At 65.3% G+C, this 228,265-nt stretch carries 209 protein-coding genes and 1 pseudogene (1 of these 210 cut by a window edge); 111 read left to right on the top strand and 99 right to left on the bottom strand.

Annotated features, from left to right (window positions below; translation table 11 throughout):
• From ACLMAJ_RS13565 to ACLMAJ_RS13540, 6 genes are all read left to right on the top strand, one after another.
• Positions 1–577, top strand: the final stretch of a protein-coding gene (locus tag ACLMAJ_RS13565) for a PucR family transcriptional regulator (RefSeq protein WP_412013987.1). It extends 599 nt beyond the left edge of the window; 577 of the gene's 1,176 nt are visible here — the last part of the coding sequence; its start codon lies off the left edge, out of view; it ends in the stop codon at positions 575–577.
• Between the two features lie 279 nt (positions 578–856).
• Positions 857–2,305: a dihydrolipoyl dehydrogenase gene (lpdA, locus tag ACLMAJ_RS13560; RefSeq protein ID WP_412013986.1), complete on the top strand. Its 1,449-nt coding sequence runs from the start codon at positions 857–859 to the stop codon at positions 2,303–2,305.
• Between the two features lie 11 nt (positions 2,306–2,316).
• Positions 2,317–3,360: a pyruvate dehydrogenase (acetyl-transferring) E1 component subunit alpha gene (gene pdhA, locus ACLMAJ_RS13555; protein WP_412013985.1), complete on the top strand. Its 1,044-nt coding sequence runs from the start codon at positions 2,317–2,319 to the stop codon at positions 3,358–3,360.
• Positions 3,361–3,404: 44 nt separating this feature from the next.
• Positions 3,405–4,391, top strand: coding sequence for an alpha-ketoacid dehydrogenase subunit beta (locus ACLMAJ_RS13550; protein WP_412014082.1), 987 nt, complete (start codon positions 3,405–3,407; stop codon positions 4,389–4,391).
• Between the two features lie 19 nt (positions 4,392–4,410).
• Positions 4,411–5,688 carry a dihydrolipoamide acetyltransferase family protein gene (locus ACLMAJ_RS13545; RefSeq protein ID WP_412013984.1) on the top strand — a complete coding sequence of 426 codons (1,278 nt, stop codon included), beginning with the start codon at positions 4,411–4,413 and terminating at the stop codon, positions 5,686–5,688.
• Between the two features lie 82 nt (positions 5,689–5,770).
• A complete protein-coding gene (locus tag ACLMAJ_RS13540; protein WP_412013983.1) occupies positions 5,771–7,027 on the top strand; it encodes a cytochrome P450 family protein in 1,257 nt (418 codons plus the stop codon).
• A gap of 122 nt (positions 7,028–7,149) precedes the next feature.
• Here ACLMAJ_RS13540 and ACLMAJ_RS13535 read toward each other — a convergent pair whose 3' ends face one another.
• Both ACLMAJ_RS13535 and ACLMAJ_RS13530 read right to left on the bottom strand, forming a co-directional pair.
• Positions 7,150–9,594: a hypothetical protein gene (locus ACLMAJ_RS13535; RefSeq protein WP_412013982.1), complete on the bottom strand. Its 2,445-nt coding sequence runs from the start codon at positions 9,592–9,594 to the stop codon at positions 7,150–7,152.
• Between the two features lie 255 nt (positions 9,595–9,849).
• Positions 9,850–11,160: a class I SAM-dependent methyltransferase gene (locus tag ACLMAJ_RS13530; protein WP_412013981.1), complete on the bottom strand. Its 1,311-nt coding sequence runs from the start codon at positions 11,158–11,160 to the stop codon at positions 9,850–9,852.
• A gap of 246 nt (positions 11,161–11,406) precedes the next feature.
• Between ACLMAJ_RS13530 and ACLMAJ_RS13525 the strand changes: the two genes are divergently transcribed.
• On the top strand, positions 11,407–12,045 hold the full coding sequence (locus tag ACLMAJ_RS13525) for a class I SAM-dependent methyltransferase (protein ID WP_412013980.1): 639 nt from the start codon (positions 11,407–11,409) through the stop codon (positions 12,043–12,045).
• Positions 12,046–12,209: 164 nt separating this feature from the next.
• Here the strand turns inward: ACLMAJ_RS13525 and ACLMAJ_RS13520 are convergent, their stop codons facing one another.
• Positions 12,210–12,398 carry a hypothetical protein gene (locus ACLMAJ_RS13520; RefSeq protein ID WP_412013979.1) on the bottom strand — a complete coding sequence of 63 codons (189 nt, stop codon included), beginning with the start codon at positions 12,396–12,398 and terminating at the stop codon, positions 12,210–12,212.
• Positions 12,399–12,564: 166 nt separating this feature from the next.
• On the opposite strand from ACLMAJ_RS13520, the gene ACLMAJ_RS13515 reads away from it, so the two are divergent.
• A complete protein-coding gene (locus ACLMAJ_RS13515; RefSeq protein WP_412013978.1) occupies positions 12,565–12,948 on the top strand; it encodes a hypothetical protein in 384 nt (127 codons plus the stop codon).
• 34 nt (positions 12,949–12,982) lie between these two features.
• On the opposite strand, the gene ACLMAJ_RS13510 is transcribed toward ACLMAJ_RS13515, so the two are convergent.
• Together ACLMAJ_RS13510 and ACLMAJ_RS13505 are read right to left on the bottom strand one after the other, a co-directional pair.
• Positions 12,983–14,134: an RNA-guided endonuclease InsQ/TnpB family protein gene (locus ACLMAJ_RS13510; protein WP_412013977.1), complete on the bottom strand. Its 1,152-nt coding sequence runs from the start codon at positions 14,132–14,134 to the stop codon at positions 12,983–12,985.
• A 501-nt stretch (positions 14,135–14,635) separates the two neighbouring features.
• Positions 14,636–16,009, bottom strand: a complete 1,374-nt coding sequence (locus ACLMAJ_RS13505; protein WP_412013976.1) for an FAD-binding oxidoreductase — start codon at positions 16,007–16,009, stop codon at positions 14,636–14,638.
• Between the two features lie 375 nt (positions 16,010–16,384).
• Between ACLMAJ_RS13505 and ACLMAJ_RS13500 the strand changes: the two genes are divergently transcribed.
• Positions 16,385–16,990, top strand: coding sequence for a ClpP family protease (locus ACLMAJ_RS13500; RefSeq protein WP_412013975.1), 606 nt, complete (start codon positions 16,385–16,387; stop codon positions 16,988–16,990).
• Positions 16,991–17,054: 64 nt separating this feature from the next.
• The gene (locus tag ACLMAJ_RS13495) at positions 17,055–17,645 is read left to right on the top strand and encodes a ClpP family protease (protein WP_412013974.1); all 591 of its coding nucleotides are present in this window, start codon (positions 17,055–17,057) and stop codon (positions 17,643–17,645) included.
• A gap of 106 nt (positions 17,646–17,751) precedes the next feature.
• Here ACLMAJ_RS13495 and ACLMAJ_RS13490 read toward each other — a convergent pair whose 3' ends face one another.
• On the bottom strand, positions 17,752–18,126 hold the full coding sequence (locus ACLMAJ_RS13490) for a helix-turn-helix domain-containing protein (RefSeq protein ID WP_412013973.1): 375 nt from the start codon (positions 18,124–18,126) through the stop codon (positions 17,752–17,754).
• A gap of 63 nt (positions 18,127–18,189) precedes the next feature.
• Complete coding sequence (locus tag ACLMAJ_RS13485; protein WP_412013972.1) at positions 18,190–18,639, bottom strand: MarR family winged helix-turn-helix transcriptional regulator; 450 nt, start codon at positions 18,637–18,639, stop codon at positions 18,190–18,192.
• A gap of 89 nt (positions 18,640–18,728) precedes the next feature.
• Here ACLMAJ_RS13485 and ACLMAJ_RS13480 point away from each other — a divergent pair, with 89 nt between their 5' ends.
• Together ACLMAJ_RS13480 and ACLMAJ_RS13475 are read left to right on the top strand one after the other, a co-directional pair.
• The gene (locus tag ACLMAJ_RS13480) at positions 18,729–19,493 is read left to right on the top strand and encodes a dioxygenase family protein (protein WP_412013971.1); all 765 of its coding nucleotides are present in this window, start codon (positions 18,729–18,731) and stop codon (positions 19,491–19,493) included.
• 33 nt (positions 19,494–19,526) lie between these two features.
• Entirely contained in the window at positions 19,527–20,060 is a 534-nt protein-coding gene (locus tag ACLMAJ_RS13475) for a DoxX family protein (RefSeq protein ID WP_412013970.1), read from the top strand.
• Here ACLMAJ_RS13475 and ACLMAJ_RS13470 read toward each other — a convergent pair whose 3' ends face one another.
• Positions 20,061–21,389 (bottom strand): hypothetical protein, encoded by a 1,329-nt coding sequence (locus tag ACLMAJ_RS13470; RefSeq protein WP_412013969.1) that lies wholly within the window; start codon positions 21,387–21,389, stop codon positions 20,061–20,063.
• A 228-nt stretch (positions 21,390–21,617) separates the two neighbouring features.
• Positions 21,618–23,063, bottom strand: coding sequence for an NADP-dependent phosphogluconate dehydrogenase (gndA, locus tag ACLMAJ_RS13465; RefSeq protein ID WP_412013968.1), 1,446 nt, complete (start codon positions 23,061–23,063; stop codon positions 21,618–21,620).
• A gap of 174 nt (positions 23,064–23,237) precedes the next feature.
• On the opposite strand from gndA, the gene ACLMAJ_RS13460 reads away from it, so the two are divergent.
• Together ACLMAJ_RS13460 and ACLMAJ_RS13455 are read left to right on the top strand one after the other, a co-directional pair.
• Positions 23,238–24,302, top strand: a complete 1,065-nt coding sequence (locus tag ACLMAJ_RS13460) for a glycerophosphodiester phosphodiesterase (RefSeq protein ID WP_412013967.1) — start codon at positions 23,238–23,240, stop codon at positions 24,300–24,302.
• 391 nt (positions 24,303–24,693) lie between these two features.
• On the top strand, positions 24,694–26,232 hold the full coding sequence (locus tag ACLMAJ_RS13455; RefSeq protein ID WP_412013966.1) for a flavin-containing monooxygenase: 1,539 nt from the start codon (positions 24,694–24,696) through the stop codon (positions 26,230–26,232).
• Between the two features lie 10 nt (positions 26,233–26,242).
• On the opposite strand, the gene ACLMAJ_RS13450 is transcribed toward ACLMAJ_RS13455, so the two are convergent.
• From ACLMAJ_RS13450 to ACLMAJ_RS13430, 5 genes are all read right to left on the bottom strand, one after another.
• Complete coding sequence (locus ACLMAJ_RS13450) at positions 26,243–27,394, bottom strand: aminotransferase class I/II-fold pyridoxal phosphate-dependent enzyme (RefSeq protein ID WP_412013965.1); 1,152 nt, start codon at positions 27,392–27,394, stop codon at positions 26,243–26,245.
• Positions 27,395–27,423: 29 nt separating this feature from the next.
• Positions 27,424–28,644 carry a cytochrome P450 gene (locus ACLMAJ_RS13445; protein WP_412013964.1) on the bottom strand — a complete coding sequence of 407 codons (1,221 nt, stop codon included), beginning with the start codon at positions 28,642–28,644 and terminating at the stop codon, positions 27,424–27,426.
• Complete coding sequence (locus ACLMAJ_RS13440; RefSeq protein ID WP_412013963.1) at positions 28,641–30,413, bottom strand: non-ribosomal peptide synthetase; 1,773 nt, start codon at positions 30,411–30,413, stop codon at positions 28,641–28,643. Before ACLMAJ_RS13440 ends, ACLMAJ_RS13445 begins: the two co-directional genes overlap by 4 nt.
• A gap of 81 nt (positions 30,414–30,494) precedes the next feature.
• Positions 30,495–31,316, bottom strand: a complete 822-nt coding sequence (locus tag ACLMAJ_RS13435) for an alpha/beta fold hydrolase (RefSeq protein ID WP_412013962.1) — start codon at positions 31,314–31,316, stop codon at positions 30,495–30,497.
• Between the two features lie 18 nt (positions 31,317–31,334).
• Positions 31,335–32,114, bottom strand: a complete 780-nt coding sequence (locus tag ACLMAJ_RS13430) for an NAD(P)H-dependent oxidoreductase (RefSeq protein WP_412013961.1) — start codon at positions 32,112–32,114, stop codon at positions 31,335–31,337.
• A 139-nt stretch (positions 32,115–32,253) separates the two neighbouring features.
• Here ACLMAJ_RS13430 and ACLMAJ_RS13425 point away from each other — a divergent pair, with 139 nt between their 5' ends.
• Both ACLMAJ_RS13425 and ACLMAJ_RS13420 read left to right on the top strand, forming a co-directional pair.
• The gene (locus ACLMAJ_RS13425; RefSeq protein WP_412013960.1) at positions 32,254–33,114 is read left to right on the top strand and encodes a helix-turn-helix transcriptional regulator; all 861 of its coding nucleotides are present in this window, start codon (positions 32,254–32,256) and stop codon (positions 33,112–33,114) included.
• Between the two features lie 315 nt (positions 33,115–33,429).
• Positions 33,430–33,831, top strand: coding sequence for an RskA family anti-sigma factor (locus tag ACLMAJ_RS13420; RefSeq protein ID WP_412013959.1), 402 nt, complete (start codon positions 33,430–33,432; stop codon positions 33,829–33,831).
• A 14-nt stretch (positions 33,832–33,845) separates the two neighbouring features.
• Here ACLMAJ_RS13420 and ACLMAJ_RS13415 read toward each other — a convergent pair whose 3' ends face one another.
• Positions 33,846–34,115: a DUF2277 domain-containing protein gene (locus tag ACLMAJ_RS13415; protein WP_412013958.1), complete on the bottom strand. Its 270-nt coding sequence runs from the start codon at positions 34,113–34,115 to the stop codon at positions 33,846–33,848.
• Positions 34,116–34,400: 285 nt separating this feature from the next.
• Here ACLMAJ_RS13415 and ACLMAJ_RS13410 point away from each other — a divergent pair, with 285 nt between their 5' ends.
• Positions 34,401–37,880: a protein kinase domain-containing protein gene (locus ACLMAJ_RS13410; RefSeq protein ID WP_412013957.1), complete on the top strand. Its 3,480-nt coding sequence runs from the start codon at positions 34,401–34,403 to the stop codon at positions 37,878–37,880.
• A gap of 42 nt (positions 37,881–37,922) precedes the next feature.
• On the opposite strand, the gene ACLMAJ_RS13405 is transcribed toward ACLMAJ_RS13410, so the two are convergent.
• The 7 genes from ACLMAJ_RS13405 to ACLMAJ_RS13375 form a co-directional block, all read right to left on the bottom strand.
• Entirely contained in the window at positions 37,923–39,218 is a 1,296-nt protein-coding gene (locus ACLMAJ_RS13405) for a hypothetical protein (RefSeq protein WP_412013956.1), read from the bottom strand.
• Positions 39,218–39,439 carry a hypothetical protein gene (locus ACLMAJ_RS13400; RefSeq protein WP_412013955.1) on the bottom strand — a complete coding sequence of 74 codons (222 nt, stop codon included), beginning with the start codon at positions 39,437–39,439 and terminating at the stop codon, positions 39,218–39,220. Before ACLMAJ_RS13400 ends, ACLMAJ_RS13405 begins: the two co-directional genes overlap by 1 nt.
• 454 nt (positions 39,440–39,893) lie before the next feature.
• Positions 39,894–41,684 carry a putative bifunctional diguanylate cyclase/phosphodiesterase gene (locus ACLMAJ_RS13395; protein WP_412013954.1) on the bottom strand — a complete coding sequence of 597 codons (1,791 nt, stop codon included), beginning with the start codon at positions 41,682–41,684 and terminating at the stop codon, positions 39,894–39,896.
• Positions 41,685–41,844: 160 nt separating this feature from the next.
• Positions 41,845–42,765 (bottom strand): LLM class flavin-dependent oxidoreductase, encoded by a 921-nt coding sequence (locus tag ACLMAJ_RS13390; RefSeq protein ID WP_412013953.1) that lies wholly within the window; start codon positions 42,763–42,765, stop codon positions 41,845–41,847.
• Positions 42,766–43,059: 294 nt separating this feature from the next.
• On the bottom strand, positions 43,060–43,893 hold the full coding sequence (locus ACLMAJ_RS13385) for an NAD-dependent epimerase/dehydratase family protein (RefSeq protein ID WP_412013952.1): 834 nt from the start codon (positions 43,891–43,893) through the stop codon (positions 43,060–43,062).
• A 165-nt stretch (positions 43,894–44,058) separates the two neighbouring features.
• Positions 44,059–45,597, bottom strand: coding sequence for a carboxylesterase/lipase family protein (locus tag ACLMAJ_RS13380; protein WP_412013951.1), 1,539 nt, complete (start codon positions 45,595–45,597; stop codon positions 44,059–44,061).
• Positions 45,598–45,778: 181 nt separating this feature from the next.
• Complete coding sequence (locus tag ACLMAJ_RS13375; protein WP_412013950.1) at positions 45,779–46,360, bottom strand: TetR/AcrR family transcriptional regulator; 582 nt, start codon at positions 46,358–46,360, stop codon at positions 45,779–45,781.
• A gap of 102 nt (positions 46,361–46,462) precedes the next feature.
• On the opposite strand from ACLMAJ_RS13375, the gene ACLMAJ_RS13370 reads away from it, so the two are divergent.
• From ACLMAJ_RS13370 to ACLMAJ_RS13350, 5 genes are all read left to right on the top strand, one after another.
• A complete protein-coding gene (locus ACLMAJ_RS13370) occupies positions 46,463–47,590 on the top strand; it encodes a Gfo/Idh/MocA family oxidoreductase (RefSeq protein ID WP_412013949.1) in 1,128 nt (375 codons plus the stop codon).
• 178 nt (positions 47,591–47,768) lie between these two features.
• Positions 47,769–48,995 carry a glycosyltransferase gene (locus ACLMAJ_RS13365; RefSeq protein ID WP_412013948.1) on the top strand — a complete coding sequence of 409 codons (1,227 nt, stop codon included), beginning with the start codon at positions 47,769–47,771 and terminating at the stop codon, positions 48,993–48,995.
• 1 nt (position 48,996) lies between these two features.
• Positions 48,997–50,340 (top strand): lipopolysaccharide biosynthesis protein RfbH, encoded by a 1,344-nt coding sequence (gene rfbH, locus ACLMAJ_RS13360; protein ID WP_412013947.1) that lies wholly within the window; start codon positions 48,997–48,999, stop codon positions 50,338–50,340.
• Positions 50,337–51,197: a dTDP-4-dehydrorhamnose reductase gene (rfbD, locus tag ACLMAJ_RS13355; RefSeq protein ID WP_412013946.1), complete on the top strand. Its 861-nt coding sequence runs from the start codon at positions 50,337–50,339 to the stop codon at positions 51,195–51,197. The genes rfbH and rfbD overlap by 4 nt, the downstream gene beginning before the upstream one ends.
• Positions 51,198–51,405: 208 nt before the next feature.
• Positions 51,406–52,137 carry a dienelactone hydrolase family protein gene (locus ACLMAJ_RS13350; RefSeq protein ID WP_412013945.1) on the top strand — a complete coding sequence of 244 codons (732 nt, stop codon included), beginning with the start codon at positions 51,406–51,408 and terminating at the stop codon, positions 52,135–52,137.
• Between the two features lie 10 nt (positions 52,138–52,147).
• Here ACLMAJ_RS13350 and ACLMAJ_RS13345 read toward each other — a convergent pair whose 3' ends face one another.
• The gene (locus ACLMAJ_RS13345) at positions 52,148–52,321 is read right to left on the bottom strand and encodes a hypothetical protein (RefSeq protein ID WP_412013944.1); all 174 of its coding nucleotides are present in this window, start codon (positions 52,319–52,321) and stop codon (positions 52,148–52,150) included.
• 172 nt (positions 52,322–52,493) lie between these two features.
• Between ACLMAJ_RS13345 and ACLMAJ_RS13340 the strand changes: the two genes are divergently transcribed.
• The 4 genes from ACLMAJ_RS13340 to ACLMAJ_RS13325 all read left to right on the top strand — a co-directional run bounded on the left by ACLMAJ_RS13340 (position 52,494) and on the right by ACLMAJ_RS13325 (position 56,729).
• Positions 52,494–53,846, top strand: a complete 1,353-nt coding sequence (locus tag ACLMAJ_RS13340; protein ID WP_412013943.1) for a 2OG-Fe(II) oxygenase — start codon at positions 52,494–52,496, stop codon at positions 53,844–53,846.
• A 246-nt stretch (positions 53,847–54,092) separates the two neighbouring features.
• The gene (rox, locus tag ACLMAJ_RS13335; RefSeq protein ID WP_412014081.1) at positions 54,093–55,523 is read left to right on the top strand and encodes a rifampin monooxygenase; all 1,431 of its coding nucleotides are present in this window, start codon (positions 54,093–54,095) and stop codon (positions 55,521–55,523) included.
• A 48-nt stretch (positions 55,524–55,571) separates the two neighbouring features.
• Positions 55,572–55,697: a hypothetical protein gene (locus ACLMAJ_RS13330; protein WP_412013942.1), complete on the top strand. Its 126-nt coding sequence runs from the start codon at positions 55,572–55,574 to the stop codon at positions 55,695–55,697.
• Between the two features lie 111 nt (positions 55,698–55,808).
• Positions 55,809–56,729 carry a D-alanyl-D-alanine carboxypeptidase family protein gene (locus ACLMAJ_RS13325; protein WP_412013941.1) on the top strand — a complete coding sequence of 307 codons (921 nt, stop codon included), beginning with the start codon at positions 55,809–55,811 and terminating at the stop codon, positions 56,727–56,729.
• A gap of 30 nt (positions 56,730–56,759) precedes the next feature.
• On the opposite strand, the gene ACLMAJ_RS13320 is transcribed toward ACLMAJ_RS13325, so the two are convergent.
• Positions 56,760–57,986 carry a cytochrome P450 gene (locus ACLMAJ_RS13320; protein WP_412013940.1) on the bottom strand — a complete coding sequence of 409 codons (1,227 nt, stop codon included), beginning with the start codon at positions 57,984–57,986 and terminating at the stop codon, positions 56,760–56,762.
• Positions 57,987–58,208: 222 nt separating this feature from the next.
• On the opposite strand from ACLMAJ_RS13320, the gene ACLMAJ_RS13315 reads away from it, so the two are divergent.
• Both ACLMAJ_RS13315 and ACLMAJ_RS13310 read left to right on the top strand, forming a co-directional pair.
• Positions 58,209–59,183 (top strand): S8 family serine peptidase, encoded by a 975-nt coding sequence (locus ACLMAJ_RS13315; protein ID WP_412013939.1) that lies wholly within the window; start codon positions 58,209–58,211, stop codon positions 59,181–59,183.
• Entirely contained in the window at positions 59,180–59,536 is a 357-nt protein-coding gene (locus tag ACLMAJ_RS13310) for a hypothetical protein (protein ID WP_412013938.1), read from the top strand. The genes ACLMAJ_RS13315 and ACLMAJ_RS13310 overlap by 4 nt, the downstream gene beginning before the upstream one ends.
• Positions 59,537–59,542: 6 nt before the next feature.
• Here the strand turns inward: ACLMAJ_RS13310 and ACLMAJ_RS13305 are convergent, their stop codons facing one another.
• Together ACLMAJ_RS13305 and ACLMAJ_RS13300 are read right to left on the bottom strand one after the other, a co-directional pair.
• Complete coding sequence (locus tag ACLMAJ_RS13305) at positions 59,543–60,865, bottom strand: FAD-dependent oxidoreductase (RefSeq protein WP_412013937.1); 1,323 nt, start codon at positions 60,863–60,865, stop codon at positions 59,543–59,545.
• 69 nt (positions 60,866–60,934) lie between these two features.
• A complete protein-coding gene (locus ACLMAJ_RS13300) occupies positions 60,935–61,417 on the bottom strand; it encodes a MarR family winged helix-turn-helix transcriptional regulator (RefSeq protein WP_412013936.1) in 483 nt (160 codons plus the stop codon).
• 107 nt (positions 61,418–61,524) lie between these two features.
• Here ACLMAJ_RS13300 and ACLMAJ_RS13295 point away from each other — a divergent pair, with 107 nt between their 5' ends.
• On the top strand, positions 61,525–63,060 hold the full coding sequence (locus tag ACLMAJ_RS13295) for a DHA2 family efflux MFS transporter permease subunit (RefSeq protein WP_412013935.1): 1,536 nt from the start codon (positions 61,525–61,527) through the stop codon (positions 63,058–63,060).
• A gap of 75 nt (positions 63,061–63,135) precedes the next feature.
• On the opposite strand, the gene ACLMAJ_RS13290 is transcribed toward ACLMAJ_RS13295, so the two are convergent.
• Positions 63,136–63,567 (bottom strand): type II toxin-antitoxin system Rv0910 family toxin, encoded by a 432-nt coding sequence (locus tag ACLMAJ_RS13290; RefSeq protein ID WP_412013934.1) that lies wholly within the window; start codon positions 63,565–63,567, stop codon positions 63,136–63,138.
• A gap of 425 nt (positions 63,568–63,992) precedes the next feature.
• Between ACLMAJ_RS13290 and ACLMAJ_RS13285 the strand changes: the two genes are divergently transcribed.
• The 4 genes from ACLMAJ_RS13285 to ACLMAJ_RS13270 are packed head-to-tail and all read left to right on the top strand — an operon-like array spanning position 63,993 to position 66,858.
• Positions 63,993–65,459: an ATP-binding protein gene (locus tag ACLMAJ_RS13285; protein WP_412013933.1), complete on the top strand. Its 1,467-nt coding sequence runs from the start codon at positions 63,993–63,995 to the stop codon at positions 65,457–65,459.
• On the top strand, positions 65,459–65,893 hold the full coding sequence (locus ACLMAJ_RS13280) for a roadblock/LC7 domain-containing protein (RefSeq protein WP_412013932.1): 435 nt from the start codon (positions 65,459–65,461) through the stop codon (positions 65,891–65,893). The genes ACLMAJ_RS13285 and ACLMAJ_RS13280 overlap by 1 nt, the downstream gene beginning before the upstream one ends.
• A gap of 34 nt (positions 65,894–65,927) precedes the next feature.
• Positions 65,928–66,278 carry a DUF742 domain-containing protein gene (locus ACLMAJ_RS13275; protein WP_412013931.1) on the top strand — a complete coding sequence of 117 codons (351 nt, stop codon included), beginning with the start codon at positions 65,928–65,930 and terminating at the stop codon, positions 66,276–66,278.
• Complete coding sequence (locus ACLMAJ_RS13270; protein ID WP_412013930.1) at positions 66,253–66,858, top strand: GTP-binding protein; 606 nt, start codon at positions 66,253–66,255, stop codon at positions 66,856–66,858. The genes ACLMAJ_RS13275 and ACLMAJ_RS13270 overlap by 26 nt, the downstream gene beginning before the upstream one ends.
• Before the next feature lie 248 nt (positions 66,859–67,106).
• Here ACLMAJ_RS13270 and ACLMAJ_RS13265 read toward each other — a convergent pair whose 3' ends face one another.
• From ACLMAJ_RS13265 to ACLMAJ_RS13250, 4 genes are all read right to left on the bottom strand, one after another.
• A complete protein-coding gene (locus ACLMAJ_RS13265; RefSeq protein ID WP_412013929.1) occupies positions 67,107–68,525 on the bottom strand; it encodes an amidase in 1,419 nt (472 codons plus the stop codon).
• 131 nt (positions 68,526–68,656) lie between these two features.
• Positions 68,657–68,875, bottom strand: coding sequence for a hypothetical protein (locus ACLMAJ_RS13260; protein WP_412013928.1), 219 nt, complete (start codon positions 68,873–68,875; stop codon positions 68,657–68,659).
• A 117-nt stretch (positions 68,876–68,992) separates the two neighbouring features.
• On the bottom strand, positions 68,993–70,834 hold the full coding sequence (locus tag ACLMAJ_RS13255) for an alkyl/aryl-sulfatase (protein WP_412014080.1): 1,842 nt from the start codon (positions 70,832–70,834) through the stop codon (positions 68,993–68,995).
• A gap of 381 nt (positions 70,835–71,215) precedes the next feature.
• A complete protein-coding gene (locus tag ACLMAJ_RS13250; protein WP_412013927.1) occupies positions 71,216–72,793 on the bottom strand; it encodes an amino acid permease in 1,578 nt (525 codons plus the stop codon).
• Positions 72,794–73,057: 264 nt separating this feature from the next.
• Between ACLMAJ_RS13250 and ACLMAJ_RS13245 the strand changes: the two genes are divergently transcribed.
• The 4 genes from ACLMAJ_RS13245 (at position 73,058) to ACLMAJ_RS13230 (ending at position 77,943) form a co-directional block, all read left to right on the top strand.
• Positions 73,058–74,614 (top strand): phytoene desaturase family protein, encoded by a 1,557-nt coding sequence (locus tag ACLMAJ_RS13245; RefSeq protein ID WP_412013926.1) that lies wholly within the window; start codon positions 73,058–73,060, stop codon positions 74,612–74,614.
• Positions 74,615–74,703: 89 nt separating this feature from the next.
• Positions 74,704–75,678 (top strand): NAD(P)H-dependent flavin oxidoreductase, encoded by a 975-nt coding sequence (locus tag ACLMAJ_RS13240; RefSeq protein ID WP_412013925.1) that lies wholly within the window; start codon positions 74,704–74,706, stop codon positions 75,676–75,678.
• A 237-nt stretch (positions 75,679–75,915) separates the two neighbouring features.
• Positions 75,916–76,359: a hypothetical protein gene (locus ACLMAJ_RS13235; RefSeq protein ID WP_412013924.1), complete on the top strand. Its 444-nt coding sequence runs from the start codon at positions 75,916–75,918 to the stop codon at positions 76,357–76,359.
• Between the two features lie 87 nt (positions 76,360–76,446).
• The gene (locus tag ACLMAJ_RS13230) at positions 76,447–77,943 is read left to right on the top strand and encodes a bifunctional phosphatase PAP2/diacylglycerol kinase family protein (protein ID WP_412013923.1); all 1,497 of its coding nucleotides are present in this window, start codon (positions 76,447–76,449) and stop codon (positions 77,941–77,943) included.
• A gap of 34 nt (positions 77,944–77,977) precedes the next feature.
• Here ACLMAJ_RS13230 and ACLMAJ_RS13225 read toward each other — a convergent pair whose 3' ends face one another.
• Together ACLMAJ_RS13225 and ACLMAJ_RS13220 are read right to left on the bottom strand one after the other, a co-directional pair.
• Complete coding sequence (locus ACLMAJ_RS13225; protein WP_412013922.1) at positions 77,978–79,288, bottom strand: carotenoid oxygenase family protein; 1,311 nt, start codon at positions 79,286–79,288, stop codon at positions 77,978–77,980.
• A gap of 27 nt (positions 79,289–79,315) precedes the next feature.
• Positions 79,316–79,876, bottom strand: a complete 561-nt coding sequence (locus ACLMAJ_RS13220; protein ID WP_412013921.1) for a hypothetical protein — start codon at positions 79,874–79,876, stop codon at positions 79,316–79,318.
• A 98-nt stretch (positions 79,877–79,974) separates the two neighbouring features.
• Between ACLMAJ_RS13220 and ACLMAJ_RS13215 the strand changes: the two genes are divergently transcribed.
• Together ACLMAJ_RS13215 and ald are read left to right on the top strand one after the other, a co-directional pair.
• Positions 79,975–80,499: a PadR family transcriptional regulator gene (locus tag ACLMAJ_RS13215; RefSeq protein WP_412013920.1), complete on the top strand. Its 525-nt coding sequence runs from the start codon at positions 79,975–79,977 to the stop codon at positions 80,497–80,499.
• Between the two features lie 209 nt (positions 80,500–80,708).
• Positions 80,709–81,815, top strand: coding sequence for an alanine dehydrogenase (gene ald / locus ACLMAJ_RS13210; protein ID WP_412013919.1), 1,107 nt, complete (start codon positions 80,709–80,711; stop codon positions 81,813–81,815).
• Here the strand turns inward: ald and ACLMAJ_RS13205 are convergent.
• Positions 81,812–82,306 (bottom strand): Lrp/AsnC family transcriptional regulator, encoded by a 495-nt coding sequence (locus ACLMAJ_RS13205; protein ID WP_412014079.1) that lies wholly within the window; start codon positions 82,304–82,306, stop codon positions 81,812–81,814. The genes ald and ACLMAJ_RS13205 overlap by 4 nt on opposite strands.
• A 284-nt stretch (positions 82,307–82,590) precedes the next feature.
• Between ACLMAJ_RS13205 and ACLMAJ_RS13200 the strand changes: the two genes are divergently transcribed.
• Entirely contained in the window at positions 82,591–83,541 is a 951-nt protein-coding gene (locus ACLMAJ_RS13200; protein WP_412013918.1) for a DMT family transporter, read from the top strand.
• Between the two features lie 59 nt (positions 83,542–83,600).
• Here ACLMAJ_RS13200 and ACLMAJ_RS13195 read toward each other — a convergent pair whose 3' ends face one another.
• The 3 genes from ACLMAJ_RS13195 to pruA all read right to left on the bottom strand — a co-directional run bounded on the left by ACLMAJ_RS13195 (position 83,601) and on the right by pruA (position 87,827).
• Positions 83,601–85,034 (bottom strand): amino acid permease, encoded by a 1,434-nt coding sequence (locus ACLMAJ_RS13195; protein ID WP_412013917.1) that lies wholly within the window; start codon positions 85,032–85,034, stop codon positions 83,601–83,603.
• A gap of 166 nt (positions 85,035–85,200) precedes the next feature.
• Positions 85,201–86,175 (bottom strand): proline dehydrogenase family protein, encoded by a 975-nt coding sequence (locus tag ACLMAJ_RS13190; protein WP_412013916.1) that lies wholly within the window; start codon positions 86,173–86,175, stop codon positions 85,201–85,203.
• A complete protein-coding gene (gene pruA / locus ACLMAJ_RS13185) occupies positions 86,175–87,827 on the bottom strand; it encodes an L-glutamate gamma-semialdehyde dehydrogenase (RefSeq protein ID WP_412013915.1) in 1,653 nt (550 codons plus the stop codon). The genes ACLMAJ_RS13190 and pruA overlap by 1 nt, the downstream gene beginning before the upstream one ends.
• Before the next feature lie 176 nt (positions 87,828–88,003).
• On the opposite strand from pruA, the gene ACLMAJ_RS13180 reads away from it, so the two are divergent.
• The 3 genes from ACLMAJ_RS13180 to ACLMAJ_RS13170 all read left to right on the top strand — a co-directional run bounded on the left by ACLMAJ_RS13180 (position 88,004) and on the right by ACLMAJ_RS13170 (position 91,386).
• Positions 88,004–89,659 (top strand): PucR family transcriptional regulator, encoded by a 1,656-nt coding sequence (locus ACLMAJ_RS13180; RefSeq protein ID WP_412013914.1) that lies wholly within the window; start codon positions 88,004–88,006, stop codon positions 89,657–89,659.
• Between the two features lie 190 nt (positions 89,660–89,849).
• Positions 89,850–90,686 carry an RNA polymerase sigma factor SigF gene (locus ACLMAJ_RS13175; RefSeq protein ID WP_412013913.1) on the top strand — a complete coding sequence of 279 codons (837 nt, stop codon included), beginning with the start codon at positions 89,850–89,852 and terminating at the stop codon, positions 90,684–90,686.
• A 28-nt stretch (positions 90,687–90,714) separates the two neighbouring features.
• Positions 90,715–91,386 carry a chymotrypsin family serine protease gene (locus ACLMAJ_RS13170; protein WP_412013912.1) on the top strand — a complete coding sequence of 224 codons (672 nt, stop codon included), beginning with the start codon at positions 90,715–90,717 and terminating at the stop codon, positions 91,384–91,386.
• 5 nt (positions 91,387–91,391) lie between these two features.
• Here ACLMAJ_RS13170 and ACLMAJ_RS13165 read toward each other — a convergent pair whose 3' ends face one another.
• The 3 genes from ACLMAJ_RS13165 to ACLMAJ_RS13155 form a co-directional block, all read right to left on the bottom strand.
• Positions 91,392–92,492 (bottom strand): glutamate--cysteine ligase 2, encoded by a 1,101-nt coding sequence (locus ACLMAJ_RS13165; RefSeq protein WP_412013911.1) that lies wholly within the window; start codon positions 92,490–92,492, stop codon positions 91,392–91,394.
• 82 nt (positions 92,493–92,574) lie between these two features.
• On the bottom strand, positions 92,575–95,871 hold the full coding sequence (locus ACLMAJ_RS13160) for a protein kinase domain-containing protein (RefSeq protein WP_412013910.1): 3,297 nt from the start codon (positions 95,869–95,871) through the stop codon (positions 92,575–92,577).
• Positions 95,872–96,164: 293 nt separating this feature from the next.
• A complete protein-coding gene (locus ACLMAJ_RS13155) occupies positions 96,165–96,947 on the bottom strand; it encodes an IclR family transcriptional regulator (protein WP_412013909.1) in 783 nt (260 codons plus the stop codon).
• 86 nt (positions 96,948–97,033) lie between these two features.
• Between ACLMAJ_RS13155 and hutH the strand changes: the two genes are divergently transcribed.
• The 4 genes from hutH to ACLMAJ_RS13135 all read left to right on the top strand — a co-directional run bounded on the left by hutH (position 97,034) and on the right by ACLMAJ_RS13135 (position 102,992).
• The gene (hutH, locus tag ACLMAJ_RS13150) at positions 97,034–98,581 is read left to right on the top strand and encodes a histidine ammonia-lyase (RefSeq protein WP_412013908.1); all 1,548 of its coding nucleotides are present in this window, start codon (positions 97,034–97,036) and stop codon (positions 98,579–98,581) included.
• Positions 98,582–98,774: 193 nt separating this feature from the next.
• Positions 98,775–100,427, top strand: a complete 1,653-nt coding sequence (gene hutU / locus ACLMAJ_RS13145) for a urocanate hydratase (RefSeq protein ID WP_412013907.1) — start codon at positions 98,775–98,777, stop codon at positions 100,425–100,427.
• Positions 100,424–101,623: an allantoate amidohydrolase gene (locus ACLMAJ_RS13140; protein WP_412013906.1), complete on the top strand. Its 1,200-nt coding sequence runs from the start codon at positions 100,424–100,426 to the stop codon at positions 101,621–101,623. Before hutU ends, ACLMAJ_RS13140 begins: the two co-directional genes overlap by 4 nt.
• A 64-nt stretch (positions 101,624–101,687) precedes the next feature.
• Positions 101,688–102,992 (top strand): formimidoylglutamate deiminase, encoded by a 1,305-nt coding sequence (locus tag ACLMAJ_RS13135; protein WP_412013905.1) that lies wholly within the window; start codon positions 101,688–101,690, stop codon positions 102,990–102,992.
• Positions 102,993–103,028: 36 nt separating this feature from the next.
• Here ACLMAJ_RS13135 and ACLMAJ_RS13130 read toward each other — a convergent pair whose 3' ends face one another.
• From ACLMAJ_RS13130 to ACLMAJ_RS13120, 3 genes are all read right to left on the bottom strand, one after another.
• Positions 103,029–103,931 (bottom strand): dienelactone hydrolase family protein, encoded by a 903-nt coding sequence (locus tag ACLMAJ_RS13130; RefSeq protein ID WP_412013904.1) that lies wholly within the window; start codon positions 103,929–103,931, stop codon positions 103,029–103,031.
• Between the two features lie 88 nt (positions 103,932–104,019).
• Positions 104,020–104,463, bottom strand: coding sequence for a nuclear transport factor 2 family protein (locus ACLMAJ_RS13125; RefSeq protein WP_412013903.1), 444 nt, complete (start codon positions 104,461–104,463; stop codon positions 104,020–104,022).
• A gap of 103 nt (positions 104,464–104,566) precedes the next feature.
• Positions 104,567–104,998 carry a MarR family winged helix-turn-helix transcriptional regulator gene (locus ACLMAJ_RS13120; RefSeq protein ID WP_412013902.1) on the bottom strand — a complete coding sequence of 144 codons (432 nt, stop codon included), beginning with the start codon at positions 104,996–104,998 and terminating at the stop codon, positions 104,567–104,569.
• A gap of 84 nt (positions 104,999–105,082) precedes the next feature.
• Between ACLMAJ_RS13120 and ACLMAJ_RS13115 the strand changes: the two genes are divergently transcribed.
• The gene (locus ACLMAJ_RS13115; protein WP_412013901.1) at positions 105,083–106,900 is read left to right on the top strand and encodes an ABC transporter ATP-binding protein; all 1,818 of its coding nucleotides are present in this window, start codon (positions 105,083–105,085) and stop codon (positions 106,898–106,900) included.
• A gap of 33 nt (positions 106,901–106,933) precedes the next feature.
• Here ACLMAJ_RS13115 and ACLMAJ_RS13110 read toward each other — a convergent pair whose 3' ends face one another.
• The 5 genes from ACLMAJ_RS13110 to ACLMAJ_RS13090 all read right to left on the bottom strand — a co-directional run bounded on the left by ACLMAJ_RS13110 (position 106,934) and on the right by ACLMAJ_RS13090 (position 112,734).
• Entirely contained in the window at positions 106,934–107,983 is a 1,050-nt protein-coding gene (locus ACLMAJ_RS13110; protein WP_412013900.1) for a medium chain dehydrogenase/reductase family protein, read from the bottom strand.
• Between the two features lie 189 nt (positions 107,984–108,172).
• On the bottom strand, positions 108,173–108,742 hold the full coding sequence (locus ACLMAJ_RS13105; RefSeq protein ID WP_412013899.1) for a TetR/AcrR family transcriptional regulator: 570 nt from the start codon (positions 108,740–108,742) through the stop codon (positions 108,173–108,175).
• A 56-nt stretch (positions 108,743–108,798) separates the two neighbouring features.
• The gene (locus ACLMAJ_RS13100; RefSeq protein ID WP_412013898.1) at positions 108,799–109,923 is read right to left on the bottom strand and encodes a PQQ-dependent sugar dehydrogenase; all 1,125 of its coding nucleotides are present in this window, start codon (positions 109,921–109,923) and stop codon (positions 108,799–108,801) included.
• A 30-nt stretch (positions 109,924–109,953) separates the two neighbouring features.
• A complete protein-coding gene (locus tag ACLMAJ_RS13095) occupies positions 109,954–111,777 on the bottom strand; it encodes a protein kinase domain-containing protein (RefSeq protein ID WP_412013897.1) in 1,824 nt (607 codons plus the stop codon).
• 72 nt (positions 111,778–111,849) lie between these two features.
• Complete coding sequence (locus ACLMAJ_RS13090) at positions 111,850–112,734, bottom strand: bile acid:sodium symporter family protein (protein ID WP_412013896.1); 885 nt, start codon at positions 112,732–112,734, stop codon at positions 111,850–111,852.
• 302 nt (positions 112,735–113,036) lie between these two features.
• On the opposite strand from ACLMAJ_RS13090, the gene ACLMAJ_RS13085 reads away from it, so the two are divergent.
• Positions 113,037–115,094, top strand: coding sequence for a CocE/NonD family hydrolase (locus ACLMAJ_RS13085; RefSeq protein ID WP_412013895.1), 2,058 nt, complete (start codon positions 113,037–113,039; stop codon positions 115,092–115,094).
• Positions 115,095–115,098: 4 nt separating this feature from the next.
• Here ACLMAJ_RS13085 and ACLMAJ_RS13080 read toward each other — a convergent pair whose 3' ends face one another.
• Positions 115,099–115,221 (bottom strand): hypothetical protein, encoded by a 123-nt coding sequence (locus ACLMAJ_RS13080; protein WP_412013894.1) that lies wholly within the window; start codon positions 115,219–115,221, stop codon positions 115,099–115,101.
• An 89-nt stretch (positions 115,222–115,310) separates the two neighbouring features.
• Here ACLMAJ_RS13080 and ACLMAJ_RS13075 point away from each other — a divergent pair, with 89 nt between their 5' ends.
• On the top strand, positions 115,311–119,318 hold the full coding sequence (locus ACLMAJ_RS13075) for an nSTAND1 domain-containing NTPase (RefSeq protein WP_412013893.1): 4,008 nt from the start codon (positions 115,311–115,313) through the stop codon (positions 119,316–119,318).
• Positions 119,319–119,333: 15 nt separating this feature from the next.
• On the opposite strand, the gene ACLMAJ_RS13070 is transcribed toward ACLMAJ_RS13075, so the two are convergent.
• Positions 119,334–120,434 (bottom strand): serine hydrolase domain-containing protein, encoded by a 1,101-nt coding sequence (locus ACLMAJ_RS13070; protein WP_412013892.1) that lies wholly within the window; start codon positions 120,432–120,434, stop codon positions 119,334–119,336.
• Between the two features lie 227 nt (positions 120,435–120,661).
• On the opposite strand from ACLMAJ_RS13070, the gene ACLMAJ_RS13065 reads away from it, so the two are divergent.
• Positions 120,662–121,180, top strand: a complete 519-nt coding sequence (locus ACLMAJ_RS13065) for an RDD family protein (protein ID WP_412013891.1) — start codon at positions 120,662–120,664, stop codon at positions 121,178–121,180.
• Here the strand turns inward: ACLMAJ_RS13065 and ACLMAJ_RS13060 are convergent.
• Both ACLMAJ_RS13060 and ACLMAJ_RS13055 read right to left on the bottom strand, forming a co-directional pair.
• Positions 121,150–122,352, bottom strand: coding sequence for a lipid-transfer protein (locus ACLMAJ_RS13060; RefSeq protein ID WP_412013890.1), 1,203 nt, complete (start codon positions 122,350–122,352; stop codon positions 121,150–121,152). The two genes, ACLMAJ_RS13065 and ACLMAJ_RS13060, sit on opposite strands and share 31 nt — an antisense overlap.
• Complete coding sequence (locus ACLMAJ_RS13055) at positions 122,345–122,791, bottom strand: Zn-ribbon domain-containing OB-fold protein (RefSeq protein WP_479725033.1); 447 nt, start codon at positions 122,789–122,791, stop codon at positions 122,345–122,347. The genes ACLMAJ_RS13060 and ACLMAJ_RS13055 overlap by 8 nt, the downstream gene beginning before the upstream one ends.
• 131 nt (positions 122,792–122,922) lie before the next feature.
• Between ACLMAJ_RS13055 and ACLMAJ_RS13050 the strand changes: the two genes are divergently transcribed.
• Both ACLMAJ_RS13050 and ACLMAJ_RS13045 read left to right on the top strand, forming a co-directional pair.
• Positions 122,923–123,666, top strand: coding sequence for a GTP-binding protein (locus ACLMAJ_RS13050; protein WP_412013889.1), 744 nt, complete (start codon positions 122,923–122,925; stop codon positions 123,664–123,666).
• Positions 123,667–124,100: 434 nt separating this feature from the next.
• On the top strand, positions 124,101–124,622 hold the full coding sequence (locus ACLMAJ_RS13045; RefSeq protein WP_412013888.1) for a gluconokinase: 522 nt from the start codon (positions 124,101–124,103) through the stop codon (positions 124,620–124,622).
• Here the strand turns inward: ACLMAJ_RS13045 and ACLMAJ_RS13040 are convergent.
• The 5 genes from ACLMAJ_RS13040 to ACLMAJ_RS13020 form a co-directional block, all read right to left on the bottom strand.
• Positions 124,619–125,422, bottom strand: coding sequence for a M50 family metallopeptidase (locus tag ACLMAJ_RS13040; RefSeq protein WP_412013887.1), 804 nt, complete (start codon positions 125,420–125,422; stop codon positions 124,619–124,621). The two genes, ACLMAJ_RS13045 and ACLMAJ_RS13040, sit on opposite strands and share 4 nt — an antisense overlap.
• A 43-nt stretch (positions 125,423–125,465) precedes the next feature.
• Positions 125,466–126,524, bottom strand: coding sequence for a Gfo/Idh/MocA family oxidoreductase (locus tag ACLMAJ_RS13035; protein WP_412013886.1), 1,059 nt, complete (start codon positions 126,522–126,524; stop codon positions 125,466–125,468).
• A gap of 555 nt (positions 126,525–127,079) precedes the next feature.
• A complete protein-coding gene (locus ACLMAJ_RS13030) occupies positions 127,080–127,517 on the bottom strand; it encodes a hypothetical protein (RefSeq protein ID WP_412013885.1) in 438 nt (145 codons plus the stop codon).
• Between the two features lie 560 nt (positions 127,518–128,077).
• Positions 128,078–128,296, bottom strand: a complete 219-nt coding sequence (locus ACLMAJ_RS13025; RefSeq protein ID WP_412013884.1) for a hypothetical protein — start codon at positions 128,294–128,296, stop codon at positions 128,078–128,080.
• Positions 128,293–128,550: a hypothetical protein gene (locus tag ACLMAJ_RS13020; RefSeq protein ID WP_412013883.1), complete on the bottom strand. Its 258-nt coding sequence runs from the start codon at positions 128,548–128,550 to the stop codon at positions 128,293–128,295. Before ACLMAJ_RS13020 ends, ACLMAJ_RS13025 begins: the two co-directional genes overlap by 4 nt.
• 979 nt (positions 128,551–129,529) lie before the next feature.
• Here ACLMAJ_RS13020 and ACLMAJ_RS13015 point away from each other — a divergent pair.
• Both ACLMAJ_RS13015 and ACLMAJ_RS13010 read left to right on the top strand, forming a co-directional pair.
• Positions 129,530–130,414: a helix-turn-helix domain-containing protein gene (locus tag ACLMAJ_RS13015; protein ID WP_412013882.1), complete on the top strand. Its 885-nt coding sequence runs from the start codon at positions 129,530–129,532 to the stop codon at positions 130,412–130,414.
• On the top strand, positions 130,411–130,617 hold the full coding sequence (locus ACLMAJ_RS13010) for a DUF397 domain-containing protein (RefSeq protein ID WP_412013880.1): 207 nt from the start codon (positions 130,411–130,413) through the stop codon (positions 130,615–130,617). The genes ACLMAJ_RS13015 and ACLMAJ_RS13010 overlap by 4 nt, the downstream gene beginning before the upstream one ends.
• A 105-nt stretch (positions 130,618–130,722) precedes the next feature.
• Here ACLMAJ_RS13010 and ACLMAJ_RS13005 read toward each other — a convergent pair whose 3' ends face one another.
• The 7 genes from ACLMAJ_RS13005 to ACLMAJ_RS12975 form a co-directional block, all read right to left on the bottom strand.
• A complete protein-coding gene (locus ACLMAJ_RS13005; RefSeq protein ID WP_412013879.1) occupies positions 130,723–130,965 on the bottom strand; it encodes a hypothetical protein in 243 nt (80 codons plus the stop codon).
• A gap of 206 nt (positions 130,966–131,171) precedes the next feature.
• Positions 131,172–131,939, bottom strand: coding sequence for an ESX secretion-associated protein EspG (locus tag ACLMAJ_RS13000; RefSeq protein WP_412013878.1), 768 nt, complete (start codon positions 131,937–131,939; stop codon positions 131,172–131,174).
• A gap of 37 nt (positions 131,940–131,976) precedes the next feature.
• Complete coding sequence (locus tag ACLMAJ_RS12995; protein ID WP_412013877.1) at positions 131,977–132,552, bottom strand: WXG100 family type VII secretion target; 576 nt, start codon at positions 132,550–132,552, stop codon at positions 131,977–131,979.
• 12 nt (positions 132,553–132,564) lie between these two features.
• Positions 132,565–133,041 carry a hypothetical protein gene (locus tag ACLMAJ_RS12990; RefSeq protein ID WP_412013876.1) on the bottom strand — a complete coding sequence of 159 codons (477 nt, stop codon included), beginning with the start codon at positions 133,039–133,041 and terminating at the stop codon, positions 132,565–132,567.
• 41 nt (positions 133,042–133,082) lie between these two features.
• On the bottom strand, positions 133,083–133,628 hold the full coding sequence (locus ACLMAJ_RS12985; protein WP_412013875.1) for a DUF3558 domain-containing protein: 546 nt from the start codon (positions 133,626–133,628) through the stop codon (positions 133,083–133,085).
• A gap of 163 nt (positions 133,629–133,791) precedes the next feature.
• Positions 133,792–134,463 carry a response regulator gene (locus tag ACLMAJ_RS12980; protein ID WP_412013874.1) on the bottom strand — a complete coding sequence of 224 codons (672 nt, stop codon included), beginning with the start codon at positions 134,461–134,463 and terminating at the stop codon, positions 133,792–133,794.
• Positions 134,445–136,133: an ATP-binding protein gene (locus tag ACLMAJ_RS12975; protein ID WP_412013873.1), complete on the bottom strand. Its 1,689-nt coding sequence runs from the start codon at positions 136,131–136,133 to the stop codon at positions 134,445–134,447. Before ACLMAJ_RS12975 ends, ACLMAJ_RS12980 begins: the two co-directional genes overlap by 19 nt.
• A gap of 148 nt (positions 136,134–136,281) precedes the next feature.
• On the opposite strand from ACLMAJ_RS12975, the gene ACLMAJ_RS12970 reads away from it, so the two are divergent.
• The 3 genes from ACLMAJ_RS12970 to ACLMAJ_RS12960 are packed head-to-tail and all read left to right on the top strand — an operon-like array spanning position 136,282 to position 139,020.
• Entirely contained in the window at positions 136,282–137,088 is an 807-nt protein-coding gene (locus tag ACLMAJ_RS12970) for an ABC transporter ATP-binding protein (protein WP_412013871.1), read from the top strand.
• On the top strand, positions 137,078–137,965 hold the full coding sequence (locus ACLMAJ_RS12965; RefSeq protein WP_412013870.1) for an ABC transporter permease: 888 nt from the start codon (positions 137,078–137,080) through the stop codon (positions 137,963–137,965). Before ACLMAJ_RS12970 ends, ACLMAJ_RS12965 begins: the two co-directional genes overlap by 11 nt.
• A gap of 2 nt (positions 137,966–137,967) precedes the next feature.
• Positions 137,968–139,020 (top strand): ABC transporter substrate-binding protein, encoded by a 1,053-nt coding sequence (locus ACLMAJ_RS12960; protein WP_412013869.1) that lies wholly within the window; start codon positions 137,968–137,970, stop codon positions 139,018–139,020.
• 136 nt (positions 139,021–139,156) lie between these two features.
• Here ACLMAJ_RS12960 and ACLMAJ_RS12955 read toward each other — a convergent pair whose 3' ends face one another.
• Positions 139,157–139,927, bottom strand: coding sequence for a siderophore-interacting protein (locus ACLMAJ_RS12955; RefSeq protein ID WP_412013868.1), 771 nt, complete (start codon positions 139,925–139,927; stop codon positions 139,157–139,159).
• Positions 139,928–140,181: 254 nt separating this feature from the next.
• On the opposite strand from ACLMAJ_RS12955, the gene ACLMAJ_RS12950 reads away from it, so the two are divergent.
• From ACLMAJ_RS12950 to ACLMAJ_RS12930, 5 genes are all read left to right on the top strand, one after another.
• A complete protein-coding gene (locus ACLMAJ_RS12950; protein ID WP_412014077.1) occupies positions 140,182–141,588 on the top strand; it encodes an amino acid permease in 1,407 nt (468 codons plus the stop codon).
• A gap of 41 nt (positions 141,589–141,629) precedes the next feature.
• Entirely contained in the window at positions 141,630–142,715 is a 1,086-nt protein-coding gene (locus tag ACLMAJ_RS12945) for an FAD-dependent oxidoreductase (RefSeq protein ID WP_412013867.1), read from the top strand.
• Between the two features lie 166 nt (positions 142,716–142,881).
• Positions 142,882–143,595: an endonuclease/exonuclease/phosphatase family protein gene (locus ACLMAJ_RS12940; protein ID WP_412013866.1), complete on the top strand. Its 714-nt coding sequence runs from the start codon at positions 142,882–142,884 to the stop codon at positions 143,593–143,595.
• Positions 143,596–143,788: 193 nt separating this feature from the next.
• On the top strand, positions 143,789–143,998 hold the full coding sequence (locus ACLMAJ_RS12935; RefSeq protein WP_412013865.1) for a hypothetical protein: 210 nt from the start codon (positions 143,789–143,791) through the stop codon (positions 143,996–143,998).
• The gene (locus tag ACLMAJ_RS12930; protein ID WP_412013864.1) at positions 143,995–144,759 is read left to right on the top strand and encodes a hypothetical protein; all 765 of its coding nucleotides are present in this window, start codon (positions 143,995–143,997) and stop codon (positions 144,757–144,759) included. Before ACLMAJ_RS12935 ends, ACLMAJ_RS12930 begins: the two co-directional genes overlap by 4 nt.
• Before the next feature lie 239 nt (positions 144,760–144,998).
• On the opposite strand, the gene ACLMAJ_RS12925 is transcribed toward ACLMAJ_RS12930, so the two are convergent.
• Together ACLMAJ_RS12925 and ACLMAJ_RS12920 are read right to left on the bottom strand one after the other, a co-directional pair.
• Complete coding sequence (locus tag ACLMAJ_RS12925; RefSeq protein WP_412013863.1) at positions 144,999–146,414, bottom strand: MDR family MFS transporter; 1,416 nt, start codon at positions 146,412–146,414, stop codon at positions 144,999–145,001.
• A gap of 60 nt (positions 146,415–146,474) precedes the next feature.
• Positions 146,475–147,278, bottom strand: coding sequence for an IclR family transcriptional regulator (locus tag ACLMAJ_RS12920; RefSeq protein WP_412013861.1), 804 nt, complete (start codon positions 147,276–147,278; stop codon positions 146,475–146,477).
• 244 nt (positions 147,279–147,522) lie between these two features.
• Here ACLMAJ_RS12920 and ACLMAJ_RS12915 point away from each other — a divergent pair, with 244 nt between their 5' ends.
• From ACLMAJ_RS12915 to ACLMAJ_RS12880, 8 genes are all read left to right on the top strand, one after another.
• Positions 147,523–148,563 carry an NrtA/SsuA/CpmA family ABC transporter substrate-binding protein gene (locus ACLMAJ_RS12915; RefSeq protein ID WP_412013860.1) on the top strand — a complete coding sequence of 347 codons (1,041 nt, stop codon included), beginning with the start codon at positions 147,523–147,525 and terminating at the stop codon, positions 148,561–148,563.
• Position 148,564: 1 nt separating this feature from the next.
• Positions 148,565–149,395, top strand: coding sequence for an ABC transporter permease (locus ACLMAJ_RS12910; RefSeq protein WP_412013859.1), 831 nt, complete (start codon positions 148,565–148,567; stop codon positions 149,393–149,395).
• On the top strand, positions 149,392–150,267 hold the full coding sequence (locus ACLMAJ_RS12905) for an ABC transporter ATP-binding protein (RefSeq protein WP_412013858.1): 876 nt from the start codon (positions 149,392–149,394) through the stop codon (positions 150,265–150,267). Before ACLMAJ_RS12910 ends, ACLMAJ_RS12905 begins: the two co-directional genes overlap by 4 nt.
• A gap of 97 nt (positions 150,268–150,364) precedes the next feature.
• Positions 150,365–151,390, top strand: a complete 1,026-nt coding sequence (locus ACLMAJ_RS12900) for an ABC transporter substrate-binding protein (RefSeq protein ID WP_412013857.1) — start codon at positions 150,365–150,367, stop codon at positions 151,388–151,390.
• Complete coding sequence (locus ACLMAJ_RS12895; RefSeq protein ID WP_412013856.1) at positions 151,387–152,484, top strand: LLM class flavin-dependent oxidoreductase; 1,098 nt, start codon at positions 151,387–151,389, stop codon at positions 152,482–152,484. Before ACLMAJ_RS12900 ends, ACLMAJ_RS12895 begins: the two co-directional genes overlap by 4 nt.
• A complete protein-coding gene (locus ACLMAJ_RS12890; protein ID WP_412013855.1) occupies positions 152,481–153,650 on the top strand; it encodes an LLM class flavin-dependent oxidoreductase in 1,170 nt (389 codons plus the stop codon). Before ACLMAJ_RS12895 ends, ACLMAJ_RS12890 begins: the two co-directional genes overlap by 4 nt.
• A 13-nt stretch (positions 153,651–153,663) precedes the next feature.
• The gene (locus ACLMAJ_RS12885) at positions 153,664–154,611 is read left to right on the top strand and encodes an ABC transporter substrate-binding protein (RefSeq protein ID WP_412013854.1); all 948 of its coding nucleotides are present in this window, start codon (positions 153,664–153,666) and stop codon (positions 154,609–154,611) included.
• Positions 154,612–155,723: 1,112 nt separating this feature from the next.
• On the top strand, positions 155,724–156,374 hold the full coding sequence (locus ACLMAJ_RS12880; RefSeq protein ID WP_412013853.1) for a YdcF family protein: 651 nt from the start codon (positions 155,724–155,726) through the stop codon (positions 156,372–156,374).
• A 21-nt stretch (positions 156,375–156,395) separates the two neighbouring features.
• On the opposite strand, the gene ACLMAJ_RS12875 is transcribed toward ACLMAJ_RS12880, so the two are convergent.
• Positions 156,396–157,025 carry a peroxiredoxin-like family protein gene (locus ACLMAJ_RS12875; protein WP_412013852.1) on the bottom strand — a complete coding sequence of 210 codons (630 nt, stop codon included), beginning with the start codon at positions 157,023–157,025 and terminating at the stop codon, positions 156,396–156,398.
• A gap of 85 nt (positions 157,026–157,110) precedes the next feature.
• Here ACLMAJ_RS12875 and ACLMAJ_RS12870 point away from each other — a divergent pair, with 85 nt between their 5' ends.
• From ACLMAJ_RS12870 to ACLMAJ_RS12860, 3 genes are all read left to right on the top strand, one after another.
• Positions 157,111–158,043 (top strand): AraC family transcriptional regulator, encoded by a 933-nt coding sequence (locus ACLMAJ_RS12870; protein WP_412013851.1) that lies wholly within the window; start codon positions 157,111–157,113, stop codon positions 158,041–158,043.
• A gap of 5 nt (positions 158,044–158,048) precedes the next feature.
• The gene (locus ACLMAJ_RS12865) at positions 158,049–158,252 is read left to right on the top strand and encodes a hypothetical protein (RefSeq protein ID WP_412013850.1); all 204 of its coding nucleotides are present in this window, start codon (positions 158,049–158,051) and stop codon (positions 158,250–158,252) included.
• Between the two features lie 230 nt (positions 158,253–158,482).
• Positions 158,483–158,809, top strand: coding sequence for a hypothetical protein (locus tag ACLMAJ_RS12860; RefSeq protein WP_412013849.1), 327 nt, complete (start codon positions 158,483–158,485; stop codon positions 158,807–158,809).
• 18 nt (positions 158,810–158,827) lie between these two features.
• On the opposite strand, the gene ACLMAJ_RS12855 is transcribed toward ACLMAJ_RS12860, so the two are convergent.
• Positions 158,828–159,589: an LGFP repeat-containing protein gene (locus tag ACLMAJ_RS12855; protein ID WP_412013848.1), complete on the bottom strand. Its 762-nt coding sequence runs from the start codon at positions 159,587–159,589 to the stop codon at positions 158,828–158,830.
• Positions 159,590–159,790: 201 nt separating this feature from the next.
• On the opposite strand from ACLMAJ_RS12855, the gene ACLMAJ_RS12850 reads away from it, so the two are divergent.
• Positions 159,791–160,525: a TetR/AcrR family transcriptional regulator gene (locus ACLMAJ_RS12850; RefSeq protein WP_412013847.1), complete on the top strand. Its 735-nt coding sequence runs from the start codon at positions 159,791–159,793 to the stop codon at positions 160,523–160,525.
• Between the two features lie 7 nt (positions 160,526–160,532).
• Here the strand turns inward: ACLMAJ_RS12850 and ACLMAJ_RS12845 are convergent, their stop codons facing one another.
• Positions 160,533–161,531: an AurF N-oxygenase family protein gene (locus ACLMAJ_RS12845; RefSeq protein ID WP_412013846.1), complete on the bottom strand. Its 999-nt coding sequence runs from the start codon at positions 161,529–161,531 to the stop codon at positions 160,533–160,535.
• Between the two features lie 159 nt (positions 161,532–161,690).
• Between ACLMAJ_RS12845 and galT the strand changes: the two genes are divergently transcribed.
• Both galT and galK read left to right on the top strand, forming a co-directional pair.
• Positions 161,691–162,758: a galactose-1-phosphate uridylyltransferase gene (gene galT / locus ACLMAJ_RS12840; protein WP_412014076.1), complete on the top strand. Its 1,068-nt coding sequence runs from the start codon at positions 161,691–161,693 to the stop codon at positions 162,756–162,758.
• Positions 162,755–163,912, top strand: a complete 1,158-nt coding sequence (galK, locus tag ACLMAJ_RS12835; protein ID WP_479725032.1) for a galactokinase — start codon at positions 162,755–162,757, stop codon at positions 163,910–163,912. Before galT ends, galK begins: the two co-directional genes overlap by 4 nt.
• Positions 163,913–163,930: 18 nt before the next feature.
• On the opposite strand, the gene xylA is transcribed toward galK, so the two are convergent.
• Together xylA and ACLMAJ_RS12825 are read right to left on the bottom strand one after the other, a co-directional pair.
• Positions 163,931–165,121: a xylose isomerase gene (gene xylA, locus ACLMAJ_RS12830; protein ID WP_412013845.1), complete on the bottom strand. Its 1,191-nt coding sequence runs from the start codon at positions 165,119–165,121 to the stop codon at positions 163,931–163,933.
• Between the two features lie 94 nt (positions 165,122–165,215).
• Positions 165,216–167,270: a M3 family metallopeptidase gene (locus ACLMAJ_RS12825; RefSeq protein WP_412013844.1), complete on the bottom strand. Its 2,055-nt coding sequence runs from the start codon at positions 167,268–167,270 to the stop codon at positions 165,216–165,218.
• A 66-nt stretch (positions 167,271–167,336) separates the two neighbouring features.
• Here ACLMAJ_RS12825 and ACLMAJ_RS12820 point away from each other — a divergent pair, with 66 nt between their 5' ends.
• The 3 genes from ACLMAJ_RS12820 to ACLMAJ_RS12810 all read left to right on the top strand — a co-directional run bounded on the left by ACLMAJ_RS12820 (position 167,337) and on the right by ACLMAJ_RS12810 (position 170,734).
• Positions 167,337–168,569 (top strand): acyl-CoA dehydrogenase family protein, encoded by a 1,233-nt coding sequence (locus tag ACLMAJ_RS12820; protein ID WP_412013843.1) that lies wholly within the window; start codon positions 167,337–167,339, stop codon positions 168,567–168,569.
• Positions 168,566–169,627: a phosphotransferase family protein gene (locus tag ACLMAJ_RS12815; RefSeq protein WP_412013842.1), complete on the top strand. Its 1,062-nt coding sequence runs from the start codon at positions 168,566–168,568 to the stop codon at positions 169,625–169,627. The genes ACLMAJ_RS12820 and ACLMAJ_RS12815 overlap by 4 nt, the downstream gene beginning before the upstream one ends.
• 90 nt (positions 169,628–169,717) lie before the next feature.
• Complete coding sequence (locus ACLMAJ_RS12810) at positions 169,718–170,734, top strand: NADP-dependent oxidoreductase (RefSeq protein WP_412013841.1); 1,017 nt, start codon at positions 169,718–169,720, stop codon at positions 170,732–170,734.
• Here the strand turns inward: ACLMAJ_RS12810 and ACLMAJ_RS12805 are convergent.
• From ACLMAJ_RS12805 to ACLMAJ_RS12790, 4 genes are all read right to left on the bottom strand, one after another.
• Positions 170,731–171,717, bottom strand: coding sequence for a zinc-binding dehydrogenase (locus tag ACLMAJ_RS12805; RefSeq protein WP_412013840.1), 987 nt, complete (start codon positions 171,715–171,717; stop codon positions 170,731–170,733). The genes ACLMAJ_RS12810 and ACLMAJ_RS12805 overlap by 4 nt on opposite strands.
• A gap of 2 nt (positions 171,718–171,719) precedes the next feature.
• Entirely contained in the window at positions 171,720–172,142 is a 423-nt protein-coding gene (locus ACLMAJ_RS12800; protein ID WP_412013839.1) for an organic hydroperoxide resistance protein, read from the bottom strand.
• A 31-nt stretch (positions 172,143–172,173) separates the two neighbouring features.
• Positions 172,174–172,608 carry a MarR family winged helix-turn-helix transcriptional regulator gene (locus ACLMAJ_RS12795; protein WP_412013838.1) on the bottom strand — a complete coding sequence of 145 codons (435 nt, stop codon included), beginning with the start codon at positions 172,606–172,608 and terminating at the stop codon, positions 172,174–172,176.
• A gap of 130 nt (positions 172,609–172,738) precedes the next feature.
• Positions 172,739–173,578, bottom strand: coding sequence for an SAM-dependent methyltransferase (locus ACLMAJ_RS12790; protein WP_412013837.1), 840 nt, complete (start codon positions 173,576–173,578; stop codon positions 172,739–172,741).
• 426 nt (positions 173,579–174,004) lie between these two features.
• On the opposite strand from ACLMAJ_RS12790, the gene ACLMAJ_RS12785 reads away from it, so the two are divergent.
• Positions 174,005–174,286: a hypothetical protein gene (locus ACLMAJ_RS12785; protein WP_412014074.1), complete on the top strand. Its 282-nt coding sequence runs from the start codon at positions 174,005–174,007 to the stop codon at positions 174,284–174,286.
• 296 nt (positions 174,287–174,582) lie between these two features.
• Here ACLMAJ_RS12785 and ACLMAJ_RS12780 read toward each other — a convergent pair whose 3' ends face one another.
• Positions 174,583–174,951 carry a hypothetical protein gene (locus ACLMAJ_RS12780; RefSeq protein WP_412013836.1) on the bottom strand — a complete coding sequence of 123 codons (369 nt, stop codon included), beginning with the start codon at positions 174,949–174,951 and terminating at the stop codon, positions 174,583–174,585.
• Between the two features lie 532 nt (positions 174,952–175,483).
• Between ACLMAJ_RS12780 and ACLMAJ_RS12775 the strand changes: the two are divergent.
• The 3 genes and pseudogenes from ACLMAJ_RS12775 to ACLMAJ_RS12765 form a co-directional block, all read left to right on the top strand.
• A pseudogene (locus ACLMAJ_RS12775) lies at positions 175,484–175,819 on the top strand (transglycosylase family protein); the annotation flags it as partial.
• Between the two features lie 258 nt (positions 175,820–176,077).
• The gene (locus tag ACLMAJ_RS12770) at positions 176,078–176,272 is read left to right on the top strand and encodes a hypothetical protein (RefSeq protein ID WP_412013835.1); all 195 of its coding nucleotides are present in this window, start codon (positions 176,078–176,080) and stop codon (positions 176,270–176,272) included.
• A 40-nt stretch (positions 176,273–176,312) separates the two neighbouring features.
• The gene (locus tag ACLMAJ_RS12765) at positions 176,313–176,522 is read left to right on the top strand and encodes a DUF3291 domain-containing protein (protein WP_412013834.1); all 210 of its coding nucleotides are present in this window, start codon (positions 176,313–176,315) and stop codon (positions 176,520–176,522) included.
• A gap of 168 nt (positions 176,523–176,690) precedes the next feature.
• On the opposite strand, the gene ACLMAJ_RS12760 is transcribed toward ACLMAJ_RS12765, so the two are convergent.
• The gene (locus tag ACLMAJ_RS12760) at positions 176,691–177,284 is read right to left on the bottom strand and encodes a LysE family translocator (RefSeq protein ID WP_412014073.1); all 594 of its coding nucleotides are present in this window, start codon (positions 177,282–177,284) and stop codon (positions 176,691–176,693) included.
• Between the two features lie 376 nt (positions 177,285–177,660).
• On the opposite strand from ACLMAJ_RS12760, the gene ACLMAJ_RS12755 reads away from it, so the two are divergent.
• Positions 177,661–177,987, top strand: coding sequence for a hypothetical protein (locus ACLMAJ_RS12755; RefSeq protein ID WP_412013833.1), 327 nt, complete (start codon positions 177,661–177,663; stop codon positions 177,985–177,987).
• A 97-nt stretch (positions 177,988–178,084) separates the two neighbouring features.
• Positions 178,085–179,329, top strand: a complete 1,245-nt coding sequence (locus ACLMAJ_RS12750; protein WP_412014072.1) for an NAD(P)/FAD-dependent oxidoreductase — start codon at positions 178,085–178,087, stop codon at positions 179,327–179,329.
• A 169-nt stretch (positions 179,330–179,498) separates the two neighbouring features.
• Here the strand turns inward: ACLMAJ_RS12750 and ACLMAJ_RS12745 are convergent, their stop codons facing one another.
• The 4 genes from ACLMAJ_RS12745 to ACLMAJ_RS12730 all read right to left on the bottom strand — a co-directional run bounded on the left by ACLMAJ_RS12745 (position 179,499) and on the right by ACLMAJ_RS12730 (position 183,106).
• Positions 179,499–180,401 carry an ATP-grasp domain-containing protein gene (locus ACLMAJ_RS12745; protein WP_412013832.1) on the bottom strand — a complete coding sequence of 301 codons (903 nt, stop codon included), beginning with the start codon at positions 180,399–180,401 and terminating at the stop codon, positions 179,499–179,501.
• 266 nt (positions 180,402–180,667) lie between these two features.
• Positions 180,668–181,510 carry an IS5 family transposase gene (locus tag ACLMAJ_RS12740; RefSeq protein WP_412013831.1) on the bottom strand — a complete coding sequence of 281 codons (843 nt, stop codon included), beginning with the start codon at positions 181,508–181,510 and terminating at the stop codon, positions 180,668–180,670.
• 186 nt (positions 181,511–181,696) lie between these two features.
• On the bottom strand, positions 181,697–182,389 hold the full coding sequence (locus ACLMAJ_RS12735; protein WP_412013830.1) for a hypothetical protein: 693 nt from the start codon (positions 182,387–182,389) through the stop codon (positions 181,697–181,699).
• Positions 182,390–182,605: 216 nt separating this feature from the next.
• Positions 182,606–183,106 carry a hypothetical protein gene (locus ACLMAJ_RS12730; protein WP_412013829.1) on the bottom strand — a complete coding sequence of 167 codons (501 nt, stop codon included), beginning with the start codon at positions 183,104–183,106 and terminating at the stop codon, positions 182,606–182,608.
• A 401-nt stretch (positions 183,107–183,507) separates the two neighbouring features.
• Here ACLMAJ_RS12730 and ACLMAJ_RS12725 point away from each other — a divergent pair, with 401 nt between their 5' ends.
• Complete coding sequence (locus tag ACLMAJ_RS12725) at positions 183,508–183,801, top strand: outer membrane protein assembly factor BamB family protein (protein WP_412013828.1); 294 nt, start codon at positions 183,508–183,510, stop codon at positions 183,799–183,801.
• Between the two features lie 199 nt (positions 183,802–184,000).
• Here ACLMAJ_RS12725 and ACLMAJ_RS12720 read toward each other — a convergent pair whose 3' ends face one another.
• From ACLMAJ_RS12720 to ACLMAJ_RS12705, 4 genes are all read right to left on the bottom strand, one after another.
• The gene (locus tag ACLMAJ_RS12720) at positions 184,001–184,381 is read right to left on the bottom strand and encodes a hypothetical protein (RefSeq protein WP_412013827.1); all 381 of its coding nucleotides are present in this window, start codon (positions 184,379–184,381) and stop codon (positions 184,001–184,003) included.
• Between the two features lie 392 nt (positions 184,382–184,773).
• Positions 184,774–185,073 carry a DUF427 domain-containing protein gene (locus ACLMAJ_RS12715; protein ID WP_412013826.1) on the bottom strand — a complete coding sequence of 100 codons (300 nt, stop codon included), beginning with the start codon at positions 185,071–185,073 and terminating at the stop codon, positions 184,774–184,776.
• A 420-nt stretch (positions 185,074–185,493) separates the two neighbouring features.
• Complete coding sequence (locus ACLMAJ_RS12710) at positions 185,494–186,333, bottom strand: alpha/beta fold hydrolase (protein ID WP_412014071.1); 840 nt, start codon at positions 186,331–186,333, stop codon at positions 185,494–185,496.
• Between the two features lie 206 nt (positions 186,334–186,539).
• Positions 186,540–186,728, bottom strand: coding sequence for a hypothetical protein (locus ACLMAJ_RS12705; RefSeq protein ID WP_412013825.1), 189 nt, complete (start codon positions 186,726–186,728; stop codon positions 186,540–186,542).
• Between the two features lie 330 nt (positions 186,729–187,058).
• Here ACLMAJ_RS12705 and ACLMAJ_RS12700 point away from each other — a divergent pair, with 330 nt between their 5' ends.
• The 3 genes from ACLMAJ_RS12700 (at position 187,059) to ligD (ending at position 190,261) form a co-directional block, all read left to right on the top strand.
• Positions 187,059–188,030: a hypothetical protein gene (locus ACLMAJ_RS12700; RefSeq protein ID WP_412013824.1), complete on the top strand. Its 972-nt coding sequence runs from the start codon at positions 187,059–187,061 to the stop codon at positions 188,028–188,030.
• A 348-nt stretch (positions 188,031–188,378) separates the two neighbouring features.
• Positions 188,379–189,008 carry an SMI1/KNR4 family protein gene (locus ACLMAJ_RS12695; protein WP_412013823.1) on the top strand — a complete coding sequence of 210 codons (630 nt, stop codon included), beginning with the start codon at positions 188,379–188,381 and terminating at the stop codon, positions 189,006–189,008.
• A 296-nt stretch (positions 189,009–189,304) separates the two neighbouring features.
• Positions 189,305–190,261 carry a non-homologous end-joining DNA ligase gene (gene ligD, locus ACLMAJ_RS12690; RefSeq protein WP_412013822.1) on the top strand — a complete coding sequence of 319 codons (957 nt, stop codon included), beginning with the start codon at positions 189,305–189,307 and terminating at the stop codon, positions 190,259–190,261.
• A 377-nt stretch (positions 190,262–190,638) separates the two neighbouring features.
• On the opposite strand, the gene ACLMAJ_RS12685 is transcribed toward ligD, so the two are convergent.
• The gene (locus ACLMAJ_RS12685) at positions 190,639–191,595 is read right to left on the bottom strand and encodes a LysR family transcriptional regulator (RefSeq protein WP_412013821.1); all 957 of its coding nucleotides are present in this window, start codon (positions 191,593–191,595) and stop codon (positions 190,639–190,641) included.
• A gap of 62 nt (positions 191,596–191,657) precedes the next feature.
• Between ACLMAJ_RS12685 and ACLMAJ_RS12680 the strand changes: the two genes are divergently transcribed.
• The 10 genes from ACLMAJ_RS12680 (at position 191,658) to ACLMAJ_RS12635 (ending at position 202,649) form a co-directional block, all read left to right on the top strand.
• Entirely contained in the window at positions 191,658–192,818 is a 1,161-nt protein-coding gene (locus tag ACLMAJ_RS12680) for an XdhC family protein (RefSeq protein WP_412014070.1), read from the top strand.
• A 57-nt stretch (positions 192,819–192,875) separates the two neighbouring features.
• Positions 192,876–193,766 (top strand): FAD binding domain-containing protein, encoded by an 891-nt coding sequence (locus tag ACLMAJ_RS12675; RefSeq protein ID WP_412013820.1) that lies wholly within the window; start codon positions 192,876–192,878, stop codon positions 193,764–193,766.
• Between the two features lie 2 nt (positions 193,767–193,768).
• Entirely contained in the window at positions 193,769–194,287 is a 519-nt protein-coding gene (locus tag ACLMAJ_RS12670; protein ID WP_412013819.1) for a (2Fe-2S)-binding protein, read from the top strand.
• Positions 194,284–196,674: an aerobic carbon-monoxide dehydrogenase large subunit gene (locus ACLMAJ_RS12665; RefSeq protein ID WP_412013818.1), complete on the top strand. Its 2,391-nt coding sequence runs from the start codon at positions 194,284–194,286 to the stop codon at positions 196,672–196,674. The genes ACLMAJ_RS12670 and ACLMAJ_RS12665 overlap by 4 nt, the downstream gene beginning before the upstream one ends.
• Before the next feature lie 25 nt (positions 196,675–196,699).
• Complete coding sequence (locus tag ACLMAJ_RS12660; RefSeq protein ID WP_412013817.1) at positions 196,700–197,593, top strand: XdhC family protein; 894 nt, start codon at positions 196,700–196,702, stop codon at positions 197,591–197,593.
• Positions 197,590–198,183, top strand: a complete 594-nt coding sequence (locus tag ACLMAJ_RS12655) for a nucleotidyltransferase family protein (RefSeq protein ID WP_412013816.1) — start codon at positions 197,590–197,592, stop codon at positions 198,181–198,183. The genes ACLMAJ_RS12660 and ACLMAJ_RS12655 overlap by 4 nt, the downstream gene beginning before the upstream one ends.
• Complete coding sequence (locus tag ACLMAJ_RS12650; RefSeq protein ID WP_412013815.1) at positions 198,180–199,067, top strand: AAA family ATPase; 888 nt, start codon at positions 198,180–198,182, stop codon at positions 199,065–199,067. The genes ACLMAJ_RS12655 and ACLMAJ_RS12650 overlap by 4 nt, the downstream gene beginning before the upstream one ends.
• A gap of 13 nt (positions 199,068–199,080) precedes the next feature.
• Positions 199,081–199,728: an SRPBCC family protein gene (locus ACLMAJ_RS12645; protein WP_412013814.1), complete on the top strand. Its 648-nt coding sequence runs from the start codon at positions 199,081–199,083 to the stop codon at positions 199,726–199,728.
• Positions 199,728–200,927: a vWA domain-containing protein gene (locus ACLMAJ_RS12640; protein WP_412013813.1), complete on the top strand. Its 1,200-nt coding sequence runs from the start codon at positions 199,728–199,730 to the stop codon at positions 200,925–200,927. The genes ACLMAJ_RS12645 and ACLMAJ_RS12640 overlap by 1 nt, the downstream gene beginning before the upstream one ends.
• A gap of 708 nt (positions 200,928–201,635) precedes the next feature.
• Positions 201,636–202,649 (top strand): alcohol dehydrogenase catalytic domain-containing protein, encoded by a 1,014-nt coding sequence (locus ACLMAJ_RS12635; protein ID WP_412013812.1) that lies wholly within the window; start codon positions 201,636–201,638, stop codon positions 202,647–202,649.
• Positions 202,650–202,953: 304 nt separating this feature from the next.
• Here the strand turns inward: ACLMAJ_RS12635 and ACLMAJ_RS12630 are convergent, their stop codons facing one another.
• The 5 genes from ACLMAJ_RS12630 to ACLMAJ_RS12610 all read right to left on the bottom strand — a co-directional run bounded on the left by ACLMAJ_RS12630 (position 202,954) and on the right by ACLMAJ_RS12610 (position 207,081).
• Entirely contained in the window at positions 202,954–203,874 is a 921-nt protein-coding gene (locus ACLMAJ_RS12630; protein WP_412014069.1) for a class I SAM-dependent methyltransferase, read from the bottom strand.
• A gap of 536 nt (positions 203,875–204,410) precedes the next feature.
• On the bottom strand, positions 204,411–204,695 hold the full coding sequence (locus ACLMAJ_RS12625; protein WP_412013811.1) for a hypothetical protein: 285 nt from the start codon (positions 204,693–204,695) through the stop codon (positions 204,411–204,413).
• A 184-nt stretch (positions 204,696–204,879) separates the two neighbouring features.
• On the bottom strand, positions 204,880–205,038 hold the full coding sequence (locus tag ACLMAJ_RS12620; RefSeq protein ID WP_412013810.1) for a hypothetical protein: 159 nt from the start codon (positions 205,036–205,038) through the stop codon (positions 204,880–204,882).
• 258 nt (positions 205,039–205,296) lie between these two features.
• A complete protein-coding gene (locus ACLMAJ_RS12615) occupies positions 205,297–206,091 on the bottom strand; it encodes an SDR family NAD(P)-dependent oxidoreductase (RefSeq protein WP_412013809.1) in 795 nt (264 codons plus the stop codon).
• A gap of 249 nt (positions 206,092–206,340) precedes the next feature.
• The gene (locus ACLMAJ_RS12610; RefSeq protein ID WP_412013808.1) at positions 206,341–207,081 is read right to left on the bottom strand and encodes an SDR family oxidoreductase; all 741 of its coding nucleotides are present in this window, start codon (positions 207,079–207,081) and stop codon (positions 206,341–206,343) included.
• Positions 207,082–207,140: 59 nt separating this feature from the next.
• Here ACLMAJ_RS12610 and ACLMAJ_RS12605 point away from each other — a divergent pair, with 59 nt between their 5' ends.
• Positions 207,141–207,710 carry a TetR/AcrR family transcriptional regulator gene (locus tag ACLMAJ_RS12605; protein WP_412013807.1) on the top strand — a complete coding sequence of 190 codons (570 nt, stop codon included), beginning with the start codon at positions 207,141–207,143 and terminating at the stop codon, positions 207,708–207,710.
• Between the two features lie 335 nt (positions 207,711–208,045).
• Here the strand turns inward: ACLMAJ_RS12605 and ACLMAJ_RS12600 are convergent, their stop codons facing one another.
• Entirely contained in the window at positions 208,046–208,660 is a 615-nt protein-coding gene (locus tag ACLMAJ_RS12600; protein WP_412013806.1) for a hypothetical protein, read from the bottom strand.
• A 313-nt stretch (positions 208,661–208,973) separates the two neighbouring features.
• On the bottom strand, positions 208,974–209,714 hold the full coding sequence (locus tag ACLMAJ_RS12595; RefSeq protein WP_412013805.1) for a hypothetical protein: 741 nt from the start codon (positions 209,712–209,714) through the stop codon (positions 208,974–208,976).
• Positions 209,715–209,988: 274 nt separating this feature from the next.
• On the opposite strand from ACLMAJ_RS12595, the gene ACLMAJ_RS12590 reads away from it, so the two are divergent.
• From ACLMAJ_RS12590 to ACLMAJ_RS12565, 6 genes are all read left to right on the top strand, one after another.
• Positions 209,989–211,521 (top strand): amino acid permease, encoded by a 1,533-nt coding sequence (locus ACLMAJ_RS12590; RefSeq protein ID WP_412013804.1) that lies wholly within the window; start codon positions 209,989–209,991, stop codon positions 211,519–211,521.
• Between the two features lie 540 nt (positions 211,522–212,061).
• On the top strand, positions 212,062–212,310 hold the full coding sequence (locus ACLMAJ_RS12585) for a hypothetical protein (protein ID WP_412013803.1): 249 nt from the start codon (positions 212,062–212,064) through the stop codon (positions 212,308–212,310).
• Between the two features lie 691 nt (positions 212,311–213,001).
• Positions 213,002–213,232: a DUF6400 family protein gene (locus ACLMAJ_RS12580; RefSeq protein ID WP_412013802.1), complete on the top strand. Its 231-nt coding sequence runs from the start codon at positions 213,002–213,004 to the stop codon at positions 213,230–213,232.
• A gap of 98 nt (positions 213,233–213,330) precedes the next feature.
• Entirely contained in the window at positions 213,331–214,755 is a 1,425-nt protein-coding gene (locus tag ACLMAJ_RS12575; RefSeq protein ID WP_412013801.1) for a serine hydrolase domain-containing protein, read from the top strand.
• 42 nt (positions 214,756–214,797) lie between these two features.
• On the top strand, positions 214,798–215,517 hold the full coding sequence (locus ACLMAJ_RS12570) for a MerR family transcriptional regulator (protein WP_412013800.1): 720 nt from the start codon (positions 214,798–214,800) through the stop codon (positions 215,515–215,517).
• A gap of 877 nt (positions 215,518–216,394) precedes the next feature.
• Positions 216,395–217,363 carry a zinc-dependent alcohol dehydrogenase family protein gene (locus ACLMAJ_RS12565; protein ID WP_412013799.1) on the top strand — a complete coding sequence of 323 codons (969 nt, stop codon included), beginning with the start codon at positions 216,395–216,397 and terminating at the stop codon, positions 217,361–217,363.
• Positions 217,364–217,765: 402 nt separating this feature from the next.
• Here ACLMAJ_RS12565 and ACLMAJ_RS12560 read toward each other — a convergent pair whose 3' ends face one another.
• Entirely contained in the window at positions 217,766–218,488 is a 723-nt protein-coding gene (locus ACLMAJ_RS12560) for a hypothetical protein (protein WP_412013798.1), read from the bottom strand.
• A 171-nt stretch (positions 218,489–218,659) separates the two neighbouring features.
• Between ACLMAJ_RS12560 and ACLMAJ_RS12555 the strand changes: the two genes are divergently transcribed.
• Positions 218,660–218,962 (top strand): hypothetical protein, encoded by a 303-nt coding sequence (locus tag ACLMAJ_RS12555; RefSeq protein ID WP_412013797.1) that lies wholly within the window; start codon positions 218,660–218,662, stop codon positions 218,960–218,962.
• Here the strand turns inward: ACLMAJ_RS12555 and ACLMAJ_RS12550 are convergent.
• From ACLMAJ_RS12550 to ACLMAJ_RS12540, 3 genes are all read right to left on the bottom strand, one after another.
• On the bottom strand, positions 218,959–220,029 hold the full coding sequence (locus ACLMAJ_RS12550; RefSeq protein WP_412013796.1) for a GlxA family transcriptional regulator: 1,071 nt from the start codon (positions 220,027–220,029) through the stop codon (positions 218,959–218,961). The genes ACLMAJ_RS12555 and ACLMAJ_RS12550 overlap by 4 nt on opposite strands.
• Before the next feature lie 79 nt (positions 220,030–220,108).
• The gene (locus tag ACLMAJ_RS12545) at positions 220,109–221,050 is read right to left on the bottom strand and encodes an alpha/beta fold hydrolase (protein ID WP_412013795.1); all 942 of its coding nucleotides are present in this window, start codon (positions 221,048–221,050) and stop codon (positions 220,109–220,111) included.
• A 405-nt stretch (positions 221,051–221,455) separates the two neighbouring features.
• Positions 221,456–221,809 (bottom strand): hypothetical protein, encoded by a 354-nt coding sequence (locus ACLMAJ_RS12540; protein ID WP_412013794.1) that lies wholly within the window; start codon positions 221,807–221,809, stop codon positions 221,456–221,458.
• Between the two features lie 377 nt (positions 221,810–222,186).
• On the opposite strand from ACLMAJ_RS12540, the gene ACLMAJ_RS12535 reads away from it, so the two are divergent.
• The 3 genes from ACLMAJ_RS12535 (at position 222,187) to ACLMAJ_RS12525 (ending at position 225,996) form a co-directional block, all read left to right on the top strand.
• On the top strand, positions 222,187–222,381 hold the full coding sequence (locus tag ACLMAJ_RS12535; protein WP_412013793.1) for a hypothetical protein: 195 nt from the start codon (positions 222,187–222,189) through the stop codon (positions 222,379–222,381).
• Between the two features lie 562 nt (positions 222,382–222,943).
• Positions 222,944–223,687, top strand: coding sequence for a zf-HC2 domain-containing protein (locus ACLMAJ_RS12530; RefSeq protein WP_412013792.1), 744 nt, complete (start codon positions 222,944–222,946; stop codon positions 223,685–223,687).
• 14 nt (positions 223,688–223,701) lie between these two features.
• Positions 223,702–225,996 carry a heavy metal translocating P-type ATPase gene (locus ACLMAJ_RS12525; protein WP_412013791.1) on the top strand — a complete coding sequence of 765 codons (2,295 nt, stop codon included), beginning with the start codon at positions 223,702–223,704 and terminating at the stop codon, positions 225,994–225,996.
• A gap of 1 nt (position 225,997) precedes the next feature.
• Here the strand turns inward: ACLMAJ_RS12525 and ACLMAJ_RS12520 are convergent, their stop codons facing one another.
• Positions 225,998–227,971, bottom strand: coding sequence for a bifunctional copper resistance protein CopD/cytochrome c oxidase assembly protein (locus ACLMAJ_RS12520; RefSeq protein WP_412013790.1), 1,974 nt, complete (start codon positions 227,969–227,971; stop codon positions 225,998–226,000).
• Between the last annotated feature and the right edge of the window lie 294 nt (positions 227,972–228,265).

The following is a 228,265-nucleotide window of genomic DNA, read 5'->3' as shown; positions in this document are numbered from 1 at the left end:
CGCGCTCGTCGGGCCGGAGACGGTGCTCGCGGCGCTGGGGATCCGGTCGGTGTGGCATACCCGGGTCGACAGCATGATCGGGCTGGTGTCGCTGGAACACCGGGACATCGCCACAGTCCTCGCCCCTTTGCGCCCCCTTGCCAGAGGCCGGGCCGCGTCGTCCCCTGCGGTCCCGGGGCTCGCCCAGGTGGACACCGGCCATGCACTGGCCAGAATCGCCATGGACACACTGTCGAAGGGCGCGGTCGAGCTGGTATCGCTCGAGGACCGCTACCCCGAGGCCCTGCTGGTGAATTCCCCGGACCTCACCGGGCTGCTGATCGCCCGTACCCTTGGCCCGGTGCTGGCTCTGCCGCTCAGAGACCGCGAGGTGCTGCTGCAAACCCTCACGGCCTGGCTTGCTGAAAACTGCTCGGCGGCCAACGCGTCGATCCGACTGCACTGCCACCGCAACACGGTGCTGAACCGATTGCAGCGCATCTCCGGTTTGATCGGCCGCCCACTGGATGGGCAGCGCGCCTACCTCGAACTTTCCCTCGCCCTCTCGGCGCTCGAACTCACGGGCCGGACGGACTGACGCACCATCCGGAGAGATCAGGTACGCCCGATACGCGGCCTTGATCGAGCAGTTCGGGAGCACTCACCTGGACCGGCCGATGCACGCTGCGATTGCGGGCCCGTGTCCGCAGGGGCGTAGGTGGAGTTCATCAGATTGGGCGCAGCGCCCATTTTCGGGGCCCGATTGCTGGGCTTCGTGGGCATTGTATGTGCATTCCTGGCCGACAAGACTCGATCGAAACGACCTATGCCACAACCTCGGTGTAGTCGGATTCGTCGAGATTGAGGAGCACCACGAGTGCCGGAGTTCGATCTGCTGGTGATCGGAGGCGGTCCCGGCGGCTACGTGGCCGCCATCCGTGCGGCCCAGCGTGGCCTGTCGGTGGGGCTGGTGGAGAAGGAACGACCAGGGGGAGTGTGCCTGAACTGGGGCTGCATCCCGACGAAGGCGATGCTGCGGTCGGCCGAGGTCCTCCAAACAGTCAGGGACGCAGCGGATTACGGTGTGTACGCCGACAACGTGCGTTTCGACTTTCCCGCGGTGCGCCAGCGTAAGGACGGCATAGTCAAGGAGCTCACCGACGGTGTCGCCGGGCTGCTCGCGGCCAACGGTGTCACCGTCATCGAGGGGCACGCCCGCTTCACCGGGCCGACCACGGTCGACGTGCACGAGGTGGGTCCGTCACCTGTCGGTCCCGACGGCCCGCGCTATGCCGCCGCGCCAACGGCGCCGATCCGCCAGATCACCGCGCGCGACATCATCGTCGCGACCGGATCGGTGCCCGCGCGGCTGCCCGTGCCCGGCGCCGACCTGCCAGGGGTGATCACCTCCGACGGTGCGTTCGGCCTGACGGAGGTCCCTGACCGGCTCGTCATTGTCGGCGGCAGCGCCGTCGGCGCCGAATGGGCAAGCCTGTTCGCCACATTCGGCAGCGACGTCACCATCGTGGAGATGCAGGACCGCCTGGTTCCCGCCGAGGACCGTGACATCGGCGCTGCACTCGGTCGGTCCTTCATCGAACACGGCATCACCGTGCTGACCGAAAGTACGGTCGCCTCGATCGCGCAGGGCGATGCACTGCGGGTCACCGTGGAGGGCAAGCACGCACGTGAACTCGACGCCGATGTTGTGCTCGTCGGCGTCGGCCGCCGCCCCAACACCGCCGATCTCGGGCTCGATCGTGCCGGAATCGCCACCGACGATCGGGGATTCATCCCGGTCGATGATCGGCTGCGCACCGGCGTCGACCACCTCTACGCGATCGGCGATGTCACCGGCCGCGCATTGCTCGCGCACGTCGCCTCCCATCAGGGTCTCACCGCGGCCGATGTCATCGCCGGAGTAGACAGTCACATCGACTACACCGCCATTCCCGCCGCGACGTTCACCCACCCCGAGATCGCGAGCGTCGGCCTGACCGAAGCCGCGGCCCGCGCGGCAGGGCACGAGATCGTCACCGCCCGTTTCCCGTTCGCGGCGCTCGGTCGCGCCAGGACCTTCGGCGACACCGCGGGGTTCGTGAAAATCATTGCCGGGCAGCAGCATCAGGAGATTCTCGGCGTGCACATCATCGGACCGTCGGCCAGCGATCTGATCACCGAGGGAGCTCTCGCGATCAGCATGGAAGCGACGCTCGACGAACTCGCCGACACCATCCACGCCCACCCCACCCTCGGCGAGATCGGGATGGAGGCCGCGCTGACCGCGCTCGGCCTGCCCGTGCACATCGCGCCGCGGCAGCGCTGAGGAGGACTACCGTGACCGAAACAATCGACCGCGCCCCCGACGTATTCGCCGTCGAGGACCCCGACACCCTGCGCGGCTACCTGCGCGACATGATGTTCGTCCGGCGCTTCGAAGAGCGTGCGGCGCAAGGCTACTCGCAGGCCAAGGTCGGTGGCTACTGCCATCTCAATCTCGGTGAGGAGGCCACCGTAGTCGGCCTGGGCGCCGCGATGCGGCCCACCGATTACCTGTTCACCAACTATCGCGAACACGGCTACGCCATCGCAAAAGGCATCGAGCCCGGCCGCGTGATGGCCGAGCTGTACGGGCGCACCACCGGCACCTCCAAGGGGTGGGGCGGTTCGATGCACATGTTCGACACCGCTTCCCGCCTGCTCGGCGGCTACGGCATCGTCGGCGGTCAGCTTCCGCTGGCAGTCGGCGCTGCCCTTGCCATCGACTACCGCGGTGACGACGACGTGGTGGTGTGCCAAATGGGTGAGGGCACCACGAATATCGGTGCTTTCCACGAGTCGCTGAACATCGCGGCACTGTGGAATCTGCCCGTTGTATTCGTCATCATCAACAATCAGCTCGGCATGGGTACCACGGTCGAGAAGTCCTCCGCCGAACCCGACCTGTACAAGCGTGCGGCCTCCTACCGGATGCGCGGTGAGCAGGTCGACGGCACCGACGTACTCGCGGTGCGCGACATGGCCGGTGACCTGATCGAAACGGCTCGTCGCGAAGGGAAACCGGCCCTGCTCGAGACGGTGAGCTTCCGGCTCAAGGGGCACTCGGTGGTCGATCCGGCCAAGTACCGGAGCGGCGAGGACACCGCCGCCGCCCGCGAATCCGATCCGATCGTGCGGTTTCGCGGCGACTTGATCACCGCGGGCGTCTTGGACGAATCCGGTGTCGAGGCGATCGCGCGGTCCATCGAAGCGGAGGTGGACGCGGCGGTGGCCTTCGCCGACGCGAGTCCACACCCGGACCCGGAAACCCTGTTCGACTACACCTACGCCACTCCGGTGGCGGGAGCGTCGCGCAGGCTGCCCGCCGATCCGCTCTTCTGACCGCACGCTCTCTTCTCCGAACGCAAAGGACCACCGTGCCTGTCATTACCTATCGCGAAGCGCTGCGCGAAACCCTGCGCCAGGAAATGCGCCGCGACGAGGACGTCTTCCTGATCGGCGAGGAGATCGGCGTCTTCGAGGGGTCCTACAAGATCACCGCGGGCCTGCTCGCCGAATTCGGTGAGAAGCGGGTGCGCGACACGCCGATCGCCGAAGAGGGTTTCGTCGGTGCCGCCGTCGGTGCCGCGATGCTCGGGCTGCGTCCGGTCGTGGAGATCATGACGATCAACTTCTCGTTGCTCGCGTTGGACCAGATCGTCAATCACGCCGCCAAGATCTACGGCATGTTCGGCGGGCAGACCAGCGTGCCGATGGTCATCCGCACCCCGGGCGGCGGCGGCCAGCAACTCGGTGCGACACACTCGCAGAACATCGAGCTGTACTACGCGTTCGTACCCGGCCTCAAAGTCGTCGCGCCGAGTACACCGGCCGATGCGCGCGCTCTGTTGCGTGCGGCGATCGAGGACGACGATCCGGTGCTCTTCCTGGAGAACCTCGCCCTCTACAACACCAAAGGCGAAGTGCCGGACGACCTGCCACCCGCCGAGATCGGCAAGGCGGCGGTCACCCGCGAAGGCGCCGACATCACGCTCATCGGTTACTCGCGGATGGCGACGATCGCCACCCAGGTCGCCGAGCGGCTGGCCGCCGAAGACGGCATCTCCGCCGAAGTCGTCGACCTGCGCAGCCTGCGTCCGCTGGACAGGGACACCATCGTGGCCTCGGTGCGCAAGACCGGCTGTGCGGTTGTGGCAGAGGATGATTGGCTGACCTACGGGATCGGCGCCGAAGTCGCGGCGACCATCTCCGACGGCGCCTTCGACTACCTCGACGCGCCCGTGCGCCGGGTGGCGGCGGCGGAAGTGCCACTGCCGTATGCCAAATCGCTCGAACAGGCCGCGCTGCCCTCGGCCGAATCCCTGCACACGGCCGCGCTGGAAACGCTCGCCGCCGTCGGCCGTCGCCGCTGAGAACCGAGGACCACACACCATGCCAGAAATCACCATGCCCCGGCTCTCCGACACGATGGAGGAGGGTGTTGTCGTCGCGTGGCTCAAACAGGTCGGCGACAAGGTCGCTCGCGGTGACGTTCTCGCCGAGATCGAGACCGACAAGGCCCTGATGGAGCTCGAAGCCTACGACGATGGCGTGCTCGAACAGATCCTGGCCGAACCAGGGACGCGCGTATCGATCGGCAACCCGATCGCATTGATCGGTGACGGCAGCGGGTCGTCCACGAAATCCGTTCCGCCGGTGACCGCGCCGTCGCCGGAGCGTGAGACCGGTGTTGCCGCGGTAGTGGTCGAGTCCGAAGGTGGGCCTACACATGGTATTTCGCCGACAGTCGCGACCAAGGGCGACAGGCCGAAGTCGTCTCCGCTGGCCCGCAAGGTGGCACGCGAATTGGGTGTCGACCTCGCCGCCGTGACCGGGACGGGCCCCGCGGGTCGGATCACCAAGCAGGATGTGGAATCCGCCTCGCGCCGACTCGAAACCGCACACGCCGAGACGGCAGTTGCCCCAGTCCAGGCCGAAGCAGTTGCCGTACCACGTAATCCAGCAGTGACCGGTTACGACGATTACGACGAGGTGCCGCTGACCACCGTCCAGCAGGTCTCGGCCAAACGGCTCACCGAGAGCAAACAACAGGCCCCGCACATCTATTTGACGAGCGCGATCGACGTCACCGAGCTGCTGGCCTTCCGCGCCGACATCAACGAGACACTGCGGATCGCGGGTGCAGGCAAAGTCAGCGTCAACGACCTGATCGTCAAGGCGGTGGCCGCCACCCTGCGTGCCGACCTTGCGGTGAACGTCTGCTATGCGGGCGACAAACTGTTGCGGCACCGGGGGATTCACCTCGGAGTAGCGGTCGCAATCCCGGCCGGGCTGGTCGTGCCGGTGATTCGTGACGCCGACCGTAAGAGCGTCTCCGAGATCGCCGTCGAGAGCAGGGACAAGGCCGAAAGGGCCCGCGCCCGCAAACTGCGCGCGGACGAAATGAGCGGCGGCACCTTCACCATCTCCAACCTCGGCATGTTCGGCATCGAGCAGTTCACCGCCGTGATCAACCCACCCCAGGCCGCCATCCTCGCCGTCGGCGCCGCCGCCGACGAGGTGCGACTGATCGATGGTCAGGTCGTCAATCGCAAGATTCTGCGGGTAACCCTGTCTGCCGACCATCGTGCGGTCGACGGTGCCACTGCCGCCACATTCCTTCAGCAACTGAGGGGACTGCTCGAACATCCGCTCCGCATCGTTACCTGATCGGGAATGAATACGGGTACGCACCGCCCGGTCCCTGCATAGGCTCACTGAGCTTTGTTGTTCAACGCCTGGAGTCTCACCGATGCCGATATCCCCGTCCTCAGCGCACACTCGAACCGGTCGAGCACAGCAAGGTTCGCCGATCGACACCGATGGTCCACGCGCATCGCTGTATTCACCGGATTTCGCGGCCGACCCGCACGGCGCCTATCGTGAAATGCGTAAGCGGTACGGGTCTTTGGTGCCGGTGGATTTGGCTCCCGGCGTGCCGGCCACCTTGGTGATCGGATATTACACCGCGGTGCGGATCTTCAACGACCAGGAACACTTCCCGGCCGATCCGCGCATCTGGCAACAGGACATTCCCGCCGAATGTCCGGTGCTGCCGATGATGCAGTGGCGGCCGAATGCGTTGCGCAACGCGGGCAATGAGCACATCCGCTATCGGCAGACCAATACCGCGGGCCTCGACAGGGTCGACCAGTACCGGCTGCACGACACTGTTGCCGAGGTCGCGACCCCGTTGATCAACGCGTTCTGCGAGGCAGGGGCGGCGGATCTGGTGCGCGAGTACGCGTTTCCGCTCGCCTTCGCCGTACTGAACGCCATGCTCGGTTGTCCGGCCGATATCGCGCAGCAGGCCGCGACAGGTATGGCTGCGATCTTCGAGGGCATCGACGCGGATCGCGGCAACAAGATGCTCACCGGCGCGCTACTGGAGCTGACCCAGCTCAAGCGGGCCGAACCCGGCGACGACATCACCACGCGGATGGTCCAGCACCCGGCCGGGCTCAGCGATACCGAAATGGTGCACCAGTTGGCCACCCTGTACGGCGCGGGCATCGAACCGCAGCAGAATCTGATCCTCAACACCCTGCTCCTGATCCTCACCGACGAGCGGTTCGCCGACGACGTGCTCGGCGGTAGCCTCTCGACCCGCGACGCCCTCGACGAAGTGTTGTTCACCAACCCGCCGATGGCGAACTTCTGCATCAGCTTTCCCCGGCAGCCGATCCTGATCGACGACCTCTGGCTACCCGCCCATCAGCCGGTCCTCATCAGCATGGCCGCCTGCAACACCGATCCCGAGATCAGCGTCGACCAGCACTCCGGCAATCGCTCACACCTGTCCTGGGGTGCCGGGCCGCACTCCTGTCCTGCCAGTTCGATGGCCTATCTCATCGCGCAGGATGCCATCGACCAACTACTCGACGCGCTACCCGAGATCACGCTGGCGGTGTCACCTTCCGAGCTGACCTGGCGGCCCGGTCCCTTCCATCGCGCGCTGACACACCTGCCTGTCGTGTTCCCGAAATCGCCACCACTACCCGAGACGTAGGCGCGAGTAGCGCGCCTACGTTCGGTTCGTGTACCGCTTCCCACGGGCGCAACCGACTTCGCGCGGCCGAACAGTCTGTGCCGTCGGCAACGACTGTGACACAACAGAATACGATCTTTGTGCTAGTTGAGTAGGCGGCCGACTCCGGCCATCGAGGTGTCCCAGCCGTTCAGCGCCGAATTGTGGATTCCGGGCGGTGCCAGCGAGTTCCACGGTGTTCTCGCGGAACCGGCCGCCCATTGGTCGGTGTCGGCCGCTCTCACGATCACCCGCCGGGCGTCGCGAAGTCGCTCGCCGTCGGCAGGGTCGGCCAAGACGCCGTCGATCGACGACAGGGTGCGCTTCGCGTGCTCGTTTCCGATCCACTGCATCATGCGCCCGGCGTCGGCCTGGTCGATATTCGACAGCATGCCGTTGGCCGCGGTGAGATCGCCGTTCGCCAGTTGCTGTAGCTGCCTGATCTTCGCCTGCGTGGGGTTGTCCATGTAGTTGGTGACGAATCTTTGTTGCGGACCCCCGCGGGCCCCGCCGTCAAGGGTGACGCCACCGGGATTGGCGCGCCGATATCGGAAGGCCGCCGCCTGCAAGGTCGCCAAATCCGCGGCGACCTCCTCGGGGTCACCCGCTCCTCGTACGACGCGAAGTGAGGAGTCCTGGGCGCGTTGCACGGCGGCGACCACATGGCCGAGATGTTTGTCGGCCAAGGTCCAGTCGTCGGTGTTCGCGTCGACGATTCCCCAGGAACGGACTGCGTTGAACATGACTCTCTCGTTCGTGAATCCGGCGGCGGTGAGAGCACCCCACGCATCGGACGCTTTGCCGCCGACGTCTTCGATCCCCTGTAGCGCCGCGGCCGCGCCGCGCACGGAGTTGATGCCGCCGGCCGACTCGGCGGCCTTGCGGGCGGCGTTCCCGAACACCATCCTGTGCATATACGACTGGGCGTAATGCCCGTCTTCCCCACCGAAACCCGGTCGCCCCCACAGTCCCCATTGGGCCAACTGGGAGCTGCGCTCGGTTCTGGCGAATGGCCGCAACGGTGATCGTGTTCCCCCGAGCAGCCACTCGGTTCCCGGCGAATTGCTGACGGTGCTGACCGCAGCGAGCCCGGCCAGCATCTTCCCCGAGAGCGAATGTCCCGCCCCGTTGGTGCCCATCCCCAGCGCGGTCGCACCGCCGGTGCTCGAACCCCGGCCACCGCCACTGCCCTGGATGGTCAGGGCGAACCGATTCGCGAGCCATTCATTGCTTCGATCCAGACCGTGACCCAGTCGCTTGAGCTGGAGAATCGCGACGATCTGCACAATGCCGCCGATAATGAATACCGCCGTGACCTGATCTCCGGCCAGCCGGAACAGATCTCCCAGGAATAGAACGTAGATACCGAGAAAGATGGTGAATGCTGTCATCCGCGCGGCCGCGATCACGCTGTCCACCATATTGCGGACCAAAAATGTCTGCGTCGGCCCGTAAATGAATCCACCCGCCGCGAATCCGAATATCGACATCAACCCGTGGTAGATCGTGTCCAGCGCCGCTTTGATGATCTTGATCGCCAGCACTGCCGCGAAAAGCAGTAACACTGTTCCCGATATCAGTAACAACAGGCCGGTTCCGAACTGCTCATAGCTCGGATTGTCGATGGAATCTTTGGCGACACTGTCCCCGCAATTATGGATCCCGCTCTTGACGCTATCCTCACTGTTGGTATTCACGCCCGCCGACCAGGCGGCCCGGCATGCGGGCTTATCGTCGATCACATGGCCGAAATTCCACACTTGCAGCGGGCGGCGAGCGAAATTCTCGGTCAGCGTATTCTGCATGGTCGCCACCATCCGGGACGGATCCGGACTGTTGGTTCCGTTCAACCCGGCTGCCACCGAGATGCCGAGATCACGTCCCTCTACCAGCAACCCGTGCGATGACAACACGTCCGCAAGCGGCTCGGCCAAGAACACCGGTCCCACGATCGCCACGGCCAGCATCGTCACCACCTGGGTGGTCGCCTTGGCGTAGAAGCCGCGGGTGATGAACCATGCCACGAAGAAGGCGCCGATCGCCGCGGCGGTCAGCAACATCATCGGCGTCGCGATCTGCCCCGTCAGGCTGTTGGCCACCCCCTCCAGCGCGGACCCGAACATATCCAGCCAGCGAAAGCTCAGTGCGTACCCGATCAGCCAAATCGCGGTGGTCACGATGATTTTCCAGCCCGCGAACTCCAGGCCCAACATGGAGGAAATCACGGTGTTTCCTGGATTCAGGATACCGCCACGATTGGTGGCGAAAAGGTAGCTCGAGAGTTGAACACCCGATGAATCCGTGATATTCATCCAAGCGAGCGCGCTACTCGACGACGATCCGGCAGTCCTGCCGCCTGATTCGGCGGTCGCCGCGCCACCGAGCATGCCGGGGAAGATAAACAGTGCGAAAAGCCCGAGAAGAATGTATGCCGACCAGCGCCGCAGTCGCGTTTTTTCCATCCACTCGCGCGACTCGCGCCACTTGCGCGTAACCGCGTACGTCTCCCATCGGACCGGATGCCAGCGTTCCATTTTCCAGTTGTTCACGCCACGACCTGATTCGTTTTCTCCCGCCCCCCATGGAGGCAAGAATGGACGAGATGAGCATCGGAAAGGATTTACCCCAGGGCTGATCCACAGTCCCCGGAAACAACTTCCTTACGCTAACGTGATCACGTTAAATTTCTCCGACCGGACAGTGAACAACGCGCCACCGGTGGCTGAAAACAGCGACAGCCGTGAGGGTTTCGGCCTCCGACGGAACGCTCGGAGGCCGTGTGGAGGATCAGACTGTGAGGTGGGTTACCCCCAGGCGCGTCGGGTACCCGGCATGCCCGTGTTGCCGTGCGTGTCCGGGACAACACCGAGCATTTGATGGAGCCCGAGACCGCCGTCCTCGAAGCCCAATGCCGAGGCTGCCATGTAGAGCCGCCACACGCGTGCGCGTCCCTCACTGGCGAGCGAGACCGCTTGATCCCAAGCATCTTCCAGGTTGGCGACCCACTGGCGCAGGGTCAGCGCGTAGTGCTCGCGCAGCGACTCGACATCGCGTACCTCGAATCCCGCGCGCTCCATGGCGAGCGCGACCTCCCCGACGTCGAGAAGTTCGCCGTCGGGAAAGACGTAGCGGCCGACGAAGGAGCGGCCACTGATGGTGGACCCGCCCGCGGAGGAGATCGCGTGGTTGAGTAGGCGCCCTTCGGGACGAAGTAGAGCGCGCAGGGTTTCGAAGTACTCCGCGGCGCGCTTGGCTCCGACGTGCTCGAACATCCCGATGGAGGAGATGGCGTCGAACTGCTCGCCGCGCAGTTCGCGATAGTCGGAGAGCCTGATGTCGATGCTCGCCGAAAGCCCCGCGTCGGCGACGCGCTTACGAGCGAGATCGGCCTGAGCTCTGCTGATCGTGACACCGACGACCTGCGCGCCATAGGTCGATGCCGCGTGCATCGCCATGGAACCCCAGCCGCACCCGACGTCGAGCAAACGCATCCCACGCTGCTCGGGGAGACCCAGCTTGCGGCAGATCAAATCGTGTTTGGCGCGCTGCGCATCTTCCAGGGAGACAGTGGCATTCGCGCCGCCGTGACCGTCGTCGTCGGCGGTGACGAACCGTGCGCACGAGTAGGTCATGCTCGGCCCGAGCACCAGCCGGTAGAAGTCGTTGCCGACGTCGTAGTGATGGCTGATCGCCGCCGCGTCACGTCCCTTGGTGTGCAGTCGACCGCGCGGCGGCCGCGCCTCCTCGGGCGGTGGTTCCGGCGGCCGCCCGAGCGCCCCGAGCTGCCGCGCCGCCCCGAACGCCTTCCACGCGGCATCGACGCCGAGCCGAGCGTCGCGCGGTGCCGTCGACTGCAAGGATCGAAGCATCTTGAAGATATCGCCGTCGAGATCGACGTTGCCGGAGACGAACGCACGCCCGAGCCCGAGCTCGCCGGGCGCCCACACCAGGTGGCTCAGCGCGTCTTTGGACCGCACTCGCATGGTGCCAGGAGACCCACCCTCGGGCTGGATCGTGCTTCCGTCCCAAAACTCGAACCCCACCGCCGGCTGCGATCCCAGAGCGGCTCGCATCAAAGGCCGAAACGTGTCAGCGACTGTTGGCTTGTGCCCCATGCGAACCACTATGGCCCGTCTCACCCCGTATGAACCACAACGACGCGGTATAAGTGTGGCACCGGGGTCATTTCAAGCACCCACTCAGCGGTGAGCGGCAGACGACTATGGCCGATTCTCGATGTCTGCCGAAGTCATGTGCCACTCGTCGAGTAGTCGAGGCGCGCCGTTCGGGGAGTCCGCTGGTATGCGGGATCGAGTGCGCGGATCGCGGGCACGGTGTGTGGTGGCGCTAGGATCGCCGGGGTGAGCCGATTCGCCTGGGACCACAACGCGTACTACCACCGGCTTTTGTTGCGCCAGCTTCCGTCGCAGTGTGGGGACGTGCTGGATGTTGGTTGTGGCGCAGGTGCTTTCGCGGGTGAACTCGCCGCCCTGGTGCGTCATGTCGATGCGATCGACCGTGCGCCGGAGATGATCGCAGTGGCAGAACGCACTGTCCCCGAGAATGTTTCGTGCATACACGCCGATTTTCTGCGCGAAGACGTCGTTCCCGAAGGCCGCTACGACGCGGTCTTCTCGATCGCCGCGCTGCACCACATGTCGCTCGCGCAGGCGCTACCCCGGATGGCGGCCGCGCTTCGCCCCGGCGGTGTGCTTGCCGCGATCGCGCTGCCCAAATCCGACCTGCCCCGCGAACTCCCGGTCGAACTCGCCGCAGCGGCGGTGCATCGCGTGCTCGCCGGAGCATTCGCCGTGGCCAGGGCTACGAGTGGGCGCGACTGGTACGCAATGGAACCGACGCATGACGCGATGCCTGTCGTGCAGGACCCACCCCTCACCACGCGCCGAGTGCGCGCCGAGGCGACGACGGTCCTTCCTGGCGCGGAGGTCCGGCGTCTGTTCTTCTGGCGATACCTGCTGGTCTGGCACAAGCCCGGCTGAAGCAAGAGGGCGGCGAATCGACCCGGACGCGGCCATCCGACTCAGCGGCGCAACTGCCTCCAGGCGAGTCGTCCCGAGGTCGGGGCCTGAAGCACTACCCGGCCGAGGGTGATCGCCCATAATGCGATTCCGGCACCGCCCATGACTATGACATCGAACCACTGCTACGCCGGATCTATCGGGGCTGCCTGGACGCCATAGCTGACGTTGGACACTGTGTGCGCCACGATCACGATCATGGTGATGTCGTGGGGCGAGTTGTAGAGCCAGGCAAGCAGGATGGAGTAGCCGGTCGCGGAGACGATGTACATCGTGTAGTTCGAGTCATATTGGGCAACAACAGATTCCGCCACAGTGTTAAAGTCAAAGCGGCCACACTAGACCGAGCACCCAGTTCTTCGTCGAGGCGCGCACAAAACCAGCCCGACCTCATCTGGGCGGCGTACTTCCGCTGACCGGACACGATTGAGCCGACTAGCTCGGCCGAATCGGCGGCAGGCCTGATCGCTCTCTGGCCCCATGCCCCGCTCCCTCGTAGCCCCGCAAGCGGTGCCCGCCGAATTGCGTCCCTACCTGGAAGACCTCGTCCAACATGCTCGCACCATCTGCGGGCCGAATCTGCTCAGCATCTTCGCGGTTGGGTCGATCGCGCTAGCAGATTACCGCCACGGGCGCAGCGACATCGATGTGACAGTGGTTGTCGAGCCGTCGCTACCCGGACATTCTGTGCGCGAACTGGCCGAAGCGCTCACCCACCGCGCCCTGCCTCGTCCTGCCGATGGGCTCGAACTGGTGGTTTACGACTCGTCTTTTGCGCATCAGCCCTCTGATGAGGCCGGGTACTTGCTGGATCTCAATACCGGTCCACTGCTGTCGAACCGACGCCGTACTTTCGGTCGTTAACGCTTCTCCTGCGTGAAGGCAGGAGATTCACAGCTCAGACCGCAACCGAACCACCCACCCGAAGGAGGTGACCCGCTTGTCTCACATCCTCAACACTGCTGTGGCCGCGTTCTGCCACAACCAGAACCACCCTGGCAGCGTTCCGATCCCGACAAGCGGTGTAACCACATTCGGGGCATCGGAAAGTTCTCTCGCACAGTTCCAGTCGCTTGGCTCTCGCAAAACAGTCACTGCACGTCATCGACGTAAAGGCGGGCTGAACCAACACCACCCTCCGGCCAGCCCGCACACCACGCTCGACCAACGCCCGCTTCGCCGCACCGATCGCCGCGTCCGCCGCTTTGCGGGCCATCGTGGACTTCGCCAGGAACTTCGGCCGGAAATCCTCCACCGCGATCAGGTCATGAGCGGCGACAACACGTTTCGCCCACACCCGCGAATCATGCCGGGTTTGCCGCGCCGCCTTCTTGTGGAGCTTCGCTGTCTCCCGGGCGGCCCGCTGGAAACCGCCGGACTGCGGGCCATGCTTACCGCTGTGCCGACGGGCCATCTGGCGTTGCGCTTTGGCCAGTGCCGCCGCGCACCGTTTCCGGTGCCCCAGAAACGGCAGATCGAACCGAATGTCGGTGGTCGTGGCGGTGGTACTCACACCCCAGTCGACACCGACACCACCCTCAGCGTCCGATACAGTTCCGACCTCACGCCGCACCACGAATGAGGCATACCAATGCCCCAAACTGTCGCGGGTGATACGGACCGACGTCGGCTCGGACGGCAGTTCCCGCGACCACACGACTGGGATACTCACCCCTTTCGGGAGGAGTAGCTTACCGTCGCGGATGCTGAACCCGCGCACGGTGTATTCCAGTGACGGCAACGCCTTCTTCCGCGCTTTGAACGTCGGCCGACCACGTCCTTTGACCTTGAACGAATGATCGAGCGCTTGTGCATAGGTGCGCAGGGTCTGCTGTTGGGCGACCTGCGACCCGTCACGTAACCACGTGGTCCGGCGCCGCGCTTCGGTAAGCGACTTTCCGAGCTTGCCGAAGGTTGGACGCGCACCCGACTTCTGTTGGTGCACAGCCTCATTCCATAGAAACCGGCACCGATGCCACTCCGCGACAAGGGCCCGCTCCGCCTGCGCACCAGGGCGCAGGCGGTAGTTGTGCCGCACCACCTCGGTCATACCCGACAACCTAACCGACACCACCGACACCTTCCTGCGACCCGACCTCCGGAGGGAGGATGGCGCTTGCTCTCCCTCGTTAGCGGCTGTCGCCGACAGTATCGTCGGTGCGGAACGTGTCGCAATCAACGCGACGGCATCGATCGAGACTGTCATCGGCGTGGTTTGTTGCCTGATGGCCGGTGTCGCGGTCGTCCCGGCTCAGCATGTAGTTACCTGGGCGGGCATCCCACGCGTAACTCCACCTGTACCAGGCGAATTCGGAGAGCGCTTGGCCCAATCGGGCGCCCCGCCAAACGCCATCGATGCCGACTTCCACTCCTGCCACGGGGGGCGGTGCCGCACCATGTGCGGCCACGAATCGCGACGGTGCCTGCTTCGACCGTCCGCCGCCGGGTCTGGAAATCGGGTATGCCGGGCGGAACCATCAACGCGCGCACTCTGATTCGTGAAACCGGTAGTCCGGGAATCGGACGCCCTGTGCGTGCGGTACGAGCTCGGTCATGGGCTCGGGCTGATGTTCTGGTTGAAGTGGAACAGATTGTCCGGGTCATAGGCTCGTTTGACGTCGGCCAGCCGTTGGAAATTCCTGCCGTAGTTGTCGTGCACCTTGGATCGGTCGTCGTCGTCCATGAAGTTGATATATCCGCCCGGTTCGGAATACGGCGCTGTCGCGTTGTAGTAGTCGCGTACCCACTGAATGCGCTCCGCGTCGACGGCCGGATCCTGCCATGCGGCCAGGATCACCGTCGCGAACGTCGCGTTGCGATAGGCGAATGCGGTGTCCTCGGCGGCGATTCGGTGGCAGGCCCCGTTGATCGGATACATGTGCATTGTCGCGCTGACCTCCGGCACTTTCGGGCCGTAGATCAGGTGCTGTTCGATGGCGGCATCGGTCAATTCGGTGACGAAGCTGCCCTTCCAATAGCTGCGGATGCCCTTGGGGAATATCGCGTCGAACGCGGTGTTCAGTGCTGGATAGGGCATCGGCCCGACCATTTCGGCGACCCTGGGGGCGAGGTCGCGGAATGGCGCCATCGCTTCTTCGCCCTTGTCGAGCGGTCCGGCCCAATGCGCGATCGCGGTGCAGAAGGTGTCGCCGTGCCGGTCGGCGGGGATGAACTCCAGTGGTGGAGCGATCTGGAACGTGGGGAACGCGCCGTATTCCTCGGGCGCGACGGGGATGAAATCACGGAAGAATCGCAGCACCGTACCGGCGTGCTCGAGTTCGTAGAAGAACAGACCGACGTACACCTGATCGAGGGGGTGCAATCGGAACTCGAACGAGGTGACAGCGCCGAAGTTGCCACCGCCACCGCGCAGCGCCCAGAAGAGATCCTCGTTCTCCGTCGGGCTGGCGGTCTCGACGTGCCCTGCCGCGGTTACCACGTCGGCCGACAGGAGATTGTCGATCGTCAATCCATATGCGCGGGAAAGATATCCGATGCCGCCGCCGAGCGTGAGTCCCGCGACGCCGGTGGTCGAGACGATCCCGCCGGTGGTCGCCAGCCCGTAGGCGTGTGTCGCGTAATTGAAGTCTCCCCAGGTGGCCCCGGCCCCGGCCCGCGCGGTGCGATACTTCGGATCGACGTGCACCGAGCGCATCAGCGACAAGTCGATGACGACTCCGCCGTCGTTGGTGCCGAATCCTGGTGCGCTGTGCCCGCCACCCTTGATCGAGAGGTCGTGGCCACCGTCGCGAGCGAAATTCACCGCGGCGATGACGTCGGCGACCTGCTCGGCCTGGACGATGACCAGCGGATGACGATCGAACATGCCATTGTGGACCGTGCGTGCTTCGTCGTATCCGGCGTCGTCCGAGGTAATGACAGGCGCACGCACCTGTTCGCGTAATTCTTGCAAAGTCGTGCTCATCGGTCCTCCTGCCACCGTGTGGCCGAAGCCTGCGGAAGTTTGGACGAATGCTGCCCGGCGATTCGGCCGATATCGCTTGTCGCGATTCGGAATTCGGTGGAAGGCAGACGCGCTGCCCGGCTTTCCGGAATTCGCCGCTGGTTGCCTGTCGAATAAGAATCTCGCCGATCTCCCGACCCGCGGTCACCTCCATCAAGATCGATGGAGGTAGCTAAAAGTATAGGACGCCGCGGTAGCGGCGAGAAGTGCTGGAAACGGCGTTGCCGTCGGACTGCGCCGAGCTCTGCCACCGGTTCCACCGTTCGCTGCCGTGAGCGGATCTGCTCACGGCAGCGAGGCGCGATTTTCGGGCCGCCGCTGAGGCACGGTGGACCCATGGCCCACGATGACAGCACTCGGATGTTCAGCTGGCGTGCTCGCGAGCAACTGCTCAGCCGCCGCATATTGGTACTCGACGGTCCGCTCGACGACGACAACGGGACGCTGCTGATGACGCAGCTGCTCACTCTCGCCGCCGAGGACCCGGAAGCAGGCATTTCCCTCTGGATCCATTCCCCCGGCGGGTCGGTCCCCGCGATGCTCGCCATTCGCGACGTCATGCGGTTGGTGCCGTGTGAAGTGTCGACCCTGGCACTCGGATTGGCCTGTAGCGCGGGACAATTCCTGCTGTCCTCGGGCAGCAAGGGGCGGCGGTTCGCGCTGCCGCGCGCCAGGGTGCTCATGCATCAGGGCTCGGCAGGCATCGGTGGTAGTGCCGTCGACGTCGAGGTCCAGGCCGAAGACCTGCGGTACACGGTGGACACCGTGCTCGCCCTGATCGCCGAGGACACCGAGCAGCCGTTCGACCGAATCTACGAGGATTCGCTGCACGACCGCTGGTTCACCGCGACACAGGCCAAGGAATACGGCTTCATCGACCACATCGTCGACTCGTTCGGACAGATCGTTCCCCAACGCCAGCGGATCGGAATCTCGGCGTGAGCGTCGGGCCCGAAGGCAGCCCGCGTAGCGACGCGCGGCCCGCGAATGCCGAAATGGAGACAGCATGACCTACACGATTCCCAATGTCATCGCGCAGCATCCGCGCGGCGGTGAGCGCATCACCGACATCTATTCACATCTGCTCGCCGAGCGGATCGTCTACCTCGGCACACCGATCGACTCGGGAGTGGCGAATGCGCTGATCGCGCAGCTGCTGCACCTGGATTCCGAGGGCCCGGAGCAGGAGATCAACCTGTACGTCAACTGCGAGGGCGGCGATCTGTCCTCGATGCTCGCCGTGTACGACACCATGCAGCACATCAGTGCGCCGGTGCGGACCACGTGCGTCGGCCAGGCCATCGCGGTCGGCGCGGTGCTGCTCGCCGGCGGCGCGCCCGGCCGCCGCGCCATGCTGCCCCACGCCCGGGTGGTGTTGCATCAGCCCGCCTCTCGCGGGCAGGGCGCGATACCCGACCTGATTTTGCAGGCCGACGAACTGGTTCGGATGCGGGCGGAGATCGAATCGATCCTTTCCGAACACACCGGACAGTCGGTGGAGAGGCTGCGCCACGACACCGACCGAGATCGGGTCTTCACCGCGCAGGCGGCGCTCGACTACGGTCTCGTCGACCGACTACTGGAAGCGCGCACCTGACTCACTGCGTCGAATTGCCTTGTGCTGCTCGACACTTCGCGGCGAACTTCCCCGGCGAGATGGCGGCCGAGGTGTTCGCCGCGAAGCGTGATCTGCCAAGGAAGGGCTATGCCGCGAGCGCAAGCAGCGTCGGGGCAGTGCCCGCGCGGGGCAGGATGGCGACGTGGCGCTGCGCGCGCAGCTCGTCGGCCACCTGCTCGGTCAACCCACCGAGGCTGGTGCCGAGGGCTCCGGCCAATGCGGCGATCATCTCACTGGAGGGTTCCTTGCGGCCACGCTCCACCTCGGAAAGGTACTGCGGCGAGACGCCCGCACGACCTGCCGTTTCGGCAAGCGTCTCGTGCTGGTCGTGCCGAAGCGTGCGTAATCGCTGCCCGAGCACCTCGCGCCACAGCGGCTCGCCTTCGGGCTGCCGCCGGGGCGGTGCACTCCGCTCGTCGCGTCCACCGGGGATCGAGTGAAGTCTCGAATGCTCGGTCATATCAAGAGCGTAAGGCCACCTGCGTCCGGCCCGCCCGGTCATTACGCTGTGGGCGTAGAACTTCTATGTCAGGCGCTGCGCGACGGTGCCGAGACCGTCCGCGATGGCATCCTGTTGCTCGGATGTGAGCATGTCGATAAGGACGCGCCGAACCGTCGCGACATGGCCGGGCGCGATCTGCTCCAGTCGTCCCCGCCCGTGCTCGGTGAGGATGGCGATCACACCGCGGACGTCGGTCTCGCAGGGCTCGCGGCGAACGAGGTCGGACTTCTCGAGTTGCGTAACCTGGTAGCTCAGGCCGCTTTTGGAGGTGTACAGCGCATCGGCGAGCTCGGTCATCCGCAGGCGTCCCTCGGGTGCCGCGGCGAGGCGGACCAGGACCTCGTATTGGGTGTGCGATAGCCCTTCCTGTTTGAGCTGTTGCTCGATTTCGCGACCGACGAGCGCCCCGGCGGCCAGGAATCCCTGCCAGGTACGCATCTCTCGCTCGTTCAGCCATTTCGCATCAGCCACATCTACAGCCTACCCGTGTTGTTCAAATTTGAACAACACGCTATAGTCCGAGTTGAGTTCAAATTTGAACTACTCGGATGGAGAACGACATGACCGGATCTATGCCGGTGCTCTACGTATCGCACGGCGCTCCGCCGTTAGCCGATCACCCGCGATGGCCGGGCGAGCTCGCCTCGTGGTCGCGCGAGTTGCCCGCACCGACGGCGATTCTGATGATCTCCGCGCACTGGGAGGCCGCGCCCATCGCGCTCGGCGCTACTACCACCGTTCCACTGGTCTACGACTTCGGCGGTTTTCCCGAGCACTACTACCGGGTTCGATACGACGCACCCGGTGCGCCGGAGCTTGCGGCCAAGGTGCGTGCTCTGCTCGGCGGCACTGTGGTCGATGTCCCGTATCGCGGATTGGACCACGGCGCGTACGTCCCGCTGAAGGAGATGTACCCGGATGCCGATGTTCCGGTGCTACAGCTATCGATGCCGACGCTGGCACCGAAGAAGCTGATGGACGTCGGCCGCAAACTCGCCCCGCTGCGCGAGGAGGGCGTGCTGATCATCGGCAGCGGCTTCTTCACTCACAACCTGCGCGCGTTGACCGCCGACGACGAGCACGTCTTCGGCTTCACCGCCGAGTTCGACGAATGGGGTCGTGAAACCTTGGCCGCCCACGATTGGGACGCCCTGCTCGACTTCGAAAACAAGGCTCCCGCAGCCCATCTCGCTCACCCGCGCACCGACCATTTCGCGCCCCTTTTCCTCGCTCTCGGCGCGGGTGAGGCCGATCTGTCATCCCAGCGCACCGTCATCGACGGCTACTGGCTCGGCATGTCCCGACGATCCATCCAGCTCGGCTGATCGACCTCGACCCACCACCGAAAGGCCCCAGGCATGACCGCCACCATCACTGCACCCCGCATCGACTCCGCCACGCCAACGCTGACCTACGACCTCGGTCTATTGGTCCTGCGCCTGGCCGTCGGTCTCACTATGGCCGCACACGGTGCTCAGAAGCTGTTCGGCTGGTTCGGCGGCGGCGGCCTCGATGGCACCGGCGCGTTCTTCACGGTGAGCGGCTACCCCGCGGGCAAGGGCATGGCCGTTGTCGCAGGGCTCAGCGAAACCCTCGGCGGTCTCGGGCTTGCTGTCGGCCTACTGACGCCGTTGGCCGCGGCGGCCCTTGTCGGCACTCTGCTCAACGCGATCGCCGTGAAATGGGGTGGTGGCTTCTTCGCGCCCAAGGGCATCGAATACGAGCTGATTCTCACTCTCGCGGCGACTTCACTCGCTCTCACAGGCCCCGGCCGCTTCGCCGTCGACCGGTTTGTCCCCGCCCTGCGTACGCATCGACTGAGTTACGGCGTAGCGTCCGTCGTGCTCGCGGTGGTGGTCGCCGGAGCCGTCCTGGTCGTTCGCACTACCTGATCAGCTTGCGCCGTCGGCATAGTCGGCGATCTCCTCCATCACCTTCTGGAATTCCGCTGATACGTACAGCTGGAATTCGTCGTCGGTGTGGTTGACGGCGGCGGTGAGTTCGATGATGCCGTCATAGAACCAGTAGACCGACGAGCTCACGGGGGAGGGGCGGTCGGCGTAAACGGTCGCCGCCATCCTCGCCAGCGTGCCCACGCTGATGAATGCGTCCGCGCCATCGAGCGGATGGATGTAGACCGTTCCCTCGCACGGCACCACGAACGCCGAACCCCATTGTCCGCCGACCGAATACTCACCCAGCCAGCGCACATGCGCGCTGGCGTAGTCGGAGGAGCCGTAGAGGCCGAGGATCCGCTCGAAGTCTTCGTCGTCTTCCTCGAAGATCTCGGCGACAGTGAGCAGTCCATCACCCCGCGTATTCGCCTCCGCGAGCGCGAACAGGTCCGGTTCCGGAATCCCCCAATGTGACAGGCGCTCCCGGCTGACCGTGATCATCGTATTGACCTGATCGATCACCACCCGCTGCGCGAGTCCGGGCGCAAGGGTTCGGCTCACGATCGGGAAGCCGTTGTCTTCCATGTCCTCCGGGTACATTCGCGTCCGCAGCAGCGGCCGGATCCGCTCGAAATCATCCATGTCCAGCGGTGCGCTCGCGCTGAGTTCCAGCTCCGCGAAAAACGTGCTCAGATGATCCGCCACCAGCGCGGGCCACTCGTCTCCCGGTTCCCCGGCCACCTTCCGGCGCAGATTGCTCAACGACAACACCCAGTCGGACACGCCATTTCCGGACAGCGTCACCTCGTCGCCCTCGATCGTGCAGGAGTACCCGTGGTGCTGCACGATCGGCACGACCAAGGTGACCAACAGATCGGCGGGCTGTTCGACCGGCCCGGCCTCGATGCGCGCCCACAGCCGCGTGAACTGGCTGCCATCGCGGATGCGCACCGCCTTGGTGACGTACTCCAGTGGGGCAAGCTGCGCCGACTCCCCGTCGAGCGCGACACACGGCATACCCGCGAGTTCCCCCTGCCCCCACACCCACTCGCCGCCGCCCGCCCGCAACAGTGTCTCGCCGAGATACCCGACGGCCGCCTTGACGACGGGCAACGCGCCTTGCTGCTCCATACTCGCCAGGTCCGCAAGCGCCGCAAGGACGAACTCTTCGAATGCCGCCAAGGATTCCAGTGAGTAGTCACCGGGAAATCCCGCCGAATAGGTGGCGAACACCTCCGCGACCGACGACTCCAATTGCCGCTGCCATGCCCCGACTCGCTCGTCATCGGTGTCGGTGTCGGTCGAATCGTCGATCCAGAAGTTCACATCATCGCTCCGGTAGGCAAGGCCACACGAGATCTCGTGAGCCGCACCGCTTTTTGTACAGCCTCGGCTCGAGGTGAGCAACTGTCGAGCTTGCCAAGGGCGGGTTGCCGCATGGCGACCGGTCGCAGCCGCCCGACGTCCGCGACTGCTCGATGACGCGGTTGCTCGATCGGGCGGCGGTCTCGACCGAGTTTCACGCGGCAGCAGCGGCCGGTGTCGATCCTGAAGTCAGTCGGCCGAGATCTCGCTGCGGTCACCGCTCCAGAGGGTGTGGAACTTGCCCTCGGCATCGATGCGTTCGTAGGTGTGTGCGCCGAAGAAGTCGCGCTGGCCCTGGGTGAGCGCCGCGGGCAGGCGCTCGGCGCGCAGCGCGTCGTAGTACGACAGTGACGAGGCGAACGCGGGTACCGGGATGCCGAGCAGGGTGGCGGTGGACACGACCCGGCGCCAGCTGTCGATGGCCGTTTCGATCGCCTCGCGGAAGTACGGTGCGAGGATCAGGCTCGGCAGGGCGGGGTTCTCGTCGTAGGCATCCTTGATCCGATTCAGGAATCGGGCCCGGATGATGCAGCCGCCGCGCCAGATCGTGGCCAGGTCGCCCGGGTGCAGATCCCAGTCGTATTCCACGCTGCCCGCGGCGATCTGATCGAAGCCCTGCGCGTAGGCGACCACCTTCGACGCGTAGAGGGCTTGGCGAATGTCTTCGGTGAATTGCGCGACGTCGGTGGGCTTTTCGGCCAGCTTGCCCGAGGCGAGGCCGACCGCGGCTTTACGCTGCGCGCGCGAACCCGACAATGCCCGCGCGAACACCGCTTCGGCGATACCGGTCACCGGAATGCCGAGGTCGAGCGCGGCCTTCACGGTCCAGCGCCCGGTGCCCTTCTGCTCGGCCGCGTCGACGATGACATCGACGAGCGGCTTGCCCGTCTTCGCGTCGACCTGGTTCAAGACCTCCGCGGTGATTTCGACGAGGTAGCTCTCCAAGTCGCCGGAGTTCCACTGCGTGAAAACATCGGCGATCTGCTTCGCGCCGAAGCCGAGGGCGTCGCGGAACAGGTTGTAGGCCTCGCCGATGAGCTGCATATCGGCGTACTCGATGCCGTTGTGGACCATCTTGACGAAGTGCCCTGAACCGTCGGGGCCGATGTGGGTGCAGCACGGCGTGCCGTCGACCTGCGCCGCAATCGATTCCAGCAGCGGGCCGAGTGAGTCGTAGGACTCCTTCGGGCCGCCCGGCATGATCGAGGGGCCGTTGAGCGCGCCCTCTTCGCCGCCGGAGATGCCTGCGCCGACGAAGTTCAGTCCGCGCTCCTTCATGGCCGCTTCGCGCCGGATGGTGTCGGTGTAGAGCGCGTTGCCGCCGTCGATGATGATGTCGCCCTGCTCCATGGCGGCGGCGAGTTCCTCGATGACGGCATCCGTCGGATCGCCGGCCTTGACCATGATCAGCACCCGGCGCGGCTTCTCGAGCGCCGCGACGAATTCTTCGATGGACTCGGTGCGCACGAAGTCACCGTCGGTGCCGTGCGCCTCGAGCAAGGCGTCGGTCTTTGCCACGCTGCGGTTGTGCAGCGCCACCGTATAGCCGTGCTTGGCGAAGTTTCGGGCGATATTGCTACCCATGACTGCCAGGCCGGTAACCCCGATCTGTGCGCGCGCTGTAGAGGTCGCCATGAATCCGCTCTCTTCGTTCGACAGGTGCATTTGCGTGACCGCGCGAAGCGGTTCGACCTCGACCTTTCTACCCCGTCGGTCCCCGAGGTGGCGAACATACCCGCCAACTCGACGCGTCGGACGGCCATGGCACGCCCTCGGCGCGGTTGCTGGATTCTTGCTACCTTCCCCGCTATGGCGACCGATCGCAGCTCATACCGCGCCCGAGGCGCCGCCGTGGTCGCCTGCCTGACCGCCGTGCTCGCGGCCAGTCTGCTGAGCGCCTGCGACAGCGACCCGAAACCCGACTCGGCCACTGCGGCGCGAACGGTGGATCTGCAAGCCCATCGTGGTGGGCGCGGGCTCACCACCGAGGAGTCGCTTGCCGGGTTCACCAAGGCGATCGAACTCGGTGTGTCCACCCTCGAACTCGATATTGTGCTTACCAAGGACGCCGTGCCGCTGATCTGGCACGATCCGATCGTGCTCGACACCAAATGTGCCGACACGGTCCCCACCTTTCCCGATGACCCACAGTTTCCCTACGTGGGCAAAGTGATTCACGATCTCACCGCCGCTCAGGTCCATACCCTCGACTGCGGTGAACCGCTCGCGGATTTCCCAGGCCAGCAGGCGATTTCGGGCAATCGGATCGCGACGCTGCCCGAGCTGTTCGCGTTGACGGCCAGCCGCGCGGCCGCACTCCGGTACAACATCGAGACCAAGATCGAGGCGGACAAGCCCGAGCAATCCGCGTCGCCACAGGAATTCGTCGAGGTAATCCTGCGTGCGGTCGCCGCGGCCGGGCAGACGCCGAACGTCGAGATCCAGAGCTTCGATTGGCGCACGCTGCGATCGGTGCGCGAGGCGAACCCGTCGGTCCCATTGGTCGCGCTATATGACGACACCACCTTCGTGTCGGATTCGCGATGGCTCGGCCCGGTGCGTTACGAGGATCATCCCGGCGACCCGATCGGCGCGATCAAGGCGCTCGGCGCCGATATCGCCGCGCCCGGTTACTCCGTGCCCTACGGCCGGAAGGCGGGCCAGCCGGGGTTCACGCTCGTCGCCGACAAGGCGTATGTGGAGCGCGCGCACGCGGCGGGCTTGCGGGTGGTGCCGTGGACGGTGAACGACAAGGCGACCATCGCCGCGCAGCTCGACACCGGAGTGGACGGTGTGATCACCGACTACCCCGATCGGATGCGGGAAGTTTTGCGGGACAAGGGTATGCCGTTGCCGAAGGCCTATCCGAGGTAGTCGCGCGGCGCCGGAGCCGACTATGAGGCTGCCACCTGGGCAAGCCCGAACCCGAGACCGCGCTGCCGGTCGCGGTGGCGGTCCGCTGCGCGCCACGTTCCGCGACTATCGCGAATGGACACAGAATCACGCCGACCGACATTTGCTGCCTGTCTGCTGTGTCGAATGAACGAGTTCGTCTACTGATAGTCGAAGCTCGCAGCTACCTGTCGGTACCTTCGAATTCTCTGCGTATCGGAGCGGCGGCCTCCCTGCTCAGCTCAATGATTTGATGGAAGGTCGACTGTTACTGGTTTTCGCTTTCATAACCAGTAACCTGGTACTTACATCACATCGGCGAGTTTGCTGGCACGAGTGATGCTTACCACGGCAACCTCGAATCGAGTACACGATGGACGAGCGTCTTGATCTGGAAGTGGCGGTCGTCGGAGGTGGGTTCGGTGGCCTGGGCATGGGGGTCGCGCTGAAGAAAGCGGGCATCGACAGCTTCGTGATCCTCGAGCAGGGTGGTGATGTCGGCGGGGTGTGGCGGGAGAACACCTACCCCGGCTGTTCGTGTGACATCCCGTCGCACCTGTACTCGTTCTCGTTCGCGCCGTACCGCAGCGCGCGAACGCGCTACCCGGGCCAGGAACAGATCCTGAGCTACCTGCGCGGGGTGGCCCGCGATTACGGCCTGCGCGAGCACCTGCGCGTGCACACCGCCGTCGCCGAGGCGACCTATCGGGAAAACATCGCTCGGTGGGAATTGACCACCGACGCGGGACAGCGCATCCTGGCCGACATCCTGGTCTTCGCCGTCGGACAGTTGCATCGCCCCCATATCCCCGATATCCCCGGCCGTGACGGCTTCGCTGGCGCGGCCTTTCACTCCGCGAGCTGGGATCATGGGCAGGACCTTCGCGGTCGCGATGTCGCGGTCATCGGCACCGGTTCCAGCGCTGGGCAACTGCTGCCGGAGATCGCCGCGGTCGCTCGCAAGGTAACCGTGTATCAACGCACGCCGCACTGGGTGTTGCCGAAACCGTCCGCCGAGTTCGGCCGGATCAGTCGATGGGTATTGCGAACTCCGGGAGCCCACCGGCTGTACCGGCAGGCGCTGTACTACGGCGCCGACATCACGCTGGCGCCGATCATGCACCGCGGCTGGTCGGCTCGACCGGCGCAATGGATGGCGCGCACCCACTTACGACGGCGTATCAGCGACCCTCGGCTGCGCGCCGCGCTGACTCCCGACTACCCGATAGGCAGCAAACGGATCGTCTTCGACAGCCGCTATTACGCCGCGCTCGGCCGCGAGAATGTCGAGCTGGTCACCGATCCCATCGCGCGCATCAGCGACAACGGCATCGAAACCGGCGACGGTACGCACCGACATGCGGATGTCATCGTGTGGGCCACCGGTTTTCGAGCACCGGAGTTCCTTGCACCGATGTCCGTCCGTGGCAGGGGCGGTCGCCTGCTGCACGAGGAATGGTCGGCGGGGGCGGAGGCGTTCCTGGGATTGGCTGTACCCGGGTACCCCAGTGCCTTCCTCATCGCCGGACCGAACTCGTTCAATCCGGCGGGCAGCAATCCCGGTATGAAGGAACGCCAGATCGCCTACATCATGGAGTGCCTGCGGTGGCGGGCGGAGGTCGAGGCCGCCGCGATCGAGGTGAGCGGCGATGCGATGCGGCAATACCGGCAATGGTTGGAGCGGGCCATCGCGAAAACGGTGTGGCCGAGCACCGGCGCGAGTTGGTACAAGCACCACAGCGGGCGCGTCACCAACCCGTGGCCCGCCTCGGCGCGAACCTTCGCCCGCATGCTGCGCAGGTCTCCTGCCGAGGCATTCGTCGCTGTACCAGCGAAAGTCCCCGCTGCCACGCCACTCCCGATTCACTACCACAAATCGACCCGTGCCACGACCACGCCGACAGCGTTCTGATCGCGCCCGGCTAATGCCCTTCGGTCGCGATGTCGTGGCACATTTCGTCGATCACCTGCTTGCGTACATGGGACACGGTGACGACGCGTGCCCGGTCGCCCACGGTCGCCAGATGGTATTTCCGGCAGATCCATTCGGCGGGTCTGTCGAAATTCACCATGATCGACAACGGGTTCCGCGTCGGGTGCAGCCCGATATCGGCGAGCTTCTCGACGGCGCGCTCGGCCATCTCGAGAGAGTTCCGCGCCATGAGCTCCAGGCCCGACATGCCTTGCGCCGCCAAAGATTGCCAGATCAGTGCGACGGCCAGCCCACTACGGCAACCGGCGAGGGTGGCGTCGGTCGCGCCGATGTACTCGCCCGCGACCTCGGAGGTGACCAGCTCGGATCGGCACAGCGCCAGTGCGCTCGGCAGTGGCATGCCGAGGGCCTTGTGCATGCACAAGGTGGCGCTGCCGACTTCCGCCCGGACGAAGCCCCACGATTCCCGCGCCGACGTGAACGGCAGGATGAGCCCGCTGAGGGCGGCGTCCAGGTGCACGTAGACCCGGCCGGCCGCCGAAGCCGCCGTAATGATCGCGTCCACATCGTCGATCGCACCGGTCATCGTGGTGCCGATGTTCGCGACCACGACCGCGCCGCGACCCGAGTCGGCACCGCACTCGCGCGCCAGCGCGTCGATATCGATGCGCCCCTGCGCATCACAGTCGACCACGACCAGTTCCTTGCGCATCAACTTGGCGCTTTTGCGCACCGAATAGTGGGTTGCTCGACTGCAATAGATTCGGGCTTCCGGTAGCAGGTCGCACCCGCGATCGAGGCCGAACTGATTGGCCTCGGTGCCGCCGCCGGTCACGTAACCGTAGGTTCGACTCGGATCCGCGTTCGCGAGCCGGGCAATGAAGTCGACTACGGCGAGCTCCATCTCCTTGACCCCCACGCGCGCTTTGTCTTCGCTGTCCGGGTCGCCGACATTGGTGGCGAAGATGTCGAGCAGACCGGCGAACCGGCTGAAACCGAAGTCGAGATTGGCGGGAAACCCCACGATGTACGGTGCTTCGGCACGCATGTCGGCGATGAAGGCATCGACCGGCTCGAACGAGTCCTGTGCCGGTCTCGGGGAGTGACCGAGCTGATATCGGTCGGAATTCGCGAGGTTCATGTGGTGTCAATTCGCCTGTGGGGGGAGGGCTATACGAGCTGGATCGGCATGGTGGCATACCCATGCAGGAAGTTCGAATACAGCGGTCGGGGTTGCCCCGTGGGGATGATGGACCGCGCCGAACGTCGCAATTCGTCCAGCACGATGGCGATCTCCAAGCGCGCCAGGTGCGCGCCGACGCAGAAGTGCGGACCGTACCCGAACGCCAGATGGGGATTGGGCTTCCGGTCGAATCGCGCTGTATCGGGATCGGCGAACCTGGTCAGGTCCCGATTCGCGGAAATATTCCACATTGTGACGATTTCTCCGGCGGCAATCCGGGTGCCGTGTATCTCCACATCGACATTCGCGACACGGCCGAAATGCATGGTCGGAGCGAAGCATCGGATTATCTCTTCGACCGCGGTACCCAGATCCTCGGCTTCGGTGAATCGGTCCCACAGTCGCGGATCACCGGCGAAGGCATGGATCGCGTTGATCATTGTGAGGCGGCTCGTCTCGTCGCCGCCCAAAATGATGCTGTAGCAATTGGTGACGATCTGGTCATCGGACAGCGGCGCGCCCTCGAATGTCTCGGCGATCAGGGCGGTGATCAGGCCGTTGGCCGGATGCTGCCGCTGTGATTCCACGTGGTCGAGAAGGCACAGCAGTATCTCCTGCCGTGCGGCCGCGGCCGAGATATCCGATTGCGCGGCGTCTTCGGAGCTCAGCGCCTGCTTGGTCAGCGAGACCAGCAGATCGTGATCGCGCTCCGGAATGCCGAGCAGGTCGCAGATGGTCCAGATCGGGATCCGGGAGGCTATCTCGTCCGCGAAATCGAAAGTACCCGCGCCCGACCACTGGGCCAGCAATCGCTTGCTGCGTTCCTGAATCCGAGGTGCCAACGTGCGCACCGCATCTCGCGTGAGCGCCGAAGTCATCAGGCGACGCATTCCGGTGTGTCGGGGCTGGTCTGTCACCGCCAGCATCTTGCCCGCCGCGTTGTCCCGGCCTGCCAGCAATGTGAGCAGCACATTTCCACGCTGTGAGGTGAATCGTTTGCTGTCGCGGTAGACGGTGACCGCCGGGTCGTAACCGCAGACAACCCAGAACCCGGGATGCTGGGATGAATTCTCGTGCCAGAAAATCGGCTGCCGAAGACGACGGTCGCGCCAGAATTCCGCTATGCCGTCACGCAAATGTGTTGTTGGCTCGGTGAGATCCCAGACATGGGTGTCTTCGAGGGTCGTAGACCGGACTGCGTCGGTCACCCTCCGCTCACCAACTCCGGTTCGGAAATCGCCAGCAGTGTGGCCAGTTTCGCGGGCGAGGGTGCGTCGAGCAGCATGCGCATCGTCATCTGCACACCGAGTACGTTCCTGATCCGCCGGGTGAGCTTGGCGGCTTCCATGGATTCGCCGCCGAGATCGAAGAAGCTGTCCGCCGGATGGAACTCGGGCAGGTTCAGGATTTCGGCGAACAGGCCGCACAGCGTCTGCTCCGCGGGAGTCATCGACTCCGGTGCCGTGCGGATCGTGCCGGGCTGTCGCACCGATTCCGTCAAAGCGGCGTAGTCGGCCTTGCCGTGTGGCGTAAGTGGCATGGCGGCAAGGATCTCGACTCGATCGGGCAGCAGGTAGCCGGGCAGGTGTTCGGCGAGGAATCCGTGGACCGCGCTCGCCTCGATCTCCGCGTCGACGACGACGCAGCAGACCAGCTGAGTCTCGGTCGCCACCACCGCCGCCTGGCGAACACCGGCGCAACGCGCGACGATGGCTTCGATCTCACCTGGTTCGATGCGCCGCCCGCGCAGCTTGATGCGTCGGTCCATGCGTCCGAGAAATTCGAGCTGCCCATCGGGCAGCTGCCGGACGAGATCGCCTGAACGATAGAACCGTTGACCGGTCACAGGCTCCTCGATGAAAGCCGCGGCGGTCTCGCGCGGCAATCCCAGATATCCGCGAGCGACGCCGAGGCCGCCGATCCAGAGCTCGCCCGCGGTACCGGGATCCACGTCGGTGCCGTCGTCGCCGATGACCCGCAACGTGGTGCCGCCGATGGCGCGACCGATCGGAATATGTGGTCCCGAGCCGACCAGCGGATCGCTGATAGTGGCGCACACGGTGGTTTCGGTCGGGCCGTAGGAGTTGATGAGGCAGTGGCGGACGGTCCATTCCTCGACGACCGCCGCGTTCGCGGCCTCGCCCGCGATGATGAGGCGCAGTCCCGGCGGCACCCGATGTTCCGGTACCGCCGCGAGTACCGACGGCACCATGATCGCGTTGGTAATACCTTGTGCCACAATCACTTCGGCGATTCCTTCGCCGTCGGCGAGCTGATCTTGCTCGGCGAACACGGCGGTCGCGCCCGCGCCGAGGGTCGAGGTGATCTCCGAGATCGAGGCATCGAAGGAAGCCGGGGCGAATTGCAGCACGCGCGCGCCGGGCCGAAGACCGAGAGCCTCCCCGGTGGCATCGGCCATCGCGGTGATGCCGCGGTGTGGCACCGCGACACCCTTCGGCGCGCCGGAAGATCCGGAGGTGAAAATGACGTATGCGAGGTCATCCGGGCCGATGGTCGGGTAAGGCGGTAGGTCCCGAGTATGGCGATCCGCGGCTTGCGGTGCGGGGATCGGCACCGTGACAATCTCGTCGGGCAGCGTCGGCGGCGCGTAGTCCGGCTCGAGCAGGGCAACGCGCACCGTGCATACCGCGAGCATCGAGCGCGTTCGCTCCAGCGGCTGGTCGGTGGCCAGTGGCACATACACCGCGCCGAGTCGCCAAATCGCCAACATCGCTGCCGTGGTGTATGGATTGCGTCGCCGTGGCACCAGCACCGCGACCGAATCCGATCCGGCGACACCGGCTCCGGTCAATTCCCGGCAGATCAGACCGACCCAGTGATCCAGATCTTGGTAGGTCAGCGTTAACTGGCTACCTGTGAGCGCAACCTCCTGTGGAGCGTCGAGCACACGTTCGTCGAACCGTTGCAACCAAGACCGATCAGGTGGTTGGAGCGGCACCTCATCAGGTGTTTGCACAGTCGTGACTGTAAGCGACCGATTGGTCCGACACGTTACGGAACCACCAACAATGGGAATAGCCTTAGGGTTACAACTCGGTCAGTGATCTTGATCGGCGCGCCCGGCCAGGAAGTCGATCATCAGACGATTCACTTCCTCTGGTCGTTCGAGGTAGCCGAGGTGGCCGCACCGGTCGAGCGTCGCATATCGCGCACCGGGGATCGCGGCGGCTACTTCCTGGCAGTAGCTCGGTGGCGCCAGCTGGTCGTCGGCGAATCCGATGATCAAGCTGGGCACCGTGATTCGTGTGTAGTCGGCGAGTCTATTGCGCGAATAATCGATACCGAGCTGTGCGCGCAGGCCGGGTGACACCGTCGCCGAAGCCGAGAATTCGAACATATCGAGCCAGTGCTCGGCGGCGACGGGATCCTCGAGCGTATGGGGCGACAAATTGAACGTGGCCTTGACCGCCGCAGCGTACCCGGGTGGCAAACTGACACCCGCATCGTGCAATGCCAGCTCTCCGGCATTGAGCGCGAGCAGCAAAGGGTGCGGGCGGCCAGCGGTCGCCATCATGACCGCGCGGTCCAGGAGTTCGGGGCGCAGCAGGGCAAGTTCCTGCACCACGAGCGCGCCGAGCGAGGTGCCGACGACATGTGCGGGCGCACCCAGGTGCTCGATCAGTGCGGCCGAATCGGCCACCAGATCGGCGATGGCGATGCCGTCCGCGCCCTCCTCGGACGGGGCGATCCCCCGATTGTCGACCGTCGCCACCCGAAATCCGGCCCGCACAAGGGCCGGAACCTGATAGGTCTTCCAGACTCGACCGGGACTGCCGCTGCCCATGATCAGCAGCACGAGCGGTCCCTCGCCGGTCACGGTGTAGCTCAACCGGATTCCATTGAGGATTGCTGTCGACATGAGCTTGTTAATACTCGATCAGCCTCGGACGTGCAGACCGAAACCCGCGCTGCCGGGGGACTCCAGTCCTTCGTGCAGCCGTAACGACGGCATTTCGTAGTCGCCGCCGTTCTGCCTGCGGAAGGGAATCGGGTCGGTCGCCTCGAGCGTCAGCAGCCGCTGCTCCCATGCCTTCGCCGCGTCGGCGAAGTCCCCGTCCGAGACACGCGACGTGCCGTACATGACGAACGGTGGCAACACTTCCATGCCGGGGTAGTAGAGGATCCCGTGGTGGATCGGGAAGAGTAGGTCATCGACGGGGCCGTTGATTCCGCGATCGGTGTAGTGCGACTCCTTGCCCCCGATCGTCACCGACAGCATGGCCCGCTTGCCCGCGAGCGTGCCATCGCCGTAACGATCACCGTATTTGGTCTCGGTGTGCTCGCCGACGCCGTAAGCGAAGCGATAGGTGAAAACTCGATCCACCCAGCCTTTGAGGATCGCGGGCATCGAGTACCACCACAGCGGGAACTGGAAGATCACCGTGTCGGCCCAGAGCAACTTGGCTTGCTCGGTCGCGATGTCCGCGCTGAGCGCGTCGGTCTCATACGCACGGCCGGAATCGTGGGCCACGTCGAGACGGCCCGTCGTGGCGAGGCCGAAATCTTCCGCGTCGATCCCGGACTTCCAGCGCATCGCGTACAGATCGCTGACCTGCACCTCGTGCCCGGCCTTTTGCAAGGTGGTCACGGCGATGTCCTTCAGCGCGCTGTTCAGCGAGAGCGGCTCGGGATGAGCGTGGACAATGAGTGCCTTCATCTTCTGCTCCTTCGGATCGGTCGACTTCGATCTTGGAGCGTGTCGAGGACGGCGTTCAGGGGCGCTTCTTCCGTAGGACGGGAATTCCTGGTAACGACAGGACCACCCTCGGTGCCGGAGGAGTCGGGATACTGGAGCGATGGACGATCTTGCTGACTTTTTGCGTACTCGGCGAGCGAGGGTCGATCCGGGGTCTGTCGGTATCCCGGTCGACTCGCGTCGGCGCGTCGAAGGGCTGCGCCGCGAGGAGGTCGCGCACCTGTCCGGGGTGAGCGTCGACTACTACGTTCGACTGGAACAGGGACGCGCTACCCAACCCTCCGCGCAGGTCCTCGACGCGCTCGCTCGGGTGCTCGGACTCGACGCGGTGGAGAGCGAGCACCTGCACCGGCTCACGGGCAGACCGCCGCGCGCGGAACGGTCCGCGCCGGGGGGACGAGTCCGTCCCGAGTTGATGCGGGTGCTCGATCTGATCACCGACGGTCCCGCGTTCATCGTCGACCACCGGCTCGAGGTGGTGGCGGCGAACCCGCTGGCCGAACTGTTGTACGGCCGCCCGATGAAGGGCCTGAATATCGCTCGGCACATCTTCATCGAGGAGGAAGGCCTTACGCTCTACGCCGAATGGGACGCCTGCACCCGCGACACCGTCGGCCAGCTGCGGCTCGCGGCGGGGAAGTATCCGGACGATCCGCGGCTGACCACACTGATCGGCGAACTCGCCATGCACAGCGACCGCTTCAGGAAGCTGTGGGCGCGTGCGGACGTCCGCAGTCGTACGCACGGCCGCAAGTCATACATCCATCCGCTGGTCGGTGATCTGGAGCTGCATCAGGAAAACTTCACGGTGCCGGACGAAACAGGCACCGAACTTGTTGTTCTCTCGGCCGCACCGGGGACTGCCGCGCACGACAGCCTGCGCATGCTTGCCAGCCTGGGCGCCTCGAGTGGCCAGGGCGGGAACCGCAAGACCTCGGGTCAGCGGGCGAGCACGGAGTAACCGGCAGCGCTTGCGCTTTCGGCTATCCCGAATCGTGGCGTCGGGTCCGGAGTGGTCAGGACATGACTCCGATATCGATCACGGGGTGCTCGGCCGGGGCGAGCCGCCGCAGGATCGTGCTGGCCTCGTATGGATGCCGAGATCTGCGCATCGGTCGGCCGACCGATCACGGACTGGTCGGTTGTCTCGGGAACCCATCCAGGATGGCCGATGCATCGAAGCCCTTGTATGCAGGCACAGGCGCAGCATGGCGGGTGCCGTATCCGCGATCGGCTGGACCGCCTCCGGGCCTGTCTGACCGGAAGTGAGTCCCCGATGACCGAAACCGAGCGGCCTCTCGAAGACCTGCTCGATCTCGCATATCCCTATGCATTGGACGCGGTCGACGAAGGCGAACGCCGCCATATCGAAGAACGGGTCGAAGATGCCGACGCCGCGACGGCGGCGGCGTTCGCGGCCGTGGTGTACGACATTCACGAAACACTGGCCACCATCACGATTTTGGATGAATTGCCGCCACCGCCCGAGCTCGCCGCCAGCGTGGTGCGCGCGGTCGCGAAGCAGGCCGATGCCCTCGCGAGACGTCGAGTGGAGTTGTTCAACGCCTGGTCCGCACGGCGACTGCTGCGCTCCGCTGCCGCTGCCGCGGTGTCGGTGCTCGCCGGTGTCGGCGTCGCGGTGATCCTCGGCCGGAGGGCTCGGTCCGGTCGCCGGTGAGACACCTGACCTGATCAGTCGTGCGCGTGCAGTCGAGCCTGCACTTCGGGACGCCGCAATGGCGGCATGGTTTTCGGGGGAACCCTGCGCTCCGGTAGCTGGTCGAGCAGCCGCATGGTGGCCGCGGCTATGTCGGCGACGGCGGCATCGACCGCGGGGCGGGTCGACTCGGAGATGCTGGACAGGCCGCCGACCTTTCGGACGTACTGTAGGGCCGCCGCATGTATTTCCTCAGGAGTGGCCGCGGGCTCCAGCCCGCGAAGACCAGTGATGTTTCGGCACATGCTTCGAGGTTAGCTCGCGGCTTCGAGGGTTTCCTGTCGACCGCGACGCTCACGGAACGACTTCGACAATGTCACCGGGCGACAGATAGTCGAAGAACGCCTTTGCGCCTTCGGGAGTCATTCGGATGTACCCGTGTTGTCTTCGCCGCGCCACGTCGCGTGATCGGCGGCAAACCTCGAGTTCCCGGCCATCCGATGGCCGGTCGGGCAACGCAATCGCGGCGGCGGAAATATCGTCGGAGGAATATCCTCGGAGTAGTAACCGAAACTATTATCGAGGTCGTCGTGGCGCATAACAATCCGCTTTCCACGCAACGCGGCCTGACCTCAGAGTTCACGACGGAACTCGATGCCGCGGGGTTCAACGATGCCGTCGAGATCGGGCGGGGCGGATTCGGGGTGGTGTACCGCTGCTCGCAGGCAGCGCTGGATCGTACGGTGGCGATCAAATTGCTCACCGCCGATCTCGACTCGGAGAATCTCGAACGTTTTGTCCGCGAGCAGCTCGCCATGGGCAAAATGTCTGGTCATCCGAACATTGTCAGCGTGTTCGAGGTGGGGGCGACGGCGCGAGGGCGACCCTACATCGTGATGCCGTATCACCCGCACGGCTCGCTGGATGCGCGAATCCATGACCATGGGCCGATCGGCTGGCAAGATGTCCTGCATATCGGGGTGAAGATCGCGGGCGCGCTGGAGACCGCGCATCGGCGTGGGTTGCTGCATCGCGACGTGAAACCAGGCAACATTCTGCTCAACGAATACGGGGAACCGCAGCTCGCCGATTTCGGGATCGCGCGGTTGGTCGGTGGTTTCGAGACGACCGTGGGGGCCGTCACCGGATCGCCTGCCTTCACCGCGCCGGAGGTCCTGCAGGGCCGCACCCCGGATGTGACGGCCGACGTGTACAGCCTCGCTTCGACATTGTTCTGTGCCGGTACCGGGCATGCGGTGTTCGAGCGGCGCAGCGGCGAGCAGCTGGTTGCCCAGTTCCTGCGTATCACCAAGCAGCCGATACCGGATCTGAGTGATGCGGGACTACCCGCCGATGTGACGGGCGCGATCGAACATGCCATGTCCCGCGAGATCAGCGAACGACCCTCCAGCGCATCGGAATTCGGTGACACGCTGCGCGAGATCCAAGCCAGGTACGGGCTTTCGCCCGACGAGATGCCGATTCCGTTGGCCGTCGAGGAGTCGGGCGGACAACCTCCGGCTACCATACCGACTGGATCCGCTCGACGTCGTACTTCGGGGCTGCACTCCGCGCGCATCATTACCCCGCCGGTGCCGGCGCCGCGGTTGCGGCCGCCGGTGCCGACCCGCCCCCTCGTCGAGCGGCCACGGTTGATCGAACTGCTTCGCGAAGGACGGGATCGTAGGCTGGCGGTTATCCACGGCCCCACCGGTTTCGGCAAGACCACACTCGCCGCGCAATGGTGTGAGGACGTGATCGCCGACGGGCTCGCGGTGGCGTGGCTGACCGTCGATGACGACGACAACAATGTCGTCTGGTTCCTCTCGCATCTCGTCGAATCCATTCGCGCCGTGCGTCCATCGCTGGCGCAGGAGCTCGGCGAGCTGCTGGAGGAAAACGGCAATGACGCCGAGCGGTTCGTCTTGACCTCGTTGATCAACGACATCGACCGGCGCGGTGAGCATTTGGTCGTCGTGATCGATGACTGGCATCGGGTGAGTGCCCCGGCCACCACAGCCGCGTTGCGCTTCCTGATCGAAAGCTGTAGTCCTGCCCTGCGCACCGTGGTGGCCAGCCGTAATCAGACCGGTCTTCCGATGAGTTCGATGCGCGCGCGGGACGAATTGGTCGAAATCGGCCCGGCAGCCCTGCGTTTCGATGTGGACGAGGCGTATAAGTTCCTGGTCGAGCTCGGCGGGTTCGAGCTGGACCGCGGCGATGTCGAGGACCTCACCGAATCGACCGAAGGCTGGGTCGCGGCACTGCAACTCGCGGCGCTGTCGTTGCGTGGCAGCGACGATCCCGGCGCACTCATCGGCCACCTGACCGGCCGGCACCACGCTATCGGCGAGTTCCTCGCCGAAAACGTCCTCGACACCCTCGAGCCGGGAACGCTGGATTTCATGGTGGCGACCTCGATCACCGAGCGCACCTGCGGTGAGCTGGCCGCGGCGCTCACCGGCGTCGCGGACGGTCAGGCATTGCTCGAGCAAATCGAACAGCAGGACCTGTTCCTACGCAGACTCGACGGTGGGCCGTGGTTCCGGTACCACCACCTGTTCCAGGAGTTCCTGCGCCAGCGGCTCGAACGCGATCGGCCGGAACAGATCACCGAGCTGCACCGCACCGCGTCGCAATGGCTGGCCGAGCACCGGCACGTGAGCGAAGCCGTCGATCACGCGCTGCTGGCCGGTGACGAGCGGCGCGCCGTCGAGATCGTCGAAAGGGACGGGATGTCGCTGCTCGAATACGGTCAGTTCGCCAGCCTCATCGGCCTGGTCGGCAAACTGCCCGCGACGATCATCGAGACGCATCCTCGCCTACAGCTGGATCTGGCGTGGGCCAATATCCTGCTGCACCGCGCCGCGCCCGCGGAACGCGCACTGCGGCTTGCGGAGTCGACCCTGGATCGCGGCGACTTCGACGAGGCCGTGACCGCGAAACTGCGTGCCGAAGCGGGGGTGGTGCATGCGGTGGTGACAGTGCGCGCAGATGTACTCGCCGGTGTCGAGGACATGCTTGCGCCTTGTCTCACCCATCCGAACGAGCTGCCGCCGTACGTGGTGGCCATCGGAGCGAACGTCGCGGCCTTCGCCGCGGGGTATCGCTACGGCTTCGACGCAGCGCTGCGGATCCAGGAGTGGTCGGCGCCGTACATGCGACAGAACAAGGGCTACTACAACAAGGTGATCGGGCTGTGTTTCCTGGGCCTCGCCGCCAGCCGGCAACTCGACATCACCCGTGCGGAACAGTATTTCCGGCGGGCGATGAAGGTGGCCAAACAGTCCGGTGGCAGCCACTCCTACGGCGCGCGACTTGCCGGATCGCTGCTGGGGGAGCTGCTCTATGAGCGCGGTGAGATCGTGGACGCCGAACGGCTGCTCGACGAGGGCTACAAGCTCGGACCCGAGGCGGGCGTTGTCGATTTCAAGCTGGCCCGCTATGTGGTGGGAGCTCGCATCAAGGCACTACTGGGGGACCGGGCAGCCGCGATCCGCAGGCTGAACGAGGGCGCCCGTGTCGCACGGTCGATGTCGTTGCCGCGGTTGCGGGCCGAGGTCGAGAACGAGCGGTTGCGGTTGGGTCTGCCACCGAACCCCGAGACCGGGCCGCTGCCGGTGATCGAGTACGGCGATCGCCGCGCGCCCATCGATGCGATCGACGAATTCACCGTCCTGTACGAGGAATTCACCGCGATCCGGCTGCTACTGACAGAGGCGTCGCCGAAGCGGACCGAACTCGCCTGCGCGTGGGCGCAGCAATGGGTGGACCGACTCGAAGCGGTCGATCGCCCCAGAGAACTGCTCGAGGCCCGCCGTTTGCTTGTCGCCTGCCTGGCCGCCGCGGACCGGACCGCCGCGGCGAAGCAGCTACTGGCGACGGTTACCGCGCAATGCGCCGAACTCGGTTCGGTCCGCTACCTGCTCGACGGCGGACCGTATGTGCTCGCGATACTGGCCGCGCTGCGCGAGGACCAGATCGCAGGGCATTGGCGCCCCGGCTGGCCGGACATTCCAGCGGACTTCCTGCTCGCATCGGTCAACGCCGATGCGGCACAAACTATGTGACTCGGCCTGGTCGGTAGCTGTTGCGGCCAGTCGTGCGGCGGATCAGCGCTGATCCCAGGTGTCGACAGGTCGGCGCCGACGGCCCATCTGGCGCCGCCTGAAGAACACCTCTTCCATCGATATCGTGGGAATTTCGTGCGTCAGCGCTGACAGGCGGGAGTCGAGTTGGAGTTCGTGGATACGCAATTCCATGCCTGCGCGGCGTTCCGGCGGCAGCGTTGCCCAGACCGCGCCGATGCGGGTGTGCACGTCGACGTCGGCGGCCGCGAGTACCGCAAGCAGCATCGGCCACAGGTGGGCTTCGGTTGCGATGGAGGGCAACGCTGCCACTACCGAGTCGGACATCTCCGAGAGCATCCGCGCGGCCCGCCGTTGGGTGTCGGCGTCGACGCGCTCGAGCACCCGGAACAGTCCACACCAGATGCCGGGTTCGGCGCGGCCGTCGAGTGCGCTGATCATCCCGGTCAGCGCAGCCTCGTTGCGCACGACCGGGCTGGCGGCCATCCGCTCGAGCGAGGTCGGGCTCAACTTTCCGGCGTAGGTCAGCAGTTCCGGTATCGCTCCGACGTGGATAGCGGTGACGATGAGATTGCTGATGGATTCGGTGGTTCCGATGGTGAACATGATGTCGCCGATCGCGGTGACAACGTCCTCGTCGCAGCGGGCGAATGCCGAGAGTGCCGCGAGTTGCAGACTCGATGACCCGCCGAGCACGGTGTGCACGATCCGCGGAATCCGTTGCCATTGGCCGATGAGCAGCCTGCGCAGGATGGCGCTGACACTCTCCGTCGAGAACGCGTAGGCGATCGAGAAGATCAGGCCCTCGTCGTCGTGCGCTCCCTGTTCGATGGCATCGATGAATGCTGTTGTGGCATAGGCCAGAAAAGGTCCGGCCGTAATGTAATCCCGGCGCCGAAGTACCTCGTTGAGTACGTTCACGATCGGTTCGGGTGGTGCTATATCGGCGATCTGGCCGAAGGTGCGCGGGTCCATATACGGCGCGCAGTCCGCCGCGTAAGAGAAGCCGAGCAGGGAGACTGTCTCGGCGGCCTTCTTCGGATACAAGACGCCGATGGCGCCCGCGGCCCGGCCGGTCATCATCGGCGGCACGATCTTCTGGACCAACGGCATCGAGATCCCGAGCGGGATGATCGGCACCAGCTTGCTGATTCGATGGAACGTCTCGGCGTGCTGTTCGAAGATGATGCCTGCCATGCGCTGCTGCAATTCGTGCAGGTGCTCGGCGCCGAGCCGTTCCAGGTGCGCGAGCCGTTCCGCGGGTACGTGCAGGGTGCGCGCCAGCAGCATGATCTGGGCGCGGATTACCAGGTCGCTCATCAGTGGCGGCGGTCCCCGAACATGATCCGCCTCGCTGGTCCGCGTAGCGGCCGGGGTAGCGACCCGACCACCATGTCGATGGACTCCGATAGCGCGTCGGTCTCCTGTTTTCTGGCCGCGCGGAACAACGTCAGCAGGTCCGCGGCCTCCTGATCGGAGAGTAGATCGAGCGTTGCCAACGGGCCGTGTAGTTCGTCTTCGAGGTCGGTTCTGGCGTTCATGCTGCTCCTCGTTGTGCTCATGGCTCCGGCAGCCCGGATTACCCGCGGAGACCGTCGTTGAATCATAGGCGCGGTCGTGTGGCTCGCCGCGGGGGTTTCAAATCGATGGTCTCCGATCGTGGCTCACGAGATGAGTTCTCGGTGTTTGCCCATGCGTCAGGATAGCGAACCGACCGACCGCTATGGCCTATTGCGGCGCTGAAAGTAGGTGTGGCCGAATGTCATTCGGCGCAATATTGGTGTCCGCAATAAGGTTGCCGTCAACGATCGACAGCGAAATCATCTCCACCCCAATGGGTTTGGTGATCTATCCCTATTTCTCGATGTGATTCTCGAAGTCCGGAAATGTCCAGAACAGTTCTCACACCAGGGCAGAATGTGATTTCGGAGCAGGCGTGCTCGGCGGCAATCCAGTGGTCACCACCCCTTCGACTGCCGGGGACATCGTCCTGAACTACCGACTCGGTGGCGTGGCCCCAGAGCGGACCGTGTGCTGTGGTGGTGTGGGTGACCGGCTTGCCAGCAGGTCGGTCACCCGGTCGGCGGGCATGGGTCGGTGGAACAGCCAGCCCTGGGCGGTGTCGCAGCCGAGGTCGTGGAGGCGGTCGGCCTGGTAGCGGGTTTCGACGCATTCGGCGGTGACGGTGAAATCCAGCGCGTGACTGAGTTCGATGATGGATTCCAGAACCAGCACGTCGGCGGGGCTGTTGTCGTCGGGGTTTCGGAGGCGGTGGATAAAGGGGCCGGCGAGTTTGATCACGTCGAGCGGAAGTTGGCTGAGGTAGGCCAAATTGGAGTAGCCGGTACCGAAATCGTCGATCGCGATGCGGACACCGAGCGCGGCGAGGGTGTGTAGTGCTTCCAGTGGCCGCCCGCTGGTCTGCATGAATGCCCGTTCGGTCAGCTCGAGTTGCAGGCTGTCCGGTGGGATACCGGTGTCGGCGATGACGTGGCGCACCCGGTCGAGCCAGGTCGGGTCGGCGACTTCGGCGGCGGAGACATTGACGCTCACCGTCGGTGCGTCGTCCGGGTAGCGGTCGTGCCATTCGCGGCTGGTGTGGCAGGCGCGTTCGAGGACGAGCGCGCCGAGCGCGCCGATGTGACCGTTGTCCTCGGCCAGGTCGACGAAATGCGCAGGGGTCAGGACCCCGAGATCCGGATGTCGCCAGCGCACAAGGGCTTCCACCGCAACCATCCGCTGGTCGGCGAGGGTGACGATCGGCTGATAGTCGAGGAAGAGTTCGCCGCGAGCCAATGCGGCGGGCATGGCCGCCGAGAGTTCGGTGCGGGTGAGCTCGCGCCTGCCCCGCTCGGCGTCGAACACCGCGTAGCGTCCGCGGCCCGCGGCCTTGGCCCAGTGCATCGTGGTGTCGGTCGCCTGGAGGAGTTCCTCGGCGCTGGAGTGGTCGGTGCGCCCGGCCATCACGCCGATGCTTGCCGTGACCGACGGTTGCTGGCCATGAATGTCGAAGGGACGCGCGAAGGCGTCGAGCACGGTCTGGGCGAGCTCTGCCGCCGCGAAGCCGCCGGAGTGCTGCGGGACGAGGATGACGAATTCGTCGCCGCCCATGCGGGCAACGAGCTGACCGGGCCGGGTGGCGCAGGCGCTGAGGCGGGCGGCGGCCTGTACGAGCAGCGCGTCGCCGGTCGCGTGCCCGTAGGTGTCGTTGACGATTTTGAAATGGTCGAGGTCGACGTAGCAGAGCCCGAAGTCGGCGGTGGCGTCGGCGAACGCGGCGCTGAGCGCGTCGATGAAACGTGACCGGTTGGGCAGGCCGGTCAGTTGATCGTGATGCGCCCGATAATTCAGCTGTTGTTCGACACCGCGACGCACGGCGATCTCGGCGGCTCGCAGGCGTGCTTGCTCGGCGAGCAGCCAGCCACGGAAAGTCTGGACGTAGCCATTTGCGAAGGCTCCGAGCATCTCGGTGAGGCGATCGGAGGGGATCGCGCCCGTCGCGCCGAAATGGGCACCGAGTACCGCGATACTGCGGCCGAGCACCTCGCTTCCGACGAAATGCGACCTGGCGAGCTCGGCCCCGAGTTCGGCGACCCGATCGGTAGGTTCCGGTGTGTGGGCGGCGGCCTCGAACGCGCCTGCCAGCTCGGTCAGCAACAGGCGTGTTTGGTCGGCGCTCATCGGCACGGCATGGTCACGGGTTCCAGCCGTGAGCGCGGCCGTCCAGCGGCCGGCCACGGCGTGCAGGCCGTCGGAAACCGGCCAAGGCCCGGCATCCCAACCCATGAAAGCTGATCTTAGTCCCGCGGAAGGGTCCGCGTGAACTACAGCAGGTTGTGTATGGCTGGGATATTATGCCGGCGCCTACGGCGGCGTGGCGCGTAAGCACTGTACTCGGCCACCGAAAGCGCGTGTATTACGGACACGTCGCCGGTCGTCGTGCCGGTCAGTCGATGTGCGGCAACACCTCGGCCACGAGTCGCTCCATCTGGGCCGCCTCGTCGAAAAGCGGGTTGACCAGGATCATCTCGGCTCCGGCGGCCGCCACGTCGCGCAGTCCCTCGATGCAGTCCTCGGGCGTGCCGAAGACGGCGACAGGAAGCAGGGTCTTGCCGAATTCGCCGTAGAACGAGGTCAGGGTATCGGCCATGCGGTGCCGTGCGCGGTCGACGTCATCGTCCACAGCGATGTAGACGCGTTTCGCGATGCGGAAGTCCGTTGCGGCGTCGCCTGTTTCGGCGAGGGCGGCTCGTACGGTCCGTACTTGCTCGGCGAAGTTTTCGGTCGTCGTCGATCCAGCGCCGAAGAATCCACTGCCGTTCCGGACCGCACGCCGCAGTGCCGCAGGTGTACTGCCGCCGAACCATATTGGAGGATAAGGCTTTTGGAATGGTTTCGGTTCCATGGTTGCACCGTTCAGTTGCCAGAACTGCCCGTCGATATCGACCGTCGGCTCCGTCCAGAGCGCCTTCATCACCCGCAGCCCCTCATTGAAGCGCGTCACCAGGTTGTCGGCGGGATCGACATCGAAGGCGGAGAACATCCGATTGCGCCCCCCGATCCCGACACCGATCTCGAGCCGCCCTCGGCTCAGCTGATCCAAACTACTGAGGTGTTTGGCCAGATGGACGGGATTGTGCAGTGGCGTGACGAACACCGCGCACCCGAGCCGAAGCCGCTCATTACAGGCAGCGGCAAAGGTCAGCAGTTCGATCGGCCCGAGGTGCGACACTTCCCCGAGGATCTGTTCGGTAGTCCACACGCTGTCGAAGCCGAGTTCCTCGGCCCGGTCGAGGAAGGCACGCATGTCGCCGGGCTCGAACGCCTGATCAGGGACAAGCTGTGGAAGCGAGATCGCGTATCGCATCATCCGACGATAGCTGCGCTCCTGCTGAGGATCGAGTGGACCCACCATCGCTGGTGCCGCCGACGCCGACTCGGGAAGTTCACGATCGAGTGAGCGACAATAGGTCACAGGGGAGGTAACTATGGCTATCCGAGCGGCGGTGACGGACGAACTCGTTTGCGCGACGCGAACCGGGCCATCGCTGGTCGAGTACACACATTTGGCGAGGTGACCTGCTGGCGGATGCAGACGCGGCTGTCCACGATGAGATGTGCGGCGTGACGAAGGTGCGTTTTGGGACGCAGAGCCGCAGTGTCACAACGGATTCGGTTTGCCGAGGGGAGTTTCGGTGAAGGGGCCGCCGATGTACATCGGTGCCTGGGCGGTCTCGCGGCCTGCGAGGATTTCCGCGGCGAACTGTTCGGAGTCGTCTTCGCTGTGGTAGCCGAGTTCCGTCGCCTCGCGCAGAGATACGGCAACGCGGGTGTTGGCGGACACGCCCCAGATCACTCGGTAGCCCGGCTGCTCGACGGAGAGGCATGCTTCGAACAGTCGAGCGCAATCGTTGGGAGACAGCCACATCGACAGTCCTCGAACGTCATGGGGTCGGTCGAAGCAGGAGCCGATTCGAACGCAGATGACATTCATCCCGAATCGGGAGTGATAGAGACTGCCGAGCGCCTCCACCGCTACCTTGCTGAAGCCGTAGTAGGTGTCCGGCAGCGGCGCGGCGGTACCGGGAACGCCGCTCGCACCGGCCTCGCCGAAGACACGGAAACCCACCGCGTGGTTACTGGAGGCGAGCACGATCCTGGATATACCCGCCTGCTGCGCGGCCTCCAGAACCGTGTGCGTGCCATCGACATTGACAGCGAGAATTTGATCCCAACCGGCTTCCCTGCTGATCCCGCCGAGGTGGATGATCGCGTCCACGTCCTGGCACGCGGCCGCCATCGTCGCGGCATCGGTGAGAGAGCCGGTCATGATCTCCACCAGCTCACCCGTCGTCGGCGGTGCCACGGCATCCAGGTCGAGTAGACGCAGAACACGATCGGGGCGTCGCAGCCTCGACCGCATCTTCATACCGATACCGCCCGCGGCGCCGGTGATCAGAATCCGTTCGGTAGTCGCCATGCCACTCTCGCTCATCGCTATCTCGTGTGCTCGGGGCGATTGCCTGCTGAGCATGCCCTCGCTGCGGAACCAATTCGAAAACGTTCGCTCGAGACCCACCCGGAAGGGTGAGCGTGTCGAAACCGTCAAGAGGTCACCAGGCCGGTAGTTGAGAGTTCGCAAAGGCGAAAAACGCGGCGCTCAGCCGAAAGCGCCGAAATCGGGAGCGGGTCTCTCACGCTCGGCGTGCGCAGAGCCTTGGGCTGTGGAGGTGTCCGGCAGGTATCGGTCGCCGCTGCCGTCGGGAGCGGTGTCCTCGCAGAGGTGTGGGCTGGCATCGAACCTCATCGCTTTTCTGGCGTCGCCGTAGGTGGGCCAGCCGGGATCTCCGTGCGCTGCGAAGTCCAGCCAGGTTTGGTGCATCGCGCGGATGAGGGTGTCGGGTGCGGCGTCGCCGATGAGGTCGCGGCATGCCTGGGTGGTGTCGAAGACGAAGGGGACGTCGAGGCCGTGCGCGGCGCCGTGCAATGGCGCAGGCCATGCGAATTCGTAGACGTAGGTGGGGCCCGGGTGGCGGCGCGCGGTGCGGCGGCTCGGCGACCGGAACATCAGGTCCGTGTAGGCGGATGTGAGTGCGTGTGCGGGGGTGACGGCCGGGTCGTGGAGACCGTGTCGTTCCAGGAGCGCTTCGGCGGTGGGGTAGGTGGCGGCCAGCTCGGCTACGGCGTCGTGCGCGTCGAAGGCGGCGAACTGTTCGGCACCGAAACCGAGGTTGGCCTCCTCGAGTGTTGTACCGATCAACAGGTCGACGCCGCGCGAGTGTGTGCTCGGGACTCCGACCGGGTCGGGGAGGACGTCGTCACCCGTGGTGGGGAGGAACAGTGCACGACGGTGGCCCGGGTCGACACCGTTGTCGTCACGCAGGTCTGGGCGGGGTTCGTTTCTGAGCAGGGCTGCTTGCGCGCGCAGTAGGTCGGGGGCAGAGAATGCGCGGAATGCGTCTGTTGTCGGGGAGGTGCCGAGCCGGGCGGCGAGTGCCTTCGTGAGTTCTTCGGAGAGCTCGAGCGGGCGGGCCATCTCATCGTGTCCGCTCGCGACGATCGCTCGCTGGAACAGTCCGCCGGCCAGCGGGGAGTGCAGCAGGAACGCGACCGAGGTGCCGCCGGCCGATTCGCCGAAGACGGTGACGTTGTCCGGGTTCCCGCCGAAGCCGGCGATGTTGTCGCGGACCCAACGCAGTGCCGCGATCTGATCGCGCAACCCGATGTTCGTGATCCCATCGGACAGTGCGAGGAAGCCCTCCGCCCCGAGTCGGTAGTTGATGGTGACCAGGACAACGCCGTCGCGCGCGAACGAGGTGCCGTCGAAGGCGGGGGCGGCGCCAGAGCCGATCATGAACCCGCCGCCGTGGATGTAGACCAGCACCGGAAGCCCACTCGTGCCGGGGTCGGGTGTCCAGACGTTGAGGTTGAGGTAGTCGCCGTCGCCGATGACCCATCCGGGCCCGATCAGCGGCGCCAGATATGCGTGAGCGGGATGCAATGCCGGCTGGGGTGCGGTAGCGCCGTAGCCGCCGGCGTTCCTGGTCCCTGCCCATCGTTCGATAGGGCCCGGGGGTGCGAATCGGCGTTCGCCCGCTGGAGCCGCCGCGTAGGGGATTCCCAGGAAGCGGGCGACCCCGTCGGTGCGGTCACCGCAGAGTCGCCCTGCCTCCGTATTCACGGTATGGACGGTCGTCAACGACGCCCCTTTCGTATTCGCGTATCACGCTGGTTGGTCGGGCCGAGCGTGGTCCTTCGAATTGGTACCTCCACCTCGTCCGATCCTGCCATGGGGCTTCGTGTCCGGCCCGAGCTGCCGATTTCGACGCCCTGGATGCGGCGAATCGCCAAGCAGCAGAGCGGAATCCACCGGTACAGGCTTACGGCCATGAGCGCAGGGCCATGTTCACTGTGCGGCGCAGCTGTGCCGGTGCGGCACCCGCGGACGCTTGGACCGCGATCCCGTCGGAGACCGTCATGAGGTACCGCGCGAGATCGGCCGGTTTGCTGTCGGGCGGCAGGTCGCCCTCGGCGCGTGCCTTTTGCAGGCGGTGCCGCAGCGCGGTTTCACCGGCCAGTCGGACCGCTATGGCCTGCGTGCGGCTGTGGTCGGCCTCTGATCCGCACGCCTGCACGCTGCGCACGCACAGGCAGCCGGGGGTGTCTTGCCGGGTGGTCAGGGTGATCGCACCCTGGAGATACGCGGTGGCAACCGCTCGGGCGGTGGGCAATTCGAGGGCGGCGGCGGTGTAGCGGCCGGGGCCTTCGAGGTAGCGGGCCAGCACCTTGTCGAACAGTTCGGCTTTGTTGCCGAAGGTGGCATAGATGCTCGGCCGGTTGATGCCCATCGCCGCGCTGAGATCCGACAGCCCGGCACCCTCGTACCCGTGCTGCCAGAACACCTGCAACGCGCTATCCAGCGCGCTGTCGATATCGAAGCCACGCGGCCTGCCTCCCGGCATGATCACCTCCCAGTTTCTTACCTATCAGTACTTTACTTGTTGACGCATCGGGGCTACCGCCAGTAGTTTGCTACCGAATGGTATACAACTAGGAGGCCTAGCATGTCGGATCGCAGCACCGCACCGATCCGCGTCGGTATCGTCGGCGCAAGCCCTAATGGAAGTTGGGCCGCTGCAACACATTTGCCCGCACTCGCCCAGTTGCCAGAGTTCCGCATCACCGCGGTGGCGACAACGAATGCCGCATCGGCCGCGGCCGCAGCGGCGCACACGGGTGCGCGGCACGCGTTCACCGACGCCGCCGAACTGGCGGCGCACCCCCAGGTCGACCTGGTGGTGGCGACGGTGAAGTCACCGGGGCACGCGGCGGTAGTTCGCGCGGCCCTGGCCGCCGGGAAGCACATCATGTGCGAGTGGCCGATGGGCGCCGACACGGCCGAAGCCGCCGAGCTGGCCGCGGCGGCGGTGTCGGCCGGAGTGGTGCACAGCGTGGTGCTACAGGGCCATCACTCGCCGTCGGTGAACTTCGTCAGGGATCTGCTCGCGGCGGGACGGATCGGCGCCGTCGCCGCGGTCACCCTGGTGGCCGCCGGGGATCCTTTCGGCGGCAATGTCATTCACGACAACCTCGCCTGGACCCTGGACTCGACCAAGGGCACCAACCTTTTGACCATTATGGCGGGACATGTGTTCGGGACACTCGAGCACCTGGTCGGTACATTCGCCGAGGTGTCGGCCGTGCTGGCCACACTGCACGACAAGGTGACCGTGCTGGAAACCGGTCAGGTCATCACCAATCAACAGCCGGGGCAGCTCGCGGTCGCAGGGCGCCTGACCGGTGGAGCGGTGGCCGCGGTAACGGTGCACGGCGGCCATGCCGACGCCCCCGATGGCTTCCACATCCACATTCGCGGCACCGAGGGAACTTTGACGATTACCCCCGTTCAGCCGGCCATGTTCCTGCACTGGGCCGACTGGCACGTTCGACTGCACGATAATCGAGGAGTCGTCAGCGAACTCCAAGTGCCTGATGAGTACCGACCGCCGCTGACCTTGCCCGCCGGTCCGATTGCCCACGTGGCGGGCAACTATCGCGAAACCGCCGCTGCAATCGCCGAGGGTCGCCCCGCGCGCCCCGATTTCATCACCGGCCTGCGCCAGCGCCGACTGCTCGACGCCATTGTCCGCGCCTCCGAAACTGGAGTGCGCCAGCAGGTCTCGACACTGTGACCAGTCCGGGATCGCCGACCTGACCGGCGCGCAAGCGCCGATCGAGGCTTCGCCCTTACGGATCGACAGCGGTCGTGTGCTGGTCGTGAGACTGGTCGACGGTGCGCCGCGCCGGGCACCGCCGGCAAGTTCCGCGGAACGCGTACGGCCTTGTGCCCCAATGTGTCACGCTGCTGGCATGGCATTCTTGCGGGCCGATCGCATGCGCGTGCTGGTGACCCTCAACCAGTTCGAATCCCACTTTCGTGGACTGGTCACATTGGCCGACGCGATAAGCAGGCACGGCCACGATGTCCGCGTCGCGGCACCCGAGAAGTGGGGCGCCTGGCTGCACAGCAACTACGGCGTCGAGACCGTGGACGTGAAAATACGGCGGGCCGACCGCGTGTTCGACGCAGCCATATTCGGACTTCTGCTCGACCGGGACATAGAAGCGTTCGACCGGATGTACATGACGGATTTCCTCAGCGACCGGATCGCCCTGCGTGTCGCGGAAGACGTACTGAACCTCTCGCAACGATGGCGACCCGATGTTGTCGTGCACGAGTGCTCGGAATTCGGCGGTTATCTGGCGGCGGAGGCGCTCGGAATACCACACGTCACGGTGGATATCGGGCCGCTGCAGCTTGTGCGAAACCTCCACGACGACCTGATCCGGCCCGCTCTGACCGCTCAGCGGGCCAAACTCGGGCTTCCGGCAGAACCGTCGACACCGGGAATCCTGCGCCATCTCACGGTCTCCCTGACGCCGAAAGAATTCAATAACGCCGATCTCGACACCCCACTGGTCCGTTACCGGCACGAACCACCGGTACGTCACAATGACCAACTCCTCCCGGAGGTGTTCACATCGATGCCTGGCGACAGGCCGATCGTTTACCTCTCACTTGGCTCGATCGGCCCCTTTTCACCGCGGTTCAGGGATCGAATGGCCGAAATCTACGGGGAGGTCTTCGCGGCCTTGGCCGAACTCCGGTGCACCGCGGTCGTCTCGCTGCCATCGATGTACCAGGAGATGTTCGGGTCGCTGCCGCCACACATCCATGTCCTGCCGTACGTCCCCCAGTCCCTCGTATTGGCGAATGTAGACCTGTTCATCACGCACGGTGGATTGAATTCGATGCGCGACACGATAACCTACGGAGTCCCGCACGTGGTACTTCCTTTCTTCGCCGATCATCCCGGAAATGCACGACGCTGCGAGACCCTCGGCACCGGCATCCACATCGATCCCATGACCGTCACCGCGTCGGACGTTTTCACCGCCTGCCGACGGACCCTCGACGATCCCGCCTTCCGGCAGGCCGCGCGAGCGCTGAAACGACATATGTGGGCACTGCCGCCGCAATCGGCATTCGCCGAAGTCCTCGGAGATCTCGTCCAGGCTCGCACCGGGAGAAAATAGAATGAACGATAGAGACGATCTGCTTGCGATAATCCGACGGTTCCAGAATTCGCAAACCGAGCATCACTTCGTCCCTGGCGTCACCGAGATCCAATCATCCGGCGCCTGCCTCGATGACGAGGACAGGGCCGCCGTCGTCGAGGCAGCGCTGGATATGCGTATCGCGGCGGGAATCCTGGCACATCGATTCGAGAACGAATTCGCCAGAAAAATCGGACTTCGCAAGGCGCGGCTCACCAACTCCGGATCATCGGCGAATCTGCTCGCGGTAACCGCCTTAACCGCCCCGGAGCTGGATGATGCCCGCCTGTGCCCCGGGGATGAGGTGATTACGGCTGCAGCCGGATTCCCGACGACAGTGAACCCGATACTGCAAAACGGATTGAAACCGGTGTTCGTAGATATCGATTCCTCCACATACAACACGACACCGGAAGCCGTGGAGGCGGCAATCGGTCCGAGAACCCGCGCCGTCGTACTGGCGCATACGCTCGGTAACCCGTTTCCGGTGGCAGAGATCTCCGCGTTGTGTGCGGAGCATGGCATGTTCCTGATCGAAGACAATTGCGATGCAGTCGGATCGACATACCGATCACGCGTTACCGGCACCTTCGGCGATCTGGCCACCGTCAGCTTCTACCCGGCACACCATTTGACCACGGGTGAGGGCGGATGCGTCCTGACCAACGACCTGACAACAGCTCGCGTCGTGAAGTCTCTGCGCGATTGGGGACGCGACTGCTGGTGCGAGCCGGGCGAAAGCAACAGATGCGGAAAGAGATTCAATCAACAGCTAGGCGGTCTTCCTTACGGATACGACCACAAGTACATCTATTCGCATATCGGCTACAACCTGAAGGCAACAGATATCCAGGCTGCGCTCGGGCTCTCCCAGCTGGCCAGGCTGGACGATTTCTGCGCCCGTCGGCGTCATAACTGGCGTCGGCTTCGCGAAGGCCTGGACGGGATCGACCATCTCCGCCTGCCGGAACCAACCCCCGAAAGCGATCCGAGCTGGTTCGGATTTGCCCTGACGGTGCTGCCGGACGCGCCTTTCGGCCGTATCGACATCGTCAACTTTCTCGAAGGCCGCAAAATAGCGACCCGTGGCCTATTCGCCGGAAATCTCCTCCGCCATCCGGCGTACACGAATATCGAGTGCCGTATCTCCGGAAGCTTGGCTGTCAGCGACTATGTTGCCGACAACACCTTCTGGGTCGGCGTGTACCCGGGCATAACCGACGAGATGACCGACTACATGGTCGCCTCGGTCCGGGAGTATGTTTCCGGCTACCGACGCTCACAGGTCCGGTTCGTGGCGCCCGCCCCCGAGGACAGGCGGTGAACAGGCTGCTGGTCACCGGTGCGGACGGGCTACTCGGCAGCGGGATAACGAGGGCGACGAGCCCGTTTCGTCGTGCCGATCGACAGGTGCTCGGGTTCGGATCCAAAGAACTCGACATCACCGATGCGACGGCGCTGAACGACACCGTCGGCCCCGGCGATGTGGTCATCAACTGCGCGGCGTACACCGGCGTAGACGCCGCCGAGACCGAAGCCGATAAGGCGTTCGCGGTCAACGGGGTAGGCCCGGGACTGCTGGCCCGAGCCTGCGCGAACAGGGGAGCGCGAATGCTGCACATCTCGACCGCGTACGTCTTCGACGGGTCGGGGTCGAGTCCATGGGAGACCTGGTCACCGACCGCTCCGTTGAGCGTGTACGGAAGATCCAAGTTGGCAGGTGAGGAGGCCGCCCGAGCAGCGTTGCCCGATGTGCGGATCGTCCGCACCATGTGGCTGTACTCGGGGACCGACCGGGATTTCCCGGCCGCACTCGTGCGGAGATGCTCGCGGGGCGAGCACGTCGCGGTCGTCACCGACCAGATCGCGTCCCCAACCTTTGTCGACGATCTCGTATCCGGTCTGTTCGACCTCGTCGCGCACCCGAATCCACCGCGCCTGCTGCACGCGACCGGAGGCGGCGAGGCATCCAAATACCGATTCGCTCGTGGGATTATCGAAGCGGCGGGACTCGATGCGGACCTGTTACGGCCCTGCCGGACATCGGATTTCCGAGATGCCGCAACCCGGCCCCGCAATGCCGTTCTGTCGAATTCATCGTGGATCGACTGCGGCCTTACGCTGCTACCGCACTGGCGTGACGGACTACACCGCGCTGTCAGCGCTGCAGTTCAGGAGTGACTACCTTTCGGTGACCCGGTCGCGGCGCCTCCGCAAAACCCGTTGCCGAACCGCGGCGACCACTGCTACTTTTCCGGAGACCGTGCAAGAGAACGAGGAGGTGGTACCCGTGAACACAGTATCGACATGGGTGCTCCCTTCTCGGGACACGGTCGGGCGATAGGTCGTCCGGGAGCGCCGTTCAAGAGCACTCCCGAAAGGCACGACCATGCAATTCACTTCTGAACAGCGCCTCGACGACGACATCCTCGAGCGCGAATTCACCCTCGGCGAGGTCCCCGGCATCCTCTGGACGCCCACATCCGCATCCGCACCGGCACCGCTCATCCTGGTCGGCCACCCCGGCGGACTGCACATGATGTACCCCCGACTGGTGGCCCGGGCCAGGCACGCCGCGGCGGCGGGATACGCCGCGGCGACCATCGAGCTCCCTGGGGCCGGTGACCGACCCCGTTCGGCCGTCGCCGAGCAGGCCCGCGCCGACCTGCGCCGGGCGTTGGCGGCCGGTGAGCAGGTCAACGACGATATCGTCGACCGGCTCGTCCTCCCACTGGTCGAAAAGGCGGTCCCGGAATGGCGGGCCACTCTGGACGCCCTTCTTTCGCTGCCCGAGATCGGCGGCCCGGTCGGGTACTCGGGAGGGGTGATCGCGATCGGCCTCCGGCTGGCGGTGGTCGAGCCGCGCATTTCGGCCGCCCTTCTGTTCGCCGGGAGTTTCGTGCCGCGCACCATGTTCGAGCAGGCCCGGCAGGTCACCATTCCGCTGCAGGTTCTGTTGCAGTGGGACGACGAAGGAAACGACCGGCAACTGGCCCTGGACCTGTTCGACGCCTTCAGTTCCAAGCAGAAGACGCTGCACGCCAATATGGGTGGGCACACCGGCGTCCCGCAGTTCGAGGAGGACGCCGGGAACCGGTTCTTCGCCCGGCACCTGAAGTGAGAGCGGCCCGTCAGGTCGGCAGCAGACGATAGGAGCTGTCGGTCAGGATGCCGCTCATCGAGGAAAGGTCCCGGCCCTCCTCGACCGCGGTAGGCGGATGCACAACCGCCCCGATCGCGACGGTACCGGCCGGTCGGGGCGGCGCGTCTGTGGCGGAGACGTCGAGATAGTCGAGCGGCTCCACTACCCGGATATGGGGTGACCGATCAACGCGGGCGGCAGTGCCCTCGGCCCTCAGATGCCCGGCGCCCGGCCGACTCTCAGTCCCCGATGTTCCGGAGGTGCGGCATCGGGGCTGGATCGTCGGTGGGTCCTGAGAGGATGCCCGCGAACGTTGTCGAATATGGGAGAAGTGCATGACGGACAAGACTTTACGGGTGATCGGCGAGCTCATGGGTTCGGTGCCGTCGGCGGGTTCATTTGCTGCGCGTCGGACGGGCTCGGCGGAGAACCTGGTGATCGAGGTAGATGGGGTGGGGCCGATCCGGTTGCCGGTGACGCCGGCTCAGGCGCGGCGACTGTGCGAGCTCGCGCTGCCGGCGCGGTATGGGCTGCGCGAGCAGACCCTATTGGACGCGAATGTGCGTGACACATGGGAGGTTCCGCGGGGCCGGGTAGCGGTCGACGAGCGGCGGTGGCGCGAGACGTTGCTGCCCATGCTGGACATACTGCGGGCCGAGCTGGGTCTGGCGCCGGACTGCGAGTTGTCGGCGGAGCTGCATTCGATGCTGGTGTATGAGGCGGGACAATTCTTTCAACGCCATCAGGATTCGGAGAAGGCCGACGGCATGATCGGCACGTTGGTGGTGACTCTGCCTTCGGCGTTCACCGGCGGGGAGCTGGTGATCGAGCAGCAGGGGATGAAGGTCACCGACCAGGGTTCGCCGGAGGAGCTGTCCTTCATCGCGTTCTATGGCGACTGCGAGCATGAGGTGCTGCCGGTCACCGACGGTTTCCGGATCACGCTGACCTACAACCTGGTGGCGAAGGGGCGCACCGGCCCGGACGCCGCCGCTTTCGCCATGCATCCGTCGGTCGCGTTACTGGCCGAGCAGTTACGCGCGCATTTCACCACACCGGTGGAATTGCCGACGTGGCGTTTGCACCGCGAGCCGAAACGCCCACCTCATCAACTCGTCTATCTGCTGGATCATCAGTATTCCCAGCAGGGATTCGGGTGGGGTCAGCTCAAGGGCGGCGATGCTGCCCGTGCCGGGATCATGCTCGCGGCGGCGGACATCGGGGGATACGACACGTCGCTGGCGCTCGCGGAGGTCGAGGACTCCTACGAGGAGGATTACACCTCGTGGATGATGATTTATCGTCAGCGTTGGGAGCGCGTCGAGGGCGGGTGGAAATGCGTCGAAAGCGCTGACGTGGAGTTCGATGAAGACGGGGACATGGTGGAGCCTGTGCCCGATGACCCCGCGAGCCTTCCGGTGCGCTCGAGCCTTCCTTTGGTCCCGGGATCGGAGGATCTCGGCGAGCTGCGCTGGTCGACCATCACATTGACGTGGCTGATCGACCGATCAGGGGCGGCTGGTGAGCCCACTGTGCGGGAGGTTTGGGATGAGGAGTTGTGTACGGGCGAATCGAAGTCGACGCTGGAGCCGTTCGCGTCGGAGATCGAGGGTTACATGGGCAATGAAGGAAACACCGCCAATTTCTGGTACAGGCGCGCGGCGATCATCATCCGGCCACCGTCATAAATGACGACAGGATCCCAACGACGTTTCGAACAATGGTTCGCTGATTGTCCGAAATCAAATCGGGCGAACTCCCGTCCCTTTCAACATATATCGCTTGCCGCGAGACCCGGCGGTGCCGCACAATAGGCGGCCGATGCCAGGACCTGCGGAAGCCCGGAATCAGCGAGACGTGTGCACACGCGGCCGCAGCTGACGACGTGGACGCACGGCGAATGGGTGGGACAGAATTTGGCGAATTGGTGGTTCATGTTCGATGTGATCATTGCCGGGTGCGGGCCGACCGGTGCGATGCTGGCCGCCGAACTGCGGCTGCACGATGTGCGGGTACTCGTTCTGGAGAAGGAGACCGAGCCCGTGTCGTCGTTCGTGCGCATAGTCAGTCTGCACATGCGCAGTATCGAGCTGATGGCGATGCGCGGACTGCTGGATCGCGTTCTCGAACGCGGGAGACAGCGTCCGGTCGGCGGTATCTTCGCCGCCATCACCAAACCTGCGCCCCAGGGCCTGGATTCCGCGCACGCCTATCTGCTGGGCATCCCGCAGCCGGTCATCGATCATCTGCTCGGAGAACATGCGATCGAACTGGGTGCGCAGGTCCGGCGCGGTTGTGCGGTGGCCGGTTTCGAGCAGGATGACGAGGGGGTGACCGTCGAGCTGGCCGACGGGGAGCGGCTGCGTTCGCGTTACCTCGTCGGCTGTGACGGCGGGCGCAGTACGGTCCGCGAACTGCTCGGCGTCGGCTTCCCCGGCGAGCCCGCGCGGACGGAGACGCTGATAGGCGAGATGGAAGTGGGCGTGCCGCAGGAGGAGATCCCCGCCAAGGTGACCGAAATCCACAAGACCAATAAGGTATTCAGTCTCGGGCCCTTCGGCGAAGGGGTCTACCGCGTCGTAGTCCCCGCCGCGGGAGTCAGCGAGGATCGCGCGCAACCGCCCACCCTCGAGGATTTCAAACAGCAGTTGCGTGCCATCGCCGGAACCGATTTCGGTGTGCACTCCCCGCGCTGGTTGTCGCGCTTCGGCGATGCCACGCGGCTGGCCGAGCGTTATCGGGTCGGGCGGGTGCTGTTGGCCGTCGATGCGGCGCACATCCACCCGCCCGCCGGCGGTCAGGGCCTCAATCTGGGTGTTCAGGACGCGTTCAACCTCGGCTGGAAACTGGCCGCACAGATCCGCGGCTGGGCACCGGAAGCATTGCTCGACACCTACCAGATCGAACGTCATCCGGTCGCCGAAGACGTACTGGACAACACCCGTGCCCAGATGCAACTGCATGCCATCGAACCGGGCGCGCAGGCCGTGCGCAGGCTTTTCACCGAACTGATGGACTTCGACGAGGTGAACCGATACCTGATCGAGAAGATCACCGCGATCGGCATCCGCTACGACTTCGGCGGGGGCCCCGACCTGCTCGGTCGACGGCTGCGCGATATCGACCTGAAACAGGGCCGCCTTTACGATCGTCTACAAGGGGGCCGTGGCCTGGTACTCGACCGCACCGAACGGCTGTCCGTCGAGGGCTGGTCGGACCGAGTCGACCTCATCGCGGATCCCGCTGCGGCACTGGATGTCTCGGCCGTCCTGCTGCGCCCCGACGGCTACGTCGCCTGGATCGGCGAGAACCAGCGGGACCTGAACGACCACCTCGCTCGCTGGTTCGGCAAGCCCGCCGACTGATTTCAGTGGACATCAGGCCACCAGCTCGCTCTCTGCTTCGGCGTCGCGATGGCAAGCGTGCTGTTCGGGCTGCTCCTGGTTGCCGTGTCCGAGCACGGCGCGGATATCGCCTTCCAGTGCACTGTCATCGCCGGGCTCATCGCGGATGGACCGGCGGCGCGCCGATGCTATTAACCCGGCAGCTCGGCCTTGCCAATCGGTTGCTGCACGCTGTCAGTGGAATCGCGCGGTAATCCGCTCGCTGAAATCCCGCTGATCGACAGAGTCGAACGGCAGAATGTGGCCATGCGGATATTTGCCCGATTGTTGCAGGTTGCTGTGGCCGGGGTGCTGGTCGTGGCGGCTGGGCATGGCGCCGCGGCTGCTCCCGCCGCGAGCGTCGCCCACAGTCAGTTGCCCTGGCCCTGGTCGACTCCTGAGCCGGACGGAGTGCGGGCGCCGGGGGCGGAGCTGGCCGACGGGATCACCGGCACGGTGCTGTGGTCGCGCGGGGCGAATGACCCCGTCCCGATAGCCAGCATCACGAAGGTGATGACGGCGCTGGTCGTGATCAACGTCGGGGACCTCGACCGGACTATTGCCGTACCGCAAGAATCCATCGCCTACAGCGCCGAGCACAACGGAAGCACCGCAGGCTTGGTACCCGGCGAGGTGCTCACCACGCGACAGCTCCTATACGCGATGATGCTGCCGTCCGGCTGCGACGCCGCTCATACCCTTGCCCAGGCCTACGGACCCGGCCAAGACGGCTTCATTGCCAAAATGAACGACACCGCGCGTCGAATGGGCATGGCGGGAACGCATTTCACCGACCCCAGTGGACTGCCGGCCCCCACCGACCACTCCACCTTCTCCACACCGGCAGACCTGGTGACCCTCGGCCTGCGCGCGATGAGCCTGCCGGTATTCCGCGACATCGTCGGGTCGCCGAGCTACCACCTGCCCGCGGGCCCGGGCAACCGCGAGCACCTCTGGCAGACCACGAACCTGCTGCTGAACGACTATCCCGGCGCCGTCGGCATCAAAACCGGATACACCGACGCCGCGGGAACCTGCCTGCTGTTCGAGACAGTGAGGGCAGGAATACCGCTGATCGGTGTGGTCCTGCACAGCTCACCCGACAGCGAAATCGCCGCGAAGGGCGACGCCGAGCGCATGCTGAATTGGGGTTACGGCCCGATCCTCAGCGCATTGCCGGTCAGCTAGCGCCGGATGCGGCAGAGTCGCGGATCTCGGCTACTCGAACCGGACTTCCCAGCGTTTGATTCCGTTGAGCCAGCCCGAGCGCAGCAGTTCGGGTTCGGCGACCTGGCTGATGTCGGGCATGGCGTCGGCGATGGCGTTGAACATCAGGTCGATCTCCAGCCGGGCCAGGTTCGCGCCGAGGCAGTAGTGGGTTCCCGCACCACCGAATCCGACGTGCGGGTTGGGATCTCGTAGCACATCGAAGGTGAATGGGTCATCGAAGGCTGTTTCGTCGAAATTGGCCGAGCTGTAGAACATTCCGACGCGTTGGCCCTTCTTGATCAATTGGCCGCCGAGCTCGACATCCCGTGTCGCGGTGCGCTGGAAGGCGGCGACCGGCGTTGCCCAGCGCACGATCTCGTCGGGCGCGGTGCGTGGGCGTTGCTCGCGGTAGAGCTGCCACTGATCGGGATGGTCGACGAACGCCTTCATGCCGTGGGTAATGGAATTGCGGGTGGTTTCGTTGCCCGCCACCGAGAGCAGGATGACGAAGAAGGCGAATTCCTCCGAGCTGAGGTGCTCGCCGTCGATATCGGCATTGACCAGCGCGGTGACGATGTCTTCGGCGGGGCACTCGCGCCGCTCCTCGGCCAGATGCCAGGCATAGCCGGTCAATTCGAGCTGTGCGGTGGCCGAATCGCCCGCGAATTCCGGATCATCGGCGCCGACCATCTGATTCGACCAGTGGAAGAGCTTCTTGCGGTCCTGCTGCGGGACTCCGAGTAGTTCGGCGATGGCTTGCAGCGGCAGCTCTGAGGCGACCAGTTCGACGAAATCTCCGCTACCGCCGCGCTTCGCGTCGGCGACGATGGCTGCCGCCCGTTCGGTGAGCGCGCGCCGCAGTCCCTCCACCGCGCGTGGCGTGAAGCCCTTCGACACGATGCGGCGGCTCTTGGTGTGTGTGGGCGGGTCCATATTGAGCAGGATCACCCGTTGCACCTCGATCTGCTCGCGGGTGATCTGCGGCTGATAGCGGATGATCGCGGTGTTCTCGGTCGAGGAGAAAGTCTCGGGGTGCCGCGAGATCTCCTTGATGTCCTCGAGCGTGGAGACCACCCAGTAGCCGCCGTCGTCGAACCCGCTCACACCGTCCGGCTGGGCGTTCCACCAGACCGGCGCGGTCCGGCGCAGCTCGGCGAACTCCTCGACCGGTCGGCGCGTCGCCCACAGATCGGGGTCGGTGAAATCGAAGCCCGCGGGTATCGACGGTGTGGCCATGGCCACCTCCCAGACTGGAACACGTTCTAGACGTCAATTCAAACACGGGAGGGGGCAGGGGTGGGGCGGTTCGGACGGCCTCAGCGCGGGTTCGGTGTTCTCGGCGAACAGACCTCAGAACGAGCATTGGTACTCGGAGTACTCGATCACCCGCACCGGCGCGTCCAATGAAGTCGTGTCCGCAAGAAACGCTTTCGCCGGCGCGCTGATAAGGAGACGCGCATGGCACTCACTCCGATCCCCGACCTCGGAGACCTGATTCTCGTTGCGCTGCACGATGTGCGGCAAGCAACCCCCGAACAGGTGATCAACCTGATCGAGGCGATGCCCGAGTTCCATCCCACCGAGGATGATCGTCAACCGGACCCGGCGCGCGAGAACCTCGTGCGTTGGCAGTCACGCCTCTATTCCGCGCGGCGGTACCTCGGCGACGAGGGTCTGGTCCTGTCCAGCCGCCGTCAGTGGCGCATCACCGAATCCGGTAGAGATGCCGCAGAAGAGGCGCGGCGGCGGCTGACAGATCCGGATCTGCCTTCCGTCACGCAGAGTCCGGATCAACGAAACCTCATCCAGCACAGTGTGATCACCAGGCCACTGCTCGATCCTGATGTGCGGGCGCGGGTACTCGACCAACCCAGCGACGACAGTCAAACGCTCTCGGTGGTCATCGAGTCGAACTTCCCTGTCAAACCGCTGATCGATGTGTCAGCACGCACCGTCAAGGCCGACGCGGCGCGGCGCACGTTCGACGCATGCGGGCGCGGAATTCGCTGGGCGGTGGTAGATTCCGGGATCGATCGAACGCACCCGCATTTCGATGCCGCGAAAACCCTACTCGCCGATGACGTGTTCCCGTTGCACCGCGATTTCACCAAGTCGGTGAATCCGGGCCCGGAGACCGTCGACTCGGCGCTACAGGACGGCCTCGGCCACGGTACCCACGTCGCCGGAATCATCGCGGGCCATCTCCCGAGTTCCTTCCCCGGCGAGAACCTTCAGGTGGTCACCGAGCAATACACCGAGCCCGACGACCCACAGCCGCTGCGCGGTGTCCGAGAGGTCGATCCCGGCGTGGTTTCCGGTATGGCCCCGCAGGCGCACCTGCGGTCCGTTCGGTCACCCTGCTACAGGGTGCCTTCTCCCACTTTGCCTTTGCCGCGTCGCTTCCGTTCGACGCGCGTAGAAGCGGGGCGTTGAACGGGAAGGACGCGCGTGTCGACGGCCCGATCATCGTCTGCTACTCCGTGCACGACTCCGCGGTCGGCACCCTATATCCGCTGGCGCCGCTACTCGGCCGCGAGGATGCCGCGGGCCTGGACGACGCGACCTACCGCTGGGGCGGTATCGGCCACGACGGCCATCAGCCGGACGTGGCGGCCATGCCGCTGCTCGAGGTGGGAAGCCGATACGACTTCGCCGGGCACCGGCTCGTCAATATCGATGCGGCCGCCGTCGTGAAGAACGGCTCGCCCCCATCGGGAGCCCACTCCGACATCGTCCACCCCGAGCTCGCCTGGGTCGTCGTGTCCTCGGGTGGTCTGGTCAGCTGAACCGCCTCACTCGGAGCCGAAGCCCGCGAACATCTTTCGCTTGAGCGGGGGAACCGCCTCCGCGACGCGGAAGACCGTCCTGCCGATGGCCCGCCCGACGGAATTGTCGGACACCGTCTGCTCCGCGGCGGTCAGTGAGTCACGCACGGCCGCGAATCCGTACTCGATCATCTGTGCCTCGTAGTCGTGGATGGCGGCGAGCAGCGGCTGCTCGCCGTTGGCGGCGGCGACCAGCTTGTCGCACAGCAGTTGGGCGTCGCGCAGCGCGATATTGGCGCCGATGCCGCGGAAGGGGGTCATGCTGTGGATCGCGTCGCCGAGCAGGGTGACATTCGTTGTCTCCCACGGCGGCAACGGAACCGAGGTGCGGATCGGGATGAGGGTGACTGTGTCGGTATCGGATCCGCCGACCAACTCGCGCAATTCGGGCGCCCACCCTGCGATGAGGCGGTTGACCATGTCGTGCAACTGCGCGGTGTCCAGCGACTCCAGTTCGACGCCACCGGGGTAGTCGCCGCGCTTGGCGGCGTAGGCCCAGAAGACGTAGGACCGAGTGTTGTCGAAAAGCGCGCCGGGGGCCAGCGCGGCCGCCCCGTCGTTGCCACCGATACCGGAGAAATGCGGATCCGGTTGATCGAATTCGTGTGGAGCGATGAACATTCCGCAGCCCTTGGGTGGCATGATGGCAAGGGCTGACGCGAGGAACTTCGGTGTAAGTCGTCGCCTGCTTTCGTCGGTGAGGACGAACTTGCCCGCGACGGTGACGATACTGGTTGCCACCCGCCGCGCCTGCGGAAGCCGTTGCGCGCGAACCCGCGATGTCCCGCCGTCCGCGCCGACCAGGACATCACCGACCGCCGAGCCGCCGTCGGCGAAGTTTACCTCGACCCGGCCGTCGGGCAGTTCGGCGTAGCCGGTGATCGCCTTGTCGTAGTGCACGACGGTGTCGAGATCGGCAAGCAGGATCTGGCGCAGGGTGATCCGGCTGATGCCGTAGTGGCTGTCGATCTCGTTGTGCTCGCCCTCGATCACCTCGGTATCGAGATTCAGCAGATCCTTCATCTGCTCGGTGACGAAGCCGAATCGGGTGGCACCCTTGCCGGAGCTGGCAATGAATGCCCGGTAGGCCGGTTCGGGAAGCAGCTCGTGCAGTGCCCGGCTGCCGGTGGGATTGATGTGAACGCGGAAACCCTGCACGCGGTCGGTGCGGTGGCGGTCGCGTTCGTACACTGCGACGCTGACGCCTGCCTTGCGCAGGCCGTTGGCCAACGCGAGGCCGCCGATGCCACCACCGGCGACGAGCACATGCGGGAACTTGTTGTCGGACATGATATTTACTTCCAAATCTGTGCTATTCACTGCCGTAGCGATTGCTGGCAGATCGCTCGAGAGAACCAGCTATTCCTGGCTCCAGCCGAAGGGCCTGCTGCGCCGTCCCGCACGTTGTTGCTGGTCTGCGTCGTGCGCCGCCCACGACTCGATCAGCCGGTCGAGCAACCCGGTCAGTGCGATCACGTCGGTCGCCGACCAATCGGCGATTACCGCCCCGAAGACCTGCGTGCCGACATCGAGGAACCGCTGAAGCTCCGCGCGTCCCGCGCCGGTCGCCTCCAGCAGGACCGCGCGCCGATCCGCAGGGTCGGCGCGGGTGCCGACCAGGCCGGCGTCGGTCAGCGCTTTGACGTGCCTGGTGATCGAGGAGGGCAGTGCGTCCAACCGTTCGGCCACCTCGCCCGCCCGCAGTGGGCCGTGCTCGACGGCCTGCTGTAGCACCCCGACTCGGACCGGATCGAACGCCTTCGCCATGCCGGTACGCATCGCCTCGGAGAAGCGCGCGGTCGTTCTGGCCAGCTCCGCGATCTGGTCGTTATTTGCTTGCATGAAACAAGAGTAGAGTATTTGATTCCCTGAAACAACTATTCTGACACGATCGAATAAGTGCCCAGAATGTTCTGGTCCTTCGGGCTGAGAGATGACAGGCTTAAGCGGTGAACCATCCTCCGGATAAGCAGGCGGGGTCGGACCCGTCAACCGACAAGCTGGACGCGGCCGTCTTCAAGGTGGCAGGCGTGGTCGTGCTCGGCGCGATCATGTCGATCCTCGATATCACCGTCGTGACCGTCGCGATCCCAACCTTCCAGATCGAGTTCGATACGAGCTACGCGATCGCGGCGTGGACGATGACGGGCTACACCCTCGCGCTCGCTACCGTCATTCCGCTCACCGGGTGGGCCGCCGACCGGTTCGGCACCAAACGTTTGTACATGATGGCGCTGACGTTCTTCGTGCTCGGATCGGTGCTGTGCAGCTTCGCCTGGAACATCGAGTCGCTCATCGCCTTTCGCGTGATCCAGGGCATCGGCGGCGGCATGTTGATGCCGCTCGGCATGACGATCATGACCCACGCCGCAGGCCCGCAACGTATCGGCCGCGTGATGGCAGTGCTCGGCGTGCCGATGCTGCTCGGTCCGATCGGCGGCCCGATTCTCGGCGGCTGGCTGATCGACGCGTTCAGCTGGCACTGGATCTTCCTGATCAACTTGCCGATCGGTATCGTCGCGCTCGCCCTGGCCTACCTGGTCTTCCCCTCGGACAATCCGGAACCGTCGGAGTCGTTCGACTTCCTGGGAATGCTGCTCGCTTCGCCCGGTCTCGCGCTGTTCCTGTTCGGTGTGTCGTCCATTCCGGGAGAGGGCACGATCGCCTCGGCGAAGGTGCTCGCGCCCGCGGCCATCGGCCTCGTCCTCATGGTCGCGTTCGTCTTCCACGCGCTGCGCACCGAACACCCGTTGATCGATCTGCATCTGTTCCGCAACCGGTCGCTGACCTTCGCGGTCCTCACGATGGTGTTGTTCGCGATCGCCTTCTTCGGTGCCGGCCTGCTGCTGCCCAGCTACCTCCAACAGGTGCGCGGTGAATCCGCGCTGGCCGCCGGATTGCTGATCGCGCCACAGGGTCTCGGCGCGATGCTCACGATGCCGATCGCGGGCCGCTTCGTCGACAAGATCGGGCCCGGCAAGATCGTGATGGTCGGTATCGCGCTGATCTCGGTCGGCACCGTCTTCTTCACGCAACTCGAGGCGGATACCTCGTATGTGGCCATGTGTGGCGCGCTGTTCGTGATGGGCCTCGGTATGGGCTGCACGATGATGCCGATCATGACCGCCGCGATTCAGACGCTGACCCACCAGCAGGTTGCCCGCGGCTCGACCTTGATGAACATCATCAACCAGACCGCGGGCTCGATCGGCACCGCGACCATGTCGGTGGTGCTGACGAATCTGTTGAAGGATCAGCCCTTCGCCGGACCCGCGATCGCGTCCAACTCCAATCCCGCTATCGCGGCTCAGCTTCCGCCGGGTGCGATCGAGGCGGGACTGAAGCAAGCCGCAGAGGCCTTCAGCAACACCTACATCGTTGCGGTGGTTCTCATCGTGCTGACCTTGGTCCCGGCCTTCTTCTTGCCGCGCACCAAGCCGAAGAGCCCGGAGGTCGCCGACGCGCCGGCGGCCATGGTGCACTGACCGCACACCTTCGATGCGAAACGGCCAGGGGTCGGTGTTTCACACACCGGCCCCTGGCCGTTTCGCTGCTCGGTCTCAGGCGTACAGCGCGACGAAGCGATCGAGAGAACGTTCGATATCGCCCTTGAGCGCGCGAGCGACGCCGGAGCCGATGGGGCCGAACAGGGGCGGGCCACCGAGATCGATGGAGACGGTCACCGCGGAACCCGCTCCCTTGGGTGCGACGACCAATTCGAGACCGAACTTGGTGCCGCCCTTCCCCGCTCCGGTCAGCGCCAGCCTGCGGGGCGGCTCGGCCGCCTGCACCGTCCAGGTCACCCGGTTGCGCAACCCCTTCGCCGAGGCCACGCCGACGAGTTTTGTGCCGACGGTGAGCTCGCTGGGAACCTCGCTGCGCCAGGCCTCGTGCATGGTGAGCCACTTGTCCAGCTCATTGAGATCGGAGGTGTGCGACCACGCCTTCTCCGGGGAGATCGGAACGTCGACGGAGACCTTCAGCTTTGCCATCCGCGCATGGTATCCGGTACCCCGAGTTCCGTCGCTCGCCTCTCCACCACTGGTAACTCGAGGTGCCCTGATCGGTGCCGAACCCACCGTGTGATTCCGGAAAGCGCCTGGCGGCAGCCTGATCCAGTACTGCATCGCGCGAGATGTACTCCGCTGCAGCGAAGCTCGTGCGCGAGCATGTCCGCGTATCGGGAGAGAACTCTTGGCATTGCTGCTAATGTGGCCGAGTCGTCGGGAGGCACTGGCCTCCGACGCGGACCTGATCCGACCAGGGTTGCTCATGGTCGGCGTCGCGAGGAAGGCGAGACGAGCGCTGTGGCAGAAGCCTGTGGCACCCAGAGGAACCGCACAGAAGTCTCGACACAGACCGTGACGTGGCCCGGCTTGTCCGGTGAGCCTAGAGCCCGAAAACGACGAGAGAACTGATGAATCAAGATATCGCCGTGGTGCTTTCATGGATCCTCGCTCCCGCGCTGGTACTTGCCGTGGCGGCCGCGTTGTACTTGGCGCAATCCGCCAGGCAACAGCGGACGCGTGCGGATGCGCTGGCACAGCAACATGACGCACTGACACAACAAAACCGAGTACTCGAAGAATCCGTCGAACACTTAGCGGTCACCACGCTGCCCTCGGTGTCCGAGGCGGTCCGGCGCGGTGAGCTTGCCGCGCCGACGGTCGAGGCGCCGGCAGGCATGGAGAATTCGCGGTTCGCGCAGCTCCTGCGATGGACCGCCGAGCGCTACGCCGACGAGCTGAGACTCCTACAGATCGAAACACGAGAATCGAGTAGCCGCGAGGCCGAGGAGCAGGCGGTCACGACGGTCAAGACCGCGCAGGAATCCGCGCGTGCCGAGGTCGAATCCTCGTCGCGCGCCGCGACAAGTGCGGCGGTGCGATCCTTCGGCACCTCGGTGGTCAGCCTCGGTGCGGACGTCAGCCAGGTGGTCAGCGCCGCGCTGCGTGAACACCGAGACGACGACATCTATGCGACTCTCACTCGCATCGACCACACCGTTCAGCAGATGCTGCGCCAGGCGCAGTCCTACGTCATCGTGTGTGGTGGCCTGCCCGGCCGTCGCTGGCCCGCGCAGTCGCTCACCGATGTCGTCGGCGGCGCGACCGGCCGTGTGCGTGACTACCTGCGCGTGCGACCCAACCAGCTCGATCGCATTGTCATCAGCCGAGCGGTGGAACCGCTCGTGCACACCCTCGCAACGTTGCTCGACAACGCGCTGCGTTATTCGCCACCGACGTCGTACGTCGACGTCACCTTCCAGGAGGGTCATCACGGCGTCACCGTCATCGTCGACGACGCGGGCGTACGAATGAACCCCGAGCAGATGGAGGAAGCGCGACAGGTGCTCGCGCACGAACGCCCGGTCGACATCCACCAGCTCGGCCCGTCGCCAAGAGTCGGTTTCCCTGGTATCGCGGCGCTAGCGCGGCGCTACGGGTTCACCGTCTACATCGATGGCCCCAACGTCTATGGCGGTATGCGCGCGATGGTGTACATCCCTGAAGCTCTGCTCGTGGCACAACAGTCAAACAATGGCGGCGGCGCGGCTGCGGCCGCTCCCGCTCCCGCTCCCGCGCCTGCTCCCGTCGAGCCTGCGCCGGTACCGGTTGCGGTCGGCGCACACGAGCAGCAGGTCGAAGACCAGCCGTTCTCGGTGCACGAGATCACCAGCGGCGGCCTGCCCAAGCGTCGGCGCAGGACGACGGCACCGGTCGAGGTCGGCGTGGAGCGCGCCGAGACCGAACCCGGAACAGCGCGACCTGATATCGCGGCAGCCTGGCAAAGCGGCTCCAAGACCGGTCGCGCTGCCGCGACCGACAGTTTGCCGATCGCTGAGAACACCCCATCCGACCACACCGAAGGGCTGACATCCTGATGGGCACACCGATTACGGCGGGGGCCGACAGCACCAACAAGCTGGGGTGGCTACTCGAGGATCTGAATGCCCCGGGTGTCCGATTCGCCGTGCTGCTCTCCGAAGACGGCCTGCGGATCGCGCACTCCGGCGGTGTGTCGAAGGACGACGCGGAACGATTCGCGGCCGCCGCCTCGGGTCTGCGGTCACTCGGCAAGGCGCTCGGCGAGTTCTGCGGCGGCGTCGGTAATGGGGTGCGCCAGAACATGACCGAGTACGACCAGGGGATGATCCTCATCACCGCGGCGGGTGAGGGCGCGCTGCTCGGCGTTGCCACCAACACCGACGCCGATGTCGGCCTCGTTGCGCACCGCATGAACGAGCTTGCCGGGCGGGTCGGGCACGAGCTCGGCAGCCAGCCACGTGGAAGGGCTGATAGCGGCGGCTTGCCGTGAGCGCGGCGCAATCGAGCGCTGGTAAGGCGCAGTCGTGAGTGGGTCGCGGCGGGATCCGGATCTGGTCCGTGCGTATGTGCGGACCGGAGGCCGGACGCGGCCCACGCGCGAATTGGACTTGGTGACTTTGGTATTGGTCAACAAGGATCCGACGCCCGGTGTTACTCCCGACGCACGCCAGGTGCTGAACCTGTGCAGTCGCCGCAGCGCGCTGTCGATCGCGGAGATCGCAGCGTATCTCGATCTACCGCCTTCGGTGGTGAAGATCGTCGTCTCTGATTTGCTCGACAGCGAGCACCTCGTCATGCCCCGCCCGGCCGCTGTCAAGCCGGGAATTTCTTTGCTGGAGGAGGTACTCAATGGACTCCGTGCTCTCCCGGCCTGAGCGCGACGTCGACTATGTTCCCGACACCGTTGTCAGGTCGGTAAAGCTATTGGTCGCAGGCAATTTCGGTGTCGGCAAGACGACCTTCGTGAACAGCCTCTCGGAGATCAAGCCGTTGCGCACCGAGGAGACGATCACCGAGGCAAGTGTCGGTGTCGACGATATGGCGGGGTTGCCGGGTAAGTCGCAGACGACCGTCGCGATGGACTTCGGCCGCATCACGCTCAATCCGGAACTCGCGCTATACCTTTTCGGGACACCGGGCCAGAAGCGCTTTGTACCGCTGTGGGAAGAGCTGGCCCGCGGAGCCCTCGGCGCTCTGGTGCTCGTCGATACCCGGCGTATCGAGAAGGCCGATGAGGTGCTGTCGGTGCTCGAGGAACGCGGCGTGGCGTACTCGGTGGCGGTCAATCAGTTCGAGGGCTCCCAACGTTTTCCGCTCGAAGAGATCAGGGACGCGCTCGACCTCACGCCGGGCACTCCGCTGACGACTCTCGACGCCCGCGATAGGAGTACGTGCCTGCGGTCGATGATCACCCTCGTCGAATTCCTGTTCCAGCGTCAGGAGTCACGGAGGTAACCACAAGGGACGCGCCGCTGGAACAGGTCATGAGACAGAGGCGAGGGCGAGCAGGTGCGTCAGCGCCTGCTGTAGTTCGCGTTCGGGTTGCCGGGGGAGTGTCGATGGCGGTGAGCTCATCTGCGGTTCCCCGGTGGCGCGTGTGCAACAGTCGCATGGCCTGCTCCAGCGTTGTCCCCGCGACGGGGCGGTGCTCCTCGTCGTAGGCATGACCGTCGGGCGTGTCGACGGTGAATCGGTGGTCGGCGTCAGGAAAAGTCGGGCCAGCGGTCGGCCCACGGCCGCGCTTGTTCGAGTTGTGTGGCGACGCGCAGGATTCCGAGTTCGTCGTTGGGTCGGCCGATCAGCTGGACGCTGAGGGGCAGGCCGGTGGGGGACCAGCCTGCCGGAATTGCGGCGGCCGGGTTGCCCGTCACATTCCAGAGCGCCGTGTAGCTGGTCATGGGGATGCTGCGCCGCATGGCGCGCACTACTCCCAGGTTGTCCAGTCGACCTACCGGTCCTGGGAGGTGGGGCAGCGTCGGGGTGAGCACGAAGTCGTAGCGGTCGAACACGGTGTTGATCGTTGCCGCGACCTGCTCGCCCCGCCGTTCGGCCCATCGCAGTACCGGTTCTGGTGCGACGACACGGGCGATGGCCGCGATCGTGCGGGTGCGCCGCTCGAGCAGGTCCGGGCGATCGACCTGGTCGGTCTCTTCCCTGATGCCGCCGAGGAATTGCGGGAGGAAGGCGGAGGTGACATCCGGGTAGCTCGGCTCGAAGTCCTCGACGTGATGGCCGAGCTCGGCTAGTGCCTCTGCCATAGCGCGAACGGCCGCAACACATTCCGGATCGGGGCGGACGCCTGGAACGGCGCAGCGCAGCGACACCGCGATCCGCAGCGGACCGGTGGGTTCGGTAACGGCGAAACCGGTTTCGAGCGCCTGCCAGCGATCGGTCGCGGTACTGCCGCTGATCACCTCGTAGAGCAGCGCGCTGTCTGCGACCGTTCTGGTGAGCACACCGAGTGTGCCCAGTGCTCGCCACAGGTCGCGGTGCGGCGCGGTACTGACCCGCCCCCGCTGCGGCTTCAGGCCGAACAGACCGCAGTACGCCGCCGGTATCCGGATCGACCCGCCGCCGTCGCCGCCGGTCGCGGCCGCGACGATACCGGTTGCCACAGCTGCCGCGGAGCCACCGCTCGAGCCGCCGGTCGTGCGTGTGGTGTCCCACGGATTGCGGGTGTAGCCGTGTGCGGCGGATTCGGTGAAGGGCCAGGTTCCGAACTCCGGCAAGGTGGTCTTACCGACGATGATCGCACCGGCCGCCCTGAGCCTGCGCACCATCTCACCGTCCGCCGTGGCGGGCACGGTATTGCCCGCGCCGCCGAAAGTCGTTGGCACGCCCTCGACATCGACCTCGTCCTTGACCGCGATCGGCACCCCGTGCAACGGCCCGAGTTCCTCCCCGCGCGCTTGCCGATCATCGAGCGCCCGAGCCTGAGCCAGCGCCCGATCGGTGAGCACCTGGGTGAACGCGTTCAACCGAGGCTGCCACCGCTCGATCCGAGTGAGTGTCTGCTCGGTCAGCTCGACCGCCGACGTCCGACCCGTCCGGACGGCCGCGGTCTGCTCCGCAACCCCGATGAAAGCCCGCTCCCCACTGTGCGCGCTCGTATCCTCGGTCATCGGGGTTCCTTTCGGTGCTGGAGACGGAGCGTCGCAACAATCGCATCAGCGACTCGCCGGACGAATGTTCAGCTGCCGAGTACACGCCGACTCACTCGGCGTGTCAACCGCGACCGGCCGTAGCACCCGCCTCAATCCTCGCTGCTGCCCCGATCTCCGACGAACCGCAGCAGCGCCGGATCGCTGGAGACAATCCGATCCACCTCTTCACCGCCGGTGCACTGGAACAGCCCGATAGTCAGCTGCCCCGCGCGTCGGCCGACTACTCGCCACATGGTCCCGGAGTCCTGCCAGCGGCGCAGGATCGCGACCGCATCCTGCGGCGCGGTCGCAGGTGGTTGTTCGGGCATGGGCTGATCTTTCGTCGGGATCCGTCGCCGCCAGGCTACGGCGCGCCGCCTGCTACCGGGTTGTCCGACCCGCCGTTGAGGTTGTCGGCAGGTGCGGGGCGTGGCAGCTCGCCTGTCCTATGGGGTGACGATCGCGAAGTTCGGGTCGGGCTTGTCGAATAGTCCCGAGAGCTGCTTCAGAGCGGCGAGGTCGCCGTCGATGGTGATGTCGCCCTTCAGGACCGCCTCCTGCATGTTCCCGCCCGTGAGCATGGTTTTCGCGAACGCGGCCCGGGTCAGGGTGACGGTCGCGTCGGGGGCGGGCAGGTTGTCCTCGGCGGTGCGGGCGTAGTGGATGAGTACGCCGTTGCGTATTTCGGTGCGTTGCGTACGGTTGTCGGCATCGCGGAATCGCCAATCGGTGACGACGTCGATGTCCCATGCCTTCGGCCCGTCGATGAACAGGGAGATCGCGTCGAAGGCCTGGTCCACGGTGAGTGCGGAAAGCATGCCTTGCGCATCGGCCTTGGTCGGGGTGCCGAACGAGCCGTTGCGCAGTTCATGAGCGCCGCTGAGATAGAAGTTGCGCCAGGTGCCGTTCTCGGCACCGTATGCGAGTTGTTCGAAGGCGCTGGCCTGCATGTTCTTTGCCTTGGCGTTGTCGGGATCGGCGAAGATCACGTAGTTCACCATTTGGGTGACCCAGCGGTAATCGCCTGCGGCGTAGGCCTTTTGCGCCTTCTTCAGTACCTCGTTCGCGCCGCCCATGGCCTCGACGTGTCGTTTCGCGGACTCGACGGGCGGATGCTCCCACAGGTGGGCGGGGTTGCCGTCGAACCAGCCCATGTACCGCTGATAGATCGCCTTGACGTTGTGGCTCACCGAGCCGTAATAGCCGTGAGTGGACCAGTTCTCGGTGATCGCGGGCGGCAGTTGGATCATTTCCGCGATCTCACTACCGACATAGCCTTGGTTGAGCAGTCGCAGCGTCTGATCGTTGAGGTAGCCGTAGAGATCCCGTTGCAGTGACAGGAATCCCACGATCCTGTCGGTGCCCCACATCGGCCAATGATGTGAGGAGAACACGACATCCGAGTTGCGCGCGTAGAGATTGATCGACTCGGTCAGGTACCTGGACCACACGTGCGGGTCGCGAACCAGTGCGCCGCGCAGCGTCACGATGTTGTGCAGTGTGTGCGTGGCGTTTTCGGCCATACAGAGGATTCGGCGGTCGGGGAAGTAGAAGTTCATCTCCGAGGGCGCTTCGGTGCCCGGTGTCATCTGGAACACCATGCGCACACCGTCGATGGTCTCTTCCTGGCCGGTGTGGGTGATGTCGAGGGTCGGGTCGATCAGGGTGGTGGTGCCGATCGAGGTTGTCTGACCGAGGCCCGCGCCGACCTGGCCCTTGGGGCCGCGCGGCAGGGCAGCGCCGTACATGTACGCGGCGCGTCGCGCCATCGCGGTGCCCGCGTAGATGTTCTCCGCCACCGCGTGCTCGAGGAATCCGGACGGCGCCAGCACTGGGCAGCGACCCGCGGCGACGGCCTCTCTGGTGGTGACGCCCATGGCGCCGCCGAAGTGGTCGACGTGCGCGTGCGAATAGATCAGGCCCGTGACCGGGCGATTCCCGCGCTGCGCGCGATAGAGGGCGAGACCGGCCGCCGCGGTTTCGGTGGAGATCAGCGGGTCGATGACGACCACACCGGTATCGCCCTCGATGAGCGTCATATTGGACAGATCGAGGCCGCGGACCTGATAGAAACCGGGCGCGATCTCATATAGGCCCTGTTTGACGGTCAGCTGGGACTGCCGCCACAGGCTCGGATTCACCGACAGCGGACACGGGGCGTGTAGGAAGCCGTAGGAATCGTTGTCCCACATGACCTTTCCCGCGCCGTCCTTGACGACGCCCGGCTCGAGCGCGGCGACGAATCCGCGGTCGGCGTCGGCGAAGTCGGCTGTGTCGGAGAAGGGCATGGTGGCCGAGACCTGCTTGTTCGCGTCGGCGATGTGACCGGAAGGCTCGGTCGGTGATGAGGACGGATCGACCTCGTCCGAGTCGCCGCATCCAGTCAGCCCGACGCCGACGCCCGCCACCGCGAGTGCGGCGGCGCCGACGCCGAAGACCCCTCGGCGTGAGACACGAGCCCCTTGTTTGCCGCCCTCGTTCCCGCGATCACCGTCGACCATTCTCGATTCCCGTCTCGATCCGATTGGCTGCTCACGGCAACATCGCGCGATGTTGCTGTCTGGTAGCCCATAGTATCCACTATTGCACTAAGAATGCAATATAGTACTGAGTGCTAGAGCTCGGAACCCTTCGACCGGAAAGCGGAAATCCTGTGAACTTCCCGATCGTCAACTGACGGGTGCCTCGTCCTCCGATATTCCGGCGGGCGGCGTTTCGGTAACTGTTCGCTTCGGTCCGGTGAACCAGTGCCTTGCCGACAGCAGCCACCAGATCCCGATCGCGCCGACCACCACGACCAACGTGATCGGCGCGTAATTCACTGTGTTCCAGGTGAAATCGCTGTTCCACGGATAGCCGCGATCATCGGTCGGCAGGATGAACAGCAGGCTGATGAACACGATCCAGATCAGTGCGACGATGCCGATAGGCCGATACCAGGTGCCGAGTTGCCAAGGGCCGGTGTGGAATCTGCTGCCGTGCAGCTGCCGCAACAGGATCGGGATGCCATAGGCGATGTACAGGCCGATGGTCGCGACCGAGGTGGCTGCGGCGTATGCGGTCGGCGCGTTCGCCGCGGGTACCAGCATGGATGGAATCAGCAGCACGAAAGCGAAGAACGAGATGAACAGCACCGCGTTCACCGGGACCTTTCGTGCGGAAAGTTTGCTCCAGAGTGCCGATCCCGGCACCGCGCCGTCGCGGGAGAACGCGAACAGCATGCGGGAGGCGGAAGTGACCGAGGCGTATCCGCAGAACAACTGGGCGATCGCCGCGATGATCAGCAGCAGGCCCGACCAGAACGAATTCAGCGAATTCTCCAGGATGTAGATCACCGGGTAGCCGCTGTTCTTCTCCGGATCGAGCGCATCGTCGAGATTCGGGATCGCGAAGGTCACTGCCAGAATGAGCAGATAGCCCGCGACCGCCGACACGATGATCGTGTTGATGATGCCCTTGGCCGCCGTGCGCGCCGCGTCGTGGGTTTCCTCCGACATATGTGCCGAGGCGTCGTAGCCGGTGAAGGTGTATTGCGCGTGCAGCAATCCGAGCAGGAAGCTGAACGCCACCCCGCCGAAGCCGACCGCGCTGTTGTCGACGGTTTCGGTGAATACGAAGCCGGCGCTCTGATGGTGGCTCGCGCCGAATCCGAGCACGATGACGAAGATCGCCACCCCGCCGACGTGCCACCAGGCCGAGATGTTGTTGATCACCGCGGACAAGTGCGGCCCGATCGCGTTCAGCACCGCGTGCAGCACCAGTATGACGATGTAGACAAAGAATATTGCGGTGCGGTCCGTTCCGATGTCGATACCGATTACGTTCAGTACCGCGGTGGCGAAGATGGCCGCGCCGTAATCGATGGCCGCGGTCACCGCGATCTGGCCGATCAGGTTGAACCATCCGGTGAACCACCCCCACGCCGGCCCGCCGAGCTGCGAAGCCCACCAGTACAGGCCGCCGGAAGTCGGGTAGGCCGACGCCAATTCGGCCATCGCCAGGCCGATGAACAACACCATCACCGAGACCAGCGGCCAACCCCAGGCCATCGTGATGGGGCCACCGTTGGCGAGCCCGATTCCGTAACTTGCCAGTCCGCCCGTCAGGATCGAGACGATGGTGAAGCTGATGGCGAAGTTCGAGAATCCCGACCAGGATCTGGATAGTTCTTGTTTGTAGCCGAGTTCGGCGAGCCTGCGTTCGTCGTCCGACGGAGATTGCGATTGCGGTGACTGGGCTCGGTTCATATTTGCTCCCGGGTGAAAACGCTGCCCTCATACGGCGTTTGCAGAAGATAAGTCTGAAGTGAACGCTGGTCAATCGCAGGAAAATATCGAAACCCGCCGGATTCACCACCGACCCACGCCCGTTACCCGCCGCTCTGCCTACCCCAGGCGAGCGCGCCGGCCTCCCCGGCGTCGACCGGTGCGTACATCGGCCAGGGCGGGTCATTGTTGCCGCAGCGATGCCGATACAGCGCTTGTCGTGTCGGTTCGTGGTATTGAGGACGGATGAAGCCGACGCGTTCGTCGTATGACGTGGTTGTTGTCGGCGGCGGCCACAACGGGCTGGTGGCTGCCGCCTATCTGGCGCGGGCGGGGCGGTCGGTGCTGGTGCTCGAGCGGCAGCGGCTGACCGGCGGCGCGGCGGTGTCGGCGCGGGTGTTCGCGGGTGTCGACGTGCGGGTGTCGCGGTATTCGTATCTGGTCAGTTTGTTGCCGCAGCAGATCGTGCGGGAGCTCGGGTTGCGGTTCGCCACGCGGCGTCGGCGAATCTCTTCGTTCACGCCGGTGGGTGACGGTGGTCTGTTGATCGATACCGGGTCGGCGACCAGGACGCGGGCCGGCTTCGCCCGGCTGACAGGGGACGATCGTGACTTCGAGGCGTGGCAGCGGTTCTACGGGATGACCGGCGTGCTCGCTCAGCGGGTGTTCCCGACATTGACCGAGCCGCTTCCCTCGCGGGCGCAACTGCAAGACATCGTTGGCGACTCAGCTACCTGGGCGGCACTGTTCGAGCGGCCCCTTGGCGAGACGATCGAGGCGGAGTTCGCCGATGACACGGTGCGCGGCGTGGTACTCACCGACGCCCTCATCGGAACCTTCACCCACGCACACGATCCGGAGCTGCGCCAGAACCGGTGCTTCCTCTATCACGTGATCGGCGGCGGCACCGGTGACTGGGATGTGCCGATCGGCGGCATGGGTGCGCTCACCGACGCACTTGCCACCGCCGCGCGGTCCTCGGGTGCGGAACTGGTCACCGATTGCGAGGTGACCGCTGTCGAAACCGATGGCGTCGCTACCGAAGTGCGCTATCGGGGTGGTGCGGTGGCGGCGGGGCATGTGCTGGTCAACGCCGCACCATACGAGTTGCGACGGCTGATCGGCGAAGAGCCGGAGCAGCCGAAACCCGAAGGCTCCCAGCTCAAAGTGAATATGGTCCTGCGGCGGCTGCCGCGATTACGTAACACGGCCGTCGACCCGCGCGAGGCATTCGCAGGCACCTTCCATATCGCCGAATCGTATGCGCAACTGGACCGGGCCTATCGTGAGGCGGCGAGCGGACAGATCCCTACCGTGCCACCGTCGGAGATCTATTGCCACACCCTGACCGATTCCTCGATACTCGCTCCGAACGCGGCCGGACTGCACACCCTGACCTTGTTCGGATTGCACACGCCTGCACGGCTTTTCGAGGCCGACCCGGACGCCGCCAAGGCTGCGGCGGTGAAAGCCACACTCGCGCAGTTCGATGCGGTGCTCGCCGAGCCGATCGCCGATTGCCTCGCTCTCGACGAGAGCGGTGCCCCGTGTGTCGAGGCGAAATCCCCATCGGACCTGGAACGCGAGGTAGGTCTGCCCGGTGGCCACATCTTCCACCGAGATCTGGCCTTCCCCTACCGAGCTGACAACGCGGACAACGATCCCGCGACCCGGTGGGGTGTGGCGACCGGCCACCGCACCGTATTCCTGTGCGGCGCAGGCGCGGTGCGCGGTGGCGGTGTCAGCGGGATCCCCGGCCACAACGCGGCCATGGCCGTGCTCGAGTCACCGCGTGTCACGTGAACGACTCCTTGGTCGACCGCCACACCCACGTCCGTCCGTCGGGGATATCGTTTGGCCGATAGGTATCGACGACGGGCGAAGGGGCGGCGATGGCGCTGCGGACGGATCTGACCGAGATGTTCGGCATCGAGCATCCCATCGTGCTCGCGCCGATGGGCGGTGTCGCAGGAGGCGTGTTGGCCTCGGCGGTGTCCGAGGCAGGTGGGCTCGGGTTGATCGGCTCCGGCGCGGGCGAGCGTGCGTGGCTCGATCGCGAATGTGGGCTCGCGGCCGCCGGTACCGAGCGGCCGTGGGGCATCGGCCTGCTGATCTGGGCGGTCGATATCGACACTGTGCGGTCGGTGATCGAGCGTGGCCCTCGGGCGATCATGTTGTCTTTCGGCGACCCGGCCCCGTACGCAGCCGCCATCCGCGACGCCGGAATCCGGCTGCTTGTGCAGGTCACCAACACCGACGAGGCCACTCGCGCGCTCGACGCCGGCGCGGACGTGCTCATCGCGCAGGGCAGTGAGGCAGGCGGGCACTGCGGTCATCGAGCGACGCTGCCGTTCGTGCCGACCGTTGTCGATCTGGCGGGGGCGACACCGGTGCTCGCCGCCGGTGGCATCGCTGACGGGCGGGGTCTCGCCGCCGCGCTCACCCTCGGTGCCGCCGGTGCACTCATCGGAACTCGCTTCGAGGCGACCCATGAGGCACTGATCTCCGTGTCGGAAGCCAAAGCCATTGTCGAGGCGCACGCGAGCGATACCGAACGCAATCGGGCCCTCGACATCGCGCGCGGGTCCGCATGGCCCGCCGAGTATCCCGCTCGCACCCTGCGCAACCCGTTCCTCGATCGCTGGCACGGCCGCGAGGACGAACTGGCCGGTGATTCCGTTGCGCTACAGGAATATCGAGATGCGGCCGAGCGCGAAGACCTGAACTATGCCCCGGTGTGGGCAGGAGAGGCCGTGGATCTCATCACCGGCCTCGAATCCGCGGCAGACCTCGTCGGTCGCATCGCCCACGATGCCGAGAAGGCGATCATGGACACCGCGAAAAGGTGCGCATCCGCGCCGGAATGACATCTCCGCACCTACCCTCCAGGTGCGGGCCCGTGCGGCTGACCTGCGGAGATTTCCCGAATCGGGTCGGTAAACACGCTGCCGGACCGGGTCCAGCCGATATCATCGTTCGCGCGGGACAACTGCCGCAGGCAGCTGCTATGTGGTGATTTGTGCAATATATGCCCTGGTAGATCGACGATTCGAGATATCGCGCCGATGCTCGGGCTCCGGCGTCGAACGATGAGGACTCGAGGCATGACCTACCGGACATTCGGAACCAGGACCCGTACCGCCGGGCGTTGGCGGCTGCGCGCTTTGACCGGTGCCGCGACACTCGCGGCGGCGACAGCCGCTATATCGTTCGCCACACCGACCGCGGGCGCTGCGGTGCGCCAGCTAGGAGTTTTCCCCGACAACGCCTACGGAATGGCGACGAACTACGGGACCGGGTGCGCCTACACGTTGGAGGCCATCCTCACTCAGGCCGTCGACCCGGTGTTCTTCTATGACAACGGTGTCGCGCTCGGCGGCATCGCGCCCTCGGGCGGCGTCGCCCACTTCACCTGGACTCCGACCACGGTGGGCAGGCACACCCTCGCCGCCCTCCAACTGCCGAACAATACGATCGTCGCGACAGTGGATATCCGGGTCGGCACCGGCGCCCATGTCGGCTGGTCCTGCGTTGTGTTCGGCGGCTGACCCGTGACGGCACACATCTGCGTGCCGCCGAAGTAGTCGGCGGCGGGTGCGGCGGCGCGCGATTGCGCGCCTCGATAGGCTTCGACGATGCGACGCCGAAAGACCGGGACCTCGAGTACGCAGCCGAAAGGGCTCACGAACGGGCTGGATCGGTTGCTCGTGGATCGCAGTGCGCGGGTACGCCCGACCTCTGCCGATCGGTTCCTGCGCGCACTGAGCATGAGCGCCAATCACAGTCGATTGTGGGTGGGTGTGGCCGCGGGCCTCGTCGTGGTCGGCGGTCGTGCGCCGCGGCGTGGCGCGGTGCGCGGGCTGCTCGCGGTGGGTGTGGCAAGCGCGGTGGCCAATGGCATTGCCAAACCATTGTTTCCGCGACGCCGTCCGCCGGACGAGTCGGTTCCGTTCGTGCGCAGGCTGGTTTCTCCGCCGGTGTCCTCGTCGTTTCCTTCGGGACATGCCGCGTCCGCGGCGGCCTTCGTGACAGGGGTCGCTCTCGAATCACCGGCCGCGGGCGCGGTGGTGGCGCCGATAGCGCTCGCGGTCGGCTACTCACGTGTGCACATCGGGGTGCACTGGCCGTCGGATGTGGTGGCGGGTGCACTGCTCGGCGGTGCCATCGCACTGACGACGCGTCGCTGGTGGGCGGCGCGCCCCGACGATCCCGCCACACTCGGACCGGTCACGCGTATCGAGCCGGTGCTGGACGGGAACGGGCTGCTGCTGGTCGGCAATCCACAGTCCGGCAGTGGCGCGGGCGACGAGGTGCTGCAAATACTGCGTAAGCGCCTGCCCGCGGCACAGGTCCTCGAACTCGAACCCGATATCGATCTCGCCGCGCGCATCGACGACCTGCTGAGCCGAGAGCGCATCGTCGCCCTCGGTGTACTCGGCGGTGACGGGACCGTGTCGAGCGTGGCCGCCGCCGCCGTTGAGCATCGGCTGCCGCTGGCGGTATTCGCGGGCGGCACACTCAACCACTTCGCCCGTGACGCGGGCGTGGAGGACATGACACGGACGCTCGACGCACTCGACGCGGGGGAGACGGTCCTGATCGACACCGCCCACGTGCAATTCGACCGTTCCGAGCCTCGAACCTTCATCAACACAGCCAGTCTCGGCGGCTACCCGGACTTCGTCCGGATGCGTGAGCGGTGGGAGGCGCGCCTGGGTAAATGGCCTGCCGCGGGAATCGCCATGGTAAGACTGCTGTTCGGTGCGCAGCCCTTGCATGCCACCATCGACGGCGCGAGCACCGCCATCTGGATGCTGTTCGTCGGCAACGGCGGCTACCATCCGTCGCACCAGATCCCGATGTCACGCCCCGAGATTCATCGCGGCACTCTCGACATCCGCTACCTGCGCGCCGATGTCGCCTTCTCGCGCACCCGCCTGATCTGGGCCACCCTCACCGGAACACTGGAACGTTCGGCGACCTATGTCCACCGCCGGGCCGACCGTCTCGATGTCGGCGTAGCCGACTTTCCCGTCTCGTTGGCCACCGACGGCGAAGTCGACCACCGCGGTAAAGATTTCACCTTCACCAGCCAACCGGCCGCGCTTACCCTGTTCCGTCCCTACGACTAGGGCCGCTGACCTCGCGGTTGCCCTTTCGGCACGGTCACCGGTCGGGCAGCCAGTTGCCGTGAAAGCCGTGCGGGATGCGGGCGGGTAGGTGGACGGTGGCGACCGGGGGTGCGGCCAGGTCTGTCGTATCGAGAATGGTCAGGTCGCTGCGACCGGTGTCGGGGTTGTAGACGTAGGTCATCAGGTAGCCGTTGCCGCCGGGTTGCCCATCGGCGGGTGCGAAGGCGGCTTCGCCTGGTAGGTGACCCGCGCCGAACTCGTGTGCGGTATGGCTTCCGGTGTGCAGGTCATAGCGGATCAGCGCGCCTGCGCCGGATTCGCCGGAGACCGTGACGTGTCCGAAGCGTGTGTTCAGTCCGGCGAGCCGATCGTCTATCCGAGGGAATTCCGCGGCGCGATCGTCGAGTTGCTCCTCGGTGACCGTGCCGGTGGTCAGGTCGATGGTCCAGCGCCAGAGGTTGGCCTGGTCGAAGGTGTGCGATTCGGTGCGCCACAACTGTGGGTAGCGCATCACGTGCGCCACGATGCGTCCCGGCTCGTCGTGGGCGTTGAGCGAGTGGAAGACGTAGCAGGGATCTATCGGGAACCATTGGATCGCGCCGAGTGGATCGTCGCGGCGCAGCACCCCGAGGCGGGCCTGGTAGTCATCGCGCCACCGGAATGCCATTCCCACACCGGTTTTCGCGGTCTCTTGATCGAAAACCACCGGCAGATCCATGAATACGACATGCTCGGTGGTCAGGATGAAGTCGTGGTGCATGGTGGCGGCGGGCACATCGACGGGACGGCTGAGCACCAGATTGCCCGCGGCGTCGGCGCGATGGTAGGTCAGGTAGGTCGGGCCGAGTACTTCGTAGCCGAAGAAATGCAGCTCGCCGGTGGTCGGGCAGGTCTTCGGGTGCGCGGTCATCGCGGTGCGCAGCTCGCCGTGAAAGTCATAGGGGCCCACGGTGTCCAGCTCGCAGGTCAGCTCGTAGGGGTACGACGATTCGACGAGCGCGAGCGTGCGTCCGGCGTGCCGGACGATGTGGGTGTTGGCGACGCCGGCCGTCAGATCCCTGTTGCCTCGGCTGTCGTAGCCTTGGGCATTGTCGGTGAAGGTTGTGGTGTGGACCCAGCGGTTGCGGTAGGACACGGCGCGCCCGTTCTCGAGCCGGACACCGTGCACCATTCCGTCGCCGAGGAACCAGTGTGGCGAGGCCGCGGCGTGCGGGTTGGGGCCGTTGCGCAGGTACCAGCCGCTCAACTCGGCCGGAATCCGGCCGGTCACCGGCAGGTCGTAGGCGGTGAGCTCCTCGGTGACAGGCGCGTAATTGCCGATCAGATGGGGCAGCGGTGTGGTCATGGTCGGTACCGATCTGGTTGCGGGAGATCAGGAAGCGGGCTCGCCGAGGGCTTTCGCCTTGCCCTGGATATAGGCGACGTAGCGGATGGTGAAAACGACGGGGATCACGAACGCGGCCACCTGGGTGCAGGTCCGCACGGTCGAAGACGCGTGGGCGAGGACGACGAGGGCGAGGCAGCCGATGACGAAGCTCGCGGTCCACATGGCGGTGATGATGTAGGCGGTGCGGACGAAGACCGGGTGCTCCCAGAGCTCGGGCGGCGTGGTCTGCTTGGCGATGCCCAGTGTGAACGGCACCCGCGCGGCCAGTGAAATGCCCGCGATCAGCGCGAGCACGCCCGAGGATATGGCGGGGGAGTACGGGTGCAGAGCGGTGTTCGGGTCGGCGAAGGCCAGCACCGTCAGTGCGGCGAAGAAGATGGCCGATCCGATGTCGATGATCTGAGCTTCGACGCGAAGGCCCGCTCTGGTCTGCTGCGTGATGGTGACGGCGGAGATGCCGAATGCGATCAGTGCCGCCCACTGCCAGTGCGCGGACGGGACCACGGCGTAGACGATCCAGGGTGCGAAGGTGCGCAGGTACGACATGTTCGTGATGCTCCTCGTGCCGTGACATTCCAGTTCTGACATGTCCAAAGTAGAGAGTGCTGTGGCAACATGTCAATAGTGGAATGTAAGGTAGGGGCATGAGCCTTCGATACGCCCTGCTCGGACTGCTCGCCGATCGCCCGGCCAGTGGTTATGACCTGCTACAGCGCTTCAAGGGTTCGCTGGCCAATGTCTGGCCGGCCACACAGAGTCAGATCTATACCGAGCTCAGTAAGCTGGCCGACGCCGAGCTGATCGCCGTTTCCGACGAAGGGCCACGCGGTCGCAAGGAATACACGCTCACCGATACGGGCCGAGCCGATCTGCGGCACTGGTTGACCGACACCAAGCCGAAACGTGTGGTGCGCAACGAGGTACTGCTGCGCGTCTTCTTCCTCGGCGTCATTCCGCCCGCGCAGGCCCGCGAATACCTCTCCGACATCGAGGCGGGATCCGCCGAGGGGCTTGCGGCCCTCGCCGAGGTGAAGGCAGCTACCGATTGGGGGGACGACGACCTGTCCACCTATGGCCGAATGGCACTTGGGTGGGGCGAGCGCTTCTATGTCATGAATCAGCAGTGGGCGCGGTGGGCACGCGAACAGCTGCCGCCGGTCGAGCGGTAGCGCACCGCCACGCGCCCGAAGATGTTTCGAGCAGCATGTCCATGGATCGCCCGGATGTGAATTTGCGGCGTAAACACTGGTCAATCTGAGAACTATATTCATCCATCTAGACCTGATCTTGCATAATCTTCATACTTTCTCCTGTAGTGATTCCCACCTCACCCGGGGTCGCTGTTCGTAGTCCACCGAATCGATGTTCAGGAGTCTTGGTGAAGATCGGAATTCCTCGCGAGGTCAAAAATCACGAATACCGGGTCGCGTGCACGCCCGCCGGGGTGCACGAGCTGGTTTCCCGCGGGCACGAGGTGTACATCGAGGCGGACGCCGGGCGCGGATCGGCATTCGAGGACGAGGCGTATGGGGTCCTCGGCGCGCGCGTGCTGGCATCGGCCGACGAGGTCTGGGACACCGCCGACCTCGTGCTCAAGGTGAAAGAGCCGGTGGCAGAAGAGTATTCGCGAATGCGGCCAGACCAGGTGCTGTTCACCTACCTGCATCTCGCGGCGTCGAAGGACTGCACCGACGCGCTGCTGAAGTCCGGCATCACCTCGATTGCCTACGAAACGGTGACCGGTCGAGACGGTTCGCTGCCACTGCTGGCTCCGATGAGCGAAGTCGCGGGCCGGTTGGCTCCGCAAGCGGGCGCCTACCACCTGATGCGCAGTGGCGGCGGACGCGGCGTGCTGATGGGTGGTGTGCCCGGTGCGCGGCCCGCGAAGGTGGTCGTGCTCGGCGCGGGTGTCTCCGGTAGCAATGCGATCGCCGTCGCCGTGGGCATGCACGCGGATGTGACCGTCCTCGACCTGAATATCGCCCGGCTGCGCGAAGTCGACGCCCGATACCGGGGGCAGGTTCGGACCATCATCTCCAACAGCTTCGAGGTGGAGAATCTGGTCGGTGAAGCCGATCTGGTGATCGGCGCAGTGCTGGTCCCTGGCGCGAAAGCGCCCACGCTGGTGTCCAATGACCTTGTCGCGCAGATGAAGCCGGGTTCCGTGCTGGTCGACATCGCGATCGACCAGGGCGGTTGCTTCGAGGATTCTCGGCCGACGACCCACGCGGACCCGACCTACCGGGTGCACGAGTCGGTCTTCTACTGCGTTGCCAACATGCCCGGCGCGGTGCCGTACACCTCGACCGTCGCGCTTACCAATGCCACACTGCCGTATGTGATTTCACTCGCCGAGCGTGGCTGGCGCGAGGCGACGTCGGCGGATCCCGGCCTCTCGAACGGCCTGAGCACCCACAAGGGTGTGCTGCTGTCCGAATCCGTCGCGGCCGCACACCATTACGTGGCACAACACCTGGCCGCCTAGGGGAATATCCGGTTTCGCGGTCGAATGTGCTCGAAGATGAGGATCGTCTCGGTCGAGGCGACCGCGGGATGCGCGCTCAGATGGTTGAGCACGAAGACCCGCAGCCCATCGGTATTCGCCGTGGCGACATGGATCAGATAGTCGTCGGCGCCCGCGATGAAATACACATTCAGCACCTCGTCGAGTTCGGATAATTGCTCCCCGAACTCGGCGAGGTGCTGGCGCGCGTTGCCGTGCACGCGCACCGCGATCATGGCCTGGAGGTTACGGCCGAGCGCGGCCGGATCGATGTCGGCGTGGAATCCCCTGATCACACCGCGCTCGACCAGTGAACGCACCCGTCCGAGGCAGGTCGACGGCGCGATCCCGGCGATGGCCGCCAGCGCGTTGTTCGTGATCCGCCCGTCGCGCGCGAGTTCGTCGAGCAGGACCCGGTCGATGTCGTCGATCGGAACGACCTGACTCGGCTTGCTGGCGACGACCGGCACCACAGGCGTCTCGTTCTTCCGCACAACCTCGACGGTACAGAACATCGTTCGCCGGATCGCGCTCTCGACAAACAATATTCGACAGCTCTTTCTGTCCGCCTCGGTATACCATCGACCGGTGAACACGTACTGGCATGTTGTCACTCCGCCGCCGTGCGCCTGACCGGGCGCACCTGCTGAATTCTTGACAAGCACTCCCGGCTGACCCATCAGGGCGGTCAGGGCTGTGTCGTGCGCCCGTTTCGAATCCATCTCCCACCGGAATTCGACGACGGAAGTTCACGACTGTGCCGAATCGCATTACCACTCTGCCTGTTTCCAGTTCCACCCGACGACCGAGGTCCAGCTTCTTCAGCGGGCCGCTGCCCATCCTCGCCGCCTCGGTGTTCTGGGGTACGACGGGCACCGCGAGCTCCTTGGCTCCGGCCGGTGCTCCCGCCGCTGCCATCGGGTCGGCGGGCCTGGTCCTCGGCGGTCTCCTGCTCCTTGTTTCCAACGGCGGTGCCCGCCTGCGGTGCACTCGCGCCGAGCATCGGTTGCTGCTGTTCGGGGCGCTTGCGATAGCGGGATATCCGCTCACCTTCTATCCCGCCGTGGCGCGAACGGGCGTGGCCGTCGCCACCGTGGTCACCCTGGGCAGCGCGCCGGTGTTCGCCGGACTGCTGGCCTGGATGATCGGGCGAGCCCGGCCGAGCAGGCGCTGGTTGTGCGCGACCGCGGCGGCGGTGCTCGGCTGCGGAGTCCTGGTGCTCGGACCCGAGCTGACCGGTGGCACCGCCCCGATGAATGTCGTCGGCATCGCGCTCGCCGCCGTGGCCGGGCTTTCCTATGCCGTCTACTCGCTGATCAGCGCGAAACTCATTGCGCGAGGCCATGCGTCGAACTCCGTGCTCGGCAGGATGTTCGGCATCGGTGGCCTGTTGGTGCTGCCGGTCGTGCTGTGCACCGATATGTCGTGGCTCGGCACGCTGCGCGGGGCGGCGGTGGCGGTGCATCTGGCGGTGTTTCCGACGTTCGTCGCCTATCGGCTGTTCGGCTACGCCTTGCGCCACACCACGGCGCAGGTGGTCATCACCATGACCTTCGCTGAGCCTGCGGTTGCGGCGATCCTCGGTGTCGTCGTGCTCGGTGAGCGCCTGCCGATCGTGGCCTGGTGTGGTCTGGTGCTGGTCGCACTCGCCCTGGTGGCACTCGCCGCGCCCGCGCGGGCCCGGCGCGATCGGGGCGGAGGCAGGTAGCGGGCAAGCGATAAAACGACGGGGCCGGCGCGAATACGCGCCGGCCCCGTCGCCCCTCATCAGCCTGCGGTCGCTGTCTTGTCAGCGCCCGCGTTGAGCTTGGAGTGGTTGCGGGAGTAGGCGAAGTAGACGACAAGTCCGACAACCAGCCAGACCAGAAAGCGCACCCAGGTCTGCCACGGCAGCGACCAGATCAGGTAGATCGAGAAGCCGATGCCGATGACCGGAATCACCGGCATGAACGGCAACTTGAACTCCCTCGGCACCTCGGGCCTGGTGCGCCGCAGCACGATCACCGCCACCGATACCACGATGAAGGCCATCAGAATGCCGATATTGGTCAGTTCGGCGACCACGGTGATGTCGAGCAGACCCGCCATCGCCGCTGCGCCGAAACCGACGATCCAGGTGACCCTGGTCGGCACCTTGCGAACGGGGTGCGTCTTGGCGAACCATTCGGGCAGCAGCCCGTCGCGGCTCATGGCGAACCACACGCGGGTCACACCGAGCATGAAGGTCAGCACCACGGTCACGATGCCGACGATGGCGCCGATCGCGATGATGTTCGCGATGCCCGGCATGCCGACCGATTCGAACGCGGTGGAGAAGCCGCTCGTCGGACTGATCTCGCTGTACTTCTGCATGCCGGTCAACACCAGCGTGGCAAGGACGTACAGCACCATCGCGATGGCGAGGGAGTAGATGATGGCCTTGGGAAGGTGCTTCTTGCCGTCGACGGATTCCTCCGCGGCGGTGCTCATCGCGTCGTAGCCGAACACGGCGAAGAACACGGTCGCCGCACCGGTCCAGACCGCGCCGGCGCCGAAGGGGAAGTACGGGGTGTAGTTGGCGCTGTCGATGTGGAAGACCCCGAGCACGACGATGAGCACGACAAGGGCGACCTTGATGCCGACCGCGACGGTCTCGAACCGGCCGACGCTCCTGATGCCACGCGAAAGCAGCCACGCGGTGCCCAGACAGAACAGCATGGCGAACACATCGACCACATGGCCGTTGCCGGTGCCGTGCGCACCCATCATCCAGTCCGGCAGGCTGATGTCGATCTGTTCGAGCAGGAATCGGAAGTACCCCGATACGCCGATGGCGACGACCGCCGCCACCGCGATGTATTCGAGCAGCAGATCCCAGCCGATGAACCAGCCCGCGATCTCACCGAGTGAGACATAACCGTAGGTGTACGCGGACCCGGCTTTGGGCACCATGCCCGCGAACTCGGCGTAGCAGAGCGCGGCGGCGGCGCTGGCGACACCGGCGATCAGGAACGAGATGAGCACCGAGGGACCGGTGACGGAGTGCGCGACCGAACCGGCGAGGGTGAAAATGCCCGCGCCGATGATGCCGCCGACGCCGATCGCCGTGAGCTGCCACAGTCCGAGCGATCGCGAGAGTTGCTCGTCGGCGGGCGTATCGTCGTCGACTTGCCCAAGGGGTTTGCGGCGCAGCATTTGGCTGCGCAACTCCGCGATCGACATAGAAATCCTTTCGTCCTCTGCGTCACCATCGCAATGCAGTAACCCAGATCACACTTTCAGCTGGAGCCAGCTAATACGACCACAGTTGCGGTGTGATCGGCGAGTTGGATAAATAACGTTCCGGTGCCTTTGTCCGATCGGACTACAGCCCGTGTCTCGGTGCGCCTCAGTGCTGGCTTCCCGGCACCAGCGAGCGCACGAAAAATGCGAGATTGGCGGGGCGTTCGGCCAGTCGGCGCATGAAATAGCCGTACCACTGATCGCCATAGGGCAGGTAGACCCGCAGATGATGCCGCTGCTCCACCAGCCGCCGCTGCTCGACATCACGGATGCCGTAGAGCATTTGGAACTCGAACTCGTCGGACTTGCGATCGACCTCTGTCGCGAAGCGCTGCGCGGCGTCGATGATCGCCGGGTCATGCGTGGCGACCATCGGGTAGCCTTCGCCGTTCATCAGCACCCGCAGGCAGCGCAGATATGACTCGTCGACCTCGCCCTTGCCCTGATACGCCACGGACGCGGGTTCTCGATAGGCGCCCTTGCACAGTCGAATTCGCGAACCATGGCCCGACATGTCCTGGCAGTCGGATTCGGTGCGCCGGAGGTAGGCCTGCAACACCGTGCCGAGCGTGGGGAAGTCCGCGCGTAGTTCCCGCACGATGGACAACGTGGAATCGGTGGTGCTGTGATCCTCGGCGTCGATGGTGACCCACACCCCGGATTCGGTTGCGGCAGTACAGATCTGGTGCGCGTGATCGCGTGCGATCGCGTGCCCGTCACCGGGCAGGGATTGACCGAGCGCCGAGAGCTTGAGCGACACCTCCAGCGGTCCGACAATGGCTCCGGTGCTGTCGACCAGGTCGCGCAACCGAGCCAGCTGCGCGAGCAGTCGCAGGTAATGCGACACCGTGTCGTGCGCCTGGTCGATCTCGGTGGTGTCCTCGCCGAGATAGTCGATGCTGATGTACCGGCCGGAGCCGAGCAGTGCGGTGGCGTTGGTGATCGCTTCGTCCTCGGATCGGCCCGCGACGAACCGGTCGACGAGTTTCCTGGTCGCGGGCATCCGCGAGATCGTGCGTTCGATGCGGGGTGAACGGGCGGCGGCCAGCATGGCGGGGCGCAACAGTCCGGACTTTGCCATCACTGGGCCCCCGATTCGGTTGCCTGGTGCGGGTAACGGTGCTCGGCCGGCGGGACGAAGGTCTCCTTGAGGGTTCGTGGGGAGGTCCAGCGCAGCAGATTCTGGGGCGAGCCCGCCTTGTCGTTGGTCCCGGAGGCGCGACCGCCACCGAAGGGCTGCTGACCGACGACCGCACCCGTCGGTTTGTCGTTGATGTAGAAATTTCCCGCTGCGAAACGCAAGCTGTCGGTCGCCTTGGCGACGGCGTTGCGGTCCTGCGCGATGATCGAACCCGTCAGGCCGTAGGCGGAGCCCTGATCGACAAGGTCGAGGACGGCGTCGAACGACCCGGCGATGGAGTCGTCGTAGACATGGACCGCGAGGATCGGGCCGAAGTATTCGGTGCTGAACGCCTCGTCGCTGGGGTCGTCGCCGAGCAAGACGGTGGGGTCGACGAAGTAGCCGATGCTGTCGTCGGTGTGGCCGCCTGCGGCGATGGTGAGGCTCGGCGTGGCTTTCGCGCGGGTGATCGCGTCGGCGTTGCGGTCGAAGGCGCGCTTGTCGATGACCGCGCCGCCGAAATTGGTGAAGTCGGTGACGTCACCGTAGTTCAGTGCGGAGACCTTATCGATGAGATCGCCCGCCATCTTCGTCCACACCGATTTCGGGACGAACGCGCGCGAGGCCGCCGAGCACTTCTGGCCCTGGTAGTCGAAGGCGCCGCGGATAAGTGCGGTGGTCAGCACCTCCGGATCGGCCGAGCTGTGTGCGAGCACGAAATCCTTGCCACCGGTCTCGCCGACGAGTCGCGGGTAGGTGCGGTAGTCGCCGATGTTGGTCGCGACCGCTCTCCACAGGTGCTGGAAGACCTTGGTGGAGCCGGTGAAATGGATGCCTGCGAGCCTGCGGTCGGTCAGCACCACATCCGACACCTCGGGTCCGGCGCCGTGCACCAGGTTGATCACTCCCGGCGGCAGGCCGGCGGCCTCGAGCAGCTTCATCGTCCAATAGGCGGCGAGCGCCTGTGTCGGTGCGGGCTTCCACACCACGGTGTTGCCCATCAACGCGGGGGCGGTGGGCAGATTTCCGGCGATCGCGGTGAAGTTGAACGGGGTGATCGCGTAGACGAAACCCTCGAGCGAACGGTACTCGAGCCGATTCCACACACCGCAGGACGAGATCGGCTGCTCCGCCAGAATCTGGCGGGCGAAGTGCACATTGAAGCGCCAGAAGTCGACCAGCTCGCAGGGGGCGTCGATCTCGGCCTGATATGCGGTCTTCGACTGACCCAGCATCGTTGCGGCGGCGATGGTTTCGCGCCACGGTCCGGCCAGCAGATCCGCGGCGCGCAGGAACACCGAGGCGCGATCCTCGAACGACATGGCACGCCAGCCTGGCGCGGCGGCAGTGGCCGCCTCGACCGCGTCCGTGGCGTCGGCGGGTCCGGCCGTGGTGAGCGTGCCGAGCGCCGCGGCGTGCCGATGCGGCTGCACCACCTCGATGGTCGGACCGGCGGTCCGGCGGTGCACGCCACCGATGACGTGGTGGATCTCGGTCGGCGTTGCTTGCAGTTCGGCCAGCTTCGCCCGCAGCCGGGCACGTTCCGCGCTGCCAGGGGCGAAGGTCCCCACCGGTTCGTTGACCGGCTGCGGGGTGGTCGCAATGGAGTCCATGAATCCTCCTGGGGTGTATGGAGTTTCGAAAAGTCGTGGACGACGACGATTGACCGGAAGTCAACACCGGAAAACGGCCCGACGAATGAGCCAGTCGGACAAAGATGAAAGTAAGCCCTTGGCCAGCTGGCTAAAGTGATCTACTGGGTGCGGGAAGTGAGGTGGTTGCGGTGGCCATGAATGTGCAGACCGAGGGCAGCACACTGCGTGAGCTGCTCGATGCCCTGGATTCCACGGTGGTCGAGCTGCTCGACGCGCCGGGAGGAGATCAGGTCGCGATCAGGTCGGTGGCGCTTGTCGACAGCTCCGACCTGTCGGTGGAGACCGCGTCCCGCTCACCCATGCAGGACATGTACCTGCACGTCGGCATCGCCGAAGCCGAGGCCGTGCGGTGGCTGCTCGCCGTGGGCAAGCGCCCCACCGCGCACCGGCCGCGCGCGGTGCTCTCGAAGATCGCGCACGAGTCCGACGCGGTCCGCGCGGCCGCGCATCGCGCCGGTGTCGCGCTGGTAGGTGTGCACCGGCAGGCACGGTGGGATCAGGTCTTCACACTGGTTCGCCGGATACTCGAACGCGCGCGCGGGCAGCGCTCGCCCGCCGAGGCGCAGGATCTGCTGGCCACCGACACCGATCTGTTCGGCCTTGCCCAGATCGTGGCGCAGAACGCGGGCGGCATGGTGTCCATCGAGGATCCGCAATCACACGTCCTTGCCTACTCTGCGTCCAACGAGGCCGCTGACCAGCTGCGGATTCTGTCGATCCTCGGCCGCGAGGGACCGCGCGACTACCTGCGAATCCTGCGGAAGTGGGGAGTGTTCGATCAGCTGCGGCAGACCGACGAGGTCATCGATCTGCCCGCCCACGACGAGCTCGACATCAAACACCGTCTCGTAGTTAGCATCCGACGTCCATCGGACGGAACAGCCACTACCCCAAGGGTTCTCGGTACGATCTGGCTCCAGCAGGGCGAAAAGCCGTTCAAGCCGGACGCCGCCGAGGTCCTGCGCGGCGCGTCGGCGATCGCCGCGCGCATCATCTCCCGCAGTCTCGATGCCCCATCCACCGAAACACTGCTGATACAAAGACTATTCGGCGCGCGCGGTAGCGGCGTCGATGTCCCTTCGGTGGCGAGCGCGCTGAATATCCAGGTGACCGGCCCCGCCGCGGTGGTTGGTTTCGCGCGCACCGGCACCGTGGAGTCCTCGACCGAGACCGCGACGCTTGCGAATGCACTGCGCTTGCACGCCAGCTCATTTCGCCGTGACTCGCTCACCGCGGTGCTCGGCGACCGAGTCTATGTCCTACTACCGCACTATCAGTCGGTCCGTGCGGTGAACGCATGGACACGCCAACTGGTCGCACAGTTCGAAACGAAGCGGTCTCTCGTGCTGCACGCGGCCATCGCCATTCCCGTCGCCGACCTCACCCACGTCGCCAGCGCGCGGACCGAGGTCGACCGGGTCCTCGACAGCACCGCGACCACCTCCCCCAAGGGTAGGGTGACGACGCTGGCGGAGTCCCGCACCGCGGTACTGCTCGCCGAGATCCTCGACCTCGTCGGGGCGCGGCCGGACCTGCACGACCCCCGGCTGCAAGCCCTCTTCGACTACGACCGAAAACACGCCGCCAGCTTGCAGGAAAGCGTCGAAACCTATCTGCGCGAACACGGCGACGTTCGCAATGCCGCTGCCGCACTCCAGGTGCATCCGAATACGCTGCGCTATCGCATCCGCAGGGTCGAGGACATCGTCGGCGTCGACCTCGCCGACCCCGCCGACCGCCTCCTGCTCGAAGTGCAACTCGCTCTCCCGCGCCGCGCCGCGCTCTTATAGCAATCCGCTACTTCCAGGTGATCCGCTGCGGATCTACGGCTTTTCCCTATCGAATTATGGCCGGCATCGGTGCAGGTCCGGCTACTGATCGGCGGCCAGAACGCCGCCGTCGTTGCGCTCGTCTCTTTTGATTCGTGGGTTCGCGGGTAATCGCCAAGAATCGAAATCTGTTGGGAACGAGGTTTATCGGATGAAGGACGAGTCGATTACCGACCGGACCGAATCGCCGCGACGCACGCGACGCGGCGACAGCTACGACAACATCGAGCCCTGGTTCGAAAAGTTGACGGCGCTAGACGCGAGCGACCCACACCGCGCCGCGTTGCGCAATCACATCATCGACCTCGCACTACCGCTCGCCGAGCACATCGCCCGCAAATTCTCAGGCCGCGGCGAATCCTTCGACGACCTCCTACAGATAGCCAGACTCGGGTTGGTGCAGTCGGTGGACCGCTTCGATGTCTCCCGCGGTACCTCGTTCCTCGGATTCGCGGTGCCGACCATCATGGGTGAGGTGCGCAGGCACTTTCGTGACCGCACCTGGTCGGTGCGGGTTCCACGCAGGCTCAAGGAGATCCAGCTGAAAATCGGTCCGGCGACCGAGACGCTGTCACAGCGCCTCGGGCGTACGCCGAGTGCCCGCGAGATCGCCGAGGAACTCGACCTGGAGCTCGTGGAGGTCACCCAGGCGCTGGTCGCGCGCAACGCCTACCGTGCGAACTCGCTCGACGCGGCGACCACCGACGACGGTGAGCATGCCGCGATACCACTGACCGACACGCTCGGTGCCGAAGAGCCCTGTTACGGCCTGATGGAGGACGCCATGGCGGTGCGTCCGCTTATCGCCGCGCTTCCTGAGCGCGAACGGCGGATGCTGATCATGAGGTACTTCGAGTCGAAGACGCAGCAACAGATCGCCGACTGGCTCGGCGTTTCGCAGATGCAGGTCTCGCGAATTCTGGCCAGAACATTGAAAAAGCTTCGTGAGCAAGCCTCGTATGATGAACACTTTTCACGTGCCGCGTGATGTGAACGAACTTTCCACCTGGAGGGACATGTTCAAATTGATCAAGGCGACCAATGCGGGCTTCGCCGTCGTCTCGGTCGCGGCCCTGGTCGGGACAGGTAGCGGGGCTGCAACGGCTGCCCCCGCCGCGCCCGCTGTCGGCGGTGGTTCCGGCATCATCGTCGACAACCGGGCCCAATGCACTGTGACCACCGTCGGTCACGATGTGGCGGGCAGGCTGGTCGGGCTCACGGCCGGGCACTGCGGGGAGCTCGGCTCTCAGGTGATCGCCGAAGCCAACCCCAACTACGGCGTGGTCGGCCGGTTCGTCTATTCCGATCATGAACTCGACTACGGCATCATCCAGTTCGATCAGGGCCGGATCGCGCCCGTCAATCGGGTCGGGACCTTCACCATCACCGAGATCGGTGCACCGGCCCAGTTCCCCACGGTCGTGTGCAAGAAGGGGCGCACCACCGGCAATACCTGCGGTGTCGCCTGGGGTGACATCTTCCGGACCAACAACGAGACCTGGACGCAGATGTGCGTGCTCGAGGGTGATTCCGGTGCGCCGGTCGTGGTCGGCACGACGCTGGTCGGGATGGTCAACGCCTACCTGGCTGTCGGCTGCTTCGGCCCGGAGGTCGGCACCACCATGAGCGCTATCATGAACGACATCAATGCGCGCGGCGATGTCGGCGCGGGTTTTCTGCCCGTCTGAACCGGCTAGCAGCCCTGTAGGGTCGCGGCGGCCAACTCGGCGACCACGTCATCGACATCGTGCCGCCCGCGAAAAGCGTTGAGCTGGCGTGTCGCACCGTTACCTCGGGCAAGCACAGCGGCCATCGAGTCGGCGACGAAGGCGCGTTCGCCGAGTTCCTCCAGCGCGGGTTCGATGTGCTCGACGAGCTTGGCGAGCTGCGCGACGGCCGGTCGGACGTGCCCATCCGCCGGATCGAGGCTGTCGCCGTCGAGGCCGCTGCGCGCGGCCTTCCAGTACGCGGCGCGCAAGATCTCGGCCGTCACCGGGGGAGCGGTCTGCCCTTGTGCCAGCGACTTTCGCGCCATCTGGACGGTGGCCCGGATCAGGGTCGCGAGCAAGGCGGTTTCCTCGACGGTGGCGGGTATATCGCTGACGCGGACCTCGACGGTGGGAAACGATGTCGACGGTCGGACGTCCCAATAGACCATCTTCTCGTCGAAGATGCTGCCGCTGGACAGCATCATGGCGACCATCGCGTCGTAGTCGCCCACCGATCGGAAATATGGCGGCGGCCCCGCGCTCGGCCAGCGTCGCCACAGGATGCTGCGCCAGCTGGCGAAACCGGTCTCGGCCCCGCGGTAGATCGCGGAGTTCGCGGTGAGAGCGAGGAACAGCGGCAGCCATGGCCGCAAGAAATTGCCGACCTGTAGCGCGACCTCGCGGTCCGGAACGCCGACGTGCACATGGCACCCGCACAGCCCCTGCTCATGGGCGAGCAAGCCGAAGTCCGCGGACATGCGCCGATAGCGTGGGGTGTCGGTGATCGGGAAGGTGTGCGGCACGGTCGGCGGAATCGCCACCGCGAGCAGTCGGGCGTCGTTCTTCTCAGCGCACGACGCGATACTCCTGCGTAGGTCGCGCAGCTCATCGCGCAACTCGGTCGCGTTGATGTGCACGGCGGTGTTCGTCTCCACTTGACAGCTGGTGAGTTCCAGTTGGAGCCCGATACCGAGCTCCGCCGCCGTCTGCGCCACCGCCACATTCTTCGCGACGGGCGCACCTGTCCGCGGATCCGCAAGGAGAAACTCCTCCTCGACACCGAAGGTTGCCGAGTATGCGTCCATAGGAGCAGGCTACCCGCCTTCATCAGGGCAAATGTGGGCTCGGTCGCGGGTTTCGGGTGCAGATTCGCATGTCGGACCGAGGTTACGAACCCTCTTGTTCGATTTCCCCCACGGTCCAGGCCGCGATCTGAGCGCGTGAGGTGAAGGCGAGTTTGGTCAGGATGTGTTCGACGTGGCCTTGGGCGGTGCGTTGTGAGACCACCAGTTTGGCGGCGATCTGCTTGTTGCTGAGTCCCTGGGCGACGAGGTCGGCGACCTGCCGCTCACGCTTGGTCAATTTCGCCGATGTGCGCGCCGCATCGGCGGGCTGTTCCCCGAGCGCGTACGCGACGGCAGTGCCCATACCCATCGCCCGGCCTTGCCGGAAGGCCGCGTCGAATCCGCGGGTGCCGAGGGTGCTGCGCGCTATCCGCTCACAGTCCTCGTGAAAGCGCGACATGTCCGGGAAAACAACTCCGACGGTGCTTCCGACCAGCCACATTCCCTGCGCGGCTCCCAGCAGCACAGCCGCGCGCTCGGCGTCACCCTGGTCGGCAACAATCCAGGCCAGTGCCTCGAGACCGAACGCGTTGAGCACCGGGCTATTCGGCCGTCGGTTGACTCGCAGCGCTTCCTCGAGCATTTGTCGGGCATTGTCCCGCTCGCCTTGCTGCCATGCGACCACGCCCAAGCCGTGTAGCGCAGCCGAACGGTAGAGCAGTTCGCCGCGTGCTTCGGTGATGGAAACTACTCGGCGGTATCGCTCGGATGCTCGAGTCAAGTCGCCGCGCACCTCGTATGCCTTGCCGAGGAGGGTCAGAGTACCGACATAGAGGCCTCCCGACCTGTCCGAGGTGAATGTCTCGACGTCATGTTCGAGGCAGGACGATACGTTGGCCGCATTGCCGCTAGCTAGTGCGAGAACGGCTGCCGCGTAAGCGATCTGCGCTTGGATCGCGGGGTGGGGGGCCTGTTCGGCGAGCGCTCGTCCCTCCGCAAGGAGGGCGGACGCGGACTGGAAATCCCCCTGTGCCGCAGCCAGTTGGCAGCCGACGCAGAGTGCCTTGATGCGGTCGGGGGTCGGTTCAGCCTTGGAGTGGGTGAGGACGCGGTCGATCCAGGACCGACCTTCGCTGTATAGACCGCACAAGCTCCAGAAATCGTAGAGTGCGGCAGTCGTGCTCAGCGCTGCTCGGGCTGCTTCCTTGGTGTCCTCGCCCAGATAGGATTCGAGCGCTTCGCGCAGGTTGGGCAGTTCGCGTTCGAGCCTGGCGATCCAGTCGAGCTGCCGGTCGCTGATCCACCCGGCTTCTGCATCCAGCGCAAGTTGGTGATACCAGGTGCTGTGGCGTCGGCGCAGTTGCTGGTATTCGCCGGACTCCCTCAACCTTTCCCGGCCGTAGTCGCGGATGGTTTCGAGCATCCGGAAACGCACAACAGTGTCCGATTCCTCCCGTACCAGGATCGACTTGTCCACCAGGGAGGAAAGCACATCCAGCGGTATGTCCGGTGCCAGATCGGCACCACACACCCGCTCGATCGCGTCGAGTTCGCAGCTGCCGGCGAATACCGACAACCGCGCCCACAGTCGCTGCTCGACCGGGGTGCACAATCCGTAGCTCCAGTCGATGCACCACCGCAGCGTCTGCTGCCGCGACGGTGCGGTGCGCCTACCTCGAGTCAGCAGGGCGTAGCGGTCGGTCAGCCGAGCCAGGATCTGCTGCGGCGACATCGAACGCATTCGGGCCGCGGCCAACTCGATCGCCAACGGCAACCCATCCAACTTGGCGCAGATCCCGGTGACGGCGGCCTTGTTGTCCGCATCGAGCTCGAAGCCCGGCACCGCTGCCGCGGCGCGGTCGGCGAACAACGTCACCGCATCGAAACGAGGCAACTCCGCCAGCGTCGGCTCCCGGTCCGGATCCGGGACCCTCAGTGGTGGCACCCGCAGCACCGCTTCCCCTGCGATATTCAACCGTTCCCGGCTAGTGGCGAGGATCCGCAGTTCCGGGCAGGTCTGCAGCAACGTCTCGGCCAACGTCGCCACCGCCCCCACAACCTGCTCGCAGTTGTCCAGAATGAGCAGAGTTTCTCGCGGGCTCAGGAAGTCGATCAGAACCTCGAGCAACCGACCGGCCGACTCGTTGCGCACACCGAGGGGGGCCGCCACCACATCGACCAGCAGCGACGGGTCGGACACCTCGGCCAGTTCGATGAACCACACCCCGTCGGCGAAATCACGTCGGGCACCCGATGCCGCTCGCAACGCCAGTCGCGTCTTACCCACACCCCCAGTCCCGGTCAACGTCACCAGCCGTGAGACCGGCAGCAGATTCTTCACCTCCGACACCTCGGTGCGCCGGTTGATGAAACTGGTCAACTCGAGCGGCAGATTGCCACTGTGGTCCTGAGCAGGCGCGGTCGGCCTACGCCATCCCCGCAGCGATGGCTTCTCACCGGGATCCTCGAGCGGCTTCTCACCGGGATCCTCGAGATCCGGTTCGCCCTGCAACGCCATCTCATCCACCGAGAACCCGTGGCCCAGCTGCAGCTGCCGAAGTGTCTGCCCCAGCGCCACCGCCGACGGCCGCTCGCGGCGGTCACGGCTCATCGCCGTTTCCACCACCGCCGACACATCCTCAGAGATACCCGTCTCCCGCAGGTCGGGCACCGGCTGGGTAGTGATCCGGACAAACTGTGCCACCACGTTCTCACCGCCACGTCGCTCGAACGCGGCATGCCCGGTCAATGCGCAAAACAGGGTGGCACCGAGTCCATACACATCCGCGGCCGCGGTCGGACCCTCCCCGTCGAGCACCTCTGGTGCGGTGAATGCCGGCGACCCGGTCACAACGCCCTCGGTTGTGCGGAACCCGCCGGCGATGTGCGCGATACCGAAATCGGTCAACGCTGGCTCCCCGTACTCGGTGAGCAGAATATTCCCCGGCTTCACATCCCGATGCACGATACCGAGCCGATGCGCGCTCTCCAACGCACCAGAGATCTTCACCCCGATCTGTAGCACCCTTTCCAACAGAAGCGGACCATTGGTGCGGATCCACGAATCCAGGGAACCCAGCGGGTGATACGGCATCACCAGATAGGGCCGCCCGCGCTCGGTGGTACCGCTCTCCAGCACGGTGACGATGTTCGGGTGCCCGGTCAAGCGGCCCATCGCGTGCTGCTCCCGCACAAACCGCGCCTGATTGTCTTCGTTCCATTGCGCGGTCAACACCTTTACCGCGACCGTCCGGTCCAACGCCGCCTGCGTGCAGCGGTACACCACACCGAAACCACCGCGCCCGATCTCCACGGCGTCCTCGAAACCGGCCGCAGCCAACTCCGCCGTGACAGGTGTTACTGCCTCACGGCGTGTCCGTAACGGATCATCATCGGTCATCGGACGGGTGTGATCCGACCAGCATCTCTCCGGACACCGGGCAACATGCACTCACAATGCCCAGCGTATCGCCGAAAACATCGGCGGAGGAATATCGAACTCGGAGCGCGTAGATCGCGACACCGATCACCTCGTTTCAGCACCGGCAGTGGGCGACCCACAGTGTCAGAACCGTGCGTCCATAGACGCACGGTGAGAACCCTTACAGTGCAAGCCCTTCGGTCACGTGCGAGATAACTTCGCAGACCGCGGGAGGTGGTCGCGCACGCGGTCCGAGCGCAGCGCGGCACAGCTCATTCGGCCCGCCCGCCGATGCGGTGGGTGAGATCATCCGCAGTGTCGCGGACTCGAGCAGCCAGATCGGACCAGTCGGCGTCGCAGGGGTGCTGCGTGCAGTGGTGGCGCAGGGTCACGCTGATCGCGGCGATCGGATGGTGGTCGTGGTCGAACACGGCATACGCAACGGATGCGAAACCAGCGGTCACGTGTCCGTCCTCGCTTGCCCAGCCGCGGCGTCGTTCCGCGGCGAGGGTGGTGCGCAGCTGCGCGAGGGTGGCGGGCCCCCTGTCGGTACGGCGCACGAATGCGGCGGCGGAGGGGAACAGGGCACGCACATGCGATTCGGTCAGGTGCGCGAGGATCGCGCGCCCGGACGCGGTCAGGTGAGCGGGCAACCGGACGCCGACGTCGGTCACCAAGGTCTCAGGGCGGGTGGGGCGCTCCTTGATCAGATACAGCAGCTCGTTGCCGTGCAGCACCCCGAGGTGCGCGTTGTGCCCGACCCGTTCGACCAGCTCGCGCAGCAGCGGCCTGGCCAGCCGTTCGAGTGGGTCGTGGCGCAGGTAGGCCGAACCGAGCTCGAATGCCGCGATGCCGAGTCCGTAGCGTCGTTCGGCGGGCAGCCTGGTGACGAATCGGGTCTGTTCCAGCTCCGCGAGTAGGTGGTAGGTGGTGGAGCGGGGCAGGCCGAGCTCGCGGGCGATGGTTGAGGCGGAAACCGGGCCCGCGTGCCCGGCCATCAGTTGCAGGATCGCCAGTCCGCGCCGTAATGCGGGGATATCGCTGCTCGGACCCATGCCACTTCCTCGGATTGTCTCGGATTCCAGACAAAACCTGGCCGCGCCTCATTCTCCACCGGCCCCGCACACTGTGGAATGGGCATATGCCGGATATCACGCAGTTGCCGACGGTCGAGCTGGACGGGCCATTGACCATGGAGCGGGTCGCCGCCGTCGCGCGCCTCGGGGCGAAGGTCCGATTCAGCGAGGCTGCCGAGAAGCGCTTGACCTCGGCGCGGCAATATGTCGATGTGCTCGCCGCGGGGACCGTCCCGACCTACGGCGTATCCACCGGCTTCGGCGCACTAGCGACCCGCCACATTCCGCCCGAGAGCCGCGCGGCGCTGCAACGGTCGTTGATCCGTTCGCACGCCGCGGGCACCGGTCCCGCGGTCGAGCCGGAAGTGGTGCGCGCGATGATGCTGCTGCGGCTGCGCACACTGGCCACCGGTCACACCGGTGTGCGGCCGGAGACCGCGGTAACCCTGGCCGCGTTGATCAATGCGGGCATTACCCCGATCGTGCACGAATACGGCTCGCTGGGCTGCTCCGGTGACCTCGCGCCGCTGGCCGCCGTGGCCTTGGCATTGATGGGGGAAGGTGAGGTCACCGATTCCTCCGGCGCTGTTGTACCGGCGGCAATAGCCTTGCGCGCCAATGGAATCGAGCCTGTAACCCTCGCTGAGAAGGAGGGGCTCGCGCTCACCAACGGCACCGACGGCATGCTCGGCATGCTGGTCCTCGCGCTCGCCGACCTGCACCGACTGCTCGATATCGCCGACCTGACGGCCGCGATGAGTGTGGAGGCATTGCTCGGCACCGACCGAGTGTTCGCCGAGGACCTTCAGGCGCTGCGCCCACACCCCGGCCAAGCACATTCGGCGCGGCGAATCCTGGCCGCCCTCGCGGGCTCGGAAATCGTCGCGAGCCACCGCGGCCCGGACTGCAACCGCGTGCAAGACGCCTACTCACTGCGCTGCGCCCCGCAGGTACACGGCGCAGCACGCGATACCGTCAGCCACGCCGCGACGGTCGCCGAGCGAGAGTTGGCCTCCGCCATCGACAATCCGGTAGTGCTCGCCGATGGCCGCCTGGAATCGAACGGCAATTTCCACGGCGCCCCGATCGGCTACGTCCTGGACTTCCTTGCCATCCCGGTCGCCGACGTGGCGAGCATGTCGGAGCGTCGCACCGACCGGATGCTGGATGTCGCCCGCTCCCACGGCCTTCCGGCCTTCCTTGCCGCGGACCCCGGCGTCGACTCCGGTCACATGATCGCCCAGTACACCCAGGCAGGCATCGTCAGCGAACTCAAGCGCCTGGCCGCCCCCGCATCGGTCGACTCCATCCCCAGCAGCGCAATGCAGGAGGACCACGTATCGATGGGCTGGTCGGCGGCACGCAAACTGCGCAAGGCAGTGGAAGGTCTGGCCTCGGTGCTGGCGGTCGAATACCTCACCGCCGCACGTGCACTCGACTTCCGCGCCCCACTACGCCCCGCCCCGGCCACCGCCGCCGCACTCGCATTGCTCCGCACCAAGGTGGACGGCCCCGGCCCGGACCGCCACCTGGCCCCCGAAATCGCCGCAGCCACAGAACTTGTCAACTCCGGCGAACTCCTGCGCGTGATAGCCCCCTACCTCACCCCATAACCGATTCCATCCGAGGGAGACATCTCATGGCAGAGCTCCTCACCAACCCGGCCCGCCGACTCGCTAAACACCCATCCCGGTCGGTGCTCGAGCGGGTCGAATTGTCGAGTGGCGCACGATCGAGTGGGTTTCTCGGTGTTTGTCGCAGGCACGCGCCAGTCGCGGGCGTCGGCCACGGGATGGCGGTGTCGTGATGGGGCGGAGTGTGCGGGCGGCTCGAGGGACGCGGTTGACGGCGCGGAATTGGCAGGCCGAGGCGGCGTTGCGGATGCTGCACAACAATTTGGATCCGGAGGTGGCGGAGCGGCCCGAGGATTTGGTGGTGTACGGCGGCACCGGGAAGGCGGCTCGGGATTGGGCCAGTTTCGACGCGATCAGTCGGTGCCTGACGATGCTGGATGTCGATGAGACGTTGCTGGTGCAGTCGGGGCGGCCGGTGGGGGTGTTCCGTACGCACGAGTGGGCGCCTCGGGTACTGATCGCGAATTCGAATCTGGTGGGGGATTGGGCGAATTGGCCGGAATTTCGCAGGCTGGAGGCGCTCGGTCTGACCATGTATGGACAGATGACGGCGGGCTCGTGGATCTACATCGGTACGCAAGGGATATTGCAAGGCACCTACGAGACCTTCGCCGCGGTGGCGGACAAGCGATTCGGGGGCACTCTGGCGGGGACACTCACCCTGACCGCGGGGCTCGGCGGGATGGGCGGCGCGCAGCCGCTTGCGATCACCATGAACGGTGGTGTGGCGCTGGTGGTCGAGTGTGATCCGGCGAGGGCTCGGCGAAGGGCGCACGACGGCTACCTCGACGAGGTCGCCGATGACCTCGACGATGCCGTTGCCCGGGTCTCGACGGCTCGCAAGCAACGAAAGCCGTTGTCGGTCGGACTGATCGGCAATGCGGCCGAGGTCATGCCCGAGCTGCTGGCGGCCGGTGTCGAGGTCGATATCGTCACCGACCAGACCTCCGCCCACGACCCACTCGCCTACCTCCCGCGTGGCGTAGACCTCGATGACTGGCCGGACTACGCGGCGAAGAAGCCGGACGAATTCACCGACAGGGCCCGCGAATCCATGGCCGAGCATGTCGATGCGATGCTCGGATTCCTCGATCGCGGCGCGGAGGTATTCGACTACGGTAACTCGCTGCGTGGTGAGGCGAAGCTCGGTGGCTGCGATCGGGCGTTCGATTTCCCGGGGTTCGTGCCCGCCTACATTCGTCCGCTGTTCTGCGAGGGCAAAGGTCCGTTCCGCTGGGCGGCGCTCTCAGGTGACCCGCAAGATATCGCCGCGACCGACCGCGCGATTCTGGAACTGTTCCCCGACAACGAATCTTTGCGCCGCTGGATCAGGCTGGCCGGGGAACATGTTGCCTTCCAAGGGCTTCCGGCCCGGATCTGCTGGCTGGGCTACGGCGAGCGCCACCTGGCCGGATTGCGGTTCAACGAGATGGTCGCCAGCGGTGAACTGCACGCCCCGGTGGTGATCGGGCGTGATCACCTGGATTCCGGCAGTGTCGCATCGCCCTACCGCGAAACCGAGTCGATGGCCGACGGCTCCGACGCCATCGCCGACTGGCCGCTGCTGAACGCCTTGGTCAATACCGCTTCCGGTGCGAGCTGGGTGTCGATCCACCAGGGCGGCGGTGTCGGGATGGGCCGGTCGATTCATGCCGGGCAGGTCTGTGTGGCCGACGGTAGCGCGCTGGCCGCGCAGAAGATCGAGCGTGTGTTGACCAACGATCCCGGGATGGGCGTCATCCGGCACGTCGATGCCGGGTACGAGCGTGCCGGTGAGATTGCCGTGCGACGCGGTGTGCGAATTCCGATGCAGGAGGGCAAATGAGCGCCGTCAAGCTATTGGCCGAGATCGCCGATGTCGGAAAAGATTCCGGACGCGGCGGATATTCACGGCATGTTTTCGATGCGGCCGAGTTGGAGTTGCGCCAGTGGTTCATCGAGCAGGCCGGCCTGCGCGGGCTCGCGGTGCGCACCGACCGCAACGGCAACATCTGGGCATGGTGGGGTCGACCAGCGCGGGGAGCGGTCGTCACCGGCAGCCACCTGGATTCGGTGCCGGGAGGCGGCGCGTTCGACGGTCCGCTCGGCGTCGCGAGCGCACTCGCTGCGGTGGATATCCTGCACGCCAGAGGTTTTTCTCCCACAAAGCCCTTCGCGCTGGTGGTATTCGCGGAGGAAGAGGGCGGGCGGTTCGGCGTGCCGTGCCTCGGCTCCCGGCTGCTCACCGGAGCGCTCGACCCCGACCGTGCTCGCGGGCTGCACGACACCGCCGGAATCACCCTCGCCGAGGCCGCCGCCAAGGCCGGGCGCGACCCGGCGAATTTCGGCGCGGATCCCGAATCACTCGCCCTGATCGGGTGTTTCATCGAGTTGCACGTGGAGCAGGGTCGTGGCCTCATCGACATGGACAGCCCGGTCGCTACCGGCAGCTCCATCATCGCGCACGGCCGCTACCGATTCTCCTTCTCCGGGCAGGGAAATCACGCGGGCACCACCCTGATCGCCGATCGCAACGACCCCATGCTTCCCGCAGCCGCGGTGATTGCTGCCGCTCGCCACGCTGCCGCCGCGACCAGCGACGCCAGAGCGACCGTAGGCCGCCTGGTGCCAGTTCCCGGCGGTACCAACGTGATCGCCTCCACCGTCGAACTCTGGCTCGACGCCCGAGTGCCGGGAAACGGCCGCACCGCCACGCTTGTCGAAGACATCGCCGAAGTCGCCCGTACCGCCGCGGCCGAGGAAGGGTGCGAGGTCACCGTTACCCAGGAGTCCTATTCGGACGACGTGGTTTTCGACGAAGTGCTGCGGAACCGGATGGATCAGGTACTCGGCGGCGTCCCCGCATTGCCGACCGGAGCGGGTCACGACGCCGGGATCCTCGCGGCGCACGTCCCCACCGGCATGCTCTACGTGCGCAACCCGACCGGAATCAGCCATGCCCCAGCAGAATACGCGGAGCCGATCGACGTGGATTTCGGTGCGGTGAGCCTTGCTCACGTGCTGGAGGAACTGGCTGGATGAACATTGACGGAACCGGCGCAGCAGGCGAACCGTCCTTGCGCTCGGCGCGGGAGGGGGCGGCCGGATGAGCGTGTATTGGGCCGAGTATGCCTGGTTGCCCGAGGGGCTCGCAGAGTCGGTGTCCATCGATGTCGACGGGGGCGTGATCCGCTCGGTTGCGGTCAGCGCCGAACGGTCGGGGAATGTGTTGCCGGGTCTGACCGTTCCCGGGTTCGCGAACGCGCACTCGCACGCCTTTCATCGCGCGCTGCGTGGGCGCACCCACCATGATCGCGGCACGTTCTGGACGTGGCGGGAACGGATGTACGCCGTTGCCGCGCGGCTGGATCCCGATTCGTATTACCGGCTCGCCCGCGGCGTGTACGCCGAGATGATGCTCGCGGGGTACACCAGTGTCGGCGAGTTCCACTACCTGCACCACGGGCCCGGCGGCGTGCCCTACGACGATCCGAACGCGATGAGCGCGGCATTGTCCGCGGCCGCGCAGGACGCCGGGATTCGGCTCACCCTGCTCGACACCTGCTATCTGTCAGGCGGATTCGGCTGGAAGCTCGACGAGCATCAGCGCCGGTTCAGTGACGGCGATGTGGGCGCGTGGGCCGAACGGGCCGCCACCTTCACGCCGAAGTCGGACCTCGTGCGAACCGGGGTGGCGGCGCACTCGGTGCGCGCGGTGCCGCCGGGGGCGCTGCGGGTGGTCGCGCAACAGGCCGCGGGCAGGCCGGTGCACGTCCATGTCTCCGAACAGCCGGCGGAGAATCGCGATTGCATGGCCGCACACGGCCGTACCCCGACGGCGCTGCTCGCGGAGACAGGGATGCTCGGGCCGAGCACGACCGCCGTGCACGCGACACATGTGACGGAGGCCGATATTCGACTGATCGCCGGAATGCGGGCAAGGGTGTGCTTCTGCCCGACTACCGAACGTGATCTCGGTGACGGAATCGGCCCCGCCCGCGCGCTTGCCGATGCGGGGGTGCGGCTGTGTCTGGGCAGTGATAGTCACGCGGTGGTCGACGCCTTCGAGGAATGGCGAGCACTCGAGCTGAACGAGCGGCTCGCCAGCGGTTCGCGCGGACGTTTCGAACTCGCGCAGTTGTACAGCGCGGCAACAGATCACGCCTCGATCGGCTGGCCCGAGGTCGGCCGCATCGAGGCGGGCGCGGCAGCGGATCTGGTGACCATCGACCTCGACTCGGTCCGCACCGCGGGCACCGACCCGGCCGCCGCGCTCTACGCCGCCACCGCCAGCGATGTCCGCGCGGTTCTGATAGCAGGCAAGGCCGTCGTCTCCGAGCATCGACATCTACGGTTGGAGGCTCCGGAAGCCGTGCTGCGATCGGAGATCGAGGCTTTGCTGAAAGCGTGAGGACTGCCGGGCCGGGGGAGTGCCCCACGCAAGTGCTCAGCTGAGCCGGGTCCCGTACCAGTCCAGCACCCGCCGCCAGGCCTCGTTCGCCGCGGTTTGGTTGTACCTCGGTCCGGTGTCGTTGAAGAACGCGTGGTCGGCGTCCGGAGCCACGAACACCTCGTGCGGTAGGCCCGCGCGTTGCAGCGCCGCTTCGGCTCCGGGCCGTGAGGCGTCGACTCGGGCGTCCAGTGCCGCGTAGACGGCCAGCACCGCGGCCGTCGAACCGGAGACGTCACCGTTGTCGGGGAAGGGGCCGTAGAACGGTGTGGCCGCGGCCAGCTTCGGGGTGCCGGAGGTCAGCAGCAACCACACCAGGCCGCCGCCGAAGCAGAACCCGGTGGCGCCGATCTTCTTGCCCGGCGCGCGCCGTTCGAGTTCGTCGATCCCGGCTCGCAGGTCGGCGACGAGCTGCTCCTGCGGGATCTTGCCGAGTGCGGCGGTGGCCGCGGCGGGGTCGGTGAAAACGGCGGTGCCGCCCGCCTCGGAGAGCAGGTCCACGGCGAGTGCGGAATAGCCCACGCCCGCGAATCGCCCTGTCACCGAACGAATGTGGTCGGTGAGGCCCTTGTTCTCATGGATGACGAGTACCGCGCCACGCGGCTGCGCTGCCGGTGCCCACGCACCCTGTAACTCGCGACCGTCGGGCCCGGGGAATGTCACCGGCGTCGTGAGCACCGCGGTACTCATCCCCGGCGGCGTCGGTGCCGGGGAATCCGTCGTCGATGTCACCGGATTCGTAGTCTGCTCATCGCTGGAACAGGCCGCCAACAGCGCGGCAGCCGCGGTCGCCCCGACGCCGAGCAGCCCGAGACGGCGCAGCGCCTCTCGGCGGGGCAACAACCCGTCGGCATGGTCGGCAGCGATTTCTTCGACGATGTAGCGCTGCAACGGCGTCATGAAGCCAGCCTATAACGCGTCTGGCATCCGGCGAGGTCGGCAGACACCGTCTTTCTCGGACGCCTCCACCCAGAGCCGGTCCCGCGGGTCACGGCTGGAAGACAGCGATGTTGCCGTCGCTCCATGTGGACCGCAGTACCCGGGATGTGAGCTGCCACCCGGTATCGGTCCTGCTCAGTCGATCCTCGTAACTGCCTGCGGCAAGAAAGGTGTCGCCACCGGGCGCGCCACGTCGGATGTGCTGGGCCAGGTAGTAGCAGCTGTGGAAGGCCGCGTCGCCGTCGAAGGTGACTTGGTGGTTGGTGTTGATGTGCTGGGTGGCATCGAGCCGTTCGATGCTCGGCCTGATCCTGGCCAGGATGGCGGTTCGCCCCGTGTGTCGCTCGCCGCCTGCCAGGTATTCCCAGACGGCATCGTCAGCGAACAGCGTGCCGAGTAGATCCCAGTCTCGGGTGTCGACGGCGGTGGCGTAGGCGGTGGTGGTATCGATGATCTCGGCGGTGTCGAGCAGCTGTTGGATCGTGCGCGGCATAGTGGGGGTCCCTCTGCGCGTGGATGATTCGTTGACGCCTACATGATTGCAGCCGATCCGCGATCCGGTCGTTCGGCCGGAATGCCCCGTGGTTGACGTTCGTTCAGCAGCGGTCGCCTGCGTCGAGAGTGGCCAGCAGGTGGCGGAGGGTTTCGCGCTCGTCGGGGGAGAGCGCGGAGAAGAGTTCCTCGGCGGCCTCGCGGCGGGCGGCCGACATCCGGGAAAGGGCGACGCGGCCCGCGTCGGTGAGGGTGACCAGGGTGGAGCGCCGGTTGGACGGGTCGACGGCGCGGCCGACCAGGCCCGAGGACTCGAGCGCGTCGACGACGGTGGTGGCCGAGCGGGGGACGATGTCGAGCCGTTCGGCGAGCGCGGCCATGCGCAGTGGTTCGCTGTGGCGGGCGATGATGCGCAGCGCGCGAGCCTGGGCGGGGGTCAGGCCCAGTGGTGCGAGGCGGGCCGACTGGTTGCGTCGGATCCGTTTCGCGGCGCGCACGAACAGCTCGGGCAGATCACTTTCGGGAGCGGTATCCACAAAGATGAGCATAACTCATTGTTCAATGGAATAATTGTGAGCCATACTCAGTTCTATGGGTAGTTTTCGTGAAAGGAGGCGCCTATGCAGCCCCCACCCTCTGAACTCGGTCGGATCGTCCGGCTCTTCCGGCCCTATCGGGCCCGCCTTGCTCTGGTCGCCGCGCTGGTCGGCCTGTCTTCGCTCGTCTCGCTCGCCTCGCCGTTCATGTTGCGCGGCGTGCTCGATGAGGCGCTGCCGAACGGCCGCACCGGCCTGCTGACCCTGCTCGCCGTCGGCATGGTTGCGGTCGCGGCGTCGACCAGCGTCTTCGGTGTGCTCCAGACCTACATTTCCACCGCGGTCGGCCAGAATGTCATGCACGACCTGCGCTCGGAGGTATACGCCAGGTTGCAGCGCATGCCGCTGTCGTTCTTCACCGCGACCCGCACCGGCGAGGTGCAGTCCAGGATCGCCAATGATATCGGCGGCATGCAATCGACTGTCACCTCGACCGCAACCTCCCTTGTCTCCAACTTCACCACCGTTGTCGCCTCGATCATCGCCATGCTCGCCCTCGACTGGCGCCTGACCGTGGTGTCGCTGATCATGCTGCCGTTCTTCGTCTGGATCAGTCGCCGTGTAGGCAACGAGCGCAGGAAGATCACCGCGCATCGGCAGGAGAAGCTCGCGGGCATGTCGGCGATCGTCGAGGAATCGCTCTCGGTCAGCGGCATTCTGCTCGGACGCACGATGGGCCGCTCACCCGCGCTGATCGACACCTTCGCCGAGGAGTCGCGCGGACTTGTCGACCTGGAGATCCGCTCCGGTATGGCCGGTCGCTGGCGTCAGTCGACGATCCAGATCGTCATGTCGGCGATGCCCGCGGTTATCTACTGGGTCGCGGGACTGACCGTCGCCGCCGGGAACCCACTGGTATCGATCGGCACGCTGGTCGCCTTCACCACCTTGCAGAGCAGCCTGCTGCGGCCGATGGTGCAGCTGCTGTACACCGGTGTCGAGGTGCAGAGCTCGATGGCCTTGTTCGGCCGCATCTTCGAGTACCTGGACCTGAAGCCCGACATCGAGGAGCCACGAAACCCACTGTCGCTGCCGAAAGCCATGGGCGAGGTCCGATTCGAACAGGTCGGCTTCTCCTACGGCCCCGGCGCCCGGAATGTGTTGAGCGACATCGACATCACGGTACCCGCGGGGACCAGCATGGCGGTGGTCGGCGAAACGGGTTCCGGCAAGACCACTCTCGGATATCTCGTCGCACGGTTGTACGACGCGACCTCGGGTCGGGTCACGATCGACGGAACAGATGTACGGGACCTGTCTTTCGCCGATCTCGCCGGTGCCGTTGGCGTGGTATCCCAGGAGAACTACCTATTCCACGCGTCGGTCGCCGACAACCTGCGTTTCGCCAAACCCGATGCCACGGACGAGCAATTGCGGGCGGCCGCGCGCGCCGCGCAGATCCACGACCATATCTCGAGTCTGCCCGACGGATACGACACGATGGTCGGCGAGCGCGGTTACCGGTTCTCCGGCGGCGAGAAACAGCGCCTCGCTGTCGCGAGGGTCATCCTGCGCAACCCGCCGATCCTGGTGCTGGACGAGGCTACCAGCGCCCTGGACACTCGGACCGAGCGCGAAGTCCAGGCCGCGATCGACGCACTGTCGCAGGGCCGCACGACCATCACCATCGCCCATCGCCTTTCCACTATTCGAGACGCGGACCAGATCGTGGTCTTGGACCGGGGCCGCATCGTCGAATCCGGAACCCACCGGCAGCTGATCGAATCCAACGGCCGCTACGGCGATCTCCTTGCTCGCGACACCACATTCGACACCGAACAGGAACTGGCGGAGGTCGAACTCGAATTGCTGGGTACACCGGTAGTTTTCGACAAGGCATAGGGAACGAGGTCTGCGGTATGCCTCGAGTCGAGCTCACGATTTCGGGTCGGGGACGATCACGACCTTTCCGGTGACGGTCCCGGACTCGGCGAGTTCCAAGGCGTCGGCCGCCTCGCTGAGCGGGATCCGCGCGGCAATCTGTGCGCGTAATACGCCTCCGGCGGCCAGGGCGAAGACCGATCCGAGGTCCTCGGCGAGCTTGTTCCGGAAGCCGGCAAGGCGGCGCTTGCCTGCCCAGAGATTGTAGAAGTGGGCATTTCGCTTGTTGGGCAACATGTTCCACCATGCGAGGCGGGCGAAGAGTGCGAGAACGGGCAGCCGGGAGTTGCCCTGCTCGTTCTTCGTCGAGGCTGTGCCGTAGGAGACGAGGGTGCCGTTCGGTGCGAGCAATCGGAACGAGTCGATGATTCCGGGACCGCCGACGTGGTCGAAGACGGCGTCCACCCCGTGGGGTGCGAGGGCCCGAACCTGTCGCGCCACATCGCCGCGATAGTCGACCGGGTCGGCGCCGAGTGCTTCGACGGCCGCGGCATGCCGCGCCGATGCGGTACCGATGACGCGGATGTCAGCGGCGACGGCGAGCTGTACCAGCGTGGATCCGACCCCGCCGTTCGCGCCGTGCACGAGGATCGTCTGCCCCGGTTGGACCCGGGCGATCCGGTGCAGCATCTGCCAGGCGGTGATGCCGTTGACGACGAACGTCTCTGCTTCTGCGGGGTCGAGCGCGGCGGGCACCGCGACCAGGTCCGCGGCGTCGAGGATGATATGGCTGCTCCAGCCGCCGGTCTTGGTCAGCGCCGCGACGCGGGTGCCGACCAGTGTTCGATCGGTTTCCCCGCCGACCTCGATGACGGTGCCGACCAGGTCGTATCCGGGTACGAACGGAAAGGGTGGCTGGTCGTAGTACTTCGCGCGCCGCATCTGCTGCTCGGCGAACGAGACACCGGTGGCCTCGACCCGGATGAGGGCCTGATGTGGCTCGGGGGCGGGCAGTTGGCGGTGGGTAACCAACAGCCCCTGCGGGCTGACGGGTCCGGGGAGAACGATCTCTACGGCAGTGGTCGGATGTGCTTGTGTCGTCATCGTTTCGGCCTTTCGCGATCTGATGTGCTGTCGGTTCTCTAGGTGGGTGACTGGTCACTCACTCGATGGTCGAAGTGCCTGAGGGCCATGGTTGGATGTGCTTGTAGCAGGTGCGATCGGGTCACGTGCGGGCTGGAAATTACGAGCGCGGTTGGCGGTGTGTCGGCGACGCCACTGCCTCGGGCGGATCTACTCCGCGTGTGGGTGGCGGATGCCCTCGGTGAGAATCCGTGCCCAATCGCTACTGCGGCCGTCGAGCTCGAGCGTGGTGATGATGTGGCAGAGCTGGCCGTAGGCGATGAATCGCTGCACGGCGCTGTCCTCGGCGCGTGAACGGGTCTTGGCGAAGGTGGTCACCCGCGCGAGTCCGCGGCGGACCGCGTCGGCGATCTCCGGGATATCGGCGGCCGACTGGGCATGCACCTGGAGCATCAGCAGGCTCTTGTCGGAAATGAGTTCGGCGTATGCCCCGCCCATTTCGTGCAGAATCTCCTCCGGGGTCGAACCGTCGACGCGAGCGGCGCCCGCCGACAACGCTTGCTCGACCAATTCGAAGCAACGGTCGATGGCCGCCACGAACAGGGCGGTCTTGCCGGGGAAGAGTTTGAAGACGTAGGCCGGTGAGATCTCCGCCCGAGTCGCCACATTGTTGATCGGCGTGCCGTGATAGCCGGTCCTGGCGAATTCGGCGATGGCCGCGTCCACAACGGCGTCGCGCCGAACCTGCGATGTGGAGAGGGTGGCGCCTCGTTTGGTCATGTGAGTGACTGTACACTCACTCTTTCGATGGGGTCAATACGTACCCTCGGGGCAGTTCAGCGTGCGGGGAAGCGGATTATCCGATCGTCGCCCGGGCGGGTTTCACCGCGCCCGTCGGTATTGGACGTGGTCAGCCACAATGCGCCGTCCGGTGCGATCGCGACCGTACGCAATCGCCCACGGTCATCGATCCGCGATACGGGATCGGTCGCTACCCCATCGTGAAGCGCAGCAGTCCATAGCCTTTCGCCACGCAGCGCCGCGACGTAGAGGGTATCGCCGGCGATAGCGATCCCCGACGGTGACGCTGCCGATGGTGCCCAGACGAGCTGCGGCTCGGTGTATCCGCTGTCTGCGCCGCCCATCCCCTCGACCTGCGGCCAGCCGTAATTGCGCCCCGGCTCGATCAGATTGATCTCGTCGAAGTCGTTCTGCCCGAATTCGGCGGCGAAGAGCCTGCCCGCGTGATCCCAAGCCAGCCCCTGCACATTGCGATGCCCGAGGCTGTACATCGGCGAACCAGCTGTCGGATTCCCCTGGGCCGCAGCGCCATCGGGCGTCAACCGCAGAATCTTGCCATTGGGGCTCGCGGGATCTTGCGCTCGCGCGCCCTGCCCCGCGTCGCCGGTGCCGACGTACAACATGCCGTCCGGACCGAACGCGATCCGCCCACCATTGTGGTTGGCGGCCTTCGCTATCCCGTCGAAAATCACCTCGGGCTTGCCGTCCAGCCGGAATCGCACGACCCGGTTGTCCTCGGCAGCGGTGAAATACGCATACACGTAACCGTTTTCGGCGAAGCTCGGCGACACGGTCAGGCCGAGCAACCCGCCTTCGCCCCGCGCGGTGACACCGGGAACCTCGTACACCTGCTCGGGCGCGCGACCTGGCGACACGCGTAGCACCCGACCACTGTTCCGTTCCGCCACCAGCGCATCACCATCGGGAAGAAAGGCCAGCCCCCACGGCACTTCGATGCCGCGAGCGATCTCTGCACCCGCCGCAAGGTCGGGTACACCGGCTGCTGAGCTGGGGGCAATGGTGGTGGCCGCGGTGGCGGTGGGCCGCTCCGGCTCGGAACCGTTGTCGCAGGCCGATAGCGCGCACGTGAGCAGAACCGCGACTGCTGCGGCACCCGGTAACCGCCGCGGTCCCGGGGTATGCGCTCGTCTGATCACCATGAACCAGGGTCGCACGCCTCGGTCGTACCGTCAGCTGCTCTTGCGCAGGACGCCGGTAATCGGGCCGAGTATTCCGGGCATGCTGTAGGTGAGCGACCCGTCCGGTTGCAGTGTGACCGTCGAGACCGACCCGTTGTCCATACAGTCGGTCGGACTATCGACAAGTCGTGCCACCAAAGTGATTTCGGTGCCGGTCACGGTCTTCAATTTTTCGACCCGGGAGCACTTTTGGCGCGACACCGAGCCGGTATTCGACGAGCTGGCGATCTCCTCGCCGATCTTTCCTTCCTGGATGGTCAGGTCGACATCGAACGAAACGAGGAGGTCCCGTGCGTTTCCGGTCCAATGACCGACAAAGGCTGCGGGCACGCTGCCCGGGCCGTTGGCGGAGGTGGTGGTGCTGGAAGGCGCGGAGGTAGAGGTTTCCGGCGCGGAGGAGGTGGGCTCGGGTGTGGTGACCTCGACCGAAGTAGCGGATGTGGCGGAGGTTCCCGTCGAGTCGTCTTTCAGCAGCCCGCCGATGACGAACGCGCCGACCGCGACGGCCACGACAGCCACCAGCGCGACGACGATCAGACCGGCGCGACTGCCACCGGATTTGCGGGTCGGCTGTGCGGGGTCGGAACGGTTCGGAGGCTGTGCACCATAGGACGGTGCCCGCTGCGGTCCCGATCGGTCCGCGGGTGGCTCGTTCCACTGCCGGGACGTGGGCCGATCCGAGCCATGCGCGTAGGACTGCCAAGTCTGATCCGGCGGTCGCGTCCCGTAGGGCGGCGTACTCTGCTGAGTCCGTTCCGTCGGCGGCTGGTTCCGGTACGGGGTACTGCCCTGCTGCGTGGCTCCGTAGGGCGGCGCGCCCGGCGGCCCGGACTGGAGCGGGTAATTCAGCGCGGGCCGGGAGACCGTCGGAGCGGACCGCGACGGATCCGGGACCGGTCCGCGCAGCGCATCGGGCACTCGAACCGGACCGGAGTCCAGATCGAGCAGTTGCACCGCGCGCCTGCTCACTTCTTCGAGCACCGGCGCGGGCAGCCAGCCCGCGCGCTCGGGCACGCCGAGATCGAGCAGCGCGGCGTGCAGCTGCTGTGGCGTCGGGCGTGCGGTGTCGTCCTTGGCCAGGCAGGCCGCGATCAAAGGCCGCAGCCGCAGTGGCACGTCATCGAGCTGCGGCTCCTCATACACCACGCGGAACAGCATCTGCACGGTCTCGCCGACGCCGAACGGTCCGTGCCCGGTCGCCGCGAACACCAGCACACCGCCGAGCGCGAAGACATCGCCTGCCGGACCGACCGGCTTGCCGAGCACCTGCTCCGGGCACATGAAACTCGGCGAACCGATCACACTGCCGGTCGTGGTGAGCGCGCTGTCCTCGACGGCACGGGCGATGCCGAAGTCGATGACCTTGGGGCCATCGATGGCAAGCAGCACATTCGACGGCTTGAGGTCGCGGTGCACCACCCCGGCCTCATGCACCGCGATCAATGCCTCGGTCAGTCCGTGTGCGAGCACGAGCAGCGGGTTTTCGGTGAACGTGCCGAACTGCTCGACCGCCTCGGTCAGCGAGAACCCCGCCACGTACCCGGTCGCCAGCCACGGCGGATCGGCGTCGACATCCGCGTCGAGCACCGCCGCGGTGAACTGCCCGCCGACCCGGCGCGCCGCGGTGACCTCGCGCCGGAACCGCTCGCGGAACTGCGTATCGCCGATGAGATCGGGCCGGATGACCTTCACCGCGACCGTGCGGCCGCCGGAGCTACGTCCGAGGTACACCCGGCCCATGCCGCCCGAGCCGAGCAGGCCGAGTAGCCGATAGTCCCCGATACGCGGCGGATCGTCCATGTCAAGCGGTCGCATCGCGACGATGGTTCCCTTCGGATCGAGTTCGAACTCCCGAAAGGCTACCCACCTGCCGAGCGGGGTGTCCGCTCACGTCGACGCGAGCTCTGCGGGACGACTGCCGCGAACATGTCGGGCCAGCAGATATGCGACGATCACGGCGGGGATGTTCATCAGCACCCCGTACACGGCGGGCGGCACCGCCATCGCGTCGTTGTGCAGGACCGTCGATGCGACGGCGATGGCCAGCGCACCGTTGTGGATGCCGATTTCCATGGCCGAGGCGATCGCCTGATCGGCCTCGACCTGGAACAGTCGCGGCACCGTGTAGCCGATTACGAAGCTCAGCGTCGAAAGCACCAGGCTGATCGTGGCGAGCTTGCCGATGTTCTCGGTCAGGGTGTCGAACTCGCGGCCCACCGCCGCGACCACTACCAGCAACAGCACCACGGCCGACACGATCTTGACGTTCTTGCGCATCCGGTCGGCCCAGCCGGTGAAGCGGCGATGCACCCACATGCCGATCGCGGCGGGCACCAGCACGATCGCGAACACTTGAATGAACTTGTCCGGCCGCAGCCCGATGGACGCGTCCTCCGCCATGAACAGTGTGTAAGCGAGGGTGACGACCAACGGAAGTGTGAAAACCGCGAGAACCGAGTTGATCGCGGTGAGGGTGATGTTCAACGCGACATTGCCGCCCGCGATATGACTGAACAGATTGGCCGATGGGCCGCCCGGCGCGGCGACGAGCAGCATCATTCCGACAGCCAATGCGCCCTCGAGCCGGAAAAGATAGATCAAGCCCAGGCAGATCGCGGGCAGCAGCACCATCTGACACACCAGCGCGACGACGGCCGCCTTGGGGTATCGCAGGACGCGGGCGAAGTCGTCGACGGTCAGGGTCAACCCGAGACCGAACATCACCAATGCCAGGGCAAGCGGCAAGAACACCGCGAAAAACGTTGAACCCATTCGGATCTCCTCGTCGCCGGAGTAGGTCGGATGTCGACGTTATCGACTCCGACAGAAGGAAGCGAGTCGGTTCGAGGCGCTGCATCGGAGCGGACGGGGGTCGGGACTTGTCACAGTTCGATCAAACGGTCCCGGGTCAGTTGAAACAGGCTGGCCGGTCGCCTTTTGTGGCGACGCACGTCGTGCGAAATGCGACGAACCGACGGCCGCACCTAACGGGCTATTCGCCAATCGGTTGCTAGGGTCGGGCTGCACTCAGAGGTTGATCTAGTCGGCGTGCCGCGAATCGGTCAAGGAGGGTCATGTTGTCGGGGCGTGAAGTGGCACGGCTGTTCATCCGCACGTTTCGACGCGCGGTCGTGGTCGCCGCGGCGGCGGCGATGATCGTCGGTGCCACCGGGACCGCGGCGTCGCAGGAATCTACCGGCAACACGCACACCGAGGAGTGGACCGCGCTGCACGACGGCCCGCAGGAGTACCCGGAGATCCACATCGACTGGGACGTCCCGATCCAGATGAGTGACGGAGTTCTGCTGAAGGCCAATGTGTATCGGCCGGTGGACTCGTCCAGGTCGGTCGTCGAGCAGCCGTTGCCGACGATCGTGAACCTCACCCCGTACACCAAACTCCTGACCAACCTGGTCGATTCCGCGCTCGCGGTCCCCGGCCTGCAGTCACTGACCATGGACCTCGTCCGGCGCATCAATCTGTCCGGCACGCCGGTCAGCGGATTCGGCGACCTGCTGCACGCACTCGACGGCGGCACGGTCAGGACCGTCCTCGGCATCGACGACAACCTGATCCGCAGCGGGTACACCCTCGTGGTCGCGGATGTGCGTGGCACCGGCTTCTCTCAAGGCAGCTGGGAGACGCTCGGCGAGCGTGAGCAGTTGGACACCCGCGAGGTGATCAACTGGGCGGCGGCCCAGCCGTGGTCGAACGGCGATGTCGCGATGAGCGGCGGTTCCTACGCAGGCATCAACCAGTTGCGGGCGGCCGAAAACGCCCCTGCCGCACTGAAAGCCATCTTCCCGGTCGAGCCGGGCAGTGACCTGATGCGCGATGTCGTCGCGCCGGGCGGCGGCGTCGGCACCACCTTCCTGCCGCTGTGGCTCAGCAACGTGAACCAGCTCAAGCTGCTGCCGGATGTGCAGTCGATGCTCAACGGTACTTTCGACTGGAAGTGGTTCCACGAACGCTTGTCCGACCCGAGCACCAACGTCGATCTGCTGACCCAGGCACTGCTCACGCCCTCGCTCGACGACATTCCTCCCGCGCTGGAATCCGCGCTGGACGACGATAGCCCTTTCCGTCAGGGCATTCGGGGACATCCGGAGCGAATCACGGTGCCCACCTTCGTGTATGGCGGCTGGCACGACATCTTCGCCAACAGTGCGACCAAGCTCTACAACGCCATCCCGTTGCCCCCGGGGAAGAAGCAACTCGTCGTCGGCGACACCTATCACGCGAACCCGGGGGCGGGCACCGGCTATGGTGTGGCCCCGCCGCGACTGGATGTGATGCAGCGGGTGTGGTTCGACAAGTGGCTCAAGGGCATCGACCATGGAGTCAACGATTTCGGCCCGATAAACCTGTGGGAGCAGGGCGGCGGGTGGGTCACGATGGCACAGTTCCCGCAGCACGATGTCAACTACCGCCGCGTCTACCTCGACGCCGCACCCAGCGGCAGCACCGACGACAGCCTGTACGACGGATCGCTGAAGAATGTGAAGCCGACCGGAAAGGCGTCGCTGACGGTGGCGCCCGGGTTGACCACGGTCTGTTCGCGCGACACCGCACAGGGCTCGGCCGGAATGACCGCGGTATTCGATATCTGTGCCAAGGACTCCCGCATCGCCGAGCGCAACGGGCTCACCTTCACCAGTGCCGAGACCACCGAGCGGACGGTGATCTCCGGCCCGATCAACGTGCACCTCAACACGATTCACGACGCAACCGACGGCTATTGGAACGTCACTGTCAACGACGTCACGCCCGACGGCGCCTCGATCGTCCTGAGTACCGGGCAGCTCACCAGCTCGATGCGCGCGGTCGACGACTCGAAGAGCGTCCGTTCTGCCAACGGCGACTACACCGCCCCCTTCAATCCGATCACCCTCGACAGCATGCGGCCGGTGGTGCCGGGCAAGCCGACCACACTGGATATCGCCGTCATTCCCACCCAGGCCGTGCTGGAGCCGGGTCACCGCCTGCGGGTCGATGTCTTTGCCGGAAATTCGCCGAAGGCACTGGCTTTCCGGCCTATGCTCAACAACACGAAGATGAAGCCACAGCACCTGAGCCTGGACCCGGACGCGCCGAGTTTCGTGAACCTGCCGACCAACCGGGCGGTGGGTTGATCTGCTACAGCTGCGACATCACCTGCGCGGCAATCAGTTCCAGGTGCGCGAGGTCCTCGGGGGCGAGGATCTGGAGATAGCGGCGGCTGGCACCCTGCTGCCGCTCGGTGCAGATGCGTAGTTCCATCTCGATCGTGGTGCCCGAGCGTCCTGCGGTCGTCAGTGTGTGAGCATTGATCGTTTGATCGAATACAACACGCCCGGCATGATTGGCGGGTGGCGAGTGCGGGCGAGTCGGCAGAGCAATCCCGTACCGGCGGATCGCCCAGGACGATCTTCGCGCGACGGCTCGTCGAGCTGTTCGACGCGGCGGGCAATCCGACCTTGCGCCAGGTGGCGGCCGCTGCCGAGGCGCGCATGAAGGCCACCCGCGGTAAGGCCCGTGGTAGCTCGGTCTCATTGCAGCGCATCAGCGACTGGCGTTCGGGCAAGAACGTGCCCGCACAGTTCGAGCCGCTGGTACCGGTCTTGCTGACGCTCATCGAACTGGCCAAGAAGTCGGCCGATCCGGTGTCCGGCGCACTGGTGGATCTGAAAGAGTGGCAGCGACTGTGGACGGCAGCGGACTCCTGGCGACTCGAGTCCAACGACGCGAATGCCGTCTGCCCCTACCGCGGGCTGGCCTCCTACAGCCGCGCCGACGTCGACCAGTTCTTCGGCCGTGCTGGCGCGACCGCCGAGTTGGCCGAACTGGTACTCGGCTCGACCGGCGTGCAGGGCTCGATCGGAACCAAGGGCGGCGTGAAGCACTGTGGCGGCATGGTCGCCCTGGTGGGTGCTTCGGGAGCCGGGAAGTCGTCGCTGCTGCACGCGGGCCTGATTCCCGCCGTCCTCGCACGTGGCGGCGACTGGGAGGTGGCGACCTTGACACCGGGTTCGCGGCCGGTGGCGGCATTGACCGAGGCGTTGGGCGATCCGGTGGACGCCTGGGCAACGGGTCGGCGTGGGTTGGTGATCGTCGATCAATTCGAGGAACTGTTCACCGCATGCCATGACGATGGCGAGCGTGAGGCTTTCCTCGCGATGCTTGCCGACATCGCTGGACCGCACGAGAATCGCTGGAGCACAGTCGTTCTGGCAATCCGCGCCGACTTCTACGCGCCGTGTCTCGACTATCCGATCCTCGAGGAAGCGCTCAAGAATCGCGATTACGTGCTCGGTCCGATGCGGCTGGGTGAGTTGTCGGAGGCCATCACTGGACCGGCAGGGGCGGCCGGACTCGAACTCGAGTCCGGGTTGGTGGAATTGGTCGTCACCGAACTGTGCGGCCTCGGCGATCATCCAGATCGGCGCGGCTACGATCCCGGCGCGCTGCCACTGCTCTCGCACGTCATGGCCGCGACCTGGCAGCATCGAGAACGCCTGCGGCTGACCGTTGCCGGATACCGGAAAGCGGGCGGTGTGACCGGCTCGGTGGCGGCGACCGCCGAGCGGGCATGGGACGAGTTGACGGTGTCGCAGCGGATCGAGGCGAAACCGTTGTTGTTGAGCCTGGTCAGCGTGGGAGCCGACGGCCACGACACCCGGCGTCGCGTGGACCGAGCCGAATTGATCGCGCGCGCGGTGGATTCCGAGGCCGCCGCGGCCGTGCTGGAGACGTTGGTCCGCGCCAGACTGGTCACCTCCGATTCCGACAATGCCTACTTCACCCACGAAATCGTGCTGGGGGCGTGGCCACGATTGCGTGCCTGGATCGATGAGGATCGCGTCGGCTACCTGATCCGGCAGCGGCTGGAATCCGACGCCGCGGACTGGTCCACGTCCGGGTGCGATCCCGCCCTGCTGTACCGCGGCACCCGGCTGACAACGGCGCAGGAGGCGGCGGGCCGACTCGACAGCAGTGAGGTAGTGACCGAATTCCTCACGGCGGCAAAGTTTTCCAGGCGCAGATCCCGACGCTGGGCGGCCGCGACCAGAACAGGCTTGGCCCTGCTCGGCGTCGGTGTGCTCGTGCTCGCCGTCGCGGCGTACGCACAGGGCAGGTTGACCTCCGAGCAGCGCGACAATGCGATGCTGTCCACGATCCTGGCCGCCTCCGAAAGCCTGCGCAGCACCGATCCCTCGCTGTCGGCCCAACTCGATCTGGTCGCGCACCGGATCCGGCCCGGTGACCAGGAAGTCGATTCACGACTGCTGAGCACCCAGAACTTGCCCTTGGCGACGCCGCTGGTCGGGCATACGGGTGCGGTCACCGACCTGGCCTACCAGCCAGGCGGCCGGTTGCTGGCCTCCGCGGGGGCCGATCAGACCGTTCGACTCTGGGATGTCACCGATTCCGCCGATCCGCACCAACTCGGCGAACCGCTGTCTTGCCCGGTCGCGGTGAGTTCGGTCGCGTTCAGCCCGGACGGTGCGACGATGGCCGCGTCCTGCGGGCGCTCTATCCTGCGGTGGAACGTCGAGGATCCCGAGCACCCGCGCGCCGCGGCGCAACCCATGCCCGACAGCGATACCGCGGTGACCGAGGTGGCGTTCGGTCCCAGCGGCCGAATACTGGCCGCCGCCGACGACAACCGCGTCGTCACCCTGTGGAACGTCGAGAATTCGGCGGCACCGTCGCGGGCAGGTGTCGTCGGGCCGATGGCGGGGCCGATCCAGTCGATGGTCTTCGACCCGAGTGGAACCTGGGTCGCGCTGGCCGATGCCGACTCGGTCCGACTGTGGTCGGTGCTCGCCCCGGCGGCCCCCGCACCGCTCGGTCCGCCGATTACGGTGGCGGTGCGCCCGATTCGCGCGATCGCCGTCAGCGCGGACGGCGCGACGCTCGCGGTCGGCGGTGGCGAGAACTCGTTCGGATCGGCGGGAATCGGGGACGCCACGGTAGCGCTGTGGAATATCGCCGATCCGCTACACCCGAACCAGGTCGGCACCGTGCTCTCCACGGCGAAATCGACGCTGCGGTCGGTCGCGTTCAGTCCGGATGGCGACACGCTGGCCGTCGGTGACCGCAGCAGCGTCAAGATTTGGAATATCGCCGATCGGGCGCGTCCGATGCAGCTCGGTGAAACGTTGTCGGCGGCGGCGCTGCCGTGCCCGGACATCTACCCGTTGCCGGTGTGCCAGGAAGACCAGAATGCGCTGGTGTTCGGTCCCGACGGCAACACGCTCGCGGCGGGCAGCGCCCAAGGGGTGGTTCGGCTGTGGTCGTTGCCGCCCGCCGTCATCGGCGGACGCCTCGGCTGGTCGGTGCTCGCACCGGAGTTCAGCGCGGGCGGCACCATGGTCACCGGCGCACTCGATGCCGACGTCACACTCTGGGATCTGCGTGATCGCGCGCGGGTGCGACGGCTCGCCGGTCTGGGGCCCGGCCCCGATCACAATGCCGCGTCCGGGTCGACCATCAGTCGTGACGGGCGTCTGGTCGCCACGGTCACGGGGTTTCCACCGCGGTTGCGGCTGCTCGATGTGTCGGATCCCGCACGCGTTCGGACATTGAGCGAAATACCCGACGTGTTGGCCGGAATGTTCAGCCCGGGGTCTCGATACCTGTGGACGGTGAGCGTGGGCACCGCGTGGAACATACAGATCTGGGATCTGGCAGATCCGGCGCATCCGATACCGGTGAGCGCGAAAGTGCCGGTTGCCTCGAAGCCGACGTCCTCGATGGCCGTCAACGCCGCGCACGACGACCTGGTGGCCACGATGGGGCCCGATCGGGCCGATTCCGGCGCGGAGGTGTATCCGATCAAGCTGTGGGACTTGTCGAATCCCGCCGAGCCGCGCCAGGTCGGCAGTATTCCGGGTACACAGTCGAAACCGTTCGGCTGGTTCGACGTGACTCCCGACGGCAAAACCCTGGTGACTCTGGCCGGGAATACTTTGCAGGCCTGGGATATCGGCGTTCCCTCGAACGTTCACCCGCTCGGCGTGCCCATCACAACCCATGGCTTGAATATTCAATCGATCGACATCAGTCCCGACGGCCGGTCGATGGCCACCGGCAGCGCGGATTCCACGGTGCGCCTGTGGGACATCACCGACCGCGCGCACACGAAACCGATCGGGCAGTCCATCACCGTGCCGAGCACGACTAGTTGGCAACTGACCTACGACCCCGCGGGCCGCTATTTGATCGGCACCGGGAACGGTGTCATGCGAATGTGGGATCTCGATGTCGAAAACGCGATTACACGCATCTGCGATGTCACCCGCGCCGTGCTGACCCGCGAGGTCTGGCAAGCGCGACTACCTCAGATGGCCTATCGTCCGCCGTGCGGGGAGTGATTGTGCGGCAACGGATCAGAGCGCGCAGTAGGCCTCGGTGACGGCGTCGCTGAGAGCGTACGTGCCGGGTGTATCCGCGAGCAGGTGATATTCGTTCGCTGCCGCGACCACCTGTCGGCCGCCGTCGTCGCTCATCATCATCTGGGCCTCGTAGCCGAGGACGAGACCGACGTAGCTCCACGCGCTGCCGCAAGGTGTCAGTGTGTGGAAGACACCGAGTCCGTAGCCTGCGCCGGTGTTGTCGATGGGCACGGTCGTGGTCAACTCCCGCTGCTGTGCGGGTGCGAGGAGCTGCCCGGAATACAGGGCCCTGGCAAACGCGGCGAAATCGTCCAACGTCGACACCATCGCGCCCGCCGCCCCGTACACCTGGGGATCGGAGAACGAGACGTCACGCTGCCAGGTGTAGCCGTGCAGCCAGTTGCCCCGCAGCGTGCGGTCGGTGGTGGGGAAAGTGGTGTCGCGCAGACGCAGTGGCTCGATGATGCGGGTGCCGACTTCGACGGCGGGGTGGTGGCCGGTGACGGCGGTGATGACCATCCCGGCGAGCAGATAGTTGGTGTTGGCGTAGGAGAATCGCTCGCCGGGCCCGCTGACTCGAGGCAGTGCCGTCGCGATGTCCACCAATGCCTGTGGTGTCCACGGTTGTCGGGGGTCGATGTTGGCCAGGTAGGGCAGCGAAACTCGTGGGTCGCCCGCGTAATCCGCGAGGCCCGAGGTGTGATTCAGCAACTGGCGCACGGTGATCGCGGTGCCGCCGGGGGGCGCGTCCGGGATCCAGCGCTCCAAGGGATCGTCGAGAGTGAGTCGCTGCTCGGCTGCCAATTGCAGCAGCACCACTGCCACGAATGCCTTGGTGAAGCTGCCGATCCGAAACTGCGCGCTCGGATCCGCGGCGGCCCCCGTGGTCAGGTCGCCGGAGCCCGTGTGCACGTACTGTGTTTCCTCGCCTCGACGGATCAGGCCGATGACACCGGGAAAGCCGTGCGCGACCGCGGCTTCCGCGCCCGTTCGCAGAATCTCGGCGGGCCGTACCAGCTCGTCGGCCCCGGCTCTACCGGTCATCGTCATCGGGATGAGCGCGGCGGCGAGCGCTGCTCGCACGGACCTGATCACGAGTCTCCCTCCAGGAAGTATTCGGTGCGGAACCTACCTCAATCAAGCACGGAAGTAGCTGGGCGCGGTGCTTGCTTCGCGATCGGATTCCGGTCCGGAATCCGATTCAAGTGCTGTGACCACTACTTTCTCGATGTTCGATGATGCTTCGCGCCGCACCGACCGCAATTGTCTCGCTAGCGTTCCCGCCCTAGCGGTCGGCGCCGGCAACTGACGGGGGAGAATGAATGAGCACGCCCAATTTCGAGTATCTCGACATACCGGCGGGCCGGTTTGCACTCGCGGATATGCGGTCTCGTCTAGGCGCGCGCATCATCGACACGGTGATTATCGGCATCCCGATCGGCATCGTCGACGCCGTCATCTACAGGGCCTCGGTGCCTTACGACGATTCGGCCGAAGTCGGCTCGGGCTTCGGCATCGACGAATTGCTGCTCGCCATCGTGCTCGGTCTCGCTTTCAGCTTCGCCTATGAAGTGGGCCTGACCGCGACGCAGGGCGCGACATTCGGCAAGAAGGCCCTGGGTATCCGGGTGGCGAGCGCCGATACCGCCGGTGCGCCCGGCGAAGGCATCGGTATCGGCCCGGCCTGCGCCCGATGGGCGACCCTCATGCTCCCCAGCGCACTGTGCGGCCTGTGGGGACTGCTCTGCTCGGCGTCACCACTGCGCGACGGCGCCGCCAGGCAGGGATGGCACGACCGGGCGAGCAAGACCTATGTGCTGGCGATGATTGCCGAGCCATGACCGAAAAGGCCCTGATTCACCGCTATACCCGCGCGCGCGTTCTCCACTTGGCGGCCGTGGGCCTGGCCGCGTAATTGCCACGTGAGCTCGCAGATCTGCGCGATCGCCTGCGCGGGTATCGCCTCCCCGAAACAGGCAAGCCCGCCACTCGGATTCACCGGCACCCTTCCACCCAATGTCGTTGCGCCGCTGCGTAACAGGGCCTCCGCTTCGCCTGTTTCGCAGAGCCCGATGTCCTCGTACCAGTCCAATTCCAGAGCGGTGGAGAGGTCATAGACTTCCGCGAAGGACAGGTCGGCGGGCCCGAGCCCGGCCTCTTCGTACGCGGCGTGCGCGATGGCGGAACGAAATGTGCGTGGTTGGGGCGCAACGGCCACGGCGGAGTCGGTTGCGAAGTCCGGCAGGTCGAGAACGGTTTTCGGGAACGTCGGCGTGACCGTCGACAGTGCCCGGATACGGACAGGGTCGGCGACGCCGTGGCGACGTGCGTACTCCATCGACGTCAGCACCAGCGCGGCCCCGCCATCGCTGGTCGCGCAGATGTCGAGCAGCCGCAACGGGTCCGAGACGATCGCCGAGGCGGCGATCTCCTCGACCGAAACCTCTTTGCGATAGCGGGCGTAGGGGTTGTTCAGGCCGTGTCTGGCGTTCTTCACCTTGACCGCGGCGAAATCGTCGAGCGTTGCGCCGTGTATCGCCATCCGGCGGCGGGCATAGAGCGCGAAATAGATGGGGTTGGTAGCGCCGAGCAAGTGGAAGCGCAACCAGTCCGGATCGTCGCGGCGGTCACCGCCGACCGGCTGGAAGAAGCCCTTCGGGGCGGCGTCCGCGCCGACCACCAGGGCCACCTCGCACAACCCTGCCAGGATCTGGGCGCGTGCGTTGGCGATGGCCTGCGCACCGGAGGCGCAGGCGGCGTAGCTACTCGAGATCCGCGCACCCGACCAACCCAGCGCCTGGGCGAACGTCGCGCCCGAGACGAAACCGGGGTATCCATTGCGGATCGTGTCCGCGCCGGCGATATAGCCGACGTCGAGTTGCTTCACCCCGGCATCTGCCAGCGCCGCGCGTGCGGCTACCAGGCCGTACTCGACGAAATTGCGCCCCCACTTGCCCCACTGGTGCATGCCGGCACCGAGGACGGCGATGTCGCGATCATTCGTGTCAGTCATCGATCGGCCTCCACATCCACACCGTGTGCTCCGCTTCGTCGTCCTCGTACAGCGTGCCGAGGGTCAATTCGACCGGCATGCCAACGGCCAGGTCGTCCACCGTGAGGCCGCGCACGACCTGCCCGAGAATCACCATCTGCTCGACTTCGAGCTCCACTGCCGCTACGACATACGGCTCGAACGGGTCGGGCGAGACATAGGGCGGTGGCGGTTTGTAGCGGGCGTCCGCGTACGACCAGATCCGGCCACGCGTGGAGAACAGGTATTCGGCGAGCTCGGAGCCGTCCTTCGGGCCCGCACAGTGTGGGTTGCGACAGGCCAGCGCATTCCGCGGGAAATATGGTGTGCCGCAATCATTGCAGCGAGTTCCCTGGAGACGTACCACGCCGTCGTTCGCGGTGAACCAGTCTGCCACGGCGGGGCGTTGTTCTTTCTGCACAGGCCGACGGTATAGGAACACGTTCTACTTTGGGGCGGAAATCCGTCACAGCGGTGCGTGAGCGGAGGTACGGTGAGCGCGGATTGAGGACGTGACTACGTCCTCGAGTCGATCTGGAGTGCCACAACGCAATGGGTTCCAAAGCTATCGAACCGCGGACGATCCGCAATGTCACGATCATCGGGGATCCCGGCGAGACGACACAGGTGGTCCACCGACTGCTGCGCTGTTTCGGCGATACCAACTCCGGCACGGTCCATTGGGCGACGGGCCGTGTCGAGCACACGATCCGCGTCGACGAGCTATCGAGCCACGCGCCCATCGCGGACCTGGAGCGGTCCATCCGGGTAGCCGACGGGGTGATTGCGGTCGTGAACGCTGCTGTGCGCAGCGCGCCGCGACTCGAGACGATGTTGCGGGTCGCCGACGACCATCAGGTCGCACGGCTGTGCCTGGTCAACGGGCTCGGTCGGCCCGGCGCCGACTTCGACCGCTGCGTCCGCACGATCGCCGACATTCGTGGCGCGGTGCCGTTGACGCTGCAGATTCCCATCGGCGTCGGCGCCGATTTCGAAGGTGTCCTCGACCTGGTCCCGCTGTGGGCGCTCGAACCGATGGCCGTCGAGATCTACGGGAGCCACGGGAAAGTTGCCGAGCAGCGGTATCGCCCGGACGCTTTTCCCGGTTCACGAGCGATCCCCCTGGAGCAGTTGCATCACCGCATCCGTCACCTCACCCGCATCGGTGACGTTGTTCCCGTCCTATGCGGTGCGGCACCCAGAAGTAACGACATCGCCCCACTCCTGGACGCCATCATCCGATATCTGCCGTCTCCCTTGGATGTCGGTCAACCGGAACACGCCCTCGACTACTGACCGGAGGCCGCCGCGCATCTCGTTCCCGCCGGATCGTCGTCATCGCGGTGAGTCACAATCGCCTGGTCACACTGCGAGCGATGAACCGCCCGTTCCGGTCCGGAATATCCGTTCGCGGCCCCCCACCTGCCGATATGGGCTTGATAGTGCGGCATCACGTTGGCGGCGGCCGTCGCGGATTTCCTACTGTTGGGACATGGATTCGATTCGCCGAATCCACTCGGCCACGGGGATCCGAGACCACGAGCGGAGCGGGTATTTCGTCGGCTGGGCCATGTGGAGGGGAGTCCAGCCGGCGTAATCCCCGTTGTGCGCCGAAGAAGGTGTGGCAAGCAGATATGCCGCGGGTCGAAGGGGAGTTACCCCCGGTTACTGTGTGGCCTCGACAGTCGTGACGGACCGACTGGGCGGGCCGATGCAGCCGAGGAGGCAGGATGACTGAAGAAACGGCTGTGCCGGTCGTTGTGGTGATGGGTGTTTCCGGGTGCGGTAAGTCGACGGTGGGTCGGTCGATTGCCGAGGCGCTGCGGGTCGAATACTCCGAGGGGGATGACTTCCATCCGGAACAGAACATCGCGAAGATGGCGGCGGGGGTGCCGCTGACGGACGAGGATCGGGCACCATGGCTCGACATCATCGCGGGGTGGTTGGCGGGACGGGGGAGTCACGGCGGGGTGGTCAGCTGTTCGGCGCTCAAGCACAGTTATCGAGATCGGTTGCGTGCCGCCGCTCCGGAGGCGTTCTTCGTGCATCTCGCCGCATCGCGCGACGAGCTCGCGCAACGAATGGCTGCGCGGCGTGGTCATTTCATGCCATCGAGCCTGCTCGACTCGCAGCTGGCCGCGCTGGAACCGCTGTCCGCCGACGAGCACGGCATCACAGTTGACGCCACCCGCCCGCCGGCGGAGCTGGTTCAGGATGTCATGGCAGCGTTGGGGATTCGGCCCAGCGACTAGTTGGCCGGGACGGTGGGCGCGGGGCAGGTGCCGTCCGACAGCACAGGAATGCAGATCCCCGTCGCGTCGGCGAGCAGGAAACCGCCGCCGACGACCAGCGCCGCCACCGCGATCGCGCCGAATATCAGCACCCACAGCAGGCCGGGCAGGTGGGTGAGCCTGGCGAGCTGGTCGGCGTCGGAGTCGGCGCCACCGGGGTTGTTCCAGCGCCGCCTTCGACCACGCTGTAGTTCGATGACGGGTCGTGCTCCCGCGAGCAGCAGGAACCAGGCTCCGAGGTACGCGAAACCCGCTTGGAGCGTGTCAGTTCCGAACCACGACACGGCAAAGACGATGGCGCCCAGTCCGAATACGGTCAGCAGGCCGTAGATATTGCGGACCTTGATCAGCACCGCGGCGAGCAGGACGATGGTGGTCCACAACATCAGCGTGATCCGCTCGGAGCCGAGCAGTGCCGCGAAACCGAGGCCGAGTAGCGGTGGCGCGGGATAGCCCGCCATCGCGGTGAGAATCATCCCGAGGCCGTAGGGTTTTCCGCTCGAGACGGTCAAACCCGAAGTGTCCGAATGCAGTGTGATGCTGTTGAGCCTGCGGCCGGTCAATAGCGCGAACAATGCGTGACCACCCTCGTGCGCGATGGTGACCACGTTGCGTGTCAGCCGCCAGACCGGGCCGTAGGCCACCAGCAGCAGCGCCGCTACTCCGGCACCTACGACCAACCACCACGGCGGCGCCGCCTGTGTCGTTGTCAGCCGATCCACGATCGACGTGCCACGTTCGACGAATTCCGCTCTGCTCACCGACGCACCTTATCCGTCGAAACCTGGTCGCGCCCGTCTCGGTTCAGACGAGGGTGACGACCTCGGCGTGCTCGGCCGACCGGCGCGCGGCCTCCAGGATCCGCAACGTGGTGATCGCGTCCCGTGGATCGACGGGGACGGCGGCCCCGTCGAGCAGGGCGGCGGCCATCGCCGAATAGAACGCGGGGTAATTGCCTGCGACGGTGGGGTACGGCACCGCATCGGGGTCCGCCCCGAGCAGCCCGTATCGCTCGGGATCGACTGTGCCCCAATTTCGCTCGCCGTCATCGGGCCGTCGGCCCGCGCGCAGCGCATCCTCCTGCGGATCCAAACCGTAGCTGAGGTAACCCGCTTCGGAACCGAGGACCCGAAACCTCGGACCGAGCTGCGGAGCCACCGCACTCATCCACAACTGGGTTCGAACGCCCGACTCATGGGTGAGCGCGAGGAACGCATCGTCGTCGGTCTGGATACCCGGCCGCCGCCTGTCCAATTCGCAGTACACCGCGCGCACCGGCCCCAACAGTGTCAGCGCTTGGTCGACGAGGTGGCTGCCGAGATCGAAGAGCAGACCGGCGCCGTCCTCGGCACTGCCGACCTCGCGCCATCCGCCCTTCGGCACCGGCCGCCACCGCTCGAACCTCGACTCGAAACGCCGCACATCGCCGAGCCGACCGGCGGTGACGAGTTCGCGAACGGTCAGGAAGTCACCGTCCCAGCGGCGGTTCTGGAAGACCGACAAGTTCAACCCGGTCTGTTCGGCACGTTCGACCAGATCCTCGGCCTCGCCGACGGTCACGGCGAACGGTTTGTCGACGACCACCGGCAGACCCGCGTCCAATGCCCGCCGTGCCAGCGGCGCATGGGTCCGATTGGGCGTGGCGATCACGACGAGATCGAGCCCGCTCGTGTCGCCGAACAGTTCGTCGGCGCTCGCGACCACCCGCACGCCAGGATGCTCTCGCCGCGCCTGCGCCGCCCGCTCCTCCGACCCGGTGACCACCGCCGCGACCCGCATGCGCGGCTCTGCGGCGATGAGCGGCGCATGGAACACCGATCCGGCCAGTCCATACCCGACAATCGCGACCTCGAGACTGCTCACCCCGCAGACGCTACCTCGCTTATCCGGCAGCGGTGCTTCAGTGCAAGGTGTCAGTCCGGTTCCCCAGGTCCGCGTTGAAGATCACGCTCTGCGACACGCGCACCATCCTTGGCGGCCTCACGCTCGCGGTGCTCGTCAGCCCCTGTATCCGCCCAGTGTTCTCCGACTGCCGCACCGCCCCATGCTGAGTCCACGCCGAACGCATCACCCTGGTGTGCTGCGGCCGCGGCTGGGTTGGATCGAGCGTCGTCGGCGATGCTGGCGCCAATATCGCCGCCGACAACAGGTCCTGGCCCGCGCGCACGAGCAGTTGCCGTGGCAACCCCAACCGGGATAAAGCCTGACGTATGAATCCTCGGGCAGATCGACTGAACAGCAGATCCCGAATCCGTGGAAGATCTCGCGCGCCGACCGCACTGTCGTTATCCGCGATGCCATCGGCGGCTACGTCACCAAAGTGGAGAGCTATCGGCACGGCGAGCTGACCGGCGTTCGGTTGCTGGTCAGGGTTCCCATTCCGTGGGCGGGCAGCCAGCGCGATTTGTGCTGAATGCCCTATCTCGCTATAAAGTCCACGAAAGTCTCGACATTCCCCGGCTGCATTCCGGTATCGGTCAAGACCCTGAAATCACACCTGCTCCGCAGGCCGTACCAGCGTCCTTTGTCAATCCGAACACTCGAGTGAAGCAGATAGTCACGCGGGATGTCGGAATGATTATCCGAGTATCCCAAGATGCCGTCTATTGTCGTGCGACAGCTCATCGAACCGTAAACAAAATTCTGGGTCGCTGATGTGAGCTTCAGAGACCAGGCGAGCGTGCCCGTGCCATAGTCCATCTGTCCGGTGAATCGAGCGACGTTGTTCTGATATTCTTTGTACGGCTTGCTCAGTGTAAATTCGAGGTTCGCGGGATTGGGTTCCGCAGCTGCCGACACGGAAAAAATCGACAGGAAAGTTGCGGCTGAGATCAACGCCAAAATAAGCTTGTTCACTTCTTGCCCCCCGCATTGTATTTCTGTTTAAGCTTCGACCCAGGTTATAAGTACAGCACGCCGATCGTGCGAGTCTTGCTGGGCGAACTCATAATCTACGTCGACGATATCTCCAATATTGATTGCGTCGAAATTTCTTCCCCGAAGAGAATCCAAGCCGAACCAGATTTGATCACCAGCCACGGACTCGATGATCCCAGTCGCGCGCTTCCTATTCCAACGCCAAATCTTGCCGCGCGCAGTATGAACCCCCTCAGTTTGCATTCCACCGACGATACGGGGTTGGTGTGCCTCGCGCAATCACTCCCGAACGACACCGACACGGGGGCAATAGGTCCAGGATCCGCGCGAGTGCGCATCGTTGCAGAACGCGGCGCAGCCAAACCCGTCCAACACCGCATCCGTGCCGCCAAGGACACCGGACTGACCAGCATGCCGTCCGCAGCTTCGATGCCAACCGCATCTGGATCGCTCTCGCGTGGATTTGATCGCGTGGATGCAGACCCTGGCCCTACGCGACCACGACGCACCCGCTGGAACCCGAAAACCCCGGTCCCACCTCATGGGTCAAGGTAGAGGCGCTCGTTGGGAAGTCGGGGAATCCCGCTCGTGTCGCCGGGGATCACGTTCACTGCATCGATGTAATGGTGTGATCGGTGGTCTTCAACAAAACACAGTGCCGCAGTCAGGCACGCGGAGAAGTCCATTCGCACGCCATGCAGGAACACGCTCAGGTGAACATCCTTCTCGCCCGGCATCGGAGAAGCGTTGGCGCTCATGGTGTTTCCGTGTCTCGGACGCTGATCAGGCGTACAGGGACGGCTTCCAGCTTGTCGGGGTTGTCGTACAACTCGGGCCAACCGTTCGCGTCAACCACACAGAGCGTTCCATCCGTCATGTGCACGGTCGGCCGACTATCCACCGGAGCCAGCTCGAGCTTCGCGCGGGTGTCCTCATGGAACACCGTGAGCAGTTCCCGCACTGACGGGGCGATTTCGCCTTCGGGCATATAGACCACGACGTCATCGGACATGAGCCACCGCCTGTACCTTGCCCGGTCCCAAACACGCGCGAACCGACTCGATGACGAGCAGACCAGAAGGCCGGAAGGTGTCACGCGGGGGTTCGATCCATCGTCTGATCGCACCGGATTGCGCGGTCGGGGACGGTAACGCCACCGTGCCCCCTTCGCGGATCACAGACACGTTGTGCCGGAACAGATCAGCGAACAACGGCATATCGTCGGGTACGTCGGGTCTGATCAAAAATGACCATCTGTTCGACCGTGGATGCGACAGAATCGGGCCGATAGCCGTTCCACGTCGACCCATGTCATGTTTGACCGATTGCCCCAGCGGTGCGGGCATCGTCAGTGCTCCAACGTGTGTTGCTTGCATGATGATGCGACCGAGACTCGGCGGGTCGAGGTTGGCGGGCAGATCGCACACCCTGCGGTAGAACAAGCATCGGGACATCGGGGTGTCCCCGAACGGAATGTGTTTCATCACAAGACCTCTGCTTGTGTTGGCAGTGAGGTTGGTGCGCCCGATGCCGGAGGGCTCGACACCCGGCACCGGGACGTTTCAACGGTGCGGTCCCTGCCCGAAGGGCATACGCGACGGCTCCGAGTAGCTCGGTGTTCGTTTCGCCCACGTAGGCGTTGGGCGGCCCGGTGAAGGGGTCTCGTTGTGGAAGCTCGTTGTTCGGCATCTGCCGACCTCCGGACATCGACTCGATCTATGGGTGACCCGACGACCGGGTGGGTTGCAGTCAGTGCGTCCCGGTAGTGTCTCGGTTCAAGTCGCGCCCGGCTGGAATCGGTTGAGTGGCTTCCTGATCCAAGATGTTCCCCGGTCGTCGGGACTCCAGAACAGCACTGGACAAACCCGTGACGCAAGCGCATCATGCAATTGCATCGCACCTTGTCTGAATCCCCTGAGCGGTTATCACGATTGCGGCCATCCTTTTGCACGGCGCAAGCAAACACCGCCCATCATGAGAAGCGAGGAACCGTGACGGACGAAGACAACGCGACAACGCTGCCGCGCCGACAGCTCGGCCAGTACCTTCGCGATGGACGCCTGGCAGTCAACTTGACCCTCGAAGAGGTCGCGCCACTGATGCAGTGGTCGGCTAGCAAACTCTCACGCGTCGAGCAGGGCAAGAGCCCCGGCGTGCGCGTGGTGGACGTTGAAGCGCTCTGCCGTATCTACGGGACAGACGACCCCGCAGTCGTCGCGGGCTTGGTTGGTCTCGCCAAGCAGTCTGCGGGCAAGAGTTGGTGGCACGCATTCGACGACGTCATTCCCGGAAATTTCGACCTGTACGTTGGTCTCGAATCGAGCGCGCGAACCCTGACGATCTTCCGACCCGACATGCTGTCTGGACTTTTTCAGACACCGGACTACGCCAACTCGTTCGACCGCATCTACTTCCCGGACATCGCCGACGAGGAGTTGAGCAGGCGCGCCCAACTCAAAGCGAAGCGACAAGCGGTGATTACGCGAAAAACCAACCCGGTCAACGTCGATCTGATCGTCCACGAATCAGTACTGCGCTCGATGGCCGGCGGGCCGCGCGTGATGGCAGAACAACTGAACTACCTCGCGAACATGCCCGCGAACGTGACCGTGCGAGTGTTGCCGTTCTCAGCAGGATTCCCGGTTGGCATCTCGACCGGCCCGTTCACATTGCTGGACTTTGGGCAGGATACCAAGGGGCGCGACGTGGCTCCCACCGTGGTTTACATCGAGTCGTACGCGGGTGACATGTACTTGGAGCGAGCGAAAGACGTCGCGAGGTATCGTCAGGCGTACAGCGTCATTCAACAATCGTCGCTTGACGTTGCATCGAGCAAGCGCCTTCTACGGCAAATAGTAAGGGAGTATCAAGGGTGAACGTCGATCTGTCGGGGGCGAAGTGGTTCAAATCCAGCCGCAGCGCAGGGGGCAAGGACTGCGTGGAGATCGCGCACCTCGACGGAGGCGTGGTCGGCGTGCGTGACTCCAAGAACCCGACCGGCCCGGCGCTAGTCTTCACACCTGCCGAGTGGGATGCGTTCACCGCAGGCGTAGCAGCCGGAGAATTCGGCCGCTCGTAACTGCTGCCCGCCTACGTGTTTCGTAATCGGAGCGCGTAGGCGGCCCCGGCATCTGGCGCTTCCTGAGTGAGCGACCGGGAACTCGCGCAGGTCCGGACTCCGTGCTTATAGCGTCGACGAGCTGGTGGCACTGCTGGCGTACACAGCATCGAATAGGTCCCAGCCGTTGCGGCGGCCGACTGTGCGCGCCTTTGTCATCCAGCCCGCGTCGATGGACGCGCGGACCGCGCCGGGCTTGTTCAGGTTCGGCACACGGTCACCGATCCAGATGAAACCGGACACGGACGGCCCGCCGTCGGGGACCTGGCGCTCACCGTCGGCGCGGACGACCAGTGTCAGGTCTGCCACTGACCCGAGTGGTCGCAGCCGCAGGACTCCTCGCAGCCGTCTACATGCTGGTGGTAGTTCTTCCAGAGGTACTGCTGCGCACCAACCGTGAGCATTCGGCGGCGGTGTTCTTTCGTCGTCGCGCGATGCTGATGCGGGTCCATGGATCTGGCTAGCGGTTTGTCGAGCGGGCCGATCACCGCGACATGGTCACGGCCGGACTGCCTTCACCAGTTGGCGTTTGCTTCGTCGTTCAGACGTTGGAGGGCGTTGTCTATCCAGGAGGTGAAGCGGGCGGCGAGGTCGGTGGGGGTGGTGGGCTGGACGGTGATGTGTCCGGCGCGGACTTCGGTGTAGCGGCCGTCGCCGGTGATGTCGTGCCATTGCAGGACGTGCCAGGGAGTGGAGAGTTTGTTGACAGCGCCGGTGAGTAGACCGGCGCTGCCGCCGCCGTCCGACGGGCGGCGCAGTAGGCGTCGGTACCGCTCGCGCGGGGTATTGCGGGCGACGTCTTCGAAGAAGCCCTTGCGAGGGCGCAGGTCGTCGGGGTGGAAAGTGGCCGACTGCTGTTTGCCGGGCCGCACAGTGGGGATCGCGGCGGCGAGGCCGGCGGGCAGGTTCTCGGGGCGGAAGGTGCGCAGCCGGATCGGTCCGTCCCGTTCAGTGGAGGCGGACTGGAACAAGGTGACCGCGTGATGAGTGTTGCGGGCGCCGACGATGCGATACATCGTCACGGAGCCGTCGCGCGCTTTGTGTTTGGTTGTGCCGCCGAGAATTTCGATCCGAACGTCCGAGGTCGACAAGGTATGCAGGGCGAGCTGAATGCGCTGGAGTTCGTCGGTGGTATAGCGTTCGCGCACTGCGTGCCGGTGGGCGGCGAATTCGTCACGCAGCTCGAATCGGCTGCGGTAGTGCAGTGGATTAGGAAACCGGTCATTCGCGGCGCTGTACCATAGTGCAGCGAAATCGTCGGGGTCCCAAGTCCATTCAGCCATCAACAGGTCCTATCGGGTAAAGCTGGGGGTCGGTCGCTCAGTTCGGGTTGTCGCCGGGTTTCGAAGCGGGGATATCCAGTGGCCGAGTGGGATCCTGTCCAACGGGCAGCACGGGGATCTGCGCATCGTGCTCGCCGAGGCGAGCCCGATAGTTGGTGTCCATCGCGTTCTGGGCCTCGGCCTCGGCGTCATTGCGAGCACGCTCTTCCTCGGCGGCCCTCGGCGGCCAAACGTTCGCGGTCCACGAATGACGTCGGTAGCCAGGGATGGCCTTCTTCGTATCGACGATCGCGCTCGCTGATTCGGCGATCTGGTTCGATAGCCGCGTCAGCAGCGGTTCGAGTTTGCGAGCATCATCGGTATACCGCTCGATCGCATCCTTGGCCTTCTCCGCGGCCGCGCCTTCCCAGGCTTGCGAGATGGAGTTGGTGATGGAGCGGGCAAAGGTCTCCAAACCCTGATCCCAGTTGGTCGCGGCGTTGGAAAAGTCCAGGGCCGCCTTGAATGTCGGGTCTACATTCACGCCTTCGAAAGCGTCGTTGATCTCGCCGTGCGTCCAACTGAGAACATCCTCCCCATCGCCGGGGATCTGCTTGCGTTCGTTTTCGCTCATTTGAGTCCTGCCTTACTCGACCGGCATCGGCCACGAGAAGATCCGCGCCGGTGTGGGCGGCCGCTGTGGCAGGTTTGCTTCTTTGTCGCGGTAGGTCGCGGCCCACGTGGCGTCCTGCGCGCACAGGCGTTCACGGATCGTTCGGAACAGGGACTGAAAGTCTTCCACGATCTTGTAGTGGGACTCCATTACCTCGTATACGCCGTTGTTCGAGCCCTTGGCCTTTTCCCGGTAGCGTTTCACCATCGTCTTCCCCGAGATGAGATCTTTGCCGTTTTTGCCGACGTAATGCTCACCGAGCCCCCACGACTCCTGCTTGGAGATCGCGTCCATATCTGTCTGGATCAGTCGGATCTGGTCCTTGAAGAACTGACAGTCTCGGTCGAGGTATACGAACTGCTCCGGATCCATCCGCACCAGCAGGCGACCCTCTCGCGCCGCACCGATGAAGTTGGTCAACGGGCTGGCCGGGGCTTTGTCGTCACTCATGATTGCTTCCCTCCGGTGAAACCTGATCAGCCTTGCCGCGATCAGGCCGTGGCGGGCACTGTTGGCGCAACCTTCTCCGCCAAGGTTCGAGCGAGCCGGCAAGTATCGGTGCTGCCGGTGTCCCGGTTCGATGGCGGGTTGGTCAGGTCGAACTCGAGGCTGCCACCCTGCATCTCGACGGTGACTGTGCACACCGCGCCCGGATGCTCCTGGACCTGTCGTGTCGCGATTGCTCGTCGCCCGCCGATGGTGAACTCTTGGGGATCGCTGAAGTGGCGGTCCCGCGTCATGTCGACAGTGAGGTTCGTTGTCCAGATGACCGCCACATATCCATCGGTGCGTATCCATCGACAACCGCGCCACTTGATTCCGCCGTCGGCATCGAGACCGGCGGGCCCGGCCGCCCGCAACTGTTCTGATGCCAACACACTGTCCGGAATGTTCTTGCATGGGTCGTATCCGCGCGGCACGTCGGCCGCGACCGAAGGCCCCGACATCGTGGTCGCGCCCGCGGAGGGTTCAGTGCCACCGTTGCCCGACGGTTCACATCCCGCGAGCACCGGCCCGGCGGCCAGCACTCCTGCCATGAGGGAGACTCCCACGATCGCTCGCATGCTCACCCCGCTTCCCACTGTTCGCCTGATTCGTTCCGGCGACTATAACAACGGCGTCGACCCCGTTCCGATGCTCGCGCTCGAGTGCATCCGGCGCCCGCTTTTTCGAAGGGTTTGCTGGGGTCGTAGTCATCCGTCACCCGCGACGGGTGGCCGAATACTCCTGCTCGGGACGTCCGGTGGTGCCGTAGCGCAGCTGCATCCGCACCGTGCCGGAGCCGACCAGATTGGCGAGATAGCGCTGGGCGGTGGCTCGGGAGATGCCGATCGCGGTGGCGACTTCGCCTGCGGACAAGGGTGCGGTGGCTTCGAGGATCGTGTGCAGGACAAGGTCTTTGGTGGGGGAGGCGACGGTCGCGGGGATGGTGGGCGTGGCGGCGGGGCGCAGAGCCTGGAGCGCCTCTTCGATGCTCGCACTGTCGACCTGCGGGGTGGCCAGTGTTCGGCGATAGCGGGCGTATCCGGCCAGCCGGGCCGCGAGCACAGTGTGCGGGAACGGTTTGACGAGATAGGCGAGTGCGCCCGCGGATAATGCGGCCCGGACGCTGGCACTGTCGGTGGCCGCCGTCAGAACCATACTGTCGCAGTGCAGTTCGCGGACCAGGTCGATACCGGAACCATCGGGCAGGTAGACATCGACCAAGGCGAGGTCGATGGTGTGGGCGGCGAGCAGTTCCCGCGCGGACGCCAGGGTGTTGGCGGTGCCCGCGACGGTGAAGCCCGCGATGGATTGCGCGATTCCGGCGTGCAGGTTCGCGACTCGGAAATCGTCGTCGACCACCAGGACGGTCAGAGCTGTTGTGGCCATGGCATCTCGCTGTCTACGAGCACTCCGGGGATTCGGGCAATGAACTCGGCGCCGACAAGGGGCGGACTGTCACCGCGCGGGCTGGCGAGACGGACCTCGCCACCATGGGCGCGGGCGATCTGGCGGATCAATGCGAGGCCGACGCCACGGCCGCCGGGTACGCCGCGGTCCTCGCGGGTGGAGGTGCCCTCGGTGAACAAGGTGTCGAGCATGCCGGTGGCGATGCCGTCACCACTGTCGGCGACGACAATATGCAGCGTCGAATCCTCCTGCACGAGTTCGACTTCCACCTGCTTTATCGGGTTGTCCGAGATACGGGCCGCATCGATCGCGTTGTCGAGCAGGTTGCCGAGCACGGTGGTGACGTCCACGGGATCGGCGAGGCTGCCTGCTACCCAGGTGTTCGGGCCGAGGACGAGTTCGACGCCGCTTTCGCGTGAGTGCGCCGCCTTGGCCGCGAGAAAAGCTTGCAGATACGCATCGTGGATTGCATCGATACCCGGTGTGGCCGCGCCCAAGGGACCCGCGCCGATCAGCTCGTCGATGACGTGCGAGGCCTCCTCGGTGCGTCCACCGTGCAGCAGGCCGCTGAGCAGGTGCATCTTGTTGGAGAACTCGTGACGTTGTGCGCGCAGCACGGTGCTCATCGATTGCACGGCATCGAGTTGGCGGGTCAGCGATTCCACATCGGTGCGGTCGCGCACTGTGAGCACCGCGCCGAGATCGTGGCCGTCGCGGCTGACCGGCCTCGCGGAGACGACCACGATGTGCGAGCCGATCGTGGCCGGAGCCGGCTGCTCATCGAGCGCCCGAAAGACTTCGAGAACCCGTGGTGTCAAACCGATCTCGTCCACCGGACGACCGGTTCCGGCATCGATGTCGAGCAGTCTGCGCGCTTCGTCGTTGACGAAGGTGGTGCGCCACGACGAGTCGACGGCCAATACGCCCGCGCCGATGCCGTGCAGCACCGCGGCCTGGCCGCGCACCAGTTCGGCGAGCTCGGCAGGTTCGAGTCCGAGGGTGAGCCCGCGCCATCGGCGGGCCAGCATGGCCGAGCCGAGGATGCCGACCAGCAGCGCGGCCCCGATGAGCAGGGCGGCGGTGCGCAGATCGTCGAGTAGCTGCCCGCGGACCGCTCCGGTCGAGATGCCGACACTGACCTGGCCGACGACCGCATCGGAATCCGCGGCGACCACAGGCACTTTCGCGCGCACCGAGTCGCCGAGCGTCCCACGCTCCTCGACGATGATTTCGCGACCCGCCAAGGCTTCCGAAGGGTCGGTGCTGACATGTTCGGCCAGCCGCGCCTGGTCCGGATGTGCCAGCCGGATGCCCGCGTCATCGGTGATCACGACGAACAGCGCACCGGTGTGTTCGGTGGTGTCGACCGCGATCCGTTCCAACGGGCCCGCGGCCAACTGTTCGCGCGACTCCGGATCGGTGCCGACGATCCCCGGCGCGTACCTCGCGACCTCGCCGCGCACCGTTGGGTCGGCGGCCACTGTGCGCGCGATGGCGAGTGCGCGCTGCCCGTACGCGTCGCGCAGCCGTTGTTCGCTCACATAGCCGAACACCGCGAAGGCGACACCGAGGGTCAGCGTGACGACCACGATCTGCAGCAGCAGAACCTGGGTGCGTAACCGGACGGCCGGTGTGCCTTCTTTGGCCATTTCCGCAGCATAATGCACCTCGCTGCGCGTGAGCAGAATGCGCACAACCTTCGAATCGGGGAGTTTGCACGGGTTGTGCGCACAAGTCTCGATGTGTGACGCGGACCACGTAACTTTCGCTCTACCTGATCCAGTAGGAGCAAAGAGAATGACCGAACCACTGATCGAGCTGCGGAGCGCGACGAAGCGCTTCCCCGGCACCGGCGGCGGCATCCACACCGCCGTCCGGAATCTAAATCTCACGGTGCGACCCGGCGAATTCGTTGCCGTCGTCGGGCCGACGGGATGCGGAAAATCGACCACCCTGTCGCTGGTGTCCGGGTTGCAACCGGCCTCGGCCGGGCGGACCTTGGTGCGTGGCAAGGATGTCGAGGGCATCCCCAGCGGCGTGGGCTACATGTTCCAGCAAGACGCGGTGCTGCCGTGGAAGAGTGTCCTCGACAACGTCGCCTTCGGCCCTCGGCTGCGCGGCGCCTCGAAGTCCGAGGCCCGCGAGAAGGCCGCGAACTGGGTGCGCATCGTCGGCCTCGCCGGATTCGAGGGCTATTACCCGCACCAGCTCTCCGGCGGCATGCGCAAGCGGGTCGCACTGGCGCAGACGCTGGTCACCGAGCCCGAGATCCTGCTGATGGACGAGCCGTTCAGCGCGTTGGATGTGCAGACCCGGCAGCTGATGCAGGACGAGCTGCTGCGGGTGTGGGCGGGCACCGGTGCGGCGGTCATCTTCGTCACCCACGATCTGGAAGAGGCGATCGTGCTCGCCGACCGGGTGATCGTGATGACCGCGAGCCCGGCGACGGTCTGCGGCGACTTCACCGTGGGGCTGGAACGCCCGCGCAGCGTCGAGGAGGTTCGGCTCACCACCGAGTTCCGCGACATCTACAAGGAAATCTGGGAAACGCTGCGCGACGAGGTCGAGGCAGCTCGAGGCAAGGGAGCCTCTCGTGTCGCATAACGTGCTCATCGAGGCGGCCGCCTCCTCGCCCGAGGTCGAAATCGAAACCGAGCAGCAGATTCTGGACCGGGTGCGTGGCAATGCCCGCAGGGAGCGGCTGCGGACCTGGGGGTTGCGCGCCGCGCTCGTCGCGATCTGGCTCGGCGCGTGGGAGTTGACCGCTACGCTGTGGATCGACCCGTTCTTCTATTCGAAGCCCTCGGCGATCTGGGGTCGCCTGGTCGAATGGTTCTCCGAGGGAACGCAATTCGGGTCGATCTGGCTGCAGATCTACACCACCGTGCAGGAGGCGGTGCTCGGCTTCGTGATCGGCACCGTCGCGGGCGTCGTGCTCGGCGTGCTGCTCGGCCGCAGCAGGTACTGGGCGGAGGTGCTCGCCCCGTTCATCAAGGCGCTCAACGCAGTTCCGCGTATCGTGCTCGCGTCGCTGTTCATCATCTGGTTCGGTCTGGGACTCAGCTCGAAGGTCGCGACCGTGGTGGTACTGGTGTTCTTCGCGGTGTTCTTCAATGCCTTCACCGGTGCCAGGGAAGTCGATGGCAATGTCATCAACAACGCTCGCATCCTCGGCGCGAGTCGCCGTCAGGTGCTCGGCTCGATCGTGCTGCCGAGCGCGACAACCTGGATCCTGTCGAGCCTGCACACCGCCTTCGGTTTTGCGCTGATCGGTGCGGTGGTAGGTGAATATGCCGGTGCCAGTAAGGGTTTGGGCCTGCTGATCAGTAATGCGCAGGGCACCTTCGACTCCGCGGGTATCTATGCGGGCATGATCATCATTACGGTCATCGCGCTCATCGCCGAATGGGCGATCGGTCTCGCGGAGAACCGATTGCTGAAATGGCGTCCCTCGCAGTCGACTTCGAACCACGGGATCTGACGATGAGGTACTACAAGCACCTGACGGTGATTGTCGGGGTGATCGCGGCGCTACTGCTCGCCACCGGTTGCCGGGATTCCCGCACCATTCCGATGGTCGACGGTCGCCCGCAGGTCACCATCATGGTCGGCGGCCTGGAGAAGGTGATCTACCTGCCCGCCATGCTCGCCCAGCGTCTCGGCCTGTTCGAGAAGAACGACATCGACGTGAAGCTGCTCGGCGAACAGTCCGGCGCGTCCGCGGAAACCGCGCTGCTCACCGGCGATGTGCAGGCCGTCGTCGGATTCTACGACCACACCATCGACCTACAGGCCAAGGAGCAGTGTCTGACGTCGGTGGTGCAATTTGCCGATGTGCCGGGGGAAGTGGAACTGGTATCGAAGCAGGACGCCGAAACCATCACCTCCGCGGCCGGTCTGCGCGGCAAGAATCTGGGTGTGACCTCGCTCGGCTCGTCGACCGACTTCCTGACCCAGGCGCTGACCGGGCAGGAAGGCATGAGCACCGCCGACTACACCCGTGTGAAAGTCGGTGCGGGCCAGACGTTCATCGCGGGCATGAACCACAACGGGATCGACGCGGGCATGACCACCGATCCCACCGTCGCGCAGATGGTGAACTCCGGTGACGCGAAGATTCTGGTGGACATGCGTACCGAGGAAGGCACGCGCGCCGCGCTCGGCGGGCTGTACCCGGCGTCGTCGCTGTACATGCGGTGCGACACCGTCGACGCGCACCCGGACATCGTGAGAAAGCTCGCGGCGGCGTTCGTGCAGACCCTGCAATGGATCAAGACGCACACGCCGCTGGAGATCGCCGAAAAGATGCCGCCGCAGTACGCGTCGGCGGGCAAGGATCTCTACGTCCAGTCCATCCGCGACTCGATCGGCATGTTCAACGGCGACGGGCTGATGAAACCCGAAGGTGCCGAGAATGTCCTGAACATTCTCGGCAAGTACTCGAAGAACGTGAAACCGGTGCGTGACCGCATCAAATTGTCCGATACCTACACAACGCGATTCGTTGAGCAGGCGCTGCGGTCGTCGCAGCAATGACGGGAAACCGGTGGGCGGGTCCGCCGCAATCCGGTTGACCCTGCCATCCACGTAGCTACGGAGGAGGACGCACGTCCTCCTCCGTAGCTGCTCAGCAGCGGCGTCGCACTGCCCGCGCGACATGGCGGAGTGCGGATCAGCTGCCGGCGCGCGCCGGTTCACCCTTTTCCTGGGCGGCGAGGTCGGCCTTCCACGTGCGGAAGCCTTCCTCGGTGCGGCCGCGCCGCCAGTAACCGGAGATCGATCCCGCCCACTCGACGGGCACATTGCGTTCGCGACGGATATAGCGGCGCAGATCGTGCATGACGGACTGGGCCTCGCCGTGGATGAAGACCTGGACCTGGCCGTCGTCCCATGGCGCATTGCGGACCGACTCGGCGAGTAGTTCGCCGGTGGGGCGCGCGCCGCGATGCAGCCAGGTGATCTCGATGCCGTCGGGCGCGCTCAGCGGCAGCTCGTCCTCAGGGCCGGATACCTCGATGAACGCGCGTCCGCGCGCGGTCGAGTCCATGGCTTCGAGCGCGGCGGCGATGGCGGGCAGCGCCGCCTCGTCACCGGCCAGCAGATGCCAGTCGGCGTCCGTGCGTGGTGAGTACGCTCCGCTGGGACCGAAGGCGTCGATGGTGTCGCCGGGCTGGACAGCTGCCGCCCACGGACCCGCGATGCCCTCGTCGCCGTGGTAGACGAAGTCGACGGCGAGCGCGCCTGCCTCGGCGTCGATGGAGCGAACGGTGTAGGTGCGCAAAACGTCGATGCCGTCGCGCGGAAAAATGAACTTCACGTAGGAGTCACTGAACTCGCTCGGCTGGAACGCGGCGAAGCCGGGTCCGCCGAGATGGACCCTGATGAGGTGGGGTGTCAGCTGTTCGGTGCGTTGCACGGTCAGTGTGGTGCGGGGGCGGGCCAAGGTAACCTCCGATTATTGAATATTAGGGTTGCCTTACACGGTACCCGGTTGATCGTCGAACCGTCGTTTGTGTGTATTACGCGGCGCGTGGGCGTTGTAACGCCCACGTTCATGCGAACCTCGCGGCGGCCCGACATATTCGCTGGCTCAACAGCGATGATGCGCGGGCTGTTCCCCGCGGTGGCGGGCAAGCCGCCATACGGCCGGTAGCGTGACCCCTCATGACAGCCTCTGACCGTCAGCTTCAAGCGGACATGGCGCCCATCGGTCCGGACGGATCGACAGGATCGAGCGAGGAAGGTTACTCGCGAGGACTCAATCCACGCACGATTCAGATGATCGCAATCGGCGGTGCGATCGGCACCGGCCTGTTCTACGGTGCGGGCGGCGCGATCGAGCAAGCTGGCCCCGCCTTGATCCTGGCCTACCTCGCCGCGGGCGTCGCGATCTTCGTGATCATGCGGGCGCTGGGGGAGTTGCTCACCTATCGACCGGTCTCCGGCAGTTTCGCCGAGTACGCGAACGAATTCGTCGGACGCTTCGCCGGGTTCGTCACCGGCTGGACCTACTGGGCGGTGTGGGTCGCCACCTGCATGGCCGAGATCACCGTCGCGGGCAAATACGTCCAGTACTGGTTCGATATCGAACCCTGGATCACCGCGCTGGTGGTGCTCGGGGTGATGTTCGCGGCGAATCTGATCTCGGTGCGGCTGTTCGGCGAGGGCGAATTCTGGTTCTCCACCATCAAGGTCACCGCGATCATCGGCATGATCCTCATCGGTATCGGGGTGCTGATGTTCGGATTCGGACATGCTGCCAACCCGACGGTGACCAACCTGTGGGCCGATGGCGGGGTGTTCCCGAACGGTATGGGGCAGTCGCTGCTGGTATTGCAGATCGTGCTGTTCGCCTATGTGGGTGTGGAATTGGTCGGCATCACCGCGGGCGAGGCGCGCGAGCCGCGCAAAACGCTGCGCAAGGCGATCAACACGCTGCCTTTCCGAATCGGGCTGTTCTATGTCGGCGCGCTGCTGGTGATCATGTCGGTGTCGAGCTGGCGCACCTTCCATGCCGGGCGCAGCCCGTTCGTGGAGGTGTTCGAGCAGATCGGTATCCCCGGCGCGGCGGGCATCATCAACTTCGTGCTGCTGACCGCGGCGTTGTCCTCGTGTAACTCGGGTATCTACTCGACCGGCCGCATGCTGCGTACCCTGTCGCTGCACCGGGAAGCACCCGCCGCGCTCGGCAAGCTCAACTCGCGCTCGGTCCCATTCGCGGGTATTTGTGCCTCGGCCGCGGCGATGGTCATCGGCGTGATCGTCAACATCATCTCGCCGGACAAGGCCTTCGCCTACATCACTTCGGTCAGCACCATCGGCATCATCTTCGTCTGGGGCATGATCCTGGTCTGCCATCTGATCTATCGGGCCAAGGTGGCGCGCGGTGAGCTGCCAGCCAGCGACTATCGGCTGCCCGGCGCGCCGTACACGACGGTTCTGGCCCTGGCTTTCCTCGCTCTGGTGGTCGTGCTGCTGTTCTTCACCGAAAGCGGCCGCACCGCGGTCGTTGTCGGTGCAGTCTGGGCGGTGCTGGTCTGTGTCGGCTATGTGGCACTCGACAAGCTCGGAAAGCGCAGCGTCGCACCCGAACCGGTCGAGTAGCGCGCCCGCGCGGACCGGTCGACCACATCGAGGAGCGCGGCATGGTCACCATCATCGGCGGCGGCATCGCCGGGACAGTACTCGCAGGAGCCCTTGCGCGAGACGGGGTTTCGGTGACGGTCTATGAGCGGCGAGCAGTCGTCGAGGAGGGTGCGTTCCTGGTCCTCGACGGCCACGCGCACGACACACTCGGCGAGCTAGGGGTGCCCGTCGCGGATTTGCGGGCGGTCTCGCACACGGTGAACGGGCTTGCGGTCCATGAGGCGGGCGGGCCGGACCGCGTCGTTCCCGGTGACGGTCGCCGCCTGTATTTCCGTCCGGACCTGATGCGGGTCCTCACCGACTTCGCCCGCAGGTCGCCCGCCGACATTCGATACGACTGTCAGGTCATCGATTTCGATGCCGACACGGTGCGGGTCGGCGTGCCGAGCGCGGTCTCGGGGACGGACTTCGTCCGACAGCGCCCGCCAAGTGACGAGTCGCTGCCCATCGACGGCCCGCTCATCGCGGCCGACGGCATCGACTCGATGGTCCGCGCGCGCTTGGAACCCGATCGGCCCGCGGTGTACGCCCAACAGGTCGTGGTCTACGGCGTCACCGACGGGCCGCTGCCGGTATCGAGTGAGAAGTCGTTGCTGCACTTCCAGATCCACCGCGTCGGCGACGCACCGGCGACCGACGCTTTCGGGCACCTGTGGAACGACGACACCGCGGCCTGGTTCGCCCGCATCACCCGCCCGGCGATCCCGGTCGGGGATGTCGGCTTCCACCCCGTCGACGAGTGGAGCGCCGCCGTACGTGCCGTCGCACCGGACATCCCCGACCTGGTCGACGCAATGCTCGACGACACAACCACCGTCCACGTATCCAACGCGCGCAACGTTCCACTGACCAACGCGCGCCCGCCCCGCGACGACGTAATTCTCTGCGGCGACGCCGATCACGCCATAACACCGGCCGCGGGTGTCGGTGCCCGCGACGCTATCCAAGACGCGTTCGCCCTACACCAGGCCATCCGCACCGGCGCATCGCTATCGGCCGCCATGACCGCCCGCCGCGACCACATCACCACTGAGCGCGCCCGAGCCGCCCGATCCCGTCCGCGTCCGCCCGGTCGGCACACGTAACCTCGTCGAGCGGCACCGGGCTTCGGCGTCGAGCAAGAGGCTCTCTCACTCAGGCGTCATTCGCCATGGCGGACAGGTGGTGAGGCGGGCCGATAGCGGGACGGGCTCGGGCGACACCCTGGTCTTACGTCCTGCGACGGCGCTCGGGTCACTACGATCGCGAGCTATGACTACCGTGGCCACCTGGAATGTTCTGCATCGCGTGCATGCGGAGAACTGGGGGGCGGGCGTCCTCGATCAGTGGCCGGACGAGACCGAACGGATCGCCGCGGTCACCGCTCGGGTGGCGGGGCGTGGCGAGCAGGTCATCGCCTTGCAGGAGGTCAGCGGGGACCAGTTGGCGAGCCTGCGGGACGCGCTGCCCGATCGGGCTGTTCATGCCTTGCGGTATCCACGGATTCCGGTGTCTCGGCATGGGGCCAGTTCGTTGCACAACCCTGGGGAGTATCTCGTTCTCCTCGTCGATGGCGCAGGTCAGGAGGTTACCGCTGAGCCGTTCGAGAACGATCCCGGCAATGGTGCGCTCGTCGTCCGTACGGCGGAAATGCTCGTCATCGCCACCCACCTGAGCGGCGATCGGCGCCGCACCGGTCAACTGACGCGCTTGGCCGAATTAGCCACCGCCGTACCGGGATCCGCGACCGTGGTGCTCGGCGATTTCAATATCGACCGTGCCACCGTCGAGTCCGGCCTCGGACCCGAGTTCGTCGTCGCAGACCTTCCTCCGGACGCACTACCGACGCGCCCGCGCGATGAAGGCCCGAAGTCGCAGTTCATCGACCACATCGTGGTGCGCGACGCCGTGCTGGTAGACGCGGCGGTCGATGGCGCCGATGATCTATCGGACCACAACATCGTGTACGCGACCATCACTGTCTGAGTGAGCGATGGCAGGGATTTCGGTGGCGGCGCGTTCGCCGGAGATCGTGGCGCTCGCGTTGCGTCGGAGCTGTTCGCTGCTGATCATGTAGAAAGCATTGTGAGCTGTAGCCGGGCGCTATCGGTACCGCCGAGATCGGTGACGGCGTGCGATCGCGATCCACTGGGATCTCCACTGTCGTATGGAGGTATGGATGACAACCAAGACGCTCGCAGAGTTGGTGCCCGGCGACCTGCCCGCCGGGATCGCCGCGTTGCCCGAAGACGTGCAGGCCGAACTCGCCGCATTGGTGGTGCGAGCGGGGCGCAAACAGAGCGAGGATCTCGGCGCGGCGGCGATGTCACTGCTGGACTTCATGCCGCGATTGCTGCGCGGCGCGGTCAAGAAGGCAGCCGGACTGTGAGCGGCGCCGATACCATGGTGAACCCCCAGCTGATCAAACTCGCACGGACGCTCGGTGTTCCTGCCGATCAGCTGACCTATCTCGACGAGGTGCCCGACTCGGACCTTCGCGCCTTCCGACTCCAGGTGGCCGACCTGTTCTTCGAGAGTCAGTCCGAGGGCCTGCGTCGCGTCGTCGCCGCGAGCAAGGTGATTCCGACCTCGATCATCGCGAAACTGGTGACGCGCACCCGCAACGCGCTGTTCGCGGCGAAGACCTCGGAAGTACTCGATGCGTCGCACGCCGTGGACGTCGCCAGACGGTTGCCCGCCGACTTCCTTGCCGAGGTCGCGGCGTACCTCGATGCACGCCGATCGGCACCCATGATCGCCCGGTTGTCCGCCACGATCGTGGTCGCTGTCGCCGAAGTGCTTGCCGCACGCCAGGATTGGATCACGCTTGGTGATCTGGTCGCCACGATCTCCGACGACGCGGCACGCGCCGCCGAAGCATCCCTCGACGGCGTCGGCCTGGTCCGTTCGGCCTACTGGGTCGACGATGCCGAGCATCTGGAGCGGTTCGTCGGCCTGGCCTCCGCCTCGAAGCTCACCGAAATGCTGATGGCCGCAGCCGAACATGATCTGTGGTCGGAGTATCGGCCGACCCTTGCTGTGCTGTCGGACGCCGCCGTCGAGGCGGTACGCGCCGCGGCGGAGCAGTTGCCGCCGGACCAACGCGACCGGGCGCTGGCCGAGATCGACGGCCGCCGTTCGGCTTCGTAACAGGGAGCCCGATGCCACAAGGCTCTATGCGCGCGAATCTGCCTGAACCTCAGGGCTTTTCGGCAGCCGCCTCGAGCGCGTCGAGCCGCACTTCCTGCACCTGGCGAACCTTGGCGTCGCTATAGATCGGGGTGAGCCCGATGCCACCCATCGACTCCGAAACCGTGACCTTGGTTGTACCGGCATTTGCGACAAAACTCAGTACAATAACGGGGAGTGGAAGTCGTCGAGGCGAGGGGTCAAGCCGGGTTCGTGCCCCGGCTCGGCATCATGGCGGCGGCGACCACCATGACCAGGGCCATCACCGCGACCGCCACGAAAACCAGGTGTACCGCCGAGGACAGTGCCGCGGGGGCGGGATGGTCGGTATCGCCGATGTGGGAGTTGACGATCGCACCGAATACCGCGACGCCCACCGCACTGCCGATGGACCGCGCGAACATATTCGTCGAGGTGACGACGCCGCGTTCGCTCCACTCGGCGCTGCTCTGCGCCGCGATCAAGGTGGGCGTGGCGACCAGCCCCATCCCGATGCCGATCACGAAACACGAAGCGGCGATCTGGATGAGCGTGGAGCCCTCATCGATCAACAGTGCCGAGGCGGCCCCGAGGGTGGCCAGGGTGCTGCCGATCAGCGCGGTGGAGCGAAAGCCGACCCGCAGGTACACCTTTCCGGCCTGGGAGGCGGCCAGCGGCCAGCCGAGAGTCAGCGCACCGACAGTCAGACCGGCCACGAGGGCGCCGGTGCCGAGCACGCCCTGGGCGAAAGTCGGTACGTATGAGGTCAATCCGAGCAGGATGGCGCCGACGAGCAGCGACACCAGGCTGCTTGCCACGATCACTCGTCGGGTGAACACCCACAGCGGCAGGATCGGGTTCTGGGCGCGCCGCTCGACAAAGCCGAACAGCGCCAGCATCAGCGCGCCGCCGATGAAGATGGCGATGCTGGTCGGGGAGGCCCATTCCCAGGCCTGACCACCCTCGAGCAGGCCGAGGATGAGCGCACCCGCGCCGACGGTGAGCAGGCCCGCGCCGAGGTAGTCGATGCGCTGTTCGCGCCGGCGCGGCGCGCTCTCGGTGAAGCTGCGCAGCAGCATCCACGCGGCCAGTGCGGCCAGCGGCAGATTGATCAGGAAGATCCAGCGCCAGCTGACGTACTCGGAGAACACTCCGCCGATCAACGGGCCGAGAACCGACGACATCGCCCACACGCTGGCCAGGTAGCCCTGTACCTTGGCGCGCTCGGACAGTGTGTACAGATCGCCGGCGATCGTCATGGTCATGGGTTGGATCGCGCCCGCGCCGATGCCCTGTACCGCGCGAAAGATGATCAGCCCGATCATGCTCGTCGCGAGTCCGCAGAGCAACGAGCCGAGCGCGAACACCGCGATTCCGAATAGGATCACCGGTCTTCGCCCAACGGTATCAGCTAATTTTCCGTATACCGGGACCGTAACCGCTTGTGCGAGTAAGTAGATCGAGAAAAGCCAGGGGAACTGATTGAAGCCGCCGAGGTTGCTCGTGATGGTGATCACCGCGGTGGCGATGATCGTCGAATCCAGTGCGACCAGCGCCGTCGCCAGCATCAGCGCGCCGAGGATAGGGCCTCGTTCGGATCGGAAACCGACGGACGGCTCCACTGTCTCGGTCGCCACCGGGCGGCCCCCTCTCGCTCGTTCGACCAACCACCTCGGACGAACGTATCGTGGTTCCAGTTATTCCCGCACGGAAATATTTCCGGGTGTGGCGAACTTCGCGGCGATCTCCGCCGCGGTCACCTTGGCCAGTTCGACAAAGAACGGCACCCGCTCGGGAATCATCAGGGTAGTCGGGCCGCGCAGGCCGAGGGCGAAGCGGCAGCGGCCCTCGGGGTCGATGAGCGGCAGCCCGATGGTGCGGAAGCCGGGATCGAGTTCCTCGTCGTTGTAGGCGTGGCCACGCTCGCGGGTCGCGGTCAGTTCCTCGCGCAGTTCGGCGGGGCCGGACACCGAGCGTTCGGTGCCCTCTTCGTAAGGGAGTGTGTGCAATTCGTCGTCGGTGACCGTCGACCACGCCAGCAGTGCTTTGCCGAGCGCGCTCGCATGCAGGGGCAGCCGCACACCCTGTAGCTCGTGTCCATCGGTCTCACGCCACCGGCTGGTGCCCAGTAGTACGGCATGGATGCCGTGCCTGGTCGCCACCGACGCGCTGGCTCCGGTCGTGTTTGCCAGCTGCTCCAGAAATGGTTCGGCCAGATAGATCCGATGCTGCCGGTAGGCGATCTGCCCGTATTCGGCGAGCGCGCCGCCCATGCGATACCGGCTCGATTCGCTGTCCTTCTCCAGGAAACCCGCCTGCACCAGAGCGGCGAGCAGGCGGTGGGTAGTGCTGACGGCCAGTCCCTGCCGGCGCGCGACCTCCGAGACGCCGCGCTCCTCGCCGCCGCGGAAACAGTCCAATACCGACAGGGCGCGGGCGACGGTCTGCACTCCGGAGGCTTCCACGGTGCGACGGTAACACGGCCGGTGCGGCCGGTTCATCAGTCGCTTTCCATTATTTGGAAAGCGCACTCTTTCGAGGCTGAGGTAGGGACACATCGGTTACTCGGGTCACCACCATCACGGGTCGACAGCATGGTGTTTCGGCAGCATCGCGACGGACAAGTCCACGGAACGCGATATGTCAAGCTTTCCAATCCTTGGAAGGCTTTACCTCGTCGAGTACCGCCTCTGGTCCCTACTCTGCGAGGGCATTGATCGACAATCCGGAACAGGAGTCTCCACGATGTCCCGCAGGCGGCAAGCTCTCATACGCATCGCGTTCGCGATCGTCCCCCTCGTCGCCCTCGTCGCCGCGTGTGGTTCCGGCTCCGACGGCGACGGCGACGGTAGGTCGTCCCTTGTGCTCAAAGTCGTCGACCCGGGTAACTCCGGGCCGATCGCGATAGGTAAGCGGGACGGAACCTTCGACGCGGCACTCGCACCGCTCGGCGCGAAGATCGAGTGGGTCAACACCACACCGGGCTTCAGCTCCATGCTGAAGCTGTTCAACACCAAGGAACTCGACGTCTCCGGTGCGGCCTTCAGTCCGGTGGTCGGTGCGTTGTCCAAGGACGTCGGTGTGCGGATCGTCGCGGTGCAGGATCCGGCGGGCAAGGACCAGAGCGGCATCATCGCCGCGCCGGCCTCCGGTGTGCGCTCGGTCGCCGACCTGGTCGGCAAGCGCGTCGCGGTGAATCCGGCGGCGAAGGGCGAGTACATCCTGCTCAAAGCCCTTGCGCAGGCCGGTATCCCGGCCGACAAGGTGACCAGGGTTCCCTTGCAGCAGAAGGACGCCGCGTCGGCGTTCGCCACCGGAAAGGTCGATGCCTGGGCGTCGTTCCTGGTGCCCTATCAGGAAGCCAAGGCCAACGGCGGTATCGAGATCGCGACCGAGCAGAGCATCGGTTCGAAGGACAACTCGGTGGTCGTGTTCCGCACCGAGGTGCTCGACAAGCATCCCGATGTCGCCGCCAAGTATCTCGAAGTGCTGCAAGGACTTACCGCACAGCAGCACGCCAACCCCGCCGAGTTCGAGAATGTCTTCGAGAAGTCCGGCCCCCGCGCGCTGTCGGGTCCGCGGCTGACCGATGCCGTGCGCGTCGGCGGTGAGGCAACGGTGCCGCGGCTGCCCTCGTCATCGGATGCGACCGACCTGTCGGATGTGGTGGACCAATTCTTCGGAAACGGTGTGATCACCCGCAAGATCATCGCCGAGGACATCTTCTATGACCTGCGCTCGAAGCTCACGCCGGAGCAGCTGCGGGCCATCAAGGCGGATAGCTGACATGGCCGTGATCACCGTGGCAGACCCCGTGCTCGCCGCACCACGCAGCCGTGTCGAACGGCGCAGGCCGACATGGCTTTCCCTCCCGCTGCGCCTCCTGCTGCCCGCACTGATCTTCGCCGTGTGGTGGATCGGCTCGGCCACCGGCGCCGTCTCCGAACAGGTGCTCGCTGGACCACCCAAAGTGTGGACGGCCTTCGTCGAGCTGCTCGACAGTGGGCAGTTGGTGGACTTCGCAGTCGCCTCGTTCGTGCGCGCCGCGCTGGGCGTCGGGATCGGCGTGACCGTCGGACTGGTGCTCGGTTTGCTCGCCGGATTGTCGAGCCTCGGTGAGGAACTCCTCGATTCGACGATGCAGATCGTACGCGCGGTGCCGTTCCTCGCGCTGGTACCGCTGTTCATCGCCTGGTTCGGGATCGACGAGCTGTACAAGGTGCTGTTGATAGCCGTGGCCACCGTCGCGCCCATGTACGCCTACACCTATCTCGGTGTCCGCAATGTGGATCGCAAAATGGTCGAGGCCGCACGCGGTTTCGGGTTGCGTGGTCCGAGCCTGGTACTCGAGGTGGTTCTGCCCTCGGCGCTGCCCGGGATCCTGATGGCGCTGCGGGTATGCCTGTCCATCAGCATCACCGGACTCATCGCGGCCGAGCAGGTCGGCACCAGAGAAGGTGTCGGGTATCTGGTGACGCTGGCCCAGGAGTACAACCGCACCGATTACATGGTGCTGTGCGTCGTGCTCTACGCGTTTCTCGGTCTGGCGTTCGACGGACTGGTGCGGATCATCGAGAAATTCGCGATGCCATGGCGCAAGCAGGTGGCGATCCGATGACGGCTACCACGGAAACCACGCAGTCACTGGAGCATTCGGCTGGCATCGGCCACGAGTCAGCGACTGAAGCGATCGCGGTGCGGCGCACGGAACCCGCCGCTACGCATGTCGATGCCTCGAATAGCGATGATCCGATCGCGGTGTCGATCACCGGGCTTCGGAAATCATTCGGCGACAAGACCATTCTCGACGGAGTCGACCTGACCATTCACCGCGGCGAGTTCGTGGTGCTGCTCGGGCCCAGTGGCACCGGAAAGACCACACTGCTGCGGTTGCTCACCGGACTCGAAACGCCGGATGCGGGGAAGGTGCTGGTACCTCGCAGGCGCACCACCGTCTACCAGGAACCGCGGCTGATTCCATCGAAGCGGGTGCTGGCCAATGTGATTGTCGGCCAGCGGCGTTCGCGTCAGAATCGGGAAGCCGGTCTGCGGGCATTGGCCGAGGTGAACCTCGAGGACAAGGCACGCCAGTGGCCCGCAACCCTCTCCGGCGGCGAGGCGCAGCGGGCGGCATTGGCTCGCGCGCTGGTCCGTGAACCCGAATTGCTGCTGCTCGACGAGCCGTTCGCCGCGCTGGATGCGCTGACTCGGCTACAAATGCAGGACCTCGTCGGCGATCTGGTTGCCAGGCATCGCCCGGCTGTTCTCATGGTGACCCACGATGTCGACGAGGCCATTCGACTGGCCGACCGGGTGCTCATCCTCGACCGTGGCAGTTTCGCCGTCGACGTGAACATCGACCTCGCACGCCCTCGCGATCGCACGGACCCCGAAAGCATCCGCTACCAAGCGGAATTCCTCGCGCAGCTCGGCGTCGGACCACCGAGTGTCTCGGCTTCCGCTCCGCGCCCCGCACGCAGTGCCCCGTGACCGTGCTCGTCTGCCCTCGCCAGATACCGCACACCCTTTGTGTGCGCACACGCCCCAACGCCTACCGCTGACACCTTCGCATCTTCAGGAGCGTTCGATGACCGAAACACTGTGGTACACCCGCTGCCCCGTACCGACCGCCAGCGGACTCGCGCACAGCCTCGGCTGGCTGGGTGACACCGCCGCGCAGGCCGGGCTGGAATTCGGCGTCCTACAGGACGCGGGACCGGAACTGGCCGCGCATCACTTCCTGCACGACCTGTCGAGCCTGGTCCGCGAGGGCGGCAATGTGCCCGCCATCGCGGCACGCGCACAGGGCTCGCCGACTCGGCTGATCGGGCTGACCTGGATCGACGAGGCGCAGGCGATCCTGGTCGGTCCCGATTCCCCGGTGTCGACACCCGCCGAGCTGGCCGGGTTGCGAGTGGGCATCCCCGCCTGGGCGCAGGACCAGGCGCGCAGCTTCCCCCGCGCGATGGCGCTGCACGGCTTCGCCAACGCGCTGCGCCTCGGCGGTCTCACCCTCGCCGACGTGATCGCCGTCGAGGTGGCCGTCGAACGAAACCCGCAGGTGCGCACCGTAACCCAGTCCGAGCGCCGCACCACGACCTGGGGCGTCGAGGATCTGCTGCGCGGCGAGGTGGACGCGATCTACGTCAAGGGCGCACGGGCGCAGGAGGTGGCCGCGGAGAACGGGCTGCGAGTCGCGGTGGATCTGGACGCGACCGAGAGCAAGCGGCTGCGCGTGAACAACGGCACCCCGCGTCCGATCACCGTGCATGCCGATCTGCTGGAGTCGCGACCCGAGGTGGTCATCGGTTTCCTCGCGCAGAGCCTGCGCGCCGCGGACTGGGCCGCGGGCAATCTCGACGGTGTGCGAGAAGTATTGCAGCGCGAAACCCTGTCCGGCCCTGAGGGAGTCGTTGCCGCCTATGGTGCGAACTTCCACCAGAATCTGCATCCGTCGCTGTCCGATGAGCGGGTAGAGCTGATCGGCGTCCAGCAGCAGTTCCTGTACACCCACGGCTTTCTTGCCGCCGACTTCGCTCTCGAATCCTGGGTTGCGCGTGAGCCGTTGGAGCGCGCGCGTGAGCTCGTCGAGTCGGGGAAGGTGCCCGCGTGACGGAGTTCCTGTGGCGGCTGCCCGCCCGTGGCGACGGCCGACGCGCCGAACCGAGGCGGCGCAACCGGGGCGGCTTCGGCGCACCGGTAGCGGTCACCGAGGCCACCGATGTGCGGCAGGGCAGGTTCGGTCCCTTCGATGACCTGCACCAGGTCGTGCACGCCGCCGAGCTGTCCGGGCTCGACGGGGTGCTCGCACCGTATGACCCGCTCGGCGAGGAATCGTGGATCGTGACCGGCGGTGCGCTGCGCGCCACCAGGCATGCGCGGGTCGTCGTCGAATTCCAGCCCGCCTTCGGCACTCCGGTGTACGCGGCGAAGGTGTCGACCACCCTGCAACGCATTTCGCACGGCAGGCTGGCATGGCGGATCGCGGTGGAGACCGACGCGGCCGACGCCCGAGCGCGCGGTGACCGGGTCACCGGCGACGATCGCTATGCGCGGGCCGCGGAGTTCCTGACCGTCGCGCGCGGCGTGTGGAACGACACCCCCATTCCTGGTGCGGGTTTCACGGGCACCGGGTTCGACTTCGCCGGTGATCACTACGACGTGATCGACGGCGGCTTCCGCGGCATTCTTTCCGGGCTACCGTTCCCGACCGTGTACCTGTCCGGCACCTCGCCGCAGGCCATCGACCTCTCGGCGCGACACGGCGATGTGCACGTGTTCACCGAGACCCCCGAGGGGATCGCCGCCACAGTGGCACAGCTGCGTGAACGCGCGGCCGCAGCGCGTCGGTCGGTGCGCGTCGGACTCGAATTGCCCATCATCGCCAGGGAAACCGAACAGGAAGCGTGGGCACGGGCGCGCCGCCAGTGGGCCGAGGTGCATGGTGCGCCCCCAGCGCTCGACTTGGAATTCGGCGACGGTCGCTGGGCGGGCTTCGCCGAACTCGGTTATCCGCAATCGATCGGCCTCGTCGGCAGCTACGAACAAGTGGCGCAACGACTCTCGGACTATATAGACGCGGGCATCGAGACCTTCGTGCTTTCCGGCCACCCGCACATCGAGGAACTGCACCGCACCGGCGAACACCTACTGCATCTCGTCGACCCGACCGGACGCATCCTGGCCGCCGAGGAGGCAACGGCATGAGCATCGACGTCTATTGGCGCATCGGCATGGAGGGCGACCACGCATCGCTGCGCACCCCGCGCCGCTATAACCGTGGCCACGCCAATGGCTACGGTCCAGGCAATATCGCGCCCGCCATCCGCGATGGCGAACTCGACGGCTACGGCTATATCGACCATATGGCCGCCGTCGCCAAGGCCTCGGAGTCGGCCGGATTTCTCGGCGGACTGCTGCCGTCGTTCCCGGTCACCGACGACCCGTGGGCGGTGTCCGCCGCATTGGCGAGGGAGACCACCACCTACCGGTTCATGGTCGCCTTCCAGCCGGGCTTCCTGCACCCGGTGCAGGCGGCCAGAATGTCGGCGAGCTTACAGCGCGCGACCGGCGGCAGGCTGGTCTACAACATCATCAGTGGTGGCGGCGGTCCCGCTCAATTGTGGTGGGGCGACAAGGTTTCCCACGACGACAGGTACGCACGCACCAGTGAGTTCCTCGATGTTCTTCGAGGCGTATGGGACGGCGAACCCTACGATCACGATGGGCGGTTCTTCACCACCGAAGCGGCCGCGCTGCCGCCGGGACTGGCCGGTCAACCGTTTCCCGAGGTGTACTTCTCGGGTTCCTCCGGTGCCGCCGTTCGGGCTGCGGGACGACATGCCGACTACTACCTGTCCTGGCTCGAGCCCTACGCAGACCTGCGCGCGAAGTTCGACGGCGTCCGAGCGCACGCCGAAACCACCGGCCGCACACCGAAGTTCGCGGTTCGCATCGATATCGTCGCCCGGCACACCGAGGAGGCGGCATGGGCGGAGATCGAGAAGGGCTGGGCCTTCGTCGACCGCGATGCCGCCAACCGGGCCGCGCAAGGCGATTCCGTCGGCGCGGCGCGCATCACCGGTTGGGTGCCCGAAACCATCACCGGCTACCGCGATCTCGAGGTGCAGCCCAACGTGTGGTGTGGCTTCAGCCTCATCCGCGGCGGCCCCGCTTTCGGTCTCGTCGGCAGCTACGAGCAGGTCGCACAGCGCCTCGACGAGCTGATCGACCTAGGTGTCGACGCCTTCATCCTCGCGGGCAACCCGCACCTCGAGGAGGCATATCGGGTCGGCGAGGAGGTCCTCCCGCTGCTCGGCAGGTCCCGGCTCACCGCACCCGACCCCGCACCGTCTCTCACCCTCGTCCAATAGTTCAGGAGCATTCATGTCCATCCGTGTCGGCTATTTCCCGCACAACAATTCACTGTTCGTCCTTCGCCATCGCGGCATTCTGGAACGTCTGCTGCCCGAGGTGGAATGGGTCGATCTGCGCGCCCTTCCGCATGCGGAGCGAGTCGACCCGAAGGTGGGTCTGCCCTCGCTGCACTCGGATCAGCTGTTCACCGAGGACGGCTACGACTTCATCGGCACCGGCTTCACCCCGCCGGTGACCGGACTGGCCAATGGCCGCGACCTCGTCTACGTCGGTATCTCCGGCCCCAGGGTGGAGAACGGCAGGCTCGTGGCCGCGGCTGACAGCGGCATCGAGACGGTAGCCGACCTGAAAGGCAAACGCGTCGGCATCGCACACGGCTCCTGGCAGACGACCCTGCTGCTGTTCGCACTGGAGAAAGCGGGACTGAGCTGGTCGGACATCGAGCCTGTCGACACCGATGTGCGCGATGGCGGTCACGCGCTGCTCGCAGGTGACCTCGACGCGTGGGTCGGGGCGTACCCGGGACTGACGGCCGTGGAAGCCGCCACCGAACTGCGAACACTGGTCGACACCGAGTCGCTGTTCAGTCATCCGTCGCTGTGGTTCACCCGGCGCGATTTCGCCGTGGACAATCGCGCCGCACTCGAAGCCATCATCGCGGCGCTACAGGAGTCCGACGCCTGGATCGCGGCGAACCCGCGCGCGGCAGCTCAGTACTTCGTCGATGACATCGTCGCGCGCGGGGGCTCCGCGGACCTCGACGCGTGGGAGGCCGCATTGCGCGGTAGGCCGTTCGGTGTCAACGCCATCACCGAGGAGTTCCTCGACGAGCAGCAGCATGCGGCAGATCTGTTGGTGGCCAACGGATTGCTGCCGGGTACCGTGCAGGTCCGCGAGGCAGTGCTGCCGTGGATCGGCGATGTCGTCGAAGCGACGAAGACGAGCGTAGCCGTCTGAATTGCCGAGCCGGTCGTGGTGTGGCGCAAGATCAACGCCCCACCACGGCACCGGCTTCAGTAGGGCTGAGCTCAGGATCGCGTGCGGGTACCGGCCCGAGGTCAGCGGGATTCGAGTAGTCGGTACTCGTGTTCGGTCGGTATCGGCGTCATAGCTTGGGGATCGCTGATCGGTAGCCTCGATCGGCAGAACGTGGCGAGGAGGCAGCCATGGACCCCGAGGAACTGCTGGCACAGGTCGCGGGGCAAGCTGCTGCATATCGATGACTGGGTGCACGAGGAGGAAGTTCCACGCGACGGCGCGCTCGTGGCCCGCCGCCCGGTATTGGCTCGCTGGTTCGACGGATCCTGGCACCCTTGGTCCGCAGGCAGAAGAACCCCGGTGGTGGTGAAGGTTCCAGCGGGCGCACTTCGATATCGTCCAGCCTTCCGAGCCGTGGCCGTGAGCAATTCCGGCCTCGCCCATGGGTTTCCGAGACGACTCTCGATTATTCGGACCATTCAGTCGATCAAGGTTGATTTGCGTCAGCCGATTCCAGTCGACCTATTTGCGGCCTGAGCTAGCGAGTTCGGTCGGCCCGGGTCAGACCGCGTTGGTGCATGCGTCGAAACTTGTCGGTCCTATATCCAGATGGTCGGATGTCGCTGCTTATTCGACAGTGGCGGCGATATTATTGCCAACCTGTGCCGACCGACGACGCGGAGCGGCTCGACGGCAACGTTCCCGCACCCTCGCAACTCTGGCCTGCATGTATGCGGCGTGGCCAGCGGGTATCAGCGAATTTCTATGGCATGGTGTCGTCTGGTGCGAAAGAGATCGCGTGGGCTGTGACCGGTAGGTAAACCCTTCGGTGCGACCGATTCGAAGATCTAGTCGGAGGCCGTCCGGATCATTTGATTCGGTTGTGGTCCACCGCCTCCATGCCGGTTTATCCGGCCGAGGATGCACGCGGTTTTGCTTCGCCGCGTATCAGCATGATGTTGCCGTCGGAGGTCATTCACTCGGCTCCTCCGGCGGCGTACCCGCGTGTTCTTCGAACGTGTTTATCGCGTGACAGCTATCGGCGACGAGGGCTCGGTAATTCAGGCGAACGCAAGTGCGAAGGGGAGCGAATGAAGGTTCCGCCCGTATGCGTGGATTCGATGAAGTTTCTGTTCTCGCTTCGATTGTTCGGCTCAGGAACATTTCGTGTGCTGTTCGGGGCGCTCGCCATCGCGGTGACCCTGATCAACCTGCCCCTCGCGGCCGCGGACCCCACCGGGTCGGCAGGCTCATCCGGATCGGCGGGGTCGATGGACGGTGGTTCTTTCTCGGCCCCCCTGCCGATGCCTCGTGGCCCGGGTACCGCGGTTGTTGTGCTCGGCTACGGTCTGCTACCCGACGGTGCGATGCGGCCCGAACTCGTCGAACGACTACGGGCCGGATATGTGCAGGCCGTGCTGGCCCCCGCCTCGCCGATCATTGTCAGCGGCGGCAACCCGCACAACGGCGTCACCGAGGCGTCGGCGATGGCGGATTGGTTTATCTGCCACGGCATCCCGGAATATCGCGTCCACCTGGACCACGACGCGGAATCGACCATCGACAACGCCGACAACTCGGCACGGATCATCCGCGAAATCGGTGCGCAAGACGCCGTGGTGGTCACCTCGGCCAACCATGTCGTGCGCGCCGTCCGCAATTTCCGCGAAGCCGGCGTGAATGTGGTCGGCGCGGTCACGCCCGAACAAGCGTCCAGGGTCGCGTGGCTGTTGGCGACCTAGCCGGCGTCCGCGTGCTCGGGACTACGCATCGAGCGCCGCGAGCAGGGCGGAGACCTCCGCCCGCTCACGGAAGTCGCCGTTGCGGTGGGCGTAGGTGATCGTGCCGTCGGTGCGCAGGACGTAGGTCGCGGTGATCGGGAGCTGCCAGCCGGTGGCAGACAGGTCAGTCCCGCCGGCGAGGAAGATGTCACGGATACCTTCATCGACGGTGAACACCAGACCGTAGGCACGGGCGGTCTCGTTGTCCTGGTCGGACAGGGCGTCGAATTCGAGCGCATTGTTCTCGGTAGTGCTCAGCGAACCGTTCGGTGACTCCGGTGCGATCGCCACCAGTCGCGCTCCGCGAGTTCGGAACTCCGGCAGCGCGGCTTGGAGCAGGCGGAGCTCCAGATTGCAGTAGGGGCACCAACCGCCGCGGTAGAAGGACAGGACTACCGGGCCGGCCCGCAACGCGGTGGACAGTGTGAACTTCGCTCCGGTCGCGTCCGGCAGCGTGAAGTCGGGTGCGGTAGCACCGAGGTTCACCGACTTCTGCCCGAGCTCTGTGAGTGTTTCGGCGTGGGCGTCGATGCGTGCGACGACCTCGGCCGGTACCCGGGCACTGAACTGTTCTCGAAGGATAACGCGCTGCTCAGAATAGCTATTGATCATGTGAATCACGGTACGGCGGTTTGGGTTTCGACCCCATTGCCGTGACTCGCCGATTGATAGCCGAGCGTCTCATATCCTGAGTGCTATGGATGTGTTGGCCGATGTGCTTGCGGCGACCAAGCTCGGTGGGGCGGTGACCGCGCACCTGACCGCGGCGGCGCCATGGGCTGTGCGGATGGATGCGATGCCGAAAGCGACCTTCCATGCGGTCGTACAGGGCAGCTGCTGGCTGAGTAGGCAAGGGGCTGAGCCGGTGCAGCTCGGGGGAGGCGATTTCGTACTGCTGCCAACGGGAGTCGGACATGCGCTGTCCAGTGCTCCCGGGGTTGCTTTGCACCCCGCAGCGGAGGTCGAAGCAGGGGCCGGGCGGCGGACCATTCGCATCGACGGCACCGGTTCCGAAACGCAGATCATCTGCGGCGCCTACCGATACGACGCCTTCCCGTCGCATCCTGTGCTGCGGATGCTCCCGGCGCTCGTGCATATTCCGGCAGGTCGGTCGCCGGATCACCGAGACTTGGCCAATACCCTGCGCATGCTTGCCACCGAGCTCGACGACGAACGGCCAGGGGCGCAGACGATTACCGATCGGCTGGTCGACGTCGTGTTCGTTCAGGTGTTGCGCGTCTGGACCGCGACACGGGCGGAGGCGGGCGCGTCCTGGCTCGCGGCGCTGCGCGATCCCGAGATCTCCGCAGTCATGGCGCTGATGCACCAACGGCCTGCCCACCCCTGGACGGTCGAGGAATTGGCAGGCGCGGTCGGCGTCTCCCGTGCGACCTTGGCACGGCGATTCACCGCACTGGTCGGCGAACCACCGCTGGCATACCTCGCCCGGTGGCGGCTCGAACTTGCGGCCCGGCGCCTGCGCGATTCCGCCAACTCCGTTGCCGCGATAGGCCGCAGCGTCGGCTACCTATCCGAGTTTTCGTTCTCGCGGGCGTTCAAGCGCGCCCATGGTGAATCGCCCGCCAGCTACCGACTGTCCCACCGATCCGAGGACCGCGCCCGCAGTTGATCGGCATGATGGCCAAGTCCTGCCCGTCGATCGACCTGCTCGAACCGGACCGGTTCGACCTCGAACAGTTCCTCGACTTCGCGGACTGGCTCGATCGCTGCGCGCCGTCCTTCTCGTGGCTCGCGTGCGGCGATGCGCCCGTTCGGCACCGCCTTTCCCAAGCCTTCCCTCGGTGCTGGATGTGCGAAATCTACTACTCGACTACGTGATCGATGGCCGCTATTGGGCGTTTTTTGTTCATGCTGAAACCTCTCAGGTTCATCATCTACTATTCAACTCAGTAGATGGCTGCGGTCGGATCAGCGACCAGAGCACATCGGAGTAGGGAGGCAAAGGGGCCATGAAGAGACGTGCACTGCCCGCGAGACTCGAGACGACCCATCGCGCGCGAGGCAGAGTGAGGGCGAAAACGGTCACATTGATCGCCGGTGCTTTCGCCGTGGGAACAATGGCTGTCTCCGGAGTCGCGACAGCTGACCCCGGCGCGCGCTCGGATCACACGAGCAGCGGCCGTAATACCAACGGCCACGCCGACACGACCGGCATGCACAGGATCGACCCTTACGGCTACAACCACTTCGACACCAATCCGCTATGGCAGAACGAGCATCGGGAGAACCTGCGCCAGTACCACCAGCGACAGAACCGGGTGCACCCGCCCGAAAACCTCACCGCACGGCACTCTGGATCCCAGAGCTGGACTCAGATGGTGCGGCCCGACGGCAGCGGCTGGACGGTGTGTCCTCCCCGCGCGAGCTGGTGCTGACGACAGGCCGGGGGAAGGTCAGGGGCGCCAGGTGATGCGTCCGCCTTGGAAGTCCTGGGCTTTGCCACCTTCGTAGTCGTATTCGTCGCTGGTGGGATAGCCGAACCGGCCAGCTTCGACGCCGGAGCCCTCCCAGGTCATACGGATGGATCCCCAGACGGCATGGGCTCCGGTGGTGGGGGACCAGTAGATCGCACCGCCGCCGAAGAGGTTGTGGCGGCCGTTCTTGGCACCTTTGATTTCGTCGGTGATGGGGAAGCCCAGTGGGCTGTTCTCCCATCCGTACGACCCCCACTTATCGCGAATGGAGCCGCTGATCTGGTGTGCGTCGGTGCCGAGCGACCAATAGATGGAGCCGCCCTGGAAATGGTTGTAGCGGCCGGATTGACCAGGGGTGGATTCCTCGCGGGTGACGGGGTAGCCGAGCTGGCCGTTTTCCCAGCCGAGGCTGCCCCACTTGTTCCGGATGGGGCCCCCGACCTGGTGCGCACCGACATCGGGGTGCCAGTAGATGGAGGCGCTGCGATCGAACTCCTGATAACGGCCACCGTGCCCGGCGTCGGATTCCGGCGTGACGGGATCGCCGAGGACGCCGGGGCCACCGGCTTGGTCGTATTCGACTTCGATCAACCCACCCACATCGAACGGGCCGATCGGCCGGGCTGCCGCGGTGTCGGTGGCGACGACAGTGGCCAACAACACGCCCACCGTGGCGGCCGTGATCAGCGCGCTGCGGTTACGCGGTACGGGCATGCGATTCTTGCGAGCTAGCCGTGTCAAAAGAAACTCCCTGACCAGGTGATATTCGATTACGGGACAGCAACGTGTGCCGGCTGGCGCGACGTCGTCGGGTACTCGACACATCTCTATCGGCACCTGAGCGGTAGTCGTTAGCCATGCTCAGTTCTATGCCTCGTATGCGCCGACCCTGATGCCGCTATCGTGCCAGGTCGCGGCCGACTGCTGAGTAGACTGCCTGGCATGTCGATCGCTTCGTCGCCGCCGCGGACGCCAGAGGCGATCAGCGGCTACGACGCCCGCTGGGTGCGGCATAATTCCGAGCGGCAGACGCTGATTCTACAGGCCGCCGTCGCGCTGCTCGAGGAGAGCTCGGCGGGCACCGACGTGCCGGTTCATCTCATCGCGAAGCGGGCCGGGCTCGCCAAATCGGTGGTCTATCGGCAGTTCAGCGGTCGTGAGGAGTTGGAACGCCGAATCCGGTCCTATTTGGTCGACGACTTCGCTCGGGTGCTCGATGCGAAACTCGATGTGTCCGACGGTTCGGTGCGTGAGATTCTCACCCGCACGATTCGTGCCGTCGCGGACTGGATGTCCGACCACCCGCGCCTGGTCGAATTCGCGCGGACGGGCCCCACCCATACCGGCGATCCGAGCATCGATGCGGTGAGCAGTCTGAAGCTGCGCATGTCCCACACCGCCCAGGAGTTGATCGCCTCGATCGGTCAGGTGATCGGTGCCGACCCCGCGCCATTCGCGTCGGTTCCCTTCGCGGTGGTGACGATGGTCGAGGGCGTGCTCGCCACCTGGATCCGGGAGCCGCGGCCGACGAGATCGCGTGCGGAGATCGTGGCCGACCTGGCCGCATTCGCCTGGTATGTGCTCGATGGTGCGGCGCGGTCGATCGGGCTCGTTGTCGATCCGGACAACGAATTGACCGCGGTAATCGCCGGGTTCACCACTGCGACCGATTCGTGACGGTCGATCAACCCGCGCCGGCCACCCGGCGCTGCGGCTCGCTGCGATAGCGCGAGGCCTCGCCGTCGATGTGCAGCATCTTCCACAATCGTCGAGTCACCGGATTCATCAACCCGAGTTCGTCGGCTAGCGAGCGCATGTCGCCGAAGTAGCCGGTCAGGATCTTGCGGGCCTGCGGGCTGCGCCAGAACGCTTCTTTGATCACTTCGCGCGGAATGTCGAACTTCGTGGCGAAAGACCTTGGTGGCGTCATTATTTCGCCTGCGAGCCAGCGCATCGCGAGCGGGAACGCCAGTGCGCACGCCGCGGTCGAGGCCGGATTCATCTTCACGATGTGTGCCCGGAGGAACTCGTTGGCGAACGAAATATGCCGTGCTTCCTCGGCGATGTGGATCTCCATCGTGCGCAACACCGCGGGCGGCAGGTTTCCGCCCTGCCGAATCAGCGCCTTCTGGTAATGGTCGATCGGTTCCTCGCCGCCGAGGATGCCGATGACCAGGATGACGTGCGCGTAACCACCCGCGACACCGACGAACGGCGACAGCGCACGAAAGAGCGGCCGCATCCCTGGCACGTCCACCCCGATCCGGTTGACCAGCTCCTGGAACATCTGGATGTGGTTGCACTCTTCGGTCATCTCGTGCAGGCAGTAGCGGAACTCCGGAGACCCGTTGGGCAGCTTCATGATGTATTGCATAAGGCCGCGGATCAGGATGCTCTCGAAGGCGGCGCCGACCTTGATCGTGTTGGCTACCCGCCATCTCCCGATCTCGATCTGCCTGGCCACCGGCAACTTCCGGTACCACTCGGTGGCGCCGAGCGGGTCGATCTCGGGTGAGAGTATCCACCGCGGGTCCTGTGGGTCGATCGCGAAATCCGGTCCTTCCCAATCGATATCGAGGTACGGATCGAAATTCCTGGTGACCGATCCCTCCGACAACGTCTGTAGGACCTCGCGGTAGTCCTGCTTGCGAGTTCCGTGGGGCGGCGAAGCTGACAGCGTCATCGGTGTCTCCTCGTGTGTGGCGTACATCTCTCTATGGATAATTTACCGAGACTTGCCGTCCCAGTAAATACCCTGACAGCCAGCCGCTCAGACGTGTCGGAACGGCGTTCCCGCACGATCGCGGGATAGCGTGGCGCGGTGATCACGACCCGGGGCAGGCTGGCCGATGGCAGGGAGATCCTGTACTTCGACACCGGCCCGGTGTCGCGCACCGCGACCGACACTCGCGATCTGCCGTCGACGACCACGCATTCGCAGGCGCGGTTCGATCCACTGCTCGGCGAATGGGTGGTGCTCGCCTCGCATCGGCAGACCCGCACCTTCCTACCACCGGCGGATCTGTGCCCGCTGTGTCCCTCTACACCGCTACGGGCCACCGAGATCCCCGAATCCGACTACCAGGTGGTGGTTTTCGAGAACAGATTTCCCTCGTTGTCTACCATTCACGCGAATCTTCCTGCGAGGGAGGAGGGTTCACCGCTCACGCCGCTGCGCGACGGATTCGGCCGCTGTGAGGTGGTGTGTTTCACCAGCACCCACGATTCGTCGTTCGCGCGGCTGGATCAGCGGCGGGCGCGGCTGGTGGTGGACGTGTGGGCGCACCGCACCGCGGAACTGGCCGCCCTCGACGATATCGGGCAGGTGTTCTGCTTCGAGAACCACGGCGAGGAGATCGGGGTGACGCTGTCGCATCCGCACGGGCAGATCTATGCCTATCCGTTCGTCACCCCTCGGGTGGCAGCAATCTCGGCGAACGTCGCGAAACATCGGAAAGCGCACGGCAGCAACCTGTTCGGTGATCTACTTGCTGCCGAACGGTCGGCCGGAATCCGGGTCGTCGCGGCAAACGAGGAGTGGACGGCGTTCGTACCCCCGTTCGCGCGCTGGCCATACGAGGTGGCGCTGTACCCGCATCGACGCGTAGCCGACATCCCGGAACTCGACGACGCGCAACGCGACGCGTTCGCGCAGCTGTATCTGGATCTGCTGCGGCGCTTCGCCCATCGATTCGACACTCCGATGCCCTACATCGCCGCGTGGAACCAGGCCCCGACTCCGAAATCCGGGGTGCCACGCGATGATTGGTGGCTGCACCTACAGTTGTTCTCGATCCGGCGCGCGGCCGGGAAGCTGAAATATCTGGCGGGCTCTGAGTCGGGCATGCAGGTATTCATCAGCGACACCACGCCCGAGACTGTCGCGGCCGAATTACGGGAGGTTCGGTGAACGAGCCGGTCCGGGCAACGGTAACCCCGCACCAACGCGCGAGTCGAGCGCCGCGATCGCGCGGTGGAGTGTGGGCCGCGCCGGGCCGGGTCAACATCATCGGCGAGCATACCGACTACAACGGCGGCTACGCGTTGCCCATCGCGCTGCCGCACACCGTGACGTGTGCGGCGGACACGACCGCCGACGGGCTGGCACGGGTGACCTCACGGCAGCGTCCCGATGAGCGGATCGAGATACCCGTCGCGGGGCTCGCGGACGCGAAAATGCCCGCTTGGGCCCGGTATCCGTTCGGGGTCGTGCACGAATACCTCCGCCGCGGACACTCGATCTCCGGAGTCACGCTCGCCTTGGACGGCGCGGTGCCGGTGGGCGCCGGATTGTCGTCTTCCGCGGCACTGGAATGTGCGGTGGCGGTCGCGCTGCGTGACCTGTTCGCGCTGCCGGTCACCGACGCCGAGTTGATCGATATCGCCAGGACGGCCGAGAACAACTACGTCGGCGTGCCGACCGGCACTCTCGACCAAAGCGCGTCCATACTGTGCACCGCCGGGCACGCGTTATTCCTCGATTTCGGCGCCGATCAGCACGCACAGGTGCCGTTCGATCTGGCCGCGGCCGGGCTGGAATTGCTGGTGGTCGATACCAACACCCCACACCGGCTCGCCGACGGCGGCTACGGCGACCGCCGCGCAGAGTGCGACCAGGCGGCCACGATGCTGGGTGTGGCCTCGCTGAGCGACATCACCGACCTCGCCGCGCTCGACAAGCTCGACGACCCGGTGCTGCGGCGACGGGCGCGCCATATCGTGACCGAGAACGACCGCGCGTTGACAGTGGTCGACATGCTGCGCCGCGCCGGTGATCCGCGCGATATCGGTCCGGTACTCATCGCCGGGCACGCCTCCCTGCGTGACGATTTCGAAATCTCCACCCCACAACTCGACGCCGCGGTCGAGGTTGCCCTGACCGCCGGTGCGTACGGTGCACGGATGGTCGGCGGCGGATTCGGGGGCAGCATCATCGCCATCACCGACACCGACCGCACTCGACTCGCGGTGGACGCGATCGAGAACCGATTCCGCGCATCGGGTTTCGCCGCGCCGAGAACCTTCGTCGCGGTGCCGTCCGCGGGGGCACGCCGAATGACGTGACCGCAGCGAGCGCCGACGTCATGGTCGCGCCTCGCCGATCAAATGCTCGAGCGCCAACTGCTGGAGGCGGACGAAACCGAAGTCCCGTTCGGCGGCCTTGTCCGGATCGAAATCGTCGTCGGACGAGCGGAATACCTCGATCGACTCATCGTCGTCGAGGGTGGGCCGAGCCAGATCGAGTACTCCGGCATAGGCCATCGCATCCTGAACTCGTCGGTCGGCCCGGAAGGCGCGCGCCTTGTCGGAAAGCATCAGGTAGGTCGCCATACATGCCTTCGCCGACTCCCACACGCCGGTCATGTGCTCGGTCCGGGACGGTTTGTAATCGAAATGCCGCGGCCCGGTATAGCGTGGGCCCTCCGGATAGCCCGGAAACCCGTTCTCCAGCAGGTCGACGGTGAAGAACGCGGATACCAGATCGCCGTGACCGAAAACCAGATCCTGGTCGTACTTCAGGCCACGCTGCCCATTGAGGTCGATGTGGAACAGTTTGCCGCTCCACAGCGCCTGGGCGATGGCGTGGGTGTAGTTGAGGTTGGCCATCTGCTCGTGGCCGGTCTCCGGGTTGACGCCGACGATATCGCCGTGGTCCAGTTCCGCGATGAGGGCAAGGGCGTGTCCTACGGTGGGTAAGAAAATGTCGCCGCGTGGCTCGTTGGGCTTGGGCTCGAGGGCGATACGAAGGTCGTAGCCCTGCGACTTGATGTATCCGGCGACGGTATCCAACCCCTCCCGGTAGCGTTCGAGCGCCGCGAAGAGATCTTTGGATCCGTCGTACTCGCTGCCCTCCCTGCCGCCCCACATCACGAACGTGGAGGCGCCGACCTGTGCGGCGAGATCGACCGCGGACAGGATCTTGCGCAATCCGAAGCGCCGGATCGATCGGTCGTTGGACGTCAGGCCGCCGTCTTTGAAAACCGGATGGCTGAAAGTATTGGTGGTGACCATTTCGATAGTCAGGCCCGCCCGATCCGCGGCCTCGGTGAGACGTCCGACCGAACGTTGCTTGGTGGCTTCGTCGGCGTCGAAGGCGAAGACGTCGTTGTCGTGGAAGGTGATTCCCCAAGCACCGAGTTCCGCGAGCCGTTCGGCGTACTCCCACGGCGGGAGTGTGGGCCGGGTGGAAACGCCGAAGGGGTCGGTCCCCGTCCAGCCGACCGTCCACAGGCCGAACGAGAACTTGTCCTCGGGGATGGGTTGACGGGTCATGCGATGCCTCCCAATTTTGTCTATACAGTGACCCAATCACACACCGCTCCGGCGAAACAGGCAGAACGAGGCGCACATCGGTCGAGGATGCCCGTCAGTCGGCCAGTCCCCGCCGGACAAGTAGCGGCCCGATCTCGGGTGCGCGGCCACGGAAGGACGCGAAGGCTTCCAGTGGGTCCACCGACCCGCCCCGGGAGAGCAGTTCGCGACGGAATGCCTCGCCCTTTGCTCGGGTCGACGCGGCACCGTCGTTGAACCATTCGACGGTGTCGGCGTCGAGCACTTCGCTCCAGATGTAGGAGTAGTAGCCTGCCGCGTAACCGCCGGAGAAGATGTGCGCGAAGTATGCCGTTCGGTAGCGCGGCGGGATCGTCTCCATCGCGAGGCCCGCTTTGCGCAGCGCTTCCTCCTCGAACGTCTCGGCATCTACACCGGCCAGCGCCTCGGCTGCGGGCGCGCGGTGCCATGTCCAGTCCAGCAGGGCCGCGCCGAGGTATTCGACGGTTCGGAAGCCCTCGCCGAATCGCTCCGCTGCCGCCATGCGCTCAACCAGCGCGGCGGGCATCGGCTCACCGGTGTCTATGTGCTTGGCGTAGTTGGCCAGTATCTCCGGCCGGGCCATCCACATTTCGTTCACCTGGGACGGGAATTCCACGAAGTCGCGCGGCACCTCGGTTCCGGAGAAGAACGGGTATCGCACATCCGAGAAGAGCCCGTGCAATGCGTGCCCGAACTCGTGGAAGAGGGTCCTGACGTTATCCCAGGTGAGCAGCGCGGGCTCGCCTGCGGGCGGTTTCACGATATTGAGATTGTTGACCACCACCGGCTGCGCCTCCAATAGCCGGGATTGGCTGACCAGTTCGTTCATCCAGGCGCCGCCGCGCTTGGACGGCCGGGCGAAGAAATCGCCGAGAAACAGGCCGAGCGCGCTGCCGTCCACGTCGAATACCTCGAAGACCCGGACTTCGGGGTGGTAGCCGACCAGATCGTCGCGCTCTCGGACAGTAATGCCGTAGGCCTGCTCGGCGGCGAAGAACACCCCGTCGCGCAACACCCGATCGAGCTCGAGGTAAGGGCGCAACGATTCGGCGTCCACCGAGAAGCGTTCGGCCCGAACCTTTTCCGACCAGAACTGCCAGTCCCATGAGCGGAGGTCGGCGTCGGAATCCTGCGAATCCGTCGTCAGCATCGCGGTCATCAACTCGCCCGCCTCCCGCTCGGCATTGGCGACCGCGGGCGGAACCAAACGGCCGAGCATCTCTTCGACCGCCTCCGGTGTCTTCGCGGTCTGGTCCTGCACCGCGTATGCCGCGTGGTCGGAGTAACCGAGCAGTGCCGCGCGCTCGGCTCGCAGGGCGGCGATCCGGACCGCGACGTGGCCGTTGCGGCCGTCCTGGCCCAACCCGCGCCCCAGCGAGGCCGTCATCACTCGACGTCGAACGTCACGGTCGGCCAGTTCGGCGAGGACGGATTGATTGGAGAAGTTCTGAAGACTCAACGCCCACGCCCCCGGGTGTCCGAGCGACCGTGCGTTCTCGGCCGCTGCGGCCACTCCGACGGGCCCGAGACCCGCCAACTCCCCGGCCGTATCGAGCACAACGGTCGCCGCGTTGGTGGCGGCCAGATTGTTCTGCCCGAATTCGGTTGCTGCCGCGGCAAGTTCGGCATTGAGTTCACGTAACCTGACCTGCCCGGCGGCATCCAGTCGGGCGCCCGCCCGGACGAACCGGATGCGATACTGCTCCAGCAATCGCAGTTCCTCCGCGTCCAGGCCCAGCTCGTCGCGCCGTCGATAGAGCGATTCGATCCGGGCGAAGAGCGCGGGGTCGAGATAGATCGCGTCCCGGTGCGCGGCCAGTTTCGGGGATATCTCGGCCTCGATCGCGTCGGTGCCCGCGCTGGAGTCCGAGGCGGCGATATTGAAGAAGACATTCGCCACCCGGGTGAGCAAGTCCCCGGAACGCTCCAGCTCCACCACGGTATCGGCGAACGTGGGGTCGTCGGCGCCGGAGGTGATAGCGGCAATCTCGGCCAACTGCTCGACCATGCCGCACTCGAACGCGGGCAGGTAGTGTTCCTCGCCGATCTCCGCGAACGGAGGCAGCCGGTAGGCAAGCGCGCTTGGCTCGAAGAACGGGTTGCTCGTCATACTGGAAACCCTATCGACCACCTGCAAGGCGCCCCGCCGACGGGCGCGACCGAATAGCCTCGGATCATGGACTTCGCAGCATCGCCGCGCGCGGCCGAGTATCACGGCAAGGTGGCCGACTTCATCGCCAAGGAGATCGAGCCGGTCGAAGAGGAGTACCTGCGCACATTGCGGGAGCTCGACGACCCGTGGGTGGTGCTGCCTGTCATCGAGGAACTGAAGGCCAAGGCGCGTGAGCAGGGGTTGTGGAACTTTTTCCTGCCGAAGACGTATTCCGAGGCGACCGGGCAGGGGGTGGGGCTCGGCAATGTGGAATATGCGCCGTTGGCCGAGCTGATGGGGCGGCATGTCATCGGGTCGGAGGTGTTCAATTGCAATGCACCCGACACCGGTAATGCGGAAGTCCTGGTGCATTACGGTAGCGAGGCCCAGCAGCGTCAGTGGCTGGATCCGTTGCTGGCGGGGGAGATCCGGTCGGCGTTCTGTATGACCGAGCCGGAGGTGGCCTCCTCGGATGCCACCAATATGGCCGCTACCGTCGTTCCGGATGGCGAGGACGTCATTGTCAACGGCCACAAGTGGTTCTCTACCGGCATCGGCCACCCGAACTGCAAGTTCGTGATCTTCATGGGCCTGACCGATCCCGAGGCGCATCGGCACGCCAGGCACACGATGGTGATCGTGCCGGTCGGCGCACCGGGCATGAAAGTCGAGCGGATGCTCGAGGTATTCGGTTACCACGACGAGCCGTATGGTCACGGCGAGGTCAGCTTCGACAACGTGCGAGTGCCGCGCGAGAACGTAATAGCCGATCTCGGTAAGGGTTTCGAGATCGCACAGGGCCGCCTCGGACCCGGTCGCATCCATCACTGCATGCGCACCATCGGGCTCGCCGAGCGTGCGTTGGAGATCGGCATCCGGCGGGCGATGGAGCGCACCGCCTTCGGTAAGCCGCTGGTCAATCTCGGCGGCAACCGTGAACGCATCGCCCGCGCGCGGATCGCGATCAACCAGGCGCGCTTGCAGGTGCTGCACACCGCGTGGCTGCTGGATACCGAGGGCGCTCTCGGCGCGCTGTCGGAACTGTCGCAGATCAAGGCTTCGGTGCCGAGCATGGCCTACGAGGTGATCGATATGGCGATTCAGCTACACGGCGCGGGCGGGCTGACCAACGACTTCCCGCTCGCGGGAGCGCTCGCGGGCGCACGGTCGCTGCGGCTGGCCGATGGCCCGGACGAGGTGCATCTCGGCGTTGTCTCGCGGATCGAGCTTGCACAGTACAAGACGCTCGACCGATGAAAGAAGAGCTCATCGACGCTCCCGGCGCGGTCCGCGACGAAGACGCCTTCGATGTCGCGGCCATGCACAACTGGCTCTCAGCGCAGGTCGACGGGCTGATCGGTACGCCATCGGTGCGCCAATTCCCCGGCGGCGCATCGAATTTGACCTACCAGCTGTCCTACTCGGACCGCGAACTGATCCTCCGCAGGCCGCCCGGTGGGCACCGCGCGGCATCCGCGCACGATATGTGGCGCGAGTTTCGAGTGCAGAGCGGTCTGAAACCGGTATTCCCTTATGTGCCGTCGATGTTGGCATTCTGTGGCGACGAGTCGGTGATCGGCTCGGAATTCTATGTGATGGAGAAGCTCGAGGGCCTCATCCTGCGCCGCGATATCCCCGCCGAGCTCGAACTCGGCCCGGATACATTGCGCGGCTTGTGTATCGAGATGATCGACAAACTGATCGAGCTCCATCGAGTGGATGTCGAGGCGGCCGGTCTCGGCGACCTCGGTAAAGGCACGGGATATGTGCGCAGACAGATCGACGGCTGGTCGGACCGCTACCGCAAGGCGCGCACCGACAACGTGCCCGACTACGAAGAAGTCATGACATGGCTCTCGGCCAATCAGCCCGATGACGTCGGAACCTGCCTGATCCACAACGACTACCGTTTCGACAACATCGTCTTCGGCGACGACATGGAGGTGCTCGGCATCCTCGATTGGGAAATGGCCACCCTCGGCGACCCACTGATGGAGCTCGGCGCGACCTTGACCTACTGGGTCCAAGCCGACGACGACGATGTCATCCGGCGACTGCGACGCCAGCCCACCCACGTTCCCGGCATGCTGACCCGCGCCGAGATCATCGACTACTACTCGCGCACGACCGGCCTACCGGTGCACAACTGGACCTTCTACGAGGTGTACGGCATGTTCCGGCTGGCGGGGATAATCCAGCAGCTCTACCGTCGTTTCCACGACGGTGGCACCCACAACCCGGTGTACAAGGACTATTGGATGTTCGTCGGCTACCTGGAATGGCGCTGCAAAGAGGCCATCGGCGCAGGTGGTTGACGCGCGCGGGGCTTTACTCGTCCAGGCCGGCATCGCCTGATGTGGGCGGTAGACGGCTTCCGCGTGGCGGCGCGCATTTAGGGTGAACCCATGGTCGAGTCGACGAGAATCGTGCTTGCGTCCCGCCCGGTGGGTGCACCGACCCCGGCGGATTTCCGGATCGAGACCGTGGAACTTCCCGAGCTGCGCGAGGGGCAGGTGCTGCTGCGGACGTTGTACTTGTCGCTCGACCCCTATATGCGCGGTCGGATGAGTGCCGCGAAGTCGTATGCGGACCCGGTCGAAGTCGATGATGTGATGGTCGGCGCTACGGTCGCCGAGGTCATCGAATCCCGCGCCGCTTCGTTCGCGAAAGGTGATGTGGTAGAGGCCTATTCGGGCTGGCAAACCCATGACGCCGTGCCTGCTTCCAGCGTGCGCAAGCTCGATCCGGACAAAGCGCCGGTCTCGACCGCGCTCGGGGTGCTCGGAATGCCGGGATTCACGGCCTATTCGGGGCTGTTGAAGATCGGGCAGCCGAAGCCGGGCGAGACCGTGGTGGTCGCCGCCGCGAGCGGGCCTGTCGGGTCGGCGGTCGGGCAGATCGCCCGCATCAAGGGCGCGCGAGCGGTGGGGATCGCCGGTGGGCCGAAGAAATGCGCCTATGTGAAGGACGAGCTCGGCTTCGATGCCGCCATAGATCACCGTGCGCCGGACTTCGTCGAGCAGTTGCGGGCCGCCGTACCCGAGGGCATCGACGTCTACTTCGAGAATGTCGCTGGAGCAGTGGCCGACGCGGTCTATCCGCTGCTGAATACCTATGCGCGCGTACCGGTTTGTGGCCTCATCGCCAACTACAACGCCGCGGGCGAAGATGAGGGCCAGGATCGGTTGCCCGCCTTCTACGGCCGAATCCTGATCAAGAGCCTCACCATTCGCGGATTCATCCAGACCGAGTTCGTGAAGGAAATGTACAGCGACTTCCTGCACGATGCGTCCGGCTGGATCGCCGAGGGCCGCCTGCGCTACCGCGAGGACATTGTCGAGGGCCTCGAGCATGCTCCTGAAGCGTTCATCGGCATGCTCGAGGGCCGCAATTTCGGCAAGGTCGTGGTGCGGGTCGGTTAAACCGGCTCCGGCGACAACGCGACTTTCGCGCTTCGCCCTGGGGTTTCGCTGGCCGCTGCCGCGTCCGCCGCGGCTTCCAGTGGATACACGGCTTCGATATCGAGCCGCAGGGCCCCGCTTGCCGCCGAACCGACCAGCTCGCTGATCAAACGGCGCATATCGTCGGCGCTGGTGTTCTCGGCGCGCATGGAACCCCAGAAGCCTTTGACGATAGCCTGTTTGAAGATCAGGGCGCCGGGATTGATGGTGATCGGCTGCCCGGAGAGCGCACCGAAGGAGATGAGCTCACCATTGGGCGCGAGCAACGACAACAGTCCGTCGGCCGCGCGTCCACCGACCTGGTCCACCGCGCGCACAATCGGTGCGCCCGAGGTGGACTCGGCGGCACGCTCGACCCAGCCTTCGGCCTCGGTGTCGACCACCGGCTCGAAACCCAACTCCTGCAACGCCTGCACCGAGGCCGACCCGCGCACCAGGCTGAGCACCTGGATACCGCGTTCGCGGGCAAGCGCATTCACCAGACGGCCGACCGCACCGTTGGCGGCGTTGATGGCAATCCAGTCGCCGGGAGCGACATGCAGGTCCTCGAGCAGCATCAGGGCACTGAGCGGCATCGCGAGCAACTGGGCGGCGGTGTTGTCGCTGATCGAATCCGGCAGCGGCACCACCTGCGTGGCCCTGGCCACGAAGTGCTCGGCCCACGCGGCGTGAATGCCGGATACGCTGACCCGCTGACCGATTTCGAGACCGGTCACGCCGGGGCCGAGCGCATCGATCCGCCCGACAGCTTCGGTGCCGGGGATCGCGGGCAGCGTCGGCTTGTAGCCGTACACCCCGCGCACGATGGCCAGATCGTGATTGTGAATCGGCGCGAGGATCAGCGCGATTCGCACCTCGCCTTGGCCAGGTTCGGGCGTCGGGCGTTGTGCCACGGCCAGAACGTCTTTCGGCTCGCCGAACTGTTCGATGACGACTGCGCGCATGATCAGTCCTCCGTAACGACGACGGCGACCTCGATATTGCCACGGGTCGCGTTCGAGTACGGGCACACCTGGTGGGCCTTGTCGGCCAGTGCCTGCGCCTCATCGGTGCCCAGGTGCGGCAGGGAGACCTCGAGGGTGACAGCGAGCCCGAAGCCGCCCGCATCGTTCGTGCCGAGGCTCACCCTCGCACCGACCGCGGAGTCCTGGATGTCGGCGTTGGCCTGCTTGGCGACCAGACGCAGCGCCGAGTGGAAGCAGGCCGCATAACCGGCCGCGAACAGTTGCTCGGGGTTGGTGCCCTGGCCGCTGCCGCCCATCTCCTTCGGGGTGGCAAGGTCGACATCGACCTTGCCGTCGTTGGTGCGCGAGTGTCCGTTGCGTCCGTCGCCGGTGGCGAGGGCTTCGGCGGTGTAGAGGATCTTCATGACTGTTCTCCTTCGGTCGGAACGGGACAGCTCAGAGCTGAGAAAGCAGCGAATCGGTCATTCGCCGCAGGGTTTCGCGCAGCGCCACTAGTTCGTCCGTGGACAGGCCCGCTGCTTCGGTCATGCTCGCTGGGATTTCACGCGCCGCGGCCCGCAACGCGCAGCCACGCTCGGTCAGCTGGATATCGACGCGACGTTCATCGACGGCCGATCGTTGCCGTGCCACCAAATCCGCCGCTTCCAGCCGCTTGAGCAGCGGTGACAGCGTCCCGGAGTCGAGGGCGAGTGCATCGCAGAGATCGCCGACGCTGCGGTTGTCACGCTCCCACAGTGCCAGCATGACGAGGTACTGCGGGTAGGTCAGGCCAAGTCGGTCGAGTCGTGGGCGGTAGACCGCGGTCATCGCCCTTGACGCCGCATACAGCGGGAAGCAGATCTGCTCGTCGAGGGTGAGGTGCTCGGTCATGTGCACAACGATAGTGCTCAATTATATTGTGCACAACCTATTAGTCGGTGCTTTGGATCACAGGGGCGCGGATACCCATAGGCGTAGCGACGGAATGTGGCGCGGCGATGCTGTTTCCGGCGACAATCGGCTAAGGCTTGCGGCCGATACCGGCCCAATACCAGGCGGATTCGGGGTCGACCGGAGTCTGCGGCTGTTCGCGGGTCAGTTCTGGTCGCCAGGTGACGACGGGAACGACACCGGGTTCGATGATCTCGGTTCCGGCGAAAAGGGCTTCGGTTTCGGCGCGGCTGCGCGGGTTGAACGTGATACCCGCCCTTTCCGCGGAGGCTACGACCCGGCCCATGGCGCGGGCGTCGAAATCGGCGGTGGGATGGGTGATGACGACGTAGCTGCCGGAGGGCATGGCGTCGAGCAGGGTGTCGATCACTCCATGCGGGTCGTCGTCGTCCCGGAAATACATCATGATCGCGACGAGCATGATCGCGATGGGGCGGTCGAGATCGAGGGTCGCGGTCAGGGTGGGATCGCTGAGGATGGATTTCGGGTCGTGCAGGTCCGCGTGGATGAAGGCGGTCTTGCCCTCCTGGGTGCCCGGCATCAATGCCCTGGCGTGCGCGAGGACGATGGGATCGTTGTCGATATAGACCACCCGTGCCCCCGGATCGAGGTGCTGCGCGACTTCGTGGGTATTGCTCGCGGTGGGGATGCCGGTGCCGATATCGAGGAACTGGTCGATGCCCGCCTCGCCGACGAGGTAGCGGACGGCTCGGCCGAGGAAAGCCCGGTTGGCGCGGGCCATGCTGCGGATCGCGGGAATGTGCGAGGCTATCGCGTCTCCCAGGGCCCGGTCGGCCGGGTAATTGTCCTTTCCGTCGAGCCAATAATCGTAGACGCGCGCCTCGTGTGCGACGCTCGTATCGATCTTGGTCGACAATCCAGTGATGGCCTGATCCTGGCTGTCGGACATAACGATTCCCCTCCACGGAGTCGCGGATGCTCGGCGACCCATACTGCGAATTTTTCACGCTCAGGATATGCCTGGCGAACGCCTGGCATGTGGCGATTGCGCCGGATAGGGGTCGGATTCCGGGTGGCTCGGCATCAGTGCCGAACGCGGCGTGCTAGGCGGCGAGTCACAGCAAGATCGGTGTGTCGCCCCCGCTGGGTGATCTTGATGAGGTTGAATTGATCCGGTCACGGAGTTTACATTCAGCAAACCAGCGGAAAGTGGGACACGGCATGGCACCCGACTGCCGCGTCGACGGCCACGGATAGAGCCGCCGCGCCGGTGATCCGAGGCTTTTCTCGGCGGCGCACCTGATTTCGGAGACACCTCCGACTCTTCCTTCTGCAGCATCACCCCGGCATGCGATAAGGAGCATGAAAAGTGAGCATGATTCTCGCTGCGCTGCACGACACCGTTCTCGCAGAGGTGGGCAATCCGACACCGGAGGCGCCGCCCATGGCGGACAAGCTGCTGCAAATGGGCCGCTACTTCACCTGGCTCATCCAGCTGTCCGGCATCACCGCCATCACCTATGGCGGCGGACGCTTCGCATGGGAGAAGTGGAATGGCGGCGGGTTGCAGTCGCCGAAGATGATCGCAAGCGCGATGGCCGGGGGCGCTGTGGCGACGAGCGCGGGCACGATCATGAATTCGGTGATCGGCGGATAGCCGAGTAGGACACTGTCGACCACGCGCCGCGGCATTGCCGGTGCGTGGTCGTACTTCTCTGTGGCGCGTTCGGATTGCCTCGAAAGAGTGGACGACAACGGTCTCGCGCCGCCACAGCCCCGCCGCCGTGTCTTGCGCCGCGTGCAGGCCGTATTCGGTCGCGAAGAGGTTGGTCAGCCAGAACAGCGCCAGGATTACTACCGCGACGGCTATCAACTGGCTGGCGCGCTGCGCGGGCGTCGAGAGGTGTGGTGCGGAAAGGGATCGCAGCCGCGCCAATACCCACCAGCCGGAGATCAGCAGGCTTGCACCGATACCGAGTGCCGTCGGGGTGGGGCCGGTGAAATCGACGATATCGAGCCCCGGCAGGGTGCTCCCACGATGCCGCGGACGGTCAGCGTGATCCCCAGCGCCACGCAGGCCCATGCCGTGTAGCGGACCAACCGGGGATGCCGGTCACGACGAATCGCACGCTTCGCGTATTCGCGCCCCCACAATGCCGCCCAGTACAGCGCGAGCAGTGCGACTATCAACGGATAGACACTCACGCTGCGCATCACGTAGTCGCTGGAGGTGAGCCCGAGAGAGTTGGTGTCGATCCCGAAGTGCCCGTAGTACTTTCGTGCATCGACCAGGCCGAGGTAGTAGCAGAGGCCGGTGACCACCGTTGTCAGGGCGAGGATTGTCGCGGCGATGCTCAGCCATATGTCGATTGGTCGTGGGCGGGCGCGGGCAAGACGTCGATGGAGGCGATGCGGGGTCTGAAGCGGCGGCTATCGAATGTCGTCTACACGCGCATGCTCGCTGATCAGCGGCGTCGTCAATGGGCAGGCCCGGGAGGGCAGTCGGGAACGACTACTGAGTCCAGCACGACCGGTTTCAACCCACGCACCGATCCTTCGGACAAGCCACATCCCGGACCTGAAAATCAGGCTAACCCCATTTATGTCTTGACATAGGGGGAGCCATTACAAGGCCGCCCATTCAGGTGCGTAGGTCGCGGCTTCGTATCGACCGACCAAAGACTGCCAGCGGGTTGAGACATGACATCGGTTGTATTGCGATGCGGACACGATACTGCTGGACTGCCACATCAGCTCACGGCGTACAGCACACACTCATACGGCCAAAGATCCAGTGATCACCTTTCATGCTTGGACACCTGTATAGGTTTGCTGACTCGAAAGGAACTGCGATATGAAAGCTTTGGGTACCCCACTCAAGAAGATCGTCGCTACTGGCGTAATAATCGGCGGGACCGCTATGGCATCCATTGGCCAAGCTTCCGCCGCTCCCGATGACGTATGGGACAGCCTGGCCGCATGTGAGTCGGGTGGTAATTGGAATATCAACACCGGCAACGGGTTTCATGGTGGCCTACAGTTCTCGCCGGGCACATGGGCCGCGTATGGCGGTACCGCGTATGCGCCGACTGCCGACAAAGCCACCCGTGAACAACAGATCCGGGTCGCCGAGCAGGTACTCGCCGCGCAGGGCTGGGGGCCTTGGGCAGGTTGTTCGGCGGCGCTCGGCCATTTCCGGTGAGACAGCGGAGCCGCCCACCGCGTACGACCGACGAAAGGGCGCGGCATTTCGCACCGGGCGTTTCACGGGTCGGTCCGGTGCTGCTGCACGGTTGGGCTGAGTGCTCCCGGACCGCTCTCGTGTCCGTGCTGGCAGTGCGCGGCTGTTACCGTCGACTCGAATGCCGAACGGGGCAAGAAGATATGCACCTGGATGCCGATCCGATGCCGCACTAGCGTCTGCGGTCGCGGTCTCCGGTAAATGCTGATGATCTTGCCGGTAGGCGTGACGGTTGTTATGGCGCTGGCCTTTCCGTCGACCGCGTCGGCCACGCGACTCGAATTCGCCTGCGAGGCTCCCCTGCCCGCCGACGCGGTCGACGACATCGTGCGGCTCTCGGATAGTGGCATCGCTTCGGTCCAGCTGCGTAAAAACGGGGGAACCTGCGACTGTCTGCCGTAGGTCACGCTGCGCTGGGGAAGTACGGATTGCCCTGCACCCAGTGGAATCCGCGACTGCGCGTTCCGGGTGGGTGAACCCGGGGCGGGCGGGGGCCTTCTATCTCGGACTGTGGTGGATACCTGCCGGGCAGATACCGACTCTGGACGATGCGCTGGCCCGCTTGCAAGCGCTGCGTGCGAATGGCCCCTCACCCCTGCCGTTCTCACTGCGGGAGAACTACACGGCCGAGGACGCGCAAGCGTTCGCGTGACCGCGCTCCAACCCCAGGCGAAACGCAGCCCGTCGCGTATGCAGTGACTGACCGGAGGCCACCACACGGCTGAGCTTCGCGAAACGACTGAAATCTTCGGGCGTGACTCGTCGACCGCTCGGGGGGATGGGCCACGATTCTCGGCTCGTCGTGGTCGGTTGCGGTTCACTAGGCCGGAACTGGGCGAGTTCGGTCGGTGACCAGCAGAATGGCGATAGCGCCGAGCATCGTGCCGGTGACCCAGCGTTGGGCTCGCAGCCATAGCGGCCGACCGGAAAGGAACACCGCGATTGTGGCGGCTCCCAGCACAATCAAACCGTTGACGGTTAACGCGATACCGATCTGCACGGAGCCCAGCACTAAACTTTGCAACCAGATCCGCCCATGTTCAGGAGTCACGAACTGCGGGATCAGCGCCATGTAAATGATCGCGATCTTGGGATTGAGCAGATTGGTGACCAGCCCCATGGTGAAGAGTCTGCGGGTGGAATCGGCGGGCAGGTCGGAAGTCTCGAACACGGAGATACCGCCGCGCAACGTCTTCCACGCCAAGTACGCCAGGTACGCGGCGCCGGCCAGCTTCATAGCTAGATACAAGCCCGGCACCATCGCGAAGATCGCGGTTATCCCGACAGTGGCGGCTACGAGATACGCCAGGAACCCGACGGCCACGCCCGACAGCGACACCAGACCCGCGCGTCGTCCCTGCGATACGGTGCGCGATACCAGATACATCATGTTCGGCCCCGGCGTAAGCACCATTCCCAGCTCAGTCGCAGCTACTCCCAATAACGCCGTGGTTTCGATCACGCCTCATGCTCGGGCACAGCCCCTTCACTTGTCGACGGCCAGTTACGATTTGCTGGACTGTTAGCGGTCGCTGTCAAGCGATGATCCGCCGCCGAAACATTCGGGAGTCGTCACCCTGTAGCGATCCGCCGTCGCCAGCGATCGCGTCCGTAGCGCACGGAAATTGGCAATACCGTGCGTTCGTGGGATCAGCTGGCGGCCAACGGTTCAGATGTCCAGCCCGCCTGCCCCCGGTGTAAACGATCGTCGACGTCTACTCCACATCACTTGGCGCCGAACTCGCGGCGTAAGTTGGCGGGAGGCAGTCGAAAACACTGAGGGGGATACTGTGACGCTGCGCGAAGGGTCTGACCGGAAGATGCTGGATGCCGCGCTGGTCTACGGGGAGCCATGGCAAACGCCTGAGGGGTCCACGATCATTACGGTGTCGGCCTGTAGCGATAACGAGGCGCGGCCGGTCGGGATGTTCGTCGTGCACGGCGGCGACGTGACTTGGAAAGCGGCCGAGGATCGGATCGGGTTGCTGAAGGCGCGGACCCATCTGATCGCGGCGACCGTTGGGACGATTACCGGGCTGCTGGCCGCGGCCTTCGCGACGGGTGCGGTTCTGCGCCGACCGCCGTGGCCGGATATCCGGATGACGCGACGCTGCTGAGCACCGATCGTGTACTGCAGCAGTCGGACTGCGGTTGGCCGTGGCCAGGATCATATCGCGGTGCGGCAGGTAAAATGGCGATGTGCAGCGCGCTGCAGTGACCGATCCTTCGCGGGTCGTGGTTCTCGGGTCCGGGTTTGCGGGGCTGTGGGCGGCGCTCGCGGCGGCCCGGCGGCTCGACGAGCTCGGTGTGGCGGTCGGAACCGTCGATGTCACGATGATCAGTTCCACGCCGTACCACGACATCCGCGTGCGCGACTATGAGACCGATCTGAGCACATCCCGCATCCCGCTGAGCGGTCTTCTCGATCCGGTCGGAATCAAGCACATCATCGGCGAAGTGACGACGATCGATGCTGCGGCACGGGTCGTGGAATCCACCGCGGGCGCTCACGGCTACGACCGGCTGGTGCTCGCGTTGGGCAGCCAGGTGGTCAAGCCCGATATCCCTGGCCTGCGGGAGTTCGGTTTCGACATCGACACCCATGACGCAGCGATCAGACTGCAAGCCCACCTGCGCCGACTTGCCGAGGGCCCCGCTGACTCGGCGGCCGCGACAGTAGTCGTCGTCGGGGCAGGTTTGACGGGGATCGAAGAGGCGACTGAGCTGCCCGCGATGCTCGCCGACGCCTTTGCCGCGCGTGCCATCGCACCGCGGGTCATCCTGATCGACCGCAACCCGATGGTCGGCTCGGACATGGGCGCATCGGCGCGACCGGTCATCGAGGCGGCGCTGGCCTACACCGGGATCGAGACCAAATTGGGCGCCAGGGTCTCCGCTATCGACGAGCGCGGCGTGACGCTCTCCTCGGGTGAAGCGGTGACAGCCGCCACCGTCGTCTGGTGTGCCGGCATGCGGGCCAACCCGCTGACCGCAGACTTCGGGGTCGACCGTGACCGGCTGGGTCGACTCCCCGTCGACGATTATCTGCGGGTCTGCGGTGTGCCCGGGGTATTCGCCGCCGGTGACGTCGCCGCCGCAAAAATGGACGATGAGCATATGTCGGTGATGTCCTGCCAGCACAGCCGCCCGATGGGCCGATGGGCCGGATACAACGTCATCGGCGATCTTCTGGGCAAGCCCGTGAAGCCGTTGCGGATCCCTTGGTATGTAACGGTTCTCGATCTGGGACCGGCAGGCGCGGTGTACACCGAGGGCTGGGACCGCCATGTGGTCGCGTGCGGCGAGGAGGCTAAAGACACCAAGCGCGCCATCAACACCCGTCGGATCTATCCTCCGTTGAACCGCGACCGCGACGCATTGCTGGCCGCCGCCGCGGCCGAACTGCAGGCCGCGCCTGAGCACGACCCGAGTCCGCCCATCGACTACCGATCACGCTGATGGATACGTAATCCGACAGAGGCAACGATCTCGGTGGTGAGGGGTGCCTTCCGCGCAGCACGTGTCTCGCCGCTGCCCGTGCCCTGGGCCACCGGATGCTCGGATGATCGCCGTTTGCCTGCGGAGCTCCTCGCGCGAAGCTCGTTGGTGCACAACAACACTGTTCGAGTTACCGGTTCGGGCCGCTTGCCGAGCGGTGCGGGGCACTGAGCAGTGCGTTGACAACGAGGTCGGGTTCGATGTCTGTAGGCAAGTCCGAGACCTGGCCGTCGCCGACTTCGATTACCCGCCAGACACCGTCGTTGCGCAGCGCGAGGTCTGTGGTGACGAAGCGTGCACCCAGCTGTTTCACGCGATCGGCGACGCTGTCCAATGCCGGGACAGGGTTCTGGGTGGAGGTGTCGGGGTGCGCGCCGATCAGCAACGGCGTTCCGTCCAGCCACCACACCCTGGTCTCCGCGGCCCTGCGACCATCGGCGGTGAATGCCTCGAAGGCTCGTAGCACGATCCCACCGGCCAGATACGAGCCTTGTTCGGCGATGAAAGCCGCGACGACTTGGTGCAGGCGAGCGGTGTCGGCGAGATCTGGGATGTAGCAGGCGGTCTCCCAGGCGTGTTTGGCTGATTTGACGTAATCCTTGACGATGCCGGGCCCAGCGCCGAGCGCGGCGGCCAGCGCCGACAGCGTAGCGGTCTCTGGTATCCGGCCCGGCGAGTTGGCCTGCCAGCGGCTTGCCGGGGTCAGCGGTGCGAACGTCGGGTACCAGCCGGGCAATTCGTGCGCTGCCCGGTAGGACGCCGGATCGACGATCAGTGGTGTGCCGCAGGCCGCGAGCGCGGCGGCGAGCGCCGCGTACGCGGTCGAGGGGATCATCCAGCCGCGATACCAGGCCGGTCCGCGATCGCGTGGCACGGTACGCGCCGCCGCCGTGGCCTCACCGGCCAGTAGCAGATCGTGGTCGATCAGCCCGATGTCCGCACCGAGTGCGCGGGCAGCGGCCGTCTCGGCCGCGAAGTGGGGATCGGTGCGCCGCTGGTTGAGCGGATCCATACACGAGAGCAGGATGGGCATCGAATCATCATCCTTCTTTGCCCGTTCCGGATACGCCGCATTTCTACAGCGGTCAGATCAAATCCCTATCAGCTACCTGAAATCTCGCCCCGAATGGGGACGGACACCACGCCGCGACATGTCGTCGACGAAGCCGGCAGACCTCCGCCCGAGCAAACCATCAATATCCGCACATCGGCAGAAGGGCTCCAGGCCCCACGGACGTTCAGGGATCGCGGTGGCGAGATCAATCCTTCGCAGTTAAGAGGTCACGCAGATAGGTGGTGTCACCGGCGGTGTGCTGGCCGTGTGTCCCAGCGGTGGGTGGTGCAGGCGCGGCGGATGAGGGCGTGGACGGTGATGACGGCATCGGCGAGATCGAAGAAGGCGTCGATGACCCGTTCGCGGCGTTCGTAGCAACGCTGCAGCTTGTTGAAGGCGTTGTGCCAGGAGTTCGTTCGCTCCACGTGCCAGCGTCCGCTCGCCTGCACCGGGGCCTTGAGGCCCTTGACCGCGATCTTCCCGTGCAGACCACGGCCGGTGAGCAGGTCGCGAGTCTTGCCCGAGTCGTAGCCCGAGTCCAGGTGCACGGTGATCCGCTCAGGCAGCGGCCCCAGCTCGTCGAGACAGTCGAGGGTGGGTGCCAGCAGGGGTGAATCGTGCCGGTTCGCGCCGGCCAGGACGCGCCCCAGAGGGATCCCGTAGCCCTCGACCAGCAGTGAACGCTTCATACCCTGCTTGCGGCGGTCGACCGGGGACGGCCCGGCGACTTCCCCGCCGCCGGGTGCCTTGGTGATACAGCCGTCCACGGCGATGTCGTCCAGGACCAGGCCGACGATGCGGTCGTAGCTGTCCAGAGCGATCGTCTTCAGCCGGGCGAAGACCCCGGCGGCGAGCCATTCGTCGCGACGGTTGCGGATCGTGGTCGCCGAGCAGGCCGCGTCGGCGATGGCCTCGTAGGAACAGCCGAAGCGCAGCACCTGGATCAGCTTGTCGAACACGATCCGGTCGTCGATGCGGCGGCGGTGGCAGCCCAGCGGATGCCGGGGATCGTAGACAGGACGCTCAGGCAACAGGGCGGCGAACTGGTCCCACAAGGGGTCGATGAGCCATGATGGCAGGGCGGGCACGGACCCTCCAGTGATCAAGAGACGTAAGCACTTTCATGATCGCTGGGACCGTGCCCGCCCGCGCTCACACCCGGATATCAACACCCAATCTGCGCGACCTCTAAGTAGCGGATGTTCGGCGATCGCGCGCCCAGCGGCATGAGCGTGTGATCGATCCAGGTGCCAGGTGGCCGTCCTTCTCGTCGGTCAATCGCCGTCCGCCCCGGCTCGGTTCGGCGGAGGCGCCAACGTATCCATGACCAGATGTTCCCCGGCGACAAGACACGATGTGACCATGCTGGCGTACTCCCTTGCCCAGCCGCGTGCAGCCTTGTCGAACTCGACAGCGGCGACCACTGTCACTTTCGTCGGTCGGAATTCTGCCTCCCTCGCCAGATCCTTAAGCTGGTTCCATGCTTGCCGCATCGGGGGTGGCGACCCCGGCCACAGTGCTTCCTCGACTTCCGCGATGGCCTGCATTCGAAAGACGTAGGAATCAAGACGTCTGCCGGTCTCCTGGACGGTGTCAGAAGCGGTCGTTGATGCGACTGCGATCGTGGCTTGTCGGCTGAATTGTTCCATGACCACCAAAGCTTCACGGGTGTCCTCACGTCGTCCAGCCGACAACAACGCCGCAGTCCGCACTCCTGGTCCGACACGCTCGAGTCGCACGAGAAGGCGGTCGAACAACGCTAGTTGCTCGTTCGTGGCTCGTGGCTCGTCCGATCGAGTGACAGCCGCGTCGGCGGTGGGTTCGGCGATGACGGACATGTCCGAGGCCGACTGCAGGATCTGTCTGTGTTCGGCGACAGCCTCGATAGCCGCAGCCGTGCGGACTGCGCGATCCTCGAACGCCGCCTCGGCGCTGATACCGCCCGCCTGACCCTTAACAGACTTCATACGGTCAACGAGACCAGCAAGCGGGCGTCGAAATGTGATTCCGAGTCCTGCCGTGACGACTGGCCATTTCAGGCTGTTCACATAGTCGAGCACGAGCACCCAGTTCATGCACGAAATCCTACGCACTGCAAGGGAAACCGCGGCAGGTCGAGCTCGAGCCGACATCAGTCGCGGCGGATAGCCGACAAATTTCCGGTAATCGGCAGTTGCGGACGTTCACGAACGCGCGCCACGCGGCATGTGCGTGCGTTGTGTTGGCATGCTCCTGAAGCCATGTGGCTGACGGGTTGCTGGGAAGGGAGGGGCCTTTGAGGTCACCGTTGGTGGGCCCGGCACGATACCGCCATGTTCAAAATTGACCGGATCCTCGAGGACCGTCCCTTCGCTGAGATCGGTGATCCTGCCCTGACCGTCGACGACGAGCGTCAGCACCTGCTGACAGTGGCCGGTACACACGAGCCCGGTGGTGCGCCGGTCGGTGTGTACGACAGCAATAGCCTGACCTGCCGCGCCTTGCTCCGTGCGCGCTACCCCATGCACGCCATAGCTTTCCATCCCAGCCTTCCCCTCCTCGCAGTCGGCTCGGGTCGCTACGACGGCGGCTACTTCTTCGAAGGAGAATTGCTCCTGCAGGACCTGGAGACAGGCGTAGCCAAGTCGCTCATCGAGCACGATCTCGGCCGCCAAGTCCTGGGTCTGGAATGGATCGACGAGCACGAACTACGCGTGCTGATGGCACCGCCGGACAATTGGCAGGATAAGAACGCATGGGTCGAGGGGCATGTCGCGGTGGTACATCGGCCCGATTGGAGGTCCGTACCGCCGAGCTCGATCACCGGATATGACCTGGCCGGACCGCGCGGCAGCCGAATCTACTATTACGACATCCTGCCCAAGGATGACAAGCCGCACATCGGCTCGGCCGAAGTATGGCTGGCCACAGCCGATTTGGAAGAGATGTCGGTGGCCGAATATCCGCGCGTGCCGAAGGCGACGGACTTCACACGAGTGTTCCCCTTCTCGTGGGCGCCGGGTGAAACACACTTCGCCGGTCCGGGCGTGGAGACATCGGACGGTGAGCTGGTCCATGCGGGGACCGTCTATCACGGCGGGGGGGGGTGCAGCCCGGCGGCTCATTCGTCGTGCGGCGCCGAAAGACTGGAGAACCGACCTGGGTCTTTCGAACGGACTGGCCCCCCACCAGCCTCGACTCCGACACGCAGATCGTCTACGTCACCTACAACAATGGTGAACTCGTCGCACTCGATATCGATACCGGCACCGTACTTTGGCGCCAGCATGTGACCGTTGCCGCAGTGCCCGTCGTGCCGACCGCGCTCACCGTCACCGATCCCGGCCGCCTACTCATAGGCACCAGCGACGGCCGAATCCTGGATTGTTCAGTCGGGTAGACAGATTCGACAGTCAGGACGTTGTCGGTGCCGGGTCGGAGGTCGGCTCGGGAGCCATGCCATTCATGCGCTCATCGGCATTTGCGCGCGTTGGGAAGCCATGCCTACCAACAGATCTGGACGATCGACCAATATGCGCTCTGCGGCATGAGCGGACGGCATCTGTGCAGGCCGCAAACGGTCCGGCTCGATATGACACCTAACCGATCTCGATGCCTCCACGCAGCTCGCGGGCGCGTTCGGCTGCGGCTTCGATGTTCGAAAGGCGCTCGGAGATCGCATCCACGTACCACTCATGGGTGTGCCGATCCCCATCTCCCGGTGGGGCGATCGCATCCAATTTCGCCCGGATAACCGAGCACTCGTGCAGGAATTCTCCGATGGCGTGCGGAAGCACAGTGAGGTCACCGGTCGCCAGGACAGGGAAGAAGGAAGTGCCCAACGCCCGGACAGCGTCCGAGCCCCACACCGTCGTTCGCCATCTTTCAAACCCCGCGAGGTCTGCGCCCTGCTCGAGAGGGTCGAGCAAACTCATCTCACGGTTCGCGTCGAGTATGTAGGTATGCACCAGCAGGCTCATTGGTCAAGGATGCGCTAGCACGATGCGCGAGGCGCTGTTCGGCTCGGCGGACCTAGCGATCCGGACAGCACGGTAATCGGCAATACCGGACGTGCTGCACCGCAGTTGATTCGTCACGCGGACCGCTCGCTCAGCGGCATTTCCTGACGTTCGTTCGGGCGGAATCTCATTCAAATCGACTGTGCACCAGCCAAACAGCCCGCCCGGCAGTGTGCGCTCGTGCGCTTACCGTTCTGAGCGATCCGGGCCACACGGCCCGAAGCTCGTACGGTCCGAAATCTTCAGGGCCGTACGAGCTTCGGAATGTCCAGGAAGGACCGGGACCGTATTGCCAGAGGTTGGCTCTATCGGTGGCGCGTCAGAGTGCAGTGCGGGCAGATGGCGCCCCTCCCCTAACCAGTCTTGATATGGACCTTGTTTTTGTAGAAGGCGACGTAACCCTTGATACTTGACGCCGCCTCCTTCGGTTCGGCGTAGTACCAGGCGGTGTCGACCAAGGGGATGCCGTCGCCGACGTCGACGGTGTAGTAGCTCGCCGTGCCCTTCCATGGGCACCCTGTATGCGTGTCGGTCGTTGTGAAGTACTCCTGCTTGATCGACGCGGGCGGGAAGTAGATGTTGCCTTCGACCTTCTCGTAGTGGTCAGACTCTGCGATTATGACGCCGTTCACGGATGCCGTTGCGTATGCCATACCACAACTCTGCCTCAGCAGCAGGGCTCAGTCTGGCCGAATCAGGCTGTAGCCGCGCCACTTATTTCGAAGAATGCCACGCATTTGGCGATCGCGGTTCCATCCATCTCCGGTGACCCGACGTGGCAAAACGTGCTCCTCGCCGTCCTCCTCGTCGGATGGACAGTGCTGGGCCTTGTCTGGCTCATGGCTCTCCGTCAGATCAAGGCCTCACCCCCAGGAACCCTGACCACTCCAAAGGGTTGCTTACCGGCGGTCAGGAGCTGGAAACCCGTACGGAAATCGGCATTTCAGTGCGTTGTCGGTGTCGGGAGGGTCTCGGCCCGTTGATCTCGAGGCGTGACACGTGGCCGGTTCGAACAGCGCGCTACGCGGCATTATTGTGCGTTCCGCCGCTCAGGATGCCTCCGAGCCGGGCGGTTACAGGGCAAGCATGGCGGCAGCGACTTGGTCGGCCGCGGCGTGGCGCAGAGCGGTACCCATGTCGTCGAGGACGAGCAGTCGTGCCCCTGGGATTTCGGCGGCGAGGACCTCGCCGTTGCCGACCGGGAAGAACGGGTCGGCGCGACCGTGCACCACGAGTGCGGGCACGTCGAGCTCACCGAGCCGACCCCGCCAGCGCGGGGCGCAATCGAGCCGGGAAAACACCATCCCGAGCTGGTTCGCCTGGTGCACCGCAGGATCGCTCGACCGCGTCCGATCCCAGATCCGGGCTGCCGTCGCCCACGCGTCCTCCGGATCGTTGCCCATCGGCTCGGCCCCCGAGGCGGCGAACGCCGCGACAGCGTCCCGGTCGGTCCAGTCCGGCAGGGGGCGGGAGAACAGCGCGCCCATGACCTGGAGGTCGTGGTCCGGCAGGTCATCGTCGACCGGGCCCGGCGCCACCGGCCGAGTGCCGACGAGGGTCAGTGCGGAGAACACGTCCGGGTGGTCCAGCGCGGCGACTTGAGCGACCATCCCACCGACGCCGACTCCGCCGAGATGGGCGGTCCCAGCTCCGAGCACCTCGACCAGCGCGGCCGCGTCTGCGACGAGATCCCGCAGGTCGTAGCCCGGACTCTCCGGGTCGAGCGTCGTCGACGCACCGGAGTCGCGCAGGTCGTAGCGGACCACGCGCCGCCCGCCCGACACGAGCCGCTCGCACAGCACGTCGGGCCAGGACAACATCGTTGTGCCGCCGATCAGCAGGACCAGCGGATCGTCCTCGCGGCCGAAGCTCTCGATGCCCAGATCCACACCGTTCGCCCGCACCGAGGTCATGCCCAATCGAAATGGTCTCGTCATGCCTGAACTCCTGTCTGTCGGTATATCCATAGGTATCGACGACGGCTTCGCCCGAAAGTCATCGGTGTAGGCGCGATCGTGTCCACACTTCCGCAATCGCCCCGAACTCGGCAGTTGCTGAGGTTAGGTGGCCCTCGAATCGGCGCGGCCAGTTGATCTTCCGTCACCGCGCGCAGGCCGGTTCAGTCAGCGCGGTATGCGGCGATACGAGCCCCGGTGTATCTGGGCTGGGGCCCGTCGTCTGTGTCAAGCCACGCCTCGATCGCATCGAGATCACGGGCGGAGTAGATGCGCATGTCGTCTTCGGCGTCGAGCAGGTGCCAGCCATACGGGCCGAACGGCGGCTCGCGGCGTCCGCTTGGACTGGTCAAACGGCTTCGTTTGCCGCTCCTGACACGATCCTTGACGGCACCAGAATTCCAACGAGGACGCTGCCGAGGATGCAACCCAAAGCTCAAACCTCGGCAACGAGGATGTGGAAGTCGCGCGATCGGCTCCATACACCGAACAGGCTGCAGTACAAGCAATCTCACACGACACAACACCTTCAAGCCGAATCGCTGGAAAGCTACCTACCGCCAGCAAACCCCAAAGGTTAACGGCATTGGGCTTAGCGCATCCCCAAGATTGGAAAGCATACGACCGCGAGGCCCGCTTACGCTCTGCCCAGGTAACGGGAAAATTGCGTGATCGGTTGTACTGTGCATGGAAAAGCGCTCGGGAAAGCGTGGGTGGAGGTCCGCGACAGGTTGATTCTCCTCGCGAAGAGGGTTGCGGAAATGCGGGCAGCTCCACCGAACCGTGCCGGGGAAGGCCTTCGGGCCGCAGATTCTGCAATACGTGCCGGCGACCGGTCGAATGCCATGAGGGTTGCTGCCGTGTCTCCCGGCGAGCAAGGTCCACATCCTCATCTCGATTCGCCGGGAGCCGACTTTTCACAGTCGAGCGATCCTAAACCGCAACTTCCTGTTCGTCGTCGGCCCGGAGAACTTGAACGGCTCAACGAGCAGATCGGAAAGGGGCTGACTGAACGGCACGGTATCGAGGTATATGGCTTCGGTATACCGGGCGTCGATACCGACACGGTCCGCGAAATCGTTACAGCCTTGGACGACATGCTTGCCAAGTATCCGCATACCAGAATTTTATCGATGGAGATCAGTAACGTCGACGGAGATATTGCCCGTGCGTTCGAAGATAGATTGCACAACGTCGATCTCAAGGCTACCAGGATAGCCTTCTCAACGAGGTACGCCACAGACCCGACGCTACTGTCAAAGAATGTGTCGGAGGCGGTGCAGAAGGGGCATTTTTTCCCGAGACCCAAAGGTCCAGCATACAGCGCAATAGTTCACGAATTTGGTCATGCGCTGACTTATGCGGGTCGGTCAGCCGCCGTTGACAGAGCTGATTCCCATTTGTTTGATCATTATCTACGGACATACGGCCACGAGAACCCTGGAGGCGACGTAGGCGAGTCATACAGAACTTGGCGAGGTCAGCTGAGTGGATACAGTTTCTGGAAAGGTGATTTCCATCCGACGGAGGCCTTGGCCGAGGCGTTCACCGACGTTGAGCTGAATGGCGACCGCGCTAGCGAACCCGCACAAGTGCTGTATCAGCTACTGATGGACACGGCAGAGTCGGAGTGGCGGAAAGAGGGGTTGATTTGAGGGGTAGAGAATTGTCTGTCGATCAGGTTCGACGTAACTTTGATACGAGCCTGGCCCGTGCGATGGAGGGGCTGGCTCCAGGATCTCACACAGGTCTAGGGCCTTATGTCGAGAGCGCGTTGATCGCGATAGCCTCTGCATACCCAGCAGCCGGTGATGAGCTCATCGCGAAAGCCCGGCGAGAGTTTGCTCGAGAATTGGCCAGGCCGGAGCACTAGGGACGCCACACCAACACCTAGACGAGCACATAGGCGCCAGCACATGTTGACGCCACACAGGCGTGAGAGCAGGAGCCTTGCGAACATTGCCCACCGGGGCGGTGTCAGTACCGGTCGCTACGGTCACCGCATGCCTCACCCCGCTCCGCACACCTTCGACCAGGTATGGGCTCGTTTCCTCCATCACCTCCGCATGTACTCGCCCGCCTCCGCCGCGACCCTGCAACCCGGCGCCACCGCCGAACAGATCGCGCACCTGGAAGCTGTCCAGGGTTTCGCGCTGCACCCCGACGTCCGGGCGCTGCTCGAACATCACAACGGCACCGTGTATGTCGACGGGAATGCCGTCGAAGGCGCCGACTTCCTGCCGATGGCGTACATGCTCGACCCGATCGACCAGATCCTCGCCGGTCACGAGTGGCGAACCACCTTCAGTGCCGAGAATCGAGCATTGGGCATGGGCGAGGAGACCCTCTACGGCCATGCCCACCAATGGGTTCCGATCGCTCACTCCATCGACGCCGGTATCTTGTTCGTCGAGCACCGCCCCGGACCGACCTACGGTCACGTCATCGAATTGGGTATCGGCTCAGGCGATTTCGAAGGCACCCTGTGGGCCGACACGCTGCTCGAATTCTTCGACGCCCTCACGCACTCCCTCGACACCCGCACCCCCTTTCACGACCAGACCCCCGGCGTGCGGGAGTCGAACCTCACCGAGAAGATCTATTTGCACTGGGACTGGGACTGGGACGAGTGAATCCTCCCCGAGAACCCATCGAACGAGCGCTCGACACGTGCACACTGCCTGGTGGTGCCGCGAAATCGTTCAATTCTCGATACTGGCGGGGTTCAAAGCCATCCTGTATTCGGCAATGCAGGACGTCCGAGGTGACGGCGTCAGCGAGCTTCGTCCCGTCTCGGTGACAGGTGCAACCTGTAATCGGTGACAACTGTCGCCTGCAAACTCGCCGAATGCCATGGTCGGCGGCCAGGGCTGGTGACAACTAAGACCTGTCGTCACATGAAGCGATAGCTAAAAGTAAGCTCAAAAGTATGATGGCAGTGCCAGTGCCGATGCTGGCCGTCGCGGGGCGGCCGCCGGACTATGCTGCGTGGGCCATTGAGATGAAATGGGACGGTGCTCGGTGCATCGCGATGTGCGACGGCGAAAACTGCCGCTTGTACAGCAGAAACCGGCGAGAAACCACCAGCTCCTATCCTGAGCTCGCCGCCGCGATCGCGGCGGCGGCGCGTGGACGCGAGCTGATTCTCGACGGTGAAGTGATCGCGCAAAGCCCTTCGGGAGCACCGTCATTTGGTTTGCTGCAAGGTCGTATGCATGTCATTCGGCCCAGTCGGCAGCTGATTGAGTCGCTGCCGGTCCAGTTCTACGGCTTCGACATCCTCACGATGGAAGGTGAATTGACCACCGCGCTGCCCTACCTCGCGCGCCGCGCCCGCCTCGAGGAACTGGAGCTGGCCGGGCACCTGGTGAGCGTGCCGCCGCACTGGCTGAACGTGGAGGCCGATCGGATGATCGAGGTGGCGCGTGAGCATCACCTCGAGGGGATCATGTCCAAGGAGGTCAGCTCGGCGTATCACCCGGGGCGGCGCTCGCCGGTGTGGATCAAGACCCCGATCCGCAAGACCACCGAGGCGATCGTGGCCGGATGGACCCCGGGGGCCGGGATGATGTCGCGGACCTTCGGATCGCTGGTACTCGGTGCGCACACCCCCGATGGTCGGCTGATCTATATCGGCAACGTCGGCACCGGATTCACCCTCGCCGCGCGCCGCAGCCTACGCGCCCGTCTCGATGAAATCATCACACCAGCAATGCCGTTCGACGTCGCTCCGGGAGGTCGGGCAGGCGGCGTTGTGACCTGGGTGCGCCCGGTGCTGGTCGGCGATATCGAATTTCGCGAATACACCGGGGAAGGGCTGCGACATCCGAGCTGGCGGGGGCTGCGTACCGACAAGGAACCCCATGAAACCAAAGTGCCGGAATAGCATCAGATGCGACACTGTATTGCCCGTCGAGTGACACATCATCCGGTGGTATCGCTTGGTACACAGAGGATCTGGCATTCGCTGTGGTCGTACTTGCCGGTTTCGGGTGAGGTGCTCGTCTGGCTGTCTATTCTGTTGCAGCAGATCGTGTTTCGGCGATTGAAGGTGTGATTCTTACCGGCGATTACAGGCGGGGCAGTCGCGTGCGGGGGACGGTTGCGCGATTCCAGGCATCCATTCAGCGGGTGGTGTTGGTCAGTAGCGGAGGCCGCGTCACGCTGGGGTCCATGGCATCCCGTTGACACCGGATCCGCGCCGCGGCGGCGAAAGCCGCTGGAACACAGTGCGATCCGGTAGTCGAGGTTCCGGTGCCGCGTTCAACTCCACAGCGTCACATGAACTTTCGGGCGGAACCGCGTGACGCCCACACCGGAACCGCGGATCATCGCCTGAATGCAGCGCGGGGTGATGATAAACCGCAGCAGTTCCGATACCGCGGGCTGGCGAGTGTCAGGCGGCAACGTGGTCGCGCACCACTCATCGGATACTTGAAGGCCGGGTCCCTTGATGTGGCTCAACCGACCGGCCGCGAGGTCGGAGGAGACGGCGAAGCCGATCGTCAGGGTGATGCCCCCGACGCGGCGGACCTCTTCGAGGGCGGCAGCGTCGCTCTGGAAGATCCGCTGGTGTGATTCGGGAATGGCCAACTCGCGCAGCATCGTCGCGATGTGCCCGTCGACACTGCCGGCGCTGGGGCCCAGCATCCACTGCTGCTCCCGCAGCAGCGCCGGATGCGGTGCGACGTCCGCCAGCGGGCTGTCGGGGCGCGCGACCGAAATGATCTGATACTTCAGGAACGGCCGGGTGGTGAGAGCCGTGTCGGTGCCGTCCTGCCCGGGCCCCAGTGCGATGTCGACCGCCCTGGTCTCGATCAGGCTGCGGAACTGGCTGGTGGGATGCACACTCAGCTCGACCGACAGATCCTTCGCCCGCGCCGCGAACAGGTCGATAAGGCCGGGCGCGGCATGTTCGGCGAACGCGCTCGATGCCGCGATGTGGAGCAGCCGTCGGCCGTGCGCCGCCTCGCTCACCTCGATGGCGGTCTGGCGCTGCAGTCCGAGAATCTCCATCGCGCGCCCGGCCAGGCGCAGCCCGCCGGGCGTGAAAACCAGACCCGCCGCCGTGCGGGTGAACAGCGGGTCATCGAGCTCTTTGCGCAGCTGGGCGATGTGCATCGAGACACCGGCGTCCGACATCCCCAGCTCTCTGGCCGCCGCATGGACGGAGCCGAGCCGCACCACCGTCGAGTAGGCCCGAAGCTGGGCGGGCGTCACAATTCGAGTCTACTTTGGAGGTGGACGCAGCGCCTACCGTCGCGTTGTGCCTGGAGGACATCATGCAGGACGTGCTCTCGGATCTGATGACAACCTGGAACGCCGGGGGCACGGCTGGGGTAGCGACGGTCGTGCGGACCTTCCGGTCGTCACCGCGACCGCCTGGTGCGGCCATGGTCGTCGCCCCGGACGGGACAGTCGGCGGTTCGGTCTCCGGTGGCTGCGTCGAGGGCGCGGTCTACGAACTCGCCACCGACGTCGTCCGGACCGGCCGTCCGATGCTGCAGCGCTACGGCTTGTCCGACGAGGACGCGTTCGCCGTCGGTCTGACCTGTGGCGGCATCATCGATATCTTCGTAGAAGCGATCTCGCGGGAGACGTTTCCGGAACTCGGCGAGGTCGCCACCGATATCGCCGACCACCGGCCGGTTGCGATCGCGACCGTCATCGAGCATCCCGACGCCGCCTGGGTAGGGCGACGACTGCTGATCCGGCCGAGCAATGCGTACGGCTCGCTGGGGTCTGCGCGCGCCGACGATGCGGTGATCGATGACGCACGCGGGCTGCTCGCGGCGGGCCGCAGTGAGGTGCTGTCCTACGGTCCGGATGGGCAGCGTCGTGGTGAGGGCATGGCGGTTTTCGTCGCCAGCTATGCCCGACAGCCGCGGATGCTGGTGTTCGGGGCGATCGATTTCGCCGCTGCCGTCGCTCAGCAAGGATCGTTCCTCGGGTACCGGGTGACGGTGTGCGACGCGCGGCAGGTATTCGCCACCTCCGCCCGGTTCCCGACCGCCGACGAGGTCGTCGTCGACTGGCCGCACCGCTATCTGGCTGGGCAGATCGCGGCAGGCGCAGTCGATTCGCGAACCGTCGTCTGCGTGCTGACCCACGATCCCAAGTTCGACGTTCCGCTGCTCGAGGTGGCACTGCGTGCACCGGAGATCGGCTATGTCGGCGCCATGGGGTCGCGCCGCACGCACGATGAGCGGCTGTCCCGCCTGCGACAGGCCGGCCTCACCGACGAGCAACTCGCCCGGCTTGCCAGTCCGATCGGGCTGGACCTGGGCGGTCGGACACCGGAAGAGACGGCGGTGTCGATTGCGGCCGAGATCATCGCGCGACGCTGGGGCGGACAAGGTGGCTCACTGGCACAAACCGGCGGCCGGATTCACCACACACCGGGCGCCACCAGCGAATTAAGTGATTCCTTAAGTCGGTCTTGACGACTACATCGGCCGGGCAGAGGCTGAGCCTGTTCCCGCCGATGTGAGGTCGATCAGATGCAAGTTCCTGGGCCATTCGAATACGAGCGCGCAACGGGCGTGGATCACGCCATCGGACTACTGGACCGGCTGGGGGAGGAGGCGCGCATCGTCGCGGGCGGGCACAGCCTGCTGCCGATGATGAAGCTGCGGCTGGCCAATCCGGAATATCTCATCGACATCAACGACCTGGCCGCCGAGCTGGGATACATCGTCACCGATCCGACCCTGGTGCGAATCGGTGCGATGGTCCGGCATCGGCATGTGCTCGAGTCCGCCGATCTCGCCGCGGTGTGCCCGATCTTCCGTGACGCCGAGCGCGTGATCGCCGATCCGGTCGTGCGCAATCGCGGCACGATCGGCGGCTCGCTGTGCCAGGCCGATCCCGCCGAAGATCTCACCACGGTCTGTACGGTCCTCGGTGCTACCTGCCTGGTGCGCGGACCGTCCGGCGATCGGGAGATCGCGATGGACGACTTCCTGGTCGGTCCGTACGAAACCGCCATGTCGCACAACGAACTTCTGATCGAGATCCGAATTCCCGTGCGGCATCGGACATCGAGTGCCTACGCGAAGGTGGAGCGCCGGGTCGGCGACTGGGCGATCGCGGCGGCCGGCGCGACGGTGACACTGCAGGGCGGGACGATAGCGGCCGCGCGGATCGGTCTGACGGCGGTCAACCCCGATCCAGCGGCGCTCGCCTCCTCGGTGGACGTGCTTCTCGGTGAGCCGCCCACCGAGGCACTCTTCTCGGAGGCGGGCCGCCGGGCGAGCGCCGCGTGCTCACCTGCCTCCGATGCGCGCGGTAGCGCGGACTACAAGCGCCATCTCGCGTCCGAACTGACGATTCGCGTGCTGCGCACCGCCGTCGATCGCCTACTGAATGATCCTGTGCTGGAAGGGAATTAGCCATGCAGGTAACCATGACCGTCAACGGCGAGCTGGTGACCGCGGAGGTCGAACCACGCACCTTGCTCGTGCATTTCCTGCGAGATCAGTTGCGGCTCACCGGAACCCACTGGGGCTGTGACACCAGCAACTGCGGCACCTGTGTGGTGGAGGTCGACGGCGAACCGGTGAAGTCGTGCACGATACTGGCCGTTATGGCCGGCGGTCGTGCGGTACGCACCGTCGAGGGGCTCGAGGTGGATGGCCAACTCGATCCCGTGCAGGAGGGCTTCATGCAGTGTCACGGGTTGCAGTGCGGATTCTGCACGCCCGGAATGATGATCACCGCCCGCGCCCTGCTCGACCGCAACCCCGATCCCGACGAGCAGACCATCAGAGAGGCGATCTCGGGCCAGATCTGCCGCTGCACGGGATATACCACCATCGTGCGGTCGGTCCAGTGGGCCGCGGCGAAGCAACGAGGTGAAGCGGCGGAGCCCGAACCCGCTGCCAAAGCAGCGGCGGTACGGAGCGCGTCATGACCGCCGTCGAGTCCCGCCCCGAAGACCGCGTCGACAACGACCACAAGCCGTGTGGTCACGGCAGGATGCTCCGCAAGGAGGATCCGCGGTTCATCAGGGGACGCGGCAACTATGTCGACGACGTGTCGCTGCCCGGCATGCTGCATTTGGCGATCCTGCGTTCGCCGTTCGCGCACGCACGGATCGTGAGCGTCGATGTCTCTGCGGCACAGGCACATCCGAAGGTCAAGGCCGTCGTCACGGGTACGGATCTGGCGGCGAAGGGACTGGCCTGGATGCCGACGCTGTCCAACGATGTGCAGGCGGTGCTGGCGACGGACAAGGTCCGGTTCCAGGGCCAGGAGGTGGCCTTCGTCGTCGCCGAGGATCGCTACTCCGCGCGTGACGCGTTGGAGCTCATCAACGTCGAGTACGAGATGCTCGATCCGGTGATCGACGCCCGCACCGCACTGGCGCCCGAGATGCCGGTGATCCGCGACGATCTCGAGGGCAAGCGGGACAACCGGTGCTTCGACTGGGAGACCGGCGACGCCGCCGCGACCGCGGCGGTGTTCGCGCGCGCCGACGTCGTAGTCAAGCAGGAGATCGTCTATCCGCGAGTGCATCCCGCCCCGATGGAGACCTGCGGGGCCGTCGCGGATCTCGATCCTGTGACGGGGAAGCTCACGCTGTGGTCGACGAGCCAGGCGCCGCATGCCCACCGCACGCTCTACGCGTTGGTGGCAGGACTGCCCGAGCACAAGATCCGGGTGATCTCACCCGATATCGGCGGCGGGTTCGGCAACAAGGTGCCCATCTATCCGGGATACGTCTGCGCCATCGTCGGGTCGCTGTTGCTGGGCAAGCCGGTGAAGTGGATGGAGGATCGCAGCGAAAACCTCACCAGTACCGGATTCGCGCGCGACTACATCATGGTCGGCGAGATCGCCGCCACCGCCGAGGGCAAGATCCTGGCCATCCGGTCGACCGTGCTCGCCGATCACGGCGCCTTCAACGGCACGGCCGCGCCGTTGAAGTATCCGGCCGGCTTCTTCGGCGTCTTCACCGGTAGCTACGACATCGAGGCCGCCTACTGCAAGATGACCGCGGTCTACACGAACAAGGCCCCCGGCGGCGTCGCCTACGCGTGCTCGTTCCGGATCACCGAGGCCGTCTACTTCGTCGAGCGGTTGGTGGATTGCCTCGCCTACGAACTGAAGATGGATCCGGCCGAACTGCGGCTGCGTAATCTCCTTCGCCCCGAACAGTTCCCGTACACCAGCAAGACCGGCTGGGTCTACGACTCCGGCGACTACGAGAAGACCATGCGCCTGGCGATGGACATGATCGGCTACGACGCCTTGCGAAAGGAGCAGCAGGACAAGCGCGGCCGCGGTGAGTTGATGGGGATCGGGATGTCCTTCTTCACCGAGGCCGTCGGGGCGGGTCCGCGCAAGGATATGGACATCCTCGGACTCGGGATGGCCGATGGGTGCGAGCTGCGCGTCCATCCGACCGGCAAAGCCGTTGTGCGGATAGCGGTTCAGACCCAGGGTCAGGGGCACGAGACGACATTCGCCCAGATCGTCGCCGAAGAACTCGGCATCCCGCCGGACGACATCGACGTGGTGCACGGCGATACCGATCAGACTCCGTTCGGCCTGGGCACCTACGGCAGCCGGTCGACACCGGTCTCGGGCGCCGCTGCCGCACTGGTGGCGCGGAAGGTGCGTGACAAGGCGCGGATCATCGCGTCCGGCATGCTCGAAGTCTCCGTCGCCGACCTCGATTGGGAGAAGGGCTCGTTCCACGTCAAGGGCGATCCGTCCGCGGCTGTGACGATCCAGCAGATCGCGATGCGAGCACATGGCGCGGGCGATCTGCCCGAGGGTATCGAGGGCGGGCTCGACGCGCAGATCTGCTACAACCCGGAGAATCTCACCTACCCGTATGGTGCGTACTTCTGCGTCGTCGACATCGACCCAGGGACAGCCGTGGTGAAGGTGCGGCGCTTCCTCGCCGTCGACGACTGCGGCACCCGGATCAATCCGATGATCATCGAGGGTCAGGTGCACGGCGGCATTACCGACGGCATCGGCATGGCGCTGATGCAGATCATGGCCTTCGACGAGGACGGCAACTGCCTCGGCGGATCCCTGATGGACTACCTCATTCCGACGGCGCTCGAGGTTCCGCACTTCGAGACCGGGTACACGGTCACCCCTTCGCCGCACCACCCGATCGGCGCGAAAGGGATCGGCGAATCGGCCACGGTCGGATCGCCGGCAGCGGTGGTCAATGCGGTGGTGGATGCGTTGGCGCCGTTCGGAGTTCGGCACGCCGACATGCCGCTGACGCCGTCGCGGGTGTGGGAAGCGATGCAGGGGCGGGCCACACCGCCCATCTGAGTGGGTGCGAGCGATGGGATCACCGATGAAGATGACCGAGCGTGCACAGCAGTTGGTTCGCACCCGGACTCCGTTCGTGCACGCGACCGTCGTGCGCGCTCAGCAGCCGACCTCGGCGCACCCCGGGGACGAGGCGATACTGTTGCAGGACGGGACGATAGAAGGATTCGTCGGCGGCCAGTGCGCCCAGAACTCGGTCCGCAAGGCGGCGCTGGGTGCCCTGCAGTCGCACGAGAGTGTGTTGCTGCGCGTGCTACCCGACGGCGATCTGCAGTTTCCCGAAGCGCCCGGCGCGGCGGTGGTGGTAAATCCCTGCCTGTCCGGCGGAGCGCTCGAGATATTCCTCGAGCCGCAGTTCCCGGCGCCGCTGGTGCGTATCTGCGGCGCGACACCCATCGCGGACGCCCTGGCCGAAATGTGCGAACTGGTGGGATTCGGGGTGCGGCGCAGTGTTGCCGGAGACGACTCGCTGGATTCGCTGGCCGACACGACGGCGATGGTGATCGCCAGCCACGGTGGCCCGGAAGCCGAAATGATCCGCGCCGCGCTCGACGCCGGTGTGGGGTATATCGGATTGGTGGCCAGCAGGATTCGGGGTGCGTCGATTCTCGACGAGCTGGGGTTGACCGACGCCGAGCGGGCGCGCGTGCGCACCCCGGCGGGTTTGCCGATCGGCGCCAAGACCTCCGCGGAGATCGCCGTCTCGATTGTCGCGCAAGTGATCCAGGCGATCCGCAAAGGTGGCTTGGCAGTCACGCCCCGCTCGGCGAATGTCGTGGTCGAGGCGCTCGATCCAGTGTGCGGCATGTCCGTGACGGTCGGGCCGGACACACCGCGTCTCACTATCGACGATGTCGACCACTGGTTCTGCAGCTCCGGCTGCCGCACCTCCTTTGCCGCGGCGAAGACGGGCTCATGACCATCGAGTTCGTCACTGGAGTCGTGCTCGCCGCGGGAACCTCACGACGTCTCGGCACCGCAAAACAGCTACTGCCGTACCGGAATACGACGGTTCTCGGCGCCACCCTCGACGTGGTGCGATCCTGCGCTTTCGATCAGATCATCGTCACCCTCGGCGGCGCGGCGGCGGCGGTCCGGCAGCAGGTCGATCTCAGCGGGATGGAGGTGGCCATGGCCGACGACTTCGATTCGGGCTGTTCGTCGTCGTTGCGTTCAGCCCTGAGTGCGGTGCATCCCCGGGCCGCCGGAATCGTGCTGATGCTCGGTGATCAACCGGGCCTGTCGGCGGCGACCGTCGACCGATTGATCGCAGAGGGAACGTCCGCAACGATCACGGTCTGCCGCTACCACGACGGTATCGGGCATCCATTCTGGCTGAGCCGCAGCGTATTCAGCCAGGCGGCCCGATTGCACGGCGACAAGGCCGTGTGGAAGATCATCGAGTCGGGCCGCGTCGTGGTGTCCCGACTCGACGTCGACGCACCGATGCCCTTGGACGTGGACACCTGGGACGACTACGAGCGCCTGCGCGCCGCGGCGTCGCCATGATGTCGCCGTTCGGCGATGTCGAGGACGTGGTGCGACGATTCGACGCCGACGACTACCTGCTCGATACCGGGACCGCCGCCGCCTTCTATCTGGCCACCACGTTGGGGCGGCCGTTGCTGCTGGAAGGCGAACCCGGAGTGGGCAAGACGACGGCAGCGAAGACCCTGGCCACCGTGCTCGGTGCACCGCTGATCCGCCTACAGTGTTACGAGGGCCTCACCGTGAGCGAAGCTCTGTACGACTGGAATTACCAGCGTCAGCTGCTGAGCATCCGGCTCGCCGAGGCGCGCGGCACCGACCTCACCGAAGCCGACCTGTTCACCGAGGCATTCCTGGTGGACCGCCCGATCCTGCGCTGTGTGCGATATCGCGGGCCGACGCCCCCGGTGCTGTTGATCGACGAAATCGACCGTGCCGACGACGAATTCGAGGCACTGCTGCTCGAATTCCTCGGTGAGGCCACGGTGACCGTTCCCGAACTCGGGACCTTTGTCGCCGAACACCCGCCGACCGCGGTGCTGACCTCGAACCGCAGTCGCGACCTGCACGACGCGCTACGGCGGCGCTGTCTCTACCACTGGATCGACTACCCGGAACCGTCCCGCGCGGTGGCGATAGTGCGACGCACCGTGCCGGGGGCAACCGACGCGCTGATCGAGCACGCCACCCGATTCGTCGGCCGCGCCCGCGATCTCGATCTCGACAAGCCGCCCGGCGTCGCCGAGACCATCGACTGGATCGCCGCCCTGTCGACGCTCGACGTCGCCGATCTCACCGCGCCAGAGGCAGTCGCCGCGCTGAGCGCGCTGGCGAAGACACCCGACGATCGCGCCACCGTGCACGCGGCATTCGACGAATACGCCCAAGGCCTGGCTACCGGATGAGAGGGATACTCCGATGAAGATCGCCAACGAGTTCACCGTCAACGCACCCGTCGAGCAAGCATGGGAGGTGCTGACCGACCTCGAACAGGTGGTCCCGCTCATGCCCGGCGCACAGATGGTCGGCTGGGAGGGAGACGACTTCCTCGGCAAACTGAAGATCAAAGTCGGACCGGTGACAAGCGAATTCACAGGGAAGGCGAATTTCGTCGAGCGTGACGAACACGACCATCGCGCCGTCATCAACGGCAGCGGCAGGGATTCACGCGGATCCGGAAACGCCGCGGCGACCATCACCACGCAACTGCGCGGAGACGGCGACAAGACCAGGGTCACCGTGGACACCGACCTCAAGATCGTCGGCAAGCTCGCCCAATTCGGCAGCGGGATGCTGCAGCAGGTGTCCGAGAAACTGGTCGGCCAGTTCGTGGCGTCCCTGGAAGCGAAACTCGCGGCGGGCGATTCGGCCGCCGCGGAGCCGGCTGTCGAGCCGGACAGCCGGGGGACGCGGCCACAACCGGTTGCGCAATCGGAGTCGGCACCGCTGGACCTCGTCGATCTGGTCGGGCCCGCGATGATCAAGAAGTATGCACCGGCAATCGCGGCAGGGCTGGCTGCCGCGCTCGCAATTGTCCTGGTACGCAAGCTGATACGCGGGAAGTGATGACGCGGGCGGTTCTGCTACGCGGTGTCGATCTCGCCGCATTCGCCGTCGCGGTGGTCGCGCGGCTGCGGCGTGGTGGCGTCGCGGTGGCGCCGAGCGGGCCCGCGCTGTTCGTGCAAGCCTTGCGCCGCATGGCGCCGCGGTCGCGCACCGAGTTCTACTGGGCTGCGCGGCTCACGCTCGTCGATCGCGTACAGGATCTGGCTGCCTTCGACGCGATCTTCGCGACGGTGTTCGCCGACGCGGTGTTGGGCGTGGACCCGCCGAGCCGGACGCGCAGACTGCCGACCGAACGCGCGTCGGCACCGCGCGTGAGCGGTCGGGGACAGTCTCGGCAACGCGGTGAAGTCCCCTGGGCGACAATGCGATCGGCGATCGTTGCCGACCGATCGACAGACCAGGGTGTGGCGCTGCCGGACGTGCTGCCGAGCCGGTTCGCCGCACGTGCCCAGGAACCGTTCGACCACTTCGATCCGGATGATCTGCGCACGGTCGGGGCCTGGATGGAGCAGGCGTCGGCGCACTGGCCGCAGCGCAGCAGCAGGCGCTACGAGAAGCATCCGCATGGCAAGCGGATCGACCTCCGGGCGACGATGAACAACTCCCGCCGCACCGGCTGGGAGTCGGCGGTGCTGGTCCGCGCCCGTCCCCGTAGCCGCCCGCGCCGAATCGTCATGATCTGCGACGTCAGCCGCTCGATGCAGCCATATTCGACGATCTATCTGCACCTGATGCGGGCCGCGATGCAGCGCCATTCACCCGATCGCCCAGAGGTATTCGCCTTTTCAACCTCGCTGACCAGGCTGACCTCGGTGCTGGCGCACCGTTCGCCGGATGTCGCGCTGGCCCGGGCCAACGACAAGGTGGTCGACCGCTACGGCGGCACACACATCGGCCGATGCCTCGGCGCGCTGCTCGCAACTCCGTCCGGCAACGCGGTGCGCGGTGCCGTCGTCGTCATCGCATCGGATGGCTGGGACAGCGACACCCCCGATGTCCTCGCCCGCGCGATAGCCCGGATCCGACGCCGGGCTTGGCGCGTCATCTGGCTCAATCCCCGTGCGGGCGACCCCCGATTCCAGCCGGCCACTGGTGCAATGGCGGCAGCCCTGCCGTACTGCGACATCATGATGCCCGCGCAGACACTGGCGGACATGCACCTGTTCATGCAAGCCCTGGCATCGGTGATTCTCACCTGATAGCCAGCTGGGGAGAACGCCGGTAGCGGCCATCATCGGAATGAAAGCGCGGCCACCATCGAAATTCATCGACGACATCGGGAAGGTACTTGCCCTCGGCTGGTACGGCACCGAGACGACCGGTTACGCCGAAATGCTCAATGTTGGAAGCCGATTCGAGAATCGTGAGTCTGCGGTGGCGGGCTGCAATGGCATCGGCCGCCGAAGAAGTTTGTTGCCCGCCATGCATCCGCTGGCCAATCAGACACCAAGCCGGTCCGTGCTTTCGCAGTCGACTCGAGATCCGACATCCGGACTACCTACCCACAGACTGCTCGACGAGGCACCAGCAAGCACACACGCGCGTTACACCCCCGGTACCGCCTCGGTGAACGTATGATTCTCATGGCACGGTCTTTTAGGCAGGTGCCTGTTCGCACTGGAGCGTGCGACGCCGCGCACGACGGATGATGACCCGTCGGCGGCCACCGTACAGTGGCACGACCAGGTAGTTCTACGGGCGGGACCCGGGTGTCACCGGCACCATCGTTGAAGGCGATAGTAGCGTCGATGGCATCCAGGGGTGCCAAAGAATACAGACACAAACCGTGAGAACTGATGTTCCATCTGGTGCCCGATTACCGAGTGAGAATTGCCGGCGCCGCTGCCTCGGTCCCGCTGCGGTGAGGCCCTCGCCGCCGCCGTTCCCCAAGGAAAGCGAGGATTCCGATGTCTACTCATCAGGCTGTTCACGTGCAGTCCGCCGGTGCGGCGTTGAAACTGGTCGACGTCGAAACGACCTCACCGCCGCACGCTCATGTGCGCCTCGCGGTCTCGGCATGCGGGATCTGCGGCACCGACCGTTCGTTCATCAGCGGCGGGTTCCCGGACATGACGTGGCCGCTGACACCCGGTCACGAGATCGCGGGCACGATCGCCGAACTCGGCGCCGATGTCGACAACTACGTCGTCGGTGACCGTGTTGCTGTGGGCTGGTTCGGTGGGCATTGCGGCAAGTGCGTCCCATGCCGGAAAGGCGACTTCATCCACTGCCAGAACATGCAGGTCCCCAGCTGGCAGTACCCCGGCGGATACGCCGAGTCGGTGACGGTACCGGCCAATGCGCTTGCCCGCATCCCCGACGAGCTTTCCCTGGTCGAGGCCGCGCCGATGGGCTGTGCCGGAGTCACCACCTACCACGCGCTTCGCGAAACCAGCGCGGTGCCCGGCGACCGCGTGGCCGTTCTGGGGATTGGCGGACTGGGCCACCTCGGCGTGCAGTTCGCGCGCGCGATGGGCTTCGAAACGATTGCGATCGCCCGAGGCCCGGACAAAGCCGAGGACGCCCGCGCGCTCGGTGCCCACCACTATATCGACTCGACCGCCGGCGACGTCAGCGCGGCGTTGCGGGGGCTCGGCGGTGTGTCGGTCGTTCTGGCGACCGTGGGCAGCGCCGCAGCCATGGCCGAAACAGTCGGTGGGCTGCTACCACGCGGTGAACTCATCGCCATCGGCGTCACCGCCGAGCCACTGCCGATCAGCCCGATGCAGCTGATCGTGCCCGGACTCAGCGTCACCGGCCACGCCTCCGGCACTGCGCGCGATATCGAGGAAACGATGCAATTCGCGGTCCAATCCGGCGTGCGCACGCGAATCCAGGAACGGCCACTGGATGAAGCCGCCGAGGCATATGCCGCAATGGAACAGGGACGGGCCCGATACCGCATCGTCCTCACGGCCTGACTATGGCCGCGCTCGGTGAACACGGCCGCGCAGCTGGCCTCCCGTGCCCGCCGCTGGGTCCGGCACGACCATCAATATTGTCGCCGCGCCCGAATATCCGACGACGTCGCTCCGCTCCGATCACGAAGGGTCCAGCTACAAGTACTCGAGGTGGGCCGTACACCAGTATGGCCAGGCAGAATGCCGAGCAGCACACGTAGTATCGCCGTCGAGTCGAACGCAGAGTGTGCGCGATCCGTCTCGCCGTGGTGCCGAGTGGAGCGAACAGCGGGAGGCTGCGCACGTTTCGGTGAACAGCGCTGAATCAGGACGGCTTGATAGCTGTCAGGTATCGCGTGTTGTCGAACATTTGTGCCATCGATTCGGGGACCGCTGGCATAGGACGGTCGTAGCGTGCGGCCAGTTCCTGCAGGTGCAGGCTCGAGATGGTCCAGCCGTGGGCGGTGAGCCATTCAGCCGGATCGGTGCGTTCGTCGGTGTAGAACAGCGACGCGAGGTCGACCTTGCCGAACGGGGTGCCCTGCAGGTATTCCGACTGCTGCTCGGCGATGCGGCCCATATCGACGCTATCGCCGATGGTCTCCGCCGCCACCCTGCTACCGGGTGCCGAAAGCTGACCGATTCGCGCGAACAGGGCATCCTGTGCGGCGCCTGGCAGGTATGGCAGCAACCCTTCTGCCGACCATGCGGTGGGCGAGGTCGGATCGAAGCCTGCCTCGACAAGCGCCGCGGGCCAGTCGTCGCGCAGATCAACAGCCACCTCGTGCCGGTCCGACTTCGGCGCGGTGCCCGATTCGGTGAGCACCTGATGTTTGAACTCGAGCACTTTGGGCTGGTCGATCTCGAACACAATCTCGTGCGCCGGCCAATCCAGCCGGTAGGCCCTGACGTCGAGCCCGGCGGCCAAGATCACCGCCTGGGTTACCCCGGCCGTCGCCGCGGACAGGAAGAAATCGTCGAAGAATTTACTGCGATATCCGATGAACCCAGCGGTGAGCGGGGTCTGCGCCCACAACGTCGAATCGGTGATCAGTCGGTTCATATCCGAATCGCCGGATGCCACCACGAACAGGGCGGCGTACTCGTCATGGACAAGAGCATCGGGTTGTTTGGTCTCGATCGCGCGGGCGGCCGCGACGCCGAGCGCGGTCATGCCGACGCTGCTCACAATGTCCCAGGTGTCGCCTTCGGTACGCATAATGCTTTCCTCAGAAGTGTCCTGAATGCGATAGCTGACAAGTCGGAATCCGGGGTTGCGCTCGAGCAAGGTAAGGGGGAGCCCTCTTGTCGGCGTGGCAAATATGCTGCTGTCGATGGGTAGAACTTGTTACGAACTCGATCATACGACCGAGTGGACTTCGGACACGGACGCAGCCGCCCGCAGCGACTTCGGTCCGACCGTCGGCCACGAGATTCGGGGCGCGGGCTGGCACACCGATCCGTACTTCCTCGCCCCGGGCCCCAAGTCCCTGCTCGCCTTTTTCGACGCCGAGCACGGGCTCGGCGGAGTCTCTGGCTTGGACCGTCGGCTCATGGGGGGGTCAAGGCTCCAGGTACAGGCGCTCATTGGGCAAGCGTGGATACCGACGGCTGTCATCAGGCATCACTGCGAGATGTTTCGGATAGCAGCGGTCACGGCAATCTTGTATGAATAACAAAGCCGCAGTGACGCACGCTGTGAAATCGAGCCGCACACTACCGAGTTGCACTGCAAGGTGCACGTCCGGTTCCTTCGGATGCGGAGACGTCTGGCTATCCATGTCAGGCTCGAACCTCCTCGGGCACCGGGCAGAAATCTGCGTGGCCATCCTCGGCGATCGGTTCCTTGACCTCGGGTCGCGGTTCGGCTGTGCCCCACACGTTGTCGGCGGACACGATCGTCGCGCCCGCCCACAGGCAGTGCGCGTCATCGCACGATGACCCGCGGCAGGTGCCGGATTCGACGAACACCTCGTGTCCGGGGGAGATCAGTTCGTTGACCCCGGCCGGGGCCATCGCTAGGCGGTACTCCAAGTTCTTGATTTCGTAGGGGATTCCGATTTTCACAGGCAAAGCTCCTGAACGTGCATATCGAAGTTCGATCAACAGCGCCGCAGTTGATGGCCAATGTTGGGGTGTATCACCAGTTGACCAATTTCCCAAGTATGAGGATTCATCACCGATGTACCTATACTGCTGCGGATAATTCTGATACTGCGCCGTACTTCTGCTGTATGTTCAGCCGGATTGCTTAATCTGGGTTCGGGACCGAGGGATCTTCGGCGCGTGAGCGCACCTCCGCCGCTGCGGCGGCACAGACCCGCTGCACCGTTTCCTCGACCACGTCGGGTGCCACGACGAGCAGAGTGCCCGGATGTGCGGCGATCAGGACGTCATCCCCGGTTCGCACTCCAATACTTCGGGCGCCCAACCCAAACGCGTCGACAAGTTCGTGCCGTCACGCCGTAACAATGCTCAGTACGCCAAGGATTCTGGCGGCGGGAGAATGAAAGCAAAGGTCACAATCAGACGTCTTCTGGCACACCTGATCACCACCACCGCGACCCAGATCTGGCGGTGGTCGATCTGGCGCCGACGCCACCAATACCGAGCCAAATAAGCCCACTACCAGCGACGACGCATCGTATAACCAAGTGCGCCCGGAGTGCTAAGGGAGGATGGAGTCTATGTAGCCGCCGTCGACTCGAAGGGCGCCGCCTGTCGTGGCCGAGGCGAATTCCGAGCTCAGGTAAACGATCATGGCCGCGATCTCGGTCGGCTCGATCAGACGTTGGATCAGCGAGTGTGGACGATGGTCCATCATGAATTGGTGTTCGGCCTGATCCCACGGCAATTCGTCGCCCACCAACTCACGGACGAAATCCTCGACGCCTGGCGTGTGTGTCGGCCCTGCCATCACCGAGTTGACGGTGACGCCGGTGCCCGCCGCCGCTTTCGCGTAACCACGGGTGACCGCCAACAAGGCAGTCTTCGTAGTGCCGTAATGAACCATCTCGATCGGGGTCACGACCGCTGAGTCGCTGGCGATGTTCATCACTCGCCCGAACCCGCGGTCCATCATTCCTGGCAAGTACATTCGGATCAGCCGCACCGCGGACAGGACGTTGACCTCGAAGTAGCGCCGCCATTCGTCGTCCTCGATCTCGAGCACCGGCTTGGCGCCGAAGATGCCGAGGTTGTTGACGAGAATGTCGAGATCGTTGATCTGCTCGCGCAGCGTCGCCGCACCGTCTGCCGAGGCGAGATCGGTTGCCACGGCAGTAACCTCGGCGCCCCGCACTTCGCTCGTGATGCTCGCGCGGGCTCGCTCGGTCTTGTCGCGGTCCCGTCCGTTGACCACCACCGATGCCCCCGCCCGGGCCAGTTCTGTCGCAATAGCCAACCCGATGCCCTGACTGGATCCTGATACCAATGCGCGTCGTCCGGAAAGGTCTATGTGCATCGCACCATCGTGCCGCAGCTTTCGGATGTGGAGTTTCCGCCACGCCCGAATCGGCAAACTCGACCAGCAGAGAGGGCAAACATGGCGACGCCGAACTGTGCCCGGCGGTGCGGCTCGGGAAATCCGGTATTGCCGAAATGCGCGCGTTTGCTGCCGAGGCTGAAATCGGCGACCTGCGATCAGGCGGATCCGGTTGCCGCACAACCTCTCCGGCTTGCCCGATCCCGCGCATGGCCAGGACTGGGTCGCTCATCCCTGGCGGGTCGGTCGAATGGTCAGGTCTCCGATTTCGACATCGTCGGGTTGGTCGATCGCGAAGGCAATCGCCCGAGCCACCGCCGTGGGGTCGATACCGAGATCGGCCATGTTCTGGTTGACCTGTGTGCGCACGGCCGGGTCGTCGACGGCGTTGTCGACCAGTTCGGTGCGGACGTAGCCGGGGGAGATCGACGTCGTCCGCAGCACCCCGTCGGTGCTCTCCTGCCGTAGTCCCTCCAGGAGGGTGCGCACCGCGTTCTTCGTGCCCGCGTACACCGCTTGGGTGGGGACGATCTTCAGGCCGGAGGTCGAGACGACGGTGACGAGGTGACCACTGCCCTGATGACGGAACACCGGCAGTGCCGCGGCGATCCCGTGCAGGATCCCCTTGACGTTCACGTCGACCATCGCCAACCAGCCCTCGACGTCCAAGTCGGCAATGGGGCTGATTCTGCTGATCCCGGCGTTGCCCACCAAGACGTCCAGACGGCCGAAACGGTCGACGGCGACGCTAACGAGCGATCGGAGGTCTTCGGGATTGGTGACGTCCACGCGCGTGGCGGCCGCTCGCCCGCCGGCGGTTTCGATCTCGGCGACCAGCCGGTCCAGTCGGTCGGTGCGGCGGGCGCCGAGCACGACGGCCGCACCGAGTGCGGCGAGGTGACGGGCTGTTGCTTCACCGATTCCGCTGCTGGCGCCGGTGATGGCGACGACCTTGCCCTGAATGGTCATGAGGACCCTCCGGCTATAGTGGACAAATGTCCGGTTACCCTGACGATCTTAGCGGACAGGTGTCCGATTCTGTCAAGCGCGGAAGAACGCGGCGTGCGGACGCACAACGCAACCGCGAACTGATCCTGCAAGCGGCACGCAATCTCGTGCACGAGCCGGGAGAGCTGAGACTCAACGCGGTCGCGAAGGCCTGCGGCATCGGACAGGGCACGCTGTATCGGCACTTCCCAACACGCGAGGACCTGCTCGCCGAGGTGTACCGCCATGAGGTGGAAGAACTGGTCGCCACAGCTCCGCGCCTGCTGGCAACGCACCAGCCGCTCGATGCGCTGGCAGCGTGGTTCGACCGGGTCGCCGCCTACGCACGGATCAAGCGCGACGTGTTCGCCGCCTTCGAGGCAGCGACGTGGCGCGACCTCGCCGCCCACAGCCTCGGCCCGATCGGCGAGGCGGTAGAACTGCTGCTGGCTGCCGGTCGCTCCGACGGCAGCGTCCGTTCCGACGCCGAAGCCCGCGACGTCATCGTGCTCATCAGCTGGCTGTCGCGGCTGGACGACGCCGAACTCGACGCGCGAGGGCCGCGGTTGCTGTCGATCCTCGTCGACGGTCTCCGCGCGTGCCGCCGCTGAGGCGAATACGCCGTGGAGGCAGCAGTTGTGGGCCAGTTACGAACGTCTGTATTGCCGCGTTGCGCGCGGTCGCGAACGTCCGCATCTGCCGACTTCAGGACATCCCTCCAAGGACGGTGGTGTTGACATGAACGGTTTCACCGCCCTCGGCTAGACCTCTACATCTCTGACTCCCGACCGCCGATCCGTGAACCTCATCGGCGGTCGGGATCGGGTGAATGCAGGTAAACGACAGAGCCTCCTACGATTCGCCGGTCCGGTAGGCCCGACGCCCCACGCCTCCCGGTCTGTCATCTTGGGTGGGAAGCGTCCCTTCCGCCCCGGTCGACGGTTTGCTATGTCAGGGTGTGCGCGGCGAAGACCGCCTTGCCGTTGTGGCCCCAAGTGGCTGCCCAGCCGGGGTTGAGCATCATCTCGATGTATTCGCCGGTGTCGACGTCTTGGATGTAAAAGAGGCTGCGGAGCCCGGGCAGGAGCTCGAGGCGCATGGCCCGAACCTTGCTGTCCTGCCAATGGCTTTCACGCTTGACCCGATCACGTTGCTTGTACCAGTAGCGATTGTCCATCCGCATGCGTACTTCGGTGTCCACCTGGACCCGTTCGTCGGTTTCGTGGTGATGGTATTTGTGAATCGCGCTGGAGTGCTTGAAGCCCTCGCGGTTCTTCAGCGCATAGTCCCAGTCGTACTGATCATTTGTTACCCAGTCGATGTTCCAGTAGTAGTAGAAGCCGTCGTCCTTTATGCGGCCGATCACGAGGTGGTAGTCCTGCCAGTACCGCAGAGGCCGATCGTCGTTCATGGTGTATATGGCGGTAGAAGCGGGATCCACTTCCGACTCGGAGAGCTCGGCCACCGACACCGCGAAGGGCTCGCTGAGCGGCGGATCCTGCTCAGCGTCACCGGGACGGAGATCTCCGGATCCTGATGCGGGGACTGCTCTATCGGACACTGTGGCTCGACCTTCCTGGCTGTGGTGATCGGGCACTTGACCTACGGACTCACACGCCAGGACGCGGCGCGTGTTGCGGACAGCGAGCGGGCTGCGCCCGGCCAGAAGCCGAGGAGCCCGTTCGATCCCGATGTGGTCTGCTGCACGGGCAGTCGGACGAGCCCTCGGTTCTTCCGGTCGGTCGCGGCGACAAAGATGAGGGACCTACCGCGACGAGAAAACGATAGCGTCTCGCTATCGCGTTTTGAGGCATCTCCCGATACGTGTCGAACACGGCGCGCAGCGTCTCGCGCCGGTCGATCCGCCCATATGACTACGAGCCACAACGTGGTGAGAGGGTTAAGTCGTCGAGGTCAGGGGCAACGAGCGGGTCGTCCTCGCCGAGCGGATGCGGATCGAAACGAAACGGCAACTGCGGCAAGAACTCTCGATACTTTGCGTTCAATCGTGGACCACCGATCACCACCAGTACGTCGGCGTGAATGTCGTAATACTCCGAGGGAGCGAAGTCCCGCACCACCACGCTCGGAGCCAGCTGCGCGAGGCGAGTGCGCATGAAGATAAGTGTGTCCAGATCAGCGAACTTCGCATACCGCAGGTAGTCGCGGTCGGCCGGTGACGCACATTCCGGGCGTTCGTCATTCGGGATCTCCGAACACACGATGTCGACTCTTGCTCCCGGTCGCAGTTGCCAGAATCCGCGCACCGCGTCATCGAGGTCACCGCGCTCGAGGTTGTTGCCTGCTGGCATGGCCGATTGTGCAGGCAGGGACGCAGGCCCGACCGGAGGTGAGAGCAGGAGATAGGCGAGGGTATCGAGGGTGCGCGCGGCGTGGCGCCGGATGGTTTTGGTGGCGCATTTCTGAGTCGTTCGCGGTAAGCCCGGCTCGAAGATCCACATGATGTCCGACCGTGTGGGAATCCCTGTGTCGGTGGGTGTTTCGGCCGTCAACGCCAACGATGTCGAAGCAACATAACCGTTGGTGAAGACCGTCCCAGTGGTGGTGCTGTGGGCGTTGGAGTGGTCGAGCAGTTCGATGTCTTTCTCCCGCAACGCCAACGACGTACCGGGTATGGCGGTGTCCTCGGCGAATTAAGAACATTCCGGTTGGTTTGCAATTGGAGTCCGAGAGTCTGTTTTGCGGCCGAAATTGATGGGATCAATTCAATATGACGTGGCAACTAATTGCATGGCCGGATTGGGGCGGTCGAATCGGCCCGATCCTATTGATCGGGCCGTTATGCAGCGGTACATTAACTCCACTGTGCCGTTGCTTGGTGGCACGTTAATCGGCGACACAATCGTCGTAATGTGAGGGGTTTTGGCCATGACCACAGTTCGACCGCCCTCGGAGGTGTCGGGGCCCGTAAATGCGCTTCACGATGAGGACGCTGGCTACCACAAGTCGCTTCGTCCTCGTCAGGTACAAATGATCGCGATCGGTGGCGCCATCGGCACCGGCCTATTCCTTGGTTCGGGAGGCAGACTGGCCAACGCAGGGCCCGGGCTGTTTCTGGTGTACGCCGTCTGCGGTGTGTTCGTGTTCTTCATCCTGCGCGCGCTCGGCGAGCTGGTGCTGCATCGCCCCTCCTCGGGGTCGTTCGTCTCCTACGCTCGTGAGTTCTACGGTGAGAAGCTGGCTTTCACGGTCGGGTGGATGTACTTCTTTCAGTGGTGTATGACCGGGATCGTGGACATCACGGCCATCGCCACTTATGTCCACTTCTGGGGAGCCTTCGAGGCGATTCCGCAGTGGCTGATCGCACTGGTTGCGCTGGCGTTGGTGGTCAGCATCAATATGGTGTCGGTCAAGTGGTTCGGTGAGCTGGAGTTCTGGGCCGCGATGATCAAGGTCGTCACTCTGGTGACTTTCCTGATTGTCGGCACGATCTTCCTCGCGGGCCGATTCACGATCAAGGGCGAGCACACCGGCCCGCAGGTGATTGCCGATAGTGGCGGCTTGTTCCCCAGCGGCATCCTGCCTTTGGTACTGGTTACCACGGGTGTCGTATTCGCCTATGCCGCCGTCGAGTTGGTCGGCACGGCGGCCGGCGAGACGGAGAATCCGGAAAAGATTATGCCGCGCGCGATCAACTCCGTCATCGCTCGGATCGCTTTGTTCTACGTCGGATCATTGGTGCTGCTGGGTTTGTTGCTGCCCTACACCGCTTTCAAGTCCGGCGAGAGCCCCTTTGTCACCTTCTTCTCCCGGATCGGTGTCGACGGCGCGGGTTCGGTCATGAATATGGTCGTGCTGACCGCGGCCTTCTCCAGCCTGAACGCTGGCCTGTACTCGACCGGCCGGATCCTGCGGTCGATGTCGATGAACGGTAGTGCGCCTGCCATCGCGTCGCGGATGTCCAGCGGTGGTGTGCCCTATGTCGGCATCCTGGCGACCGGTGCGATCGCGTTGCTCGGTGTCGGCTTGAACGTAATGGTGCCCGACAAAGCATTCGAGATCGTGCTGAACATGTCGGCGTTGGGCACCATCGTGGCGTGGACGGCGATCGTGGTCTGCCAATTGCAGTTGTGGCGTTGGGCGCGTGACGGCAAGCTGGAGCGGCCGAAGTTCCGGCTGATGGGTGCGCCCTACACGAGCTATGCCACGCTGGTGTTCCTGGCGACGGTGGTCGCGCTGATGGCATTCAGTGATGACGAGTTGCAGCGTGGCGCGGTGATCGCCGTGGGCGTCATCATAGTTCCGATGCTGGTAGTCGGGTGGTTTCTCGCCCGCAAGCGGGTAGCGAGCATCGCGCTGCAGCGCGAGGGTTACACCGGCCGGTTTCCGGTGCTCGCCGAGCGTCCGTCGCCTGATCACGAGGCGAGCGACCAGGTCGTGGTTCACAACGAACGCGAATAGCGGCGTGGACTGCTCCCAGGGCGTTGCGACGTTCTGGGAGCAGATTCGTGTGTCGACCACGAGTGGTCACATCTCGCACGCCGTAGGTTGAATTGCAGGACGGGATGTCAAGGAAGGATCGCGATGCGTGTCGATGTCGAATTCACCAGTGGCGCAGTAGCCTTGCGGGGCAAGCTCTACCGGCCGGAACGGACGTCAGGCACTGTGTTGCGAACACCTGCGGAAGCGACATAGCCCGACTGCTATCGGCCGAGGCTAATTCTCGGTCCGCGGGTATCTGCGGTACGTCGTGGGTGAAGAACCGAGCCGCGCAGGTGCAGGCAGCGCTCGCCGAGATCCGCGGCATCGGCACAGATCGAGGCCATGTCGCTGTCGGCCAGGACGCCGCCGTCGAAGACGAACACGAACCCTTCGGGACGGCCGTCTTGCGGGCACTTCAAGCTCAGCCGATTTCACACTGGAGGACGAAGCCTACGCAGCCGAGGACAGCTTCGTCGATACCTGGCGGAGGAACACGCAATGACTGACGAAATTTGACGAATGGTTGTCGAGCGAGTGGATCTCCTCCCAAGCCGAGCCGACTGGATCTTTGTCACCGGCACACTCTCCGGCGAGCCGGTCAGCATCGGTGACGAGGTGTCTATCCAGAACGGTGACCAGACAACGGTTACGACGATCAAATCGATCGAACTGCACAGTCACAGTCGGCAAGGGAAAACAACGATCTTGTTGGATGCCGAGCTCCGATCTATCGTCACCGCCGGGACCGTCATCAACCGCCAGGCGTGACATGGCCAGCCAGTTCCGCGTCGAGGAATCTTACCGACGAGTCAGACCGAATCCCTTTCGCGGTCGGCGAGGAGGTCGAGTTGCGTAAGAAGTACGGAACGACCCACCGGGCGTCCTGGAAGCACTTGACTTCGATCAACCCGCACCGGGCAACGCTTTCCTGACGAATCTTGGCGATGAGGACCTGGTCCAGCGCACTCGAATGGCTCGACGGTCCCGCGTTGCGACATGCGGGTACGACACTCGATGATCGAGCGAGAGACGCTGGGGGACAGAACGTCCTGTAATCAGCGTGGCGCGCGTTCGTGAACGTTCGCAACTGCCGATTATCGTGCGCTCGACACCGGCCGCTGATGTCGTACGGCCCAATTCGGTTCGATCGGTGCGGGGTGTTCGCGTCGGGGTAAATAGCAACGGGGTCGCCGGCAACAGCACCCGGCGCCAGCGACGACCAGTGACGAGTTCCGCCCTGTCGGCGGCGTGACGATATAGCGCCGCCGTGCCAGATTTCAGCGGTGGACGTGTCGTGGCGATTATGTGGACACGTTTTACTCCGTGGCCCAGTCCGCGCACGGGCATTACATGTGACGAAGTCCAACCGAGGAATGTGATGCACGTCATTGCCCGAGGAGACATGGTTGGGCATCGTCGTCAATTCGTTATCGGAAAGAAACCGGCTGGAGATGCCCACATGGCCGACCACACTTTTGCTTACGACCTCACGCTGGACGAGGCACGACGGCGCAGCGCTGTCGTCGCGGCGCTCGGTGACGACTGGGATCCGGTGGCGGTGCTCGCCGAGGAAGATCGGGCGTACGACATGCTGTACTCGAATCTCGACGATGAGCAGCAGCGGATCTACGAGGAACTCGTCCGGGCCGGAATCCTGCCGGATCGGGCGACCCGCCATATTGCCGACTGATCTCACCGCCGCAGTCGCCATGACGATCAACGTGCTCACCGGGTTTCTTTGTTCAGGGCTTGACCTTGCCCCTAGGTCAAGCTTCCACGATGGTTCGCATGAACAACAACGCACTGCACACCGTCGAAGCCCAGATCCGCGAGCAGGCCGCCGCCTACTGTGAGTCCAACAACGTCCCAGGTTTCGTTGCCGGCGTCTACCACGCCGGCGAGCAGATCATCGTCGCCCACGGCACCGCGAACGTCGCCACCGGCGCACCGATGCTCGACAACACCGGATTCCTCTTCGGCTCTGTCACCAAGGTCCTGACCACCACGTTGGTCCTCCAACAGGTCGAGCGCGCACTCCTGGACCTCGACATGCCGGTGGTGAAATACCTACCCGAATTCGCCCTGATCGCACCGGGCGCGGCGGACAAGATCCTGGTCCGGCACCTGATTTCGCACACCAACGGCATCGACGCGGACCTGTCATTCCCCGATGCCAAGGGCCGCGACGCCCTGAAGACCTACGTCGAAGGCCTCGCGAGCCGCTGCGGCACCCTGTTCGAACCCGGCGAGCAGCTCAGCTACTCCAACGGCGGCATGATCGTTGCGGGACGTCTGCTGGAAGTGGTGACCGGCATGCCCTTTCCCGACCTTCTCGAGCGCGATATCTACGCACCCGTCGGCATGCGGGACTCCAGCACCTCAGCCGAGCAGGCCATCCTGCGCAGCACCGCGGTCGGCCACTTCAATGACCACGAGACCATGGCGGCCAAGCCCACCGGCATGTTCACACTGCCCGACACCTGGGGACCGGCCGGCGGCACGCCGATCGGCACCATCGCAGACCTGCTCGCCTTCGGACGCACCCACCTCGCGGGCGGTGTGTCCCCCGCCGGCGCTCGGGTCCTCTCAACCGCGTCGACCGCGCTGATGCAGCAGGTCTCCTACGACATGGCCAGCCCGAACGTCCCGCCGATCGGCCTGGGTTGGGTACTGTATCCGTTCGGCGATACGACCGTCCTCGCCATGTCGGGCGCGTCGCCCGGCGGCGTGTCCATCCTGTGCGTCGTGCCTGAACACGACCTGGTTTTCACCGCCTTCGGCAATACCTCGGGAGCGATCATGCTGCAGGACCAGATCCTGCAGCGGCTCCTGAGCGAGCATATTGGCGTCCAGATCCCCGCTCTGATCACCGAATTGGAGCAGGACGTCGACATCACCCCATATGTGGGCACCTACCGCTCCGATCAGCTCCGCATCGATGTCAGCATCGTCGACGGCCAGCTCGAGGAGCGGATGACCTACGAACCCGCGGACGAATCGCAAGAGCGGATCTTCACCGAGTTCGCCGGCGGCGTAACCTCCGCCCCGCCGCAGCGTTACGTGCCGATCCGGCCCGGCCTTTTCTCGCCCGCCGGATACCCACTGGAGGCGTTCGACGGATACCTGCGACTGCTGCTCGTCTCCTACCACGACGTCCGCGACGGCCAAGCGCGCTTCCGCAACGGCGGCGGCCGCCTGACCCGACGAGCCTGACCGTTCCGAATGACCTGACCGCCGAGTAGAAGGATGTCGAGCATGATCACGATCGGCCAGCTCGCGGACTACGCCGGGGTGACCATCAAAGCCATCCGCCACTATCACGAGCGCGGTCTGCTCGCCGAGCCCGACCGCGACTCGTCCGGCTATCGGCGATACACCGCGCAAGACGCCATCGCCCTCGTCAAGATCAGGACACTGGCCAATGCAGGCGTGCCACTGGCTCACATCAAAGACCTCCTCGACGCCGACGCCGACGCGCTCACGGCAGCCATCGCCGAGATCGACCACAACCTCCGAGACCGCATCGCGCAGCTGCGGCGAACCCGCGACCAACTCACTCAGCTTCGCGGCGGCGACCGGCTTTTCGTCTCCCCTGAAGTCGCCGACTATCTCGATGATCTGCGCGAACTCGGCGTCGGCGAGCGTCAGGTGCGCCTGGAACGCGACGGCTGGATCCTCATGCAAACAGCGTCACCCGAGGACGCCGCCGTGTGGATCGCCGAAAAACGCGAGTTGATCACCGATCCCGAGTTCCGCGCCCTCTACCTCGAACATGACGCCGCCTACGACTGGTCGCCGAACGATCCCCGCCTTCCCGCCCTCGCGGACCGTACCCGGAACTGGTTCGCCAACCACCACAGCCGATCCGAGACCCGCCCCGTTTCCAACCCGACCATCGCCCGGTTGGCGGCAGTGTCCCAGCCCGGAGCCTCATCCCCGGCTTGGGACCGCCTCGCCCAACTCATGAAAGGCTAGCGTCGATTTTGCGTGCTGCTCGGTTTGATGTGTGTGCTGCGCTGTTTGTGAACATGGTGCGTCGCTGGTTCCATCCGTCGGCGATGGTGCAGACCCAGCGCCCGGCTGGTGCCCAGGTGTAGCTGGTTTTGTCGGGCGCCGTGGCTGACGGCTCTGCCGGGGCAATTGCGACCGGCGGCGGAGCTGGCTGGCCATCTTCCCGATTCAATTGCGCTTCCCAGTACTCACCGTGTTTGCGAAGGATGTTCAGATAGCTCGCAAATATCTTTGCCATTTCGTCCCGCTTGTCAACGCCATCGCTCCCGGCGGCACCGTCACCGATGTCCTTTCTCGAGCTTCCCCAGCCAGAGACCGGTGACGTGCTGTTAGAGGGGATGGTAGAAGACCGCCATGTGGGGCATAACTCTCCTCTGAAAAGCTGCTGCGGTCGTCTCCGGCGCGGCGCGGCGCGTCACGCCGCCCGCCCGTCACACCTTATATATACTGGTAGAGACGTTTTTACCGGCGACTCGGAGGCGGTGGGCCGGAGTTTGCTGGCGCCATGCTCCGAGAGCGCGCCAGGGCCGCCATATCGTCATAGTGCTCATACCGTCATAACTCTCGGTCGGCTCCAGTGTGGGTGGGCGGCTTTGCTGTCGGCTCCGTCGTCGCTGTTGTTCTGAGATCGGTTGCGGCACAACACCTCTGCGGATGAGTGGTTCTCGACGCCGGACAGGCGCGGCCCGCTCGTCATCGGTCCGGTGTCACCACGACATAACCCGGTTTCGACGATTCGCTCCGTGAGCAGCCATGCAACTAGAGGTAGGAACCGCTGATCAGCAGCCTCGGTAGGCAGCCGCTCAGACAACGGCCCCACCTTCGATGGAGAGGAATTAATATGCGCGCCATCCAGATTGAACAGTTCGGCGACCCCGCGCAGGTGCTCCGCATCGTCGACATCGAGGAGCCGCCGCCACCAGGCCCGCATGAGGTTCTGTTGAGCGTTGAGGTCTCACCGTTGAACAAACACGACCTACTGGTTGTCACCGGCATGCTGGCGCGACCACCCCTGCCCCACATACCAGGCGCAGAGGGCGTCGCGCGCGTGCTTGCCACTGGCGCCGAGGTCGATGGACTTCAAGTCGGTGATCTGGTCGTGCTACCCCTGTATGCCGGTGCGTGGCGTGAGCGGCTCGTCGTGCCCGCCGACGGCCTGTTCGCACTCCCCGCCGGCGGCAACATCGAGCAGTACTCGATGCTGGGCAGCAACCCTCCGGCGGCAGGGTTGATGCTCAGTGAATGCACCCCCCTACAGCCCGGTGACTGGGTGGTTCAGAACGCCGCGAACTCCGGTGTGGGACGGTCATTGATCGCGCTAGCCAAACTTCGTGGACTGAAGACGATCAACCTGGCCCGTGACGACGCAACGTTCGCAGAGCTCACAGCAGCCGGGGCCGACGTGGTCCACGTCGACGATCCCGATGCGGTCGGCGATGTTCGAGCAGTGATCGGCGACGCGCGAGTGGCGCTGGCAGTGGAAGCCGTCGGTGGACCGGGGGTGGGGCGGCTGCTCGAATTGCTGTCCGACGGTGGATGGTTGGTCAGCTATTCCTGGGCCAGGGACGAACCCATGTGGGTCGACACCTCGGCACTGGTCGCCAAGCACCTCACCGTCCGCGGATTCTTTGTCGGCGACTACGACTACCGCGAAAAGGTGGTGCCTGTCATTCGTGAGGCGGCACCGCTGGTGGCCGACGGCGCCCTCGTTGTCCCCGTGGCGCGCGTGTACCCCCTCGAGCACATCCAGGACGCGGTGCAACATCTCCTCCGTGGCGGCAAGATCCTGCTGAAAGTGGCGGGGCGATGAAGGTGACGAGCGCGCGACCTCGGCACGGTGCGTTGACAAGATGTTTACGTGACCAACCGGGACGTGAAAGTGTCCACCGACCCCAGCGCGATCATCGACCGCATGGAGTCTCGGCTTCCAGGGTTGTCTTGCGAGGACAAACCCTCTCTACCGGGAGTCCGCTGCCTGCTGGCACGACACACCAAGCCCCCCAACAAAACCCATTCGACCGGCCACCTCACACCCCTTGACTGCGCGGCATTGAGCCTCGGGCCCCTCAGGAGGCTGGCATACCTGGCATCGACAGCAACCGCCACTCGAGACCAGGATGCTTTCGACACCACCACGCTCGCCAACTCGAATCCTCCTGCTGCGGAAGGCAATCGGCGAAGATGATCCACCAACCATGTCTCCGTAGGCCTTTCATTTCCTATCGTCCCAAGCCTCCGGGCTTTGGTAGTGGTTGCGATGCCCCGCCTGAAGCACCGCGCACAGCTTGTCGAAATGCTCCACGTCGTTCGGAAGACGTGCCAGCAAGCGCAGAGCCGACTCCGGCTCGATGTCTCCGTAGACGTCGTGGTAGCTGGTAAGCAGCCCCTGGAACACGGCGCCCCGCAGCTCGGGCACCTCGACCACTGCCTGGTAGACGGGCTCCTTCATCATCCAAGGCACCGGTCCTGAGATCTCGAGCACCCGCCGGGCCCGCCGAAGCAGCGCCTCGTCCCCGCTTCGCAGTCTCCCGGCATTCTTCCCGAGCACCTGGGCGAACGCCGTCTCGACCGTGGCGTGGTCCTCGAACCAGTCAACCCACAACGAATAGGTGATCGCCTCGGCGCCCTCCGGCGCCTCGAGCCGCGACCGGTACTCCCGCCAGAGCACCTCATGGACACGGGGGTCGTCGGTGTCGGCCATCAGGAAGCGGATCTCGCACGTGACCCAATACTCGCCGAGCAGGTCCAGCAGCCCGAAGCCCAACCGCACCCGGCCGGACTCATCGAGGTCCGGATCACCCAGAGCCACCGAGGCCCACTGGTGAGCCACGTCGTTGGCCGACAGGCGTTCACCTTCGGCAAGCCAGGCTCCGTCGCCGGCCTGGGTGACACCCTCTGCGGCAAGCCAGCGCCGCGCCTCTTCCTTGGCGATCATTCAGGAAGTTCTACCGGAATCTCCCGGCGACCGTGGAATGACATCGACTCGATCACCATGCCCTCTACAGACCGACACTTCGGCGGGCCCCTCCGCCGCAGCACCGCTCATCCCACCGCCCACCTACGACGCCGCTGAGGCGGTCCGGGTGTGCTGTTAGGGCTCGCGCGGGTGAGTTTGCATGAGCAGAACGTCATGGAGGCGTTGAAGATGGTGCAGCTTGGTCAGATCGCCGCCGCTGATGCTGGGGACGCGGGGGAGGTGGCCCGGCTGCAGGCCACTGCGGCGTGGGCTTATGCCCTGATGGGGAAGCAACGGCAGGCGGTCGACAGTCTCGCGCGCGCCGAGTATGAGATGAACTCGGCCGATGCGTCCGAGCCGTGGATGACCATCTTCTTCGCTAGCCACGGCACTTTGAAAACACGGCCTAATACTGCAACGGCACTCTCGTGCCGAGTGCCGTTGCGGTATTAGCTGGCTGTGGCGAAGTGCTGGCGGTACCGCTCGGGGGTTGTCGACAGGCGGCGGGTGAAGACTCGGTGGAGGGTTTCGCCGTGGCGGTAGCCGACCGCGCGGGCGATGGCGGTGATGGTGAGTTCGGTGGATTCCAGCAGTCGGCGGGCTGCTTCGATGCGGAGGTCTTCCACGAATGCGGCTGGGGTGCTTCCGGTTTCGTCGCGGAAGGCGCGGGCGAAGTGTCGTTCGCTCATACCGGCGCGCTGTGCCAGCGCGGAGACTGCCAGGTCGTCGCCGAGATGGTCGGGTAGCCACTGCTGTACGGCGCGGATGGCGGGAGTGCGGGCGGGTTGGGCACGCATTTGGGCGCTGAATTGGGCTTGGCCGCCGGAGCGGCGGGTGAAGACGACGAAGGAGCGCGCGATCTCCTGCGCCTTCTCGCGGCCGTGATCATCCTCGACCAAGGCCAGCGCGAGGTCGATGCCGGCGGCGACGCCTGCGGAGGTCCAACGGTTGCGATCGTGGACGTAGATGCGATCGGGTTCGACGGTGACGCGCGGATAGCTGCGCGCCATGAGATCCGTATTCCACCAGTGGGTGGTCGCTCGGTACCCGTCGAGCAACCCTGCGGAGGCCAGCAGCAGCGCGCCTGCGCACACCGAGGTCACTCGCCGGGATTTGCGTGCCAGTGCGGGTAATTCGCGGACCACCTCCGCCGACACCGGCCCGGAGACCCAGCCCCCGACGACCACCAGTGTGTCGATCCCCTCCTCGGACGCGGCCAGATCTTGCAGCGAATGCTCGATCCCGAGCGTCAGCGCGCCGTCGACCTTGATCGAGCGGCCCTGCGGCGAGGCCGTCACCAGCCGGTACAGCTGCTGCCCGGCGAGGGCGTTGGCGAAGCCGAAAACGTCCATCGGCCCGGCCAATTCGACCAGTTGCATACCCTCGTAGGCGACGAAGACGATGGTGCGCGGCTCGGGCATTCCGCCATCATCGCAGCTGGGGCCGGTGGCCGCCACGGTCAGTTGCTGACCGAGGTGGCCGTCGGACTCCTCCACCGCCGCATCCCCTGACGATCCCACTCGCCCTCCCACACCGGCTCGCGCAGCGGGGGTATCGCCACGCGAACCGGCGATCGTGGAGCCCACCCGAGCTGTGCCATCAGCCGACGCTCGCGACCCCGGCGCCCTCGCCGCGCACCGCGTATGGGTCCGTGCTCTTGCCGCGCGTCGCGGGCCCGTCAGCGTTCTTGCCGCGCGCCGCGTGCTGTTCGAGGAATGGGATGAGCACTGCGGCAACACGATCCGGGAACTGGGCGTGCGGATAGTGTCCGCCGTCGTCGACCAGCACGACTCGGCCGAGCCCGTCGTGCATGGCGGCGACGATCGCGTTTCCCTCAGCTTCGGGCGAGACGTAATCCGGGTCCTGCGTACCCATGATCACGAGTGCGGGGCAGTGGACTTCGGGCAGGTAAGCCTCGGCATCCGCCGGGGTCGTCCGACCGGTCTTCATGAATTCCGCGAAGCGCCCGGGCCGCCCAAGGATCTCCCCCAGCCCGGTGATGTATTTGTCGTAATCGGCAGGCTTGGTCGGGTACGCCACGTCCAGATACCGGCGCCACCAGGTGAACGTCTTGAACATCTGCGTCGCCATCAGCCGCAGCCCGCCGCGCCGGTATCGCGGGACCGTGAACAGCGCACCGACACTCACACTCTGAGTCAGCGTGAACGGGTTGATCTCGACGATCCCCGTCACCAACTCCGGAGCCTGCGCCGCAGCGATGGTCGCCGACCCACCGGACAGCGAATGCCCGACGATCACCGCTGGACCACCGAAATGCCCTATGACACCGAGCAAGTCGTGAGCCACATCAGTGCGGCTGATGGCGGCCTTCCCGGTCACCGACGGCCAATCCAGGCTGGACTCCCCATGCCCGCGCATATCCACATTCACCACCCGATACCCCGCGGCGACCAGCGGCCCGACGAGATGCCGGAAATCCTGCCGCCACGTCCCCATCCCGTGCGCCAGCACCACCAGCGGCCCTGCGCCGGCCACATCACAGGCGATCCGTCCGTCCGCGAGTGTCACGAATTCAGTCATTGTCGTTTCCCTTCCAGCGATCTCGGTCGTACCTTCGACCTGCTCGAATTGAACGCCTAGAAGGCCGCCGCGACCGATACCAAAGGCCGAATCGGTCAGCCGCTGGGCCGATTTCGTCAGTCGATGATCCGGATTCGCCGGGGACCGAGTGCCGTTGCAGTACTAACGCGCACCGCCTGGCGATCATGCTCGTATTTGCAGTGCCGCTTGTCGCCAGCGTTCCTATCGCTACCGGCGCGCTTGAAGGTGATCGGCTTCCGAGGTCCTGGCCTCTCGGTCAGTCGGTGCGGTCATGCTCGCGACCGTCGATGGTGGGCCCACCGCACGACGATGGTTCGGTCGCGCTGTCTGAGTGCGTCACCAGCACCGATGATTCTCGACGGTCCGGGTGTAGATGCGACTACGTCAGGGCAGGGCCTGCGGAACCGCGTTCGGGTTCGTTGCGCCGACTATTGCGCCGATCACGGCGCCGAGGATGGAACCGCCGGAACCGGTTACCGAACCGGTCGCCAAGCCGACGGCCGAACCGACGGCCGAACCGAGCGAGGCGCCCGCCGATGCACCGTTCAACACCGGGTCGGGGATCAGGGCGTTGGGGTTGGTGGCGACCTCTTCGCTTTGCAGGGGAATACCGGCGATGAGTTCGGCCGTCCGACCGGTATCGGCGGAGGCGCCCCCGGCGAAGACTGCCGCCGCGGCCAACGGCAGGGCTACAAAAGGCACCACGCGCCTCGCGTTGACCAGGGTGTTTCGAAGCATTCTTTCCACCTTTCCACCCCTCGGAGCAACCGAGGGCACAGCACAAACGGCACGGCCTCCCTCTCGCTACCCGTGAGGTAGCAAGGATTCAGGCCCTGCCGATCCCGGCCTCAGACGATACTGTGGGGCAAGCGAACTCGTCACTCGCATCGGCATAAACAGTGGCGCAGAGGGGGTTACGACCCGCCGTTGTTGCCTCGAAGTGCGAGACCTGCATCGATTAAACGCCTACTGCCTGGCACGAAAGGTCGATGCCGATACCTCGTTAGGGTTCTACTGGAATGTTCGGCAGTGAAAACGAAGGACCGAGGCAGATCGAACTCATCGGTCCGTATGGTGGCGTATTCGAGATCCGCCACGGCGGCGAGAACCCAGACATGGCCGACATCGCTATCCGCATCACCGGCGCGACCTTCGACGCCTTCACCGCGGAATGCAGCTTGGAAAATCATTCGGGCATGATCGTCGGCCACACGTTCAACGTGATGGTCGAGCCTGTCGACAACTCCTTCGCCATAGGCTTCGACCACCTCTTTCCCCGCCCCGGGGGCGAGGGCACACCACTGAATTGAGCAGTGGCCCAGTGTGTTCAGGCTAGACGGCACCCCGCAGGTTGAGACTCGCGTCGTTGCGACCGTGGACTGCGTCGGCGGCGTCGATCACGTACTGGGCGGCGGCCCGAAGGTCGGCGGCTCTGCGCGAGTCGATGTGCCTCGGCCGCGACCAGCGACGCTATGGGATCGATATACAGGCGGCTCGCCTGGCTTCGGCCGGCATTCAGGTACACATCGGTAATCGGATGTGCGAGTACGAGATCGAAAACACTGCGTCCATCCGACCCGGGGCGTGGCTACTCGCCGCTTCTGGTACCCGACTTCCCACTAGCGTGATTGCGCATCGGAATGGGTGAACTCGCACCGCTGCGCGTACTGCGAACGCTAGCCATTCGCTGCGAAGATGATCTCGCTGATCCCGGCCGATGCGGACTCCGAGCGAGCCTTCCGCCGACCAGCGGCGACGGGCACCCGCTCCGCTCGGTGCAAGCGTGGTGGAAACCGACGGTGACCGGGCGTCGGCATGCGGTCGACGACGACCCGCGGGAACTTTCCGGTCCTGCTGGGCGACAATTTGTGCGTGGAGTGCAAGGTATGCCGGACCGCGCTATCGGCCCGGATCGATGGCGAACGCGAAACCGTGCCAGCAGCGCGCGTGGACGAACACCTGGAACAGTGCCCGGAGTGCTGTTCCTGGTATGTCGCCGCCGTGGAGACCTCGCGCCTGCTGCGCGGCGGTTCGTCGTACGCGCCCGACCTCACCGACGCGATCTTCGCCGCCGCCGACCTGGAGCGCCCGCGCGGATCGAGGTGGCGCACAGCACTGCCCGGCCTCGGCCGGTCCGAGTGGACCCGGCTGCTGCTGGGCCTGCTCGGTGTCGTGCAGTGCGCGCTGGCGATCGGCCAGTTCGTTGGATTCGATTTCGGCATGACGCACCACCACGGCGCCGAGATGACCCGGCACCTGATGAACGAGTCCACTGCGTGGAGCCTCGCGATCGGCATCGGGTTCGTCTACTGCGCGGTGCGGCCGTACGCGACCTCGGGCGTGCTGCCGGTGCTCGGCGTACTGGTCGTGACGCTCACCGCATTCGTCATCGGTGATCTGTACTCCGGAGTGGTGCCGGTCTCTCGGGTGCTCTCGCACGGCATCCTGGTCGCCGCGCTGGTGCTGGTCGCGATTGTGCATCGCACTCGCCGACCGGAAACCGCACCGCCGACCCGCGCGAGCAATCCGGTGCCCACCGAACTCGTCCTGCCGCCCAGCGCCCGATTCGGCCGCCGCACCGGCCATCTGCGCTCGACTCAACATCCTGCGGCCTGACCGAACGGAATCGCATGAACACAGCTTTGACGGATGGCGGTCGCGCGACGGATGGGTGCGAACTCGCCAACCCGCCGCGGCGCGGCGCCATTCGCATCTCGCTCGCGGTTTCCGGAATGACCTGTGCCGCCTGCGCGAATCGAGTGGAGCGCAAGCTCAACAAGGTCGACGGCGTGCTCGCATCGGTGAACTATGCGACCGGAGTCGCCACCATCGATGCGGTCGAGGATATTTCGGTCGAGCAGCTCTGCACCGAGGTGGTCGCGGCCGGCTACGGCGTGGAGCCGATCACGGAGGGTAGCGGCCCGATCTCCTCGGCCCCCGAGGAGGCCGCGGTCCGAGATCTGTTCCGCCGCTTGGTCGTCGCGCTACTGCTGTTCTTCCCCCTTGCCGATCTTTCGGTGATGTTCGCGATGGTGCCTGCGACCAGGATCACCGGCTGGCAGGTCATCCTGACCGTGCTCGCACTGCCGGTGGTGGTGTGGGCCGCCGGGCCGCTGCACCGAAAGGCGCTGGCGGGGGCGAAGAATTTCACCGCCAGCATGGACACCCTGGTGTCGGTCGGTGTGACGACCGCGACGCTGTGGTCACTGGACACCATGTTCCTGCACGCGGATCGGACCGAAACCCCCGACGGCGTATGGGACGCGTTCTGGTCCGGTGATTCGATCTATCTAGAAGCCGCGGCCGGTGTCACCACCTTTGTGCTCGCCGGACGGTATTTCGAGGCGAAGGCCAAGCGTTCGGCGGGCAGCGCGCTGCGGGCACTAGCCGCGCTCGGCGCCCGCGAGGTCACGGTGCTGACCCGCGACAATCGCGCAATGCGGGTCCCCATCGGCGAACTCGTCGAGGGACAGCGCTTCGTGGTGCGGCCCGGCGAAACTATCGCGACCGACGGTCTGGTGGTCTCGGGTGCGTCGAGCGTCGATGCCAGCGCCATGACCGGCGAATCCATACCGGTCGATGTGACCGAAGGGATGCCGGTGATCGGCGGCACCACCGCACTCACCGGTCGCCTGATCGTGGAAGCCGCCGCGGTGGGCGCGGATACGAAGCTGTCCGGCATGATCCGGCTGGTCGAGCAGGCGCAGACCGGGAAGGCCCGCCTGCAGCGCGTCGCCGACCGGGTCTCGGCGGTGTTCGTCCCGTTCGTCTTCGCAGTGGCGGCCGGCACCTTTCTCACCTGGTGGCTGCTCGGTTCCGGTATCGACCGGGCCGCCGCGGCCGCCTTGGCGGTGTTGGTGATCGCGTGCCCGTGTGCGCTGGGGCTGGCAATTCCGACGGCGCTGATGGTGGCCTCCGGACGCGGTGCGCAGCTGGGCATCTTCATCAAGGGATATCAGGCGCTCGAGGCCACCCGCGACGTGGACACGGTGGTACTGGACAAGACCGGAACCCTCACCAACGGCGCAATGAGCGTCGTCGCGGTGACCGTGACCGATGCGCTGACCGAAGGCGAGGTGCTGCGGCTGGCCGGTGCGGTCGAGGCGGCCTCCGAACACGCCGTGGCCGCGGCCATCACCCGGCACGCCTCGGCAATATTGAACGGACTGCCGGAGGTCGAATCCTTCACGGCGCTAACGGGATTGGGCGCGCATGGCGTGGTCTCGGGCCGCGAGGTGATGATCGGACGCCTGCGCCTGCTGCACGATCGCGGCATCGATGTGCCGCAGCCGCTGAGTCGTGCTGTGCGCCAAGAGGAACGGTCCGGACGCACTGTGGTGCTCGTCGTGGTCGACGGCGCGGCCCAGGCGGTGATCGCGGTAGCCGATACCGTCAAGGACTCCGCCACCGACGCCATCGCCCGGCTGCACGCACTCGGCCTGCGCGTCATGATGTTCACCGGCGACAACGCATATGCCGCACAGTCGGTCGCGGACGAGATCGGCATCGATGAGGTTGTCGCCGAACTACTTCCGGAAGACAAAGTCGAACTCATCGCCCGCATGCAGGAGCACGGCCGCCGCGTTGTGATGGTCGGCGACGGCATCAACGACGGGGCGGCATTGGCCACCGCCGACCTCGGCATGGCGATCGGGGCGGGCACCGATGTCGCGATCGCGGCCGCCGATGTGATCCTGGTCCGCGACGATCTCGAAGCCGTCGCCGACGCCATCGAACTCGCGCACGCCACCTTGCGCACCATCAAGGGAAATCTGGTGTGGGCCTTCGGCTATAACGTGGTCGTCATCCCGGTGGCCGTGCTCGGATTCCTGAACCCGTTGATCGCCGGTGCGGCCATGGCGTTCTCGTCGTTCTTCGTGGTCTCCAACAGCCTGCGGCTGCGTCGCGTTCGGCTCAGCCGCTGAATCAGCGGCGCGACTGCGCCAACTTCTCCAACATCGCGTTGTAGGCAGCGAGTTCGGAATCCCCGTACTCGTCGTCGTTGCGATCGGTGCGCACCGAGGTGCGGCGATCCTGGGCCACCCACTGGGTCAGCAGCGCACCGACCACGAGCAGGATCGGGATTTCCCCGGACACCCAGGCAATGCCGCCGCCGACCCGCTGATCAGCCATCAGGTCGAGACGCCATGGCAATTGGAGTTGCCGATAAAATCGCTCGCCGATGACGGTGTTCATCGACATCACCGCGACACCGAAGAAGGCGTGAAAAGGCATGATGGCGAACAGCATGCCGAGCCGGCCCAGATGCGGCAGGCGGCGCGGGCCTGGATCGATGCCGATGATCGCCCAGTAGAACAGATAACCGATGATCAGGAAGTGCACGTTCATCAATACGTGCCCCCAGTGATAGCGGATCAGATTCTCGAACAGCGGCGTGAAGTACAGGCCGTAGAGCGAGACCACGAATGTGGTGATCGCGGTGACGGGATGGGCCAGCATCGCGGTCGGGCGCGAATGCAGAATCCACAGCACCCATTCGCGCACACCGGGAACCGTGTCCTTCGGGGCCGCGGGAACGGTGCGCAACAGCAAGGTCACCGGCGCACCTAGCACCAGCAGCACCGGCACGAACATATTCAGGGTCATATGTGTGATCATGTGCGTGCTGAACATGGCGTAGCCGTAGGTGCCGATGCCCGATGACGTCGAAATCAATAGGGCCACACAACCACTCGACCACGACAGGCCGCGCCACGGCGACCAGGTGTCGCCGCGCCGCCGCAGTCTCAGCGCACCGGCCAAGTACAGTGCGATGCCACCCAACGCGGCGGTGCCCAGGACGATATCAAAGCGCCACATGGTCATCAGCCGCCAGAGGTCGGCCTTGCCCGGCAGTTCGAAGCCGAGGAAAACTTCCTGTGCGGTGAACGACCGGTCGGCGAACGCGGGGGCCGGTTGAACGGCCATCGAGACCAACGCGGCCGTTGCCACCACGGACAACCCACCGGTACCGGTGACCAGCCGTCCGGTGCTCGAATCATTTTCGGCGGCAATCCTTCTCAGCATGAGCACCATGGCGGCGGCCGACCCGACAACCACCAGGGCGAGCCGACCGTAGCCGGTGCTGAACAGCGCCGACCACGGCAACAAAATGGCACCGAGCACCAACCCGCTCAGCGTGGCCGCGGCCAGACACATCAGCCCGATGAGCACATATCGCCGAATCGCGGCCGCTACCTGTGAACCATTGCGCCGCACCTGCGCCGCCACACACCATGCCAGACCTGGTAGCACCGAGACCGCGAGTTGGAAGATGATCATCGCGCCGGTGCCGAAGTCGTGATCTGGCCCCTCGCTCGCATTGCCGACCATCGCGGGCGGCAGCACCGCGAGCAGCGCCAGCATGGTCGGCACAACCAGACCGGTCCACGCCAAGGTCAGCCGCGTCACCAGCGCGACCACACCGGCCAGCACCGCGACGACGATCCACGCCTTCGGCTTCTCGCTCGCATCGATCAGCGGGCCGACCGCACCCCGTTCCAGCGCGGAACTCATCGACAGCCCGCCCACATTCGCCGCACTCACCGGAATCAGGACCAGCGCCGAGACGAGCCACACCGGACTCGCCCGCTCCGCGACCCGGATCCCGGTATACCCGTCAACGTCGACCCGGCCGCGCGCGGTGACAACGGTGCAGCACAGTGCGTAGATCAATGCGCCGAGGGTGAGTGCGCCCGCCAGCGCGGCGACCAGCCGCAGCGCTACATAGAGCAGGGCATCCAGGAATCCGGGATACGCGATACCCGCCGACCGGTAGGGCATATCGCCGGCAGCGAGCACCGAGACGAGTACGAGCGCTCCCGCGGCGATCGCCGCGATCAGCCAGATGACCCGGATCGCTTGGTCGGTGGAGCGCTGCACCTGCACGTTGGTCTCCACCCGCTCCTCGAAACGACGAGAATTGCCACAGGCACGACTCGTGCCAGCCCCACACATGTCGGATCCGGGCCCGGTGGTGGTTCCCGCGCCAGCGTCACTGTGATGTACGCCATAGAACGGGCCTGGTCGGGAGAGTCGAAGAGCCGCCACGACAGTGCTGCGCCGACTCGGTGTGGTTGTTCTCGACCCGCGTCGTTGCAGTCCCGGTCAGCGTGCCGTTCTCGATGCCCTGTCGCGAATGCGGTCAAGTCAGATCGGAGTCGGGAGTCGTCGGCTGAGCGGTGTTTGTGCGGA

Origin of the sequence: Nocardia arseniciresistens, assembly GCF_046764875.1 — a bacterium.
GTDB lineage: Bacteria > Actinomycetota > Actinomycetes > Mycobacteriales > Mycobacteriaceae > Nocardia > Nocardia arseniciresistens.
Note: the sequence above shows the minus strand (reverse complement) of the source record. Positions and strands in the feature narration are given on the sequence as shown.

Excerpts from the sequence above, each read along its gene's own strand:
- ACLMAJ_RS13545 (WP_412013984.1), top strand. The coding sequence starts at position 4,411 with ATGCCAGAAATCACCATGCCCCGGCTCTCCGACACGATGGAGGAGGGT.
- ACLMAJ_RS13540 (WP_412013983.1), top strand. The coding sequence starts at position 5,771 with ATGCCGATATCCCCGTCCTCAGCGCACACTCGAACCGGTCGAGCACAG.
- ACLMAJ_RS13530 (WP_412013981.1), bottom strand. The coding sequence starts at position 11,160 with ATGGGGCACAAGCCAACAGTCGCTGACACGTTTCGGCCTTTGATGCGA.
- ACLMAJ_RS13515 (WP_412013978.1), top strand. The coding sequence starts at position 12,565 with ATGCCCCGCTCCCTCGTAGCCCCGCAAGCGGTGCCCGCCGAATTGCGT.
- ACLMAJ_RS13510 (WP_412013977.1), bottom strand. The coding sequence starts at position 14,134 with ATGACCGAGGTGGTGCGGCACAACTACCGCCTGCGCCCTGGTGCGCAG.
- ACLMAJ_RS13505 (WP_412013976.1), bottom strand. The coding sequence starts at position 16,009 with ATGAGCACGACTTTGCAAGAATTACGCGAACAGGTGCGTGCGCCTGTC.
- ACLMAJ_RS13500 (WP_412013975.1), top strand. The coding sequence starts at position 16,385 with ATGGCCCACGATGACAGCACTCGGATGTTCAGCTGGCGTGCTCGCGAG.
- ACLMAJ_RS13495 (WP_412013974.1), top strand. The coding sequence starts at position 17,055 with ATGACCTACACGATTCCCAATGTCATCGCGCAGCATCCGCGCGGCGGT.
- ACLMAJ_RS13490 (WP_412013973.1), bottom strand. The coding sequence starts at position 18,126 with ATGACCGAGCATTCGAGACTTCACTCGATCCCCGGTGGACGCGACGAG.
- ACLMAJ_RS13480 (WP_412013971.1), top strand. The coding sequence starts at position 18,729 with ATGACCGGATCTATGCCGGTGCTCTACGTATCGCACGGCGCTCCGCCG.
- ACLMAJ_RS13475 (WP_412013970.1), top strand. The coding sequence starts at position 19,527 with ATGACCGCCACCATCACTGCACCCCGCATCGACTCCGCCACGCCAACG.
- gndA (WP_412013968.1), bottom strand. The coding sequence starts at position 23,063 with ATGGCGACCTCTACAGCGCGCGCACAGATCGGGGTTACCGGCCTGGCA.
- ACLMAJ_RS13460 (WP_412013967.1), top strand. The coding sequence starts at position 23,238 with ATGGCGACCGATCGCAGCTCATACCGCGCCCGAGGCGCCGCCGTGGTC.
- ACLMAJ_RS13455 (WP_412013966.1), top strand. The coding sequence starts at position 24,694 with ATGGACGAGCGTCTTGATCTGGAAGTGGCGGTCGTCGGAGGTGGGTTC.
- ACLMAJ_RS13450 (WP_412013965.1), bottom strand. The coding sequence starts at position 27,394 with ATGAACCTCGCGAATTCCGACCGATATCAGCTCGGTCACTCCCCGAGA.
- ACLMAJ_RS13435 (WP_412013962.1), bottom strand. The coding sequence starts at position 31,316 with ATGTCGACAGCAATCCTCAATGGAATCCGGTTGAGCTACACCGTGACC.
- ACLMAJ_RS13430 (WP_412013961.1), bottom strand. The coding sequence starts at position 32,114 with ATGAAGGCACTCATTGTCCACGCTCATCCCGAGCCGCTCTCGCTGAAC.
- ACLMAJ_RS13425 (WP_412013960.1), top strand. The coding sequence starts at position 32,254 with ATGGACGATCTTGCTGACTTTTTGCGTACTCGGCGAGCGAGGGTCGAT.
- ACLMAJ_RS13420 (WP_412013959.1), top strand. The coding sequence starts at position 33,430 with ATGACCGAAACCGAGCGGCCTCTCGAAGACCTGCTCGATCTCGCATAT.
- ACLMAJ_RS13415 (WP_412013958.1), bottom strand. The coding sequence starts at position 34,115 with ATGTGCCGAAACATCACTGGTCTTCGCGGGCTGGAGCCCGCGGCCACT.
- ACLMAJ_RS13405 (WP_412013956.1), bottom strand. The coding sequence starts at position 39,218 with ATGAGCGACCTGGTAATCCGCGCCCAGATCATGCTGCTGGCGCGCACC.
- ACLMAJ_RS13400 (WP_412013955.1), bottom strand. The coding sequence starts at position 39,439 with ATGAACGCCAGAACCGACCTCGAAGACGAACTACACGGCCCGTTGGCA.
- ACLMAJ_RS13395 (WP_412013954.1), bottom strand. The coding sequence starts at position 41,684 with ATGGGTTGGGATGCCGGGCCTTGGCCGGTTTCCGACGGCCTGCACGCC.
- ACLMAJ_RS13390 (WP_412013953.1), bottom strand. The coding sequence starts at position 42,765 with ATGCGATACGCGATCTCGCTTCCACAGCTTGTCCCTGATCAGGCGTTC.
- ACLMAJ_RS13385 (WP_412013952.1), bottom strand. The coding sequence starts at position 43,893 with ATGAGCGAGAGTGGCATGGCGACTACCGAACGGATTCTGATCACCGGC.
- ACLMAJ_RS13375 (WP_412013950.1), bottom strand. The coding sequence starts at position 46,360 with ATGCCGGGAGGCAGGCCGCGTGGCTTCGATATCGACAGCGCGCTGGAT.
- ACLMAJ_RS13370 (WP_412013949.1), top strand. The coding sequence starts at position 46,463 with ATGTCGGATCGCAGCACCGCACCGATCCGCGTCGGTATCGTCGGCGCA.
- ACLMAJ_RS13365 (WP_412013948.1), top strand. The coding sequence starts at position 47,769 with ATGGCATTCTTGCGGGCCGATCGCATGCGCGTGCTGGTGACCCTCAAC.
- rfbH (WP_412013947.1), top strand. The coding sequence starts at position 48,997 with ATGAACGATAGAGACGATCTGCTTGCGATAATCCGACGGTTCCAGAAT.
- ACLMAJ_RS13350 (WP_412013945.1), top strand. The coding sequence starts at position 51,406 with ATGCAATTCACTTCTGAACAGCGCCTCGACGACGACATCCTCGAGCGC.
- ACLMAJ_RS13340 (WP_412013943.1), top strand. The coding sequence starts at position 52,494 with ATGACGGACAAGACTTTACGGGTGATCGGCGAGCTCATGGGTTCGGTG.
- rox (WP_412014081.1), top strand. The coding sequence starts at position 54,093 with ATGTTCGATGTGATCATTGCCGGGTGCGGGCCGACCGGTGCGATGCTG.
- ACLMAJ_RS13330 (WP_412013942.1), top strand. The coding sequence starts at position 55,572 with ATGGCAAGCGTGCTGTTCGGGCTGCTCCTGGTTGCCGTGTCCGAGCAC.
- ACLMAJ_RS13325 (WP_412013941.1), top strand. The coding sequence starts at position 55,809 with ATGCGGATATTTGCCCGATTGTTGCAGGTTGCTGTGGCCGGGGTGCTG.
- ACLMAJ_RS13320 (WP_412013940.1), bottom strand. The coding sequence starts at position 57,986 with ATGGCCACACCGTCGATACCCGCGGGCTTCGATTTCACCGACCCCGAT.
- ACLMAJ_RS13315 (WP_412013939.1), top strand. The coding sequence starts at position 58,209 with ATGGCACTCACTCCGATCCCCGACCTCGGAGACCTGATTCTCGTTGCG.
- ACLMAJ_RS13305 (WP_412013937.1), bottom strand. The coding sequence starts at position 60,865 with ATGTCCGACAACAAGTTCCCGCATGTGCTCGTCGCCGGTGGTGGCATC.
- ACLMAJ_RS13300 (WP_412013936.1), bottom strand. The coding sequence starts at position 61,417 with ATGCAAGCAAATAACGACCAGATCGCGGAGCTGGCCAGAACGACCGCG.
- ACLMAJ_RS13290 (WP_412013934.1), bottom strand. The coding sequence starts at position 63,567 with ATGGCAAAGCTGAAGGTCTCCGTCGACGTTCCGATCTCCCCGGAGAAG.
- ACLMAJ_RS13285 (WP_412013933.1), top strand. The coding sequence starts at position 63,993 with ATGAATCAAGATATCGCCGTGGTGCTTTCATGGATCCTCGCTCCCGCG.
- ACLMAJ_RS13280 (WP_412013932.1), top strand. The coding sequence starts at position 65,459 with ATGGGCACACCGATTACGGCGGGGGCCGACAGCACCAACAAGCTGGGG.
- ACLMAJ_RS13270 (WP_412013930.1), top strand. The coding sequence starts at position 66,253 with ATGGACTCCGTGCTCTCCCGGCCTGAGCGCGACGTCGACTATGTTCCC.
- ACLMAJ_RS13265 (WP_412013929.1), bottom strand. The coding sequence starts at position 68,525 with ATGACCGAGGATACGAGCGCGCACAGTGGGGAGCGGGCTTTCATCGGG.
- ACLMAJ_RS13260 (WP_412013928.1), bottom strand. The coding sequence starts at position 68,875 with ATGCCCGAACAACCACCTGCGACCGCGCCGCAGGATGCGGTCGCGATC.
- ACLMAJ_RS13255 (WP_412014080.1), bottom strand. The coding sequence starts at position 70,834 with ATGCCCTTCTCCGACACAGCCGACTTCGCCGACGCCGACCGCGGATTC.
- ACLMAJ_RS13250 (WP_412013927.1), bottom strand. The coding sequence starts at position 72,793 with ATGAACCGAGCCCAGTCACCGCAATCGCAATCTCCGTCGGACGACGAA.
- ACLMAJ_RS13245 (WP_412013926.1), top strand. The coding sequence starts at position 73,058 with ATGAAGCCGACGCGTTCGTCGTATGACGTGGTTGTTGTCGGCGGCGGC.
- ACLMAJ_RS13240 (WP_412013925.1), top strand. The coding sequence starts at position 74,704 with ATGGCGCTGCGGACGGATCTGACCGAGATGTTCGGCATCGAGCATCCC.
- ACLMAJ_RS13235 (WP_412013924.1), top strand. The coding sequence starts at position 75,916 with ATGACCTACCGGACATTCGGAACCAGGACCCGTACCGCCGGGCGTTGG.
- ACLMAJ_RS13230 (WP_412013923.1), top strand. The coding sequence starts at position 76,447 with ATGCGACGCCGAAAGACCGGGACCTCGAGTACGCAGCCGAAAGGGCTC.
- ACLMAJ_RS13225 (WP_412013922.1), bottom strand. The coding sequence starts at position 79,288 with ATGACCACACCGCTGCCCCATCTGATCGGCAATTACGCGCCTGTCACC.
- ACLMAJ_RS13220 (WP_412013921.1), bottom strand. The coding sequence starts at position 79,876 with ATGTCGTACCTGCGCACCTTCGCACCCTGGATCGTCTACGCCGTGGTC.
- ACLMAJ_RS13215 (WP_412013920.1), top strand. The coding sequence starts at position 79,975 with ATGAGCCTTCGATACGCCCTGCTCGGACTGCTCGCCGATCGCCCGGCC.
- ACLMAJ_RS13195 (WP_412013917.1), bottom strand. The coding sequence starts at position 85,034 with ATGTCGATCGCGGAGTTGCGCAGCCAAATGCTGCGCCGCAAACCCCTT.
- ACLMAJ_RS13190 (WP_412013916.1), bottom strand. The coding sequence starts at position 86,175 with ATGGCAAAGTCCGGACTGTTGCGCCCCGCCATGCTGGCCGCCGCCCGT.
- pruA (WP_412013915.1), bottom strand. The coding sequence starts at position 87,827 with ATGGACTCCATTGCGACCACCCCGCAGCCGGTCAACGAACCGGTGGGG.
- ACLMAJ_RS13180 (WP_412013914.1), top strand. The coding sequence starts at position 88,004 with ATGAATGTGCAGACCGAGGGCAGCACACTGCGTGAGCTGCTCGATGCC.
- ACLMAJ_RS13175 (WP_412013913.1), top strand. The coding sequence starts at position 89,850 with ATGAAGGACGAGTCGATTACCGACCGGACCGAATCGCCGCGACGCACG.
- ACLMAJ_RS13170 (WP_412013912.1), top strand. The coding sequence starts at position 90,715 with ATGTTCAAATTGATCAAGGCGACCAATGCGGGCTTCGCCGTCGTCTCG.
- ACLMAJ_RS13165 (WP_412013911.1), bottom strand. The coding sequence starts at position 92,492 with ATGGACGCATACTCGGCAACCTTCGGTGTCGAGGAGGAGTTTCTCCTT.
- ACLMAJ_RS13160 (WP_412013910.1), bottom strand. The coding sequence starts at position 95,871 with ATGACCGATGATGATCCGTTACGGACACGCCGTGAGGCAGTAACACCT.
- ACLMAJ_RS13155 (WP_412013909.1), bottom strand. The coding sequence starts at position 96,947 with ATGGGTCCGAGCAGCGATATCCCCGCATTACGGCGCGGACTGGCGATC.
- hutH (WP_412013908.1), top strand. The coding sequence starts at position 97,034 with ATGCCGGATATCACGCAGTTGCCGACGGTCGAGCTGGACGGGCCATTG.
- hutU (WP_412013907.1), top strand. The coding sequence starts at position 98,775 with ATGGGGCGGAGTGTGCGGGCGGCTCGAGGGACGCGGTTGACGGCGCGG.
- ACLMAJ_RS13140 (WP_412013906.1), top strand. The coding sequence starts at position 100,424 with ATGAGCGCCGTCAAGCTATTGGCCGAGATCGCCGATGTCGGAAAAGAT.
- ACLMAJ_RS13135 (WP_412013905.1), top strand. The coding sequence starts at position 101,688 with ATGAGCGTGTATTGGGCCGAGTATGCCTGGTTGCCCGAGGGGCTCGCA.
- ACLMAJ_RS13130 (WP_412013904.1), bottom strand. The coding sequence starts at position 103,931 with ATGACGCCGTTGCAGCGCTACATCGTCGAAGAAATCGCTGCCGACCAT.
- ACLMAJ_RS13125 (WP_412013903.1), bottom strand. The coding sequence starts at position 104,463 with ATGCCGCGCACGATCCAACAGCTGCTCGACACCGCCGAGATCATCGAT.
- ACLMAJ_RS13115 (WP_412013901.1), top strand. The coding sequence starts at position 105,083 with ATGCAGCCCCCACCCTCTGAACTCGGTCGGATCGTCCGGCTCTTCCGG.
- ACLMAJ_RS13110 (WP_412013900.1), bottom strand. The coding sequence starts at position 107,983 with ATGACGACACAAGCACATCCGACCACTGCCGTAGAGATCGTTCTCCCC.
- ACLMAJ_RS13105 (WP_412013899.1), bottom strand. The coding sequence starts at position 108,742 with ATGACCAAACGAGGCGCCACCCTCTCCACATCGCAGGTTCGGCGCGAC.
- ACLMAJ_RS13100 (WP_412013898.1), bottom strand. The coding sequence starts at position 109,923 with ATGGTGATCAGACGAGCGCATACCCCGGGACCGCGGCGGTTACCGGGT.
- ACLMAJ_RS13095 (WP_412013897.1), bottom strand. The coding sequence starts at position 111,777 with ATGCGACCGCTTGACATGGACGATCCGCCGCGTATCGGGGACTATCGG.
- ACLMAJ_RS13090 (WP_412013896.1), bottom strand. The coding sequence starts at position 112,734 with ATGGGTTCAACGTTTTTCGCGGTGTTCTTGCCGCTTGCCCTGGCATTG.
- ACLMAJ_RS13085 (WP_412013895.1), top strand. The coding sequence starts at position 113,037 with ATGTTGTCGGGGCGTGAAGTGGCACGGCTGTTCATCCGCACGTTTCGA.
- ACLMAJ_RS13080 (WP_412013894.1), bottom strand. The coding sequence starts at position 115,221 with ATGGAACTACGCATCTGCACCGAGCGGCAGCAGGGTGCCAGCCGCCGC.
- ACLMAJ_RS13065 (WP_412013891.1), top strand. The coding sequence starts at position 120,662 with ATGAGCACGCCCAATTTCGAGTATCTCGACATACCGGCGGGCCGGTTT.
- ACLMAJ_RS13060 (WP_412013890.1), bottom strand. The coding sequence starts at position 122,352 with ATGACTGACACGAATGATCGCGACATCGCCGTCCTCGGTGCCGGCATG.
- ACLMAJ_RS13050 (WP_412013889.1), top strand. The coding sequence starts at position 122,923 with ATGGGTTCCAAAGCTATCGAACCGCGGACGATCCGCAATGTCACGATC.
- ACLMAJ_RS13045 (WP_412013888.1), top strand. The coding sequence starts at position 124,101 with ATGACTGAAGAAACGGCTGTGCCGGTCGTTGTGGTGATGGGTGTTTCC.
- ACLMAJ_RS13025 (WP_412013884.1), bottom strand. The coding sequence starts at position 128,296 with ATGAGCGCCAACGCTTCTCCGATGCCGGGCGAGAAGGATGTTCACCTG.
- ACLMAJ_RS13020 (WP_412013883.1), bottom strand. The coding sequence starts at position 128,550 with ATGTCCGATGACGTCGTGGTCTATATGCCCGAAGGCGAAATCGCCCCG.
- ACLMAJ_RS13000 (WP_412013878.1), bottom strand. The coding sequence starts at position 131,939 with ATGGCTGAATGGACTTGGGACCCCGACGATTTCGCTGCACTATGGTAC.
- ACLMAJ_RS12995 (WP_412013877.1), bottom strand. The coding sequence starts at position 132,552 with ATGAGCGAAAACGAACGCAAGCAGATCCCCGGCGATGGGGAGGATGTT.
- ACLMAJ_RS12990 (WP_412013876.1), bottom strand. The coding sequence starts at position 133,041 with ATGAGTGACGACAAAGCCCCGGCCAGCCCGTTGACCAACTTCATCGGT.
- ACLMAJ_RS12985 (WP_412013875.1), bottom strand. The coding sequence starts at position 133,628 with ATGGCAGGAGTGCTGGCCGCCGGGCCGGTGCTCGCGGGATGTGAACCG.
- ACLMAJ_RS12980 (WP_412013874.1), bottom strand. The coding sequence starts at position 134,463 with ATGGCCACAACAGCTCTGACCGTCCTGGTGGTCGACGACGATTTCCGA.
- ACLMAJ_RS12975 (WP_412013873.1), bottom strand. The coding sequence starts at position 136,133 with ATGGCCAAAGAAGGCACACCGGCCGTCCGGTTACGCACCCAGGTTCTG.
- ACLMAJ_RS12970 (WP_412013871.1), top strand. The coding sequence starts at position 136,282 with ATGACCGAACCACTGATCGAGCTGCGGAGCGCGACGAAGCGCTTCCCC.
- ACLMAJ_RS12960 (WP_412013869.1), top strand. The coding sequence starts at position 137,968 with ATGAGGTACTACAAGCACCTGACGGTGATTGTCGGGGTGATCGCGGCG.
- ACLMAJ_RS12950 (WP_412014077.1), top strand. The coding sequence starts at position 140,182 with ATGGCGCCCATCGGTCCGGACGGATCGACAGGATCGAGCGAGGAAGGT.
- ACLMAJ_RS12945 (WP_412013867.1), top strand. The coding sequence starts at position 141,630 with ATGGTCACCATCATCGGCGGCGGCATCGCCGGGACAGTACTCGCAGGA.
- ACLMAJ_RS12940 (WP_412013866.1), top strand. The coding sequence starts at position 142,882 with ATGACTACCGTGGCCACCTGGAATGTTCTGCATCGCGTGCATGCGGAG.
- ACLMAJ_RS12935 (WP_412013865.1), top strand. The coding sequence starts at position 143,789 with ATGACAACCAAGACGCTCGCAGAGTTGGTGCCCGGCGACCTGCCCGCC.
- ACLMAJ_RS12920 (WP_412013861.1), bottom strand. The coding sequence starts at position 147,278 with ATGAACCGGCCGCACCGGCCGTGTTACCGTCGCACCGTGGAAGCCTCC.
- ACLMAJ_RS12915 (WP_412013860.1), top strand. The coding sequence starts at position 147,523 with ATGTCCCGCAGGCGGCAAGCTCTCATACGCATCGCGTTCGCGATCGTC.
- ACLMAJ_RS12910 (WP_412013859.1), top strand. The coding sequence starts at position 148,565 with ATGGCCGTGATCACCGTGGCAGACCCCGTGCTCGCCGCACCACGCAGC.
- ACLMAJ_RS12905 (WP_412013858.1), top strand. The coding sequence starts at position 149,392 with ATGACGGCTACCACGGAAACCACGCAGTCACTGGAGCATTCGGCTGGC.
- ACLMAJ_RS12900 (WP_412013857.1), top strand. The coding sequence starts at position 150,365 with ATGACCGAAACACTGTGGTACACCCGCTGCCCCGTACCGACCGCCAGC.
- ACLMAJ_RS12890 (WP_412013855.1), top strand. The coding sequence starts at position 152,481 with ATGAGCATCGACGTCTATTGGCGCATCGGCATGGAGGGCGACCACGCA.
- ACLMAJ_RS12885 (WP_412013854.1), top strand. The coding sequence starts at position 153,664 with ATGTCCATCCGTGTCGGCTATTTCCCGCACAACAATTCACTGTTCGTC.
- ACLMAJ_RS12880 (WP_412013853.1), top strand. The coding sequence starts at position 155,724 with ATGAAGGTTCCGCCCGTATGCGTGGATTCGATGAAGTTTCTGTTCTCG.
- ACLMAJ_RS12875 (WP_412013852.1), bottom strand. The coding sequence starts at position 157,025 with ATGATCAATAGCTATTCTGAGCAGCGCGTTATCCTTCGAGAACAGTTC.
- ACLMAJ_RS12870 (WP_412013851.1), top strand. The coding sequence starts at position 157,111 with ATGGATGTGTTGGCCGATGTGCTTGCGGCGACCAAGCTCGGTGGGGCG.
- ACLMAJ_RS12865 (WP_412013850.1), top strand. The coding sequence starts at position 158,049 with ATGATGGCCAAGTCCTGCCCGTCGATCGACCTGCTCGAACCGGACCGG.
- ACLMAJ_RS12850 (WP_412013847.1), top strand. The coding sequence starts at position 159,791 with ATGTCGATCGCTTCGTCGCCGCCGCGGACGCCAGAGGCGATCAGCGGC.
- ACLMAJ_RS12845 (WP_412013846.1), bottom strand. The coding sequence starts at position 161,531 with ATGACGCTGTCAGCTTCGCCGCCCCACGGAACTCGCAAGCAGGACTAC.
- xylA (WP_412013845.1), bottom strand. The coding sequence starts at position 165,121 with ATGACCCGTCAACCCATCCCCGAGGACAAGTTCTCGTTCGGCCTGTGG.
- ACLMAJ_RS12825 (WP_412013844.1), bottom strand. The coding sequence starts at position 167,270 with ATGACGAGCAACCCGTTCTTCGAGCCAAGCGCGCTTGCCTACCGGCTG.
- ACLMAJ_RS12820 (WP_412013843.1), top strand. The coding sequence starts at position 167,337 with ATGGACTTCGCAGCATCGCCGCGCGCGGCCGAGTATCACGGCAAGGTG.
- ACLMAJ_RS12815 (WP_412013842.1), top strand. The coding sequence starts at position 168,566 with ATGAAAGAAGAGCTCATCGACGCTCCCGGCGCGGTCCGCGACGAAGAC.
- ACLMAJ_RS12810 (WP_412013841.1), top strand. The coding sequence starts at position 169,718 with ATGGTCGAGTCGACGAGAATCGTGCTTGCGTCCCGCCCGGTGGGTGCA.
- ACLMAJ_RS12805 (WP_412013840.1), bottom strand. The coding sequence starts at position 171,717 with ATGCGCGCAGTCGTCATCGAACAGTTCGGCGAGCCGAAAGACGTTCTG.
- ACLMAJ_RS12800 (WP_412013839.1), bottom strand. The coding sequence starts at position 172,142 with ATGAAGATCCTCTACACCGCCGAAGCCCTCGCCACCGGCGACGGACGC.
- ACLMAJ_RS12795 (WP_412013838.1), bottom strand. The coding sequence starts at position 172,608 with ATGACCGAGCACCTCACCCTCGACGAGCAGATCTGCTTCCCGCTGTAT.
- ACLMAJ_RS12790 (WP_412013837.1), bottom strand. The coding sequence starts at position 173,578 with ATGTCCGACAGCCAGGATCAGGCCATCACTGGATTGTCGACCAAGATC.
- ACLMAJ_RS12785 (WP_412014074.1), top strand. The coding sequence starts at position 174,005 with ATGATTCTCGCTGCGCTGCACGACACCGTTCTCGCAGAGGTGGGCAAT.
- ACLMAJ_RS12770 (WP_412013835.1), top strand. The coding sequence starts at position 176,078 with ATGATCTTGCCGGTAGGCGTGACGGTTGTTATGGCGCTGGCCTTTCCG.
- ACLMAJ_RS12760 (WP_412014073.1), bottom strand. The coding sequence starts at position 177,284 with ATGGTGCTTACGCCGGGGCCGAACATGATGTATCTGGTATCGCGCACC.
- ACLMAJ_RS12745 (WP_412013832.1), bottom strand. The coding sequence starts at position 180,401 with ATGCCCATCCTGCTCTCGTGTATGGATCCGCTCAACCAGCGGCGCACC.
- ACLMAJ_RS12735 (WP_412013830.1), bottom strand. The coding sequence starts at position 182,389 with ATGAAGTCTGTTAAGGGTCAGGCGGGCGGTATCAGCGCCGAGGCGGCG.
- ACLMAJ_RS12720 (WP_412013827.1), bottom strand. The coding sequence starts at position 184,381 with ATGAGCCTGCTGGTGCATACCTACATACTCGACGCGAACCGTGAGATG.
- ACLMAJ_RS12715 (WP_412013826.1), bottom strand. The coding sequence starts at position 185,073 with ATGGCATACGCAACGGCATCCGTGAACGGCGTCATAATCGCAGAGTCT.
- ACLMAJ_RS12710 (WP_412014071.1), bottom strand. The coding sequence starts at position 186,333 with ATGACCTCGGTGCGGGCGAACGGTGTGGATCTGGGCATCGAGAGCTTC.
- ACLMAJ_RS12695 (WP_412013823.1), top strand. The coding sequence starts at position 188,379 with ATGCCTCACCCCGCTCCGCACACCTTCGACCAGGTATGGGCTCGTTTC.
- ligD (WP_412013822.1), top strand. The coding sequence starts at position 189,305 with ATGATGGCAGTGCCAGTGCCGATGCTGGCCGTCGCGGGGCGGCCGCCG.
- ACLMAJ_RS12680 (WP_412014070.1), top strand. The coding sequence starts at position 191,658 with ATGCAGGACGTGCTCTCGGATCTGATGACAACCTGGAACGCCGGGGGC.
- ACLMAJ_RS12675 (WP_412013820.1), top strand. The coding sequence starts at position 192,876 with ATGCAAGTTCCTGGGCCATTCGAATACGAGCGCGCAACGGGCGTGGAT.
- ACLMAJ_RS12670 (WP_412013819.1), top strand. The coding sequence starts at position 193,769 with ATGCAGGTAACCATGACCGTCAACGGCGAGCTGGTGACCGCGGAGGTC.
- ACLMAJ_RS12665 (WP_412013818.1), top strand. The coding sequence starts at position 194,284 with ATGACCGCCGTCGAGTCCCGCCCCGAAGACCGCGTCGACAACGACCAC.
- ACLMAJ_RS12660 (WP_412013817.1), top strand. The coding sequence starts at position 196,700 with ATGAAGATGACCGAGCGTGCACAGCAGTTGGTTCGCACCCGGACTCCG.
- ACLMAJ_RS12655 (WP_412013816.1), top strand. The coding sequence starts at position 197,590 with ATGACCATCGAGTTCGTCACTGGAGTCGTGCTCGCCGCGGGAACCTCA.
- ACLMAJ_RS12650 (WP_412013815.1), top strand. The coding sequence starts at position 198,180 with ATGATGTCGCCGTTCGGCGATGTCGAGGACGTGGTGCGACGATTCGAC.
- ACLMAJ_RS12645 (WP_412013814.1), top strand. The coding sequence starts at position 199,081 with ATGAAGATCGCCAACGAGTTCACCGTCAACGCACCCGTCGAGCAAGCA.
- ACLMAJ_RS12640 (WP_412013813.1), top strand. The coding sequence starts at position 199,728 with ATGACGCGGGCGGTTCTGCTACGCGGTGTCGATCTCGCCGCATTCGCC.
- ACLMAJ_RS12635 (WP_412013812.1), top strand. The coding sequence starts at position 201,636 with ATGTCTACTCATCAGGCTGTTCACGTGCAGTCCGCCGGTGCGGCGTTG.
- ACLMAJ_RS12615 (WP_412013809.1), bottom strand. The coding sequence starts at position 206,091 with ATGCACATAGACCTTTCCGGACGACGCGCATTGGTATCAGGATCCAGT.
- ACLMAJ_RS12610 (WP_412013808.1), bottom strand. The coding sequence starts at position 207,081 with ATGACCATTCAGGGCAAGGTCGTCGCCATCACCGGCGCCAGCAGCGGA.
- ACLMAJ_RS12590 (WP_412013804.1), top strand. The coding sequence starts at position 209,989 with ATGACCACAGTTCGACCGCCCTCGGAGGTGTCGGGGCCCGTAAATGCG.
- ACLMAJ_RS12585 (WP_412013803.1), top strand. The coding sequence starts at position 212,062 with ATGGTTGTCGAGCGAGTGGATCTCCTCCCAAGCCGAGCCGACTGGATC.
- ACLMAJ_RS12580 (WP_412013802.1), top strand. The coding sequence starts at position 213,002 with ATGGCCGACCACACTTTTGCTTACGACCTCACGCTGGACGAGGCACGA.
- ACLMAJ_RS12575 (WP_412013801.1), top strand. The coding sequence starts at position 213,331 with ATGAACAACAACGCACTGCACACCGTCGAAGCCCAGATCCGCGAGCAG.
- ACLMAJ_RS12570 (WP_412013800.1), top strand. The coding sequence starts at position 214,798 with ATGATCACGATCGGCCAGCTCGCGGACTACGCCGGGGTGACCATCAAA.
- ACLMAJ_RS12565 (WP_412013799.1), top strand. The coding sequence starts at position 216,395 with ATGCGCGCCATCCAGATTGAACAGTTCGGCGACCCCGCGCAGGTGCTC.
- ACLMAJ_RS12560 (WP_412013798.1), bottom strand. The coding sequence starts at position 218,488 with ATGATCGCCAAGGAAGAGGCGCGGCGCTGGCTTGCCGCAGAGGGTGTC.
- ACLMAJ_RS12545 (WP_412013795.1), bottom strand. The coding sequence starts at position 221,050 with ATGACTGAATTCGTGACACTCGCGGACGGACGGATCGCCTGTGATGTG.
- ACLMAJ_RS12540 (WP_412013794.1), bottom strand. The coding sequence starts at position 221,809 with ATGCTTCGAAACACCCTGGTCAACGCGAGGCGCGTGGTGCCTTTTGTA.
- ACLMAJ_RS12535 (WP_412013793.1), top strand. The coding sequence starts at position 222,187 with ATGGCCGACATCGCTATCCGCATCACCGGCGCGACCTTCGACGCCTTC.
- ACLMAJ_RS12525 (WP_412013791.1), top strand. The coding sequence starts at position 223,702 with ATGAACACAGCTTTGACGGATGGCGGTCGCGCGACGGATGGGTGCGAA.